Annotated in this window: 175 protein-coding genes, 2 tRNA genes and 3 pseudogenes (1 of these 180 running past the window's edge); 84 read left to right on the plus strand and 96 right to left on the minus strand. The window is 68.3% G+C overall.

The annotated features are described in order from the left end of the window. The 3 genes in view from IEV99_RS19920 to IEV99_RS19930 are tightly spaced (at most 12 nt apart) and all read left to right on the plus strand, a layout consistent with a single transcriptional unit that may run on beyond the window. Window positions 1-662 carry the 3' portion of a Re/Si-specific NAD(P)(+) transhydrogenase subunit alpha gene (locus IEV99_RS19920; RefSeq protein ID WP_188519451.1) on the plus strand. 517 nt of this gene lie to the left of the window's left edge, so only the last 662 of its 1,179 coding nucleotides appear in the window; its start codon lies beyond the left edge, outside the window; its stop codon occupies window positions 660-662. 12 nt (window positions 663-674) lie between these two features. Next, window positions 675-1,124, plus strand: coding sequence for a proton-translocating transhydrogenase family protein (locus tag IEV99_RS19925; RefSeq protein WP_188519452.1), 450 nt, complete (start codon window positions 675-677; stop codon window positions 1,122-1,124). 4 nt (window positions 1,125-1,128) lie between these two features. Then, on the plus strand, window positions 1,129-2,535 hold the full coding sequence (locus tag IEV99_RS19930) for an NAD(P)(+) transhydrogenase (Re/Si-specific) subunit beta (protein WP_188519453.1): 1,407 nt from the start codon (window positions 1,129-1,131) through the stop codon (window positions 2,533-2,535). 126 nt (window positions 2,536-2,661) lie between these two features. Here the strand turns inward: IEV99_RS19930 and IEV99_RS19935 are convergent, their stop codons facing one another. From IEV99_RS19935 to purE, 4 genes are all read right to left on the minus strand, one after another. After that, a complete protein-coding gene (locus IEV99_RS19935) occupies window positions 2,662-3,543 on the minus strand; it encodes a tetratricopeptide repeat protein (protein ID WP_188519454.1) in 882 nt (293 codons plus the stop codon). Between the two features lie 246 nt (window positions 3,544-3,789). Then, window positions 3,790-4,035 carry a 30S ribosomal protein S21 gene (gene rpsU, locus IEV99_RS19940; protein WP_188519455.1) on the minus strand — a complete coding sequence of 82 codons (246 nt, stop codon included), beginning with the start codon at window positions 4,033-4,035 and terminating at the stop codon, window positions 3,790-3,792. A 159-nt stretch (window positions 4,036-4,194) separates the two neighbouring features. Then, window positions 4,195-5,277, minus strand: a complete 1,083-nt coding sequence (locus IEV99_RS19945) for a 5-(carboxyamino)imidazole ribonucleotide synthase (protein WP_371875805.1) — start codon at window positions 5,275-5,277, stop codon at window positions 4,195-4,197. A gap of 2 nt (window positions 5,278-5,279) precedes the next feature. Then, window positions 5,280-5,774, minus strand: coding sequence for a 5-(carboxyamino)imidazole ribonucleotide mutase (gene purE / locus IEV99_RS19950; RefSeq protein ID WP_188519457.1), 495 nt, complete (start codon window positions 5,772-5,774; stop codon window positions 5,280-5,282). A 150-nt stretch (window positions 5,775-5,924) separates the two neighbouring features. Here purE and IEV99_RS19955 point away from each other — a divergent pair, with 150 nt between their 5' ends. After that, entirely contained in the window at window positions 5,925-6,467 is a 543-nt protein-coding gene (locus IEV99_RS19955) for a GGDEF domain-containing protein (protein WP_188519458.1), read from the plus strand. Here IEV99_RS19955 and IEV99_RS19960 read toward each other — a convergent pair. Then, a complete protein-coding gene (locus tag IEV99_RS19960; protein WP_188519459.1) occupies window positions 6,457-6,675 on the minus strand; it encodes a YdcH family protein in 219 nt (72 codons plus the stop codon). The genes IEV99_RS19955 and IEV99_RS19960 overlap by 11 nt on opposite strands. 274 nt (window positions 6,676-6,949) lie before the next feature. Here IEV99_RS19960 and IEV99_RS19965 point away from each other — a divergent pair, with 274 nt between their 5' ends. Beyond that, the gene (locus IEV99_RS19965) at window positions 6,950-7,135 is read left to right on the plus strand and encodes a YdcH family protein (protein WP_188519460.1); all 186 of its coding nucleotides are present in this window, start codon (window positions 6,950-6,952) and stop codon (window positions 7,133-7,135) included. A 93-nt stretch (window positions 7,136-7,228) separates the two neighbouring features. On the opposite strand, the gene IEV99_RS19970 is transcribed toward IEV99_RS19965, so the two are convergent. Continuing rightward, a complete protein-coding gene (locus IEV99_RS19970; RefSeq protein ID WP_188519461.1) occupies window positions 7,229-8,857 on the minus strand; it encodes an acyl-CoA synthetase in 1,629 nt (542 codons plus the stop codon). 87 nt (window positions 8,858-8,944) lie between these two features. Next, window positions 8,945-9,703 (minus strand): sulfite exporter TauE/SafE family protein, encoded by a 759-nt coding sequence (locus IEV99_RS19975; RefSeq protein WP_188519462.1) that lies wholly within the window; start codon window positions 9,701-9,703, stop codon window positions 8,945-8,947. A 183-nt stretch (window positions 9,704-9,886) separates the two neighbouring features. Between IEV99_RS19975 and IEV99_RS19980 the strand changes: the two genes are divergently transcribed. Further along, window positions 9,887-11,782 carry a propionyl-CoA synthetase gene (locus IEV99_RS19980; RefSeq protein ID WP_188519463.1) on the plus strand — a complete coding sequence of 632 codons (1,896 nt, stop codon included), beginning with the start codon at window positions 9,887-9,889 and terminating at the stop codon, window positions 11,780-11,782. A 33-nt stretch (window positions 11,783-11,815) separates the two neighbouring features. Here IEV99_RS19980 and glmU read toward each other — a convergent pair whose 3' ends face one another. After that, entirely contained in the window at window positions 11,816-13,156 is a 1,341-nt protein-coding gene (gene glmU, locus IEV99_RS19985) for a bifunctional UDP-N-acetylglucosamine diphosphorylase/glucosamine-1-phosphate N-acetyltransferase GlmU (protein WP_371875816.1), read from the minus strand. Window positions 13,157-13,372: 216 nt separating this feature from the next. Here glmU and IEV99_RS19990 point away from each other — a divergent pair, with 216 nt between their 5' ends. From IEV99_RS19990 to IEV99_RS20010, 5 genes are all read left to right on the plus strand, one after another. Continuing rightward, window positions 13,373-13,957 (plus strand): hypothetical protein, encoded by a 585-nt coding sequence (locus IEV99_RS19990; RefSeq protein WP_188519465.1) that lies wholly within the window; start codon window positions 13,373-13,375, stop codon window positions 13,955-13,957. A gap of 223 nt (window positions 13,958-14,180) precedes the next feature. Then, window positions 14,181-15,722 carry an OpgD/OpgG family glucan biosynthesis protein gene (locus IEV99_RS19995; RefSeq protein ID WP_188519466.1) on the plus strand — a complete coding sequence of 514 codons (1,542 nt, stop codon included), beginning with the start codon at window positions 14,181-14,183 and terminating at the stop codon, window positions 15,720-15,722. Then, window positions 15,698-17,884 carry a glucans biosynthesis glucosyltransferase MdoH gene (gene mdoH / locus IEV99_RS20000; protein ID WP_188519467.1) on the plus strand — a complete coding sequence of 729 codons (2,187 nt, stop codon included), beginning with the start codon at window positions 15,698-15,700 and terminating at the stop codon, window positions 17,882-17,884. The genes IEV99_RS19995 and mdoH overlap by 25 nt, the downstream gene beginning before the upstream one ends. Window positions 17,885-17,979: 95 nt before the next feature. Then, entirely contained in the window at window positions 17,980-18,426 is a 447-nt protein-coding gene (locus IEV99_RS20005) for a cupin domain-containing protein (RefSeq protein WP_188519468.1), read from the plus strand. 69 nt (window positions 18,427-18,495) lie between these two features. After that, complete coding sequence (locus IEV99_RS20010) at window positions 18,496-19,200, plus strand: LysE family translocator (protein ID WP_308469386.1); 705 nt, start codon at window positions 18,496-18,498, stop codon at window positions 19,198-19,200. On the opposite strand, the gene IEV99_RS20015 is transcribed toward IEV99_RS20010, so the two are convergent. From IEV99_RS20015 to IEV99_RS20025, 3 genes are all read right to left on the minus strand, one after another. After that, a complete protein-coding gene (locus IEV99_RS20015) occupies window positions 19,172-19,657 on the minus strand; it encodes a hypothetical protein (RefSeq protein WP_188519469.1) in 486 nt (161 codons plus the stop codon). The genes IEV99_RS20010 and IEV99_RS20015 overlap by 29 nt on opposite strands. A 3-nt stretch (window positions 19,658-19,660) precedes the next feature. Continuing rightward, window positions 19,661-20,908: a dual-specificity RNA methyltransferase RlmN gene (gene rlmN, locus IEV99_RS20020; RefSeq protein WP_188519470.1), complete on the minus strand. Its 1,248-nt coding sequence runs from the start codon at window positions 20,906-20,908 to the stop codon at window positions 19,661-19,663. Between the two features lie 170 nt (window positions 20,909-21,078). Further along, window positions 21,079-21,780 carry an invasion associated locus B family protein gene (locus IEV99_RS20025; protein WP_244643942.1) on the minus strand — a complete coding sequence of 234 codons (702 nt, stop codon included), beginning with the start codon at window positions 21,778-21,780 and terminating at the stop codon, window positions 21,079-21,081. Between the two features lie 208 nt (window positions 21,781-21,988). On the opposite strand from IEV99_RS20025, the gene IEV99_RS20030 reads away from it, so the two are divergent. Together IEV99_RS20030 and IEV99_RS20035 are read left to right on the plus strand one after the other, a co-directional pair. Further along, window positions 21,989-22,555 carry a sigma-70 family RNA polymerase sigma factor gene (locus IEV99_RS20030; protein ID WP_244643943.1) on the plus strand — a complete coding sequence of 189 codons (567 nt, stop codon included), beginning with the start codon at window positions 21,989-21,991 and terminating at the stop codon, window positions 22,553-22,555. A gap of 39 nt (window positions 22,556-22,594) precedes the next feature. Next, window positions 22,595-23,578 carry an NADPH:quinone oxidoreductase family protein gene (locus IEV99_RS20035; protein ID WP_188519471.1) on the plus strand — a complete coding sequence of 328 codons (984 nt, stop codon included), beginning with the start codon at window positions 22,595-22,597 and terminating at the stop codon, window positions 23,576-23,578. Here IEV99_RS20035 and IEV99_RS20040 read toward each other — a convergent pair. Continuing rightward, the gene (locus IEV99_RS20040; protein WP_244643944.1) at window positions 23,575-23,970 is read right to left on the minus strand and encodes a YkvA family protein; all 396 of its coding nucleotides are present in this window, start codon (window positions 23,968-23,970) and stop codon (window positions 23,575-23,577) included. The two genes, IEV99_RS20035 and IEV99_RS20040, sit on opposite strands and share 4 nt — an antisense overlap. Window positions 23,971-24,145: 175 nt before the next feature. Between IEV99_RS20040 and IEV99_RS20045 the strand changes: the two genes are divergently transcribed. Beyond that, window positions 24,146-24,931: an SDR family NAD(P)-dependent oxidoreductase gene (locus tag IEV99_RS20045; RefSeq protein ID WP_188519472.1), complete on the plus strand. Its 786-nt coding sequence runs from the start codon at window positions 24,146-24,148 to the stop codon at window positions 24,929-24,931. Window positions 24,932-24,941: 10 nt separating this feature from the next. On the opposite strand, the pseudogene IEV99_RS20050 reads toward IEV99_RS20045, so the two are convergent. The 4 genes and pseudogenes from IEV99_RS20050 to IEV99_RS20065 all read right to left on the minus strand — a co-directional run. After that, a pseudogene (locus IEV99_RS20050) lies at window positions 24,942-25,238 on the minus strand (4a-hydroxytetrahydrobiopterin dehydratase); the annotation flags it as partial. A gap of 74 nt (window positions 25,239-25,312) precedes the next feature. Further along, window positions 25,313-25,846, minus strand: coding sequence for an RNA 2',3'-cyclic phosphodiesterase (gene thpR / locus IEV99_RS20055; RefSeq protein WP_188519474.1), 534 nt, complete (start codon window positions 25,844-25,846; stop codon window positions 25,313-25,315). 199 nt (window positions 25,847-26,045) lie between these two features. Next, entirely contained in the window at window positions 26,046-27,095 is a 1,050-nt protein-coding gene (locus IEV99_RS20060; protein ID WP_188519475.1) for an aldo/keto reductase, read from the minus strand. A 95-nt stretch (window positions 27,096-27,190) separates the two neighbouring features. Beyond that, window positions 27,191-27,802: a peroxidase-related enzyme gene (locus IEV99_RS20065; RefSeq protein ID WP_188519476.1), complete on the minus strand. Its 612-nt coding sequence runs from the start codon at window positions 27,800-27,802 to the stop codon at window positions 27,191-27,193. Between the two features lie 119 nt (window positions 27,803-27,921). On the opposite strand from IEV99_RS20065, the gene IEV99_RS20070 reads away from it, so the two are divergent. Next, the gene (locus IEV99_RS20070) at window positions 27,922-32,760 is read left to right on the plus strand and encodes an NAD-glutamate dehydrogenase (protein ID WP_188519477.1); all 4,839 of its coding nucleotides are present in this window, start codon (window positions 27,922-27,924) and stop codon (window positions 32,758-32,760) included. Between the two features lie 3 nt (window positions 32,761-32,763). On the opposite strand, the gene IEV99_RS20075 is transcribed toward IEV99_RS20070, so the two are convergent. Beyond that, window positions 32,764-34,128: an ABC1 kinase family protein gene (locus IEV99_RS20075; protein WP_188519478.1), complete on the minus strand. Its 1,365-nt coding sequence runs from the start codon at window positions 34,126-34,128 to the stop codon at window positions 32,764-32,766. A gap of 205 nt (window positions 34,129-34,333) precedes the next feature. After that, the gene (locus IEV99_RS20080; protein WP_188519479.1) at window positions 34,334-36,169 is read right to left on the minus strand and encodes a M3 family oligoendopeptidase; all 1,836 of its coding nucleotides are present in this window, start codon (window positions 36,167-36,169) and stop codon (window positions 34,334-34,336) included. A 166-nt stretch (window positions 36,170-36,335) separates the two neighbouring features. Here IEV99_RS20080 and IEV99_RS20085 point away from each other — a divergent pair, with 166 nt between their 5' ends. The 3 genes from IEV99_RS20085 to IEV99_RS23680 all read left to right on the plus strand — a co-directional run bounded on the left by IEV99_RS20085 (window position 36,336) and on the right by IEV99_RS23680 (window position 42,034). Further along, window positions 36,336-37,895: a sigma-54-dependent transcriptional regulator gene (locus IEV99_RS20085; protein ID WP_188519480.1), complete on the plus strand. Its 1,560-nt coding sequence runs from the start codon at window positions 36,336-36,338 to the stop codon at window positions 37,893-37,895. 203 nt (window positions 37,896-38,098) lie between these two features. Further along, entirely contained in the window at window positions 38,099-39,943 is a 1,845-nt protein-coding gene (locus IEV99_RS20090) for a L,D-transpeptidase family protein (RefSeq protein WP_244643945.1), read from the plus strand. A 366-nt stretch (window positions 39,944-40,309) separates the two neighbouring features. Then, window positions 40,310-42,034, plus strand: a complete 1,725-nt coding sequence (locus tag IEV99_RS23680) for a peptidoglycan L,D-endopeptidase MepK (RefSeq protein WP_210318680.1) — start codon at window positions 40,310-40,312, stop codon at window positions 42,032-42,034. A gap of 70 nt (window positions 42,035-42,104) precedes the next feature. On the opposite strand, the gene IEV99_RS20100 is transcribed toward IEV99_RS23680, so the two are convergent. After that, window positions 42,105-42,344 carry a DUF2312 domain-containing protein gene (locus IEV99_RS20100; protein ID WP_188519482.1) on the minus strand — a complete coding sequence of 80 codons (240 nt, stop codon included), beginning with the start codon at window positions 42,342-42,344 and terminating at the stop codon, window positions 42,105-42,107. Between the two features lie 121 nt (window positions 42,345-42,465). Next, window positions 42,466-43,308 carry an N-formylglutamate amidohydrolase gene (locus IEV99_RS20105; protein WP_188519483.1) on the minus strand — a complete coding sequence of 281 codons (843 nt, stop codon included), beginning with the start codon at window positions 43,306-43,308 and terminating at the stop codon, window positions 42,466-42,468. 88 nt (window positions 43,309-43,396) lie between these two features. On the opposite strand from IEV99_RS20105, the gene IEV99_RS20110 reads away from it, so the two are divergent. From IEV99_RS20110 to IEV99_RS20120, 3 genes are all read left to right on the plus strand, one after another. After that, window positions 43,397-44,368 carry a DMT family transporter gene (locus tag IEV99_RS20110; protein ID WP_188519484.1) on the plus strand — a complete coding sequence of 324 codons (972 nt, stop codon included), beginning with the start codon at window positions 43,397-43,399 and terminating at the stop codon, window positions 44,366-44,368. A gap of 40 nt (window positions 44,369-44,408) precedes the next feature. Next, window positions 44,409-45,701, plus strand: coding sequence for a glycerate kinase type-2 family protein (locus IEV99_RS20115; protein WP_188519485.1), 1,293 nt, complete (start codon window positions 44,409-44,411; stop codon window positions 45,699-45,701). A 74-nt stretch (window positions 45,702-45,775) separates the two neighbouring features. Next, complete coding sequence (locus IEV99_RS20120) at window positions 45,776-46,225, plus strand: DUF1036 domain-containing protein (RefSeq protein WP_188519486.1); 450 nt, start codon at window positions 45,776-45,778, stop codon at window positions 46,223-46,225. Window positions 46,226-46,230: 5 nt separating this feature from the next. On the opposite strand, the gene IEV99_RS20125 is transcribed toward IEV99_RS20120, so the two are convergent. From IEV99_RS20125 to ykgO, 3 genes are all read right to left on the minus strand, one after another. Continuing rightward, on the minus strand, window positions 46,231-47,205 hold the full coding sequence (locus IEV99_RS20125) for an alpha/beta fold hydrolase (RefSeq protein ID WP_188519487.1): 975 nt from the start codon (window positions 47,203-47,205) through the stop codon (window positions 46,231-46,233). 95 nt (window positions 47,206-47,300) lie between these two features. Beyond that, window positions 47,301-47,897: a hypothetical protein gene (locus tag IEV99_RS20130; protein ID WP_188519488.1), complete on the minus strand. Its 597-nt coding sequence runs from the start codon at window positions 47,895-47,897 to the stop codon at window positions 47,301-47,303. 142 nt (window positions 47,898-48,039) lie between these two features. Beyond that, window positions 48,040-48,165 (minus strand): type B 50S ribosomal protein L36, encoded by a 126-nt coding sequence (ykgO, locus tag IEV99_RS20135; RefSeq protein WP_106334813.1) that lies wholly within the window; start codon window positions 48,163-48,165, stop codon window positions 48,040-48,042. 275 nt (window positions 48,166-48,440) lie between these two features. Between ykgO and IEV99_RS20140 the strand changes: the two genes are divergently transcribed. Continuing rightward, entirely contained in the window at window positions 48,441-50,540 is a 2,100-nt protein-coding gene (locus IEV99_RS20140; RefSeq protein WP_188519489.1) for a 3-hydroxyacyl-CoA dehydrogenase NAD-binding domain-containing protein, read from the plus strand. A 10-nt stretch (window positions 50,541-50,550) separates the two neighbouring features. Here the strand turns inward: IEV99_RS20140 and IEV99_RS20145 are convergent, their stop codons facing one another. The 4 genes from IEV99_RS20145 to IEV99_RS20160 form a co-directional block, all read right to left on the minus strand. Continuing rightward, window positions 50,551-51,096, minus strand: coding sequence for a GNAT family N-acetyltransferase (locus IEV99_RS20145; protein WP_188519490.1), 546 nt, complete (start codon window positions 51,094-51,096; stop codon window positions 50,551-50,553). Window positions 51,097-51,231: 135 nt separating this feature from the next. Further along, entirely contained in the window at window positions 51,232-52,017 is a 786-nt protein-coding gene (locus tag IEV99_RS20150; RefSeq protein WP_188519491.1) for a Bax inhibitor-1/YccA family protein, read from the minus strand. Between the two features lie 206 nt (window positions 52,018-52,223). Further along, window positions 52,224-54,815: an ABC transporter permease gene (locus IEV99_RS20155; protein WP_188519492.1), complete on the minus strand. Its 2,592-nt coding sequence runs from the start codon at window positions 54,813-54,815 to the stop codon at window positions 52,224-52,226. Next, window positions 54,815-55,516 carry an ABC transporter ATP-binding protein gene (locus IEV99_RS20160; RefSeq protein WP_188519493.1) on the minus strand — a complete coding sequence of 234 codons (702 nt, stop codon included), beginning with the start codon at window positions 55,514-55,516 and terminating at the stop codon, window positions 54,815-54,817. Before IEV99_RS20160 ends, IEV99_RS20155 begins: the two co-directional genes overlap by 1 nt. A 27-nt stretch (window positions 55,517-55,543) precedes the next feature. On the opposite strand from IEV99_RS20160, the gene IEV99_RS20165 reads away from it, so the two are divergent. After that, window positions 55,544-56,281: an arylesterase gene (locus IEV99_RS20165; protein WP_188519494.1), complete on the plus strand. Its 738-nt coding sequence runs from the start codon at window positions 55,544-55,546 to the stop codon at window positions 56,279-56,281. A gap of 56 nt (window positions 56,282-56,337) precedes the next feature. Here the strand turns inward: IEV99_RS20165 and htpG are convergent, their stop codons facing one another. Continuing rightward, window positions 56,338-58,245, minus strand: coding sequence for a molecular chaperone HtpG (htpG, locus tag IEV99_RS20170; protein ID WP_244643946.1), 1,908 nt, complete (start codon window positions 58,243-58,245; stop codon window positions 56,338-56,340). A gap of 463 nt (window positions 58,246-58,708) precedes the next feature. Between htpG and IEV99_RS20175 the strand changes: the two genes are divergently transcribed. Beyond that, window positions 58,709-59,095, plus strand: coding sequence for a DUF2794 domain-containing protein (locus IEV99_RS20175; protein WP_188519495.1), 387 nt, complete (start codon window positions 58,709-58,711; stop codon window positions 59,093-59,095). 17 nt (window positions 59,096-59,112) lie between these two features. Here the strand turns inward: IEV99_RS20175 and IEV99_RS20180 are convergent, their stop codons facing one another. From IEV99_RS20180 to IEV99_RS20210, 7 genes are read right to left on the minus strand one after another with little or no spacing between them, the layout of a single operon-like run. Then, window positions 59,113-59,880, minus strand: a complete 768-nt coding sequence (locus IEV99_RS20180; protein ID WP_188519496.1) for an SDR family NAD(P)-dependent oxidoreductase — start codon at window positions 59,878-59,880, stop codon at window positions 59,113-59,115. Further along, window positions 59,880-60,929 (minus strand): phosphotransferase, encoded by a 1,050-nt coding sequence (locus tag IEV99_RS20185; RefSeq protein WP_188519497.1) that lies wholly within the window; start codon window positions 60,927-60,929, stop codon window positions 59,880-59,882. The genes IEV99_RS20180 and IEV99_RS20185 overlap by 1 nt, the downstream gene beginning before the upstream one ends. A gap of 1 nt (window position 60,930) precedes the next feature. Further along, window positions 60,931-62,160, minus strand: coding sequence for an acyl-CoA dehydrogenase family protein (locus IEV99_RS20190; RefSeq protein WP_188519762.1), 1,230 nt, complete (start codon window positions 62,158-62,160; stop codon window positions 60,931-60,933). 57 nt (window positions 62,161-62,217) lie between these two features. Continuing rightward, window positions 62,218-63,420 (minus strand): acetyl-CoA C-acyltransferase, encoded by a 1,203-nt coding sequence (locus IEV99_RS20195; protein ID WP_188519498.1) that lies wholly within the window; start codon window positions 63,418-63,420, stop codon window positions 62,218-62,220. An 11-nt stretch (window positions 63,421-63,431) separates the two neighbouring features. Beyond that, the gene (locus IEV99_RS20200; RefSeq protein WP_188519499.1) at window positions 63,432-64,361 is read right to left on the minus strand and encodes an SDR family NAD(P)-dependent oxidoreductase; all 930 of its coding nucleotides are present in this window, start codon (window positions 64,359-64,361) and stop codon (window positions 63,432-63,434) included. Between the two features lie 11 nt (window positions 64,362-64,372). After that, window positions 64,373-64,864, minus strand: a complete 492-nt coding sequence (locus IEV99_RS20205; RefSeq protein ID WP_188519500.1) for a MaoC family dehydratase — start codon at window positions 64,862-64,864, stop codon at window positions 64,373-64,375. Next, window positions 64,864-65,685: an SDR family oxidoreductase gene (locus tag IEV99_RS20210; protein WP_188519501.1), complete on the minus strand. Its 822-nt coding sequence runs from the start codon at window positions 65,683-65,685 to the stop codon at window positions 64,864-64,866. The genes IEV99_RS20205 and IEV99_RS20210 overlap by 1 nt, the downstream gene beginning before the upstream one ends. Window positions 65,686-65,818: 133 nt before the next feature. On the opposite strand from IEV99_RS20210, the gene IEV99_RS20215 reads away from it, so the two are divergent. Then, window positions 65,819-66,475, plus strand: coding sequence for a TetR/AcrR family transcriptional regulator (locus IEV99_RS20215; protein WP_188519502.1), 657 nt, complete (start codon window positions 65,819-65,821; stop codon window positions 66,473-66,475). Window positions 66,476-66,499: 24 nt separating this feature from the next. Here IEV99_RS20215 and IEV99_RS20220 read toward each other — a convergent pair whose 3' ends face one another. From IEV99_RS20220 to cpdR, 7 genes are all read right to left on the minus strand, one after another. Then, window positions 66,500-67,039 carry a hypothetical protein gene (locus tag IEV99_RS20220; RefSeq protein WP_188519503.1) on the minus strand — a complete coding sequence of 180 codons (540 nt, stop codon included), beginning with the start codon at window positions 67,037-67,039 and terminating at the stop codon, window positions 66,500-66,502. Window positions 67,040-67,055: 16 nt separating this feature from the next. After that, a complete protein-coding gene (locus IEV99_RS20225; protein ID WP_188519504.1) occupies window positions 67,056-68,231 on the minus strand; it encodes a zinc-dependent alcohol dehydrogenase in 1,176 nt (391 codons plus the stop codon). A 203-nt stretch (window positions 68,232-68,434) separates the two neighbouring features. After that, complete coding sequence (locus IEV99_RS20230) at window positions 68,435-69,454, minus strand: Gfo/Idh/MocA family protein (protein ID WP_188519505.1); 1,020 nt, start codon at window positions 69,452-69,454, stop codon at window positions 68,435-68,437. After that, a complete protein-coding gene (locus tag IEV99_RS20235) occupies window positions 69,451-70,500 on the minus strand; it encodes a Gfo/Idh/MocA family protein (protein ID WP_188519763.1) in 1,050 nt (349 codons plus the stop codon). Before IEV99_RS20235 ends, IEV99_RS20230 begins: the two co-directional genes overlap by 4 nt. Continuing rightward, complete coding sequence (locus IEV99_RS20240; RefSeq protein ID WP_188519506.1) at window positions 70,497-71,678, minus strand: extracellular solute-binding protein; 1,182 nt, start codon at window positions 71,676-71,678, stop codon at window positions 70,497-70,499. Before IEV99_RS20240 ends, IEV99_RS20235 begins: the two co-directional genes overlap by 4 nt. 255 nt (window positions 71,679-71,933) lie before the next feature. Then, window positions 71,934-72,008: transfer RNA gene (locus IEV99_RS20245), tRNA-Val, on the minus strand. A gap of 69 nt (window positions 72,009-72,077) precedes the next feature. After that, on the minus strand, window positions 72,078-72,443 hold the full coding sequence (gene cpdR, locus IEV99_RS20250) for a cell cycle two-component system response regulator CpdR (RefSeq protein ID WP_244643996.1): 366 nt from the start codon (window positions 72,441-72,443) through the stop codon (window positions 72,078-72,080). Window positions 72,444-72,597: 154 nt separating this feature from the next. Here cpdR and IEV99_RS20255 point away from each other — a divergent pair, with 154 nt between their 5' ends. Continuing rightward, on the plus strand, window positions 72,598-73,488 hold the full coding sequence (locus IEV99_RS20255; RefSeq protein ID WP_188519508.1) for an N-formylglutamate amidohydrolase: 891 nt from the start codon (window positions 72,598-72,600) through the stop codon (window positions 73,486-73,488). Window positions 73,489-73,981: 493 nt separating this feature from the next. Next, the gene (gene hisN / locus IEV99_RS20260; RefSeq protein WP_188519509.1) at window positions 73,982-74,764 is read left to right on the plus strand and encodes a histidinol-phosphatase; all 783 of its coding nucleotides are present in this window, start codon (window positions 73,982-73,984) and stop codon (window positions 74,762-74,764) included. Here hisN and IEV99_RS20265 read toward each other — a convergent pair whose 3' ends face one another. Next, window positions 74,765-75,757, minus strand: a complete 993-nt coding sequence (locus IEV99_RS20265) for an alpha/beta fold hydrolase (protein ID WP_188519510.1) — start codon at window positions 75,755-75,757, stop codon at window positions 74,765-74,767. A 64-nt stretch (window positions 75,758-75,821) separates the two neighbouring features. Further along, window positions 75,822-76,151 carry a hypothetical protein gene (locus IEV99_RS20270; RefSeq protein WP_188519511.1) on the minus strand — a complete coding sequence of 110 codons (330 nt, stop codon included), beginning with the start codon at window positions 76,149-76,151 and terminating at the stop codon, window positions 75,822-75,824. A gap of 248 nt (window positions 76,152-76,399) precedes the next feature. Here IEV99_RS20270 and IEV99_RS20275 point away from each other — a divergent pair, with 248 nt between their 5' ends. Further along, complete coding sequence (locus IEV99_RS20275; RefSeq protein WP_188519512.1) at window positions 76,400-76,885, plus strand: Hsp20 family protein; 486 nt, start codon at window positions 76,400-76,402, stop codon at window positions 76,883-76,885. A gap of 100 nt (window positions 76,886-76,985) precedes the next feature. On the opposite strand, the gene IEV99_RS20280 is transcribed toward IEV99_RS20275, so the two are convergent. Both IEV99_RS20280 and IEV99_RS20285 read right to left on the minus strand, forming a co-directional pair. Beyond that, complete coding sequence (locus IEV99_RS20280) at window positions 76,986-77,969, minus strand: hypothetical protein (RefSeq protein ID WP_188519513.1); 984 nt, start codon at window positions 77,967-77,969, stop codon at window positions 76,986-76,988. 96 nt (window positions 77,970-78,065) lie between these two features. After that, window positions 78,066-79,121 (minus strand): threonine aldolase family protein, encoded by a 1,056-nt coding sequence (locus tag IEV99_RS20285; protein ID WP_188519514.1) that lies wholly within the window; start codon window positions 79,119-79,121, stop codon window positions 78,066-78,068. Window positions 79,122-79,279: 158 nt separating this feature from the next. On the opposite strand from IEV99_RS20285, the gene IEV99_RS20290 reads away from it, so the two are divergent. From IEV99_RS20290 to IEV99_RS20310, 5 genes are all read left to right on the plus strand, one after another. Beyond that, complete coding sequence (locus IEV99_RS20290; protein WP_188519515.1) at window positions 79,280-79,528, plus strand: hypothetical protein; 249 nt, start codon at window positions 79,280-79,282, stop codon at window positions 79,526-79,528. A gap of 206 nt (window positions 79,529-79,734) precedes the next feature. Next, a complete protein-coding gene (gene gltB / locus IEV99_RS20295; RefSeq protein ID WP_188519516.1) occupies window positions 79,735-84,453 on the plus strand; it encodes a glutamate synthase large subunit in 4,719 nt (1,572 codons plus the stop codon). A 126-nt stretch (window positions 84,454-84,579) separates the two neighbouring features. After that, on the plus strand, window positions 84,580-86,001 hold the full coding sequence (locus IEV99_RS20300; protein WP_188519517.1) for a glutamate synthase subunit beta: 1,422 nt from the start codon (window positions 84,580-84,582) through the stop codon (window positions 85,999-86,001). A gap of 138 nt (window positions 86,002-86,139) precedes the next feature. Beyond that, the gene (locus IEV99_RS20305) at window positions 86,140-87,120 is read left to right on the plus strand and encodes an SPFH domain-containing protein (RefSeq protein WP_188519764.1); all 981 of its coding nucleotides are present in this window, start codon (window positions 86,140-86,142) and stop codon (window positions 87,118-87,120) included. 8 nt (window positions 87,121-87,128) lie between these two features. Beyond that, window positions 87,129-87,569 (plus strand): NfeD family protein, encoded by a 441-nt coding sequence (locus IEV99_RS20310; RefSeq protein ID WP_188519518.1) that lies wholly within the window; start codon window positions 87,129-87,131, stop codon window positions 87,567-87,569. Window positions 87,570-87,573: 4 nt separating this feature from the next. Here the strand turns inward: IEV99_RS20310 and IEV99_RS20315 are convergent, their stop codons facing one another. Next, window positions 87,574-88,575 (minus strand): KpsF/GutQ family sugar-phosphate isomerase, encoded by a 1,002-nt coding sequence (locus IEV99_RS20315; RefSeq protein WP_188519519.1) that lies wholly within the window; start codon window positions 88,573-88,575, stop codon window positions 87,574-87,576. Between the two features lie 147 nt (window positions 88,576-88,722). Here IEV99_RS20315 and IEV99_RS20320 point away from each other — a divergent pair, with 147 nt between their 5' ends. Next, window positions 88,723-90,213 carry an outer membrane beta-barrel protein gene (locus IEV99_RS20320; protein WP_188519520.1) on the plus strand — a complete coding sequence of 497 codons (1,491 nt, stop codon included), beginning with the start codon at window positions 88,723-88,725 and terminating at the stop codon, window positions 90,211-90,213. A 19-nt stretch (window positions 90,214-90,232) separates the two neighbouring features. Here IEV99_RS20320 and IEV99_RS20325 read toward each other — a convergent pair whose 3' ends face one another. After that, on the minus strand, window positions 90,233-91,105 hold the full coding sequence (locus tag IEV99_RS20325) for a UTP--glucose-1-phosphate uridylyltransferase (protein WP_188519521.1): 873 nt from the start codon (window positions 91,103-91,105) through the stop codon (window positions 90,233-90,235). A gap of 166 nt (window positions 91,106-91,271) precedes the next feature. On the opposite strand from IEV99_RS20325, the gene galE reads away from it, so the two are divergent. From galE to IEV99_RS20340, 3 genes are all read left to right on the plus strand, one after another. Further along, on the plus strand, window positions 91,272-92,261 hold the full coding sequence (gene galE / locus IEV99_RS20330) for a UDP-glucose 4-epimerase GalE (RefSeq protein WP_188519522.1): 990 nt from the start codon (window positions 91,272-91,274) through the stop codon (window positions 92,259-92,261). 96 nt (window positions 92,262-92,357) lie between these two features. Then, window positions 92,358-93,620 (plus strand): lytic murein transglycosylase, encoded by a 1,263-nt coding sequence (locus tag IEV99_RS20335; protein WP_188519523.1) that lies wholly within the window; start codon window positions 92,358-92,360, stop codon window positions 93,618-93,620. Window positions 93,621-93,710: 90 nt separating this feature from the next. Beyond that, window positions 93,711-94,916 (plus strand): SGNH/GDSL hydrolase family protein, encoded by a 1,206-nt coding sequence (locus tag IEV99_RS20340; protein WP_188519524.1) that lies wholly within the window; start codon window positions 93,711-93,713, stop codon window positions 94,914-94,916. A gap of 66 nt (window positions 94,917-94,982) precedes the next feature. Here IEV99_RS20340 and hemH read toward each other — a convergent pair whose 3' ends face one another. Further along, the gene (hemH, locus tag IEV99_RS20345; RefSeq protein ID WP_188519525.1) at window positions 94,983-96,047 is read right to left on the minus strand and encodes a ferrochelatase; all 1,065 of its coding nucleotides are present in this window, start codon (window positions 96,045-96,047) and stop codon (window positions 94,983-94,985) included. Between the two features lie 131 nt (window positions 96,048-96,178). On the opposite strand from hemH, the gene IEV99_RS20350 reads away from it, so the two are divergent. From IEV99_RS20350 to IEV99_RS20360, 3 genes are all read left to right on the plus strand, one after another. Beyond that, entirely contained in the window at window positions 96,179-97,702 is a 1,524-nt protein-coding gene (locus tag IEV99_RS20350; RefSeq protein WP_188519526.1) for a bifunctional metallophosphatase/5'-nucleotidase, read from the plus strand. Between the two features lie 73 nt (window positions 97,703-97,775). Next, window positions 97,776-98,411, plus strand: coding sequence for a DUF1007 family protein (locus IEV99_RS20355; protein WP_188519527.1), 636 nt, complete (start codon window positions 97,776-97,778; stop codon window positions 98,409-98,411). 13 nt (window positions 98,412-98,424) lie between these two features. Continuing rightward, window positions 98,425-99,459 (plus strand): nickel/cobalt transporter, encoded by a 1,035-nt coding sequence (locus tag IEV99_RS20360; RefSeq protein ID WP_371875817.1) that lies wholly within the window; start codon window positions 98,425-98,427, stop codon window positions 99,457-99,459. Between the two features lie 25 nt (window positions 99,460-99,484). On the opposite strand, the gene IEV99_RS23890 is transcribed toward IEV99_RS20360, so the two are convergent. The 3 genes from IEV99_RS23890 to IEV99_RS20370 form a co-directional block, all read right to left on the minus strand. Then, a complete protein-coding gene (locus IEV99_RS23890) occupies window positions 99,485-99,613 on the minus strand; it encodes a hypothetical protein (protein ID WP_280514680.1) in 129 nt (42 codons plus the stop codon). A gap of 101 nt (window positions 99,614-99,714) precedes the next feature. After that, the gene (locus tag IEV99_RS20365) at window positions 99,715-100,917 is read right to left on the minus strand and encodes an amidase (protein WP_188519529.1); all 1,203 of its coding nucleotides are present in this window, start codon (window positions 100,915-100,917) and stop codon (window positions 99,715-99,717) included. A 26-nt stretch (window positions 100,918-100,943) separates the two neighbouring features. Then, window positions 100,944-102,542, minus strand: coding sequence for a gamma-glutamyltransferase family protein (locus IEV99_RS20370; RefSeq protein WP_188519530.1), 1,599 nt, complete (start codon window positions 102,540-102,542; stop codon window positions 100,944-100,946). A gap of 129 nt (window positions 102,543-102,671) precedes the next feature. On the opposite strand from IEV99_RS20370, the gene IEV99_RS20375 reads away from it, so the two are divergent. Continuing rightward, window positions 102,672-102,908, plus strand: a complete 237-nt coding sequence (locus IEV99_RS20375; RefSeq protein ID WP_188519531.1) for a hypothetical protein — start codon at window positions 102,672-102,674, stop codon at window positions 102,906-102,908. A gap of 7 nt (window positions 102,909-102,915) precedes the next feature. Here the strand turns inward: IEV99_RS20375 and IEV99_RS20380 are convergent, their stop codons facing one another. The 3 genes and pseudogenes from IEV99_RS20380 to puuE form a co-directional block, all read right to left on the minus strand. Then, on the minus strand, window positions 102,916-103,296 hold the full coding sequence (locus IEV99_RS20380) for a DUF1850 domain-containing protein (RefSeq protein WP_188519532.1): 381 nt from the start codon (window positions 103,294-103,296) through the stop codon (window positions 102,916-102,918). A gap of 2 nt (window positions 103,297-103,298) precedes the next feature. Next, window positions 103,299-104,249: a TAXI family TRAP transporter solute-binding subunit gene (locus IEV99_RS20385; protein ID WP_188519533.1), complete on the minus strand. Its 951-nt coding sequence runs from the start codon at window positions 104,247-104,249 to the stop codon at window positions 103,299-103,301. Between the two features lie 151 nt (window positions 104,250-104,400). Further along, a pseudogene (puuE, locus tag IEV99_RS20390) lies at window positions 104,401-105,300 on the minus strand (allantoinase PuuE); the annotation flags it as partial. A gap of 131 nt (window positions 105,301-105,431) precedes the next feature. On the opposite strand from puuE, the gene IEV99_RS20395 reads away from it, so the two are divergent. Continuing rightward, on the plus strand, window positions 105,432-106,535 hold the full coding sequence (locus tag IEV99_RS20395; RefSeq protein ID WP_188519535.1) for a GNAT family N-acetyltransferase/peptidase C39 family protein: 1,104 nt from the start codon (window positions 105,432-105,434) through the stop codon (window positions 106,533-106,535). Between the two features lie 21 nt (window positions 106,536-106,556). Here IEV99_RS20395 and IEV99_RS20400 read toward each other — a convergent pair whose 3' ends face one another. The 4 genes from IEV99_RS20400 to IEV99_RS20415 all read right to left on the minus strand — a co-directional run bounded on the left by IEV99_RS20400 (window position 106,557) and on the right by IEV99_RS20415 (window position 110,804). Continuing rightward, complete coding sequence (locus IEV99_RS20400; protein ID WP_188519536.1) at window positions 106,557-107,081, minus strand: DUF934 domain-containing protein; 525 nt, start codon at window positions 107,079-107,081, stop codon at window positions 106,557-106,559. Further along, window positions 107,081-108,751 (minus strand): nitrite/sulfite reductase, encoded by a 1,671-nt coding sequence (locus tag IEV99_RS20405; protein ID WP_188519537.1) that lies wholly within the window; start codon window positions 108,749-108,751, stop codon window positions 107,081-107,083. Before IEV99_RS20405 ends, IEV99_RS20400 begins: the two co-directional genes overlap by 1 nt. 18 nt (window positions 108,752-108,769) lie before the next feature. Next, window positions 108,770-109,099, minus strand: a complete 330-nt coding sequence (locus IEV99_RS20410) for a DUF2849 domain-containing protein (RefSeq protein WP_188519538.1) — start codon at window positions 109,097-109,099, stop codon at window positions 108,770-108,772. A 112-nt stretch (window positions 109,100-109,211) separates the two neighbouring features. Beyond that, on the minus strand, window positions 109,212-110,804 hold the full coding sequence (locus IEV99_RS20415) for a gamma-glutamyltransferase family protein (protein ID WP_188519539.1): 1,593 nt from the start codon (window positions 110,802-110,804) through the stop codon (window positions 109,212-109,214). A gap of 1,001 nt (window positions 110,805-111,805) precedes the next feature. Here IEV99_RS20415 and IEV99_RS20420 point away from each other — a divergent pair. The 10 genes from IEV99_RS20420 to IEV99_RS20465 all read left to right on the plus strand — a co-directional run bounded on the left by IEV99_RS20420 (window position 111,806) and on the right by IEV99_RS20465 (window position 126,365). After that, a complete protein-coding gene (locus tag IEV99_RS20420) occupies window positions 111,806-112,036 on the plus strand; it encodes a hypothetical protein (protein WP_188519540.1) in 231 nt (76 codons plus the stop codon). Between the two features lie 168 nt (window positions 112,037-112,204). Continuing rightward, entirely contained in the window at window positions 112,205-115,693 is a 3,489-nt protein-coding gene (locus tag IEV99_RS20425; protein ID WP_188519541.1) for an indolepyruvate ferredoxin oxidoreductase family protein, read from the plus strand. A gap of 256 nt (window positions 115,694-115,949) precedes the next feature. Continuing rightward, window positions 115,950-117,923: an AMP-dependent synthetase/ligase gene (locus tag IEV99_RS20430; RefSeq protein WP_188519542.1), complete on the plus strand. Its 1,974-nt coding sequence runs from the start codon at window positions 115,950-115,952 to the stop codon at window positions 117,921-117,923. After that, window positions 117,920-118,723, plus strand: coding sequence for an ABC transporter ATP-binding protein (locus IEV99_RS20435; RefSeq protein WP_188519543.1), 804 nt, complete (start codon window positions 117,920-117,922; stop codon window positions 118,721-118,723). The genes IEV99_RS20430 and IEV99_RS20435 overlap by 4 nt, the downstream gene beginning before the upstream one ends. 286 nt (window positions 118,724-119,009) lie before the next feature. Beyond that, window positions 119,010-119,966 (plus strand): branched-chain amino acid ABC transporter permease, encoded by a 957-nt coding sequence (locus IEV99_RS20440; RefSeq protein ID WP_188519544.1) that lies wholly within the window; start codon window positions 119,010-119,012, stop codon window positions 119,964-119,966. A 9-nt stretch (window positions 119,967-119,975) separates the two neighbouring features. Further along, complete coding sequence (locus IEV99_RS20445; RefSeq protein WP_188519545.1) at window positions 119,976-121,052, plus strand: branched-chain amino acid ABC transporter permease; 1,077 nt, start codon at window positions 119,976-119,978, stop codon at window positions 121,050-121,052. An 83-nt stretch (window positions 121,053-121,135) separates the two neighbouring features. Further along, window positions 121,136-122,485: an ABC transporter substrate-binding protein gene (locus tag IEV99_RS20450; protein ID WP_188519546.1), complete on the plus strand. Its 1,350-nt coding sequence runs from the start codon at window positions 121,136-121,138 to the stop codon at window positions 122,483-122,485. A 160-nt stretch (window positions 122,486-122,645) separates the two neighbouring features. Continuing rightward, on the plus strand, window positions 122,646-123,497 hold the full coding sequence (locus IEV99_RS20455; protein ID WP_188519547.1) for an ABC transporter ATP-binding protein: 852 nt from the start codon (window positions 122,646-122,648) through the stop codon (window positions 123,495-123,497). A 16-nt stretch (window positions 123,498-123,513) separates the two neighbouring features. Next, complete coding sequence (locus IEV99_RS20460) at window positions 123,514-124,746, plus strand: phenylacetate--CoA ligase family protein (RefSeq protein ID WP_188519548.1); 1,233 nt, start codon at window positions 123,514-123,516, stop codon at window positions 124,744-124,746. Window positions 124,747-124,976: 230 nt separating this feature from the next. After that, complete coding sequence (locus IEV99_RS20465) at window positions 124,977-126,365, plus strand: homospermidine synthase (protein WP_188519765.1); 1,389 nt, start codon at window positions 124,977-124,979, stop codon at window positions 126,363-126,365. Window positions 126,366-126,374: 9 nt separating this feature from the next. Here IEV99_RS20465 and IEV99_RS20470 read toward each other — a convergent pair whose 3' ends face one another. The 11 genes from IEV99_RS20470 to IEV99_RS20520 form a co-directional block, all read right to left on the minus strand. After that, on the minus strand, window positions 126,375-126,884 hold the full coding sequence (locus IEV99_RS20470) for a DUF2937 family protein (protein WP_188519549.1): 510 nt from the start codon (window positions 126,882-126,884) through the stop codon (window positions 126,375-126,377). 33 nt (window positions 126,885-126,917) lie between these two features. Further along, on the minus strand, window positions 126,918-127,277 hold the full coding sequence (locus IEV99_RS20475) for a hypothetical protein (RefSeq protein WP_188519550.1): 360 nt from the start codon (window positions 127,275-127,277) through the stop codon (window positions 126,918-126,920). A gap of 72 nt (window positions 127,278-127,349) precedes the next feature. Continuing rightward, a complete protein-coding gene (locus tag IEV99_RS20480) occupies window positions 127,350-127,619 on the minus strand; it encodes a hypothetical protein (protein WP_188519551.1) in 270 nt (89 codons plus the stop codon). Between the two features lie 3 nt (window positions 127,620-127,622). After that, window positions 127,623-128,639, minus strand: coding sequence for a WD40 repeat domain-containing protein (locus IEV99_RS20485; protein ID WP_188519552.1), 1,017 nt, complete (start codon window positions 128,637-128,639; stop codon window positions 127,623-127,625). Between the two features lie 158 nt (window positions 128,640-128,797). After that, the gene (locus IEV99_RS20490; protein ID WP_188519553.1) at window positions 128,798-129,841 is read right to left on the minus strand and encodes a CobW family GTP-binding protein; all 1,044 of its coding nucleotides are present in this window, start codon (window positions 129,839-129,841) and stop codon (window positions 128,798-128,800) included. Window positions 129,842-129,899: 58 nt separating this feature from the next. After that, a complete protein-coding gene (locus IEV99_RS20495; RefSeq protein ID WP_188519554.1) occupies window positions 129,900-130,817 on the minus strand; it encodes a metal ABC transporter solute-binding protein, Zn/Mn family in 918 nt (305 codons plus the stop codon). Between the two features lie 9 nt (window positions 130,818-130,826). Then, window positions 130,827-131,696 carry a metal ABC transporter permease gene (locus tag IEV99_RS20500; RefSeq protein WP_244643947.1) on the minus strand — a complete coding sequence of 290 codons (870 nt, stop codon included), beginning with the start codon at window positions 131,694-131,696 and terminating at the stop codon, window positions 130,827-130,829. Between the two features lie 56 nt (window positions 131,697-131,752). Then, a complete protein-coding gene (gene aztA / locus IEV99_RS20505; protein ID WP_188519555.1) occupies window positions 131,753-132,487 on the minus strand; it encodes a zinc ABC transporter ATP-binding protein AztA in 735 nt (244 codons plus the stop codon). After that, complete coding sequence (locus tag IEV99_RS20510) at window positions 132,487-132,624, minus strand: hypothetical protein (RefSeq protein WP_188519556.1); 138 nt, start codon at window positions 132,622-132,624, stop codon at window positions 132,487-132,489. The genes aztA and IEV99_RS20510 overlap by 1 nt, the downstream gene beginning before the upstream one ends. Before the next feature lie 279 nt (window positions 132,625-132,903). Then, window positions 132,904-134,484, minus strand: coding sequence for an OpgD/OpgG family glucan biosynthesis protein (locus tag IEV99_RS20515; protein WP_188519557.1), 1,581 nt, complete (start codon window positions 134,482-134,484; stop codon window positions 132,904-132,906). 149 nt (window positions 134,485-134,633) lie between these two features. After that, on the minus strand, window positions 134,634-136,211 hold the full coding sequence (locus IEV99_RS20520) for an OpgD/OpgG family glucan biosynthesis protein (RefSeq protein WP_188519558.1): 1,578 nt from the start codon (window positions 136,209-136,211) through the stop codon (window positions 134,634-134,636). Between the two features lie 698 nt (window positions 136,212-136,909). Here IEV99_RS20520 and IEV99_RS20525 point away from each other — a divergent pair. From IEV99_RS20525 to IEV99_RS20550, 6 genes are all read left to right on the plus strand, one after another. Continuing rightward, on the plus strand, window positions 136,910-138,043 hold the full coding sequence (locus tag IEV99_RS20525; protein ID WP_188519559.1) for a type III PLP-dependent enzyme: 1,134 nt from the start codon (window positions 136,910-136,912) through the stop codon (window positions 138,041-138,043). 187 nt (window positions 138,044-138,230) lie between these two features. Then, window positions 138,231-138,824 carry a GNAT family N-acetyltransferase gene (locus tag IEV99_RS20530; RefSeq protein ID WP_188519560.1) on the plus strand — a complete coding sequence of 198 codons (594 nt, stop codon included), beginning with the start codon at window positions 138,231-138,233 and terminating at the stop codon, window positions 138,822-138,824. Between the two features lie 155 nt (window positions 138,825-138,979). Further along, window positions 138,980-140,005: an ABC transporter substrate-binding protein gene (locus IEV99_RS20535; protein WP_188519561.1), complete on the plus strand. Its 1,026-nt coding sequence runs from the start codon at window positions 138,980-138,982 to the stop codon at window positions 140,003-140,005. A 2-nt stretch (window positions 140,006-140,007) separates the two neighbouring features. Next, entirely contained in the window at window positions 140,008-140,769 is a 762-nt protein-coding gene (locus IEV99_RS20540) for an ABC transporter ATP-binding protein (protein WP_188519562.1), read from the plus strand. Next, on the plus strand, window positions 140,769-141,551 hold the full coding sequence (locus IEV99_RS20545; RefSeq protein ID WP_188519563.1) for an ABC transporter permease: 783 nt from the start codon (window positions 140,769-140,771) through the stop codon (window positions 141,549-141,551). The genes IEV99_RS20540 and IEV99_RS20545 overlap by 1 nt, the downstream gene beginning before the upstream one ends. Window positions 141,552-141,611: 60 nt before the next feature. Beyond that, a complete protein-coding gene (locus IEV99_RS20550) occupies window positions 141,612-142,535 on the plus strand; it encodes a DMT family transporter (protein WP_244643948.1) in 924 nt (307 codons plus the stop codon). On the opposite strand, the gene hemN is transcribed toward IEV99_RS20550, so the two are convergent. Both hemN and IEV99_RS20560 read right to left on the minus strand, forming a co-directional pair. Further along, window positions 142,532-143,881, minus strand: coding sequence for an oxygen-independent coproporphyrinogen III oxidase (gene hemN, locus IEV99_RS20555; RefSeq protein WP_188519564.1), 1,350 nt, complete (start codon window positions 143,879-143,881; stop codon window positions 142,532-142,534). The two genes, IEV99_RS20550 and hemN, sit on opposite strands and share 4 nt — an antisense overlap. 174 nt (window positions 143,882-144,055) lie before the next feature. After that, window positions 144,056-144,994: pseudogene (locus IEV99_RS20560) on the minus strand (NAD(P)-dependent oxidoreductase); the annotation flags it as partial. A gap of 104 nt (window positions 144,995-145,098) precedes the next feature. On the opposite strand from IEV99_RS20560, the gene IEV99_RS20565 reads away from it, so the two are divergent. Further along, the gene (locus IEV99_RS20565) at window positions 145,099-146,139 is read left to right on the plus strand and encodes a LacI family DNA-binding transcriptional regulator (RefSeq protein ID WP_188519565.1); all 1,041 of its coding nucleotides are present in this window, start codon (window positions 145,099-145,101) and stop codon (window positions 146,137-146,139) included. A 28-nt stretch (window positions 146,140-146,167) separates the two neighbouring features. Here IEV99_RS20565 and IEV99_RS20570 read toward each other — a convergent pair whose 3' ends face one another. Beyond that, window positions 146,168-146,701 (minus strand): hypothetical protein, encoded by a 534-nt coding sequence (locus tag IEV99_RS20570; protein ID WP_188519566.1) that lies wholly within the window; start codon window positions 146,699-146,701, stop codon window positions 146,168-146,170. A gap of 139 nt (window positions 146,702-146,840) precedes the next feature. Here IEV99_RS20570 and IEV99_RS20575 point away from each other — a divergent pair, with 139 nt between their 5' ends. Both IEV99_RS20575 and IEV99_RS20580 read left to right on the plus strand, forming a co-directional pair. Next, a complete protein-coding gene (locus tag IEV99_RS20575; protein ID WP_188519567.1) occupies window positions 146,841-148,061 on the plus strand; it encodes a putative DNA modification/repair radical SAM protein in 1,221 nt (406 codons plus the stop codon). 174 nt (window positions 148,062-148,235) lie between these two features. Continuing rightward, entirely contained in the window at window positions 148,236-149,711 is a 1,476-nt protein-coding gene (locus IEV99_RS20580; protein WP_188519568.1) for a UdgX family uracil-DNA binding protein, read from the plus strand. Here the strand turns inward: IEV99_RS20580 and IEV99_RS20585 are convergent. After that, the gene (locus tag IEV99_RS20585) at window positions 149,708-150,448 is read right to left on the minus strand and encodes a fumarylacetoacetate hydrolase family protein (RefSeq protein WP_188519569.1); all 741 of its coding nucleotides are present in this window, start codon (window positions 150,446-150,448) and stop codon (window positions 149,708-149,710) included. The two genes, IEV99_RS20580 and IEV99_RS20585, sit on opposite strands and share 4 nt — an antisense overlap. A 162-nt stretch (window positions 150,449-150,610) precedes the next feature. On the opposite strand from IEV99_RS20585, the gene IEV99_RS20590 reads away from it, so the two are divergent. The 5 genes from IEV99_RS20590 (at window position 150,611) to IEV99_RS20610 (ending at window position 154,952) form a co-directional block, all read left to right on the plus strand. Continuing rightward, entirely contained in the window at window positions 150,611-151,252 is a 642-nt protein-coding gene (locus IEV99_RS20590; RefSeq protein WP_188519570.1) for a bifunctional 4-hydroxy-2-oxoglutarate aldolase/2-dehydro-3-deoxy-phosphogluconate aldolase, read from the plus strand. A 24-nt stretch (window positions 151,253-151,276) separates the two neighbouring features. Then, a complete protein-coding gene (locus tag IEV99_RS20595) occupies window positions 151,277-151,930 on the plus strand; it encodes a trimeric intracellular cation channel family protein (protein WP_210318681.1) in 654 nt (217 codons plus the stop codon). Between the two features lie 103 nt (window positions 151,931-152,033). Next, complete coding sequence (locus IEV99_RS20600) at window positions 152,034-153,290, plus strand: YeeE/YedE family protein (RefSeq protein WP_188519571.1); 1,257 nt, start codon at window positions 152,034-152,036, stop codon at window positions 153,288-153,290. A 115-nt stretch (window positions 153,291-153,405) separates the two neighbouring features. Then, window positions 153,406-154,383, plus strand: a complete 978-nt coding sequence (locus tag IEV99_RS20605; RefSeq protein WP_244643949.1) for a tellurite resistance TerB family protein — start codon at window positions 153,406-153,408, stop codon at window positions 154,381-154,383. Window positions 154,384-154,388: 5 nt separating this feature from the next. After that, window positions 154,389-154,952, plus strand: a complete 564-nt coding sequence (locus tag IEV99_RS20610) for a cysteine hydrolase family protein (protein ID WP_188519572.1) — start codon at window positions 154,389-154,391, stop codon at window positions 154,950-154,952. Between the two features lie 103 nt (window positions 154,953-155,055). On the opposite strand, the gene IEV99_RS20615 is transcribed toward IEV99_RS20610, so the two are convergent. From IEV99_RS20615 to IEV99_RS20625, 3 genes are all read right to left on the minus strand, one after another. Beyond that, complete coding sequence (locus IEV99_RS20615) at window positions 155,056-155,286, minus strand: alkylphosphonate utilization protein (RefSeq protein ID WP_371875806.1); 231 nt, start codon at window positions 155,284-155,286, stop codon at window positions 155,056-155,058. A gap of 29 nt (window positions 155,287-155,315) precedes the next feature. Beyond that, window positions 155,316-156,257 carry a hypothetical protein gene (locus IEV99_RS20620; RefSeq protein WP_188519573.1) on the minus strand — a complete coding sequence of 314 codons (942 nt, stop codon included), beginning with the start codon at window positions 156,255-156,257 and terminating at the stop codon, window positions 155,316-155,318. 165 nt (window positions 156,258-156,422) lie between these two features. Next, a complete protein-coding gene (locus IEV99_RS20625; RefSeq protein WP_188519574.1) occupies window positions 156,423-157,607 on the minus strand; it encodes a pyridoxal phosphate-dependent aminotransferase in 1,185 nt (394 codons plus the stop codon). Between the two features lie 354 nt (window positions 157,608-157,961). On the opposite strand from IEV99_RS20625, the gene IEV99_RS20630 reads away from it, so the two are divergent. From IEV99_RS20630 to denD, 5 genes are all read left to right on the plus strand, one after another. Beyond that, window positions 157,962-159,755 (plus strand): IlvD/Edd family dehydratase, encoded by a 1,794-nt coding sequence (locus IEV99_RS20630; protein ID WP_188519772.1) that lies wholly within the window; start codon window positions 157,962-157,964, stop codon window positions 159,753-159,755. Window positions 159,756-159,927: 172 nt separating this feature from the next. Further along, entirely contained in the window at window positions 159,928-160,653 is a 726-nt protein-coding gene (locus tag IEV99_RS20635) for a GNAT family N-acetyltransferase (RefSeq protein WP_188519575.1), read from the plus strand. After that, a complete protein-coding gene (locus IEV99_RS20640; RefSeq protein ID WP_188519576.1) occupies window positions 160,650-161,108 on the plus strand; it encodes a GNAT family N-acetyltransferase in 459 nt (152 codons plus the stop codon). The genes IEV99_RS20635 and IEV99_RS20640 overlap by 4 nt, the downstream gene beginning before the upstream one ends. Window positions 161,109-161,127: 19 nt before the next feature. Then, window positions 161,128-161,874: an SDR family oxidoreductase gene (locus IEV99_RS20645; RefSeq protein WP_188519577.1), complete on the plus strand. Its 747-nt coding sequence runs from the start codon at window positions 161,128-161,130 to the stop codon at window positions 161,872-161,874. 132 nt (window positions 161,875-162,006) lie between these two features. Next, entirely contained in the window at window positions 162,007-162,999 is a 993-nt protein-coding gene (denD, locus tag IEV99_RS20650; RefSeq protein WP_188519578.1) for a D-erythronate dehydrogenase, read from the plus strand. Between the two features lie 151 nt (window positions 163,000-163,150). On the opposite strand, the gene IEV99_RS20655 is transcribed toward denD, so the two are convergent. Together IEV99_RS20655 and IEV99_RS20660 are read right to left on the minus strand one after the other, a co-directional pair. Continuing rightward, the gene (locus IEV99_RS20655) at window positions 163,151-163,984 is read right to left on the minus strand and encodes an AprI/Inh family metalloprotease inhibitor (protein WP_188519579.1); all 834 of its coding nucleotides are present in this window, start codon (window positions 163,982-163,984) and stop codon (window positions 163,151-163,153) included. A 121-nt stretch (window positions 163,985-164,105) separates the two neighbouring features. Continuing rightward, window positions 164,106-165,077 (minus strand): 2-hydroxyacid dehydrogenase, encoded by a 972-nt coding sequence (locus IEV99_RS20660; RefSeq protein WP_188519580.1) that lies wholly within the window; start codon window positions 165,075-165,077, stop codon window positions 164,106-164,108. A gap of 262 nt (window positions 165,078-165,339) precedes the next feature. On the opposite strand from IEV99_RS20660, the gene IEV99_RS20665 reads away from it, so the two are divergent. The 5 genes from IEV99_RS20665 to IEV99_RS20685 all read left to right on the plus strand — a co-directional run bounded on the left by IEV99_RS20665 (window position 165,340) and on the right by IEV99_RS20685 (window position 170,842). Then, window positions 165,340-166,404: an ABC transporter ATP-binding protein gene (locus IEV99_RS20665; protein ID WP_188519581.1), complete on the plus strand. Its 1,065-nt coding sequence runs from the start codon at window positions 165,340-165,342 to the stop codon at window positions 166,402-166,404. A 151-nt stretch (window positions 166,405-166,555) separates the two neighbouring features. Beyond that, window positions 166,556-167,863 (plus strand): ABC transporter substrate-binding protein, encoded by a 1,308-nt coding sequence (locus tag IEV99_RS20670; protein ID WP_188519582.1) that lies wholly within the window; start codon window positions 166,556-166,558, stop codon window positions 167,861-167,863. Window positions 167,864-168,033: 170 nt separating this feature from the next. Beyond that, window positions 168,034-169,008 carry a carbohydrate ABC transporter permease gene (locus IEV99_RS20675; protein ID WP_188519583.1) on the plus strand — a complete coding sequence of 325 codons (975 nt, stop codon included), beginning with the start codon at window positions 168,034-168,036 and terminating at the stop codon, window positions 169,006-169,008. Between the two features lie 48 nt (window positions 169,009-169,056). Then, window positions 169,057-169,962, plus strand: coding sequence for a carbohydrate ABC transporter permease (locus tag IEV99_RS20680; protein WP_188519584.1), 906 nt, complete (start codon window positions 169,057-169,059; stop codon window positions 169,960-169,962). Window positions 169,963-169,966: 4 nt separating this feature from the next. Continuing rightward, window positions 169,967-170,842 (plus strand): NAD(P)-dependent oxidoreductase, encoded by an 876-nt coding sequence (locus tag IEV99_RS20685; RefSeq protein ID WP_188519585.1) that lies wholly within the window; start codon window positions 169,967-169,969, stop codon window positions 170,840-170,842. 104 nt (window positions 170,843-170,946) lie between these two features. Here IEV99_RS20685 and IEV99_RS20690 read toward each other — a convergent pair whose 3' ends face one another. From IEV99_RS20690 to IEV99_RS20745, 12 genes are all read right to left on the minus strand, one after another. After that, on the minus strand, window positions 170,947-171,789 hold the full coding sequence (locus tag IEV99_RS20690; RefSeq protein WP_210318682.1) for a GNAT family N-acetyltransferase: 843 nt from the start codon (window positions 171,787-171,789) through the stop codon (window positions 170,947-170,949). Window positions 171,790-171,950: 161 nt separating this feature from the next. Continuing rightward, window positions 171,951-172,688, minus strand: coding sequence for an aspartate/glutamate racemase family protein (locus tag IEV99_RS20695; protein WP_188519586.1), 738 nt, complete (start codon window positions 172,686-172,688; stop codon window positions 171,951-171,953). A 7-nt stretch (window positions 172,689-172,695) separates the two neighbouring features. Continuing rightward, entirely contained in the window at window positions 172,696-173,586 is an 891-nt protein-coding gene (locus IEV99_RS20700) for an ABC transporter permease (protein WP_188519587.1), read from the minus strand. Continuing rightward, window positions 173,586-174,473 carry an ABC transporter permease gene (locus IEV99_RS20705; protein ID WP_188519588.1) on the minus strand — a complete coding sequence of 296 codons (888 nt, stop codon included), beginning with the start codon at window positions 174,471-174,473 and terminating at the stop codon, window positions 173,586-173,588. Before IEV99_RS20705 ends, IEV99_RS20700 begins: the two co-directional genes overlap by 1 nt. Window positions 174,474-174,631: 158 nt before the next feature. Continuing rightward, entirely contained in the window at window positions 174,632-175,927 is a 1,296-nt protein-coding gene (locus IEV99_RS20710; RefSeq protein WP_188519589.1) for an ABC transporter substrate-binding protein, read from the minus strand. A gap of 30 nt (window positions 175,928-175,957) precedes the next feature. Next, window positions 175,958-176,962 carry an ABC transporter ATP-binding protein gene (locus IEV99_RS20715; RefSeq protein WP_188519590.1) on the minus strand — a complete coding sequence of 335 codons (1,005 nt, stop codon included), beginning with the start codon at window positions 176,960-176,962 and terminating at the stop codon, window positions 175,958-175,960. 320 nt (window positions 176,963-177,282) lie between these two features. Further along, window positions 177,283-178,512, minus strand: coding sequence for an ABC transporter substrate-binding protein (locus IEV99_RS20720; RefSeq protein WP_188519591.1), 1,230 nt, complete (start codon window positions 178,510-178,512; stop codon window positions 177,283-177,285). Window positions 178,513-178,541: 29 nt separating this feature from the next. Continuing rightward, window positions 178,542-179,579, minus strand: coding sequence for a branched-chain amino acid ABC transporter permease (locus IEV99_RS20725; RefSeq protein WP_188519592.1), 1,038 nt, complete (start codon window positions 179,577-179,579; stop codon window positions 178,542-178,544). A gap of 1 nt (window position 179,580) precedes the next feature. Further along, window positions 179,581-180,459, minus strand: a complete 879-nt coding sequence (locus IEV99_RS20730) for a branched-chain amino acid ABC transporter permease (RefSeq protein ID WP_188519593.1) — start codon at window positions 180,457-180,459, stop codon at window positions 179,581-179,583. 3 nt (window positions 180,460-180,462) lie between these two features. Next, window positions 180,463-181,176 carry an ABC transporter ATP-binding protein gene (locus tag IEV99_RS20735; protein WP_188519594.1) on the minus strand — a complete coding sequence of 238 codons (714 nt, stop codon included), beginning with the start codon at window positions 181,174-181,176 and terminating at the stop codon, window positions 180,463-180,465. Next, complete coding sequence (locus tag IEV99_RS20740; RefSeq protein WP_188519595.1) at window positions 181,173-181,952, minus strand: ABC transporter ATP-binding protein; 780 nt, start codon at window positions 181,950-181,952, stop codon at window positions 181,173-181,175. Before IEV99_RS20740 ends, IEV99_RS20735 begins: the two co-directional genes overlap by 4 nt. Before the next feature lie 42 nt (window positions 181,953-181,994). Then, window positions 181,995-182,885, minus strand: a complete 891-nt coding sequence (locus tag IEV99_RS20745) for an IclR family transcriptional regulator (protein ID WP_188519596.1) — start codon at window positions 182,883-182,885, stop codon at window positions 181,995-181,997. A gap of 141 nt (window positions 182,886-183,026) precedes the next feature. Between IEV99_RS20745 and pimA the strand changes: the two genes are divergently transcribed. From pimA to IEV99_RS20770, 5 genes are all read left to right on the plus strand, one after another. Then, window positions 183,027-184,673, plus strand: a complete 1,647-nt coding sequence (gene pimA, locus IEV99_RS20750; RefSeq protein ID WP_188519597.1) for a dicarboxylate--CoA ligase PimA — start codon at window positions 183,027-183,029, stop codon at window positions 184,671-184,673. 74 nt (window positions 184,674-184,747) lie between these two features. After that, complete coding sequence (gene pimC, locus IEV99_RS20755) at window positions 184,748-185,947, plus strand: pimeloyl-CoA dehydrogenase large subunit (RefSeq protein ID WP_188519598.1); 1,200 nt, start codon at window positions 184,748-184,750, stop codon at window positions 185,945-185,947. 1 nt (window position 185,948) lies between these two features. Continuing rightward, complete coding sequence (locus IEV99_RS20760) at window positions 185,949-187,097, plus strand: acyl-CoA dehydrogenase family protein (protein WP_188519599.1); 1,149 nt, start codon at window positions 185,949-185,951, stop codon at window positions 187,095-187,097. Between the two features lie 36 nt (window positions 187,098-187,133). After that, window positions 187,134-188,096, plus strand: coding sequence for an NAD(P)H-dependent flavin oxidoreductase (locus tag IEV99_RS20765; protein WP_188519600.1), 963 nt, complete (start codon window positions 187,134-187,136; stop codon window positions 188,094-188,096). A 14-nt stretch (window positions 188,097-188,110) separates the two neighbouring features. Continuing rightward, a complete protein-coding gene (locus IEV99_RS20770) occupies window positions 188,111-188,860 on the plus strand; it encodes an enoyl-CoA hydratase-related protein (RefSeq protein WP_188519601.1) in 750 nt (249 codons plus the stop codon). 6 nt (window positions 188,861-188,866) lie between these two features. On the opposite strand, the gene IEV99_RS20775 is transcribed toward IEV99_RS20770, so the two are convergent. Further along, complete coding sequence (locus IEV99_RS20775; RefSeq protein WP_188519602.1) at window positions 188,867-190,576, minus strand: IlvD/Edd family dehydratase; 1,710 nt, start codon at window positions 190,574-190,576, stop codon at window positions 188,867-188,869. Between the two features lie 326 nt (window positions 190,577-190,902). Between IEV99_RS20775 and chvE the strand changes: the two genes are divergently transcribed. The 3 genes from chvE to mmsB all read left to right on the plus strand — a co-directional run bounded on the left by chvE (window position 190,903) and on the right by mmsB (window position 194,833). Then, window positions 190,903-191,967 carry a multiple monosaccharide ABC transporter substrate-binding protein gene (chvE, locus tag IEV99_RS20780; RefSeq protein WP_188519603.1) on the plus strand — a complete coding sequence of 355 codons (1,065 nt, stop codon included), beginning with the start codon at window positions 190,903-190,905 and terminating at the stop codon, window positions 191,965-191,967. Window positions 191,968-192,068: 101 nt separating this feature from the next. Then, window positions 192,069-193,607: a multiple monosaccharide ABC transporter ATP-binding protein gene (gene mmsA / locus IEV99_RS20785; RefSeq protein WP_188519604.1), complete on the plus strand. Its 1,539-nt coding sequence runs from the start codon at window positions 192,069-192,071 to the stop codon at window positions 193,605-193,607. Further along, entirely contained in the window at window positions 193,604-194,833 is a 1,230-nt protein-coding gene (mmsB, locus tag IEV99_RS20790) for a multiple monosaccharide ABC transporter permease (protein WP_188519605.1), read from the plus strand. The genes mmsA and mmsB overlap by 4 nt, the downstream gene beginning before the upstream one ends. A gap of 36 nt (window positions 194,834-194,869) precedes the next feature. On the opposite strand, the gene IEV99_RS20795 is transcribed toward mmsB, so the two are convergent. The 4 genes from IEV99_RS20795 to IEV99_RS20810 all read right to left on the minus strand — a co-directional run bounded on the left by IEV99_RS20795 (window position 194,870) and on the right by IEV99_RS20810 (window position 199,560). Continuing rightward, a complete protein-coding gene (locus IEV99_RS20795; RefSeq protein WP_188519606.1) occupies window positions 194,870-195,976 on the minus strand; it encodes a cache domain-containing protein in 1,107 nt (368 codons plus the stop codon). A gap of 10 nt (window positions 195,977-195,986) precedes the next feature. Then, complete coding sequence (locus IEV99_RS20800) at window positions 195,987-197,972, minus strand: glycosyltransferase (RefSeq protein WP_188519607.1); 1,986 nt, start codon at window positions 197,970-197,972, stop codon at window positions 195,987-195,989. Next, on the minus strand, window positions 197,972-199,177 hold the full coding sequence (locus IEV99_RS20805; RefSeq protein ID WP_188519608.1) for an efflux RND transporter periplasmic adaptor subunit: 1,206 nt from the start codon (window positions 199,175-199,177) through the stop codon (window positions 197,972-197,974). Before IEV99_RS20805 ends, IEV99_RS20800 begins: the two co-directional genes overlap by 1 nt. A 306-nt stretch (window positions 199,178-199,483) precedes the next feature. After that, window positions 199,484-199,560, minus strand: a tRNA-Met gene (locus tag IEV99_RS20810). Between the last annotated feature and the right edge of the window lie 143 nt (window positions 199,561-199,703).

Here is a 199,703-nt window from a genome sequence, read left to right on the forward strand (position 1 = left end):
TGGGCGTCGGCGTCGCCGGCCTGCAGGCCATCGCGACCGCGCGGCGCCTCGGCGCCGTCGTGACCGCGACGGACGTGCGCCCGGCCACCAAGGAGCAGGTCGAGTCGCTCGGCGCCAAGTTCCTGGCCGTGGAGGACGAGGAGTTCCTGCAGGCCCAGACCGCCGGCGGCTACGCCAAGGAGATGTCGAAGGACTACCAGGCCAAGCAGGCCGCGCTTGTGGCCTCGCACATCGCCAAGCAGGACATCGTCATCACGACGGCCCTGATCCCCGGCCGCCCCGCGCCCAGGCTCGTGACGGAGGACATGATCGCCTCCATGCGGCCCGGCTCCGTGCTGATCGACCTCGCGGTGGAGCGCGGCGGCAACGTGGCCTTGGCCAAGCCCGGCGAGATCGTGACGACGCCCAATGGCGTGAAGATCGTCGGTCACCTCAATGTGCCCGGACGTCTCGCCGCCACGTCGTCGAGCCTCTACAGCAAGAACCTGTTCAATTTCCTCGAGACCATGATCGACAAGGCCTCCAAGGCGCTCGCCGTGAAGTGGGACGACGAACTCGTGAAGGCCACGAACCTGACGCGCGACGGCGCGGTGGTTCACCCCAATTTCATGCCGAAAGCCCCTGACCCCGCGCCGGTCGCGCCCGCGACGCCGTCGGCCTGAGGAGGATGAACCATGGCGACTGAACCAGCTGACATCCTCGTCCTGAGGGCCCAGGAAGCCGCCCGCGTCGCGCGCGCCGCCGCCGACGCCGCCCAGGCCTATGCCGACCAGGTGGCGACCGCCGCCGGCGCGGCCGCGCACGCCGCCACGGGCGGCGCCATCGACCCCTTCGTGTTCCGCCTGGCCGTCTTCGTGCTGGCGGTGTTTGTCGGCTACTACGTCGTCTGGCAGGTGACGCCGGCGCTGCACACGCCGCTGATGTCCGTCACCAACGCCATCTCGTCCGTGATCGTCGTCGGCGCCCTGCTGGCCGTCGGCGTCGGCTCCGCCGGCGCGATGGACAGCGGCCCTGTCTGGGCTCGCATCTTCGGTTTCATCGCCCTGATCCTCGCCAGCGTGAACATTTTCGGCGGGTTCCTGGTCACCCAGCGGATGCTGGGCATGTACAAGAAGAAGGGCTGATCCGATGAGCGCCAATCTCGCGGCTGTCCTTTATCTCGTTTCCGGCATCCTTTTCATTCTGGCGCTGCGGGGCCTGTCGTCCCCGGCGTCGAGCCGGCAGGGCAATCTGTTCGGCATGGTCGGCATGGCGATCGCGATGATCACCAGCCTTGCGCTGGCCCCCCCTGCGGGCGCAATGGGCTGGCTGCTCGTGCTGCTCGGCCTTGCGATCGGCGGAGGCGCGGGCGCGGTTGTGGCGCGGCGCATCCCGATGACCGCGATGCCGCAGCTTGTCGCCTTCTTCCACTCGCTGGTCGGCCTCGCGGCCGTTCTGGTGGCTGCCGGGGCGCTCTATGCGCCCGAGGCTTTCGGAATCGGCCTGCCCGGCCACATCCACGGCGCATCGCTTGTGGAGATGTCGCTGGGCGTCGCGATTGGCGCCATCACGTTCACGGGCTCGGTGATCGCGTTCCTGAAGCTCAACGGCAACATGGGCGGCAGGCCGATCATGCTGCCGCAGCGCCACGTCATCAACGCCGGCCTCGCCGTGCTGCTGGTGGTGCTGATCATCGTCTTCGTCCGCACCGAATCGCTGCTCGTGTTCTGGCTGATCGCGCTGGTCAGCTTTGTGCTGGGCGGGCTCATCATCATCCCGATCGGCGGCGCCGACATGCCGGTGGTCGTCTCGATGCTGAACTCCTACTCGGGTTGGGCCGCGGCCGGCATTGGCTTCACGCTCGGCAACCTGGCGCTGATCATCACCGGCGCGCTGGTGGGCTCCTCGGGCGCGATCCTGTCCTACATCATGTGTAAGGGCATGAACCGGTCCTTCATCTCGGTGATCCTTGGCGGCTTCGGCGGCGATTCCGCCGCGGCGGCCGGCGGCGCCGAGAAGGAGACGCGGCCCGTCAAGCAGGGCTCCGCCGACGACGCGGCCTTCATGATGAAGAACGCCAGCAAGGTCATCATCGTGCCGGGCTACGGCATGGCGGTGGCCCAGGCGCAGCACGCGCTGCGCGAGATGGCCGACAACCTCAAGAAGGAAGGTGTGGAGGTGAAGTACGCCATCCACCCCGTGGCGGGCCGCATGCCGGGCCACATGAACGTGCTACTGGCCGAGGCCAACGTTCCCTACGACGAGGTTTTCGAGCTCGAGGACATCAATTCCGAATTCGCGCAGGCGGACGTCGCCTTCGTGATCGGCGCCAACGACGTCACCAACCCGGCCGCCAAGACGGACCCGGCCTCGCCAATCTTCGGCATGCCAATCCTGGACGTCGAGAAGGCCAAGACGGTGCTGTTCATCAAGCGCGGCATGGGCTCCGGCTATGCGGGCGTCGAGAACGAACTGTTCTTCAAGGACAACACCCTGATGCTCTTCGCCGACGCCAAGAAGATGGTGGAAGAGATCAACAAGGCCATGGCGCACTAAGGCGCCGGCTCCCACGCGTTCGACGGCCGGCCTCAGCGCCGGCCGTTTGCGTTATGGGCGTGCTCACGAAAAAGGCCGCGGTTTGAACCGCGGCCCGCAGAGGCTCGAAGATAGCAGCTCAGACTCTCAGAAGAACCCGCCGGCCCCGCGCCCACCGACCCGCGACAGGCCTTCCTTGGCGGCGGCGTTGTTGGCGTCCACCACCAGCGCGCGCTGGTAGGATTCGGTCGCCTTCGCCTTGTCGCCGAGCTTCTCGTACGCCATGCCGCGGCCGGCCCACGCGTCGGCGCTGCGGTTATCGACGTTCAGCGCTGCGTTGAAGTCTTCCGCGGCCGCATCGTACTTGCCGACCGCGATCAGGCTCGCGCCACGCGCCTGGTAGGGCGCGCCCGCGAAGGGGTCACGGTCAATGGCGGCGTCGAAATCATTGATGGCCTGCTTGTGCTGGCCCTGGCGCTGATAGATCAGCCCGCGCGCATGGTAGCCCTGCGCCGACTCAGGGCTGAGCTTGATGGCCTGCGACAGGTCCGAGAATGCCTCGTTGTAGTTGTTCTGGGCCCGCAACAGGTTGGCGCGCGCCAGATAGGCGGGACCGTAGCTCGGATTCGCCTGGATGGCCGCCGTGAAGTCGCTGAGCGCCGCGTCGTTGCGGTTGGTCTGCCGATAGGCAAGACCACGATTGGTGTAGGCCGGCGCGTAGCCCGGGTTGATCTGCAGCGCCTTGCTGAAATCCGCTATTGCGTCCTGGAAGCGGCCGATCTTCGCGTAGGCGGCTCCGCGCGTGTTGTAGGCGCTGACGTCGTTAGGGTTGCGCTGGATTACCTCGGTGAGCGACGTGATGTTGATCGCCTGCGCGCCCGACTTGTCTTCCTCGATCTCCGCGACCCCGGCGCCGCTGCTCATGCCGCGGCCCACGGTTTCACAGCCCGCGAGCGCCACTGCGAGGCACAACACCGAGAGACGGGCCGCTTGGCGCAGCGGAGCAGGGCGCGGCAGCGAGAGACGCATGACGGGACCTTTCAATGTCCAGCGAAACAACGACGCCGCGACGCATGATCACGACCAGCGGTCACGCATGGGGGCGAATTGGAGCGAGAAGGTGACGAATGGATCTTAAGAATTCGCTCACCACGCGCATGTTGCGGCTCGGCAACACACGTGTTTCCGACCGAAAAAAGAGACGACGCCCGTCGACCTTCCGGTCGGGGCGCCGTTGGATAGTGCCAGACGCGGTCGCGCGGACCGCGCGCAGGATCAGCGAGCAGCGCCGCCGACGACCTTCGGCTTCGGAGCCGGCAGGAGGCCTTCACGCTGGGCGCGCTTGCGGGCCAGCTTGCGGGCGCGGCGAACGGCCTCCGCCTTCTCGCGGGCGCGCTTCTCGGAGGGCTTCTCGTAGTGCCCGCGGAGCTTCATCTCGCGGAAGATGCCCTCGCGCTGCATCTTCTTCTTCAGCGCCTTGAGAGCCTGGTCGACATTGTTGTCACGAACGAGAACCTGCACGCGTCGTTTTCCCGTGTCTCGATTTGAAAGGGTTTCGGCTGGGTGACGCGCAGGCGCCAACGCCGGGATGCGGTGGATTAACAGAATCACCCAGGCTTGTCCACGGCCGAAATGCTCGAATATCGGGCGCGGCCTTTGGGCTGGGCGGCTCAGCCCGCGTTAAGCGCGCCCAGGCGGCGTCACGCGGGTGACGTGACCCATCTTGCGGCCGGGCCGCGCCTCCGCCTTGCCATAGAGATGCAGGTGGGCGCCGGGCTCGGCCAGGATCTGGCGCCACTGGTCCGCTTCGTCGCCGATCAGGTTGTGCATGACGACCTCGCCGCGCCGCGCAGCTGAGCCCAGCGGCCAGCCCGCCACGGCGCGCACATGCTGCTCGAACTGCGACGTCTCGGCCCCATCCGTGGTCCAGTGCCCGGAATTATGGACCCGTGGCGCGATCTCGTTGATGAGCACGCGCTCGCGCCCGCCATCCGCGATCACGAACATCTCCACGCCGAGCACCCCGACATAGTCCAGCGCCGTTGCGATCCGGGCCGCATGCTCCAGCGCCGCGTGGCTGGCTTCGCCGTCCAGCGCAGCCGGCACCCGCGTGACGGCAAGAATATGGTGGCGGTGCTCGTTCTCGCAGACGTCATACGCGACCACGTCGCCATCCCGCCCGCGCGCCGCGATCACCGATACCTCTCGCAGGAAGGGCACGAAGGCCTCCAGGATGGACGGCTGACGTCCCACCGTGTCCCAGGCTTCGGCCAGGTCGCTTTCCAGGCGGATCACGGTCTGGCCTTTGCCGTCATAGCCGAAGCGCCGCGTTTTCAGCACGCTGGGCCGCCCCAGCGCCGCCACGGCGGCTTCGAGCGACGCGAGATCGTCCACCGCACGGAAATCCGGCGTGCCGAGGCCGATGTCGCGCAGGAAGCTCTTCTCTGTGAAGCGGTCCTGCGTCACCGCCAGCGCCCGCGGCCCGGGCAGCACCGGCACGCGCTCCGCCAGAAAAGCCGCGGTGGCGGCCGGCACGTTTTCGAACTCGTAGGTGACAACCGAGACCGCGCTGGCGAAAACCGCGAGGGCTTCCTTGTCCTCATAGGCCGCGATCGTGGCGGCCGCCGACACCTGGAAGGCCGGGTTGTCGCCAGCCGGCGCATAAACGTGGCACTTGAGCCCAAGAGGCGCGGCCGCGAGCGCCATCATGCGGGCGAGCTGGCCGCCGCCCAGGATGCCGATGGTCTGGCCCGGATGCAGCATGCTCATGCCTCGTTGGCCGGACGCTCGGCCACCGCGCCGGTCTGGCGCGCCCGATAGGCGTCCACCCGGTCCGCGAGCGCCGGATCGTTGAGGCCCAGAACTGCGGCCGCCAGCAAGGCGGCGTTCACCGCGCCCGCGCGACCGATCGCCAGCGTCCCGACCGGGATGCCGGCCGGCATCTGGACGATCGAGAGCAGGCTGTCCTGTCCCGACAGCGCCTTGGATTCCACCGGCACGCCGAACACCGGCAAGCTCGTGAGCGCGGCCGTCATGCCCGGCAGATGCGCGGCGCCCCCCGCGCCGGCGATCACCACCTGGTAGCCCGCCACCTTTGCGCCCTTGGCGAACTCGTAGAGCCGGTCCGGCGTGCGGTGGGCCGAGACGATCAGGCACTCATGCCCGATCCCCAGCGCCTCGAGAGTCTCGGCCGCATGACGCATCGTCGCCCAGTCGGACTGGCTGCCCATGATCACGGCGACTGGTTTATGGGCCTTCATTCCAACTCTCCCGCAAAAGTTAAGCGGCTTTCAAGAAAAACAGGGCGGACTATAGAACGCGCTTCCCCTGCGCTAGCATAGCCGGAAACGATCGTGAACCACGTCACCCCTCCTTTCGATACGGTTTGCCCTCATTCGGAGGGCGCCCGCGTGGCCGAGCTCACGCGCGAACTCGCCCAGGCGAAATCCCGCATTTCGGAACTGGAGGAGCTCGCGCATGTCGACGAGCTGACCGGCGTCCTGAACCGGCGGGGCTTCATCCGCGAGTTGCGGCGCGCGCTGTCCTATACGGAGCGCTATAGCGTGCCGGTGTCGCTGCTGCTGCTCGATCTGGATCGCTTCAAGCAGGTGAACGACCAGCTCGGGCACCCGGCGGGCGACGCCGTGCTGGCCAAGACGGCTGCGGTGCTCGCCAGCAATCTGCGTGCGTCCGACACGGTGGCCCGCCTGGGCGGCGACGAGTTCGCGGTCTTGCTGTGGCACGCGAACCAAGACATCGCGGCCGAAAAAGCCGCGGCGCTCAAGCTCATCCTGGCCGACTCCCCCGCGGAGTGGCGCGGCCTCGAGATCCCGATCAGCGCCAGTTTCGGCGCGCATGGGCTCACGGTGGGGCAGACCGTGCAGGACGCCCTTCAGGAGGCCGACCGCGCGCTTTATGCGGCGAAAGCCAACCGGCTCGCGTTCAGGCGATGATATCGGGCGTGATCTGGTCCGAGAGCCGGATGATCCGGTCTTTCAGGGCCAGCTTGCGCTTCTTGAGCCGCTGGATCTGCAACTGGTCGGCGGCGACTATGCCTTCCAGCGCATAGATGGCTGCGTCGAGGTCGCGATGCTCGGTCTGGAGACGGGCCAACTCAGCCGCGAGCTGGACATCGGTGGCCTCGGTGCTGTCGATGTTCATGTTCAATGGATGGACCCATCACGCCGCCGTCGCGAACCGATCCACTATGCCAGACGCGACGCGGCGGGCAAGTCGGCAGAGGACAATTCGGCTAGGGTCAAGCCGGGCGCCGCTCGCGTCGGAGGCGTGGCGCGTCGCTTCCGCTTGCCCCGGAGCAGTAGGGCGCCTACCTCCTCCAAGGGCCGAGCAGGGGTGGCGGAAATTCTTCGGAATGGCTTCCCCCTACGAGCGGTCCTGTGTCAGACTGATGACGTTCCAACGTGGGAGGTATCGCATGGCTTTGCAGTCCCATTTGGCGGAGCTCGAGCGCCGCCATCAGGCCATCGACAAGGAGATCGAGAAGGAATTAGGCGCCCCGAGTGGGGACGATCTCAGACTCGCCGAGTTGAAGCGGAAGAAATTGTTGCTGAAAGATCAGATCGAGCGGCTTCGAGTGGCCGCCAAGCCGACCCTGCATTGAGGGTTTGGCCGACGCCTTGATTGTGGCGTCCCCCGAGTGAGTTCGCCGCCGCATGCGCCGTCGCGCTGCGGCGGTTCGTTTTCAGCCTGCGGTTCAGATGTCCCGGGCCATCTCGCGCAAGCGGAACTTTTGCACCTTGCCGGTCGAGGTCTTCGGCAGCTCGGCGAACACGATGTGCCGGGGGCACTTGTAGCCCGCCAGGTGCTGCTTGCACCACGCCAGCAGGTCGTCGGCCGTCGCCTCGCGGCCCGGCTTCAGCTCCACGAATGCGCAGGGCGTCTCGCCCCATTTATCGTCCTGCTTGGCCACTACCGCCGCAGCCTGCACGGCCGGGTGCTTGAAAAGCGCATCCTCGACCTCAATGGACGAAATGTTCTCGCCGCCCGAGATGATGATGTCCTTGGACCGGTCCTTGAGCTGGATGTAGCCGTCCGGGTGCTTCACCCCGAGATCGCCCGAGTGGAACCAACCGCCCGCGAAGGCCTCCTCGGACGCCTTCCGGTTCTTGAGGTAGCCTTTCATCACCACGTTGCCGCGGAACATGACCTCGCCGATCACCTCGCCATTGGCCGGCGCGCTCTCCATCGTGACGGGATCCTTCACGTCCAACGCCTCCAGCGCGAGATAGCGCACACCCTGCCGGGCCTTGCGGGCCGCCTGCGCGGCAGGGTCGAGGTCATTCCAGTCGGCGTGCCAATCGTTCACGACGGCAGGGCCGTAGGTTTCGGTCAGGCCATAAAGGTGCGTGACGTTGAACCCCGCCGCCTTCATGGCGGCCAACACCGCTTCCGGGGGAGGCGCAGCGGCCGTAAAGAACTCGACCACATGCGGAAGCGGCCGCTTTTCGGCGTCGGGCGCATTCAGGAGCGTCGACATTACGATGGGCGCGCCGCACAGATGCGTGACCTTGTGCTCCGCGATCGCCTCGTACATGGCGGCCGCCCGCACATAGCGCAGGCACACATGCGTGCCGACCGCGGCCGAGATCGACCACGGGAAGCACCAGCCGTTGCAGTGGAACATCGGCAACGTCCAGAGATAGACTGGGTGCCTGCCCATGTTGCAGGTGAGCACGTTGCCCTGCGCCAGCAGCGCCGCGCCGCGGTGGTGGTACACGACGCCCTTGGGATTGCCGGTGGTGCCGGAGGTGTAGTTCAGCGAAATGGCGTCCCACTCGTCGCCCGGGCTCGCGCGCTCGTAGCTGGAGTCGCCTTCGGCCAGAAACGCCTCGTAGTCGAGCGAGCCAAGTCGCTCGCCCGGGCCGGTGAACTCCGGATCGTCGTAGTCGATGATCAGCGGCTTCACGGTCGCCGTCGCGAGCGCCGGGCCGACGATCTTCGCGTATTCGCGGTCCACGATCAGCACCTTGGCCTCGCCGTGGTCCAGCGAGAACGCGATGATGGGCGGGTCGAGCCGGGTGTTCAGCGTGTTCAGCACCGCTCCGGTCATCGGCACGCCGTAGTGGCACTCCAGCATGGCGGGCGTGTTGGCGAGCATCACCGCGACGGTGTCGCCGCGGCCGATCCCCCGCTTGGCGAGCGCAGAGGCGAGGCGCTGGGAGCGCTCATTGAATTCGCGGTAGGTCCGGCGCAGCGCGCCGTGGATGATCGCCGTGTGGTCCGGGAACACCAGCGCGGCGCGCTCAAGAAACGACAGCGGGGTCAACGGCTGGAAATTGGCTGGGTTCTTGTCGAGGTCGATGTCGTAGATGTCGGACGCCATGGCCACGTCTCCCGCCGGCTTCGTGTTGCGGCGGAACCGTAGCGGCGCGGCCGGAGCCGGGCAATCGATCGATCGTCGGACGAGGCCTCAGAGCAGGTCGCGAAAGCCGTCCCAGATCAGCTTTACCCCAACCACGAAGCTGAGCACGTAGATCAGCGTAAAGAACCGCTTGGCGTCGATCCGTTTCACCATCCAGACGCCCAGGAAAGTGGACGCGATGGCAAGCGGAAAAAGCAGCGCGGAGGCGCGCAGGTTCTCGGTCGAGAACTGCCCCAGCGCCACGTAGGGAACCACCTTCACCAGATTGGTGATGGCGAAGAACATCGTGCTCGTGCCGGCGTAAAGCAGCGGCGAGAGCCGCTGGGGCAGCACATAAACCTGGAAGGGTGGCCCGCCCGCGTGGGCGACGAAGCTCGTGTAGCCCGCCACCACGCCCCAGAATCCGCCAGCCAGAACCGATCGCCGCTCCCGCTCGGCCTCCTCCATGACGCTGCGCCGTCGCCAGTAGAGCGCCACGAACCCAACCGAGATCAGCCCCACCCCGACCCGCACCGCCGCTTCCGGCACCTGCGCGGCGAAGATCCAGCCGATCGCGATGCCGGCGATTGACCCCGGGACCATGATGTAGAGGAGCCTCGGATCGAAATCCCGGCGGTAGGCCCAGACGCTCACGGCGTCCTGCACGATCAGGATCGGCAGCATGATGGCAGCCGCCGTGACGGGCGACACCACCAAAGCCAGCATCGGCATCGAGATCAGGCCGAGACCCGAGAAGCCGCCCTTCGACATGCCCATGAGCACGACGGCAGGAATCGCGATCGCGAAAAAGAGAGGTGTTTCGATCATCGGCGGGGGATCGGCTCGGCGGGAGCAAAGTGGTCGCAGGTTTGCGCCCCACCGACAAGCCGCGGCCGCGCAGACCCGACCGGCGCGCTGCGGCCGTCTCCATCTTTGGGCTAAACTCGACTTCCGTCGTCTTGTTCGCCGGCCGCGCCTGCGTATCAGTGGGAAAAATCCTGGGAGGGACGAATGCAGAGCCGCTATCCCGAGACCTACGCGCAGTGGAAAGCCAACCCGCAGGCGTTCTGGGCCAAGGCCGCCAAGGCGGTCGACTGGATCAAGCCGGCCGACGCGATTTTCGATCCCGACCAGGGGGCCTATGGGCGATGGTTCGTGGGCGCGGAGTGCAACACCTGCTGGAACGCGGTGGACCGACACGCCGCTATGCGCCCCAACCAGGCCGCGCTGATCTACGACAGCCCGGTCACAGGGACAAAGCGCACGCTCAGCTATGCGGAGCTGAAGACCGAGGTCGCCGCCCTGGCGGCCGTGATCCAGGATCTCGGCGTCCGCAAGGGCGACCGGGTCATCGTCTACATGCCGATGATTCCCGAGGCCGTGATCGCCATGCTGGCCTGCGCGCGCATCGGCGCGATCCACTCCGTGGTGTTCGGCGGGTTTGCCGCCAAGGAGCTCGCCACCCGCCTCGACGACGCGACGCCCAAGCTCGTGCTCGCGGCTTCCTGCGGCATCGAGCCGAACCGCGTGGTGACCTACAAGCCGCTGCTGGACGAGGCCATCGCGCTGGCGTCCAACAAGCCCGAATCGGTCTTGCTGCTCCAGCGCCCGCAATGCGAAGCCGCCATGCAGCCCGGCCGCGACCACGACTGGACCGCCGCCGTGTCGGCCGCCAAGGCGGCGGGCCGGCTGGCCGACTGTGTCCCCGTGCTGGCGACCGATCCGCTCTACGTGCTCTACACGTCCGGCACCACTGGCAAGCCCAAGGGCGTGGTGCGCGACAACGGCGGCCACATGGTCGCGCTCGCGTGGTCGATGAACAACCTCTACGGCATGCAGCCGGGCGAGGTGTTCTGGGCCGCCTCCGACGTCGGCTGGGTGGTGGGCCATTCCTACATCGTCTACGCGCCGCTGCTGATCGGCTGCACCACCGTGATCTACGAGGGCAAGCCCGTTGGCACCCCGGACCCGGGCGCGTTCTGGCGCATGATCGCCGAGCACGACATCAAGGTGCTGTTCACGGCGCCGACGGCGTTCCGGGCGATCCGCAAGGAGGACCCCAAGGCCGAGCATCTCGCCCGCTACGATCTCGGCGGCTTCCGGGCCCTGTTCCTGGCCGGCGAGCGCGCGGATCCTGACACGGTGCAATGGGCCGAGGAGATTCTGAAGGTCCCGGTGATTGACCATTGGTGGCAGACGGAGACGGGCTGGGCCATCGTCGGGAACCCGCTCGGCCTCGGCGCGCTGCCGGTGAAGCATGGCTCGCCCACGGTCCCGATGCCCGGCTACGATGTCCAGATCCTGGACGAGGGCGGCCGCCAGGTCGGGCCGAACACGATGGGCTCGATCGTCGTGAAGCTGCCGCTGCCGCCCGGCTGCCTGCCGACGCTCTGGCACGCGGACGACCGCTTCAAGGAGGGTTATCTCTCGGCCTATCCGGGCTACTACAACACCTCGGACGCCGGCTTCGTCGACCAGGACGGTTACCTGTTCATCATGGGCCGCACGGACGACATCATCAACGTGGCGGGCCATCGCCTGTCCACAGGCGGCATGGAGGAGGTCCTGGCCTCGCATCCCGACGTCGCCGAGTGCGCGGTGATTGGCGTCAAGGACGCCCTCAAAGGCGAGCAGCCCTGCGGCTTCGTGGTGCTGAAGGCGGGCGCGAACCGCTCGCCGCTTGATGTCGAGAAGGAGATCGTCAAGCTGGTGCGCGACAAGATCGGCCCCGTGGCGGCGTTCAAGATCGCCATCACGGTGAACCGGCTGCCCAAGACCCGCTCGGGCAAGATCCTGCGCGGCACCATGAAAAAGATCGCCGACGGCGACAGCTGGTCGATGCCGGCCACCATCGACGATCCCGCCGTGCTGGACGAGATCGCGGCCGCCCTGCAAGGCAAGGTGTGACGGAACCGGGGCCGCGGCTTGCGCTGCCGCGGCTCAGCCCTTCTTGTTGGCGTCCCTGAACGCCTTGCCCCACCCGGCCTTCACCACCTGCCGGCCGCGCCCTAGCGCGAGCGCGTCAGCAGGCACGTCGTCGGTGATTACCGAGCCAGAGCCCACGAAAGCGCCGTCCCCGATCGACACGGGGGCGACCAGCGCCGAATTCGAGCCGATGAATGCGCCCGCCCCGATCACCGTCCGGGCCTTGTTGAAGCCGTCGTAGTTGCACGTGATCGTACCGGCCCCGATATTGGCCTTCGCCCCCACGGTGGCGTCGCCCACGTAGCTGAGGTGGTTGATCTTGGCCCCGGCCGCAACCTGCGCGTTTTTCACCTCGCAGAAATTCCCGACCTTGCTGTTTTCCCCGAGATCCGCGCCCGGCCGCAATCGCGCGAATGGCCCCACCTCGGCGCGATCGCCGATCACGGCCTTCTCGAAATGGCAGTTGGCGTGGATGGCGACGCCGGTCCCGACCGTAACGCCCAGGCCGAAATACACGTTCGGCTCGATCAGGGTGTCCTGGCCAATCACGGTGTCATGGCTGAGAAACACGGTCTCGGGCGCGATCATGGTGACGCCCGACCGCATGGCGGCGTCGCGGAGACGACCCTGCATGATCGCCTCGGCGGCCGCGAGTTGCACCCGATCGTTGACGCCGCGCACCTCGTCCTCCGGCGCGACGAGCGCCTGCGTGGCGTAGCTCCGCGCACGCGCCTGCTCAACAGCGTCCGGCAGGTAGAACTCGCCTTGGGCGTTGTCGGAGCCGATGCCTTCAAGCAGTTCCAGCGCGTGGCGCCCGTCCAGCGCCATGAGGCCAGCGTTGCACAAAGTCACGCGCCGCTCGTCCTCGCTCGCGTCCTTGTGCTCGCGAATGGCGACGAGCGATCCCTCTTCGATGATCATACGCCCGTAGCCCGTCGGGTCCTTGGCCTCGAACGCGAGCGCCGCCACGGAAGCGCCCTCGCCCACTGCGTTGCGCAGCCGGCGCACCGTCGCGGGCGTCACCAGCGGCGTGTCGGCGAACAGCACCACCACGTCGTCGAAGCCTTCCGCCAGTGCGTCTTGCGCCGCCAGCACCGCATGCGCGGTGCCGCGCCTCTCTTTTTGCTCGAACACGCGAGCGCCTGGCGCCAACTTCAGCGCCTCCGCGGCCACGTCCTCGCGGCCTGGCCCGACCACCACCGCGATCGCGTCGATGTCGGCCGCCTGGACGGCCTTCAACACATGGCCAAGCAGGCTGAGCCCCGCGATCCGGTGCAGCACCTTCGGCAGGGCGGAGCGCATGCGCGTTCCCTCGCCGGCCGCCAGAATGATGGCCAACCCACGCCGCGCGACGATCGGAGCGAGCAACTCTTCGCGCAGGTCGCCTCCGGTTTCGAGATCGACGCCCTTTGGTGAAGCCACGGCGGCGGGCGGTGCGGGGGGGGCGACAATGTCGGTCATGGGCGCTCGACTCGGCTGACAGGGTTTCGTTTACGATACCGACTTATGGTTTCCATGGATTAACCACGGCGCCGGCGCCTCACAAGCCCGCCGCCGCCGCCAGGCTGCCTGATGACGTATTCTCGAATCGAGCCCAGCTTCGCGACCGCAACCGGCGACGTCTTCGCGGCTGCCCCGGCGCAAGCGCCCGCGACGACGGCCGGAGCCACGACGCTCGGAGCCGCCTGGGCTGGCGCATCGGTCGCGGCGCTCCTGCTGATGGCCCCCAGCCTCGTCACGCGCCTTTTTGATCGCGCGCCCACTCCGCAGCCGATGAGCAGCCTTGCCCCGACGGCTCCGCTCGCCCGCCATGTCGCGCCTGCTCTGCCGGACGTCGCCGCAACCGGCGCTTTGCCGGCCACGAGCGCAAGCACGGCGGAAGGCGTGGTCACCAAGCCGCTGGGCTTCACGCTCCTGCTCGGCGAAGCCTCCAGCGCCGAAACGCTCTGGGGTTGGTGGCGCATCTTGCAGCAGCGCCACAAGAGCAGCGTTGGCGGCCTGGTCGCCAGCGTGATCCAGGCGGAAGGGACGCCGGTTCGCCACCGCCTCACCGCCGGGCCGTTCGAGAACGCCGCCGCGGCGGCCGAACTCTGCGGAAAGTGGCGGGCCGACGGCACCAGTTGCCAGGTCGCCCGCCCGGACGGCTCCAAGTTGTGAAAGCTGTAGGTCGGGGGCGTACACACCGCCCGAACCCGGTCGATCGGCCATTTTGCGGCCTCGGAAACGTCTCGCGATGCCCTTATAATGTGCTAGAAGCCCGCCCGGTTGGGTAGCGCCACGAGCTTCGCGCGTGGTTTCATGCGCCGCGGGTCCGAAACAGGTCTCCCACTGAATGTCGAGAGTACCCCCACACAACGGTAGTGATGCGGCTTTGTCGCGGATGAACCGTCGCTCGCTGCTGGCTTTCGGGCTCGGCGCGGGCGCGCTGGCGGCCGCGTCGCCGGCGCTGGGGCAGAATTTCGTCGCGCAGGCGCTGCAGAGCGCGCTTGGCGAGGGACAACGCTTCACAGCCACGACGCTCGCCGATCTCGCGCGGCTGTTGTCGAAGCGAGCCTATCAGGCGCCCTCGAGCGAACTGCCAGAACCGTTCAATGCGCTGAACTACGAGCAATATATCGGCATCCGCGCCCAGCCCGGCGCCGTGTTGTGGAACAACGAGGGACGCGGCTTCACGGTCGAGCCGCTCCACCGCGGCTTTGCGTTCGGAAGCGCAGTTTCGCTCTACGTCGTCGAAGACGGCATCGTCCGGCGCGTGATCTATGATCGCAGCCGCTTCGACTACGGATCGCTGAAGGTCCCGGCGACGCTGCCCGACCTCGGCTTCTCCGGCTTCAAGGTATTCGGCGATCCGCAGAACGGGCGCCAGCGCGAAGTCGCGATCTTCCAGGGCGCGACCTTCTTCCGCTCGTCCGCACGCGGCCAGAACCTCGGCGTCATGGCGCGCGGCCTGACCCTGAAAGCCGGCGATCCCAAGGGCGAGGAATTCCCCCTCTTCCGCGCCTACTGGATCGAGCAACCAGCGGCGCGGACCGACAATCTCGTGATCCACGCCTTGCTGGATTCCGAAAGCGTCACGGGAGCCTACCGCTTTACGCTGCGCACCGGCGACGTTTCGATCATCGACACGGAGATCACGCTGTTTCCGCGTGCGCCAGTGGAGAACTGGGGCGTGGCCGGCATGACGTCGACCTTCCTGTTCGGCCCGAACGACCGTCGCAACGTCGATGACCTGCGCCCCGCCGTGTACGAGAGCGGCGGCTTGCAGATCCACAACGGCAACGACGAATGGATCTGGCGACCTCTGTCCAATCCCGAAACCCTGCAGATCTCGGCCTTCGTGGACCCCGCGCCAAAAGGGTTCGGGCTGATCCAGCGCGATCGCGACAGCGCCGCCTTCCAGGATGACGACCAGAATTTCGAGCGCCGTCCCAGCCTCTGGATCGAGCCGATTGGCGACTGGTCGCCCGGCCTCGTGCAACTCGTCGAAATCCCGACCGAGTCCGAGATCAACGACAACGTCCTGACCTATTGGAGGCCCAAGCAGCCTCTGCAACCGGGCGCCGATGTGTCGGTCGCCTACCGGCAGTTCTGGTGCTGGCAGCCGCCGGAGCGCGCACCGCTCGCGCAGGTCACGTCGACGCGCGTCGGGCGCGGGCGCACGGCCACGGCCCGGCGTTTTGCAGTCGACTTCACCGGCGACATGCTGCGGCCTGCCCAGACGGCGGCGGAGCTCAAGGCGATGCTGTCGTCGGCGACCGGCGTGGTGTCCAATCTGAGGTTGTGGCCCTATCCGGAACGCAAGCTTTACCGAGTGGGTTTCGAACTCGAACCCGGCAACGAGACGGCGTGTGAATTGCGGCTCGTGCTGGAAGCGGGCGGGAAGCCCTTGAGCGAGACATGGCTGTATCGTTGGACACCGTAGACGCCCCCTCGCCGCACGCGCCTCTGGGCGTGATCGCGCCGGCGGACCATCCGCCGTTGCCGCCGGAATCGCCTTTGGCGATGCCCGTGCAGGCGCTCGGGACGTGGTCGCGCAAGCTGACGCGCAAGCCGCTAGTTCGCCGTCCCAAGCCCTGGCTGGCCCGCCTCTTCGTGTTCGTGGGGGCGATCGCCCTCACCGTGTGGGGCGCGTCGGAGATGTACCGGGTCGTGTCCGTCTCTGGCGTGACGGCTCTGCAGTGGGCCCTCGTGGCGCTGTTCACGGTCAATTTCTCGTGGATCGCCTTGGCCTTCACGAGCGCGATCCTGGGCTTCGTGGCGCTTCTGCTGCGCCGGCGGACGCCACCGGTTCCCAAGAGCCTGCGCGCCCGCACGGTCGTCGTCATGCCGGTTTACAACGAGGCGACGTCCCGGGTTTTCGCCTCGCTGCAGGCCATGTACGAGGAAATCGAGGCCACCGGCCTCATTGACCATTTCGACTTTTTCATCCTGTCGGACAGCACTCAGCCGAATGCCTGGGTGGCCGAGGAACGCGCCTTCTGGGCGCTGCGCGAGCGGTTGGGTCCTAAGGCCCGCTTCTACTATCGGCACCGGCAGAAGAATACGAACCGGAAGGCCGGCAATATCGAGGATTTCGTCACCCGCTGGGGCGGCGCGTACGAGCACATGCTGGTGCTGGACGCCGACAGCCTGATGACAGGCGCCTGCGTGACGCGCCTTGCCGCCGCCATGGAGGCTGACCCGGACGCCGGCATCATCCAGTCGCTGCCGTTGATCATCAACCGCAACACGCTGTTCGCGCGCTTGCAGCAGTTCGCCGCGAAAATGTACGGCCCCGTGATCGCCACCGGCCTGGCGGTCTGGTCCGGCCGTGAAGGCAACTACTGGGGCCACAACGCCATCATCCGCACCAAGGCCTTCGCGGACCACTGCGGCCTGCCCCACCTCTCCGGCAAGCCGCCCTTCGGCGGTCACATCCTGAGCCACGATTTCGTCGAGGCGGCATTGGTCCGCCGCGCCGGCTGGACCGTCTACATGCTGCCCGACCTGGAGGGCAGCTATGAGGAAAGCCCGCCGTCGCTGATCGACCTTGCGACGCGCGACAGACGCTGGTGCCAGGGCAACCTGCAGCATTCCCGCGTGATCGGCGCGGCCGGCCTCACATGGCCGACGCGCCAGCATTTCGCGACCGGCATCTTCTCGTACCTGGCCTCGCCGCTCTGGCTGTCGCAGCTCGTGGTCGGCATCGTGCTGGTGTTGCAGACGCGCTATGTGCGCCCGGAATATTTCACGCGCGAGTTCTCGCTGTTCCCGGCCTGGCCGCGCTTCGACGCCGAACGCGCCTTGCAGTTGTTCGGCATCACAATGGCGATCCTGCTCGCCCCCAAGCTCTTCGGCCTGATCCTGGCGCTGATCCGCGGCTCGCTGCGGCGCGCCAGCGGCGGCGGCTTCCGGCTCGTGGTCTCGGCGATCATCGAGGTCATCATGTCGGCCCTGCTGGCGCCGATCCTGATGGTGATCCAGTCCGGCGCGGTGTTCCAGATCATCGCCGGGCGTGACACCGGCTGGAATCCGCAGCGGCGTGACGACGGGTCCATTCCGTTCCGCGACATCGTCCGGCGCCATCGCCTCCAGATGCTGCTGGGCATTTTCACCGGCATCTCGGCCTTCATGATCGCGCCTTCGCTGTTTGGCTGGATGTCGCCCACCATTCTGGGCCTCGTGCTCGCGATCCCGATCTCGGCGGCCTCCGGCATGCTGTCGATGGGTCTCGCCCTGAAGCGCGCCGGGCTTCTGCTGACGCCGGAGGAGACCTCTCCCCCGCCGATCGCGACGCGCGCTAACGCGCTCATGCGGGAGCTCGACAAGGCCGGCTACGACGATGACATCGCGGTGCGCGCGCTCCATGCCGACCCGCTGTTCCGGTCTCGGCACGAAGCCATGCTGCCGGCCGCCCCTCGCCGCAAGCGCGGTGAGATCGACCGGGAGCGCGCAGTTGCGGAAGCCAAGCTGATGGACGCCGAATCGGTCGACGACGTGATCGAGTGGCTGCACCCCAAGGAGGCCATGGTGGTGTTGCATGACAGGGCGCTCATTGGCCTGCTGGCCGGGCTGCCCGCGAGGCAGGAAGCCGCGGCGGCCTGACGCCGCCCAGCGTCGCCCAGCTTCGGGTTGCGAGGCGAAGGTGGGCGGGTCTCAATAGGGGCAATCAGAAACCGCAACCATCAGGAGTTCCTTCCATGGCTGCCATTGCCCAGACACCCTCGCCGGCGCGTCCGGCCGGGGCCGCTCCTACCTGCCGCAAGGTCCAGCCCGGCGTCGAGTTCACCGGCAAGCAAGACCTCCCCTACAAGCCCGGCGTTTCGGCCGAAACCGTCGGATCGCAGCACCTGCACATGCAGATGGTCACGATCCCGCCGGGCGGCCGGGCCAAGGCTCATAAGCATGAATCGCACGAGACCGCGATCTACGTGCTGAGTGGACAGTCGGCCATGTGGTACGGCCCCAATCTTGAACACCACATGGACGTCGGCGCCGGCGAGTACTGCTACATTCCGGCGGACGTCCCCCACTTGCCCTACAACACCAGCGACACCGAGCCCTGCGTGGCCATCATCGCCCGCACGGATCCGAACGAGCAGGAAAGTGTCGTGCTGATGCCGGAGCTCGACGACAAGCTGCGCTGACAAACCAAGGCTCTCTCGCCGCCGTGGCGGGAGAGCCTGCCGGCATCTGGTCGGCGCAGCGAAAAACGGGTGGCGCGCCGGACCGTGGGCTTCTACGGTCCGCGCAGGTTGAACCTGGGCTCGCGCATGCCGATCGATTTCGTTCCGTCCGCCGCCACCCTGCTGGCCTTCACGGGAGCGAGCTTTCTGCTCGCCATCACGCCGGGGCCCGACATGGGGCTCATGCTGGCGCGCACCTTGGCGGGCGGCCGCCGGGCGGGCTTCGCGACGGTGGCCGGGTGTTCCGTGGGCGTGGTCATCCACGCCCTGCTGGCCGGATTGGGCCTGTCCGCCCTGCTGGCGGCCTCCACGACGGCGTTTACGGCGGCCAAGATCGTCGGCGCCATCTACCTGCTCTGGCTCGCCTGGCAGTCGCTGCGCCACGGCTCCTCATTCCATGTCACGCCGGACGACGGCAAGTCCAAGAACGCCTTTGCGGTGTTCCTGACCGGTCTCGGCATCAACCTCACCAACCCCAAGGTGGTGCTGTTCTTCGTGACATTCCTGCCTCAGTTCGTCGAACCCACGGACCCGCACGCCGCCGGCAAGATGGTGTTTCTGGGCGTCTGGTTCCTGCTGGTGGGCGTTCCAGTCGCCTCCGTGATCGTGCTCACGGCCGAGCGCTTCACGGCCTCGATGCGCCGCTCGAAGCGCATGATGCGGGCCTTCGATCTCGGTTTTGCGGGCGTGATGGGCGGCTTTGCGCTCAGGCTCTTGCTGACCCAGGGTCGCTGACCGGGCCCATTTCGCGCCCGGCGACCGCCCAGTAGACGAAGCCCGCCGCGGCGCCCGTGAGAAACAGCAGCGACAGGAGCTTGACGTCGGCGCTGTCCAGCGTCGCCCCGCTTGCCCGGCCGAACCACGCGATCGCGATGGTGAGCAAGCCTGCCCCGCCGGCGTACCAGACATAGGAGCTGAGCCCGGCGGCGGCGCCGATCAGAGCCGTGAGCACAGGCGGCAGCACCAGCAGCGCCGTCGTGAGCGCCCAGAAGGCGCCGGCCGCGACCGCCCAGACGGTGTCGGGCCCCTCGGCGTTCAGGAGCGCGGCGAACAGCGCGAACACGCTCGTGAGCGTCAGGTCCGCCGCCAGCTCCCGCGTCTCCGGTACGGCGAGGCCGCCGATCACCAGGAACAGCGCTCCGGCCGGGATGGCCAGCACGAGGCCAAAAAGACCCAGAACGAGGCGGCGCATGGCTCAGCTCTCCTGCGAGACGAACATCCCCTCGGCCCCGATCCCGCTGTCCAGCATCAGCCGAGCGCGCGCGCGCAGCTTCTCGGTCTCGCTCTTCAGCTGGCCGCAGGCCGCCAGGATGTCGCGCCCGCGCGGGGTGCGCACCGGCGACGCATAGCCGGCCCGGAACACCACCTCTGAGAACGCCTCGATCTGCTCCCAGTCGGAGCACTCGTATCTCGTGCCCGGCCAGGGGTTGAACGGGATCAGGTTGATTTTGGCCGGAATGCCCTTCAGCAGCCGCACCAGCTCGCGCGCATCCGAAAGGCTGTCGTTGACGCCCTTCAGCATCACGTACTCGAACGTGATGCGGCGCGCATTGCTGAGCCCCGGATAGGTGCGGCACGCCTCCAGCAAATCGCGGATGGGATATTTCTTGTTGAGCGGCACGAGCTCGTTGCGCAGTTCGTCGCGCACGGCGTGCAGCGAGATCGCCAGCATCGAGCCGATTTCCGAGCCGGCGCGCTCGATCATCGGGACGACGCCGGAGGTCGACAGCGTAATGCGGCGCTTGGAGAGCGACAGCCCCTCGCCGTCCGACACCACGTCCATGGCGTCGCGGACGTTCTCGAAATTGTAGAGCGGCTCGCCCATGCCCATCAGCACCACGTTGCTGATCGCGCGCTCGACGTCCGGCACCAGCCCGTCCGTCGGGCGAACGCCGCCCGGCCACTCGCCCAGCGCATCGCGGGCGACGATCAGCTGCGCGACGATTTCGGCCGTGGTGAGATTGCGAACCAGCTTCTGCGTGCCCGTATGGCAGAACGTGCAGGTCAGCGTGCAGCCGACCTGGGACGACACGCAGAGCGTCCCGCGATCGGATTCTGGAATGTAAACCGCCTCGATCTCGGCGCCGCGATCATGTGGCCCCGTGGACGGCATGCGCAGCAGCCACTTGCGGGTGCCGTCGACCGACACCTGCTCGGACACGATCTCGGGCCGCTCAAGCGTGAAGCGCTCGGCGAGCGCCTGCCGCAGCCCCTTGCCCACATTGGTCATGGCCTCGAAGTCGCGCGCGCCGCGAAAATAGATCCAGTGCCAGAGCTGGCCGGCGCGCATGCGCACCTCGCGCTCGGGCACGCCCGCGCCCGCGAGGGCCTCGGCGAGCCCCGCGCGGGTCACGCCCACGAGCGACCGCTTGGTCGCCTCGGGCGCCGGCGCAGGCATGTCGACGGGCTTGGCCCGGGAAAGATCGAGCGTAATGGCGGTCATGGTCCGGATCCGGCGCTAAGGCGCCCCAACGGCGAAACAGCGGCTGGCGCATGCGCCAGCCGGCCGATCCTCTATCATAGGTGCATGCGAAATCCTATGCGGGGCCAAGATGGCCCCAATGCGGCGGAGCCCGCCCGGACCCCCGCGGCGAGCTTGGAATGCGCGTCAGCTCAGGGGCATTCCTTTTTCACGCGGTCCAGCGCCTGCGTGAGGCCGGCCAGCACGTAGCGGTCGGTGGAGCTGTTTCCGCGCTTGGATTTCGCCTCGATGGTGAGGCTCTGGCCGCGCCGCATCGCATCCACGAAGGCGGCGTCCTCGGCGGCGTTCTTCACCCAGGCCGCGTTGCCCTTGGTGACGAGCGCAAAGCTCGCATTGCCGATCGCCGCCTTGCCGTCGCCGCCGTCCTGCGTGACGAAGCCCAGCACCATGCTGACCTCGTTGCGCACGCCCTCGGAGGGACGCGTTGCGATAAAGAGATAGCCCGGGTCCCGCTGCAGCGACTTTGGCTGACGATCCTTGGGCTGTGCCAGCGCATAGCAGACCTTGCCCTTCGCCGTCGTGGACGCGTAAGCGCCCCAATCCCCGTAAACCTCGAGCTGCACGGGTTGCCCGCCACCCGGCCCAACCGCCGGCTTGATCCCTGGCTTGGCAGCTCCGGGCTTAGCGGCGCTCGCAGGGCCTGTGGGCTTGGCGGGGGATCCCGGCTTGGCCGCCGCCGGCTTGGAGCCGAGCGCGCCGGCTGGCAGCTTCTGTGCGGGCTTGGACGCGGGCTTGGCATCCTGGGCCAGGGCGGAGCCCGGCCAGAGCGCGGCGGCGAGCAGGGCGATTGCGAGTGGCGAACGCAGGGAGACGGATCGAATCATGGGCGTCATGTTACCTCGCCTGCAGCGCGGCGCTAGAATGATCAATCGCCACGAATGTCGGCGTGAACACGGCATGATGCGGACTTTCGCGCATTTTGCTGACGAGGTCTGTTTCGCGAGGCCGCCGGACATGCGAACATGCATCCGCGATCCGCGGCCCGCGCCAAGCCAGGCCTGCCGCTGCATCTGAGATCGCGGAAGAGACAGAGCCACCGCGTTGACGTCCCACGAAGAATTGGCGGCCCTCGTCGCCGCCGTCGCCGAGCGGCGCGATCGTGAGGCGTTTGCGAAGCTTTTCGACTATTTCGCGCCGCGCTTGAACGCCTATCTGACGCGCCTCGGCGCCGACGCGGGCGCGGCCGAAGAATTGACCCAGGAGGTCCTCGTCACCTTGTGGCGGAAGGCCGAGCAGTTCGACGCCGCCAAGTCGTCGGTGCCCACATGGCTCTACCGCATTGCCCGCAACCGGCGCATCGACGGCCTGCGGCGCGACCGCGTCGAGTTCATGGACCCGCTCGACGCCGAACTCGATGTCGCCGAGGATCCGCAGACTGACCGTATGCTCGATCTGCAGCAGCGCGAGGAAAGGCTCCGCGTGGCCATGCGCAGCCTGCCGGCCGAGCAGTTGGACCTCGTTCGGCTCGCCTTCCACGAAGGCCTGTCGCATAGCGAGATCGCCGAGCGGGCCAACCTGCCGCTCGGAACGGTGAAATCCCGCATACGGCTGGCTTTTGGCCGACTGCGAAAGACCCTCGAGGCTGACGGCGTCCTGGAAGCCGGATAGCGCCCCCGCGCAAGCAGCCTCAATCATCAGGAGACGTTCATGCGCGCCGTTCTGTGCCGCGCTTTCGGGCCGCCCGAAAGCCTCGTCGTCGAGGAACTCCCGGATCCGAAGCCCGGCCCGGGGCAGGTCGTCGTCGATGTCGCCTGCGCGGCGCTGAACTTCTTCGACACGCTGATCATCCAGAACCGTTACCAGGTGAAGCCCGAGCTGCCCTTTTCACCGGGCGCGGAATTCGCCGGCCGCATCAGCGCGCTGGGCGAGGGCGTCACCGGGCTGACGGTCGGCCATCGCGTCGCCGGCTATGTCGGCTATGGCGCTTGCCGCACCAAAGTCGTCGCGCCGGCCGGGCGGCTCATTCCGGTGCCGGACGGCCTGTCCGACGAGGCGGCGGCGGGATTGCTGGTCACCTACGGCACATCGCTTCACGCTTTGCAGGATCGCGCCAAGCTCCAACCCGGCGAAACGCTGGCGGTGCTCGGTGCATCGGGCGGCGTCGGCCTCGCGGCGGTTGAGCTCGGCGCCATCATGGGCGCGCGCGTGATCGCCTGCGCGTCGTCGCCCGAGAAACTCGCCTTGGCGCGCCAGCACGGCGCGACCGAGACGCTCGACTATTCCAGGGAAGACCTGAAGGAAGGTCTGAAGCGCCTCACGGGCGGCAAAGGCGTGGACGTCGTGTACGACCCGGTCGGCGGCGACCTGTCGGAGGCCGCACTGCGGGCCATCGCGTGGCGCGGCCGTTTCCTGGTGGTCGGCTTTGCGGCCGGCGACATTCCCCGCATCCCGCTCAACCTGATGCTGCTGAAGGGCTGCGACGTCCAGGGCGTGTTCTGGGGCTCCTTTGCGGACAAGGAGCCGGTGCAGAACGCGGTCAACATTCGCTCCATCTTCGCCTGGGCGGTCGAGGGGCGCGTCAAGGCGCTGGTCTCGAACGTGCTGCCGCTGGCCGAAACCGGCCAGGGCATCCGGTTGCTGGCGGACCGCAAGGCGACCGGCAAGGTCGTGGTGCGAATGAACGGAGCCTAGGCCCCGAGTTCCTTGCCGAGCGCCTCCTTGGCGCGGTCGCGGTGCTCGGGCTTGATCGCCCGCGACACGCTCGCGATCGCGGTCGCGATCACGGCCGCGTCGTCCGTGAAGCCGATCAGCGGCATGATGTCGGGCAGCACGTCGAACGGCATCACGAAATAGGCCAGCGCGCCGGCCAGGATCAGCTTCACGCGCCGCTCGGTGCTGGGGTCGAGGGCGCAGTAATAGGCCGCCAGGACGTCCTCCGCGAAGGGGATGTTCTTGCCCACGCGCTTCAGCAACCGCAGCGTATCCGCGAACACGCCCTTCTCGTCGCGGGCGGCGCGGCGCATGGCCTCCATCTCGGCCTTGTTCAGCGGCCGGCCCAGCCACTCGTCGGACGTCTGCGTCATGGTCGCCTCCAGGGCGCGGGCGGTTGGGGGGAGTGCCGCGCGCACGCCCCCGTAGATGGCCCCGATGATCCGGCGCACAAGGAGGTGGGAGCGCTCGCACGACCGCGACCCTTTCGGGCGGGCCGGGATGCGGCTAGAAATCGCATCATCAAGAAACGCCCCGGGAGACGCCGCCATGAAGATCGACGCCGCCACAGCCGCCATCGTCACCGGCGCCGCCTCCGGTCTGGGCGAGGCTACGGCCCGCATGCTCGCCGCCGAAGGCGCGCGGGTCGCGGTGTTCGACATGAACGAGGCGCGCGGCGAGGCCGTCGCCCGCGAACTCGGCGGCGTGTTTTGCATGGCCGACGTATCGGACGAAGCGTCCGTGGACGCCGCCATCGCCAAGGCGCGCGCCGCCCACGGGGTCGAGCGCATCCTGGTGAACTGCGCCGGCATCGCGCCCGGCAAGCGCACGGTGTCGAAGAAGCGCAACACCGGCGAATTCGTCGCCCACGACATGGCGACCTTCGCCAAGGCGCTGGCCGTGAACCTGGCCGGCACTTTCGGGATGATCGCCAAGAGCTCGGCCGCGATGGCGGGGCTGGAGCCCGTCACCCCGGACGGCGGCCGCGGCGTCATCGTCTGCACGGCCTCGGTCGCGGCCGAGGACGGACAGATCGGCCAGGCCGCCTATTCGGCATCCAAGGGCGGCGTGGTCGGCATGACGCTGCCGATCGCGCGCGATCTCGCCGGCTACGGCATCCGGGTGATGACCATCATGCCGGGCCTGTTCCACACGCCCATGTTCGAGAGCGTGCCGGACGACATCCGCAAGTCGCTGGAAGCCGGCATCCCCTTTCCGTCCCGGCTCGGTCGGCCGGAGGAATACGCCGCGATGGTGCGCACCATCATCGACAACGACATGCTCAACGGCACGGCGATCCGCCTCGACGGCGCCCTGCGCATGCAGCCGAAATAGCACTCTCAGGCTACTTGCCGGCGAGCCGGTCCATGGTCTGCGCCAGCTTCACGTCGAGTTCTGTGAGGCCGCCGGCTTCATGCGTCGTGAGCGTCACGTCGACGGTTTTGTAGACGTTGGACCACTCGGGATGGTGGTCCATCCGCTCGGCCGCCAGCGCCACGCGGGTCATGAAGCCGAACGCCTCGCTGAAGTCCCGGAACACGTAGCGTCGCTGGATCGCCTCTCGGCCCTCCACCATGGCCCAGCCGGTGAGATGCTCCAACGCTTGCCTGCGTTCGTCGTCGCCCAATCGCGTCGCCATGCCGTTCTCCCGTTTCTCACCCGAGAGGTGGCGCGCCCGGCCCGAAGGTCCAGCCCTCGCGCATCAACGATGAACGCTTAACCGAGCGGATAGGCGGCTTCCACCACGTAGGGGCCGCCGCCCGTGGACGCGCGCGACGAGAACAGTACGAAGCGGTTCGCCGTGAAGCTGCGCGACGGCACGTGGCCCTGCCCGGCCAGGAAGTCGGCCACGTGCCAGGGCGTCGTGTCGCGCAGCCGCGCCAGCGTCACATGCGGGGTGAACTTGCGCTTCTCGGGCGGAAGGCCGGCCCGCCGGACGATGCGCTCCTGCTCGGCCTGGAACTCGATCAGCGCTTGCTCGGGCTTGATGCGCGCCACCAGCGCCCGGGGCTTGTCGCCCCCGAAGGTGGTCAGGCCGTCGATCGTCAGCGTGATCGGCCGCCGCCGGACGTCGGCGAGCATGTGGTAGACGTCGCGGGCGTAGTGGTCGTCGATGTCGCCCATGAAGCGCAGGGTGACGTGGTAGTTCTCCACGTCGATCCAGCGGGCTCCCACGAGGCCTCCCCGCAGGCTGGCCAGCGCGCTGGCGACTTCGGGCGGCACCTCGAGGCCGGTGAAGAGACGCGGCATCCTGCCCTCCCAAGGAGAAGCGCGGCGCAAGGCGCCGGGCGGGACGGTCGATACGGGCGCGAAGAACGCCCGAGTTCTCCACGCCGACCCAGAATGAGCAAGGCCGGCGTGATTCTCAATCGCTGTCGGCGTGACTTGTTTAGCCTCCGCCTCCGCAAGCGGAATGCCAAACAGGGGGCCGTGGTTGCGTCCCCGTATGCTACGGGCAGGGGTTCATGTGGACCTGGTGGATCGCGTCGATCTGCTCCAGCAGCTCCGGCGCCAGCTTGACGTTCACGGAGGCGATGTCGGTCTTCAATTGCTCCATGCGCGTGGCCCCGATGATGTTGGAAGCCAGGAACGGACGCGAGTTCACGAAGGCCAGCGCCATCTGCGCCGGATCGAGGCTCCAGTCCTTCGCGAGCGCGACGTATTTGGCCAACGCAATCTCGGCGCCGGGCTTCTCGTAGCGCTGGCCGCGGTTGAACAGCGTCGTGCGCGAGCCTTCCGGCCGCGCGCCGTTGAGGTACTTGCCGGTGAGATAGCCCTGCGCGAGCGGCGAATAGGCGAGCAGGCCGACCTGCTCGCGCATCGAGATTTCGGCCAGGGCGGTCTCGTAGGTGCGGTTCACGAGGTTGTAGGCGTTCTGCACCGAAGCGACGCGCGGCAGGCCGCGCGCGTCCGACACCTGCACGAACTTCATCGTCCCCCACGCGCTCTCGTTGGAGAGCCCGATATGGCGGATCTTGCCGGCCTTCACGAAGTCGCCCAGCACCTCGAGGATCTGCTCGATGGGGTTCTCGGGGCCAACATAGTCCTGGTGGCGATAAACGGTCGGGTTACCGCCCCAAGGCAACGGGCGGTCCGGCCAGTGCAGTTGGTAGAGGTCGATATAGTCGGTCTTGAGACGCTTGAGGCTCTTCTCCAGCGCTTCCGTCATCTGCGCCCGGTTGAGTTCGCCCGGAATGCGGCCGTCGCGAAACCAGTCCATGACGCTGCGGCCGATGACCTTGGAGGCGAGGATCACCTTGTCGCGCGAGCCACGGGACTGGAACCACGTGCCGATGATGCGCTCGGTCGAGCCCTGCGTGTCGGCGCTCGGCGGGATCGAGTAGAGTTCGGCGGTGTCAAAGAAGTTCACGCCCTGGGCGAGCGCATAGTCCATCTGCTCGTGGCCCTCGGCCTCGGTGTTCTGCTGCCCCCACGTCATGGTGCCGAGACACAGGAGGCTGACCTGCAGGCCGGTGCGGCCGAGAGGGCGGGTTTCCATGGCGAACTCCGAAGATGCATCGAAAGGAGCCGGCTTGAAGCACGGAAAAGCCCGGGGCGCCAGACCCCGGCCCGTGTCACCGCCGCGCTTCGCGTCTAGCGCGCCTGCCCGTGGTATTCGGCGTTCGGACGCATGTCGACCGCCGACGCCATTCTGTTGGACATGTTGAAGAACGACGCTACCGCGGCGATGTCCCAGATGTCGCGCTCGCCAAAGCCCGCGTCCCGCAGCGCCTGCCGGTCATCCTCGACGATCTCGTGCGAAGCGCGCGTCATCTTGGATGCGAAGCCCAGCATGGCGCGGTGCCGCGCCGAAAGGTCCGCGGCCCGCCAGTTCATCACCATCAATTCGCCGAGCGCGGGATCGCCCGAGAGCTGCCGCACGGCGGCTCCATGCGCAGTGAGACAATAGAAGCAGCGATTTTCGGCCGAGACCGCCACTGCGATCATCTCGCGCTCCAGTTTCGACAAGCCAGACGGTGCGAGCATCAGGTCGTTGTAGAACGTCGCGAAGGCCTCCAGCTTGGCGTTGTCATGCGCATAGGCGGCCAGCACGTTCGGGACAAAGCCGATCTTCTCCTGGCACTTGTCGAAATAGGCCTGCATCGGTTCGCTGAGCTCGGCGCGGGGAAGGTCCAGCGCCATCACACGCGGCTTACCGTCCTGCCGACGCGGGGTTTCCCCGGCCTGAGGCTTGTTTTTCGACATATTCTCCTCCTCGACGGCCAAAATCCGTCATGGCTTCGCAACCAGACCGTGCCTAGCATGGCCGAAGCAGCGGGGCCGACGCAAACGGCTCCGGAACAATGCCGCGAGGGGAGATCGACATGCTGAAGCGCGACCGGGATGGGCGCCAGGGGCTCGTGTCCGCTGTGGTCGAGGCCCTCCCCGCAGCAGGAGCGTCCGTTCCGGATGGCTTCGTCGAGGCCCTGTTCGCGCGCGTGTCGCCCGAAGACCTGTCGCTGTATTCACCCGCCGATCTGGCAAGCTTCGCCGCTAGCGCCTTCGAGCACCTCTCCGCCCCACGCCGGCAGGGCCGGGAGGACATTCGATTCACCGACCGCCGCGTCCAGATCGGCGGCCACGAGCGGGACATCACCGTTCTGGAAGCGCTCAACGACAACATGCCGTTTCTGCTCGACTCCACACTGGCGGAGTTGACCGAGCGCGGCATCACGATCCGCTTCGTCACGCATCCGATCGTGGCCGTCGAGCGCGACGCCGAAGGCCGGCTGGTGCGCTTCGCCGGCGAGGCGATGGCGGGTGGCCAGCCCGGCGCACGGCGCGAGAGCCTGATCCAGGTGCATGTCGACCGCCTCGACGGCGAGGAGGCGCGCCAGCGCCTGGCTGAGGCCTTGGGGCTGGTCTACGGCGACGTTCGCGTCGCCGTGCAGGATTGGGCCGCCATGCGCGGGCGCGTAGCGGAGGCGATCCACTCCTATCGCAGCAATCCCCCGCCGTTGCCCGGCGACGAGATCGCGGAGGCGATCGCGTTTCTGGACTGGCTCGCGGCCGACAACTTCACGCTGCTGGGCGTGCGCGAGTACCGCATGCCGGAGGGCGATTCCGCCGCCGATCCGGTGGAAGGCAGCGGCCTCGGCATTCTGGCCGACCCGAACGTGAAGGTGCTGCGTCGCGGCCGCGAGCTCGTCACCATGACGCCCGAGATCCGGGCCTTTCTGAAGGAGCCCGCGCCGCTCATCGTCACCAAGGCGAGCGTGAAGTCGCGCGTCCACCGCCGCGTCCATCTCGACTATGTGGGCGTCAAGCTGTTCACCCCGGACGGGCTGCTGTCGGGCGAACTGCGCGTCGTGGGGCTGTTCACGTCGTCGGCCTACACGGAAACCACCGGGGCGATCCCGTACGTCCGCCACAAGGTCGCGCAGGTGATCCGCCGCGCCGGCTTTGATCCAGCCAGCTATTCCGGCCGCGCGCTCCTGAACGTGCTGGAAAGCTACCCGCGCGACGAGCTGTTCCAGGTCGGCGTCGACCAGCTCCTGCGCTTCGCCACCGACATCCTGACCCTCTATGAGCGCCCGCGCGTCCGTGTGCTGGCCCGGCCGGACCGCTTCGACCGCTTCGTTTCGGTGCTCGTCTACATCCCCAAGGACCGCTACGACACGCAGGTGCGCAACCGGGTCGGCCAGCTGCTCGCGCAGATGTTCAAGGGCCGGCTCTCGGCCGCCTATCCGGCCTATCCGGAAGGGCCGCTGGCGCGCACGCACTACATCATCGGGCGCGACGAGGGTAAGACGCCGGCCATCGAACGCGGCGCGCTCGAGGACGCCGTGAACGCGGTGGTGCGCACCTGGAGCGACCAGCTCGCGGACGCTCTCGGGGACGCCATGGAAGGCTCGCGCGCCCGCGGCGTCGCCTCCCGCTTCGCCGGCGCGTTCTCGGCCGCCTATCGCGAGGCGTTCGGGCCCGCGCAAGCCATTGCGGACATCCAGGTTCTGGAGCGCCTCGACGACGCCAATCCGCGCGCCGTTCGAGTGGAGCGCCGCGACAACGACGACGAGACCCGCGTCAACCTGAAGGTCTTCGCCTTCGGCAAGCCGCTGCCCCTCTCCGAGCGGGTGCCGCTGCTGGAGAACCTGGGCTTCCGGGTGCTGAACGAGCGCACCTACCGGGTCGAGCCCGAAGGCGCGTCCGAGGCCGGGCGGGTCTGGATGCACGACATGGCGCTGGAGCGCTTCCAGGGAGGCGCTATCGACGTCGCTTCCCTGAAGCCGAAGCTCGAAGCCGCCCTGATGGCGCTGTTCCGCGGCTTGGCGGAGTCGGACGGCTACAACGCGCTGGTTCTCGAAGCGGGCCTCGGCTGGCGCGACGTGGCGGCGCTGCGAACCCTGTCGCGCTTCCTGCAGCAGGCCCGTGCGCCGTTCAGCCAGGACTACATGTGGACGACGCTGGCCAAGCACGCGGGCCTCGCGGCGCTGCTGGTCGAGCTCATCTATGCGCGTTTTGACCCGCGGCCCGAGGCGGCGACGGGGCGCGACGACCGGCAGACAGAGATCCGCGGCCGGATCGAGGCGGGTCTGGAGGCTATCGACAGTCTCGACGAGGACCGGATCCTGCGCAGCTTCGTGAACCTGATCGAGGCGTCGCTGCGCACCTCTTTTTTCCAGCTCGGGCCCGATGGCAAAGCTCGCATCCCGATCGCGTTCAAGTTCGACAGCCACCGGATCGACGGCCTGCCGCTGCCCCGGCCTCTTTATGAGATTTGCGTGCACTCGCCCCGCGTCGAGGGCGTCCACCTGCGCTTCGGCAAGGTAGCGCGTGGCGGTCTGCGCTGGTCCGACCGCCGGCAGGATTTCCGCACCGAGGTGCTGGGCCTCGTCAAGGCGCAGCAGGTCAAGAACGCGGTGATCGTCCCGGTCGGCGCCAAGGGCGGCTTCGTGCCCAAGCACCTGCCGCCGGCTTCCGACCGGCAAGCCTGGATGGCCGAGGGCGTCGCCGCCTACAAGGAATTCGTCGGCACGCTGCTTGATCTCACCGATAACATCGACGGCGACCATATCGTCCCGCCCGCCGACACGGTGCGGCACGATGGCGACGATCCCTATCTGGTGGTGGCGGCCGACAAGGGCACCGCGACGTTCTCGGACATTGCCAACGGCCTCTCGATCGAACACCACCACTGGTTGGGCGACGCTTTCGCGTCTGGCGGTTCGGTCGGCTACGACCACAAGGGCATGGGCATTACGGCGCGCGGCGCCTGGGAAGCGGTGAAACGCCATTTCCGCGAGATCGACGTCGACATCCAGACGACGCCCTTCACGGTGGCGGGCGTGGGCGACATGTCGGGCGACGTCTTCGGCAACGGCATGTTGCTGTCGGAGCAGATCCGACTGGTCGCGGCTTTCGACCACCGGGACATCTTCCTCGACCCCGCCCCCGACCTGACGCGCGCCTTCGCGGAGCGCCAGCGGCTCTTCGCGCTGCCGCGGTCGTCCTGGCAGGACTACGACAAGGCGCTGATCTCAAAGGGCGGCGGCGTGTTCCCGCGTTCTTTGAAGTCCATCCCGCTCTCGGCCGAGATCCGGGCCGTGCTGGGCTTCGACAAGGCCGAGGCGACCCCCGCCGAGGTCATGCGCGCCATCCTGAAGGCGCCCGTCGACTTGCTGTGGTTCGGGGGCATCGGCACCTACATCCGCGCCTCCAGCGAAACCGACGACCAGGCCGGCGACCGCGCCAACGACGCCGTGCGCATCACCGGCGCGCAGGTCGCCGCCAAGGTGATCGGCGAAGGCGCCAATCTGGGCGCGACGCAGCTTGGCCGGATTGAGGCCGCCCAGAAGGGCGTTCGCCTGAACACGGACGCGATCGACAACTCAGCCGGCGTGAACACCTCCGACGTGGAGGTGAACATCAAGATCGCGCTTGCGCCGCCGGTCCGGGACGGACGCCTCGACGACGCTGCCCGAAAGACCCTGCTTGCCGAAATGACCGACGAGGTCGGCCTGCTGGTTTTGCGCAACAACTACCTTCAGACCCTGGCGCTCTCCCTGTCCCAGGCGCGGGGCCACGAGGATTTCGGCTTTGCTCGCCGGTTGATGCAGACGCTGGAGGCGGCCGGGCGGCTCGACCGCACGGTCGAGTACCTTCCCGACGAGGCCACCCTCCTCGATCGGGACCGCAAGGGCGAAACGTTGACCAGGCCGGAGCTGGCCGTGCTGCTGGCTTACTCCAAGCTCGCTTTACATGACGCGCTCTTGGACAGCCGCGTGCCGGACGATCCGTACCTGTCTCGCGAACTGGTGCGCTACTTCCCAAAGATCCTGGTTGAACGCTTCCCCGATGCGGTGGAGACGCACCGACTGCGGCGCGAGATCATCGCAACGCAACTCGCCAACGCGATCATCAACCGCGGCGGCTCGACCGTGGTGACGCGTCTTGTCGACCAGACCGGCGCGGACGCGCCCACCATTGCGGCCGCTTATGCGGCGACGCGCGACAGCTTCGACCTCCTCGCGCTGAACACCGCGATCGACGGGCTCGACGCCCGCATTTCAGGCGACCTTCAGTTGCGCTTGTATCGCGGCGTGCAGGACCTGCTGCTGTCGCGCATGGTGTGGTTCATTCGCCACGTGGACTGGTCGCAGCATTCGCTGGACGATGTCGTGGGCCGCTTCCGCTCCGGCGTCGCCGCCGTGGAGAGCGCCCGCGATGCGGCGCTCAGCCCGGACGCGCGCGAGGCGGTCGCCCGGCGGGCCGGGGCGCTCGTGCGGGACGGCGTGCCCGAGGAACTGGCCCAGCGTCTCGCCACGCTGCCGGCGATCGGCGCCGCTCCCGACATCGTGCTAGTCGCCGAGAAGGTGGGACGGCCAGTGGCCGAGATCGCCGCCATCCACTTCGCCGTAGCCAATCGCTTCCGGCTCGGCGCGCTGTTCAACGCCGCCCAGGAGGTGCCGGCGACCGAGTACTACGACCGGCTCGCGCTCGACCGCGCCCTGGCGGGCATCGAAAGCGCCCACCGGGCGCTCACCAGCGAGGTCGCGCTGCTCGGCCTCCCGAACGGCGAAACCGCCATCGACGCCTGGGCGCAAAAGCGCGGCCCGTCAGTGGAGCGGATCGCCAGCGCGGTGGAGAGCATGACCGGCTCGGGCCTGACCCTCTCCAAGCTCACCGTGGCGGCGAGCCTGCTCGCCGATCTGGTGAGAGCCTGAGCGTCAGGCCGGCCGCTTGAGGCCGACCGCGGCGAGCGCCTGCGCCTGCCGCGCCTCGACGGCCGGCAGGGCGAAGTCTTCCATGGCGTCCTCGAAGAGACGGTGGAAGTTCAGCTCGGCCGACAGGTGCAGGAACACGCCGCCCAGACCGATGGCGGCGCGGTCCATGAACACGAATTCCTGCGGCACGCGCACGGGGCCCTTCTCCTTGAGCGCCTTGTGCACCGTGAAGGCCTCGCGCCGGCCGTATTCGGCCGGGCTGACCTTGTCCGCGATGGTGCGCACCCGGTCGTCCAGCAACGGCCCGTAGATGAACCGCGCCCAAATGTTCAGGATCTCGATCAGCTCCTTGGTGAGCCCTTTAAAGCCCCAAACCTCATAGGCGTGCACCACCCGGTCCGGGTCGTTCTCCAGGAGCCCGCGATACAGGTCTACGACGCCGCCCACGAAGCTCGGCGGGAAGATGCGGATGCAGCCATAATCGAGCAGGTTGATGCCCTGCGGCTCGCCGCCTTCCGAGAACACCGTGTAGTTGCCGAGATGCGGGTCGCCGTGGATCACGCCGAACCGGCTGAACGGCGTCCACCACGCCTTGAACATCGCAGTGGCGATGCGGTTGCGCTCCGCCAGCGAGTGCTTCTTGAAGCTCAGCATCTTCTCTCCCTCGAGCCAGTCGAGGGTCAGGAGGCGTCCTGTCGACAGCTCCGGCCAAACGCCCGGAACGCGCACCTGCGGCTCGTCCTCCAGCATGGCGGCATAGAGCGCGGCGTGTTTCGCCTCGCGGCGATAGTCGAGCTCCTCGCGCACCCGCGCGCCGATCTCCTTGGAGATCTCGCGCGTGTCGATGGCGGGGTCCATGCGCCGGTGCAGCGAAAACAACAGCTCGAGCTGCTGCAGGTCCGCTTCCACGGCCGACTGCATGTCGGGATATTGCAGCTTGCACGCCAGCAGCGAACCGTCCTTGGCGGTCGCCTTGTGGACCTGCCCGAGCGATGCGGCCGCGGAAGACCGCAGCTCGAACGAGCCGAACCTCGACTGCCAGTCCGCGCCGAGCTCCGCCATCATGCGCCGCTTCACGAAAGCAGGCCCCATCGGCGGCGCGTCGCTCTGCAACTTGGAGAGTTCCTCGGCGTATTCGGGCGGCAGGACGTCCGGTATCGTCGCCATGAGCTGGGCGACTTTCATGAGTGGGCCCTTGAGCCCCCCAAGCGCTTGCGTCAGCGCCTGAGCGCCCGAGCGCTCGCCATCACGCCCGAAGAGTCGCGCTCCCGCGATGCGCGCCGCCGCGCCGCCCACATTCGCCCCAACTCGCGCATAGCGCGCCGCTCGGGCGGAGAAGCGGTTCCGTTCGTCGTCTTGATCAGCCATGGGGAGGATATGGGGCTCAGCCAAGGGCCTGTCGATGGGCGCGAATGCACAGATCAGGCTCAGCTGACAGGCAGTTTGTCGCGGAACGCGGGACGGAGGCGGCCGGCGATGGAGGCGGCCTCCTCGCTAGGGTCGTTGTTGCGGCAAGCGAACCGAGCGAGGAGACGTTTGCGAGTTGGATCCGCCATCCAATCGAGGATGGCGCCTACTCCATCCCTTCCAGCTCGATGATCATGCCCTCGATCAGGTTGAGCCCGATGCTCCAGAAGGCCGGATCACGGGCGTCCAGCCCGAACGGCGCCAGCAGCTCGGTGTGGTGCTTGGTGCCGCCGGCCGCCAGCATGGCGAGATAGCGGTCAGCGAAGCCGTCCTGGGCCTTCTCGTAGACGCCGTAGAGGGAGTTCACCAGACAGTCTCCGAACGCGTAGGCGTACACGTAGAACGGCGAGTGAATGAAGTGCGGAATGTAGGTCCAGAACGTCTCATAGCCGGGACCGAGGCGGATCGACGGCCCGAGGCTCTCGGCCTGGACCTTCATCCACATCTCGCCCAGTTGCTCTGAGGTCAGTTCGCCGGCCGCCCTGGTGGTGTGGACCTCGCGTTCAAAGCTGTAGAACGCAATCTGCCGCACCACCGTGTTGATCATGTCCTCCACCTTCGCGGCCAGCATCGCCTTGCGGGCGGCCCGATCGGTAGTCTTGGCCAGCAGCGCCCGGAAGGTCAGCATCTCGCCGAAGACCGATGCGGTTTCGGCCAGCGTCAGCGGCGTCGGCGCCATCAGGGCGCCGTTCGGCGCGGCCAGCACCTGGTGCACGCCGTGGCCCAGCTCATGCGCCAATGTCATCACGTCGCGCGGCCGGCCCTGGTAGTTCAGCAGCACATAGGGGTGCGCGGATGGCACGGTCGGGTGGGCGAAAGCGCCCGGAGCCTTGCCAGGCCGCACCGGAGCGTCGATCCAGCGACCGTCGAAGAAGCGGCGCGCGATTTCGGACATCTGCGGCGAGAAGCCCTTGTAGGCGTCCAGCACGGTGTCGCGCGCCTCCGGCCAACCGATGGTGCGCTGCTCCACCTTGGGGAGCGGCGCGTTGCGGTCCCAGAAGTTCAGGGCGTCAACCCCGAACCATTTCGACTTGAGCGCGTAATAGCGGTGCGACAGGCGCGGATAGGCGGCGCGCACGGCCGACACCAGCGCGTCCACCACCTCGCGCTCGACGCGGTTCGACAGATGGCGGCTGTCCGCCACGTCCTCGAAGCCACGCCAGCGATCCGCGATCTCGCGGTCTTTCGCCAGCGTATTGGTGATCAGCGTGAACGTGCGAAGATTGGCGCCCAGCGTCTTGGCGATCGCCTCCGCGGCGGTGCGCCGAACTTCGCCGTCCGCGTCCTGCAGCTTGTTCAGCGTGGGTTCGAGCGTCAGCTCCTCGCCACCGATCTGGAACTTGAGGGACGAGATCGTCTCGTCGAACAGCCTGTTCCAGGCGGCCCGGCCCGTGACGGATTTTTCGTGGAAGAGCTGCTCCAGCTTGTCGTCCAGCTGGTAGGGCTTCTCCTTGCGGATGTCCTCCAGCCAGGGCCGGTAATGGCTCAAAGGCGCATGGGCCGCGAGGGCGTCGAGCTTGGAATCATCGACGCGATTCAGTTCGAGTTGAAAAAACAGCAGGTCCGAGGACGCCGCCGTCAGCCGCTCCTGGGCGTCGCCATAGAATTTGGCTCGCTTGGGGTCGGTCGTATCGCCCGCATAGACCAGGCCCGCGTAGGAAATCACGCGGCCGAGCCGATCCTCCAACTCCTCGTAGCGACGCACGGCCGTGAAGAGCGTCTCGGCGCCGTCAGCCGCCGAGACCAGACTCTCCAGCTTGCCCCGATAGGCGTCCGCAAACGCTTTGCACTCGGCCTCGGCGTGGACGAGTTCCTTCGCGAACTCAGGCGAATCCATCGCCGGATAGAGGTCGGTCAGATCCCATTCCGGCAGATCGCCGAGCGTCGCGCCGGCGACGGAGGCGGTTGCGGAGGCGTGAAGAACGGACCTGAGCAGCGGCATGTCTCACCATTTCAAAAAAGAACAGGAATCTGGATAGCACATATGGCCTCGATGGCGGCGCCAACAACCGGCCATGCAGGGCTGCCATTCCGTCGCCCGTTAAAGAGGCGTTTACCCGGCGCAGTCACGATCGCGCCGAAACGGGACACACAACTCAAGGCGGCAGATGAGCAGCACGATCCTGATCGTCGACGACGATCCCATTCAGCGCCGCCTTCTCGACAGCATGATGTCGCGCCTCGGCTATGGAACGCGCGTGTGCGAGGGCGGCGAACAGGCGCTCGCGCTTCTGACCGGGCCCGAAGCCGACACCATCGACCTCGTGATCCTCGACCTCGTGATGCCGAATCTCGACGGCATGGGCGTGCTCAGCCGCCTGCGTCAGGCAGGCAAGGCCGTTCCGGTGATCGTCCAGACCGCCCACGGCTCCATCGAAACCGTCATCAACGCCATGCGGGCCGGCGCGGCGGACTTCGTCGTGAAGCCGGTCGGCGCCGAGCGGCTCGCGGTCTCGATCAAGAACGCGTTGCGGACCGAGGCGCTGGAAGACGAAATTCGGCGCATCAACCGCCACGTCCAGGGCACACTCACCTTCAAGGACCTGGTCACCCGCAGCCCCGAGATGGCGCGTGTGATCCGGCTCGGCGAGCGCGCCGCCAAGTCCAACATTCCGGTGCTGCTGGAAGGCGAATCAGGCGTCGGCAAGGAGTTGCTGGCCCGCGCCATCCAGGGCTCGTCGGAGCGTCGTGGGCGACCCTTCGTCACCGTCAACTGCGGCGCAATCCCGGACAATCTGGTGGAATCCATCCTGTTCGGGCACGAGAAAGGCGCCTTCACGGGCGCTACCGAGCGGCACGTCGGCAAGTTCGTGGAGGCGAATGGCGGCACGCTGTTCCTGGACGAGGTCGGCGACCTGCCCCTCGACGCGCAGGTGAAGCTGCTGCGCGCCATTCAGGAAGGCGAAGTTGATCCTGTAGGCGGTCGCAAGACCGTGAAGGTCGACGTGCGGCTGATCTCGGCCACCAACGCCAACCTGATCGAGGCCGTGAAGCAGGGCCGTTTCCGCGAGGATCTGTTCTATCGCCTCAACGTTTTCCCGATCACGATCCCGCCGCTGCGCGCGCGCCGCGAGGATGTCGTCGATCTCGCCCGCCGGTTCATGGCGCGTTTCGCCGCCGAAGAGGGCAAGCGCCTGCGCGGCCTTTCGGCCGAGGCCGCCGCGCTTCTGGCCAGCTATCCCTGGCCCGGCAACGTCCGCCAGCTCGAGAACACGGTATTCCGGGCCGTCGTGCTGTGCGACGGCGACGAGTTGACGCTGGACGAGTTCCCGCAGATCGCCGCCCAGGTCGACGGGTTCGAAGTCCGGATGCCGCCCGCGCCGCCGCCTATCGTGCCGGCGTCCGTCTACAGCATGCCGCCGACCCAGCCGCAGCCGCCCCGTCTCGTCGACGACTATGCGGCTCATGGGGCGGCCTTTGCGGCTGCGCCGCAGCCTCCGATCGAGTTGCGGGACCCGAGCCGAATCGCCCTGCTGGACGAGAACGGCGACGTCCGCACCCTGGCGGCGCTCGAAGAGGAAGCGATCCGGTTTGCTCTGGGCCACTACCGGTCGCACATGACTGAAATGGCCCGGAAGCTCGGGATCGGCCGCTCGACCCTTTACCGGAAGTTGAAGGAACTCGGGCTCGACGATTCCGACGAGCAAGCCGAGAACGCAGCAGCCTGAGAAGCGATGTTCGCCGGCCACACAGCATCGCCAAAGCGGGCGCGTGTGGCGGCGCACAGGCCTTTTCGCAAGCGTTTGCATTGTGCCGTTCGTAGGTTTGGGCGCTAAAACCCGAGGCTAGGTCGCCGATGGCGAATCGACTGGAGTTTGGGATGCGCGCGCGCAGCCGAGGTGCGTCTTGGGTAGGTGTTTCAGCGCTCGCGATGGGGCTTGCGCTGGCATGGCCGGCTTCGGCGCAGAACGACGCCGCAACCCCGGCGGTCGCCGATCACGGCGTGTCGGTCCCGCTGCCGGATGAGCCGTCCGTTCTCGCCGTCGACGCCGACGCGGCGGCCGAGAAGCGCGCCGCCATCGTCGAAGTGCCTCTGCCGGAGGAGCCGACGCAGCTCATCGTCGAGCACGCGGCCCCGCACGCGCCCGCAGCCGTTGCGGCTGCGCCAAGCAGCCCCTCCATCGACATCCCGCCTCCCGATCTTCCGGCCGTCACGGTCGTGATCGACCCGCCAAGCGCCACCGTGGCTGCGCTCGAGCCAGCCATCCTGCGGGACGCGCTGAAAGCCTATGTGGACGGAGGCGGCAAGCCGTCCACCCCGGTCGCCAGGCTCGGCAAGAAAGAGCGCGAGCAGATCGCGGCGTTCTACGCTGCGCGAAACGACGAACCCCTCTGGATCCTTGCCGGCCCCCCCGGGCCCGCCGCAAAGCGGCTTCAGGCCCAGATCGCCACGGCCGAGGACGATGGACTCGACCTCGCCGCCTACCCGACGCCGCGCCTCGACGCCGTCGCGGGAGAGGACGCCGCCAGCGCCGAGATCGCCCTCTCGGTCGCGGCGGTCGCGTATGCGCGCGACGCCCGCGGCGCGCGGATCGAGCCGAGCCGGCTGTCCAACCTGATAACCCCCGATATCGACCTTCCGGCTCCGGCCGAAATCCTGGCCTCCGTCGCAGGCGCCGAAGACGCCGGGCAGGCGCTCGCCGCATTCCAGCCGCCGCACCCCGGCTATCTCGCCCTCAAGGCGAAGTTGCACGAGTTGCGGGAATCCACCGGCGCGGTGCGGCAGGAGCGCGACGAATTCGAGGGCCCGCCGCTCCGGTTCGGCTCATTCGACGAGCGCGTGCCCCTGATCCGCGCGCGCCTCTCGCTCGCGTCGAAATCAGACACCGCCTATGACGACGACCTCATCGCGGCCGTGAAAAGCTTCCAGCGCGAGCGGCGGGTGCGGGCCACCGGCATCTTCGACCAGCGCACCGCCGACTTGCTCAGCGGCCGCATTCGCTCCAACCCCGGCGCTATCGGGCTCGGCGACATCATCGCCAACATGGAGCGCTGGCGTTGGCTGCCGCAGGATCTCGGCGCGCGCCACATCGAGGTGAACCTGCCCGAATACACGCTGCGCCTCTACGAGGACGGCAAGGTCGTCCACCGCACACGCGTCGTGGTCGGCAAGACGACCTCGCCGACGCCGATCTTCTCGCACATGATGGACCACGTAATCGTGAACCCGTCATGGTACCTGCCGCCGTCCATCCTGAAGAACGAGTTCCTGCCCAAGATGGCGGCCGACCCGCTCTATGCGCAGCGGCTGGGCTACGAGGTCATCCGGCGCGGGGACCGCATTTCGGTGCGCCAGCCGCCGGGTGAACGCAATGCGCTCGGCTTCATCAAGTTCATGTTCCCCAACCAGCATGCCGTCTACCTGCATGACACGCCGTCGCGCGCGCTGTTCGGCAATGAAAAGCGCGCCTTCAGCCATGGCTGCGTCCGTGTCGAGAACCCGTTCCGGTTGGCCGACTTCGTGCTCGGCGACCAGGGCTTCGACGAGAAGCGTCTGAGGGCCATGATCGGCAAGGGCGAGCGCACCATCCGCTTCAAGCAGGCGCTGCCGATCCACCTCACCTATTTCACCGTCGGGGTGGACGATGCGGGCCGCCTTGTGCGCCGTGAGGATCTTTACGGCTATGACGGCCGGGTAAAAACGGCGCTCGGGGTCGGGCCGGACGGCCGGCGCTTCGCGCACGCGACATCCCTGCCCCAAGCCCGGCAGCCCTGAGCCGCGTTTAGATGGAAAAGCGCCATCAACAGGCGAGCCTCGCCGGGGCTTTGACCTGACCCTTGAGCCGTGGTCATATTCGCCCCGATCGGACCCAGGCTGACGCTGGCTCTCACGAGTTGGCGGTGGAACGACGCAAATGGACCGCCGGACCCTCTGGGCCGAGGCGGCCCGCAGGGGGGCGCTAACGTGCCATTAATCCTTTTGGGCAAGGTTCAATTCATCATTCCAACGGTTTTGGGCGTGTTTGCGTCCTTTTCCGACCAACCGATGAGTTGAATCTTGCGTTCAAGGCGTGCGTCTCGACCCGCGGCTCTGGCGTCGCGTTGCCTTCGTTCGGCGACGCCCGCGCTTGCGGCGATCACGATGATCCTGGGCGCGACCGGCGACGTCGGGAACGCGGTCGCGGATGGCGGCACCCGCTCGCTGAGCATCTACCACACGCATTCCAAGGAAAGCGCGACCATTACGTTCAAGCGGAACGGGGTGTTCGACCGCGACGGGCTCGAAAAGCTGAACTGGATGCTCCGCGACTGGCGTCGCGACGAGCCCACCAGCATGGACCCGCGCCTGTTCGACATCGTGTGGGAAGTTTACCGCGAGGTCGGCTCCGAGGAGCCCATCAACGTCGTGTCGGCCTATCGCGCGCCAGAAACCAACGCGATGTTGCGCCGCCGCTCGCGCGCGGTCGCCAAGCACTCGCAGCACATGCTCGGCAAGGCGATGGACTTCTACCTGCCGGACGCCTCCATGGCGAAGGTGCGCGAAATCGGCCTGCGCCTGCAGCGCGGCGGCGTCGGCTACTATCCGACAGCCTACAACCCCTTCGTACATCTCGACGCCGGCAGCGTGCGGCATTGGCCGCGCCTCAGCCGCGACCAGCTCACGCGGCTGTTCCCGGACGGCAAGACCGTCCATCTCCCGCTCGATAACAAGCCGATGGCCCGTTACGAGGAGGCGGCCGCCGAAGTCATCGCCAATGGCGGCACCGTGTTCGGCGGCGGCGGCGAGGGTGAGGAAGGCGGCACCCGCGTGGTCGCGAGCCGCAAGGGCAAGAGCTTCTTCGCAGCGCTGTTCGGCCTTGGCGGCGAGGACGAGGACGAGGAATTCGCGCAGCCGGCGCGCGGTCGCGGACGCGGCCAGGCGCGGCCGCCCGCTCAGGTCGCCGCCTATGCGCCCACGCCGGGCGAGGACGACCGCTACGTCGCCGTGAACGCGTCGCGTTCTCTGTTCGGGTCGTCAGACCCTGCTCCGGTCCGCAGCCAGCCCTTCGCGCGCCGTCAGCCCGCCCCTGAGCCCGCGCCCGCCCCGGTCCAGGCGCCCGTTCAGGTCGCCTCGCTCGGGCCTGCCGGCATGGCCGTCATGGAGCCGTCTCCGCCGCCTGAGCCCGCTCCCGCGCCTGTGCTGCCGAGGCGCGTCGACGTCCCGCTGCCGACCGCGCGGCCGGCCAGCATCGTTCCGCCGGCAGCTGCGCCGCAAGCCGCCGAGCCCCAGTCGACCCAGCCTCAGCTCGTATGGCAGGCCGGCCCCGCAGGCGCGCCGAGCGCCGTCGAGGCGCGCGTCGTCAACGTTCCGCTGCCGATGGCGCGCCCGGCCGACCTGGGCGCCGGCGCGCCGGCCGCTCCCGTCTACGCGAACGTGCCGCTGCCGCCCTCGCGACCCGTCACCGTGGCCTCGCTGTTCCCGATGGTCCCGGCCTCGATGCCGATCGCGCCCGTGTCCGGCGCGCTGCCGGCCGGCATGCCGAGCCTGCGCCCCACCGAGGCGCCGCATGCGGCCGCGACCACCACGGTTGCGAGCAGGCAGCCTGAACCGGCTCATGATCCCGACGCCACCGCGTCGCTGGACCGGGATGGGCTTCAAAGCCTCTTTGCGGGCGCCAGCCTGGCCGGCCAGGTGCAACTGCGCACCGCCGTGGTGAACACCGCCAAGGCCAAGCCCTCCGCCAGGGACGTTCCGGGCGGCGGCTCAAAGCCGGCGTCGACGGTCGCGATGCGGTTCGAGCAGGCTCCGGCCGAATTGAGGACGGATCGTTTCAGCGGCCCGGCCGTGAAGGCGCTGCCCACCGCGTCCTTCAGCCCCGCGCGCTGATCGACGCCCAACAGAAAAGCGCGCCGCCAAAGGCGACGCGCTTGCTGCCGACAGAACTGTCGCGAGCCGGTCAGCCCATCCCGAGCGCTTCGAGATAGAGCTCCATGATGGCCTCCTGCTCCTTGCGCTCGGCGTGATCCTGCTTCCTGATCGCCACGATCTTACGGATGATCTTGGTGTCGAAGCCGTTGCCCTTGGCCTCGCCATACACATCCTTGATGTCTTCGCTGAGTGCCTTCTTCTCTTCCTCGAGGCGCTCGATGCGCTCGATGATGGCCTTCAGCTGGTCGGCCGCGATCGAAGTGTCCATGGAGTCTGCCCCGCGAGAATCGTCGTCGTTTGGAGGCTGGGGGTTTCGGCCATGGGGCGGCTGCGGTCAAGGCCTGCTTCGCGGCCCTGTGGAACGCGGGGACAGGCGCGCTGGCTAGCAGTCAGATGCTCGGGCCCGGATCGGGGCTAAACGCCGCCCTGTGGCGGCTCGCCGTGCGTGTTGGATGCCGTTCCACCCGGTGCTGCGCCGGATCGGCGAGGATCGATTTCAGCGCGGCGGCCATGCGGTCGCCCCACTCCGCCTGTTCGGTCGCCGTCGCGATGAGATCCTGCCGAATTTCCACCAGGACGTTCGAGAGGCCGCGAACTGTGGCGTGGCGATTTATGGTGTCGCCCGCCAGCGCGCCGTCATAGGGCTCGTTGTCGCCGACCACCAGCGCCCGGTCTGCCGCGAGCGCGGCGATCAGCGGCAACGGCAGGCGGGGATCCGCGTCCCACAGGACGGTGACGTGCCAAGGCCGCGGAACGCCTTTCCAGGCGGGCGTGAACGAGTGCATCGACACGATGGCGGGCGGGACGCCCGACGCCAGGGCCTCATCGACCGCTGCTCCCACCGCCCGATCGTAGGGCCGGTAGAACCGCGCCAGGCGCCTCTCAACCTCAGCTCTGTCGGCCCGGGCGTTGCCCGGCACCACGGCCCCGTCGGATAGGCGCATCACCAGCGTGGGATCGTCCTCGCCACGGTTGGGGTCGATCAACAGCCGCGAAAACGTGCTGAGCACGGCCGGGCAACCCAGCCGCTCCGCCATCCGCAGCGTGACGCCCGCGATGCCGATGTCATACGCGATGTGACGCTCCAGCTCGGAGGCCGGCATGCCGAGGCTGGCGTAATCCGCCGGAATGCTGTTCGACGCATGGTCGCAAAGCAGCACCACGCCGCTGGCGGGGTCGCCCGGGATGATGACGGGATGTTCAATCGGGGCGGCGTCGCGCGGGGCAGGCATGCAAGGATCCCAGTGACCCGCAACCATAGTGACGGGCCCGGCGAACTGCCATAGGACAGTGGGCTTTCCCACCGTGAAGCGATTTCCCATGAGCGCCCCTGAAGCCGCCCGGTCCGGGCCCTCCCCGTCGGCGCGCAGCTTGGCGAGCGGCCGCGCCGGCGCTCTCGCGGCGCTGATCGGCGGCGCGCTCGCGATGGGCGTTTCCCCCCTGTTCGTCAGGCTGGCGAGCGACGCGGGCGTCGGCCCCTTCGCGTCCGCGTTCTGGCGCGTCGCGCTCGCGCTTCCAGTGCTCTACGGCTGGGCCCTGCTGGAAGAACGCTCCGCCGGCCTGGGCGCGCGGCCGACCTTCACCAAGGCCGCCGTCGTCTCGGGGCTGCTGTTCGCCGGCGACCTCCTGTTCTGGCACCTCGCCATCCTGAAGACCACCATCGCGAACGCGACGTTCTTCGCCACCACGGCGCCGATCTGGGTGGTGCTGTTCTCGTGGTTGGCGCTGAAGCAGAAGATCCGGCGCGAGATCGTGGTCGGCATCGCGATCTGCACGCTGGGCGGCGTCGCGCTGATCGGCAACTCGCTGCAGGTCGATCCCGCCAAGCTGCGCGGCGACCTCATGGGCCTCGCGACCGCGGTGTTCTTCGGGCTGTATTTCATCGCCGTCCAGGCGGCGCGCAAACATGCGGGCGCGGCGCGGGTCACCTTCGCGCTGTCCTGCGTCACCAGCGTCATCCTGCTCGCCGCCGCGCTGCTGGCCGGCGATGCGCTCTGGCCCGCCACCATGGGCGGCCTCGCGGCGTTGTTCGCGATGTCGTGGCTGAGCCACGCGGGCGGCCAGGGGCTGCTGTCCGTGGCGCTCGGCCGTCTGCCGGCGGTGTTCTCCTCTCTGGTGATCTTCCTGGAGGCGATCGCTGCCGCCATCGTGGCGTGGATCGCGCTGGGCGAAGCGCTCACGCTGGTGCAGTCTCTGGGCGGCGCCCTGATCCTGATCGGCATCTGGGTGGCCCGGCCAAGAGCCGAAAAAGCCCGGACCCAAGAAGCCCGAACGCAAGAAGCCCGAACGTAAGAAGCCCGAACGCAAGAGGGCGAATAACAGGGAGATCCCGATGCGTGACGCCGCCGAAACCAGAGCGACCCTGCGAGCCATCTTCGACGCGGCGGTCCGTGCGGCTCACCCCAGCGATTGCCTTCCGGCGTTTCTCCCAGAGCCTCCCGCCAAGGGGCAGATCATCGTGCTCGCGGCCGGCAAGGCCGCGGCCAGCATGACGGTGGCGGCCGAACGGTTCTATCTCGACGAGCGCGGCGTCGCGCCGGCCAGGCTGGCCGGCCTCGCGGTGACGCGCATCGGCTACGGCGAGCCCACCCGGGTCGTCGGCGTGGTGGAGGCCGGCCATCCGGTTCCGGACGAAGCCGGGCTGGCTGCGGCGCGCAGCACGCTGGCGCTGGCCCAGGCTGCCGGCGAGGACGATCTCGTGCTGGCGCTGATCTCGGGCGGCGGCTCCGCCAACTGGATCGCCCCGGCGGGCGGGCTCACGCTGGCCGAAAAGCAGGGCCTCACCCGCGCGTTGCTGCGCTCGGGCGCTTCCATCGGCGAGATCAACACGTTGCGCAAGCGCCTGTCGCTGATCAAGGGCGGCCGCCTAGCCCGCATCGCGGCTCCGGCCCGCATCGTCACGCTGGCGATCTCGGACGTGCCGGGCGACGACCCCTCCACCATCGCGTCCGGCCCCACCGTCCCAGACCACACCACCATGGCGGACGCGCGCGCCGTGGCGGCGAAATACAGGCTCGACCTGCCCCCAGCCGCAAAAGCGCTGCTGGCGGACGACGCCAACGAGACGCCGAAGCCCGGCGATCCCGCCTTCGCGCGCGCCGAATTCGCCATCGTGGCGACGCCCGCGCAGTCGCTCGCGGCGGCCGCCGAAGCCGCCAAGGCGGCCGGCTACGAGCCGCTGCTGCTGGGCGCGGACCTGGAGGGCGAGGCGCGCGACGTCGCCCGCGCGCACGCCAAGGAGGCGCTGCGCCTCAAAGCCGCCGGCCAGAAAGCGGCTCTCATCTCGGGGGGCGAGCTCACCGTCACCATCAAGGGCGAAGGCCGCGGCGGCCCCAACCAGGAATACGCGCTGGCGCTCGCCCTCGCGCTGGACGGGGAGAGCGGGATCGCCGCGCTGGCGGGCGACACGGACGGCACCGACGGCGGCGCCGGCAAGGCGGATGACCCTGCGGGCGCGGTCGTGGACGCCACAACGCTGCGGCGCGCGCGGGACGCCGGCCTGGACGCTCAGGCCTGCCTGGCCAACAACGATTCCACCGGCTTCTTCGAGACGATTGGCGACCTGCTGCAGCCCGGGCCGACCCGCACCAACGTCAATGACCTGCGCGTCGTGCTGATCGGTTGACAGCGCCCGGCCAGCCTCGCCAAATCGCAGCCGAATCGCGCCCTTCCGGGTTCACTACGGATACGCTCTCGCCCATGTCGATACGACTTTCCGCGCTGCTCGCCGCCGCGCTCGTCTCAACCGTGGCGTTCGCCGCGCCGGCGCGTGCGGACCTGCGACTGTGCAACCTCACCCAGAGCCGCATCGGCGTCGCGCTCGGCTATCGGGACGGCCAGGGCTGGCTCTCGGAAGGCTGGTGGAACCTGAAGCCGAACGAGTGCGAGACCATGCTGAAGGGCGGGCTGGCGGCGCGCTTCTACTACATTTACGCCCAGGATTATGACCGCGGCGGCGAGTGGGGCGGCAAGACGTTCATGTGCACGCGCGACAAGGAATTCACGGTCCGCGGCATCGAGGATTGCCTGGCGCGCGGCTTCGATCGGGTGGGCTTCTTCGAGATCGACACGGGCGAGCAGAAGAGCTGGACCGTGCAGCTCACCGACCCCAGTCGAGCCGCGCCCGCGACCCCGCCGAAGGGCCCCTGACGCCGCTACTCGGCGGCCTGGAGCGCCCGGCGCGCCTCATCTGCCACCCGGTCGATCTCGCCCAGCACCCGCTCGGTCTCGACGTGGTGCGGCATGTGGCCGACGCCCGGCAGCAGGAACAGCTTCGAGCCGGCGATCTGGCGGCTGATCGCCACCGCATGGATCACGGGCGACACGATCTTGTCGGCCTCGCCATGCAGGACGCTGGTCGGAACCGTGATCTCGCCATAGCGCGGAGCTTGCGCCTCCACATGCGCATGGAGATCCAGGAGATCCTCTGCGTTGGCCTGGAACTCAGCCGGCCGCAGCAACAGCCGCACCGCGGTGCGCTCCGCGTATTCGGGCGGCGGCGTGTTGGGCGAGAACACGCCCTTGATCCCGGCGTCCAGCGCCAGCGCGGTTACCGGGGTCGCGATGGAGTAGTTGAAGGCCGGCGCGAACCGCCCGCCCGCCGCGGCCGAATTGTACCATGCCACGCCTCCCATCCAGGGATGGGTGACGCCCGCCACGAGCACGAGGCCGCTCACCAGGTCCTTGTGGTCCAGCGCGAAGGCGGTCGCGAGCGCTCCCGACCAGGAATGGCCGACCACCACGGCCCGGTCCACCCCGATATTGCGCAACGCCGCGCGGATCACGTCAGCCTGCCGGGCCGGAGAGGCCTCGGCGCGCCCTCCCGGGCGGGTCGTCCAGCCATGCCCCGGCCGATCCACCGCGATGACCCGATAGCGTTCGGATAACCGGTCGCCCAGCGCCATCATCATGTCGCCCGAGTTGGCCGAGGCGCCATGCAACAGCAGCACCGTGCCGGCTCCGTCGTGAGGGCCACGGTCGACGAGATGGACGGTCGCGCCGGGGACGCGTACGAGCTTGCCGCGCGGCGGGTATCGGCGATCGATATAGCCGGCCAGCACCGCCGAGGCGGCGGCTGAGGTCAAGGCTACGCCGGCCGTGAGGGCAAGCGTCTTGGCGAAAAAGTTCATGAGGCGAAGAACTCCCGGTTCCGACGCTTACGCGCGAGACCCCGGAAAAGGTTCAGGCCGCAGACGCGCCAAATGCCGCACCGCCGTCCCGAATGTCAGAGGCTGGTTTCGCCCACGTCCGGCTCAAGGCTCTGAACAGCTTTCTTCACGTCGGCCAGAAACGGGTTCACGGCCAGCGCCTTGCGGAACACCTCATAGGCCTGCTTCCTGTCGCCGTTGGATTGCAGGATGATCCCCAAGCCCGAAAGCGCGCCGAAGTGGCGGGGCTCGCGTGACAGCGTCTCGCGCAGGTCCGCCATGGAACGCGTCATGTCGCCCATCATGAAGAACACCGTCGCGCGCTTGTTCCAGGCCTCCGCCCAATTGGGCTGCAGCGCGATCGCTCGGTCGAGGAGCTCGATCGCGAGCGGCTGGTCGTCCTGCGCGGCCTCCATGGCCCGGCTGAGCAGGAGGTCGGCCGTGTCGCTGCCGGAGCGCATCCAGCGCCGCTGGATGCTGGCCACGATGCCTTTGGCCTCGCTCTCGTCCGTCGTGCGGGCGAGCCGCTCATAAAGATCGCCAAGGCTGGCGGCCCGGGGAGGCGGCGGCGCCTCGGCCTTTTTGGGCGCCGGCTGCGGCGGGGCCGCAAGGGCGGCGTCGCCCAGGATGGCGAGGCTCAGGCCGGAGAGCAGGAAGATCCGGATCGCGCGCATCCGGTCAACATAAGGCTCGGACCCGGCCTGTCAAAGGCCCCGCTGTCGCAGCCGGCCGCAAACGAACGAAAACAGGGCGCAGAGGCTGCGCCCTGTTCGACGGATCACAATGAAAGCCGGCCCGGAGGCCAGCCGCCAGGGCTCAGCCCTGGCGCGCCTTGTAGCGCTTCTGGGTCTTGTTGATGATGTAGACGCGGCCCTTGCGGCGCACGATTTGGTTGTCGCGGTGACGCTCGCGCAGCGACTTGAGAGAGTTGCGGATCTTCATCGGTCCAGTCTCGCTTCAAACGGTCGCGCGGAACGACCTGAATGGGTCTAGGATTTGCGCGGGCACGAAGTAAACCACGTGGTTCTGCGGCCCACGCGCCCTTCGGTGTTGGTGAATAGTCCATCCTTGGGCGGGTTTCAAGTCAGGCAGGGTGGAAACCTGCGTCTGGGATCGTATTTCCACACCGGCTCCAAACCGCCTGCGGGCTCACGAGGGCTTCCAGCCCCGCGTCCCCACCTCTAGGATCGCGCAAAACCGATCAGCGAGGACGCCCCATGAGCAGCGCCGCCCCCCACGGCCCCGTCACGACCCGCCGCGAGGGCGACGTCACGCTGATCCTGGTGGACAGCCCGCCCGTGAACGCCCTGTCGCAGGCTGTGCGCGCCGGACTGCTGGAGGCCGTGAAGGCCGCGGCCGCCGACGCTGGTGTCAAAGCCATCGTGCTTGCGTGCGAGGGCCGCACGTTTATCGCCGGCGCCGACATTCGCGAATTCGGCAAGCCGCCGCTCGCGCCCGGCCTGTCGGAAGTTCTGTCCGCGATCGAAAGCTGCGCGAAGCCCGTCGTCGCCGCGATCCACGGCACGGCGCTGGGCGGCGGCTTCGAGGTCGCGCTCAGTTGCCATGGCCGCATCGCCGACAAGGGCGCGGCGGTCGGCCTGCCGGAAGTGAAGCTCGGCATCATCCCCGGCGCGGGTGGAACGCAGCGCACGCCGCGCCTCGCCGGGCCGGTCGCCGCGCTGGAAATGATCTCGTCCGGCAAGCCCGTGAAAGCCGCCCAGGCCAAGGCGATGGGCCTGCTGGACTCCGTCGCGTCGGGCGACCTGCGCGCCGAAGCGATCACGCTCGCCCGCGCGCTGTCGGGCAAGCCGCTGCGTCGGACGGGCGAACTTGCCGTGCCGGCGTTCGACCATGCGGCGTTCAACAAGGTCGCGGCCACCGTCATCGGCAAGGCGCGCGGCCAACTCTCGCCCGTGCGCGCCGTGGAGGCCGTTCGGCTCGCCACGACGACGGCAATCGGCGAAGGCCTGGCGGCCGAGCGCGCGATCTTCACCGAACTGGTCGGCTCCGACCAGGCCAAGGCGCTTCGCTACGCGTTCTTCTCCGAGCGCGAGGTGCAGCGCGTCCCGCACCTGGAGGGCGTCTCTCCCCGCAAGGTCGAAACCGTCGGGGTGATCGGAGCCGGCACCATGGGGGCCGGCATCGCGGTGTCGCTGCTCGACGCCGGGCTGCGCGTCACCGTGGTGGAAACCAGCACGGCCGCCGTCGGGGCGGGTTGGGACCGCATTGCCGGCCTCTATGCGAGGGCGCTCAAATCCGGCCGCATCGATGAGGCCGGCAAGGACGAGCGGCTCTCGCGACTGACCGTCTCGGAGGATTTCGGCGACCTCGCCGGGTGCGACCTCGTGATCGAGGCTGCCTTCGAGGAGATGGGCGTAAAGAAGGAGATCTTCGGCCGGCTTGGAGCCGTCGCTCAGGCCGTCGCCGTGCTCGCCACCAACACGTCCTACCTGGACGTGAACGAGATCGCGCAGGCCTCGGGGCGCCCCGCCGACGTGATCGGGCTGCACTTCTTCTCGCCCGCCAACATCATGCGGCTCGTCGAGGTGGTCGAGGGCGCGGCGAGCGCCCCCGATGCGGTCGCGACCGGCGTCGCGCTCGCCCGTCGGCTCGGCAAGCTGCCGGTCACCTGCGGGGTGTGCGACGGCTTCGTCGGCAACCGCATCCTGGCGACGTGGCGGCAGATCACCGACTTCGCGCTGGAGGACGGCGCGCTCCCCGCAGAGGTCGACGCCGCCCTGGAAGGCTACGGCATGGCGATGGGTCCGTTCGCGGTGGCTGATCTCGCCGGCCTCGACATCGGCGCCGCGCGCCGCAAGCGCCTCGCGCCGACGCGCGACCCGAAAGCCCGCTACGGAGGAACCGTAGCCGATCGCCTGTGTGCGCTGGGCCGCTTCGGCCAGAAGACCGGGGCCGGCTACTATCGCTACGTGGACGGCAAGCGGCAGGTCGACCCCGAGGTGACCGCGATCGTCCAGTCCGTCTCGGCGGAGCTCGGCCGCCCTCGCGAGCCGTTCGACCCGGATCGGCTCGTTCGGCAGGTGCGCGCCGCCATGGCGAACGAGGGAGCCAAGATCCTGGCCGAAAAGATCGTCCCGCGCGCGCTCGACATCGACATGGTGCTGCTGCACGGCTACGGCTTCCCGGCCTGGCGTGGCGGCCCGATGTTCGAGGCCGACCTTGTCGGCCTTCCGACCATCCTGGCCGACATGCGCGAGATCCATGCCGCCTTCGGGCATGGGTGGGAGCCGGCCGAACTGCTGGTTGAACTGGCCGGGAGCGGCGGCTCCTTCGGTTCTCACCAACGCTCGGGGTAAGGCGCTGGCGCTAGGTCTTGGCGTCGCCTTCCATGGCGGGAACGCCCTCGGCGGCAGATCCGAGCCGGCGCTGCATGATCACCTGGTCCAGCCAGCGCCCGTGCTTGTAGCCGACGTCGCGCACAACGCCGGCGTTCAGGAAGCCGAGCGCCCGGTGCAGCGCGATCGAGCCTGTCGACGAACTGTCGCCGATCACCCCGACCATTTGCCGAAACCCCTGCCGCTCGCAATGCGCGATCAGCGACGAAAGCAGCGCCCGGCCCACGCCCCGCCCCTGAACCTCGGGGGCGACATAGATCGAATCTTCCACCGTGAACCGGTAGGCGGGCCGCGGCCGATACGCCGAAGCATAGGCGTAGCCTACGATCCGGTCGTCTGCCTCGGCCACCAGATAGGGGTAGCCGGCCGCGAGCAACTCGCGGCGACGCCGCGCCATCTCGGCCTCGTCCGGCGGATCGATCTCAAACGACGCCGTGCCGTTCAGGACGGCATGCGAGTAGATCGCGGTGATGTCGGGCAGGTCGCGATCTTCGGACGGGCGGACGATGGAGGTCATTCGGGGGCTCGGCTTCTGCCTGTCCTTTGTGGCGCCATCCGGCTGCGGGCGAAAGCCGCTCCAGTTGCGCCGCAACGAAAAAGGCCCCGGGGGTTGCCCCGGGGCCTCACTTCAAGGCCGTTGCAGCCCGTCCGTTTAGTTGTTCCGCTGACCCATCAGGGAGAGCAGGAACTGGAACATGTTGATGAAGTTCAGGTACAGCGACAGGGCGCCCATGATGGAGGCCTTGCCGGCCATGGTCTGGTCGTGGCCGACCACGTCGTACTCTTCCTTCAGGCGCTGCGTGTCCCAGGCGGTCAAGCCGGCGAAGATGCCGACGCCCACGAGGTTGATCACGAACTGCAGCGCGCCGCTCTGGAAGAAGATGTTGGCCAGGCTCGCGATGATCAGGCCGAAGAGGCCCATCACCAGGAACGAACCCATCGCCGAGAGGCTACGCTTGGTGGTGTAGCCATACAGCGAGAGCGCGCCGAACGAGGCCGCCGTGATGAACAGCGTCTGCACGATGCTGCCCATCTTGAACACGAGGAAGATCGTGCTCAGCGACAGACCCATCACGGTCGCGAAAGCCCAGAAGGTGCCCATCAGGGCGCCCATGCTCATCCGTTCGAAGCGGAACGAGAGAAAGAACACGAAGCCGAGCGGCGCCAGCATCACCAGCCACTTCAGCGGGCTGAGATAGAGCGCGGCGCCAAAGCCGGTCAGGTAGATGGAACGGCCGATCGGATAGGCGGTCGGCACGGACGATACGGCGGCCATGTAGGTCCCGAGCGCCACGAGCGCCGAGATCGCAAGCGCGATCGTCATGTGGTTGTAGATGCCGAGCATATAGGCGCGCAGGCCCTGGTCGTACTCGGCGACGCCAGCCCGGCCGGCGACGGGCCCGAACTGGGAATAGGCGTTGCGGTCATAGTTCGACATGTGCGTCCTCGCAGAGCGAATTGCTTTTCCCCTCCTACCGGTGTGGTCCCGGCAGTTGCATCAAATATGAGGGGCCCCCATCGGTAAAACAAGAGCCGCCCTCGGCGGCGCAATCGGAAAAAGCAGAGCTGGATTATGTCAATTGTAACAGCACGGTAAATTTCGCGCAGTTGAAGCAGCCGTCCCGCCGTTCCGCTGTTTTCTACTTACAGGTCGCGGAGATAAGCAGCCGGCTTCTGGCCGAGGATTCGCCACGTCCCGGCGAGGCCGAGAACGATCGTTAAGGCGACGGAGCCGATCGCGACCGATCCGGCCCCTGCCAGCGACCATTCCAGGCTAAGCTTCATCAGCTTCTCAACGATCCACCAGGCGGCCGCCGTCCCGGCGAGCGTGCCGAAGATCGCGGTCGCCACGCCCAGGATGCCGTACTCCAGCAGAAACGCAGCGAGCAGCCGTCCGCGCGTGGCGCCGAGAGTCTTCAGCACCACGGCGTCATACACGCGCGAGCGCCGCCCGGCCGCAAGCGCGCCGGCGAGCACCAGGATGCTGGCCGCGACAGCCACCGTGCTCGCGCCCCGGATCGCGAGCGCGAGTTGCCCAACGAGGTCGTTGATGGCGTCCAGCGCGTCCTTCACCCGCACGGTGGTGACGTTGGGGAAGTCTTTCGCCATGGCGGCCACGACGGCCTGCTCGCGCTCCTGCGGCGCGCCGCCCGGGAACGTCACGGTCGACAGGTCAGAATGCGGCGCGCCCGCAAAGGCGGACGGCGAGAACACCATCACGAAATTGATGCCGAGCGACTGCCACTCCACCCGGCGCAGATTCGCCACCTTGGCGGTGATGTTGCGCCCCAGCACGTTGACGGTGATCGGGTCGCCCACCGCGAGGTTGAGCCCCTTGGCGAGCTCGTCGTCGAACGACACCAGCGGCGGGCCCTTGTAGTCCGGAGCCCACCATTCGCCCGCGACGAGGCGAGAACCTTCCGGCAGGGTCGTCGCATACGTGATGCCGCGGTCGCCCTCCAGCACCCAGGCGGCGTTCTCGGCGGCTTTCACCTCGGCGGCCGGCACGCCCTTGATCGACACCACCCGGCCCCGCATCATCGGGACGCGCTCGATCTTGGCGCCCTGCGCCACCTGCCCGAGCAGGGCATCGAACCGGTCGGCGTCCGACGACGGGATGTCGAGAAAGAAGAAGCTCGGAGCCCGCTCGGGCAACGAGCGCGTCAGCTGGCTGCGAATGGAGGAATCCACCAGCGCGAGCGTCACCAGCAGCGTCACGCCGAGGCCGAGCGAAAGCGCCAGCGAAGGCGTTAGTGCGCCCGGCCTATGAATGTTCGCGATCGCGAGCCGCAGTTCCGCGCCTCTGGGACGCGGCAGCCTGGCCGCCACCGTCATGATCAGCCAGGCGACGCCGCGCAGCAGCACGAAGGCGGCCGAGGTGCCGACCACGGCGGCGAGCGCGACACGTCGGTCGAAACTGAGCAGGATCGCAAAACCGGCTAACGTCAGCACCGCCACCGCGAGCGCCACGACATAGCGCCTGCGCGGCCAGCGGCGATCCGGCGCGACCTGGTCGCGAAACAGCCCGGACACCGAGATGTCGTGCACCCGGCTTAGCGGCCACAGCGAAAACGCAATCGCGGTGAGCAGGCCATAAAGCGCCCCGCCGGCCAGTTCGGACGGGTAGAGATGTGGATCGAGCGGGATCGGCAGCAGGCTCCGCAGGCTGGACGCCAGCACATAGGGCAAGGCCGCGCCGATCGCGAGGCCGATCAGCACGCCGGCGAGCGCCAGCGCAAGAATCTCGATCAGCGCGATCAGGAACACGCGGCCACCCGTGGCGCCGACGCTTTTCAGCGTCGCGAGGGACGCTCGCCGGCGGTCCACATAGGCCGCCACCGCGTTGGCGACGCCGACGCCGCCCACCACCAGCGCGGCAAGGCCGACCAACGTCAGAAACTGGCTGAACCGCTCGATGTTGCGCGCGAACTGCGGTGCGGCGTTGGCCCGCGAGCGCACGTCGAAGCCGGATTCCGGCAACGCCTTGTTGATGCCGTCCGTCACCCGCGTCAGCGAGGCTTCGTCCGCTTGCGGCAGGATGAGCCTGTAGGACCAGCGCACGAGGCTGCCAGGCTGCAGCAGGCCCGTGGCGCGCAGGGCGTCTTGCGACAGCAACAGGCGCGGGCCGAACGAGATCCCTGCAGCCAGCTTGTCGGGCTCCGACTGCACGGCCGCGCGCAGGATCAGCCGGGCGTCGCCGAGCCGCACTTCCGCGCCGGGTTTCAGGTTCAACCGCGTGAACAGGGCCGGGTCGGCCGCGGCCCCGAAGGCGTCACCCTCGCGCCGGAACAGCGCCTCCGGCGTCATCGGCGGATCAAGCGCGAGTTCACCCACGGACGGATAGCCGCTGTCCGCGGCCTTCAACTCCACCAACGCCGTGTTGGCGTCGCCCACCCGCACCATGGCCCGCATGGTGGCGACGCTGCTCATCCGGCCAAGCGAGGCCAGATAGGTTTTCTCGGCGTCGGTCGCCTCGCGTTGCAGCACGCTCGCCGCGAGGTCGCCGCCCAGGATGGTGCGTCCCTGCCCGGCCAAGCCGTCGCCGAGCGACCGCGCCACCGAACCCACGCCCGTGATGGCGGCGACGCCAAGCGCGATGCAGGCCAGGAAGATGCCGAAGCCTCGCAGTCCGCTGCGCAGATTGCGGAACGCCAGCCGAAAGGACACGAGAAGCTCCGCCCCAAAGGACTGTTGCGGCGGGTCGCGGCGGGCCGGGGAAGGAAGCGTGCCGTGCATCAGGCGCGGCCGCTGCTGAGCGCTTCGCTACGCTCGACGTCGATTACGCCGGAGCGCAACGCAATCGTGCGATCGCAGCGGCGCGCCAGCCCGGGGTCATGCGTCACCAGGATCAGCGTGGCGCCGCGTTCGGTCTTCATGCGGAACAGGAGATCAACGATCTGCTGACCGGTCGCCTCGTCGAGATTGCCGGTCGGCTCATCGGCGACCAGGATGGCCGGATCGGGCGCGAGCGCCCGCGCCAGCGCGACGCGCTGCTGCTCGCCGCCGGACATCTCGGCCGGGTAATGCGTCAGGCGATGCCCGAGCCCCACCTGCTCCAATTCGGCCTTGGCGCGCGCAAACGCGTCGGAGTGGCCGGCGAGTTCGAGCGGCACCGCCACGTTTTCGAGCGCCGTCATGGTGGGGAGCAGGTGGAAGGATTGAAATACGATGCCGACACGCCGGCCGCGAAACCGCGCCAGCGCGTCTTCGTCCAGCGGTCCGAGGTCCTGCCCGTCGATGCGCACGACGCCGGCGTCCTGGCGCTCGAGCCCGGCCATCACCATCAGAAGCGTCGACTTGCCGGAGCCGGATGGGCCGACCAGCCCGAGCGCCTCGCCCTTGCCGACCGACAGGGAAACGCCTTTCAGGATGTGCACCCTCGCGGCGCCTCGTCCCAGGCTGAGGTCCACATTTTCGAGTTCGATCGCCTTGACCATGCCTGCGTCCATGCCGATGTCACGCCCATGACCGCCAGCACGCCCGTCCCCACGTTCGCCGCGACCGCTTCCCAATATGGGGGCTCGCTTCCCGCAGTCCAGCAGGCCCGGGCGTTTCGCCCCACCCGTCTGCCCGGCTTTCTCGCATTCCTCGGCGCTTTTCTCATGCTTTTCAGCTTCGCCGCCCCGGCCTCGGCCCGGACGCTCCGCGTCGTCGCCCTGGGCGACAGCCTCACGGCCGGCTACATGCTGCCCGGCGACGCGGCTTTTCCGGCGCAGCTCGAAAGGGCCCTGAAGGCCAAGGGTCTCGACGTCGAGATCGCCAATGCGGGCGTGTCGGGCGACACCGCCTCGCAGGGCCTCGCCCGTCTCGACTGGTCCGTGCCGGACGGAACCGACGCCGTCATCGTGGAGCTGGGCGCCAACGACGCCCTGCGCGGCGTCGACCCTGCAATCACCCGCAAGGCCCTGGACGAAATCCTCACCCGCCTCAAGGCGCGCGGCATACCGGTCATGATCGCCGGTATGTACGCGCCCCGCAACATGGGGGCGGACTACATCCAGGCATTTGACGACCTCTTTCCGGCGCTGGCCGCCAAGCACGGCGCGCCGCTCTATCCGTTCTTTCTCGACGGCATCGCGGGCGACCGCCGCCTGAACTTGAACGATGGTCTCCATCCCAACCCGGATGGCGTGAAGACCATCGTCCAGCGCATCGCCCCGAGCGTCGCGGCGTTTCTGGCCGGCGTGAAGCCGGGCGCCTGACGCCGCCATGCGCGCCAGGGGACGCCGGGCGAAACGCCCGGCGCCGAGGCTTCCATTCAGGCCAGCGCGCTCTGCATCAGCCGCGTCAACCGCTGCGCGAAGGCGGCGGCATCCACCGGAGGCTGGCCTTCGGCGGCGCGCGCCTGGTCCAGCAACAAAAACGAGGCGTCCTCGATCACGGTCTTGTCGCCGCCGCCCTGCAGCCGCGCCGCGAGACTGGCCACGATGCCATGGCGCGGGTTCACCTCCAGCACCGGCTTGGTGGCTTCCGAAAGCTTGCCATGCGCGGCCAGCAACCGCTCCAGGCCACGGTCGGGGCCATGCTCGCCCGCAACCAGACACGCGGCGCTCTCGGCGAGGCGCGTTGAGGGCCGCACGTCCGACACCGCATCCCCAAGCGTCTGCTTCACAAAGGCCAGCAGACTGGCGACGTCCGCGCCCATGTCCTTGTCGTCCGGCGCGCTCTCGCCCTCGGCCAGCGGCACGTTGGCGATGTCGGCGGAGCCCTGCGTGACCGACTTGAACGGCTTGCCCTCATAACCGAGCGCATTCTGCACCCAAAAAGCATCGACCGGGTCCGACAGCAGCAACACCTCGATGCCGCGCGCCCGGAAGCCTTCCAGGTGGGGGCTTGCGGCCAGCCGCTTGGCGTCGTCGCCGACGAGGTACCAGATGTCCGTCTGGTTCTCGCGAAGCTCCGCCACGTAGCTCTTCAACGAACGCCCGCCCTCTGGTTGCTTGGACGTCGCGAAACGCGCGATCGAGAACAGTGCGTCGCGGCGCTCATAGTCCTCGTAGAGGCCTTCTTTCAGCACCGGGCCGAACGCCGTCCACACCTTGCCAAACAGCTCGGCGTCTTTGTCGGCCAGCTTGTCCAGTTCGGAGAGCACGCGGTTGGTCACGCCCTTGCGGATCGCCGCCAGGATGGGGCTGTCCTGGATGGTCTCGCGCGACAGGTTGAGCGGCAGGTCGGCGCTGTCCACCACGCCGGACACGAAGCGCAGGTACCCGGGCAGGATCTCGAGCTCGTCCGAAATGAACATGCGCCGCACGTAGAGCTTCATCCGGCCCTTGCGGAGCGGATCGAACAGCGCCAGCGGCGGCGTCGAGGGCACGAAGGCGAGCACGTTGTACTCGTGCCGGCCCTCCGCGCGGTAATGGATGGTCAGCGCCGGCTCATCGAACTGCGTCGCCACCGACTGGTAGAATGACGTGTAGTCTTCCGCCGAGATGTCGCTCTTGGACTTTGTCCAGATCGCCGTGCCGTCCGCGATGCGACGCTTCTCGGCGCCGGGCTTCTCGATCAGGTCCACCGGCACCGGCACCGCGCTGCCATGCTGGCGCACGATGCGCTCGGCCGTGTGCGGCTCGGCGTAGTCCTCGCTCCCTTCGGAGAGGTGCAGCACCACGCGCGTGCCGCGCGCAGGCGCGTCCGCCTCGGCGGCGGGCTCGATCGTGTAGGCGCCCTGCCCGTCCGACGACCACTTCCAGGCTTCGGCGGCCCCCGCCTTGCGGGTCAGCACGTCGACGCTGCGCGCAACCATGAAAGCCGAGTAGAAGCCGACGCCGAACTGGCCGATGAGGTTGGAGCCCTCGGCCTTCTCGCCAAGCTGCTCCAGGAACGCCCGCGTGCCGGACCGCGCAATGGTGCCGAGCGCTTCCACGAGGTCGGAATGGCTCATGCCGACGCCGTTGTCCGACACCGTAAGCGTTTTGCCCTCCGGATCGCACGCGATGGTGACGCCGAGCTCGGTGTCGCCGCCCAGCAGCGCATCGTTCTGCAACGCCATCGTGCGCAGCTTCTCGCAGGCGTCGGCGCCGTTTGCGACCAATTCACGCAGGAAGATGTCCCGGTCCGAATAGACCGAATGCACCATGAGATGCAGCAGGCGGGAAACGTCGGCCTCGAAGGCGCGGCTTTCGCCCTTGGGAGCGGAAGTCTCGGGAGTAGCGGCGTCGACCACGGGTCGCCTCTTGGTTTTTGGCGGGCGCGCGCCCGCTCGGGATTGCCGGGGAGCGGCCAAGGCTCGGCCGCCGCGTGCCGATATCGCGAGCCTGGCGGGGGATTTCAAGCGCTTCGCGCGACGCACGCCCAAAAAGAGAAGGGCCGCCTTGCGGCGGCCCTAGGACAGGGAACTGAAATGGTGGGCCCGAGCCCCGAACGCCGGGGGGCTGGGGGGCTGATCGATCCGGACGAACCAGGCTCGGGCCCGAGGCAACGCATAAGGTTATCTACGCAGTTCGGGGCCGGCGAATGTTCGCATCAAGGAAATATCATGGCGAACATCACGGGCCCGAGATGTGGAATTGATCGGCGCCGGGTCGGCGTTGCACCGCGGCGAAACCGAGCGTTTCACCCCGCGAGGAACCGTGCCAGACTGCCCATGACAGTTCGGCGAAGCCCCGCCGGACAGCACAGGAGGCATGATGAGCGAGGCAGACCTGTCGGACCCGCAAAGCGCATCGAGGACGCGGGAGGCCCCGGGGGCCGGCGTCCTTGGCTTCCCGGGAACGATGCAGGTCGTGTTCGACAGGCACGAGCTGCGCGCGCTTTTCGACGCGTATGGCCGCAAGGTGGCCGAAGGCGAGTGGCGCGACTACTCGATCGATTTTCTCAAGGAAAAGGCGGTGTTCTGCGTATATCGCCGCTCGGGCGAATACCCGCTCTACCGCATCGAGAAAACCCCCAAGCTGGCCCGCAAGCAGGGCGCCTACGCGGTGATCGCCGCCGGCGGGCTGATCATGAAGCGCGGCCACGATCTCCCGCGCGTGCTCGCGGTGCTCGAAAAGCCGGTTCGCCTAGTGGTCGGGTAAGGATTCGAAGTCGGCGCTTACGCGGCCGTGAGCCCGCCGTCCACCGGCAGCGCCGCTCCGGTCACGAAGGCGCTTTCGGGGCCGCAAAGCATCATCATCGCGCTCACGATTTCGTCCACGCTGGCAAGGCGCCGCATCGGGATCGCCCCGACGACCCGCTCCAGCGCGGCGTCGGCTCCGCCGCGCATCTGCGCGAGCTCGTCCTTCACCATGGCGGTATCCGCGAAGGATGGGCAGATCGCGTTCACGCGGATGTTCTTGCGGGCGTATTCGAGGGCGGCCGTCTTGGTCAGCCCGATCACGCCGTGCTTCGCGGCCGCATAGACCGAGAGCAGCGGCGCCCCGACGAGCCCGGCGACGGACGCCACGTTCAGGATCACGCCCCCGCCCTGCCGTTCCATGGCGGGCAGCTGGTGCTTCAAGGCAAGGAAGACGCCCATCAGGTCTACGGCGATGACGGTCTCGGCCTGACGCGCCTCGATGTCGGGGAGCTTGAGATAAGGATGAGCCACCCCGGCGTTGTTCACCGCCACGTCCAGCCGCCCATAGGCGTCGACCGCCGCTCCGACGAGCCGCTGCGCTGTGGCTTCCTCCGCGACGTTTCCAGCCTCCGCGACCACAGCGGCTCCGCTCCCGCGCAAATCAACCGCCAAGGCGTCCAGCCGCGCCGCGTCGATGTCCGAGATCACCAGCCGGGCGCCTTCCGCGGCGAAGCGCTCCGCCGCGCGGCGACCGAAGCCGCCCGCCGCTCCGGTGATCAGCACGGTCTGCCCGGCGAACCGCATCAGCCCTTCGCCTCCACGAGGTCGCACGCCATTTGCGCCAGCAGCGGCACGGCCTTGCCCATCTTCAGCCCCCGCTCCGGGTTGGAGCCGTTGCCGTCCAGCGCCCGCTTCAAAACGCCCTGCAGAATGGCGGCGAGGCGGAAGAAGCTGAAGGCGAGGCAGAACGTCCATGTCGGGATGGCGTCGATCCCCATGCGGGCGCAATAGGCCGCCACGTAAGCCTCTTCGGTCGGCAACCCCAGCGCGATGCGATCCACGCCCGCCAGACCCCGGAAATCTCCCTCATGTGGCAGGCGCCACTGCATGCACTGGTAGGCGAGGTCCGAGAACGGATGGCCCAGCGTCGACAGCTCCCAGTCGATGATGGCCAGGAGCTTCGGCGCGTCCGCCGAGAAGATCATGTTGTCGATCCGGTAGTCGCCATGAACCAGCGACACGCGCCCGTCATCGGGCGGCCGGTTGGAGCCGAGCCACGCGATGAGCTGGTCCATGGCCGGGACCCGCTGCGTCTCGGAGGCGCGGTACTGATCGGACCAGCGCGAGACCTGCCGGGCGAAGTAGTCGCCGGGCCGGCCGAAATCCTGCAGGCCGACGGCCTCGACATTCACCGAATGCAGCGCCGCCAGCGCGGCGTTCATGGCGTCATACACCGCGGCGCGCTCGGCCGGGTTTGAGTCCGGCATGGCCGGATCCCAGAACACGCGCCCGCGAACCTCCTGCATGACGTAGAACATCGTGCCCAGAACCGTGTCGTCGGCGCACAACGCCAGGGCGCGCGGCACGGGCACGTCGGTCTGCGCCAGCGCGCTGATGACCCGGAACTCCCTGTCCACAGCGTGGGCCGACTTCAGCAACTGCCCGGGCGGCTTGCGCCGCAGCACGTAGCCGCCGGAGGGCGACGTGATCCGGAACGTCGGGTTGGACTGCCCGCCCGGAAACTTCTCGGCTCTCAGCGGCCCGCGAAAGCCTGGGACATGCGCGTCCATCCAGCCCAGCAGCGCCGCCTCGTCCAGCGCCGAGACGGCCGTCGCCGGCCCCGCGCCGGACATGTCAGGCGCCCTCGTTGGTGTAGCGCTTCAGCTCGGCCTTGGCGACGACGCGCCGGTGCACGGCGTCCGGCCCGTCCGCGAGCCGCAGCGTGCGCAGATGCGTCCACATGCGGGCAAGCGGGAAGTCCTGGCTGATGCCGGCCGCGCCGTGCATCTGCACGGCCTCGTCCGTGATCTTCAGCGCGATGCGCGGCGCCACCACCTTGATCTGGGAGATCCAGGGCGCGGCCGCACGGGTGCCGACCGTGTCCATCATGTAGGCCGCCTTGAGGCACAGGAGACGCGCCATCTCGATCTCCATGCGGCTTTCCGCGATGATGTCGTAGTTGGCCCCGAGATCGACCAGCTTCTTGCCGAAGGCCGTGCGGGCGTTGGCCCTGCGGCAGAGCGCCTCTAGGGCGCGCTCGGCCTGCCCGATCGCCCGCATGCAGTGGTGGATGCGCCCCGGCCCGAGCCGGCCCTGCGCCACCTCGAAGCCTCGGCCGCGGCCATGCACGAGATTTTCGGCCGGCACGCGCACGTTCTCGAAGCGGATGTGCATGTGGCCGTGCGGGGCGTCGTCCTCGCCATAGACCTGCATGGGCCGAAGCACGGTGACGCCCGGCGTGCCGGCCGGGACCAGGATCATGGAATGGCGCTTGTGCTTGTCGGCCCCGGCGTCCGTCAGGCACATCACGATGTAGATCTTGCAGCGCGGATCGCCCGCGCCCGAGGCCCACCACTTCTCGCCGTTCAGCACCCACTCGTCGCCCTCGAGCCGGGCTTCCAGCGCGATGTTGGTGGCGTCCGACGAGGCCACGCCGGGCTCAGTCATCAGGTAGGCGGAGCGGATCTCGCCCTTCAGCAGCGGCGCGAGCCAGCGGTCCTTTTGCGCCTGCGTGCCGTAGCGCTCGAACACCTCCATGTTGCCCGTGTCCGGAGCCGAGCAGTTGAAGGTCTCGGCGCCGAGCGGCGACTTGCCCATCTCCTCGGCCAGATAGGCGTATTCCACCGTCGTTAGCCCGTAGCCGCGCTCCGAATCCGTGAGCCAGAAATTCCAGAGCCCGCGCTCACGCGCCTTGGCCTTGAGCCCGTTCAGAATCTCGAGCTGCCGGGGCGTGTGCTTGAAGCGGTCGCCGGCCTTGCCGACCTCCTCCTCGAACTCACGCTCCAGCGGAATGCATTCGTCCTGCACCATGGCGCGGACCTGCTCCAGCAAGGGCCGGAGCTTTTCGGTGACGCCGAGATTCATGGCGCCGACAACAGGCTGACCGAGCGACATGGCGTGTTCCCCTACGAAACGAATTGCTTAAGCGATCTCGAACAGGCCGGCGGCTCCCATGCCGCCGCCCACGCACATCGTCACCACCGCATAGCGGGCGCCGCGGCGCTTGCCCTCGATCAGGGCATGGCCCGTCATGCGGGCGCCCGACATGCCATACGGATGGCCGATCGAGATCGCGCCGCCGTTGACGTTGAGCTTCTCGTCCGGGATGCCGAGCCGGTCGCGGCAATACAGAACCTGCACGGCGAAGGCCTCGTTGAGCTCCCAGAGCCCGATGTCGTCCACCGTCAGCCCGTGCTGCTTCAGGAGCTTCGGCACCGCGAATACGGGCCCGATGCCCATCTCGTCCGGGTCGCATCCCGCCACCGCCATGCCGCGATAAATCCCGAGCGGCTGCAGGCCGCGGCGTTCCGCCTCGCGCGCTTCCATCAACACGCTGGCCGAGGCGCCGTCCGACAGCTGCGAGGCGTTGCCGGCCGTGATGAAGCGGCCTTCGCGAATGCGTTGGCCGTCCTTGAACACCGGCTTCAGCGCACCGAGCTGCTCGGCCGTGGTGCCGGGGCGATTGCCCTCGTCCTTGCTGAGCCGCGTTTCCACCGACGACACGGCCCCGGTGGCCTTGTCCTGCACCAGCATGCTGCTCGGCATCGAGACGATCTCGGCGTCGAAGCGCCCCGCCGCCTGCGCGTCGGCCGTGCGGGCCTGCGACTGCGCCGCATAGGCGTCCTGCGCATCGCGGCTCACGCCGTAGCGCTCGGCCACCACCTCGGCGGTCTCCAGCATGCTCATGTAGAGCGCAGGCATGCGCTCCACGAGCCAGGGGTCCTGCGCGCGGTAGCGGTTCGCGTGCTCGTTCTGGCAGAGCGAAATCGACTCCAGCCCGCCGCCCACCGTCACCGTCATGCCGTCCGCGACGATCTGCTTGGCCGCGATCGCGATCGCCATGAGGCCGGAGGCGCATTGCCGGTCCACGCTCATGCCGGCGACAGAGGTCGGCAACCCGGCCCGCATGGCGGCCTGCCGGGCAACGTTCATGGTGGTGGAGCCCTGCTGCAGGGCCGCCCCCATGATGACGTCGTCCACCTCGGCCGGGTCGATCCCGGCTCGGCTCACCGCCGACGCGATGGCGTGGCCGCCCAGCGCCTGCGCCTGCGTGTCGTTGAACGCGCCCCGATAGGCCTTGCCGATCGGTGTGCGCGCCGTCGAGACGATCACGGCTTCCCGCATGGTGTTTCTCCCTATCGGCTCGCCTGAAGGTCGACGCCCTTGTGCTTGGCCGCCATCCTGACGAACTTGTCCGTCTGGTGAAAGGCTTCGGTGAGCACGCTCTCGTTGGCCGGATCCGAGATCGCGGCGAAATGCGCCGCGACGCCCTCCGGCGTCCGCTGCGCCTCGTCGAGATAGACGCCCTCGGTCTCGGTGATCACCGTCTGGGCGAACACCCCCGCGCCCGCGCCCAGGATGGTGCGCGACGGCGCGACGTCCGACACGAGGTAGAGCACGCCCGGCGTGATGAACTCCGGCCGCAGCAGCTCCAGCGCCTCGGGCGACATCAGCTGCTCGGTCATGCGCGTCGCCGCCGTGGGAGCGAGCGTGTTGACCCGGATGTCGTGCTTGCGCCCTTCCAGGTGCAAAACGTTCATGAGGCCCACCATCGCGGCCTTGGCGGCCCCGTAGTTCGACTGCCCGAAATTGCCGTAGAGCCCGGACGACGACGACGTGAAGACGATGCGGCCGTAGTTCTGCTGGCGCATCGTGTCCCAGACGGCCTTGGTGCAGTGCACCGACCCCATGAGGTGCACCTCCACGACCTTGCGGAAGTCGTCCATCTCCATCTTGGCGAAGGTCCGGTCGCGCAGGATGCCGGCGTTGTTGACCAGGATGTCGACCCGTCCCCAGCGGGCCAGCACCTCGCCGACCGCGGCCGTCACGGCCGCGAAGTCGGTGACGTCCACCGCGCACGCCATGGCCTCGCCGCCGGCCGCCTCGATCTCGGCGACGACCTGCTCGGCCGCCGTCGCGGACCCGCCCGAGCCGTCCAGCGCGCCGCCCATGTCGAGCACCGCCACCTTGGCGCCGCGCTCCGCCAGCCCCAGCGCGTGGCTGCGGCCCAGGCCTGCCCCGGCGCCGGTCACGATCGCGACCCGTCCGTCGAACCTGATCGTCATCGATGTTCTCCTCAGCCCAGCACGCGCAGGGTCAGCCAATCGGCCACGATGGCGGGCTTTGCCTGCCCGTCGATCTCCACCGTCACGCTTACCCGCAGCATCAGCTCCGTCGGCGAGCGCTCGGTGATCTCGGTCAGCGCGAAGCGGCCGCGCACGCGCGATCCCGGCCGCACCGGGCTCACGAAGCGCAAGCGCTCAAACCCATAATTCACGCCCATCGCCGAGCCTTCCAGCGACGGCACTGCGTCATACGCCATGACGCTCAGCAGCGAGAGCGTCAGGAAGCCATGCGCGACCGTGCCGCCGAACGGCGTTTCGGCCGCACGGGCCGGATCGATGTGGATGAACTGCCGGTCATGCGTGAGATCGGCGAAGCCGTTCACCATCTCCTGCGTGACGTCGATCCAGGCCGATACGCCGAGCTCGCGCCCGACGCTGGCCTTGTAGTCGGCGAGCGAAATTGCGCGGCGTGGCCCGGCCGCGGGCAGCTCCGCCTCCAACATCACTCGACCTCGAACAGTTTGTGGCCGCCTTCAACCGCGACGCCGCCGTCCAGCGGCAGGATCGCGCCGGTCGTGTAGGCGCCGCCGCGCCCGCACAGGAACAGGAGCGCGCCCGCGATGTCGCTCGGGCGGCCGATGCGCCCCATGGGCACCGTGGCGGCCGTTTTGGCCCGCATCTCCTCCTCGGCGGTGGCGAAGGCCATCATGCGGCTCGGGAAAGGCCCGGGCGCAAAGGCGTTCACGGTGATCTGCCGCCCCGCGAATTCCCGCGCCAGGATCTTGGTGAGGTGGTGCACGGCCGCCTTGGAGGCCGAGTAGGAGTAGGGCCCCTCGCCCATCGGGGCGGAGCCCATCACGGAGCCGAGATTCACCACCCGCGCGGGTTCGTCCGGCGTCGCGGCGGCGGTGAGCTCCGGCAGGAGCTCGCGCGTCAGCGTGAACAGGCCGGCCACGTTCACCGAGAACACGCCCTCCCACGCCTTCCACGGGAACGTGCCCATAGGCTCGCCCCAGGTCTTGCCGGCGTTGTTGACCAGGATGTCGAGGCGCCCTCCCACCCGGTTCTTGACCTCGGCCGCCAGCGCCATCACGCCGGCTTCCGTGCCGACGTCGCCCGCAAAGCCCTCGCAGCGGCCCGGGGCGCCCAGCGCGTTAAGCTCCGCGGCCGTGGCCTCGCAGGCCTCGCCCTTGCGCGACGCGATCAGCACCCGCGCGCCCGCCCGAACCAGCGCCTCGGCGCACATCCGGCCGATGCCGGTCGCGCCGCCGGTCACTAGGGCGGTTTTGCCCGCCGCCGAGAAAAGAGACTCCAGATAGTCCATAGGGCGTCCTCCCGGGTGCAACACGACGGACTGGCGCGACCGCCAACATACCGAGTAGTATGCAGCCTGACGCGGCGCTGTCCAGTGCTTAGGATGATGCGGCCGCAGCCACGCCGATGGAAGCCGAACGCCCATGAAGCCGCGAGACGCGCAGCATTCCGAACGCCCGGCGCGGGTGAACGATACCGCGCAGCGCCGCGACGAGATCCTCGTCGCGGCGGCGGAGTGCTTCATGATCAACGGCTTCGAGGCGACCTCGATCGACATGATCGCGCGCCGGATGGGAGCCACCAAGGGGCTCGTCTACCACCACTTTCCCGCCAAGGCGGACCTGTTCTTCGCCGTGATCGAGCACGGCATGGACCTGTGCTTCCAGGCGGCCCGCCCCGCCGCGGAGGGTCCGGGCGACGGCGCCGCGCGCCTTAGGGCCGTGCTGGAAGCGCACGCCCTCACGATGATGGAGAGCGTGGCGTTCCAGAAGGTGAACACGCAGGGCGTCGAGATGCACATGCACGGCGCCAGCACGCCAGATCAGCGCGCCATGCTGGCGCACCTCACCGGGCGCCGCGACGCCTTCGAGGCGCTGATCGGCGACGTGCTGGAGGCGGGAGCGTGCGACGGCAGCATCGCGCCCGGCGATGTGCGGCTCACCGTCAAGGCGCTCCTTGGCGCGCTGAACTGGATGACGATCTGGTATCGCCCCAGGCCGGGCGACGAGCGTGCCGGTCGCCAGGCTATCGCCCGGACGCTGGCTGATACGCTACTGAACGGCGTCGTGCGAAGAGCGTAGCGGGCAGGCGCCACCCGCCGAAGCTCAGGCTGAGCCGGCCGTTCGGGCCGTTGTGCCGATCCGCCGGGCGGCTTCTACGCCCTGGGGGAAGCCCGTCCGGTCGGCGAACTTCCGCCGGTCGCCCGCGCCATTGCGGCCATGCGCCACCTTCGTGGCCCTGGCGGCCGCGATGTCGAGCACCGTCACGCCGACCACCATCGCGATGGCGAGCGCGACGTTATCCCGCCGCCGGTTGCCTGGCCGCACCAGCCCCACCGCGAGGGTCGCGATGTCGAGCCCGTCGCCCGCCACGCGGCTCGCCAGGCCGAGGTGCTTTTCGGTCGAGAGCGTCATGACGCCGGCCGCGATCTCGCGCGCCCCATAGGCGCGCACGAGCGGCTCCATGCCGCGCATTCCGAGCGCGCGGGTGATCTTGCGCGGCGCCAGGAGCTCGGTGAGGCCCAGGCCGATGCTGAACCAGCCCAGGCCGCGCGTGAGCTTGTCGGCCATCGTCAACGAGCTTGGCCCGCTGCGCAGGATCTTGGGATCGCCCTTGGCGCGGACGAGGTTGCTGAGAGGGAACATGGGGCAGCCTCCGGTTTCAGGGCTTCAGCACGACTTTGATGCAGTCGTCCTGCTTGTCGCGGAACAGCTTGTACATGTCGGGCCCGTCCTCGAGCCGCACCGTGTGGGTGATCACGAAGGAGGGGTCGATCTGGCCCTCCTCGATCCGCCGCAGTAGGTCGTCGGTCCACCGTTTCACGTGCGTCTGGCCGGTCCGGAACGTGATGCCCTTGTTCATCGCCATGCCGAACGGGATCTTGTCCACCAGGCCGCTATACACGCCCGGGATCGAGATCACGCCGGCGCCGCGGCACACGTAGATCATCTCGCGCAGCACGTGCGGCCGGTCGTTCTCCATCATGAGCATCTGCTTGCCGCGATCGTAGATCGTATCCGGCAGCGACATGGTCACGTGGCTCTCCATGCCGACGCAGTCGATGCACTTGTCCGGGCCCTTGCCGCCCGTGAGCTCGTTCAGGCGCTCGATCACGCTCTCATCCATGAAGTTGATCGTGATGGCGCCGCCGGCCTCCGCCATGCCAAGACGCTCCGGCACGCAGTCGATCGCCACCACCTGCTTGGCGCCGAGCAGGATGGCGCTGCGGATGGCCATCTGACCCACCGGCCCGCAGCCCCAGATCGCCACCGTGTCGGTGGGCTCGATGTCACATTGCGCGGCGGCCTGCCAGCCGGTCGGGAAAATGTCGCTGAGGAACAGCAGCTTCTCGTCGGGTATGCCGTCCGGCACCTTGATGTGCGTGGCGTCCGCGAAGGGCACGCGCAGGTACTCGGCCTGCCCGCCCGGATAGCCGCCCGTAAGGTGCGTGTAGCCGAACAACCCCGCCGTGGCGTGGCCGAAGGCCTTGTCGGCCAGATCCTTGTTACGGTTGCTGCGTTCGCACACCGAGTAGTTGCCGCGTCGGCACTGGTCGCACTCGCCGCAAAAGATCGTGAACGGCACGACGACGCGGTCGCCCTTCTTGAGCTTGCCTTTCGCCGCCGACCCGACCTCCACCACCTCGCCCATGGCCTCGTGGCCCATGATGTCGCCGGGCATCATCGCCGGAATGAAGTTATGGAAGAGATGCAGGTCCGAGCCGCAGATCGCACAACTCGTCACCTTGATGATAGCGTCGCGGGAATCCTGGATTTCCGGGTCAGACACGCGGTCGCAGCGGATGTCTTCCTTCCCGTGCCAGACAAGGGCTTTCATGGGCGGCTCCTTTTGAGGCGCCCGACGAACAAGGCCGCGAAGGATGCTCGCGGGAGGCGCTGGAACGAGCGCGCAAGATCCTGAACGAAGGGCAAGGCATGCATGGGGCGGCAATGGCCCATGCCGCCCAACGTTCCGGCCGCGCAGCAAGCGCACGGTATGGAACAGCCCCAGCCGTCGACCCCGCTCAGGACCTTGCGGGCCTACGCCTTCGAGGTCGGTGCGAACTGCGCGACCTGGAGTATCTCGTCCACGAGCCGCTGCGACGCCAGGGCCTCCGCCCCCGTGACCACGGGTGGGCGGCCGGTCGCGATCGCGTCGAGGAAGTCCGCGATCACGGCGCGATGGGCGTCGTGCGGGAAATCCATGATGTTCGCGCCGCTGCCCGTGCTGCCTTCGGCTTCCACGGTCTCGGTCCGGCCATCCACGAAAGCAAGTTGCAGGCGCCCGCCCACCAGCGACGCGAAGCCGCTTTGCCCGATGATCTCGATCCGCTCCGGGTAACCGGGCGGGGCCGCCGTGGTGGTCATCAGCGTGGCGGGCGAGCCGTTCGCGGTTTCGAGCAGGGCCGAGACGTAGTCCTCGGTCTCCATGCGATGCAGCGCCGTGGTGCGCGCCTGCGCGGCGACGACCCGCGACACGCCGACCAGCGACCTGAAGAGGTCGAGAGAATGGATGGCCTGGGTCAGCAGCACGCCGCCGCCGTCGCGTGCGAACGTGCCGCGGCCGGGCTCATCGTAGTAGCTCTGCGGCCGCCACCAGGGCACCGACAACGAGGCGGCCTGGACCGGTCCCAGCTCGCCGCCGTCCAGCGCAGCCCGAAGACGCAGGCTGGCGGGCCGAAAGCGGTGCTGCAACACAACGCCGAGCGTCCGTCCGGTGCGCTCGGCCGCCGCCACCAGCTCCGCCCCGCGCGCGCTCGTGAGCTCGATCGGCTTCTCCACCAGCACGTGCTTGCCGGCCTCGAGGCAGCGCACCGACACGTCCCGGTGGCTGCTCGGCGGCGTCAGCACGATCACGGCGTCCACCTGCGGATCGACCAGCACGGCCTCGAGATCGGTTGTCACCCGAAACGGGAACTGCCGCGCGAAAGCGTCCGCCCGCTCCTGCGAGCGGCTCACCGCCCAGCAAACCTCAGCCCTGTCCTGCAGATCGAGGAGGCTCTTGGAATGCGGCAGCGACGCCGGCCCCAGCCCCACGATCGCGACGCCGGTCCTGCTCATGCGAGAACTCCAGAATGGGAATGCGCCGGCCGCCCTTTTCCTGGCTCCAGCCGCACGGCCTGCGCCTGCGCCCGCAGGGCGAGCCGGCAAACCGTGAAGACGTGCCGCTGCGGCGCGGCGGTTTCGGTGCGGTCCGCCACGTCGCGGACGAGGTTGCGAAAGTAGAGCAGCGGCTCGCCCGAGGCGTCGATGTGGCGCATACCGGCCTTGTCGACCACGAACACGTGGTCGGTCCCGGGCCGCCCGGCGATGTCGACATATTTGCGCAGCTCGATCGTGCCCTCTGTGCCCAGGATCGTGAGACGCCCGTCGCCCCAGGTCGGCAGCCCATCGGCCGTGAACCAGTCCACCCGCACATAGCCGCCGGCCCGGTCGCTGCGCAGCAGCACCTCGCCGAAATCCTCGAAGTCCGGCAGGTCCGGCCCGCCGAAGTGCCCTGTCGCAGACGCCACGATGGCGGCGTCCGTCGATCCGGTGAAATGCAGGAACTGGTCGATCTGGTGCGACGCGATGTCGGTCAGGATCCCGCCGAACCGCGCCTTGTCGAAGAACCAGTCCGGCCGGATCGCTCGGTTCAGCCGGTGCGGGCCGAGCCCGATGGTCTGCACCACCCGGCCGATCGCCCCGTCGGCGATCAGCTTGCCGGCCACGATCGTGGCCGGAACGATGAAGCGCTCCGAAAAGCACACCGAGAAGATCCGGCCCGTCTCGGCCACCGCCGCCTCCACGTCGGCGAGCTGCGCCGCCGTGGTGACGCCGGGCTTGTCGACCATCACGTCCTTGCCGGCCCGCATGGCCCACACCGCCAGCGCGGCGCGATCCGCCGGAACGGCCGCGCACACGATCATGTCCACGGAGGCGTCGTCCAGCAGCGCGTCGCGGCTCGCCTCTCGAAGATCGGGGAAGCGTTCGCGAAAGCCCGCCAGAACGCGTGGATCGGTCGTGTGCGGGTCGAAGCCGGCGCATGTCGCGCCGGCCTCCAGAAGGCCTCCCACCATGTGGAAGATGTGCCGGTGGTCCAGCCCGATGGCGGCGAACCGCATCAGTTCGGCGCTCCGTGGCCGACGCCGATCTCCTGGTCCCAGCGCCGGAACGCCGCCACAAGGCGCTCGGGCGTCAGCGGCGGCCGCGTCGGCGTCTTGGCGATCAGGTCGTCATACATCGGCCGGCCGTACTCCTTCAGCACGTCGCGGCTTTCCTGCGGGGCCATCGCGAGCGTCACGCCCTTGATGGCGGGGCCCGGGTAGAAATAGCCCTTGTCGTAGGTGGCCGACTGCGCCTCCGGCTTCAGCATGTAGGCCATCAGCGCCAGCAGCGCCGGCAGCTTGGCTTCCGCAGTGCCTTTCGGAATGCACATGAACTGCGTGTCCGGAATCCAGTGCGTGTTGGCGAGCACGAACACCTCCGCCTCCTTCGGCACGATGCCGAGCGCACGCGGGTTGATGTCCCACCCGAAGGTCGAGACGATCACGTCGCGGGTGCCCTCGCCGAGCTCCTTCATGGTGGGCGTGGTGCCGCCCGGATAATAGTCGATGCCGGTCCCGAGCTCCTTCAGGTAAGCCCAGGTTTTGTCCCAGCCCTTCATGGGGTCGGACGGATCGGCGTCGTTCAGGATGTAGGGAAGGCCTTGCAGAAAGGTCCAGCCCGGCCCGGAATTCACCGGCCGCGCATAGGTGAAGCGCTTCGGGTTCTGCTTCACATAGGCCAGGAACTCCTCGGCCGTCTTCGGCACGGTCTTGAGCCGGTCCGGCGCATATTCGAACAGCGGCCCGGAGGGCGAATACACCACCGCGACGCCTTCGTTCTGGCCGAAGTTACGCTGCATCATCAGCGCCTGCTCGTGATAAACCTCCTCGGCCTTGGGCAGCTCGGACGCGCGCGACTTCCACACATCGATCCAAAGCCCCTGCTGGATGCCGTCCGACATGGCGCCCGGCCCGGTCAGCACGAGATCGATGTCGACGCGATTCGCCTGCTGCTGCGCCTTGATCTTGGCCGGCAGCTCGGGCGACGGCGCCCGCGTGAAGGTGGCGCGCGACACCAGCTTGGGGTTTTCGCGCACGAACCGCTCGATCGCGGCCTGCGTCAGCTGCAGATTGCCGGCGACGTCGACGATACTGAGTTGCACCGGCGCGGCGGCTGTCTGTCCGAAGGCGCCTGTCGCCTGCAGGGCCGCAAGCCCGGCCGCTCCGCCGAGCACGCGACGGCGTGTGAGATTGGTCATGGTTCCTCCCCGAAGTCCGGGCCGTCTGTTGCGGCCGTTACTCCCCGTCGGACCGTTCAACACGGTCGGGCGGGCGCGCCTCGGCGAAAACCGAAACGCCTGCCATCCTGACCGAACGCAGGGTTGATGCAACCGCCGTTTGCGGAGCCTCTCGCAACGGAGCAGTGCAGCGGACGCGCGGAACGAGCCAGCCGCGCACGCAACAAAAAACCCCAGGCTTTCGCACTGGGGCTTTCCGCGGCTATGAGGCCGAAATGGTGGGCGCGACAGGGATCGAACCTGTGACCCCTACGATGTCAACGTAGTGCTCTCCCGCTGAGCTACGCGCCCGGCGTCGACGCGAGGTCGACCGCGAGTGGCGCGGGTATAGCCACTCGGTTCGGAGATGGCAAGCCTCGATCAGGCCGCCTGGAGCAGCTTCTGGACCTCGTTCACCAGATCGCGCAGGTGGAACGGCTTGGACAGCACCTTGGCGTCCTTGGGGGCCTGTGAGTCGGGGTTCAGCGCCACGGCCGCGAAGCCGGTGATGAACATGACCTTGATGTCGGGGTCGAGCTCCGTGGCGCGGCGCGCCAGCTCGATGCCGTCCATCTCGGGCATCACAATGTCGGTGAGCAGCAGCTCGAACGGTTCTTCGCGCAAACGATTATAGGCCGACAGCCCGTTGTCGAACGAAGCGACGTTGTACCCGGCGTTCTCCAGCGCCTTGACCAGAAACCGACGCATGTCGTTGTCGTCTTCGGCCAGGAGGATGCGGGTCGTGATGGTGGTTTCAGAAGACATGGAGAACTCCGGACGACATCCTCATGAAGCGCGATGAGGGTAAATTTCCCGTGAAAGACGATACCCGTCCCGATCGTGGACAGCTCGGACGGTTGCAGGCAGACTTCATACCAGCCTTTGCGCTCGCGGACACCCGATGACACACAGCCCCGCCGACCTGTTCGCTCCCGCTTTCCAGATCCACGAACCGGCCGCGCTGGCGACCCCGCTGGTGTTCAACTCCCCGCACTCCGGCCGCATCTACCCGGACAGCTTCGTGGCGGCCTCGCGGCTCGACGCGCTGACGCTGCGCCGTTCGGAGGACACCTTCGTGGACGAGCTCTTCGCCGAAGTGGTCGGCCGGGGCGCGCCCTTGATGACGGCTCACTTTCCGCGCGCCTATCTGGACGTGAACCGCGAGCCCTATGAGCTTGACCCGCGCATGTTCGACGGCCGCCTCCCGGCCTACGCGAACACGCGTTCGATGCGGGTCGCGGGCGGGCTCGGCACCATCGCGCGCATCGTCGGCGACGCGCAGGAGATCTACGCCAGGCGCCTGCCCGTCGACGAGGCGCTGCAGCGCATCGACCAGATCTACAAGCCTTACCACCGCGCCCTCGACAAGTTGCTGCAAAGGAGCCTGCGCCGTTTCGGCACGGTCTTGCTGGTGGATTGCCATTCCATGCCGACCGGCGTGGCGAACAGGGATGACCATTCGCGCGCCGACGTGGTGATCGGCGATCGCTACGGGTCCAGCGCGGCGGGGCTGTTCGCAGACGTGATCGAGCACGAACTTTATACCCGCGGCTATGTGGTGGCCCGCAACAAGCCCTATGCGGGCGGTTTCATCACGGAGCACTACGGCGATCCGGCCGGCGGCTGCCACGCAATCCAGATCGAAATCTGCCGCGGCCTCTACATGGATGAGCGCAAGTTCACGCGCACGGCCAATTTCGCCCGGGTGTCGCAGGACCTGATGGCGGTCGCGGACGCGCTGATAAGAGAAATCGACCTGTATCGGAGCGCAGGCCGGCTGGCGGCCGAGTAGCCTCGCAAGCCCCCCTGAAAAGAAAGAGGCCGCCAGCGATGCCGGCGGCCCAAGTCTAGGGAGGAAACGCCCAAGGAGGGCTACGTCGAACGCGCGAGGCGCGTCCCAACGCCCGATGAATATCGCATTGCACTGCACAATTTACAAGAGCCTTTTCGCCCAGATCCGCAAGCTGCCTCACATCAAAAATTGATGTTGCGCCCCAATTAGCCACTGTTTTCCGGCATGCGTGCACTGCAGCACAGCCCCCACACGAACCTGATAGTTCGCGTATGAACCCTCCAGAGCTTCGACCCCGGGCGACCTCCGTTTGCCAACGCGTCGGCGTTTCACTATCACGGCCGGGCTTCGTGCCTCGGCCTCGCACGCGTGAGCCTCGGGCGCGACGGCGGACCTCCGAACGCAGCTTGCGCGGCTTTGGCGGAACGCTGCATTCTGCGCCGGGCGGGCGGCCAGTCCGTTCCGGCGCCCTTGCGTCAAACGGGATGGATCGATGACGGCCGTCGACTTCGCTGCATTCGTGGACGACCTCGCCACCCTGTCCGGCAAGGCGATCCTGCCGTTCTTCCGCACCACCATGGCGGCGGCGGACAAGTCGCGCGGCGGCGTGTTCGATCCCGTGACCGAGGCCGACCGCGCCGGCGAGGCCGCCATGCGGCAGATGATCAAGCGCACCTTCCCGTCGCACGGCATCGTCGGCGAGGAATATGGAGACGAGCGCACCGACGCCGAGTTCGTCTGGGTTCTGGACCCGATCGACGGCACCAAGGCGTTCATCTCCGGCCTGCCGACCTGGGGCACGCTGATCGGGCTCACGCGCAACGGCGAGCCCTGCTACGGCATGATGCACCAGCCATTCACACGCGAGCGTTTCGCAGGCGACGGCGGCGAGGCGAAATGGCGCGGCCCTACCGGCGAGCGCGTGCTGCGCAGCCGCACGGGCGTGAGTCTGGCCGACGCGACCATCTCCTGCACCACGCCTCGCATGTTCGAGGGCGCGGAGCTCGAATCCTTCGAGCGGGTCGAGAAGGAGGCCCGGCTCGCCCGCTTCGGCTGCGATTGCTACGCCTACTGCATGCTGGCCGCCGGCCTCATCGACGTCGTGATCGAAACGAGCTTGAAGCCCTACGACATCGTCGCGCTTGCGCCGATCATCCAGGGCGCAGGCGGCGTCGTGACAACCTGGTCGGGCGAGTCCCCGGCCAAGGGCGGCGCCGTCGTGGCGGCCGGCGACCCACGGCTGCACGAACAGGTGCTGCGGCTGCTGAACGCGTGATCACGCCAGGGCGGGTTCGGTCCCGGCTCTTGCGGCATCAGCCTTCGCCGGAGGGGCGGCGCCCGGAATAAACGCGTCGAACGCGGCCCAGAACAGGCTCCGATAAGCATCGCGCTCCACCAGCAACTCGTGCATCGCGCCCGGCAGGATCACGGCCCGTCCGGCCTTGAGGCGCGCCGCGAACCGCTCGGCCGCCGCCGTCACGGTGACGACGTCGGCCGTTCCGGCCACGATCAGCATCGGCGTCGCGATCTGCAGCGGCACGTTGGGATCGCGAAACGGCTCCATGGCGCGAAAGGCCGCATGCACCCAGCCGATGGTGGGGTCGCCCAGCGCCAGCTCCGGCGCCGCCGCGATGATGTCGGCCGTCCGCGCATACCTGGCCGGATCGGAGGTCAGCGGATTGTCGGCGAACGGCTTCGTGTTCACGGCCGTCTGACCGCCGCCCGGGATGTAGGCTCCGCCAAGCCCGAGCACGTCGAGCGCCGCAGCGAGCAGGCGAACGCGCCGGGGGCGGCGCAGGCCCGAGATCTCGATCATTGGCGCGGATAAGACGACCCGGTCGAACAGGTCCGGCGTTTGCATCAGCGCGCGCAGCAGCACGCAACCGCCCATGGAATGCGCCAGGGCGAAATAAGGCGCCGGGCACGAGCGGCGCACCACGTCCCCCATCACGGCATGGAGATCGGCGTCGAAGTCCGCGAAGTCGTCGACATGGCCCTTGCGGGGATCGACCAGCAGCCGCTCGGAGCCGCCCTGCCCGCGCCAGTCGAACGCCACCACGGCGAAACCGCGCCGTCGTAGTTCGGCGATGACCTCGAAATATTTCTCGATGAACTCGGACCGGCCCTGCAGGATGCAGACCGTCCCGCGGGTCCGCCGGGACGTCGGCCGCCAGCGCGCGACGCGCAGGCGCACGCCGCCCGCGCTGGTCACCGTCCCGGTGACGGGGTTGGACGGGATCGGATTACCAGGGGTCGCAACGAGGTCCACGATCGCTCCTGCAGGTGCTGCGAAGCGTTATACGCCATCGACGGCCATCTGACAGGGTCCGGCGTCAGAGCCGTGCGTCGGCAGACTTGCGCGCGCCCGGGTCGGCGCCGCCTTGGACGGGCGCGAGCCCGGTGATTTCACCCGTGAAGGCGTCCACCACCGTGCGCACGCGCTGGCCGCGGGGGCTGGACGCCTCGGCCAGCCAAAGCGCGCCTTTCCGGCGGACGTTCCTGATGTCCGAGTACCCCTGCCGCCCGAGAACGGTCTCGACCGCGCCCGGCTCCAGGCCGCCTCGCGAGACGTCGTCGCCGGCGCGCGCGGTCGGAGGGCCGAACGCAAGCGCGCCCGCAAGCAGGGAGGAGCAGACAAGGGCTGATCGAACGAAAGCGCGCATGGGGTCAAACTTTCGGGAGCCGCCGCTGGTCCCGCCTTGGCGTCTCCTATGTCGCCTTCACCCTGAACGGCGTTGGAAAACTTCGTTCACGCGCCGTTCATGCGCGTCGGCGGGATCGCGCGAAGGGGGTCTTGAAGGTCGGAAAACCGATGCCCACCTGAGGGATGCGCAGGCCACAATGGCTGCGCTGAACGGCCGGTCCGGCCATCCGGCGGACCGCCCGCATGTCGCTTCTAGGAGGATATGCTATGCGTAACTACGATCTTTCCCCCCTTTACCGCTCCACCGTGGGCTTCGACCGCCTGTTCTCCATGCTCGACCAGATGGGCAACGGAGACCCGGCCGCGAGCTACCCGCCCTACAACATCGAGCGCACCGGCGAGAACGCCTACCGCATCTCGATTGCGGTCGCGGGCTTCACCGACCAGGACATCGCCATCGAGGCGAAGGAAAACGGCCTGACGGTGCGCGGCGAGAAGCAGGTCGCCGGCGGCGACCGCGCCAGCGAGGTGCTCTACCAGGGCATCGCGGCCCGCAGCTTCGAACGTCGTTTCCAGCTCGCCGACTACGTCCAGGTGACGGGCGCGAGCCTCGAGAACGGCCTGCTGCACATTGACCTCGTGCGCGAGATCCCGGAGGCCAAGAAGCCCCGCCTGATCCCGATCAGCGCCGGCCAGAAGACCGTGATCGACACGACCGCGAAGGTGGACTCCACCGCCCGCGTCGCGGCCTGATCGCCAACCCGCACCGCAACGTGAAGGGCGGCCGCTTGGCCGCCCTTTCTGTTTGGGGCCTTTGCGTCGGCGATGCGCGATCGCCGACGCGGGGCCGATCTCAATCCAGCGTCGCCGGCGGTACGCTGGGCGTGGGCGTGGACGGGCCCTTGTTGCTGGAGTCGTCCAGCGGCGCGACCGGCACGGACGCGTTTGGCTGCCCCGTCTTGGGATCCACCAGGGGCTCGGGGATCCGCTGCGGCGCCGGAGCGGCCTGGCGAACGGCCGGAGCGGCAGGCTCCTCGGCGGCCGGCTTCGGGGGCGCGACAACGGGCGGCGTCGTGGTGGGAGGCACAACCGTCGGGGCGGGCGCGGGAACGGCCTGTGGGGCGGCGGGCTTGATCGCGTCCTGCTCCGGCGCGGCCGGGCGGGCCGCCGTGCTGGCGGGTTTGTCGGGAACCGGCGCGGGCTGGGGAACAGCCTGTTCGGTCGGCTTTGGCGGGGTCGGAACCGCCTTCGGCTTGCGTGGCGCCGCCGGCGCCGTCGCGGCGTCGGGCGTGCGGGCCTCTCGGTTGCGCGGCGGTCGTGCGGGCGTGCGCTCGGCGCCGAACGGATCCGGCGTGGATCGGAGGTTGCGCCGCTCCAGCTGGTCGTCGCCCGGGAAGGACGGCAGGTCGCGATAAGGATCACGATAAGCCCCGCCGGGCACGCCGCGGGGCGGGGTTGGAACCGGCGCATCATAGGCGCGGGCGCCGACGACAAAACTCTCCAGCATGCGGCCGCTCTGGGCGTCCAGCGTCACGTGGACCCGAAATCCGCGCCGATCAACCGCGTCGGCCTCATACACATCACCCACGGAGCGGATGCGCATCACACGCTGCATGCCGTACCGGGCGTAGAGGATGTCGGCGATTTCTTCCGGCGCTACGCGGAAACCGAACCATTGGGCGCGCTCGACCAGAGCGCCAACCGGCGCGTCGATGGAACCGAGCGGCGCCGCCAAGACGGGCGTGGCGGCCGTGAGCGCCGCGAGCGCAAGAGCGCCGCGGCGGGCAAAGCGACGGACGGCCCCGGCGTGAACGCCGGCGGCGATGAACGCGAACATACGGGCTTGCTCCCTCGAATGGCAGGCGATCGAGGGTTAAAGAGCGATTAAGGCGGCGCTGCGACGGACAGACGTCGTGATTCGTCGCAGGCGGAGCTAGCCCCGCGCGATCGCGACAAGCTTGGCGATATCATCCTCGCGGGTCGCGAAGGAGGTCACGAACCGGGCGAAAACGTCGTCAGCCGCGATCGCGAACCCCTCCGGCATGCTGCCGCTCGACCACGGTGCGAAACGAACGCCGGCATCTTTCAGCCGGGCCGCCACGGCGGCCGGCAACGACACGAACACTTCGTTGGCCTGCGTGGGCCAGACGCGCCGCACGCCCGCGACGGCGGCCAGCCCCTCGGACAACGTGCTCGCAACCGCGTTTGCGTGCCGCGCGTTATGCATCCAGTGGTCGTCCTGCAGATAGCCGACCATCTGGGCCCCGAGGAGGCGCCCCTTGGACACGGTGTGGCCGCCCCGCTTGCGGCGGAAGGTGAAATTCTCGGCCGTAGCCTTGTCGAAGAACACCACGGCCTCGCAGGCGAGGCCGCCATTCTTGGTGGCTCCGAACGACACCACGTCCACGCCCGCCTTCCAGGTCATCTCGGCCGCCGTGCAGCCAAGGCCGGCCAGCGCGTTGGCGAAGCGCGCCCCATCGAGGTGGACCTTCAGGCCGTGCCGCTTCGCCGTGTCGGCGATCAACCCGATCTCCTCCAGCGTGTAGAGCGTGCCCGCCTCGGTCACCTGCGAGATGGACACGCAGGCCGGCTGCACCGCCTTGGCGACGCCCTTCGGGAAGCGCTCCAGCGCGGCTTCCAGCCCGGCGGGCGTGAACTTGCCGGCGGCGCCCGGAATGCCGACGATCTTGGCCCCGGCCGTGAACATTTCGGGCGCGCCGCACTCGTCGTCGAGCACATGCGCCTCGGCGTGGCAGAACACCGCCCCCCAGGGCGGCGTCAGGGCCGCGAGCGCCAGCGCGTTCGCGCCGGTGCCGGTCGCGACCAGCGACGAGACGCACTCCCGCTCGAACACGTCGCTCAGCATGGCTTCAGCCTTGGCCGTGTGGGCGTCCGCCCCATAGGCGCCTTCGGCGCCCTGATTGGCGGCCAGAAGAGCTTCGAGCACCGGCCGGCTGGCGCCGACCACGTTGTCGCTGGCGAGGTTCATGTGTGGGTACCCGTCGATCGGAAGCGTCGCGGCGCACGATGCATTTCTGCGCCGGGCGGGCAAGCCCCCGCACCGCACGGCGGCGGTGCGTCGGGCGAGGGCCGCGGGGCCTCGGAGGGTCAGACACTTGCGCGCCGGCAGCCGCGACGTTCACTTCCTTGCGCGACGGAAACCGGCACCGCAACATTCTTGCGAAAGCGACGAAAAATGGCCCTTGTGCGGCGTATGGTTATCTGGCATTGTCCGGCCCCAATAGGACAGCGATGCTGTCCCAATTTGCAGGGCTCAGGCCCTCTATTTATGGCGGACGCCACGTGCGGATGATGGGTGCGGATACGACGATGACGGTGCGCGGCAAGGCCGCCACGCGCGATCGTAAACGCGCCACCCGCAAACACGCGGGCTGAGCGGGCGCACGCTGGTTCTTCGGAACCGGACGCCCGCGGGGAGCGGGCGCAAACGGGGCGCGACCGGACCTCCCAACCACAAGACCGACCCCGACCCGGATGGGCCGAGCCTGCAGGATCGAGCAGGATTGCGCCGACCGGTCGAAGCAGGATGGGCCGCGTCAGAGGCGGCTCGAGGGACGACACCGGACCACACGAGGGCGACCATGAGCGAGCGGACAGAGCAGGCCCCCATCGGCGCGAGCTTCGAGGCTTCGAAGCGCATGTCGGCCGATCGCACGCCCCTCGTCGTGCGCGACCCCGGCCTGCCGGAAGCCCAGGGCCTTTATGATCCGGCGCGCGAGAGCGACGCCTGCGGGGTCGGCATGGTCGCCGACATGAAGAACCGCAAGTCGCACGCCATCGTCGAGATGGGCCTGCAGATCCTGCTTAACCTCGACCATCGCGGCGCGGTGGGCGCGGACCCCAAGGCCGGCGACGGCTGCGGCATGCTGGTGCAGATCCCGCACGCGTTCTTTTCCGAGGAGGCGACCCGCCTCGGCTTCGCGCTGCCGCAGGCCGGCGACTACGCCGCCGGCATGCTGTTTTTGCCGCGTGACGCCGAGGGGCGGAAGCTCTGCGAGAGCATCGTCGAAAAGGTCATCGCCGATGAAGGCCAGCAGTTCCTCGGCTGGCGCGACGTGCCGGTGGACAGCTCCGGCCTGGGCGAGAGCGTCAGGCCGACCGAGCCCTGCATCCGGCAGGTCTTCATCGGCCGCGCCGCCTCCACGGAGGCTGGCGACGCCTTCGAGCGCCGGCTCTTTATCCTCCGCAAGGTGATCTCCAACACCATCTACGACATGCGCGACGCGCGCACGAAGGGGTTCTACCCCGTGTCGTTGTCGTCCCGCACGATCACCTACAAGGGCATGCTGCTGGCCGGCCAGCTCGGCGAGTACTTCAAGGACCTCACCGACCCGCGCTTCGCCTCCGCGCTCGCGCTGGTTCACCAGCGGTTCTCCACCAACACGTTCCCGACCTGGTCGCTCGCCCACCCCTATCGGATGGTCGCCCACAACGGCGAGATCAACACGCTGCGCGGCAACGTGAACTGGATGGCGGCCCGCCAGGCCTCCGTCGACAGCGAGCTGTTCGACACCGAGATCTCCAAGCTCTGGCCCATTTCGTATGAGGGGCAGTCCGACACAGCCTGCTTCGACAACGCGCTCGAGTTCCTGGTGCAGGGCGGCTACTCGCTGGCCCACGCCGTGATGATGCTGATTCCCGAGGCCTGGGCCGGCAACCCGCTCATGGACGAGGACCGGCGCGCCTTCTACGAGTATCACGCCGCCCTGATGGAGCCGTGGGACGGCCCCGCCGCCGTGTGCTTCACGGACGGCCGCCAGATCGGCGCGACGCTGGACCGCAACGGCCTGCGCCCGGCCCGCTACCTGGTCACCGACGACGGCCTCGTCGTGCTGGCGTCCGAGTTCGGCGTCTTGCCGATTCCAGAGGACAAGATCGTCACCAAGTGGCGCCTCCAGCCCGGCAAGATGCTGCTGATCGACCTCGATCAGGGTCGCATCGTGTCCGACGACGAGATCAAGACCTCGCTCTCCAACGCCAACCCCTATCGCGAGTGGCTGAAGCGCGGCCAGATCATCCTGGAGGACCTGAAGCCCGTCGAGCCGCGTCAGTCGCGCACCGACGTGAGCCTGCTCGATCGCCAGCAGGCCTTCGGCTACACGCAGGAAGACCTCAAGCTGCTGATGTCGCCGATGGCGGTCACCGGCCAGGAAGCCGTCGGCTCCATGGGCACCGACACGCCGATCTCGGCGCTGTCGTCGCGCTCCAAGCCGCTGTTCACCTATTTCAAGCAGAACTTCGCCCAGGTCACGAACCCGCCGATCGACCCGATCCGCGAGGAGCTCGTGATGAGCCTCGTGTCGTTTATCGGTCCGCGCCCGAACATCTTCGACCTGGAGGGCTCTTCGCGCCGCAAGCGGCTCGAGGTGCGACAGCCGATCCTCACCAACGGTGATCTGGAGAAGATCCGCTGCATCGGCCACTTCGAGGACCGCTTCGACACCAAGACGATCGACTTCACCTACCCGACAGAGCAGGGCGCGGCCGGCATGGCGGGCGCTCTCGAGCGCCTGTGCGAGCGCGCCGAGGCGGCCGTGCATGGCGGCTACAACATCATCATCCTGTCGGACCGGCAGGTAGGGCCGGACCGCATCGCGATCCCGTCGCTGCTCGCCACCGCGGCCGTGCACCACCACCTCATCCGCAAGGGGCTGCGCACCTCGGCGGGCCTCGTGGTGGAGACTGGCGAACCGCGTGAGGTCCACCACTTCTGCTGCCTCGCCGGCTACGGCGCGGAGGCCATCAACCCTTATCTGGCGTTCGACACGCTGGCCGCCATGCGGGGGGAGATCCCCGAGGAGGTCGACGAGGACGAGATCGTCAAGCGCTACATCAAGTCGGTCGACAAGGGCATCCTGAAGGTCATGTCCAAGATGGGCATCTCGACCTACCAGTCCTATTGCGGCGCGCAAATCTTCGACGCCGTCGGCCTGCAGAGCGCCTTCGTGCAGAAGTTCTTCTTCGGCACCGCCACCACCATCGAGGGCGTCGGCCTGGAGGAGATCGCCGAGGAGACCGTGCGGCGTCATCGCGACGCCTTCGGGGACGCACCGGTGTACCGCAACGCCCTCGACCTCGGCGGCGAGTACGCCTACCGCATCCGCGGCGAGGATCACGTCTGGACGCCCGACACCGTCGCGACGCTGCAGCACGCCGTGCGCCACAACGCGCAGGACCGCTACCGCGAGTTCGCCCGGCAGGTGAACGAGCAGGAGAGCCGGCTCACCACCATCCGCGGCCTGTTCAGGATCCGGACCGCGGCCGACCGCGGCGTCAGCCCGGTTCCGCTGGACGAGGTGGAGCCCGCGGCCGACATCGTGAAGCGCTTCGCCACCGGCGCCATGTCGTTCGGCTCCATCTCCAAGGAGGCGCACGAGACGCTCGCGATTGCGCTGAACCGCATCGGCGGCAAGTCCAACACCGGCGAAGGCGGCGAGGAGCCGGAGCGCTTCGTTCCGCTCGCGGACGGCCGCTCCAAGCGCTCGGCCATCAAGCAGGTGGCGTCGGGCCGCTTCGGCGTCACGGCCGAGTACCTGGTCAACGCCGACGTCATGCAGATCAAGATCGCGCAGGGCGCCAAGCCCGGCGAGGGCGGCCAGCTGCCCGGCCACAAGGTCGACGCCGTGATCGCCAAGGTCCGCCACTCGACCCCGGGCGTGGGCCTGATCTCGCCGCCGCCGCACCACGACATCTACTCCATCGAGGATCTCGCGCAGCTGATCTTCGACCTGAAGAACGTGAACCCGGCCGCCGACGTGTCGGTGAAGCTGGTGTCCGAGGTGGGCGTCGGCACCGTCGCGGCGGGCGTCGCCAAGGCGCGCGCCGACCACATCACGATCTCGGGCTTCGAGGGCGGCACGGGCGCGAGCCCCCTCACGTCCCTGAAGCACGCCGGCTCGCCCTGGGAGATGGGCCTCGCCGAGACCCAGCAGACGCTGGTGCTGAACCGCCTGCGCGGCCGCATCGCCCTGCAGGTCGACGGCGGCCTGCGCACCGGGCGCGACGTCATCATCGGCGCGCTGCTGGGGGCCGACGAGTTCGGCTTCTCCACCGCGCCGCTGATCGCGGCCGGCTGCATCATGATGCGCAAGTGCCATCTCAACACCTGCCCGGTTGGCGTCGCCACCCAGGACCCGGTGCTGCGCAAGCGCTTCAAGGGCACGCCCGAGCACGTCATCAACTACTTCTTCTTCGTCGCCGAGGAAGTGCGCGAGATGATGGCCGAGATGGGCTTCCGCCGCTTCGAGGACCTGGTCGGCTGCTCCGAGCTGCTCGACAAGCGCGAGGCCGTGAGCCACTGGAAGGCGCGCGGGCTCGACTTCTCGCGCATCTTCCACAAGCCCGACGTCGGCCCGGACGTGCCGGTCCGCCACGTCGAGCGCCAGAAGCACCCGATCGACGCGGTGCTCGACCGCAAGCTCATCGCCGAGGCCATGCCGGCCATCGAGGGCGGCGCTCCGGTGCAGCTCCGCTCCACGATCCGCAACGTCGACCGCACCACCGGCGCGATGCTGTCGGGCGAGGTCGCCAAGCGCTACGGCTACGCCGGGCTGCCGGACGACACGATCCGCATCCGCCTCGACGGCACCGCCGGCCAGAGCTTCGGCTCGTTCCTGGCCGCCGGCGTCACGCTGGAGCTGGTCGGGCAGGCCAACGACTATGTCGGCAAGGGCCTGTCGGGCGGCAAGCTGATCATCCGCCCGGCGGATGACGCCCGCGCGCCGGCCGAGCACTCCATCATCGTCGGCAACACCGTGCTGTATGGCGCGATCTCAGGCGAGTGCTACTTCCGCGGCGTGGCCGGCGAGCGCTTCGGCGTCCGCAACTCGGGCGCGGTGGCGGTGGTGGAAGGCACGGGCGACCACGGCTGCGAGTACATGACGGGCGGCGTCGTTGTGGTGATCGGCCCCACGGGCCGCAACTTCGCGGCCGGCATGTCAGGCGGCATCGCGTACGTGCTGGACGAGGACAAGACCTTCCGCAAGCGCTGCAACCTCAGCATGGTCGACCTGGAGCCCGTCGAGGAGGAGGAGGAGCTGCTGGAGCGCCTCCACCACCATGGCGGCGACCTGGAGACCAAGGGACGTATCGACATCATGGCCGACATGTCGGGCCACGACGAGGAGCGCCTGCACCAGCTCATCAGCGATCACCTGCGCCACACGGGCTCGACCCGCGCCAAGGAGATCCTGGAGAACTGGACCGACTACCGCACCCGCTTCGTGAAGGTGATGCCGGTTGAGTACCGGCGCGCCCTGCAGGAAATGGACAAGCTCCGCACGCTGCAGGCGGCGGAGTAAGGCTCACCCGGACCGCGGGCTCCCGGGCCCGCATCTTTGACTGCGACCGAGCGGCGATGCGGGCCACAAGCGCCCGCGTCTCCCGCAGCCGGGTGCAAAACGTGAGGCGAGGCCTCGGAGACGACGATGGGCAAGGTCACAGGCTTTCTGGAGTTCGACCGGCAGGAGCAGAAGTATCAGCTCGCCGGCGACCGCATCCGCCATTTCCGCGAGTTCACGCTGCCGCTGGACGAGAAAGACGTTGGCCGCCAGGCCGCGCGCTGCATGGATTGCGGCGTGCCCTTCTGCCATTCCGGCCCGGGCTGCCCGGTCAACAACCAGATCCCGGACTGGAACGACCTGATCTACGCCAACAACTGGCGCGAGGCGGCCCGCAACCTCCACTCCACCAACAATTTCCCCGAGTTCACCGGCCGCATCTGCCCCGCGCCCTGCGAGGAAGCCTGCACGCTGAACCTCGAGGACATGCCGGTCACCATCAAGACCATCGAGCAGGCCATCGCGGACAAGGCCTGGGCCGAGGGCTGGGTCGTGCCCGAGCCGGCGGAGCAGAAGACCGGCAAGCGCGTCGCCGTGGTGGGCTCCGGCCCGGCCGGCCTCGCGGCCGCCCAGCAGCTCGCCCGCGTCGGCCATGACGTCCACGTCTTCGAGCGCGAGAACCGCGCCGGCGGCCTGCTGCGCTACGGCATTCCGGACTTCAAGATGGAAAAGCGCCACATCGACCGGCGCGTCGCCCAGATGGAGCAGGAGGGCGTGACCTTCCACTACGGCGTCAACATCGGCGTCACCAAGCCGTTCGCCGAGCTTACGGCCGAGTTCGACGCCGTGCTGATGGCCGGCGGCGCCGAGGACCCGCGCGACCCGCGCCTGCCCGGCCAGGAGCTGGCCGGCGTCCACTACGCCATGCCGTATCTCACCCAGCAGAACCGCCGCGTCGGCCAGGAGCCGGTCGAGGAGGTTCCGATTACGGCCGGCGGCAAGCACGTGGTGGTGATCGGCGGCGGCGACACGGCCTCCGACTGCGTCGGCACCTCCTTCCGCCAGGGCGCGCTGTCGGTGACGCAGCTCGACATCCGCCCCAAGCCCCCGGTGCGCGAGGACAAGCTCGCGGTGTGGCCGTACTGGCCGACCAAGATGCGCACCTCGTCGTCGCAGGCCGAAGGCGCGGAGCGCGAGTTCCAGGCCGCCACGCTGGGCATCGAGGGCAAGAACGGCAAGGTCGCGGGCGTGAAGTGCGCCCGCGTGGACGAGAAGCGCGTGCCGATCCCCGGCAGCGAGTTCATCCTGCGCGCCGACCTCGTGTTCCTGGCCATCGGCTTTGCGGGTTCGCAGGTTCCCGGCATGGTCGAGACCTCCGGCGTCGCGCTCGATCGCCGCAACAACGTGGTGGCCGACGAGCGCGCCTACCGCACCTCGCAGGACAAGGTCTGGGCGGCGGGCGACATGCGCCGCGGCCAGTCGCTGGTGGTCTGGGCCATTCGCGAAGGCCGCCAGGCGGCCCACGCCATCGATCTGCACCTCATGGGCGAGACGATCCTGCCCCGGTAGAACCTCCTCGCGAGTCGAGCGAAGCGAGCACCCTCCCCTTGAGGGGGAGGGTGTAAGACCGGCCGTCATTTCCTTGCAGCGCTCAAGCCCCCATATGATGCTGGCGGCCTCGGGCCGAATCAGGGGGCGGGCATGGTCATTTCGGGATTCACGATCTTCGCGATCGTGCTGGTCATCTTCGTGATCGTCACCCTGATGGCGGGCGTGAAAACCGTTCCGCAGGGCTACCAGTACACGGTGGAGCGCTTCGGACGCTATTCGCGGACGCTCAGCCCGGGGCTCGGGCTCATCGTCCCCTATGTGGAGACGATCGGCCACAAGCTGAACATCATGGAGCAGGTGCTCGACGTCCCTAGCCAGGAGGTCATCACCCGCGACAACGCCATCGTGACGGTGGACGGCGTCGCCTTCTACACGGTGCTGGACGCCGCGCTCGCCTCCTACGAGGTGTCGAACCTCCAGCAGGCCATCCTGACGCTGACGATGACCAACATCCGCACCGTCATGGGTTCGATGGATCTCGACCAGCTCCTCTCGCACCGCGACGAGATCAACGAGCGCCTGCTGCGCGTAGTGGACGCCGCCACCTCGCCCTGGGGCATCAAGATCAACCGTGTCGAGATCAAGGACATCGTGCCGCCGCGCGATCTCGTGGACGCCATGGGCCGCCAGATGAAGGCCGAGCGCGAGAAGCGCGCCGTGGTGCTGGAGGCCGAGGGCCAGCGCCAGGCGGAGGTGCTGCGCGCCGAGGGCCACAAGACCGCGCAGATCCTCGAGGCCGAGGGCCGCAAGGAAGCCGCCTTCCGGGATGCCGAGGCGCGCGAGCGCTCCGCCGAGGCCGAGGCCAAGGCCACCCAGATGGTCAGCGAGGCGATCGCCAAGGGCGACGTCAACGCCATCAACTACTTCGTCGCCCAGCAATACGTGAAGGCCCTGCAGGCGGTGGCGTCGGCCCCGAACCAGAAGGTCATCATGATGCCGCTGGAGGCCTCCTCGGTGATCGGCTCCATCGCGGGCATCGCCGAACTGTCCAAGGGCGCTTTCGGGCCCGAAAGCGCCCAGTCGGCCGGCCGCCGCGGTTCGGTTCCGCCGACCGGCGCCGGCGCGCCCAAGAGCTGAGCGGCGCGATGATCAATCTCTCGCTCGGCCCCTGGGGCTGGATCATCGCCGGACTGGTGCTGGTGGGCGTCGAGGTGCTGGCGCCCGGCGCCTTCATGCTTTGGCTCGGCGTCGCCGCCATCGCGACGGGCGTGATCACCTTCGTGGTGACGCTGTCGGGCGAAGCCACCGCATTGTTGTTCGCCGCGCTCGCGATCGGAGCCGTGGCGGTCGGCCGCCATTTCATGCGCGACCTGAAGCCCAAGGCGCAGGACCGCATCATCAACGACCGCGGCGGCGCCATGGTGGGCCGGCTCGTGATGCTCACGGAGCCGATCGCGGAAGGCCGCGGCCGCGTGCGGATCGACGACACGGTCTGGCGCGTTGAAGGCCCGGACCTGCCGAGCGGAACCGAGGTGAAGGTGGTCGGCGTCGACGGCACGCTGCTGCGGGTCGCGCCGGCGCGCTAGAAATCTAGACGGCCCCGATGCGCAGCAGGTCGAGCACGTGAACGAGGCCCACCGGCCTGCCATTCTCGGCCACAATCAGCGCGCCGATCTTGCGCGTCTCGACGATCTCCAGCGCCTCGGCGACTAGGAGGCTCGGCTCGACCGTCGTCGGGTGCGGCGTCATCACCACATCCACGGTCAGCGCCATGAGGTCCGGCTGCATGTGGCGGCGCAGGTCGCCATCCGTGACGATGCCCGCGATGGCGCCGTCGTCCTCGACCACGACGACGCAGCCGAAGCCCTTCTCGCTCATGCGCACCAGCGCGTCCGACATCCGCATGCCGCGCGACACAAGCGGCAGCCGCTCGCCGGTATGCATCACGGAGCGCACCTGCTTCAGCTGCGCGCCGAGCTTGCCGCCCGGGTGGAACACACGGAAATCATGCGAGCTGAAGGCCCGGCCTTCCAGCAGCGCCACCGCGAGCGCGTCGCCCAGCGCCAGCTGCATGGTGGTGGAGGTGGTGGGGGCGAGCCCGTTCGGGCAGGCCTCGCGCGCCTTCGGCAGCGTCAGGCAGACGTCCGCCTCCCGGCCGAGCGCGCTGTCCCGATTGGCCGTGATCGCGATCAGCCCCACCCGGAAGCGCCGCGCATAGGCGACGAGATCCGACAACTCCGACGTCTCGCCCGACCATGACAGAGCCAGGATGACGTCGTCGGCCTGAATGGCGCCGAGATCGCCGTGGCTGGCTTCGGCCGGATGCACGAAATAGGCGGGCGTTCCCGTGGACGAGAACGTCGCCGCGATCTTGCGGCCGACATGCCCCGACTTGCCCATGCCGGACACGATCACGCGCCCGGCCGCCGCCGCGATCAGCGACACGGCTTGCTGGAAAGGAACGCCGAGACCGTTCTGCAACGCATCCAGCAATGCGTCGAGACCGGCCCGCTCGGCCTCGATGGCGCGAAGGGCCGACGGCAGCGCCGGAAGCGCAGGCGCGACTCGCGCGCCAGGTGCGGATTTGGACATGGCCCGCCCATAGCACGGAGACGCGGCCGACGGAACGCCGGAGGCGCGCCTGCTTACCGGCTGTTAACCATCGTCCTTATACAGCTGTTAACGCAGCCGGTCCGCATTCGCGCCGGTTTGTTCCGCATTCCCGGGCCGGAGCTTTCCTTGGCCGCTTTTCGCCAAAACGCCTCCGCGACGGCCCTTATCGGGCTGGTCGCCGCCTTGGCGCATGCGAGCGCGGCGTCCGCACAGGATGTCGGCCCGGACCCTTCCGCGCGCGCCGTCTCCGCACCGCCGCCGCCCCAGGCCGCGAAGCCCAGCTATCGCGGCTCCTATCCTGCCGTAGGCGCGCCGGTCCGTCCGGCCAAGCCCACGAAATCGCGCCGTTTGCGCCAGAGCGCCCCGCTCGCGCCCGTGGTCCCGGCCGCCATCGTCGTGGCGCCGCCGGCTCCCATCCTCGCCGCCCCGGGCCTGCCGCCGCTCGAGCCGCCCCGCAAGAACCGCCGCAAGGTCGAGGCCGACCCTTACGAGCCGCTCGGCTTCGACACGGGCGGCCTCGTGTTTCGTCCCTCCATCGAGGCCTCCGGCGGCTACGACACCAATCCCAACCGCATCCCGGGCGCCCGCAAGGGCTCGGCGGCGTTCCGCCAGGAAGGTGGCCTGCGGATCGACAGCGAGTGGGAGCGCCACGCCTTCAGGGCCGACTTGCGCGGCGCCTACATGGAATATCCGGCGGTCCGCTCCGCCAACCGGCCCGAGGGCCAGGGCGAAGCCAATCTGCGCCTCGATGTGCTGCGCGACACGCAGCTCGACCTCGGCGCCGCCTACGCGATCGCGACCGAACGTCCCGGCAGCATCGAGCAGCCTCTCGCGACCAGCAAGCGGTCGACCATCCTCAACACGGGCGTGAACGCCACGTTGACCCAGCGCTTCGGACCGGCCCTCGTCTCGCTGCGCGGCGCCGTCGATCGCACCGCCTATGGGGCGGTCACGCAGCCGGACGGCGTCGAAGTCAGCCAAGACAATCGCGACCTCAACGCCTATTCGCTGCGCCTGCGCGGCGGCTACGAGCTCACGCCGGGCGTGATCCCGTTCGTGGAGGCCTTGGTGGATCGCCGCGTCTACGATGCGACCATCAATGTGGGCGGTTACGAGCGCTCGTCCTCGGGCGTTCAGGGGCGCGTCGGCTCCACCTTCGAGATCACCCGCACGCTCACGGGCGAAGCCTCGGCCGGCTACGGGACCCGCGACTACGAGGATCCGCGCCTGAGCGGACTGCGCGGCCCCGTCGCGGACGCGGCCCTGATCTGGTCGGCGACGCCGCTCACCACCGTGACGCTGCGCGGCGCGTCGTCGCTGGCCGAAACCACAGTGGTGGGCGCCGCCGGCGCGCAGGTGCGGACGGTCGCTGTCGACGTCTCGCATGCGCTGCTGCGAAACCTCATCATCTCGGCCACGGGCGCGTTCTACCAGAACGACTATGTGGGCCAGCCGCTGCGCGAAAGCGGCTACACGGCCGGCTTGAAGCTCGAGTACAAGCTCACACGCTCGGTCGCCATGAAGGCGAGCTTCACGCATGAGCGCCTGAACGCCGCCACGCCCGGCTCGGACTACACCGCCAACGTGTTCCTGGTTGGCCTGCGCCTCCAGCCGTGACCCGGCGCCGCCTCGCGCCTCAGCGCCCCAGCAGCTTGTGCAACTCCACCGAGAAGGCTGCCGACACGTCCTCGCGGCTGAGCGCATAGGCGACGTTCGCCATCAGGAAGCCGATCTTGGAGCCGGTGTCGTAGATCTCGCCCGCGAACGTATGGGCGAAGAACGGCTCGCTCCTGGCCAGCGTGATCATCGCGTCCGTCAGCTGGATCTCGCCGCCAGCGCCGCGCTCCTGGTTTTCCAGGATGTCGAAGATCGCGGGGCTCAGGATGTAGCGGCCCGAGATCGCGAGGTTAGAAGGCGCCGTGCCCTTGGCGGGCTTTTCCACCATCGAGGTGATGCGCTGGTGGCCCCCCTCGTCCTTCACGCCGACGATGCCGTACTGGTGCGTCTCGCTGTCCGGCACCTCATAGGCGGCGATCATGTTGCCGCCATGCACGTCATAGCCCCGGATCATGTCGCCGAGGCAGGACGTCCTGCCGAGATGCAGCATGTCGGGCAGCAGCAGCGCGAAGGGCTCGTCGCCGATGATGTCGCGGGCGCACCACACCGCATGGCCGAGGCCGAGCGGCGCCTGCTGGCGGGTGAAGCTCGTCTGCCCGGCGCCGGGAAGGTCGCGCTTCAGCGCCTCGAGTTCCTTGTTCTTGTTGCGCTCGGCGAGCGTCCGGTCGAGCTCGAAATTGATGTCGAAGTGGTCCTCGATCACCGCCTTGCCGCGCCCGGTGACGAACACGAAATGCTCGATGCCGGCGGCCTTCGCCTCGTCCACCACGTGCTGGATGACAGGGCGGTCGACCACGGTCATCATTTCCTTCGGCACCGCCTTGGTGGCGGGCAGAAAGCGGGTGCCCAGGCCCGCGACAGGAAAGACGGCCTTGCGGATTTTCTTGGTCATGAATCGCAACTGCTTCGACTGGAGGAGATCGGGACGGGTCGCCCCTCGGGGCGCCGGTCGTGGTTCGCGGGCAAACCGTTAGCACGGCCGTCCGTTCCGGACGAGTTCAGGAAAGTTTATGCACTCTGGGGCAGATTGCACCCCTGGAATTTCTGGAGATGACGCAATGGCTGTGATGGTGACGGGCGGGGCGGGCTATATCGGCTCCCATATGGTGCTGGCCCTCTTGGACCGCGGCGAGAAGGTCGTGGTGCTCGACAATCTCAGCACAGGCTTCGCGTCGGCCGTGCCGACCAACGTTCCGCTCGTGGTCGGCGACATGGGCGACCAGGCGCTGGTCGCCTCCGCGATGCGCGAGCACGCCATCGACACGGTGGTGCATTTCGCCGCCAAGATCGTGGTGCCGGAATCCGTTTCCGACCCGCTGGGCTATTACCTCAACAACACCGTGAAGGCGCGCGCGCTGATCGAGACCGCGGTGGAGTGCGGCGTGAAGCACTTCGTGTTCTCGTCCACGGCCGCGGTCTACGGCGACGTCAGCGGAGACCCGGTCGATGAGGACGACCCGACCTCGCCGGTGTCTCCCTATGGCCGTTCCAAGCTGATGACCGAATGGATCCTGCGCGACACGGCCGCCGCGCATCCGCTCAAATTCGTGGTGCTGCGCTACTTCAACGTGGCCGGCGCCGACCCGAAGGGCCGCACCGGCCAGTCCACGCCGGCCGCAACGCACCTGATCAAGGTCGCGTGCCAGACCGCGCTGGGCCAGCGCCCCTTTCTGGAGATCTTCGGGACTGATTTCCCGACCCGCGACGGCTCGTGCCTGCGGGACTATATCCACGTCACCGACCTCGCCAACGCCCACATCGCATCGCTCGACCATCTGCGCGCCGGCGGCGACAATCTGACGCTGAACTGCGGCTACGGGCAGGGCTATTCGGTGCTCGAGGTGGTCGAGACCGTGAAGCGCGTGTCGGGCGTGGATTTCGAAACCCGCAGGTCCGGCCGCCGCGCCGGCGACCCTGCCGCCATCGTGGCCACCGGCGAGCGCGTGCGCGAGGTGCTCGGCTGGACGCCCCAATATGACGACCTCGACACCATCGTGACCCACGCGCTCGAATGGGAAAAACACCTGACCACGCCCAACGCGCGCTGAACCTGCCGTAGCGCTCGAGCTGGCCGGTTAAGCTCCCCTTCACCACGCCCTTCCATGCTGGCTTTGAGCCGCGATGGGCGCGGTGGAGGTGCTGGCATGCGGTGGTGGATTGTTGCGGCGGTCGGAACGGGCGCGCTGTTCGGCGCGGCAAGCGCCGTGGCCCAGCCCATCCGCCCTGCCCTGGCCGATCCGGTCAACACGGGATCGTTGGGCCCGGCCAGCTTGAAGCTGGAAGCGCAGCCGGCGTCGGCGTCGTTCGACGCCTTCGTGGCCGGCCTCTGGCCCGCCGCCAAGGCGCGCGGCGTTTCCCGCAAGACGTTTGATCAGGCCTTCGCGGGCGTGACCCCGGACGGCAAGATCATCGAGCTGACGCGCAAGCAGTCCGAATTCGTGAAGCCGATCTGGTCGTACCTGGACGGCGCGGTGTCGGACGCCCGGCTCGCGCGCGGCCGGGATGTCGCGGCCCAATACGCCTCCACGCTGGCCGCCATCGAACGCCGCTACGGCGTCGAACGCTCGGTGGTGCTGGGCGTCTGGGGAATGGAGACGAATTTCGGGTCGTTTACGGGCGGCAAGGACGTGATTCGCTCGCTCGCCACCCTGGCGCATATCCGCTACCGCGGGACGTTTTTCCGCGACGAGCTCATCACCGCGCTGGTGATCCTGCAGCAGGGCCATGTGGCGCGCGCCGACATGAAGGGCTCATGGGCCGGCGCCATGGGGCAGACGCAGTTCATGCCGTCGAGCTTTACGAAGTGGGCCGTCGACCAGGACGGCGACGGCCACAAGGACATCTGGACCTCGATCCCGGATGCGCTCGCGTCCACGGCGAACTACCTGAAGAAGCACGGCTGGAAGCACGGGCTGCCCTGGGCAATGGAGGTGCGCCTGCCGCGCCGCTTCGATTTCCGCACCCACACGTCGAGCTTCGCCCATTGGGCCTCGCTGGGCGCGCAGAGCGCCGACGGCCGGCGCCTGCCGCAGCATGGCGAAGCGTCCCTGTTCATGCCCGCCGGCGCACGCGGCCCCGTGTTCCTGGTCACGTCCAACTTCAAGGCCATCAAGGCCTACAACAGCTCCGATGCCTATGCGCTCGGCGTCGGTCATCTCGGCGACCGCGTGACGGGCGGGGCGCCCATCGCGGCCGCGTGGCCGACCAATGACCCGCAGCTCGACCACGGCCAACGCCGCGAGCTCCAGAGCCGCCTCGCCGCGCTTGGCTTCTCCATCGGCGAGCCGGACGGGCGAATCGGAACCAAGACCCGCGATGCGCTCCGCAGCTTCCAGCAGCGCCGTGGCCTGACGCCCGACGGCTATCCCACGCTCGCCATGCTGGAGGCGCTGCGCACCTACCGTTGAGAGCGGCCGAGCCCGGGCGGGTTTTGATCTGCGCCGATCCGCACTAGAATGGCTCCGCGCGCCGAACGTCCGGCGACGCGGAGGCGATCCTTGCGGCATCTGTGGAAACTCGCGATCCTTATCCTGCTGGCGGTCAGCGCGATCCCGGTCGCGCAGGCGCAAACCGCTTGGGACGACCGCTACCCGCACCTTTTCGCACCCCAGTTCCAGGCGCGTCCGCGCGCCTATCGGCCGCCGCCGCCCGCCGCGCGTGTTGAGCGGCGCCGGCCCGCCCCGGCCGCAACCGTGGTGGTGGGCGACAGCCCCGAAAAGCCCTCGATCGAGCCGACCGCCTTCGTGCTGGTGCTGGGCGACACGATGGCCGAGCAGGTCGCCACCGGCCTCGGCGAAGCCTTCGAGGACAATCCCGACGTCCGCATCCTGCGCCGCACCGTCACCTCCAGCGGCCTCGTGCGCGAGGACTTTCACGATTGGCGCAAGACCGTCCGCGAGGTGCTGGCCTCGCCGGAGAAGCTCACCCACGCGGTGATGTTGATCGGCTCCAACGACCGGCAGGCGATCAGGGACGGCTCGAGCGGGCCGATCGAGGCGTTCTCCGACCCTTGGAAAGAGGCCTACGCGGCGCGCGTGGACGAGATCGGCAAGGCCTTCGCCGACAAAGGCGTCCCGCTATTCTGGGTCGGCCTGCCGATCATGGAGGGCGCGCGCGTGTCCGCCGACATGCGCAGCCTGAACGAGATCTATCGCGCCTCGGCGCGCAAGACCGGCGCGGTGTTCATCGACCTGTTCGAACCCTTTGGCGACGCCCAAGGCCGCTACTCGCCCTTCGGGCCGGACCTGGCGGGCGACAGCGTCAAGCTGCGGGCCGGGGACGGCGTGCATTTCACCAAGGCGGGAGCCCGCAAGGCGGCGCATTTCGTTGAAGTCGAAATCCGGCGGGTCCTCGACCAGCGCGCCCCGGCGGTGGTCGCGGTGCCGGGCGCGGACCCGGACGACCCCGCGTCGCGCGACCCGGCCTTGCAGCCGGGCGGCGTCGAGCGTGCGATCGACCAGGCCGTGCTGCGCGGCCTCGACGGCCTGCCGCCCGCCCCGCTCGCAATCCCCCAGCGGCCTGTGGCCGGGCCCATTCTGCCACTGACCGGCCCCGAAGCCGCGCCCGGCGGAACCTTGATCGCCGGAGCCAGCCGCCGGGCGGTCACGGACGCCGGCCAGCTCATCGAGCGCGCCCTCGTGCAAGGCCGCGCGCCCGACCCGAAGCCCGGCCGCGCAGACGATTTCAGCTGGCCTGGACGCTAGCGCGTCATTCCACCAACTGGACAAGGGTTGGTGGGCGAAGATGATCCGCGACGAGTGCGTTCAGCTTCAGATCCAGCCCTGCAGCTCCCGCTCCACCACGGCGTGGATGACGTCCATGCCCTCCGGCGAGTCGTTCAGGCACGGCACATAGGCAAACTTCTCGCCGCCGTGGTGCATGAAGTGCTCCATGTTCTCGCCCTCGATCTCCTCGAGCGTCTCAAGGCAATCGGACGAGAAGCCCGGCGCGATCACCAGCACCTTCTTGACGCCGCGGCCCGGCAGCTCGCCCATGGTGTCGATCAGGTAGGGCTTCAGCCACTCGTCCGGCCCGAAGCGCGACTGGAAGCAGACCATGAAGCGGTCCTTGTCCAGCCCCAGCGCTTCCCGCAGCAACCGCCCGGTCTTCATGCACTGGCAATGGTAGGGGTCGCCCTTGAGTAGATACTCCATCGGCACGCCGTGGAACGAGGCGACAATCATGTCGGGCTCGAAGTCGATGCTGGCCAGCTTGGCTTTCACGGTCTTGGCCAGCGCATCGATGTAGACCGGGTCGTCGTGCCAGGGCGGCGTCACCCGCACGGCCGGCTGCCAGCGCATGTCCATCAGCGCCTGGAAGGCCTTGTCGCAGGCCGTCGCCGTTGTGGCCGCGCAGGACTGCGGATAAAGCGGCACGAGCAGGATGCGGTCGCAGCCCTGCTCTTGCAGGGCCTTGATCCGCGAGGGCGTCGACGGGTTGCCGTAGCGCATGCCCCAGTCAACCACGATGCGGGGATCGCGCGTCGACACCATGGCGGCGAGCTTCTCGGCCTGGGAGCGCGTGATGGTCTTCAGCGGGCTCTCGTCCGCGTCCTTGTTCCAGATGATGTCGTAGTCCTTGCCTTTCGGGCCGGGACGGACGCTCAGGATGATGAGGTTGAGGATCGGCCACCACAGCCAGCGCGGCTTCTCGATGACGCGCTGGTCGGACAGGAACTCCTTGAGATAGCGCCGCATCGACCAGTAGTCGGTCGCGTCCGGGGTGCCGAGATTGAGCAGCAAGACGCCGATCTTGCCCATACGGACGGGCGGATGCGCCTCCGGCAGCGGGCCGACGGCTTTGAAGTCCGCATCGGGACGGGGCATCACGGTCATCGCATCCTCATCGCGTCAAAACAGACAGAAAGCTGCGGCTGTGGGTCGCTTGCCAAACCCGGAAGGCTCGGCTCCATTATCATCGCACGCCGCCAAGACACCGCTATCACGAGCCTTCTACGGAGACCGCCATGCGTCCGATCACCCGCCGAGACACGCTGCGCATCGGCCTGGGAGCCGGCGCGGTCGCGATCCTGTCGCGCACCGCCGCCCATGCGCAGGGCGCCGTGAAGGCGTCCTTCGTTCTCACCAACGACATCTACGAGATGAGCGAGAAGAAGGGCCGTGGTGGCATGGCCCGCCTCGCCGCGGTGGTCAAGGCCGAGCGTGAGAAGAACCCCAACACGATCTTCGTCCATGCCGGCGACACGCTGTCGCCGAGCCTGATGTCGGGCTTCGACCAGGGCGCGCACATGATCGAGTTCCTGAACGCCATGAAGCTCGACGCGTTCACGCCCGGCAACCACGAGTTCGATTTCGGCAAGGACGTGTTCCTGAAGCGCGTGGCGGAGGCCAAGTTTCCCGTCCATGCCGCGAATATCCGCATGGCGGACGGTTCAGCGGTTCCGGGCGTGCAGCCCAGCGCCATTCGGGAGGTCGGCGGCGTGCGCATCGGCCTCATCGGTTCGGCGCTGGAAACCACCGCCCAGCTGTCGAGCCCGGGCGACCTGAAGTTCTCGCCCTCGATCGATTCCATCCGGGCCGAAGCCAAGGCCCTGAGGGAAAAGGGAGCGGACTTCATCGTCGCGCTGACCCACACCGACCGGTCCACCGACTTGCGGCTCTTCGACATGCGGGCCGTCGATCTCCTGCTGACCGGCCACGACCACGACCTGCGGGTGAACTACGACGGCAAGACCGCCATGGCTGAGTCCGGCGAGGACGCCGAATATGTCGTGGTGGTCGAGGTCGCGTTCGACCTCAAGGTCGACGCCGCCGGCAAGCGCGCGCTCGCCTGGTCGCCGCAGTTCCGCATCATCGACACCGCCACGGTGACGCCCGATCCGGAGGTGCTCGCGATCGTGAAGCGCTATGAGGCCGAGCTCTCCAAGGAGCTCGACGTCACCGTTGGGTCGCTCGACGTGGAACTGGACAGCCGGAACGCCACGGTGCGCGGCGGCGAGGCCGCCATCGGCAACTTCATCGCGGACGCGATGCGTGACGTCACCGGGGCCGACGTGGCGATCACGAACGGCGGCGGCATCCGGGCCAACAAGCAGTATGCGGCTGGCGCGAAGCTGTCGCGCCGCGACATCCTCAGCGAGCTGCCCTTCGGGAACAAGACGGCTCTCACCGAAATCACCGGCGCGGCCCTGAAGGCTGCGCTGGAGAACGGCTTCAGCCAGATCGAGAATCGCGGCGGGCGTTTCCCGCAGGTGTCTGGCCTCAAGATTGAGGTCGACTCCCGGCAGCCGGTCGGAAAGCGGGTCGTGTCGGTGCTGGTCAACGGCGCGCCGCTGGACGAGGCGAAGCTCTACAAGGTCGCCACCAACGACTTCATGCTGCGCGGTGGCGACGGCTACACGGCCCTCGCCGGCAAGGTCGCGGCCACCATCGACTCCGGTGGCTCGCTCATGGCCAACGACGTCATGGTCTACGCCCGCAAGGTCGGCACGGTGAACGCCCGGGTGGAGGGGAGAACGGTCGTTCGGTGATCGAGACGGCGGCCGACGCCCCGCTTTCGCCCCGGTTTCGCGTCATCGCCACGGGGCCACGAAGGGGATGCGCGTGATTCGTTTGCTGCGGTTCGGCCTCATGGCCCTGCTGGCGTTGTGCGCCGCGACGCTCCCGGCGTCTGCGCACCCGCATGTCTGGGTGAGCGTGAAAGTCGAGGTCGTTTGGACGCCAGACGGCAAGGTCGCGGCCGTAAAGCACCGCTGGCAGTTCGACGACGCCTATTCGAGCTACGCCGTCCAGGGCCTCGACGCCAATCGGGACGGCGTCTACTCGCGCGAGGAGCTGGCCGACCTCGCCAAGGTCAACACCGAGTCGCTCGCCGACACCGAGTTCTTCACCGTCGTCAAGGCGGACGGCAAGCGCCAGGCTTTCGGCGCGCCGACCGACTACTGGCTCGACCATGCCGACGGCAAGCTGACGCTGAACTACACGCTGCCGCTGCGCGAGCCGGTAGCCGCCAAGCGGACCCTGATCCTCGATGTCTACGACCCGACCTTCTTCGTCGATTTCAGCTATGCGGACGGCGACGACGCCGTGAAGCTCGCGGGGGGACCGGCCGGCTGCGCCGTGCAGCTCTCGCGGCCGAAAAAGCCCGACCCCAAGGGCCAGGGGCTGAGCGAGGACTATTTCGCCAACGCCAACATGGGCTTCCAATTCGCCTCCAAGGTCATCATCGCGTGCCCGTAGGATCCAGCCGATGATGCTCGCGGCCGGGGTCGCGGGCCCGACCTCCTTCCGCCGCCGCCGCGTGCTCTTGGCGCTCGCCATCGCGCTCGCCGCGCTCGCGCTCGTCGGCTTAGGCGGCGCGATCCTGTCCTGGGCGCTGGGCGGCCTCGGCGCGGCGCCGCCGCCCAGGAGCCCGTTCGGCATCGGCCTGCGCGAGGGCGGCGGATCCGCCACGGGCCTGACCGGCTGGATCCTGGCGACCCAGAGCCGTTTTTTCCAGAACCTCACGGATGCGGTGCGGACCATGAAGGCCGCCGGCGACGCCGGCTGGGCGCTGATCGGGATCAGCTTCGCGTATGGGGTGTTTCACGCCGCCGGGCCGGGTCACGGCAAGGCCGTGATCGCGGCCTGGATCGTCGCGAACGAGAACGCGCTGAAGCGCGGCCTCGCGATGGCGTTCGCGGCCGCGGCCGTTCAGGCCTTCGTGGCGATCGCGATCGTATCCGTGGCGGCGGGCGTTCTGCGCGCCACAGCGGCCCGCATGACGGGCCTCACCAACGCGGTCGAGCTTGCGAGTTTCGCCGCCGTTGCGCTAGTCGGCGCGGCGCTCACCTGGCGCAAGGCCTGGCGCCTCGCGGGCCGGATCGCGGCGGACGGCGTCGTTCACGCCCATGCGCCGGGCGAGCCTTGCGGACCCGATTGCGGCCACGCGCATTTGCCCGGCCCCGAGCGCGCTGCCGGCTCCTGGCGCGCGGCCGCCGGGGCCGTGCTGGCGGCCGGAATCAGGCCCTGCTCGGGCGCTATCCTGGTGCTGGTCTTTGCGATGGCGCAGGGCCTCTACGGCGCCGGCGTCGCGTCCGTGCTCGCCATGGGGCTCGGGACGGCGCTCACCACGGGAGCCCTGGCGGCCTTGGCGGTGTTCGCCAAGGGGGCGGCCCTCCGGTTCGCATCGGTGCGCGGCCAGGGCGCCGAATGGGCGATGAGCGTGCTGGAGGTTCTGGCCGGCGCCGTCGTGCTGGCGCTCGGCCTTGCGCTCACCTTCGGGGTCGCGTCGGCCGGCGCGGGCTAGCCGGGCCGGCTCGGGTCAAAGCCGCTCAGGCGACGATCTCGACGAAACGCGTGACCTCAATCATCAGCAGCGCCGTGAGGCCGCCCATGATCATCACGTCGATCAGCCGATAGGCTTCGGTGCGGCGAAATCGTGCGAGCGTCATGGCTTTCATGGTCGCCTCCTGGCGGAGGGGGTTCGACGTGAACCCCACTCCGCGACCATGGCGGCCCGCGCTGAATCAACGGTGAATCCTTTGTTTCGGATTCGCCGCGATCAGGCGATTTGCACAGCCATCGCCCGGCTGATTTTGGCCGCCAGCCGAACCAGCGAAAGATCGGACCCCGCCGGGCCGATCACGGACAGGCCGAACGGCCCACCCTCGTGCGTTCCGGCCGGGATCGTCACCTGCGGAAAGCCCGACAGGCCCGACAGGCACAGCAACCGCAGCGACTGCGCCCGCGAGGCCTCCAGCGCCGCGTCGTCCGCCGCCAGCAGAGGCGCGGGCCCGGGCACGGTGGGAAGCAGCAGCACGCCGTCGCGTCCCAGCAGGGTTCCAAGACGCCGTCGGAAATCCTCGCGCACCGCGCGTCCCTTCTCGGCGTCCGCGGCCGGCACGTCCCTCCCGTACGCGAAACGCTCGCCGATGCCTGGCCCCAACGCCGGCTTCCAGGCCTCGATGAAGGCGCCATGCGACTGCCAGGACTCGACGCCCTGCAGCCAGCGGAACGCCCAGTAGAGCGCATCGAAGCCGCCATCCGCCGCCGTCAGGCCGGTCACGGGCTGCAGCATGCGGTCAATCCGGGCCACCAGCGTTTCGAGCTGGCGCGCCGGCTCCGCCTCGGCCAGCGCGAAGCAGTCTTCCGCCTTCAGCAGGCGGACCGGCTCCGGCAGCGGATGCGGATCTTCGCCCAGAATGGCCTGGCCGACGCGCAAGAAGGTCTTGTCGTCCCGGCAGAACCAGCCCGGCGTATCGAAGCTGGCGGCAAGCGGCATCGTCAGGTCGAGCGGCAGGCGACCATGCGTCGGCCGGATGCCGAACAGGCCCTGGTAGCTGGCTGGCCCGCGCACCGAGCCCCCGGTGTCCGAGCCGAGCCCGATGTCGCACAGCCGCGCGGCCGTGGCGGAGGCGGAACCCGACGACGAGCCGCCTGGCACCCGATCGGGCGCCGCGCCGTTGATGGGCGTGCCGAAATGGTTGTTGAGCCCGTTCAGCGAGTAGGCGAGCTCCACCGTGTGGGTCTTGCCGACAAAGCGCGCTCCGGCGTCCAGGAAGCGCTGAACGATGGGCGCGCTCGCGGCCTTCACGTCCGACTGGGCCAGCTTGGTCGGCTGCCCGCAGCCCGTGCGGTAGCCGGCGACATCGAAGATGTCCTTCACGGCCAGCGTCAAACCGGTGAGCGGCCCGGACGGGGCGCTGGCGACCGGAACCTCGGCGTAGGGCATGAAGGCGTGAACGGGATCGTCCTGGACGGGCATGGTTTGTGTCTCGCGATGAATAAAGATCAGACGCCGGCCGAGCCGCCGTCCGAGCGGGGATCGTGGACGGCCGCCACGGAGCCGTTGCGCGGGTCGCGCACCAGCATGCCGGCATGGCCCACCGTGTCGGAATAGCTGTCCGGCAGCACCTCGACCTCGTGCCCGGCCTGCTCCAGCGCGCGCACCAGCGAGGGATCGAAGCGGTTCTCCAGCTTCAGCGACGTCGAGGCCGATCCCCAGGTCTTGCCGAGCAACCAGCGTGGCGCATCGACGGCCGCCGCGGGATCCATGCCGAACTGGGCGTACCGGCTCAGGATCGCGGCCTGGAACTGCGGCTGGCCGTCGCCGCCCATGGAGCCGTACGACACCACGCGGCCGTCATCGAGCACCGCCAGGGCAGGGTTCAGCGTGTGGAACGGCTTGCGGCCGGGCTCCAGCGGGTTCACGGCGTCCTTGTCCAGCGAGAACGAGATGCCGCGGTTCTGCCAGAGCATGCCGGTGCGCGGCAGCACGCAGCCCGAGCCATATTCCCAGTAGGTCGACTGGATATACGAGACCGCCATGCCCTTCGCGTCGATGGCGCCCATCCAGACCGTGTCGCCCTCCCCCCATGAGAGGGGAAAGCGCGCCGCCTTGCTCATGCTGATCTGGGCGGCCTGCTCGTTCAGGAACGCGTCGGACAGGTAGTCCGCCGGCTCGTGGATGAGGCGCGCCGGGTCGGTCACCACCGCGTCACGCACCCGGAAGGCGCGCTTGGTCGCCTCCACGAGCCCATGCAGGTGCTCGAAGCCTTCGCCGCGGGTAACGCCGAGCCGGGCGAAGAGGCCGAGAATGATCAAGGACGCCAGCCCCTGCGTGGGCGGCGGGAAATTGTAGAGCTTGGCGCCCGGCGCCGCGAGGCCGAGCGGCTTCACCAGGCGGGCGTGGAACCGCGCCAGGTCGGCGCGGGTGACGGGCGCCTCGAGCTGCTCGAGGTCAGCCCCGATCTCGCGGCCGATGTCGCCGCGGTAGAAGTCGTCCAGCCCCGCATGGCCAAGCTGCTCCAGCGTATCGGCCAGCCGCGGCATGGTCCGCACCGCGCCGGCCTTTGGCAGCGCGCCGTCCTGCAGAAACTGCGCCGCGAAGCCGGGGGCCTGCTTCAGGTCCTCGAACAGGTTCGGAACGCCGCGCGCCTCCGAGGCGCTCACCGCGCAGCCTTCGCGCGCATGCCGCACGGCGTCTTCGAGCAATGTCGACAAAGGCAGGCGCCCGCCCGTCTGCGCCTTTGAGAATTCGTTGGCGAGCGCCCAGCCCCCTACTGCCCCCGCCACCGTGACGGCGGCGTCCGGCCCGCGCCCGGGGATCACGTCATGACCCTTGTCGCGATAGCGCACGATCGTCGCCAGGCTGCCGGCTGGCCCGCAGGCCTCGATCGCCCGCATCTGGCCGGTCGGCTCGCGGATCAGCCAGAAGGCGTCGCCCCCGATGGCGTTCATGTGCGGGTAGACCACCGCGATGGTGGCCGCCATCGCGATCATGGCCTCCACGGCGTCGCCGCCCTCGGCCAGCACGGCCCGGCCGCTCTCGGCCGCAAGGTGGTGGGGCGCGGCGGCTGCGGCGCGGGAGAACACGGGAGTATCGGCCATGGCGGAGGATCTTCGAGGTTGCGCGGCCGCCTCGAAGCGGCCCAGGTGGGCTGTCATCCTTGCACGCTGGCGCGGCTCGATATAGTGCAGGAGCCGCAGATCGAGCGAGATCGGAACGGGGAGTTGCGCGTGGCTGCGTCCGGACGGCTGAACACCAAGAACCTGACCACCATCGTGAGCGTCGGCATCCTGGTCGGCACCGAGGTGATCGGGCTTGCGCTCGCGGCCGGGTGGGGGCTGGCAGGCATCTTCCAGCTCGGCACGGCTTACGAATATGCCTTCATGGCGATCTTTACCGTCCTGGGCATGTACGCGCTCTACCGCTTCATGCAGCGCGCCGTGAAGGTCGAGCCCATCCGCGGCTGAGCCGCCCTCAGCCGGGATCGCATGGCTTCATCATCACCGGATCGGCGTCTCCCGGCGCCAAGTCTCCCATCGGGCGGCATTGGCCACCCGCGCAGAGGCGCCAGTCGGCCGTCACGCCGGCCCTGCGTAGGATCACGTCCGGCAAAGGCGGAACGCGCGGCGCCCAGCGCCAGAACCCGCCTGCCAGCACGGCCTCGGGCGGCGGCTCCATGCCGGCCCCCATCCCCTTCACCCGCGCTTCCACGAGAACGAGGCCGGCGGGCGTCACCCGCCAGTCCTCCTCCCATGGGATCTTCTCGATGGAATGCGTCCACGCCAGCGTGAAGGCGGCGACGCCCGCGAGCTTCGCCGCCAGCGCGCCGCCGGCGTAAAGGCAGAGACCCGCCACGCCTACTTGATCACGCCCTTTTCCTTGAAGAACTTCTCGGCGCCCGGATGCATCGGCACCGGCATGCCCTCCAGCGCCTTTTCGAGCTTGATCTCCTTGCCGGCGCTGTGGGCGGCGGCGAGCTCGGGCAGCTTGTCGAACATCGACTTCGTCATGCCGTAGACCACGTCGTCCTTCAGGTCCGAGCGGGTGACGAGGTAGTTCACCACCGCGGCGGCCTGCACGTCCTTGTCCTGGCCCGTATAGGTGTTGGCCGGAATGGTCGCCTTGACGTAGGGCGCCCCGATCTTGTCGACGATGCTCGCCGGCACCTCCACGACCACAATGTCCACCGACGTCGCGAGGTCGCGGATGGCCGCCACGCCCAGGCCCGCCGATTGCAGCGTCGCGTCGAGCTGGCGGTTCTTCATCAGCTCCACCGACTCGGCGAAGGGCAGGTACTCGACCTTGCCGAGGTCCTTGTAGGTGATGCCGGCGCCGTTCAGGATCGCGCGGGCGTTCAGCTCCGTGCCGGATTTCGGCGCGCCCACCGAGAGGCGCTTGCCCTTCAGGTCCGCCAGCGTCTTGATGCCGCTCTCCTTGGAGGCGACCACCTGGATGTAGTTCGGGTAGATCGCCGCGACGCCGCGCAGCTTGGTGAGCTTGGACTTGAAGCCCGCCTCCTCGTTGCCCTCCCACGCGAACGCGAGGCTATCGCCGAGCGTGAACGCGATCTCGCCCTTGCCCTGCTGCAGCAGGTTCAGGTTTTCGACCGACGCCTTGGTGGCCTGCACGGAGGGCCGCGCCCCCGGGATGGCCTCGCCATAGATCTTCGAGAGCGCCACGCCCATCGGGTAGTAGACGCCGGATGTGCCTCCCGTGAGCACGTTCAGGAACTCGTCGGCTGACGCCGGCGCGGCGACGGCCAGGGTGGCGGCGGCCGCAAAGGCCATCCGGGCGATGCTTTTTTTCATACTCGTCTCCCTCGGGCCCGAAGGCCTGCGCGGTTCAGGCCCGCGCCGTTGAACGCGGCGCGCATCTGATCCGGCGCGCCTTGGCCGGGAGAGTGCCCGAGAACTGCATGTCAGGACAAGTGCTTACAGCCCGAGGGCCCTAAGCGGCCGGATGCACCTCACGCCAGTGCCGGGCGATGTCGATGCGCCGCGCGATCCAGACCTTGTCGTGCGACTGCACGTAATCGAGGAACCGCGCAAGCGCGGCGACCCGGCCCGGACGGCCCACGAGGCGGCAATGGAGGCCGACATTGAACATCTTGGGCGCGCCGTCCTGGCCCTCGCGGTAGAGCACATCAAACGAGTCCTTCAGGTAGGCGAAGAACTGGTCGCCGCTGTTGAAGCCCTGCGGGGTGGCGAACCGCATGTCGTTGGAGTCCAGCGTGTACGGGATTACGAGATGCGGCCCCTTGCTGGACGAAACCCAGTAGGGAAGATCGTCCGCGTAGCTGTCCGACGAGTAAAGGAACCCGCCCTCCTCGGCCACGAGGCGCTGCGTGTTCATGGAGCATCGGCCCGTGTACCAGCCGAGCGGCCGCTCGCCGGTGACTTCCGTATGGAGCCGGATCGCCTCGGCGATCTGCCGGCGCTCCTCTTCCTCTGGCATATCCTTGTGCTCGACCCATTTCAGGCCGTGGCTGGCGATCTCCCAGCCGGCTTCCTGCATGGCGGCGACCTGCTCGCGGCCGCGGGCCATCGCGGTGGCGACGCCGTACACGGTGACGGGCGCATTGCGGCTGGTGAACAGCCGGTGCAGCCGCCAGAAACCCGCGCGGGCGCCGTATTCGTAGATCGACTCCATGTTCCAGTGCCGCTGGCCGACCCAGGGCGCCGCGCCGACGATCTCGGACAGGAAGGCCTCCGAGGCGGCGTCGCCGTGCAGCACGTTGTTCTCGCCGCCCTCCTCGTAGTTGATCACGAACTGCACGCAGATGTGCGCGCCGCCGGGCCATTGCGGGTCTGGCGCGTGGCGGCCATAGCCGATCATGTCGCGCGGGTAATGGTCACTCATCGGCGGGCTCCGGCTTGGCGATTCGCGATCCAGAGAAGCGCGCCGCGCCCGCGGTTTCAAGCCGCCGCGTTTGAGGCCGGCCCCGTGGTCTGCTACGGCTGCGCGCCCGTTCCCCCTGCCCGGCTTCGCCCTTGCCCCAGCACGCCCAGATCCGCCCCGCCACGCTCGATGACCTCGACGCCCTCGAGTTCATCGAGAACAGCGTGTTCGACACGGACCGGCTTTCGCGCCGGTCGTTGCGCTACTACGTCACCACTGACAAGGACACGCTGCTGGTGGTGGAGCGCCACCGCAAGATCGTGGGCTACGCCCTCGTGGCGTTTCGCCGTGGCGCGGCGCTGGCGCGGCTCTACTCCATCGCGATCCTCCCCGAAGCGGCTGGCGGCGGTCTCGGCCGCAAGCTGCTGGACGCCGTGGAAGCCGAGGCGATCGCACGCGGCTGCATCTTCCTGCGGCTCGAGGTGCGCGCCGACAACGCCGCCGCGATCAAGCTCTACGAGCGGGGCGGCTACCGGCGCTTTGGCGTTTATGACGACTACTATGAGGACCACCAGGATGCCTGGCGCTACGAAAAGCGCCTGACCCCGCACGCCGCCCTGCCCGGCCGGCCGCCGCCCTTCTACGCGCAAACGCTGGATTTCACCTGCGGCCCCTGCTGCCTCATGATGGCGCTGGGTTGGGCCGACCCGGCGTTCAGGCCGAGCCGCGCCACCGAGATCCGGCTGTGGCGAGAATCCACCACCGTCTACATGACGTCGGGGCTGGGCGGCTGCGAGCCCTATGGGCTGGCCGCGACGCTGGCCCGGCACGGGCTCAAGGCCGAGTTGCGGCTCTCGCACGAGGGGCCGTTTTTTCTGGATGGCGTGCGGAGCCCCGACAAGAAGGAGGTCATGCGCATTACCCAGGAGGACTTCCGCCGCGAGGCGCTCGAAGCCGGCGTGCCGATCGGCCCGGCGCTGGACCAGGCCTCGCTGGCCGCCGTGCTGGACGAGGGCGCGATCGTGATCGTGCTGGTGTCGGGCTACCGCATGTTCCGCAAGAAGGTGCCGCACTGGCTGCTCGCGCATGGGCAGGATGGTCGGCACGTCTTCGTGAATGACCCGTGGGTCGAAACGGCCGAGTTGGAGACCAACGTGGCGGCCGCCAACCTGCCGATCCCCGCCGAGGAATTCCAGCGCATGGCGCGCTACGGCAAGGAGGACCTCCGGGCCGCGGTGGTGATCCGCAAGCCCTGAGACACTAGCCCGCCGCGGGCGCTAGCCCGCCGCCACCCGCAGCCACGGCCGCTTCGGGTCCGGCGCCGCCTCATCGGCGACCGCCGCCTGGTAGGCGACCAGCACCCCGTGCACCTTGCCTTCCGCCAGCGCCCGGCGGGTCGGCTCGTGCGTCACCACGAAGCTGTCGACGCCGCAGCGGATCATGAACGGGATCTGGTCGCGCAGCACGTCGCCTACGGCCCGGATCTCGCCCGCATAGGCGTGACGGCTGCGCAGCAGCGAGGCCGTCGAATAAGCCCGGCCATCGGTGTATTTCGGGAAACGCAGCGCCACCAGGGCGAAGCGCCCCAGGTCCTGTTCCACGCCGTCGAGGTCCTCGCCCGCCTCGAGCAGGAGGCCGAGCGGCCCGTTGCGTCCGAGGAGGCTCGTCCGTTCGGCCAGGAAGCGCGCCTTGCCGACCAGGATCGGCGCGTCGCCATCCGGAGCGGGCGCATCGGCCGGCAGGGTCGCCCAGGCGTCGGCCACGAAGGCGCCATCGCGGAACACGGTCTGGAGGTCGGCCATCACGCGGCCTCCGCCGGATACAGCGCCCGGATGAAGGGCGCCTCGCCGACGCGGCGGAACGCTTCGAGGAAAGTTTCGGCCGGGCTGTTGCGGATCGCCAGATAGGTGTCCACCACGGTCTCGACCGCGTCCACGATGCCGTCCGTCGAGAACCCCTTGCCGACGATCTCGCCGATCGAGCAGGTCGCGTCGCCCGAGCCCCCCAGCGTGATCTGGTAGAATTCCTCGCCCTTCCGGTCCACGCCCAGGATGCCGATATGGCCGACATGGTGGTGGCCGCAGGCGTTGATGCAGCCCGAGATCTTGATCTTGAGCTCGCCGATTTCGCGCTGCCGGGCGGCGTCGCCGAAGCGCTCGGACAACCGCTGCGCAATCGGGATCGAGCGCGCATTGGCGAGGGCGCAATAGTCCAGCCCTGGGCACGCGATGATGTCGGTGACCAGGCCGGCGTTAGCTGTGCCCAGTCCAGCCCGCTGCAGTTCGGCGAACAGCGCAGGCAAGTCGTCCTGCCGGACATGCGGCAGGACGAGGTTTTGCTCGTGGCTGACCCGCAACTCGTCAAAGGAGTAGCGCTCGGCCAGGTCGGCGACGAGCTCCATCTGCTCGGACGTGGCGTCGCCCGGAATGCCGCCGATGGGCTTCAGCGAGATGGTGACGACGCCGTAGCCCTGCTGCTTGTGGGCCGTGACGTTGCGGTCCACCCAGGCGGCGAACGCGGCGTCGGCCGCGCGGGACCGCTCGAAGACCTCCGACCGCTCCGGCAGCGCCGCAAAGGCGGGTGGCGCGAAATAGCCCGCGATCCGGGCGATCTCGGCCGCCGGCACCGCCAGCGTCTCGTTCTCGGCCTGCAGCTTGGCGTACTCGTCCTCGACCTGGCGCTTCAGCTCCTCGAGCCCGGTCTCGTGCACCAGGATCTTGATGCGCGCCTTGAACTTGTTGTCGCGCCGGCCATGGAGATTGTAGACGCGCAGAATGGCCGTGCAGTAGGCCAGCAGCTCGGCCTCGGGCAGGAAGTCCCGCACCTTCTTGGCCACGAAGGGCGTCCGCCCCTGGCCGCCGCCGACATAGACCGTGAAGCCCTTTTCGCCGAGCGCGTTGCGGGTCAGCGCCAGTCCGATGTCGTGGACCTGGATGGCGGCGCGGTCCTGGGCGGCGCCCGTCACCGCGAGCTTGAACTTGCGGGGCAGGAACGAGAATTCCGGGTGCAGCGAGGACCACTGCCGCAGGATCTCCGCATAGGGCCGCGGATCGTCGACCTCGTCGGCGGCCGCGCCGGCGAAGTGATCGGCCGTGACGTTGCGGATGCAGTTCCCGGAGGTCTGGATGCAGTGCATCTCCACCTCGGCGAGGTGCTGGAGGATCTCGGGCACCTGCTCCAGCGCGATCCAGTTGAACTGGAGGTTCTGCCGGGTGGTGAAATGCCCGAAGTTGCGGTCATACGTGCGGGCGATGAACGCCAGCTTGCGCAGTTGCCGGGACGACAGCACCCCGTACGGGATCGCGATCCTGAGCATGTAGGCGTGCAGTTGCAGGTAGACGCCGTTCATCAGCCGCAGCGGCTTGAACTGCTCCTCGCTGAGTTCGCCCGACAGGCGCCGCTGCACCTGGTCGCGGAACTGCTCCACCCGGTCGGCGACGAAGCGCCGGTCGAATTCGTCATAACGATACATGCCTGGTTCTCCGCCGCGTCAAGCGGCCACGGGCGTCGAGGCGCCCGGCACATCGATGGTGGGGCCGCCCTGCGCCCGGATGGCCTCGCGGTTGCGGGTCGCGATGAGGCCCGCGTCAGTCCGTGCGACTTCGATCAGGTAGGGATCGACGATGAGCTGGGCCTGATCGGCGTCTTTCTGGGCCTCGGCGAGAAGCGCGGCGGCGGCCTCGGGCGTGTCGGCCACGGCGGCTTCGTCGATCTTGCGCGACCACCAGCCCTCGGCCGTGCGGAACACGACCCGGCCGTCGCCGGTAGAGTTGCCGGTGACGGCCTGAAGGGCGGCCGATCGGGATGGCTTCTTCAGCATCGTGGCGGTCCATACACGAACGCGCTCGCGAATTGAGCGCAATTCACGCTACCAGATGCAGGATAGGCCCGAAATTACATTTTTCGTCGTGTAATGGGCCTTGCGGCCCGGGTCAGAACCCGAGCGCCAGCCCGTCCTTGCGGTGGTCCGAAGCGCCGAAGAGCGCGCCCTTGTCCCGGTCGATCCAGATCGCCTGGCACCCGCCGGTCGGATCGTCCGTGAGCGCAACCGTGTGGCCACGGCCGCGCAGGTCCGCGACGATCGCCGGATCCATGCTCTGCTCCACGGTCAGCACGCCGTCGAACGAGAAGCTGCGCGGCGCGTCCGAGGCTTCCTGCGGGCTCATGCCGCGGTCGAACACGCGCGACACGAAATGCGCGTGGCCGGCCGCCTGGTACTGGCCGCCCATCACGCCGAAGGGCATCACGCACTGCCCGCCCTGCGTCACCATGCCGGGAATGATGGTGTGCAGCGGCCGCTTGCGCGGTCCGATCGTGTTGACATGCCCGGGGGTGAGCCGGAAGCCGAGGCCGCGATTCTGCAGCACGACGCCGGCCTGCGGCGCATAGATGCCGCTGCCGAACGCCGCGAACAGCGAGTTGATGAACGAGATCGAGTTCAGGTCCTTGTCCACCACGGTCAGGTAGATCGTGTCGCGGTGGATCGCCTCGTCCCAGCTTTCGGCCGGGGCCGCGCGGTCCATGCGGATCTGCTCGCGCAGCCGGGCGATGAAGGGCTCCGACAGCACCCGGTCCACGTCCACGGGCGTCACGGACGGGTCGCACACGATCAGGTCGCGCAGGCGATAGGCCGCCTTGGTGGCCTCGGCGTGGATGTGCACGCGGTCGGCCTCGCTCAGCGCCGAGGAGCGCAGGTCGAACCCCGCCATGATTCGCATGATGATCAGCGCCGCGAGGCCCTGCCCGTTGGGCGGGCACTCGTGCACGGACACGCCGGCGTAGTCGGTCGCGATCGGGTCGACATAGTTCGAGGTCTGGGCCGCAAAATCCTCCAGCGTATGGAGGCCGCCGAGGCCGCGCAGGGTCGTGACGATCTCGTCCGCGACCGGGCCCTCGTAGAACGCCTTGCGGCCATGCTGCGCGACCGCCCGCAAGGTCGCGCCAAGGGCCGGCTGGGCCCGGCGGTCGCCCGGCTCCGGCATCCGTCCGCCCGGCATGTATTGCGCGGCCGCGGCGGCGTTGTGCGACAGCTTGTCGAACTGCTTGGCCCAGTCGAAGGCGACGCGCGGCGTCACCCGGAAGCCGTTCTCGGCATGGTCGATCGCGGCGCGGAAGATCCGGTCCAGCGGCAGGCTGCCGTGGTCGTTGTGCAGCGTGCACCAGGCGTCGATGGCGCCCGGCACCGTCACGGCGTGCGGGGTGAGGTCCGGGATCGCCGTGATGCCGCGCTCTGCGTACCACTCCGGCGTCGCGGCGGCCGGCGCACGGCCCGAGCCGTTCAGCGCGATCGGCATGCCGCCCCGGGGCGCGTAGAGCGCGAAGCAGTCGCCGCCGACTCCCGTCATGTGCGGGTCGACCACGCATTGCACGGCAACGCCGGCCAGCGCCGCATCCACGGCGTTGCCGCCGTCCCGCAGCACGTCCAGCGCCGCGATCGTGGCGGCCGGATGCGAGGTCGCCACCATGCCGCGATCACCGATCGCCAAGGAGCGGCCGGGCGTAACGAAGTCGCGGGTGGTGCGCATGGGGTTCCTCCTGAATTTTCGACATGTCAGACCCCGGCAAAGCCGCCGCGTCAAGCGCGGACGGCGCATGGCTGGCGGTTGAGCCCCGCCGACGGGCGACGCCAAGGGGGGCGCTCTCGGGCATGCGTCCGCGTTCTCCGCCGACGCGGAGGTGAGGCAATCTGGTGGAGGGGCGCCGCGAGGCGCCGGCCCATCTAGGGTTTTACGCGTAGGGTTCGGACGGGCCGACGCCTCGCGACCGGCGATTTTGAACCTTTCCGACCCGCGCTCCTTCCTCAAGGCCGCTCCTTGTGGGCAGCGACCAAGCGGGTGTTAAGGTGGCCGCGTCCACGGCCCCACCGTAGTGTGGGGCGGGCGGGCTGACTGCCTAAGGGCGGGCTTGCCGGGCTTTTACCCCCGCACCCATCCTCCGGCCGCTCCGGAAAGGCCTCCCGGGAGGGTGGGTCCGGTATCCCCACCCGCGCAGGCGCCGCGCCCCGACCCCGCAACGGACCGCTCCGGAAGCGCCCCCTCCCTGGGTCGAGAGTGGCGCAATGGTGCGTGAACGCGGGTGGAATGTCAAGGATTATTTTCATAAGAAGATGAGGCTGCCCCAATGCCCCTCATCCTGAGGAGCCTCGCGCAGCGAGGCGTCTCGAAGGACGAGGGGTCCAGCAGGCTGCACGGCGGAGCGCACTGGAGCCCTCGTCCTTCGAGACGCAGGCCCAAGTGGGCCTGCTCCTCAGGATGAGGGGCTGGTGGCGTTGGGGCATCTCCTAAACGCCTCGCCGTCATTGCGAGCGCAGCGAAGCAATCCAGGCGGTTGGGAGCAGCCTCGGCGTCGGGCGTAGCGCCCGGCTTCAGCTGTATTGCTTCGCTCGCGCTCGCAATGACGGCGGGGTGTTCCTAGGTTGCGCATCCTCCCGGTCGGCCAGGCGCCCCCGCGCGGAACCGCCCGGCTCAGGCCCGGGTTGTGCGCCAACGAGGCGGCCCGACCGGGGTGCGCCGCATGGAGACCAATCATGGCCAAACAGGCGATCCCGATGGCGGAGCTGAAGCGTATCGTCACGGCCGAACTCGACCGGGCGCTCGGGGCCAAGGGCACGGTGACAAACGTCCAGATCGAGCACGCCGGCGGCGAGACGTGGCGGGTCGTCGAGGTGGATTCGGACGCCGAGAAGCCCGCTCTCGACGCCATCGCGAGCACGGTTCTGCCGAAGTTGCACGGCGAATGGGGCCTCCAGGCCGATTGACCGGCACGCTGCGGCGCAGCGAAGACGGGCTCTTTCCAACCCATAAAAGTCAGCTATACTGACCTATACGGAAGTCGTACCGGAGACGTCCCTCAGCGGCCCTGAAGGGACCCCCAGCGCCAGCACGGCGTTGACGCGCCCAAGCGTGGACGATCTGGAGGACAATCCATGTCGGTTCTGCCGGTCTCGCTGCGCGACGTTTCCCTCGACGACAAATACGACCTCGGCAAGGAGCGCGTCTTTCTGACGGGCACGCAGGCGATCGTGCGCCTGCTGATGATGCAGCATGAGCGCGACAAGCGGGCCGGGCTCAACACGGCGGGCTTCGTCTCCGGCTATCGCGGCTCGCCGCTCGGCGCGCTCGACCAGAACCTGCTGCGCGCCCGGAAGCAGCTCGAAGCCGCGCAGGTCCGCTTCCAGCCCGGCCTCAACGAGGAACTCGCAGCGACCGCCTGTTGGGGAACCCAGCAGGCCGAGATGCGCGGCGAGGGCAAGTATGACGGCGTGTTCTCGCTCTGGTACGGCAAGGGCCCGGGCGTCGACCGCTCGGGCGACGTGTTCCGCCACGCCAACATGGCCGGCAGTTCGCGCCACGGCGGGGTGCTCGCCCTGATGGGCGACGACCACACGGCCGAATCCTCCACCACCGCGCACCAGTCCGAATTCCACTTCGTCGACGTCATGATCCCGATCCTGAACCCGGCCGGGGTGCAGGAGATCCTCGACTACGGCCTCTATGGCTGGGCGATGAGCCGCTTCTGCGGCACGTGGGTCGCCTTCAAGGGGATGAAGGACACGGTGGAATCGACCGCCGTGATCGACGGCTCGCTCGACCGCGTCCAGATCGTCACGCCCGAGTTCGAGATGCCGCCCGGCGGCCTGAACATCCGCCCCGGCGACGGCATCCTCGACATGGAGGCCCGCCTCCAGGACTACAAGCGCGACGCCATGCTGGCTTTCGTGCGCGCCAACAAGCTCAACCGGATGATCTTCTCGGGCGGCCGCAATCCCAAGATCGGCGTCATCACGGTCGGCAAGAGCTATCTCGACGTCCGCCAGGCGCTCGACGACCTCGGCATCGACGAGGTGCGGGCCAACGACATCGGGCTCCGCCTCTTCAAGATCGCTTGCCCCTGGCCGATCGATGCGCATGAGCTGATGGACTTCGTCCGCGGCCTCGACGTCGTGATGGTCGTGGAGGAGAAGCGCTCCCTGATTGAAGTGCAGGTGCGCGAGGAGCTCTACGGTACCGCCAACCAGCCGATCTGCATCGGCAAGAAGGACGAAACCGGCAGGTGGCTCTTCCCCGTAAAGGGCGCGCTGGACCCCAACGACATTGCCGTCGCGCTAGGCGAGCGGCTGCTGAAGTACCATGCCAGCGAGGAGCTGGCCGGGCGTGTCCGCCGCCTCAAGCAGGCGCAGGAGACCCTGGCCGAGACCAAGGACGTCTCCACCCGCACCCCGTATTTTTGCTCGGGCTGCCCGCACAACACCTCCACCAAGGTGCCGGAGGGCATGCGCGCCTATGCGGGCATCGGCTGCCACTACATGGTGCAGTGGATGGACCGCTCCACGGACGGCTTCACGCAGATGGGCGGCGAAGGCGCCAACTGGGTCGGAGAGGCCGCCTTTTCCAAGCGCGGCCACGTGTTCCAGAACCTGGGCGACGGCACCTACAACCACTCGGGCGTCCTGGCGCTACGCTTCGCGATCGCGTCCAAGACGCACATGACCTACAAGATCCTCTTCAACGACGCGGTCGCGATGACGGGCGGCCAGCGGCACGAGGGCGAGCTCACGGTCGACATGATCGCCCGGCAGGTCGCCGCCGAGGGCGTGGAGCGCATCGCGCTCGTCAGCGACGAGCCGGAGAAATACCCGCGCGACGGCGCGTTCTGGCCCAAGGGCCTCTCCTTCCACCACCGCGACGACCTCGACACGGTGCAGCGCGAGCTGGCCGAGCGGCCGGGCGTATCGGTGATGATCTATGACCAGACCTGCGCGTCCGAGAAGCGCCGCCGCCGCAAGCGCGGCGAGTACCCGGATCCGGACAAGCGCGTTTTCATCAACACCCGCGTATGCGAGGGCTGCGGCGATTGCAGCGTGCAGTCGAACTGCGTCGCCGTGCAGCCGGTCGAGACCGAGTTCGGCCGCAAGCGCCAGATCGACCAGTCCAACTGCAACAAGGACTTCTCCTGCCTGAAGGGCTTCTGCCCGTCCTTCGTCACCGTGGAGGGCGCGACGATCCGCAAGGCGAAGCCCGCCTCGGGCGCGGACGCCGATTGGGGCGCGTTGCCGGAGCCGACCCTGCCCGCGCTCGACAAGCCCTATGCGGTGATCGTCACCGGCGTGGGCGGCACGGGCGTCGTCACGATCGGGGCGATCCTCGGCATGGCCGCCCACCTGGAGGGCAAGGGCTGCGGCATGATCGACATGGCCGGCCTCGCCCAGAAGGGCGGCGCGGTCTACAGCCACGTGAAGCTCGCGCCCCGGCCCGAGGACATCCACTCCATCCGGGTCTCGGCCGGCGACGCCGACCTCGTGCTCGGCTGCGACATCTCGGTCACCGGCACCCGCAAGGTGCTGGCCGCGGTGAAGCAGGGCGAAACCGCCATGGTGGTGAACACCGCCGAGGTGATGCCGGGCGACTTTGCCCGCAACCCGGACTTCTCGCTTCCGGCCGAACGCGTGAAGCGCGCCGTGCTGACGGCCGCGGGGCGCGACAATGTCAGCTTCGTGAACGCCACCCAGATCGCCACCGCGCTGACCGGCAACGCCATCGCGGGCAACATGTTCATGCTGGGCTACGCCTGGCAGCTCGGCAAGGTGCCGCTCTCCGCGCAGGCGCTGGAGCGCGCCATCGAGCTCAACGGCGAAGCCGTGGCGATGAACAAGGCGGCCTTCGAGTGGGGCCGCCGCTACGGCGTCGATCCCGCCCGGGTGACCGCCCTTGTGGCGCCCCGCGAGGCGCCGGCGGCCGACCGGGTGCTGACGACGTCCTTGGATGAGGCCGTGGCGCGCCGCGTGGAGTCGCTCACCGCCTACCAGAGCAGGCGCTACGCCAAGCGCTACGCCGGCTGGGTGGCGCGGGTGCGCGAGGCCGAGGGCAAGGCGGTCCCGGGCTCGACCGCGCTCACCGAGGCGGTCGCGCGCGCCCTCTACAAGCTCATGGCCATCAAGGACGAGTACGAGGTGGCGCGCCTCTATGCGGACGGCGAGTTCCTGAAGAGCCTGCGGGCGCAGTTCGAGGGCGACCTCAAGCTGTCCTTCCATCTCGCGCCGCCCATCCTCGGCCGCAAGGACGCGCAGGGCCGGCCGAAGAAGACCACGTTCGGCCCCTGGATGCTGAAGGCCTTCGGCGTGCTCGCGTCCCTGCGCTGGCTGCGCGGCACGCCGCTCGACGTCTTCGGCCGCACGGACGAGCGTCGCATGGAGCGCCGCCTGCTGGCCGACTACGAGGCGCTGCTGCCGGAACTGCTGGCGAAGCTTGAGCCGGGCAACCTGGCGCTCGCCACCGCCATCGCGTCGCTGCCGCAGAAGATCCGCGGCTACGGCTACGTGAAGGACGGCAATGTCGGGAAGGCGAAGGCCGAAGAGGCCGCCCTGCTGGCGCAGTTCAGGGCCGGAACCCCGCCGCAGGCGATCGCCGCGGAGTAGGACGCGGCAATCCGGACCGCGAGCCTGAAGGCCCGCGGTCCAAGGGCGCACAACGCATCTTCGCATTTCCGCACCGGGGAAGCGCGAGTTTTCGCGTCCCCATCGGCATAACTGCACGAAAGTCGAGCTTGTGTCCGGCTTTGGTCCGGATAACCTCCCCACATAGCTGCTGTGCGAAACGCACATGCCGAAGACGGCCAAAAGGCCGCGCGCCGTGACCGGACGGGGAGCAACGTCCGCCTGGGAGGATTGAAGGATGGCCGCCGCGTCCACGCGCGACGACACGTTTCCGAAATTGCTGATCCGCAACGCGCAGACGCGCGGGGCCCGGCCGGCGGTTCGCCACAAGGACCTCGGCATCTGGCAGACCTGGACCTGGGCGGAGGTGCACGACCTTTGCCGCGCCTATGCGGCGGCGCTGCATGCGCTCGGGCTGCAGAAGGGCGAGACCATCGCGATCGTGGGCTCCAACCGCCCGCGGCTCTACTGGTCGATGATGGCCGCCCAGATGCTGGGCGCGATCCCGGTGCCGGTCTATGCCGACAGCGTCGCGGACGAAATGGCCTACGTGCTGGCCCACGCCGACGTGAAGCTCGCGGCCGTGGAGGACCAGGAGCAGGTCGACAAGCTCCTGTCCATCGCGGATCGCCTGCCCAATCTCCGGCACGTCCTCTACGACGAGGACCGCGGCCTGCGCGACTACGACCACACGCGCCTGCACGGCATCGAGGCCATGCTGCGCAAAGGCGCGGAGCTGCTCCGCACGGACGCCGCCGCCGCGCTGGACGCCGCCATCGCGTTCGGCAAGGGCGAGGACCTGGGCGTCATCCTCTACACGTCCGGCACCACCGGCCGCCCCAAGGGCGTGATGCTGAGCTACGACAACGTGCTGATCTCGGCCCGCAACGGCTGCCTGTTCGACAAGCTGGACGAGACCGAGGAGACCATCGCGTATCTGCCGCTCGCCTGGGTCGGCGACCACATCTTCAGCTACGCGCAGTCTCTGGTGGCGGGCTTTTGCGTCAATTGCCCCGAGAGCCCCGACACCGTCGTGGAGGATCGCCGCGAGATCGGCACCACCTACGCGTTCGCGCCGCCGCGCGTGTACGAGAACCTGCTCACCCTCACGATGGTGCGCATGGAAGACGCCGCGCCCTTCAAGCGCCGGCTGTTCCACTATTTCCTCGACGTCGCCAAGCGGGTCGGCGAGCCCATCCTGAACGGCGAGGCCGTGTCGGCGAAGGATCGGCTGCTTTACGGGCTGGGCGAGATGCTGGTCTACGGCCCGCTGAAGAACCGTTTCGGCTTCTCGCGCATCAAGGTGGCCTACACGGCCGGCGAGGCGATCGGGCCCGAGATCTTCCGCTTCTTCCGCTCGCTCGGCATCAACCTGAAGCAGCTCTACGGCCAGACCGAAGCGGCCGTCTATGTGACCATGCAGCCCGACGCCGAGATCCGCGCCGACACGGTTGGCCGGCCCGCCCCCGACGTGGAAGTCCGCATCGCCGACAACGGCGAGGTCATGTTCCGCTCGCCCGGCGTGTTCCTGGCCTACTACAAGGACCCGGAGGCCACCGCCAAGACCAAGACGCCGGACGGCTGGGTGCATTCGGGCGACGCCGGCTTCTTCGACGCCACCGGGCACCTCAAGATCATCGATCGCGCCAAGGACGTCGGCAAGATGCGCGACGGCTCGCTGTTCCCGCCCAAATACATCGAGAACAAGCTCAAGTTCTATTCCAACATCAAGGAAGTCGTGGCCTTCGGCGACGGCCAGGACTACGTGGCCTGCTTCATCAACATCGACCTCACGGCCGTCGGCAACTGGGCCGAGCGCAACAACATCGTCTACGCGTCCTATCAGGAGCTGGCCGGCCACCCGCAGGTCTACGACATGATCGCCCGCCATGTGGACGAGGTGAACCGTTCGCTCGCGGTGGAGCCCATGATGGGCGGCGCGCAGGTGCGGCGCTTCCTGATCCTCCACAAGGAGCTGGACGCCGACGACGGCGAGCTCACCCGCACCCAAAAGGTGCGGCGCGGCTTCATCGCCGAGCGCTATGCGCCGCTGGTGACAGCGCTTTACGACGGCTCGCCCGAGGCGGACATCCGCACGGAGGTGACCTTCGAGGACGGCCGCAAGGGCGTGATCGCCGCCCGGGTGAAGATCCGCGATTGCGCCGCCCACCCTGTCGCCGCGCCCACCCCTGTGATGGAGCACGCCGCATGAGGGCGCCAGGATCGGACAAGGGCGTCGCGGCCGGCGACGTGCTGCTGGCGGTGGACAATGTCTCGCTGAACTTCGGCGGCGTGAAAGCCATCACGGATGTGAGCTTCGACATCCGTAAGGGCGAGATCCGCGCCATTATCGGCCCCAATGGGGCCGGCAAGACGTCGATGCTCAACGTCATCAACGGTTTTTACCACCCCCAGCAGGGCCGCATCACCTACAGGGGCGAGACGCGCCAGAAGATGCGCCCCTATGTGGCGGCCTCGCAGGGCATCTCGCGCACGTTCCAGAACGTGGCCCTGTTCAAGGGCATGTCGACGCTCGACAACATCATGGCGGGCCGCACGCTCAAGATGAGGGGCAGCTTCTTCTGGCAGCTGTTCCGGCATGGGCCGGCCATGCGCGAGGAGATCGAGCACCGCAAGGTGGTGGAGGAGATCATCGACTTCCTCGAGATCCAGGCCATCCGCAAGACGCCCGTCGGCAAGCTGCCCTATGGCTTGCAGAAGCGCGTGGAGCTCGGCCGGGCGCTCGCGATGGAGCCGGACCTCCTGCTGCTGGACGAGCCGATGGCGGGCATGAACCTCGAGGAAAAAGAGGACATGTCGCGCTTCATCATCGACGTGAACAACCAGTACGGCACCACCATCGCGCTGATCGAGCACGACATCGGCGTCGTGATGGACCTCTCCGACCGCATCGTGGTGCTGGAATACGGCCGCAAGATCGCGGACGGCACGCCCGACCAGGTCAAGAGCGACCAGACCGTGATCGACGCCTATCTGGGCGTGCCGCACTGATGGGGACGGTCGTGCTGCTTTCAACGACAAAACAGCCGTCATCCCGGCCTGCTGCGCGGGCCGCCGGGGATGACGCGCACGAATGCTGCGGGCATCGCAATGCCATGAAGTCCCCTCACCCCAGCCCTCTCCCCGTCTTGGCGCGCGAAGCGCGCCCGGGGAGAGGGGGCGCGGTGCGGCTTGTGGCGGGCGGCGAACCCTTCTCCCCGGAACGGGGAGAAGGTGGCCGAGCGCAGCGAGGTCGGATGAGGGGTTGCGCGGCCATGAAGCGCGAGGCGAGCCACGCATGAACCTCCTCTACGCGCTTTTCGTGGATCCCTGGGTGCAGATGGGGCAGGCGCCGGACCTGCTCGTGCAGACGCTGTGGGAGGGGCTGGTCTCGGGCGTGCTCTACGCCCTGATCGCGCTCGGCTTCGTGCTGATCTTCAAGGCCTCGGGCGTGTTCAACTTCGCCCAGGGCATCATGGTGGTGTTCGCCGCGCTGACGCTCGTGGGCTTCTACGAGATGGGCGTTCCTGCCTTCCTGGCGCTGGCCCTCGCCGTCGGGGTGATGTTTTTGCTGGCCGTGACGGTGGAGCGCGTGGTGCTGCGCCCGCTCGTGAACCAGCCCGACATCATCCTGTTCATGGCGACCTTCGGCATCACCTATGTGCTGATCGGCCTGGGCGAGCTCATCTTCGGCGGCAACCCCAAGCGCATGATCACCGAGCAGCTCTACCTCCCCAAGGGGGCGGTGGAGTTCAAGATCCTGGGCGGTTTCGTCAGCCTGCAGAAAATCGACATCGCGGCCGCGATCATCGCCGCAATCATGATCGCCGTGCTGGCGTTCTTTTTCCAGAAGACCCGCATCGGCCGGGCGCTGCGCGCCGTCGCGGACAGCCACAAGGCGGCGCTCTCGGTCGGCATCTCGCTGAACCAGATCTGGGCCATCGTGTGGTTCACGGCCGGCATCGTCGCGCTGGTCACCGGCATCATGTGGGGCGCGCGATCCGAAGTGTCCTTCGCCCTGCAGGTGATCGCCCTCAAGGCGCTGCCGGTGCTGATCCTCGGCGGCTTCACGTCGGTGCCCGGCGCCATCGTGGGCGGCCTCATCATCGGCATCGGCGAGAAGCTCGGAGAGTTCTACTGGGGTCCGCTGGTGGGCGGCGGCATCGAGAGCTGGCTAGCCTATTTCATCGCCCTCGCCTTCCTGCTGTTCAGGCCTCAAGGCTTGTTCGGCGAGAAGATCATCGAACGCATCTGAGGAGCGGCCGTGTTCTATCGCGAAGCAGGCCAGTACAAGACGAGCTACGCCGCCGACATGGCCGTGTTCCCGATCCGGCAGGACCGGATCGGCCTGGCCGTGATCCTGTTCACCGCCTTCGTGCTCATACCGGCCTTCGGCAACCAGTTCTTCTTGTCGAGCGTGATGATCCCCACGCTGGTGTTCGCGCTGGCGGCGATCGGGCTCAACATCCTCACCGGCTACACGGGCCTGATCTCGCTCGGCACCGCGGCCTTCATGGGGGTGGGCGCCTACGCGTGCTACAAGCTCACGACCTGGTTCCCGGGCGTGAACATCATCGTCTGGATCATCGCGTCCGGCTTCGTCAGCGCCTTCGTGGGGGCGATGTTCGGCCTGCCGAGCCTGCGCATCAAGGGCTTCTACCTCGTGGTCGCCACGCTGGCGGCGCAGTTCTTTCTCCAGTGGTGCTTTGGCCGCATCCCGTGGCTGGTGAACTACAACACCTCTGGGGCGATCGAGGCGCCGGAGCGGTTCCTGTTCGGGATCCCCATCACGGGCGCCAACGCGACGCCGGAGTCGCGCTACCTCGTGGTGCTCGGCGTCGTTGCGCTGATGACGTGGTTCGCCTCCAACCTTGTGCATGGCCGGGTGGGCCGCGCCTGGATGGCGGTGCGCGACATGGACATCGCGGCCGAGCTGATGGGCATCCGCCTGCTCACCACCAAGCTGCTCGCCTTTGCGGTGTCGTCATTCTACTGCGGCGTGTCCGGCGCCTTGATGGTGTTTCTCTGGTACGGCAGCGCCGAGCCCGAGGTTTTCGTAATCAATCAGTCCTTTCTGATCCTGTTCATGGTGATCATCGGCGGCCTGGGCAGCCTCGTCGGCTCCTTCATGGGGGCGGCGCTGATCTACATGTTGCCGATCGTGCTGCGGCTCCTGCCGGCCGCGCTGGGCGTGCCGATCGCGGCCGCCACCGTGGAGCACCTCCAGTTCATCATCGTGGGCGTGCTCATCATCGTGTTCCTGATCGCCGAGCCGCACGGGCTCGCCCGCCTGTGGCAGACCGGCAAGCAGAAGCTGAGGATTTGGCCGTTCCCCTACTAGGGCGCGGCGAAACCGAGACGGGCGCAGAACCCGCTGGACGAAACCAACGCGGCCGCAAGGCCCGAAACAAAGGGAGAGAAATGATGACCAAGAGAAAGACGGGTACGGCCCGCCGGGCGCTCGCCGCCGCGGCGCTGTTCGGCGCCGCCGCGCTGGGCCTCGCCTCCACGGCCCGGGAGGCGGCCGCCCAGGAAGGCGTCTACGTGCCGCTCTTCACCTACCGCACCGGCCCGTTCGCGGGCTCGGGAATCCCGATCGCGGACGGCATGCGCGACTACCTCACCATGCTGAACGAGCGCGACGGCGGCATCGGCGGCGTCAAGATCGTGCTGGACGAGTGCGAAACCGGCTACGACACTAAGAAGGGCCTGGAGTGCTATGACGCCGTGAAGGGCAAGAAGCCCGTCATCGTCAATCCCTGGTCCACCGGCATCACGCTGCCGCTGATCCCCAAGGCCTCGGTCGACAAGATCCCGATTCTCTCCATGGCCTATGGCCTTTCGGCCTCGGCGCGCGGCGACATCTTCCCCTGGGTGTTCAACCCGCCGGACACCTACTGGGACGGGCTCGGCATCATCCTGCGCTATATCGGCCAGCAGGAAGGCGGCATCGAGAAGCTCAAGGGCAAGAAGATCGGCTACATCTACTTCGACGGCGGCTTCGGCAAGGAGCCGATCCCGCTTTTCGAGCAGATGGCCAAGGACTTCGGCTTCGAGCTGAAGCTCTACCCGGTCGCCCCCGGCGACATGCAGAACCAGTCGTCCCAGTGGCTCTCGGTGCGGCGTGACCGGCCCGAATACATGGTGATGTACGGCTGGGGCGCGATGAACCCGACCGCCATCAAGGAAGCCGCCAAGATCAACTACCCGATGGAGAAGTTCGTCTCGATCTGGTGGCCGGGCGAGGACGACATCCGCGGCACGGACGGCGCCAAGGGCTTCAAGATGATCAACTGGCACGGGATCGGAACCGACTTCCCGGCGCTGAAGGACATCCAGAAGCACGTCGTCGACAAAGGCCTCAGCAAGGCCAACAAGGACAAGGTCGGCGAGCTTCTCTACAACCGCGGCGTCTACAACTCGCTGCTGATCGCCGAAGGCATCGCGCAGGCCCAGAAGATCACCGGCAAGAAAATGGTGGACGGCGCCGACGTCCGCCGCGGGCTGGAGAACATCAACCTCGACGAAGCGCGCCTGAAGGAGCTCGGCCTGGCCGGGTTCACGGGCACGCTGAAGCTCACCTGCGACAACCACAACGGCCACCGCTCCGCCTTTATCCAGCAGTGGGACGGAGCCAAGTGGGTGAAGATCTCGGACCCGATCGAGCCCATGGCCGACAAGGTGAAGCCCGCGCTCGACGCCGCCGCGCAGGACTACGCCGAAAAGAACGCCGGCTGGCCCAAGCGCACGGAGCCCTGCGACAAGGCTTCGTGATCATCCAAGGTGGGCGCCTTCACGCGCCCACCTCTCCTCGTCATTGCGAGCGCAGCGAAGCAATCCAGTCGATGGTGGGCTTAGGCCCGGCGCCTGGATTGCTTCGTCGCTCCGCTCCTCGCAATGACGGCTTTTGCGACCGACTGAAGCCGAGGCGACCATGACGACCGCCGCTCCATCCCTGTCCGACGTCGCTCCCGCCGCCGCCGCGGAGACGATCCTGGCCGTCAACAACATCGAGGTCGTGTACGACCACGTGATCCTGGTGCTGAAGGGCGTCTCGCTCACGGTGCCGAAGGGCGGCATCGTCGCCATCCTGGGCGCCAACGGGGCGGGCAAGACCACGACCCTGAAGGCCATCTCCAACCTGCTCCACGCCGAGCGCGGCGAGGTCACCAAGGGGACGGTGGAGTTCGAGGGCCAACGCGTCGACAAGCTGACGCCCAACGACCTCGTGCGCCGCGGCTGCATCCAGGTGATGGAGGGCCGCCACTGCTTTGGCCACCTCACGATCGACGAGAACCTGCTCACGGGCGCGTTCACGCGCCGGGACGGGAACGCCGCCATCAAGCGCGACATGGACATGATCTACGACTACTTCCCGCGCCTGCGGCAGCGGAAAGGCTCCATGGCGGGCTACACCTCGGGCGGCGAGCAGCAGATGTGCGCCATCGGGCGCGCCATGATGTCCCGGCCCAAGATGATCCTGCTCGACGAGCCCTCGATGGGCCTCGCCCCGCAGGTGGTGGAGGAGATCTTCGAGATCGTCCGCACCTTGAACGAGAAGGAGGGCGTTAGCTTCCTCCTCGCCGAGCAGAACACCAACATTGCGCTGCGCTACGCCACCTATGGCTACATCCTGGAAACCGGCCGCGTCGTGATGGACGGCGCCGCGGATGCGCTGCGCGAGAACGAGGATGTGAAGGAGTTCTACCTCGGCGTCGCCGGCGCCGACCGCAAGAGCTTCCGCGACGTCAAGAGCTACAAGCGCCGCAAGCGCTGGCTGGCGTGAGACCCGAGGGGAAACCATGTCCGAGCACTACGACGCCCTCGAGACCCGCTCTCCGGCCGAGCGCGAAGCCGACCAGTTCGGCCGGCTGCCGCAGGTTGTCGCCAAGGCGCTGAGCGCTCCGGGTTGGGCGGCGCATCTGGGCGCGGTTGACCCCGCGACGGTCACTAGCCGCGCCGCGCTCGCAAGGCTGCCGGTGCTGCGGAAGTCCGACCTGCCGGGCCGGCAAAAGGCGGACCCGCCCTTCGCGGGCTTCCTCGCCGAGCCCATCGGGGCCTTCGGCCGCATCTTTGCCTCGCCCGGCCCGATCTTCGAGCCTGAGGGCACCGGGCCGGACCCGTGGCGCGCCGCGCGGGCGCTCCATGCGGCGGGCTTTCGGGCCGGCGACATCGTGCTGAACACCTTCAGCTACCACCTCGTGCCGGGCGGGTTCATCCTGGACAGCGGCGCCCGCGCGCTGGGGTGCCCGGTGATCCCGGCCGGGCCGGGCAACACCGAGCAGCAGCTCGACGTCATCGAGCACCTGCGTCCGGTCGCCTACACGGGCACGCCGGACTTTCTCAAGATCCTGCTCGACAAGGCCGCCGAGGCCGGTCGGGACGCATCATCGATCCGCAAGGCGCTGGTGTCGGGCGCGGCCTTCCCGCCGTCGCTGCGCGACCACCTCCAAAGCCGGGGCGTGGAGGCCTACCAGGCCTACGCGACAGCCGACGTGGGCGTGATCGCGTATGAGACTCCGGCGCGCGAGGGGCTGGTGGCGAGCGAGGAGTTCATTCTGGAGATCGTGCGGCCCGGCACGGGCGATCCCGTGCCGGACGGCGAGGTTGGCGAATTGCTGGTCACGTCGCTCGATCCCCACCATCCGGTGATCCGCCTCGCGCTGGGCGACCTCACGGCCGTGCTGGCCGGCCCCTCGCCCTGCGGCCGCACCGGGCTGCGGATCAAGGGCTGGATGGGCCGCGCCGACCAGACCGCCAAGGTGAAGGGGATGTTCGTGCGTCCCGAGCAGCTCGCCGACGTGGCGAAACGCCACCCGGAGATCGCGCGGCTGCGCGCCGTGGTGACGCGCGAGAACGAGCAGGACGTCTTCACCGTGCGGGCCGAGAGCGCGACGTGCTCGGACGCGTTCGTGGCCGCGCTGGGCGAGAGCGTGCAGGCGTTCACGAAGCTGCGGGCCCGGATCGAGCTCGTCGCCCCGGGCAGCCTTCCCAACGACGGCAAGGTCATCGCGGACGAACGCCCGGTGGGCTGAAGCCCACCCGGCACGGCGCTCCGAGACCCGTTCTTCCCACCCCAGACCAAGGCGTTTGCGCCTCTCCCCATTGACGCGGAGGCGTTCGCTTGATTTGAACTGCCGCTTCCCGGCGGCCGCCGGCGTCACACCCGGGTGACGCGGCCGTGGGAGAACGCCGTCTCAACCCCAGGAGGTTCCCCATCGTGACCACGCACCCCGTGCACGGCCGCATCAATGGCCCCATCGTGATGATCGGCTTCGGTTCGATCGGCCGCGGCACGCTGCCGCTCATCGAGCGCCATTTCGAGTTCGACAAGTCGAAGCTCACGGTGATCGATCCGGTCGATACCGACCGGGCGCTGCTCGACAAGCACGGAGTGACGTTCCTGCACCAGCCGGTCACGCAGGAGAACTACAAGGCGCTGCTCGGGCCGCTGCTGCAGGCCGGTCCCGGCCAGGGTTTCTGCGTCAATCTCTCGGTCGACACGTCCTCGGTGGACATCATGGAGTTCTGCCGGGAGATCGGCGCGCTCTACATCGACACCGTCGTGGAGCCCTGGGCCGGATTCTACTTCGACACCAGCAAGGGCCCGGAGAGCCGCTCCAACTACGCGTTGCGCGAGACGCTGCTGGACGCGCGCCGCCGCAATCCGGGTGGCCCCACGGCCGTGTCCACCTGCGGGGCCAATCCCGGCATGGTGTCGTGGTTCGTGAAGCAGGCGCTCCTGAACCTGAAGGCCGACACCGGCCTCGCGGGCGACGAGCCGACCTCCAAGGACGGCTGGGCGAAGCTCGCCCAGGCGCTGGGCGTCAAGGGCATCCACATCGCCGAGCGCGACACGCAGCGCGCCAAGCAGCCGAAGCCCCGCCAGGTCTTCGTCAACACCTGGTCGGTCGAGGGCTTCGTGTCCGAGGGCCTGCAGCCGGCCGAGCTCGGCTGGGGCACGCATGAGAAGTGGATGCCCGAGAACGGCCGCACCCACCAGACCGGCTGCGGCGCGGCGATCTACCTGCTGCAGCCCGGCGCCAACACGCGCGTCCGCTCCTGGACGCCGACCGCGCAGGCCCAGTACGGCTTCCTGGTGACGCACAACGAGTCGATCTCCATCGCCGACTACCTCACGGTGCGGGACGCCAGCGGCAAGGCCTTGTATCGGCCGACCTGCCACTACGCCTACCATCCGTGCGACGACGCCGTGCTGTCGCTGCACGAGATGTTCGGTCAGGAAGGCGTGCGCCAGCCCGAGTGGAAGATCCTGGACGAAAACGAGATCGTGGACGGCATCGACGAGCTTGGCGTGCTGCTCTACGGCCACGGCAAGAACGCCTACTGGTACGGCTCGCAGCTCTCGGTCGAGGAGACGCGCCGGATCGCGCCCTATCAGAACGCCACCGGCCTGCAGGTGTCCTCGGCCGTGCTGGCCGGCATGGTGTGGGCTCTGGAAAATCCGAACGCCGGCATCGTCGAGGCCGACGACATGGATTTCCGCCGCTGCCTCGAAGTCCAGACGCCGTATCTCGGGCCGGTCGTGGGCGTCTACACGGACTGGACGCCCCTAGAAAACCGCCCGGGCCTGTTCCCGGAAGACATCGACACGGCCGATCCTTGGCAGTTCCGCAACGTGCTGGTGCGCTGAGGCGAACCGCTAAGCCGACAGCATGACCTTTCCGCCCCACCGCCGACGCCTGAACGGCGTCGCGGCGAGGCGGATTACCCCGTAGGCAGCCAGAAAACCGAGTCCGGCCGCAACCGCGCCTTCGAGGGTGACCGGAACGGCCGGCTCGAAGGCCTGGAAGGCGCCGCGCATCACGAGCGTGTCGGAGTCGCGCGCCAGCACGGCGACGCGGCCGAATGGACCGGCGTCGCGCATCCGCTCCCGTTGCCGCTCAAGGGCGGCGAGCCTTTGCTCCGTGAACGCGAGATCCTTGCCGCGCGCTTGCGCCAAGCTGTCCGGATTGCCCTGCAGCCGCGCGATCGCGTCGGGGCGGGCAAGCTGAACCGCGCGCGCGTCTGCGTCGAACCGGCTGAGCGCGCCCTGCAGCTCATCGATCGCGCCGCCGAGACGCTGGCGGTATTGCTGGCCAAATTCGGGAATCTGCGAGCCCGCGACGGCGCCGAGAAGGCCGATCGCGAACGCCAGGGTGCGCGACAGCATCGGGGCCCCGCTTCATTCGCAGCGGGAAACGTCTCAGCCGGCGGCGCGTTCCGGTGCGATCGATTTGACCTCGACCGCCGGCGCGATGCTGCGGACGCGCGCAAGCGTGAGCTGGACGTCCCGCTCGGAGAGGCACGACAGCAGCAGCGTGCGATGGTCGCGCAGACGCACCCGCACGGTCAGCCGGTCTTTCAGGTAGGCATGGCCCTCGACCAGGATCAATGCGAGCACCGAAATCCCGAGCACGATGCGAAACGTGGAGCCGCACAGCGCCATCATCACCAACGTCAGGGCGACCACCAGGTAAGTCTGAAGCTCGATGCGGTAACCACCCTCGAACGCCACGATGGACGCCGGCGAAATCGGCTGGCCGCCAATCTTGAAACCCTGCATGCTTAAATCCCCTGCTCCATAGGGAATTTCAATACTCATCGAATTTGAACAAAGATTTACAAGATACTGGACTCAACCAGTGAAGGACTTTGCAACCATGGGTTGAGTTATTGTAACAAGGCTGCCGGCGATCTTCACCGCCCTTGTCTTCTCCCCGGCGCGCATCACCAGGACGACGGTTTCGAGCCCCGGGCAGGCCGGGTCGGCGCACTCGATTTCGCTGATCGTGACGTGGTCGCCCTCGCCGAGGCCGAGCGCGGCCACGACCCAGCCGCGCACGCGCGCGACGTCCTCGGGATCTGGCTTTGGCCTTCGAAAGCGATCGAGGAGCCCGGCGAGCATGCGTCAGGCCGGCAGCGTCAGGACGCCGGCCGCGCCGCCATCCGTGCCGAACAGCAACCGCGTGCCGCGCCGGTCCCACGCCAGCGCGGTCACCGCGCCGTTGTCCGGGTCGCCCTTGCGCACCAGTAGCTCGGCGGCGTCGTTCAGGCGCACGAGAAGGATGAATCCGTCCTCGTAGCCGATCGCCAGCACCAGCGCGCCCGGGTGGAAGGCCACGCGCGACACCTTGGCGGGGCGCACGCCGCACTCGCGCGGCGGCTTGCCCATCGGGCCTTCCTTGGACGAGAACGGCCACACGATGGCGGCGTCGGCGCCCGAGGTGGCGAGCCAGTTCCCGTCGTGCGACCACGACAGCGAGCGGGTCTTGGACGGGTAGCCCGTCATCCGCATGTCGGCCTTTTCGGGCAGTCGCCAGCCATGCAGGGAGTTCTCCTGCATGGAGGACACCACGAAGCGGCCGTCGGCCGACCAGGTCACGTCCAGGTGCGAGCCCTTCCACTCGAGCCGGTCGGGCGCGGCCTCGGTGTTGGGGAACCACAGGCTCACGCCGTTGTAGTGGCTCACCGCCAGCCGGTAGCCCTTGGGCGCGAAGCACAGGCCCTGCGGCGTGCTGGGCGCGGTCCAGGTCTTGAGCCGCCCCTTGTCGTCGCGGGCCGTCACGGTCTTGTTCGCCGACCACGCCATCGCGCCGCTGGGGCTGAGCGCGAGGGCGTCGATCCAGCGGCCTTTCTCGTCGCCGACCAGCTCGGTCTTGCCGTCCGGCGTTGTGCGGACCACGCGGCCGTCGTCCCCGCCCGTCACGAAGGCAGCGCCGTCGCTCGCGGCGGTCAGGATGCCGGCGTTCGGGTGAGCCTCGACCCGTTGCGCCGCGCCTTCGCCCTGGATCAGGAGAACGCCTCCGTCGGCCAGCGCCAGCGCGGGGGTCTGCTTCAGATAGGCGGCGCCCACCACATGGTCGCCGGCTGCGTGCTCGACAACGAACTGGGTGAGGCTCGTGATGGTGGGCGGTGCTGAGGACATGCGATGTGTTTAGCGCCGGGACCGCCGGAGGAGAAGGGCTGCTGCGGCAGGGAGGTCGCGCGAAACCTCTCCACCGTCATCCCCGGGCTCGTCCCGGGGACCCACGCGCCCCACGAAGGCCTGGATGGCCGGGACAAGCCCGGCCATGACGGCGCGGATTACGCCGCGCAGGCGAGCGCGCCGGCGCGGATCATGTCCCCGTCGAGGTCCCGGCCGATGAAGACGAGGCGCGACTGGCGCTCCTCGTTCGCCTTCCAGTCGCGCTGGAGATCGCCGTCCAGGATCATGTGCACGCCCTGGAAGACGAAGCGCTTGGGCTCGTTTTTGAAGGCCAGGATGCCTTTTGAGCGCAGGATCTTGGGCCCCTCGCGCTGGGTCAGGTCGTTGATCCACGGCATGAACTTCTCGGGATCGACCTCGCCGAGCTTGATCGACACCGATTGCATGTGCTCGTCGTGGTAGTGCTTCAGGCCGCCGCCGTGGTCGTGGTCGCAGCCCGGGCCGCATTCGTGGTCATGCGCGTGGCCATGATCGTGGTCGTGGTGGTGGCCGTCGCCCTCCTCCAGGAAGGCGGGCTCGATCTCGAGGATTCGGTCGAGATCGAAGGCGTTGCGGCCCAGCACGGCGTCCAGCGGCACGGCGGCGCGCTGCGTCTTGTGCAGCACCGCATAGGGGTTGATGGCGCGGATGCGCGCCTCGACCTCGGCGAGCTCCTCGGCCGACACCAGGTCGGTCTTGTTGAGGATGATCACGTCCGCGAAGGCGATCTGGTTCTTAGCCTCGGGCGCGTCCTTGAGGCGCTCGGTCAGCCACTTGGCGTCCGCCACCGTCACGACCGCGTCGAGGCGCGCCTTGTCGGAGACGTCCTGGTCGACAAAGAAGGTCTGCGCCACCGGGGCCGGATCGGCGAGGCCGGTCGTCTCCACGATGATGGCGTCGAACTTGCCGCGCCGCTTCATCAGCCCCTCGATGATGCGGATCAGGTCGCCGCGGACGGTGCAGCAGATGCAGCCGTTGTTCATTTCGAACACTTCCTCGTCGGCCCCGACCACGAGGTCGTTGTCGATGCCGATCTCGCCGAATTCGTTGACGATCACGGCGTATTTCTTGCCGTGCTGCTCGGTGAGGATGCGGTTGAGGAGCGTCGTCTTGCCGGCGCCCAGATAGCCGGTGAGCACCGTGACGGGGATCTTGTCGGACATGGTCGTGAACTCTCGCGAACGGGTGGGCGGATCTCGAACGAGCGGAAGCGGGCGACGGTCAGCTCGAAAGGGCCGCGCTCAGCTCCCTTATATTGTTTCGCATCATGTCGATGTAAGTCCCTGCGGGGCCGCCCTGCTCCGAAAGCGCATCGGAGAACAGCCGCCCGCCCACGCGGGCGCCGCTCTCCTTGGCGATGCGCTGCATCAGGCGCGGGTCGGACACGTTTTCGAGAAATACGGCCGAGGCCTTCTCGGCCCGGATCTGCCGGATGATGCGCGCGACGTCGGCCGCCGAGGCCTCCGACTCGGTGGAGACGCCCTGCGGGGCGATGAATGTTACGCCGTAAGCCCGGCCGAAATACCCGAAGGCGTCATGCGTCGTGATGATGCGGCGGCGATCGGCCGGGATCCTGGCGACCGCGGCCCGGATCTCGGCGTCGAGGGCGTCGAGCTGCCCCAGATAGGCGGTCGCGCGCGCCTCGTAGTCGGCGCGACCGTCCGGGTCGGCGGCCGCGAGGCCGTCGCGGATCGCCGCCACATAGCGCCTGGCGTTGGCGACGTCCTGCCATGCATGCGGGTCGGCCGCGTGCGCGTGGGCCGCCTTGCCGGCAGGCTCCTCGCCGGCGATCGGCGTCACCGCGGCTGCGGCCGTCACCACTGCGCCCTTCGCGCCGGAGGCCTTCACCAGCCGCGCGATCCAGCCTTCCAGGCCGAGGCCGTTGACGACGATCAGCCGGGCGCCCGCCATCGTCTTCGCGTCCGCCGGTGTCGGCTGGTAGACGTGCGCGTCGCCATTGGGGCCGACCAGCGCCGACGCCTGCACGCGATCCCCGCCGACCTGCCGGACGAAATCGGCCAGGATCGAGAAGCTCGCAACCACGGGCAGCTTGGCGGCGGTCTGCGCCCGGGCGCCCGGCGCGAAGCCGGCAAGGCCGGCCGCCAGGGCCAGCGTCAGAACGGAACGACGTGCAAGCATGGGGGCTCCTCAGGCTTCCAGATGGCGCCGGGGCAGGAAGCGCGGCAGCCAGCCCCGCTCCGTCCCGAACAGCAACGAGAACAGGTAGGCGACGCCGGCCGCCAGGATGATGGTCGGCCCGCTCGGCAGGCCCAGATGGTAGGAGGCGAGCAGCCCGGCGAGCCCGGACAGGATCCCGATCCCGGTCGCGACGCCGATCAGGCCGGTGACGTCGCGCGTCCAGAACCGCGCCGCGATGGCGGGCAGCATCATGATGCCCACGGCCAGCAGCGTGCCGAGCGCGTGGAAGCCGGCCACGAGGTTCAGCACCACGAGCCCGAGAAACGCCAGGTGCGTCACCCCGCCCATGCGGCTCACGGACCGCAGGAAGCCTGGGTCCACGCTCTCCATCACGAGCGGCCGGAACAGGGCCGCCAGCGCCAGCACGGTCACGGACGCGATGCCGGCCAGCAGCAGCAGCGTGGCGTCGTCCAGCGCCAGCACGGTGCCGAACAAGACGTGGAGCAGGTCGATGCTGGTGCCGCGCACCGACACGAGCGTCACGCCCAACGCCAGCGACAGGAGGTAGAACGCCGCCAAAGAGGCGTCCTCCTCCAGCGCGGTGGTGCGCGCCACCGCGCCGGCCAGCAGCGCCACCGCGAGACCGGCCGCCAGCCCGCCCACCGTCATCCAGCCCAGCGACAGCCCGGTGAGCAGATAGGCGGTGGCCGCGCCCGGCAGGATCGCGTGCGCCATGGCGTCGCCGACGAGGCTCATCCGGCGCAGCATCAGGAATACGCCAAGCGGCCCCGCCCCGAGCGACAACGCGACCGATCCGGCCAGCGCCCGCCGCATGAACTCGAATTCCACGAAGGGGCCGATCAAGGCGTCATACAACACGAGCGTCTCCCGCCCGCCTGCCGGCGGGTCGTCCTCGAACGGAACTGAACTCGATGCTACGCGGCGCGCGGGCAGCGCTCGGCGGCGCGGTCCGGCGCCTCCAGCATGCGGCGCGCCTTCATGAGGTTGTCGGGCGTCAGCACGTCGGTGGACGCCCCCCAGGCGACGGCCTCGCGGGCGACCAGCAGGGTCTGCGGAAACACGGATTTCACGACCTCGAAGTCGTGCAGCACCGCAACCACGGTGCGCTCCTCGGCGTGCCAGCGGCGCACGAGGTCGAGCAGGTCGGCGGCCGTCTTGGCGTCGATGGCGGTGAGCGGTTCGTCCAGCAGGATCACGCCGGCGTCCTGCAGCAGCAGGCGGGCGAACAAGGCGCGCTGCATCTGGCCGCCCGAAAGCGCCCCGATGGCGCGGTCCTCGAAGCCCGTGAGCCCGACGGCCGCGATGGCGTGCTCGATGGCGGCGCGGTCCTGGCGGCCGACGCCGCCGAGCCAGCCGGTGCGCCGCCACAGGCCCATCGACACCACGTCATAGACGCTGATCGGGAACTTGCGGTCCACGTCGGCGGCCTGCGGCAGGTAGGCGATGCGGGTCGCCTTGCGGTTGACCCCGACCGAGCCCGACAGCGGCGCGAGCGCGCCCGCGATGCCCTTCAGCAGCGTGGATTTGCCGGCGCCGTTCGGCCCCACGATGGCGAGCAACTCGCCCGAGCGCACCTCGCCGTCGAGGTGATGCACCACGGGGTGGCGGTCATAGCCAAGCGTCAGGTCGTTGAAGTGGATGGCGCTCATCAGCCGATCGCCCAAAACACGAGCGCCCAGATCAGCGCCACCACCACGCCGGCGCCCATCAGCCGCTGCCCGACCGACAGCCGGAGCAACGAGAACGGCGCATGAGCAGGCCGCGGATGAGGATGGGCGTGGGCCACGGGGGGAACTCCAGCCGGGCGGAGGGGACCGGCTCAGGGCTCAAGTGTTACAACATAACATTCGGGCCGCGCAAGCGGCATGTTATGTTGTAACATTTCTGACGTGGCGTGGTTCGCGTTGAAGGTCCCGCTACCATTCCACCGTCATCCCCGGCGGCCTGCGCAGCAGGCCGGGAAGGGGATCCAGGGGCAAAAGCGCTCACTCCTGGATCCCCTTCCCGGCGCTACGCGCCGCCGGGGATGACGGCGAGGCGGAATGACCGCCGCGACCCGAAAGCCTCAGAACGGGTGGTACTGGTACAGCCAGGTCTCGCTCAGCACTTCGGCGCCGTGCTTGAGGTAGAGGCGCATCTCCACCGGATCCTTGCCTTCGACCGTGAAGTCGAACTGCGCGCGCCAGTGGCCCGGGATCTCGTTCGGAACCGCCTCGGTGTAGACGTACGAGAACTGCCCGCGCGACGCCGACAGCACCGCCTCGGGCTTGGTGCCGAAGGGCAGCTTCGACAGGACGTCGCCCTTGAACTCCACCATGAACTTGCGCACGCCCTTCGGGCGCGGCTGGCCCGGCTGGCCGCCATTGCCGAGCCGGGTCGCCATGCAGCGCGCCAGCGGCGACGGATAGGGCTCGTCCGCCAGCCAGTGGAGGCGGTAGCGATAGTCGTAGGTCTTGCCGGCCGCGGTCGGGTCCTTGGGCACCCACATGGCCACGATGTTGTCGTGGATCTCGTCGTCGGTCGGGATTTCGGTGAGCTGAATCGCGCCCTCGCCCCAGTCGCCCAGCGGCTCCACCCAGGCCGTCGGCCGAAGCTGGTACTTCACGCCGTCCTGGTAGTTCTCGAAATTGCGGTCGCGCTGGCACAGGCCGAAGCCGCGCGGCGCCTGGTCGACGAAGCTCGACACCATGATGCGGCTCGGATTGTTGAGCGGCCGCCAGAAATGCTCGCCCTTGCCGTTCCACACCGCCAGGCCGTCCGAATCGTGGATCTCGGGCCGCCAGTCGATCGCGGTCGGCTTCACGGTCTCGGAGAACCAGTACATGGAGGTGAGTGGCGCCATGCCCATGCGCTCCACCGGCTTGCGCAGGTTCAGGCTGGCGTCGATGTCCATCACCACGCCCTTGCCGCGCCGCATGGCGAAGCGGTAGGTGCCGGTCAGGCTCGGGCTGTCCATCAGGGCGTTGACGATCACCGGGTCGTTCTCGGTCGGCGCGGGCTCGAACCAGAACGAGATGAAGTCCGGGAATTCCTCCGGGCTCGCGGTGCCGGGTCCGAGCGCCAGGCCGCGCGCCGACAGGCCGACCTGGCCGAGCTCGCCGACAGCCCGGAAATAGGAGGCGCCCAGGAACGTCGCCCACGGCTCGGCCTTTTTCCAGCCGGCGTCGTTGCGGCTCTCGTGCACCCAGAACCCCGCGAACGCGGAGGGCTCGGGCCCGAGCTTGCGGGCGACGTGGTCCGGCCCGCCCATGAACAGGTTGGGGTTGTAGTTGATCTCGCGCGAGGCGCCCTTCTCGATCAGGTGCATGCGCACCGTCTTCTGGAAGTAGAGGCCCACATGCTGGAAGCTCAGCGGGTAGACGCTGCCGCCTTCGCCCCAGAGCGCGTTTTCGAGCTTGAAGCGCAGCTTGCCGTGCGCGTCGTAGTCGATCTGCCGCACGATCTCGGGATCGGGCCGCGGCGGGCTCTCGTAGGGCTTGGCCGCGAGCTCCTTCGCCTGCCGTTTCAGGCCCTCCCAGCTGAAGGGCTCGGCCGGCCCGAACGCAAGGCCATCGGCCTTTTGCGCCTGCGCGGGGCCGACCCCGAGCGCGGCTGCGGTCTGGATGGCGGCGGTGAGTTGAAGAAACGTCCGACGGTCAAGGCTCATGGGGCAGCCATATTGGGCGGAGCCGGCGGTTCCGCAACGGGCCGGCGACGCTCGGTGGGAGGAAAAACGCGGGTGTCATCCCGCAGCATCGTGGCCGAAAGACGCCGGCCAGGCGTGCGGCCGCACACCCGCCATTCTGGCCCCGACGATCATTCGGCCTTCCAGGGAAACGTCCAGGTCTCCGTCAGGGCTCGCCCGCCCGACTTCAGGAAGGCGCGAAGATCGGCAGTCTGCCCCTTCTCGAGCTGCACGTCGATGCCGGCGCGGAAGCCCTCGGTTTTCGGGTTGGGGACCAGGAAGGTGCGCACGATGCGGCCGGCCGACGCCGAGGGCACGATCTGCACCTTCTCGGGATCGTTGAGGTAGTAGCCGAGATCGCCGCCCGCGAAGTCGATGATGAACCGCCGCGAGCCGGGGGCCGGCGGCTCGGGCGCGCCCAGCGCCCGCGCGGAGGTCTGCCAGGTGTTGTAGGCGGCTCCGCCGCTGTGGAGCTTGTAGTCGTCCGTCACGGCCGTGATGCGGTAGCCCCAGGCAAGGCTCTGGCCCGGCTCCGGCACGGCGTTGGGCGTCCAGTAGGCCACGACGTTGTCGTTGGTCTCGTCGCCGGTCGGGATCTCGATCAGCTCAATCCGGCCCTCGCCCCAGTTGCCGCGCGGCTCCACCCAGTAGCTCGGGCGCGCCTCGTAGCCGAGGTCGATGTCCTGGTAGTGCTCGAAGGTGCGGTCGCGCTGCATCAGCCCGAAGCCGCGCGGATTGGCGTCCATGAAGCCCGAGAAGCTGATCTCCTTGGGATTGCGCAGCGGCCGCCACAGCCACTCGCCCGCCCCCGTGTGCATCAGGAGCCCGTCCGAATCATGCAGCTCGGGCCGGAAGTCGTCGTTGAAGCGCCGGTCGTTCTCGCCCACGAAAAACATTGAGGTCAGCGGCGCGATGCCGATCCGCTCGATCCGCTTGCGCGGGAAGAGCTGCATGGAGACGTCCACCACCGTCTCGTTCGACGGGTAGACGAAGAACTGGTACGCGCCGGTCAGCGACGGTCCGTCCAGCAGGGCGTAGATCACGGCGCGGTCCGAATCGGGGCCCGGCTGCTCGATCCAGAACTCCCGGAACACCGGAAACTCCTCGGTCTCCTTCGCCCCCACCCCGATCGCGAGCCCGCGCGCCGACAGGCCATAGCGCTGCTTGCGGCCGAGGAACCGGAAATAGCTCGCGCCCAGAAACGAGATCAGCTCGTCCTGCACGCGCGGATCGTTCAGCGGGTAATGCAGGCGGAAGCCCGCGAAGCCGAGATTGACCGGCAGGTTTCCGAGCTTGTTGCGGCCGTAGTCGAACAGGGACGCCGAATAGGGCGCGGGTGCGCTGACGCCGTCGCGGATCACGTTCACCACCACCGGGCGGTTGAACAGGAACCCCGGGTGGAACATGTGCATGCGGAACTGGCCGCCATTGCCGCCCAGCAGCGACTTGTCCGGCCGGAAGCGGATGTCGCGGTAGCTGTCATAGTCGAGCTTGGCGAGCGCTTCGGGCAGCGGCGGCGGATTGACGTCATAGGGAGCGCCCGAAAGATCTCGCGCCCGGCGGATCACGTCGTCGAAGCCGAACCGCGGCTGGTTCGGCTGGGGCCCGGGCGACGCCGGGGCCGGCTGGGCCTGAGCCGGGCGAGCCGCCAGAAGGGCGGCCCCGAGGCCGCCGAGCCGGGCGATGAAATGACGACGGGAGAGGGGCATCGTGCAAGAACTCTGAGGCAGGAAGACAAGGGAGGACAGCGTCGGAAACAGGGCCGGGACCCTGCATCCGGACCGCGGGACCGGGCTCCTGCGCGGCCCTGGCGGCCGGCTCTCGCCGGCTGCAACTGGGAGCGCGTCCCCACGGTGCTCTTCCTTTCCCAATATCAGAGACTTAGCCCCCCTGTCAGCAATTTGCGGAGAGCTGAAAAAAACTATTGCGGAGGGGGGCGAACGTCCCTATGTATCCCCTCGCCCAATTACGCACGTGCCTGTGGTCGCGTGCTGGTCGGTGGGCATCCGGACAAGAGGCCGGACAGCCGCCCGGGACAGGATCGGGACCAATGAGGTGGGAACCCCATTGGCGATGATCCCGGCAGAAATGCCGCGTTCCGAACCCTGACCAGCAGCCGGAGGGAAAACCGGCGTACCCCGCTCTCCCCGGGGGACGCGACTTAAAGCAACGACGGAACGGGCTTTTTTGGTCTCGTCCGACCCTCCAAAGGTCGGATCACCGAAGAGGCTTGTCCTTCTTTGCCCGACGTGCGGATGGGGTCTCCCCAGTCCAATCCAAGGCAGCATCATCGGGTGTCCTCACCCGGCGTCGGCGTCTCCAAAGCGCCGCGTCGTGGGACCGACACCCGGGGCTTCAACCTTTCGAGCGCCTGACCGGCGTTCGGCAGCCTTGGGAGATTCGTGCCATGACTGCACGCATCCGTGAGTTCCTTCGTACGCGCCGTGAGGATGGACCCTGCATGGTCCTCGACCTCGATGTCGTGCGGGACAACTACAACGCGTTCGCGCGCGCCCTGCCGGACACCCGGGTGTTCTACGCCGTGAAGGCGAACCCGTCGCCGGAAGTGCTGCACCTGCTCGCCACGCTCGGCTCGTGCTTCGACACCGCCTCGGTCGTCGAGATCGAGATGGCGCTGGCGGCCGGCGCGACGTCCGACCGGATCTCGTTCGGCAACACGATCAAAAAGGAGCGGGACATCGCGCGGGCCTTTTCGCTCGGCATCCGGCTCTTTGCGGTCGATTGCGTCGCCGAGGTCGACAAGATCGTGCGCGCTGCGCCCGGCTCCAAGGTGTTCTGCCGCATCCTGTGCGACGGCGCCGGGGCCGAGTGGCCGCTGTCGCGGAAGTTCGGCTGCGTGCCCGAGATGGCCGCGGACGTGCTGGAGCATGCGCATCGCAACGGGCTGGAGGCCTATGGCGTCTCCTTCCACGTCGGTTCGCAGCAGCGCAACACGGAAGCCTGGGACCAGGCCCTCGCCTCGTCCGCGGAAATCTTCCGCGAGTGCGCGGTGCGCGGCATGAACCTGTCGATGGTCAATCTCGGCGGCGGTTTCCCGACCAAGTACCTGAAGGAAGTTCCGGGCGTGAGCCGCTATGGCGACTCCATCTTCCGGGCTCTCTCCAAGCACTTCGGCAACCGCCTGCCCGAGACCATCATCGAGCCCGGTCGCGGCATGGTCGGCAACGCCGGCCTGATCGAGTCCGAGGTCGTGCTGATCTCGAAGAAGTCGGACAACGAGGACGAGGTTCGCTGGGTCTACCTGGACATCGGCAAGTTCGGCGGCCTCGCCGAGACGATGGATGAGTCGATCCGCTACCCCATCCGCACCCGTCACGACGGCGACGAGATGGTCCCCTGCGTGCTCGCCGGCCCGACCTGCGACTCGGCCGACGTGATGTACGAGAAGGAGCCGTACATGCTCCCGGTGAGCCTCTCGATTGGCGACAAGGTGCTGATCGAAGGCGCGGGCGCGTACACGACCACCTACTCGGCCGTCGCGTTCAACGGCTTCCCTCCGCTCCGATCCTACGTGATCTGAGCCCGCCGCCGGCCCCGCGCCGGCGGCTACGGCTGGCCTGCCGTCCGGCAGGCTTCGGCGCGCACTCCCCCGCGCCCGCGTCTCGGGTCCGCGTGTTTCCTCCGGAAACCACGGGCCCAGCTTCCCCACGAACCTTCACTGGATTCGATCCGTTCCGGCGCCAGCCGGGCGGGGAAGGAGCACGGCCATGATTCACGTTTCCGACGCCGCCCTCACGGGCCTGCAGATCCGTCCCGAGACCGCCGCCGATTTCGACGCCCGCGAGGCGCTGCTCGACGCCGCGCTGGGCCCGGCCCGCACGCTCAAGACCTGCGAGCGCCTGCGCGAAGGCCGCCTGCCGGCGCTCGCCCTGGCGGCTGAGCGCGCCGGCCGGCTGGTCGGCACCGTGCGGTTGTGGAACATCAGCGCCGGCCCGGGCCGCGCCGCCCTGATGCTCGGCCCGCTGGCGGTGGACGGCGCCGCGCGCTCCGAGGGCCTCGGCGGCAAGCTGATGCGCGCCGCGCTGACGCTTGCGGCCGCGACCGGCCACGAGGCCGTGCTGCTGGTCGGCGACGCGCCCTATTACCAGCGCTTCGGCTTTTCGGCCGACCTCACCAGCGCGCTCTGGATGCCCGGCCCGGTGGAGCGCGAGCGCTTCCTCGGCCTGGAGCTGAAGCCCGACGCGCTGCGCGGCGCCCACGGCCTCGTCAGCCCCACCGGCGTCCTCGCGCCCAAGCCCGACCTCGACCTCCTGGTCGCCGCGATGGCGGCCGGCGACGAGGGCTTGCGCCGCGCGGCCTGAAGCGGGCGCGGACTGAAACGAGGGCGCTCCGCGGCGCTCTGGCTAGCCTGGGCGAGCCGCAAATGTCCCTCCCAGGCTCGAAACCGTCGCGCTCCGGGTGACGCTTGCTGCGGCGCGGTATAATGCTTCCGGGCCGATGCCCCCGGAGCTCCCCGATGCTGGTCTACCGCGCCCTCAGCCTGTGCCTCGCCGTTCTGGCGTTGCTCGCCGCGCCTGCGCGGGCGGCCGACAAGGTCACCTTCGGCACGAACTGGCTGCCGCAGCCCGAGCATGGCGGCTTCTACCAGGCGCTCGCGGACGGGACCTATGCGCGCTACGGCCTCGACGTCACCATCGTGCCGGGCGGCCCGCAGGTGAACAACCGGCTGCTGCTGCCGGTCGGCAAGCTCGATTTCTACATGGGCGGCAACCTGATCCAGGCCTTCGCGGCCGTGGAGCAGGACATTCCGACGCTCGTCGTGGCCGCCATGTTCCAGAAGGAGCCGCAGGTGCTCATGGCCCATCCGGGCCAGGGCTTCGAGACGCTGGCGGACCTGAAGAACGCGACGCTGTTCCTGTCCAAGCAGACGGTGGCGTCAAGCTTCCAGTGGCTCAAGGCAGAGTACGGGTTCCGCGACGAGCAGGTGAAGCCCTACGCCTTCTCGGCCGCGCCCTTTCTGGCCGACAAGCGCTCCGCCCAGCAGGGCTACGCCACCTCCGAGCCGCTCGCCATTCGGCGCCAGGGCGGCTTCGACCCCAAGGTCTTCCTGCTGGCCGACTACGGCTTCGACAGCTACGCCACCACGATCGAGACGCGCCGCGACCTCGTGGCGGGCAACCCCGACCTCGTGCGCCGCTTCGTCGAGGCCTCCATCCTGGGCTGGGTCAACTACCTCTATGGCGACAACGCCAAGGCGAACGATCTCATCCGCAAGCTCAACCCGGACATCTCCGAGGAGCTCGTCGCGTTCTCGACCGACCGCATGAGGCAGGACGGAATCGTCGATTCAGGCGAGGCGCTCACGCAGGGCGTGGGCGCCATGACGGACGCCCGCATGGCCAGCTTCTACGGCAAGATGGTGAAGGCCGGCGTGCTGAAGCCGGGCCTCGACATCGCCAAGGCCTACAGCCTCGCCTTCGTGAACAAGGGCGTCGGGATGGCCGAGAAAGCCAGGCTGGCGCCCGCCGCTGGCAAGCCCTGAGCATGGCCCCGCTGGTTCGCCTCGCCGGCGTCGGCAAGACCTTCGACACGGGCGTCACGGCCTTGTCGGGGCTCGATCTCACGATCGACGAAGGCGAGTTCCTGTCGCTGCTCGGCCCGTCTGGCTGCGGCAAGACCACGGCGCTGCGGATCATCGCCGGCCTGGACGCTCCCACCGAAGGCGCCATCGAGACCACGGCCCGAACGGCCGGCGAAGGCGGCCTCTCCTTCGTGTTCCAGGATCCCACTTTGATGCCCTGGGCGACGGTGGCGGACAATGTCTGGCTGCCGCTGCGGCTCGCGGGCGTATCGCGGCGCGACGCGGCGGCCCGCATCCAGGCCGAACTCGCCCGCGTCGGCGTGGCGGACTTTGCAAAGGCGCTGCCGCACGAGTTGTCGGGCGGCATGCGCATGCGCGTCGCCATCGCGCGCGCGCTGATCACCCGGCCCCGGCTGCTGCTGATGGACGAGCCCTTCGCGGCGCTGGACGAGATCACCCGCTTCAGGCTGAACGACGACCTGCGCGGGCTGTGGCGCGAGACGGGATGCACGGTCGTGTTCGTGACCCACTCGGTCTACGAGAGCGTCTATCTCTCCACCCGCCTCGCCGTGATGACCCGCCGGCCGGGACGCATCCTGCACGAGTTCTCGGTCGATCTGCCGGCCGAGCGCAACGAGGCGCTGCGCCGCGACCAGTTCTATCTCGATTTGTGCGCCCAGGCCTCCGCCGCGCTCGCGCGCGCGCAGGGCGAGGGCGTGCGCTGATGCGCAGGCCGGCCCATCGGCTCGCCACCGTGCTGCTTCCCGTCGGCGTGCTCGCGCTCACGGGCTTGTTCTGGGAGGCGCTGGTCCGCCACTACGCCATTCCGCCCTACAAGCTCCCGGCCCCCACCCGCATCGCGCAGGCCCTCGCCGAGGATGCGCCCCTGCTGTTCGGCGCACTGGCGGTGACGCTCAGGCTGACGGTGGCGGGCTTCGCCGCCGCGCTGGTCGGCGGGGTCGTCCTTGCGATCCTGCTGACGCGCTCGCGCTGGGCCGCGCTCGCCTTCTCGCCCTATGCGGTGATCCTGCAGGTGACCCCGCTGGTCGCGATCGCCCCCATCCTGGTGATCTATGCGGGCCCGACCGCGACCATCTACCTGTCGGTGTTCATCGTGGCGTTCTTCCCGGTGCTGGCCGGCGCAATGGCGGGGCTGCGCTCCGCAGATCCGCAGCTCGCCGACCTGTTCGCGCTGGGCCGGGCCTCGCCCTGGCGAAGATTGCTCTTGCTGGAACTGCCCAGCGCCGTGCCGTTCATCCTCGCGGGCGTGCGCACCGCCGGGGGTCTTTCCCTCATCGGCGCGATCGTGGCCGAGTTCGTGGCGGGCTCGGGCGGCTCCGACGCCGGCCTCGCCTACCGCATCGTCGAGGCGAGCTATCGCCTCAACGTGCCGCGGCTCTTCGCCGCCGTGGCGCTGATCTGCGCCGCCGGGCTCGTGCTCTACGCCGCTGTGGCGCTCAGCTGCGCGGCCCTTCTGCGCCGCTGGCAGCCCGACCGTCGCGGGTGACCGCCCGCCTCCACGCAGCGCAGGGGTGACCCGCCGAACGGGATCATCAATCGATTAGAAATGCAGGTAGTCTGCCGTGGCGGCCAGATCGGGGACGGCATGAAGGCGGGGGCGACACCACTGGACGAAAAGGCGCGCGAGCGGCTCGTCGGCATCCTGCTGATCTGCTGCGCGTTTCTGTGTTTCTCCTTGCTGGATGCGACCGCCAAGTGGCTGAACCACGCCATCCCGTCCGTGCAGACGACGTGGGCGCGCTACATGTCCAACGTCGTGCTCGTGTTCTTTTTTCTGAACCCGATCACCCGGCCGGGCGTCAGCCGCACCACCAGGCCCGGGCTGCAGGTGGTCCGCTCGCTGCTGCTGTTCACCTCCACGGCCGCGAACTTTTTCGCCCTGCAATATCTCCAGCTCGCCCAGACGATCTCGATCGCCTTCGCGACGCCGTTGCTCGTCGCCCTGCTGGCCGGGCCGATGCTTGGCGAGAAGGTCGGCGCGCACCGCCTCGGCGCGATCGTGGTCGGCTTCATGGGCGTGCTCGTGGTGACGCGGCCGGGCCTCGGCATGCACTGGGCCGTGGCCTTGTGCATGCTCAACGTCGTCACCTACGCGCTCTACAACATCACGACGCGGCGGCTCGCCGCCTATGACCCGCCCCAGACCACGCTGTTCTATTCAGGCCTCGCCGGCGTCGTGATCCTCACCCCGCTCCTGCCCTGGTTCTGGCGCGAGCCGCCGGACGCGTGGGTGTGGGCCGGCATGGCGATGACGGGCGTCTTCGGCGGGTTCGGCCACTACCTTCTGATCCTGGCCTACCAGCGCGCCCCGGCGGCGGTGCTGTCGCCTTTCATCTACACGCAGCTGCTCTGGATGATCGGCCTCGGCTACCTCATCTTCGGCGACGTGCCGGACCGCTACACGGTGATCGGCTCGCTGATCGTGGTCGCCTCCGGCCTCTACCTGCTCTTGCGCGAGCGCCGGCGCTAGACCGCCGCCGAGTGCCGGGCCGAGCCCGCGTGGAGATAGCTGTCGAAGGCCGCCGCCGCCAGGCGCATGAAGGGCTTGCCGGCCTCGGTCAGCGCCACGCGCCGCCCGTCCAGCCGCAACACTCCGTCGCGTTGGAGGTCCTGCAGCGGCGCGATGGCGTCGTCGAGGGCTTCCGCATGGCCGTAGGCCGCCTGTGCGAGAGCGCCGAAATCCACCGCGAAGTCGCACATCAGCCGCTCGATCACACCGGCGCGGACATGGTCCTCCACCGAGAACGGCACGCCTTTCACCACCGGGAGCTCGCCCGCCTCCACGGCGCGGCGCCAGCCCGCCACGTCGGGAGCGTTCTGTATGTAGCCCTTGGGCAGACGGCCGATCGAGGACGCCCCGAGCCCGACGAGCGCATCCGCGACATCCGTGGTGTAGCCCTGGAAATTGCGCCGCAGCGTTCCGTCCCGGGCCGCAATAGCCATGGGGTCGTCCGGCCGGGCGAAATGGTCGAGGCCGATGACGTCGTAGCCGCGCCCCACGAGCGCGTCGCGGGCGGCCGCGGCCTGTTGCAGCCGTTCCGCCGCGCCCGGCAGCGCCGCGGCGTCGATCAGGCGCTGGTGCACCTTGAACCACGGCACATGCGCATAGCCGAAGATCGCCAGACGGGTCGGGTCGAGACCGGCCGAGAGCTCGGCGGTGCGCACGACGTCGTCTACGCTCTGGTGCGGCAGCCCGTACATGAGATCGAGATTGATGGCCTCGACGCCCACCGCGCGCAGCATGGCGACGCAGCGCGCCACGGTTTCGTAGGGCTGCACCCGGCCGATGGCGGTCTGCACATGCAAGTTGAGATCCTGCACGCCCAGGCTGGCGCGGTTGATCCCGATGCGCGCGAGCCCGGCCGCCAGGGCCGGATCCACGGTGCGCGGGTCGAGCTCGATTGCATGCTCGACGATGCCGCCGAGGTTGAACCGGGACGCGAGCTTGTCGGCCAGCCGGGCCAGCCGCTCGGGGCCGAGCAGGCTGGGCGTGCCGCCGCCCCAGTGGATATGCGTGACGCGCCGGGCCGCCGTGGCGTCCGCCAGAACGTCGATCTCGGCCAGCAGGGTCTCGGTGTAGTCGTCCAGCGGCTCTTGCCTGCGCGCCACCTTGGTGTTGCAGCCGCAGTAATTGCACATTGCCCGGCAGTACGGGACGTGCAGGTACACCGACAGGCTTGCGCCGGCGGGCAGCTCGCCCATCCAGTGGCGCGCCACCGCGCCGTCCACCGCGGCCGTGAAATGCGGCGCCGTCGGATAGCTGGTGTAACGCGGGACGGACTTCTCGGCGAGGATCAGCGAAGACGGGATCGGCATGGCGGCGTGTCCAGGGGAATGACGCGCCGTTGTGTCAGTTTGGCGGCCGGGGCTCTTTGATGCGCATCAAAGAGCCCAGCGCCTGCCGGGATGTTCCCGTTCAAACTCGCCGCGGCGCTCAGCGCCGCCACCCTCCCCTTGAGGGGGAGGGTGGGCGCTGCGACGTACCAGTCGTCACCCCTTGCGCTTCAGCTCCGTGCCATTCAGCGCGGCCACGTGGGTGGACAGCATCGGGACGTAGTCGTCTCCCCTGCCGGCCGCGACCGGGATCGCGTAGGCGTTCTTGACGGCGTTGCCCATCGGGTTGGCGAGGCCGGCCGCGTCCGCCATCGATTCCAGGTACCGCATGTCCTTGAACGCGTTGTTGAGCGTGAACTTGTGGGCGTCGCGGTCGCCCTCCAGCGTCCACTTCATGAAGGTCTGGTAGAAGCCGCAATCCATTCGGCCGCCCCGTACCACGCTGTCGAAGCGCTCGGGCGTGATGCCGACCTTCTGGGCCAGCGTGAGGGCTTCCGAAAACAGCGCCGCGTAGCCCATCGCGATGAAGTTGTTGAGCAGCTTCATGCGGTGGCCGTCGGCCGTGCCGCCGATGTGGATCACCCGGCCGGCCCAGGTGTCGAGCACCGGCTTGAGGCGGGCGAAAATTTCCGGCGTGGCGCCCACCATGGTGTCGAGCGTGCCCTCCCAGGCCTCCTTGGGGGTGCGCGACAGCGGCGCGTCCACGAGCGTGATCCCGTTGGCGGCGAGCTCGGCCGCGAGCGCGACCGTGGAGGTCGGGTCAGAGGTCGAGCAGTCCACCACCACCGAGCCGGACTTCAGCCCGGCCGCGAGGCCGTCGGGTCCGCGGATCAGCCCTTCCACTTCGCGGGATCCCGTCACGCACAGGAACACGATGTCAGACGCCAGACCGATCTCGCGCGGGCTCTTCGCCTCCCGGGCGCCGCGCCCGATGAGGTCTTCCACAGGCTTGCGGTTGCGATGGCCCATCACGGTCAGGGGATAGCCCTTCTCGACGATGTTCTTGGCCATGCCGTGGCCCATCAGCCCGACGCCGATGAAGCCGATCCGCTCGCGTTCCGTTGACACTGTGCGCTCTCCCGCGTCTTGTGATGGCCATGCGCCATCCGTTGGTGGCCCGTTCGCCGGGCCGCGATGGACGAGGGCGAACGGGCGGCGGCATCATGCTTGCCCGAGGGGGAAACGGGAAGTCCAAACGCATGAGCATCGACGAGGTCGTCGACCGTGCCGATCGCGGCCGCGTCACCCTCCAGGTGATCGCCGGCAAGCTCGACGTGTCCACCGCGACCGTCTCGCTCGCGCTGCGCGACAGCCCGGTCGTGGCGGAGGCCACCAAGGCGCGCGTGCAGGCGCTCGCGCGCGAGCTCGGCTACATCTACAACCGCAGCGCCGCGAGCCTGCGCACCGCGCGCACAAACATGATCGCGGTCGGCTTCCACGACATCACCAACCCGTATTTCGCCGAGATGCTGGTGGCCGTGGAGGAGACCGCCGCGGAGGCGGGCCGCACCATCCTGCTCGGCACCTATGCGGAGAGCCTGGAGCGGCAGGAACGGGTGCTCGGCACCCTGAAGGAGTACCGGCCCGACGGCATGATCCTGTGCCCGGCCGGCGGCGCCACGGCCGAGAGCCTCAACCACCTCACGGCGGCGCGCATCCCGGTGGTGCAGATCTCGCGCGAGATCGACGGCGTCGGCCTCGACTTCGTCGGCTCGGACGACGAGATGGGCGCGGACCTCGCGATCGGCCACCTGGTGGATCTCGGCCACACCCGCATTGCGATGATCGGCGGCAACGACGCCATTTCGACGGGCCGCGCCCGCCATCGCGGCTACCGGGCCGCGCTGCAACGGCGCGGGCTGCCGTTCGACCCCGCGCTCGTCTACATGGACTACGGCTCGCGCCAGACCGGGCTCGCCGGCATCCAGGCCGTGCTCGACCTCCCCGACCCGCCCACGGCGGCGTTCTGCTTCAACGACCTCACGGCGTTCGGGGCGCTGCTCGGCCTGCGCCACCGCATGCGCGAGGCGGGCGTCGATTTTTCGATCGTGGGATGCGACGACGTGCAGGAGGCGGCCCAGTGGTACCCGGCCCTCACGACGGTGCGCAATCACCACGCCGAGATGGGCCGCCGCGCCGCAGAGCTGCTGATTGAGCGAATCGAAAACCCCGACCTGCCGCCCCGGCGCGTGCTGATCGCGCCGGAGCTCATCGTCCGCGCATCCACGGTGAAGCGCTGACCGGCGCCCCGGCGCGCCGCCAGTCCGGTCAATGCGCGTGCAGCGCCTTGGCGAGTTGGTCCCGGCTCATCTTCGAGCGCCCTGGAATGTCGCGCTTCCTGGCCTGCTCGTAGAGCTGCGCCTTCGTGGGCTCGCCCTTCGGAGCGGCGCGCTTGGCTGGGCCGTCGTGATGGCGATCCTTCGCTGTCTTGCTTGCGATGTCCTTGGGCTGCGCCGAGAACTGTTTGCCCTTGCGGCTGTCCGCCCGCTTCTTCGCCGTCGTGCGCTTGTATTCGGCGTCCGACAGGTGCTCGCGCGCCTTCTCGGGCAGGTAGCGCTCGCCCGTCTCGCCGCTCTTGTGGCCGGACTTGGTGCCCCACTTCTCCTCGGTCCATTCCACGAGGTGGTTGTCGGACGTCTTCTTGCCTTTGTAGCCGCCGCCCTCGTGCTTGTACTCCTGCACGGCCATCTGCGCCTTGCGGGCCGACCACTGGCCGGGCTTGCCGCCCTTGTCGCTTTTCTGGACGTGCGTCTTCACCTTCTGCCACAGCTTGGGATCGCTTTTTTCGGCTGTCTTGCTCATGGCCGGTCTCCGGTTCGGGTTGCGACATCAACGCCGAACCCGGCCTTTGTCGCAGCGCCGTGACGGTGTGCCGCATCCCGGGCGGTTGAGAACGAAAAGCGAACGCATTAGTTTTGAAAGCTGAACGGAAGGACGCCGCATGGACCTGAAGAGCAAGCTCGAGATCCTCGCCGACGCCGCCAAATATGACGCATCCTGCGCTTCCAGCGGCGGCGCGAAGCGCGACTCGCTCGACCGCAAGGGCATCGGCTCCTCGGGCGGCAGCGGCATCTGCCACAGCTACACGCCGGACGGGCGCTGCGTCTCGCTACTCAAGATCCTGCTCACCAACGCGTGCATCTACGACTGCCTCTATTGCATCAACCGGTCGTCCAGCCACGTCCGGCGCGCCCGATTCAGCGTCGAGGAGGTCGTGAAGCTCACGCTCAACTTCTACAAGCGCAACTATATCGAGGGGCTGTTCCTGTCGTCCGGCATTATCAAGTCGCCGGACTACACCATGGAGGAGCTGATCCGCGTCGCCCGCACGCTGCGCGAGGACCACGCTTTCCGGGGCTACATTCACCTGAAGCTGATCCCCAACGCCGACCCGCGGCTGCTGGAGGAAGCCGGCCGCTGGGCCGACCGCGTCAGCGTCAACATCGAGCTGCCCAAGGCCGACAGCCTCGAGAAGCTCGCGCCCCGCAAGGAGATCGGCGACATCCGCCGCTCCATGGGCCATCTCCGCGGCGTGATCGACGAACAGCCGCGCCACAAGGGCCGGAGCTTCGCGCCCGCGGGCCAGTCCACGCAGATGATCGTCGGCGCGGACGACGCCAATGACGGGCACATCCTCACCACCAGCGCGGCGCTGTATGGCGGATACAAACTGAAGCGCGTCTACTACTCGGCCTTCAGCCCGATCCCGGACGCCAGCAAAGCCCTGCCGCTCAAGGCCGCGCCGCTGATCCGCGAAAATCGTCTGTACCAGGCGGATTGGCTGATGCGCTTCTACGGCTTCGACGTGGCCGAGATCGTGAGCGGCGGCGAGGCCGGCATGCTGTCGCTCGACATGGACCCGAAGCTCGCCTGGGCGCTGAAGCACCGCGAGCGCTTTCCGCTGGACGTGAACCTGGCCAGCCGCGAGGAGCTGCTGCGGGTGCCGGGCCTTGGAGTGCGCACGGTGGACCGCATCCTCTCGTCGCGACGCGTGCGCAGCCTGCGCGGGGACGATCTGGCGCGTTTGAAGGTGCCGCTTCGCAAGGTCTCGCCCTTCATCGTCCTGCCGGACCATCGGCCGACGAAGCTGCTCGACCGCGCCGACCTGCAGGCCTGGCTGAAGCCGCCAAGCACGCAGCAACTGGACTTGTTCGCCGCGTAGTTTCTCTCGTTTTCTGGCGTTATGGCCGGGCTCGTCCCGGCCATCCACGCCGGGGCCCAGCGCGTGGATGCCCGGGACGAGCCCGGACATGACGGTGGAGGGGCGGAGACGAACCGTCGGGCGCCGCGGCGCGTGCAGGCCCACTCATACAGAAAGGCCCTGAGCCCCCCCGCCATGCCGCATCCCAATCCCGACATCCACCGCGTCCAGCTTGCCGGCGACACCGACTTCGCGGGCTTCCGCGACGCCGCGCGGCTGCATCTGCGGGCCGGGATCCCGCCCGGACGGGTGGTCTGGGACACGGCCGAGCCCGGCGGCGACCTCTTCGGCGACGCGCCCGCGCCACCGCTGCCGCAGGGTGAGCAGCGCGCGCCGCCCCGCGTCTCCCGGGCGTTTCTCGACACCGCCCAATCGGTCGCGCTTCATCGCGAGCCGGGGCGGTTCAGGCTGATCTACCAGCTGCTCTGGCGGCTTTGCGACGAACCGCGGCTCATGTCGGTGGCGTCCGACCAGGACGTGATGCGGTTCCACGACCTCGCCAAGGCGGTGCGGCGCGACATCCACAAGATGCACGCGTTCCTGCGCTTCCGGGACATCTACAGCCCGGACGGCGAAGCCTTCGTGGCGTGGTACGAGCCCGACAACCACATCGTCGAAGCGGCGTCGCCGTTTTTCGTGAAGCGCTTCGCCAGCCTGCGCTGGACCATCCTGACGCCCGAGCGCTCGGCCCATTGGACCGGCGACGAGCTGTTGTTCGGACCCGGCGCCAACCGGCGGCAGTCGCCGCAGGGCGACCCGCTGGAGGAGCTCTGGCGCTCCTACTACGCCAACATCTTCAACCCGGCCCGGCTCAACACCGACGCCATGCGGGCCGAGATGCCCAAGCGCTTCTGGAAAAACCTGCCCGAGGCGGCGCTGATCCCCGACCTCGTGGCGGGCGCCGCCGCCCGCACGGCCGCGATGATCGAGGCGGCTCCCACTTTCCCGGTTCATCGACGCGGCGCAGAGCTGCCGGAGCCCGCCGATGCGGCGGCCGCGGACGCGCAGGGGCTGCCCGCCATCGCGGCGGCCGCGAAGGCCTGCCGCGCCTGCCCGCTCTGGGAGCAGGCGACCCAGACGGTGCCGGGCGAAGGTCCCGAGACCGCGCGCCTGATGGTGGTGGGCGAGCAGCCGGGCGACCTGGAGGACATTGCCGGCCGGCCTTTCGTGGGTCCGGCGGGGCGCATCTTCGACCAGGCGCTCGCGCAGGCGGGCGTCGGCCGCGAGGGGGCCTATGTCACCAATGCGGTGAAGCATTTCAAATTCGAGCCGCGCGGCAAAAGGCGCATCCACAAGCGCCCGGCCGCGGGCGAGATCCACGCCTGCCTGCCCTGGCTGGAGCGCGAGGTCGCGACTGTCGACCCCGAGGTGATCGTGATGCTGGGCGCCTCGGCCGCCCAGGCGGTGCTCGGCCGCGCCGTCGCGGTGACGCGCGAGCGCGGCCAACCCTTCCGGCTGCCGGACGGGCGCTGGGGCGTCATCGCCACGCACCCGTCCTACATTCTGCGCCTGCAGACCGAGCCCGAAAAGGACGCCGCCTTCGCGGCCCTGGTGAGCGACCTGAAGACGGCCGCCGACCTGATCGGGCCGTCGCCCGGAAGCCCGGCCTAGACGAGCTCCACCACCACGCGCCCGATACGGTCGAGCTCGGCCTCGATCCGCGTCGGCGCGGTGAAGCGCTTGGGCGGCGAGATGCTGCCGGTGGTGACGAGCTGGCCGGCCTTGAGGCCGCCGAGCGTGTCCTCCTGGGCGTTGGCCCAGTTCACCAGCCAGCCGATCGGATCGCCGGCCGGGTGCCCGCCCGTCTTCTCGTGCTGCAACTCGCCATTGGCCCAATAGCGGCACACCAGCGTGGCCGGATCCCCGATGACGGCGAGCGGCTTGGCGTCGCCCGAGATGTAGGCGCCGTTGCCCATGTTGTCGGCCAGCCAGCGGTTGGGCTCCGCCTCCGGCGGCATCTCGAGGTAGCGGCTGGCCACCATCTCGACCCCCACCAGCGCGTCGCCGATCGCCGCGCCGATCTCCTCGCGGGTATAGGGCTGCCCGGGACGCGGCGGCAGGTCCTTGGTGAGGATGACTCCAAGCTCGATCTCCACCACGGCGCCGCCGGGCGGCAGCGCGTAGCGCGCGCCGTTGCCGAGGAGCACGTCCGAGAACATCGGGGCCGCCGTGGACGTGGCGTCCGGCATCGCGACCTTCCAGCCGCCGACCTGGACGCCGAGCCCCTGCGCGACCGCGGCCTGCGTCGCGAAGGCGTCCTGGCGGTTGATCGACGGCAGCGAGCCGCTCGCGATCGGGGCCTTGGTCCGGTACGAATCCAGCAGCGCGTCGGCAATGTCCTTGGTCATCGTCCACCCTCGACTTAATCGTTTGAACCTGCGAGAGATGGCACGAATTGCAGGCAGCGCCAAGCCGCCCGGCAAGCTGCCCCCCTCGCCTTGCGGCCATTGACGCGCGCCCGTGGCGAGCGAAATCTGAGCTCATACCAGCCGCCCGCAGGAGGACCCGTCGTGACCGAAGCCCGCCAATCGGCTCTTCTCGCCATTCTGCGCCGCGCGCCCGTGGTGCCGGTCCTCACCATCGACGACCCGCACACGGCCGTTCCTCTGGCCCATGCGCTGGTGGCCGGCGGCCTGCCCGCGCTGGAGATCACGCTGCGCACCGACGCCGCGCTGGAAGCCATGGAGCTGATCGCCCGCCACGTGCCGGACGCCATCGTGGGCGCAGGCACGGTGCTGACGCCCTCGCAGGTGCGCGAGGCCGATTCGGCCGGCGCCCGGTTCCTGGTCAGCCCTGGCTGTTCGCCGAAGCTGGCCGAAGCCGCGGCGCACGGCACGGCGCCGCTGCTGCCCGGCGCCTCCACGGCGAGCGAGGCCATGACGCTGGCCGAGATGGGCCACACGGTCATGAAGTTCTTTCCCGCCGAGCCGGCCGGGGGCGCGGCCTTCCTGAAGGCGCTCGGTGCGCCGCTGCCGCACATCCTGTTCTGCCCCACCGGCGGCATCGACGCCGAGAAGGCCAGGACCTATCTGGCGCTTGCCAACGTCGTGTGCGTCGGCGGATCCTGGATCGCGCCGGCGGCCGCCGTGAAGGCCGGCGACTGGGCGACGGTGACCCGCCTGTCCCGCGCCGCCGCGGAATTGCGGGGCTGACGCGGAGCCTGCCGGAGGCTTCGCATGCTGTTCAACACCGTTGCGACCGCCCTCGACTGGCTGGGCATCGTCGTGTTCGCGATTTCGGGCGCGCTGGTCGCGTCCCGCAAGCAGATGGACATCGTCGGCTTTGCGCTGCTGGGCGTCGCGACCGGCATCGGCGGCGGCTCCCTGCGCGACGTCCTGCTCGGGCTGACGCCCGTGTTCTGGGTGCGCCAGCCCGAATACCTCCTGACCTGCGCGGCCGTGTCCTCGGTGGTGTTCTTCACCGCCCACCTCGCCCATTCGCGCTACCGCCTGCTGCTCTGGTTCGATGCGCTCGGCCTCGCGCTGTTCGCCGTCACCGGAGCCGAGCGGGCGCTCGGCGCAGGGGCGGCCCCCACGGTCGCGGTCGCGATGGGGGTTGTCACCGCCACGTTCGGCGGCGTGATCCGGGACGTGCTCGGCGGCGAGATGCCGGTTGTGCTCAGCCGCGAGGTCTATGTCACGGCCGCGCTGGTCGGCGCAGGCGCTTTCGTGGCGAGCACGCATCTGGGGGTCAGCCGAGAAGTGGCGGTGGCGGTCGGATTCACGGCCGGGTTCCTGGTGCGCGGCGCGGCGCTTTCGCGGGGTTGGACCCTGCCCCGCTACCGCGGCCGCGCCGGCCGAACGCTCGACGAAATCGAGCGGCTCGACTAATTCACACTCAGAACGTGTTTATTAAGGAGAATTGACGTTCTGTGCTGTGGAACCTAGATAAGGGCTGAGGCCATTGGCCAATCCCCGTTTCAGGACATCACACATGTCGAGCATCAGCTCTTTCGCGCCCGCTACGGCTGGGCCAGCCGCCCAGCGGCCCACATCGGCCGCACCCGCCAATGTCGGCGCCGCCTGGGGGGCGGCCTTCGCGATCGTGGCGGGCGCGGCCGTTATCGGCGCAGTGGTCAATCCCAGGCAGGCCGCGCTGTATGGCCTCGGCGCCCTCATGGGCCTGGTGCTCTACCATGCGGCGTTCGGCTTCACGTCCGCCTGGCGGGTGTTCATCTCCGATCGCCGTGGCGCGGGCTTGCGCGCCCAGATGATCATGCTGGCGGTCGCCACCACGCTGTTCTTTCCCGTGCTGGCGTCCGGCAGCCTGTTCGGCCAGCCCGTGCAGGGGCTCGTGTCGCCCGTGGGCGTGTCGGTGGTGTTCGGCGCGTTTCTGTTCGGCATCGGCATGCAGATGGGCGGCGGCTGCGCGTCGGGCACGCTCTACACGGTCGGCGGGGGATCCACCCGCATGCTGATCACGCTGGCGGCCTTTATCGTCGGCTCCACGGTGGGCGCCGCGCACCTGCATTGGTGGGCCGCGCAGCCGAGCTTTGCGCCGGTTTCGCTCGTGAAGCTCTGGGGCCCGTGGGCGGCCCTGGCCGTGAACCTCGCGGTGTTCGCCGCCATCGCGGCGGCGACGATCTATTTCGAGCGCAAGCGCCATGGCGCGCTGGAGGCCGAGAAGCCCTCGCCCCGCCATGGCCTCGCCCGCCTGCTGCGCGGTCCCTGGCCGCTGATCGCGGGCGGCGTCGCGCTGGCGCTCTTGAACTTCGCCACGCTGGCGCTGGCCGGCAAACCCTGGGGCATCACGTCGGCCTTCGCGTTGTGGGGCTCCAAGATCACGGCCTCGCTCGGCGTCGCGGACGTCGCGAGCTGGCCTTACTGGTCGAACCCGGCCAACAAGGCCGCGCTGCAGAACAGCGTCCTGAACGACGTCACCTCCGTGATGGACATCGGCATCGTGGTCGGCGCGCTGCTCGCCGCCGCGCTGGCCGGCCGCTATGCGCCGACCTGGCGCGTGCCGCTGCGCTCGGCCCTGGCCGCGATCCTGGGCGGCCTGTTGCTCGGCTACGGCGCACGTCTCGCCTACGGGTGCAACATCGGCGCGTATTTCTCAGGCATCGCGTCCGGCAGCCTGCATGGCTGGGTGTGGATGGTCGCGGCCTTCGCGGGCAACGTCATCGGGACCCGGCTTCGGCCGTTGTTCGACCTGGAAGTCGAGCGCACGCCTCGGCTGACGGCCTGCTGAACCGCAAGCGGCGGCGCTGATTTCGGCGCCGCACGCTTTGAACCGCGCTCCCGGTTCTTCACATTCGGCAAGAGCGTCCCCACTTGGATCGCAGATCACGAGAGGGGACGCAGCCATGTTCGACGCCAAGAAACTGCTGGACGCCATGATGTCCGCCAGCCAGTCGCCTGCGCAGGGCGGCTCGGGCCAGGGCGGGCTGGGAGGCCTGCTCGGCAACGTGCTCGGGCAGTTGCAGCAGGGCGGCGGGGCTCAGGCCCAAGGCGGCGGCCAAGGAGCCGGCGGCTCCGCGCAGGGCGGCATCGGCGGCCTCATCGGCTCGGTGCTCGGGCAGGCCACGCAGGGCCTCCAGGGCGCGGGACGGCAGACCGGCGTGTCGCCGGCCATCAACGACATTCTCGGCCGCCTCTCGGGCGGGCAGGCCGGCGGGGGTGGCGGCGACCTGCTTGGACGCGCCAAGGACATGCTGGGCCAGAACCAGCTCGCCGGCGGCGCCGCGCTCGGCAGCCTCGCGGGCTTGTTCCTCGGCAGCAAGGCCGGGCGCGGGCTGGCGGTGGACGCCGCCAAGCTCGGCGGCCTCGCACTGGTGGGCGGGTTGGCCTACCAGGCCTGGCAGAACTACCAGCAGGGCAAGCCGCTGGTGTCGCTGCCGCAGCAGAGCGGACAACCGCAGATCGCCGAGGCGCCGGCCGAAAGCCCCTTCGGAACCACCGGCGACGCCGGGCGGGACAACGCAACAGCGCTGCTGCTGATCCGCGCCATGATCGCGGCCGCGTCGGCCGACGGCGTGGTCGACGACGCCGAGCGCGCGCACATCACCGGCAATCTCCAGCAGCTCGGCGCCGAGCCGGACGCGGCGCGCTTCCTTGACGCCGAGTTCGCCAGCCCGGCCTCGGCCGTGAATCTGGCCGCCCAGGCGGGCAGCCCGGAAGTCGCCGCGCAGGTCTACGCGGCCGCGCGCCTCACGATCGATCCGGACCAGGAGGCCGAAACGGCCTTCCTGCGGGACCTCGCCGGGGCGCTGGGGCTCGATGCACAGCTCGTCGCCAACATCGACGCCGCGGCCGAAAGCGCGAAGGTGCAGCAGACCGCTTGACGGCCATGCTCGCCCTCCCCCGCACCGCCGTGCTGCTGCCGATCGACATGCAGCAGGCGTTCGACGATCCGGCTTTCCCGCCGCGCAGCAACCCGGATTGCGACCGTAACGGGTTGGCGCTTCTTGCCGCCTGGCGTGCGCGCGGCATGCCGATCATCCATGTGCGACACGACTCCGTGGAGCCCGGCTCCAGGCTGCGGCCCGAGGCGCCCGGCAACGCCTTCCGGGCCGGCTTCGGCCCGCAAGGCGACGAGGCGCTGGTGACCAAGAGCGTCAACGCCTGCTTCATCGGCACGGATCTCGACCTACGCCTCCGGCGGCTGGGCGCGACGCATGTGGTCGCCTTTGGCATCACGACGGATCAGTGCGTTTCCACCACGGTGCGCGTCGGCGCGAACATGGGCTGGCGCATGATCGTGGCCGCCGACGCCTGCGCGTGCTTCGACATGCCGGGCCTCGATGGGGCCGTGATCCCGGCCGACACCGTGCAGGCGGTCCACCTCGCCACCCTGGCGGCGGAGTTCGCCGCGGTTCACCGCACAGCCGAGATCGTGGCCGCTCTCCCGTGAGCTGTCATCTCCGGCGACCTGCGCAGCAGGTCGCAAAGGCGCGGCTGCGCTGGATCCCCTTCCCGGCGCTTCGCGCCGCCGGGAATGACCGCGAGAGCCGAGGCTAGTTCACCTTCTTTAGGAAGCTCGTCTTCAGCATCAGGCCCTTGATGTTGTCGACGCGGCACTCGATGTGCTCCGGGTCGTCGGTGAGGCGGATGCCTTTCACCTTGGTGCCCTGCTTGATGGTGGAGGACGTGCCCTTCACCTTCAGGTCCTTGATGACGTGCACGGTGTCGCCGTTCTGAAGCCGGGCGCCGTTGCAGTCCTTCACGATCACGTCGTCGTCGCTCATGGTTGCCCCCGCAAGCCTGAGTTGAGCCGCTATTCCGGCTGGAAATCGAACAGCGCCGTATCCGGCGCGCTGGTGTTGTGCTTGGACGCGACCCCACGGCCAAGCCAGAAGTCATGCGCCCGGCCGGAGCGGAATTCCATCACGGGCTTTTGCCGCCAGCCTTTGTCGGAGGGCGCGCGCCACGCGACCTGCGACGAGTCCGCGTTCACGTCCGTCACATACATCGACCGGACGGCAGCGAAAGGCTTGCGCTTCACCGGATTTTCGAACGTGACCTCGACGGCGGTGGCTTGTTCGGAAAGGCTGGCGACGCGCACGCTCGCCTGCCCGCCGGCCGGGAAAGTGAGATCGAAGGTCTTGGACTTCGGCGTGAAGCGGATCGACTGGATCGCCACATAGGGGCGCTCCTTTTCGTCGATCTGGCCGATCAGCACGGAGGTTCCGTACGCCACCTCGTCCAGCCGCGCCGGCGGCAGCGGCCGCAGGCGCCAGTAGCCGTCCAGCGGATAGAGCACGAGATGCTCGTAAGGGCCGCGCGGCGTCTTGCTGAAGAGCTGCAGGAGGTAGATCGCCTTCTCCTCGCGATCGCCCACCCGCACCGGCACGTCGCCCTTGCGCCAGAACTCCGAGTGCCGGTAGCCGACGAGCTGCATCGCGTCATCCTCGAAGAGGACGATGCGCTCCACCTTGTCTTCCGGCCCGGGCGGCTGGTCCTTGATGGTGCAGTTCGTGAAGTCCGGGGCCCGGCTGTCCTGCACGATGGAGCCGATCACGGCCGGCGCACGGGCCTCCACGCGGAAGTGGCGCACCTTGGGGTTCTGGAAGGTGAGGTAGACGTTGTCGTCCTCGGCGCAGAGCGTCGGAACGGTTTTGTTGCGCACGTCCACGCTCAGCGGCTGCTGGGCTTGCGCCGGGACTGTGACCACCAGCGCGAGGGTGGCGAGAACGAAGGATGAGGCTGTCAGGCGCATGGCGGTCCGATGATGGTAGGTGACGTGAGCTTGCCGTCTGGCATTTCGCTGCCCCTCTCCACCGTCATCCCCGGGCTTGACCCGGGGACCCACGCATTGGAGTCCGGCGTGGATGGCCGGGACAGGCCCGGCCAGGACGGTTGATAGGGCGGCGCTCAGACCAGATCAGGCCGGCTTGTTCTGCTCCAGGAACTCGCCCATCCGCGCCAGCGCCTTGCGGATGTTCTCCGTCGAGTTGGCGTAGCTGAGCCGGATATAGCCTTCGCCATGAACGCCGAAGTCCGGGCCGCCGATGGTCGCGACCCCGGCCTTCTCGAGCAACGCGGAAGCGAGCGGCTTGGCCTTCCAGCCCGTCTGGGCGATGTTCGGGAAGGCGTAGAACGCGCCTTTCGGCGTCACGGCCGAGACGCCCGGCAGAGCGTTGAGCCCTTCCACCACCACGCGCCGGCGGCGGTCGAACTCGGCCACCATGTCGCGCACCGCGTCCTGCGGCCCGGTGAGCGCCGCCAGCCCGGCATACTGCGCCGAGGCGTTCACGCAGGAATAGGAGTTCACCGCGAGCTTGCGGGCCGCCTCGTAGAGCGGCTTCGGCCACACCGAGTAGCCCATGCGCCAGCCGGTCATCGCGTAGGTCTTGGACCAGCCGTCGAGCAGGATCAGGCGGTCGCGGATCTCCGGATAGGCCAGCAACGTCTGGTGCTCCAGCCCGTCATAGGTCATCTGGGCGTAGATCTCGTCCGACATGATCGCGACGTCCGGGAACCGGGCCAGGCCGGCCACGAGCTTGTCGATCTCGGCCTTGGGGGTGACGCCGCCGGTCGGATTGGCGGGCGAGTTGAGGATCAGCAGACGCGTCCTGGGCGTGATCAGCCCCAGCGTCTCCTCGGCCGAGAAGGCGAAGCCGTTGCTCTCGCGCATCGGCACCGGCACCGGCTTGGCGCCCGTGAACTCGATCATCGAGCGGTAGATCGGGAAGCCGGGGTCCGGATACAGGATCTCGGCGCCGGGCTCGCCGAACATCAGGATGGCCATGAACATCGTGACCTTGCCGCCCGGCACGATCAGCACCGAGTCCGGCGAGACGTCGACGCCAAAGCGCTTGTGCAGGTCGGCCGACACGGCCTCGCGCAGCGGCTTGATCCCGGTCGCGGGCGTGTAGCCGTGGTGCCCGTCGCGCAGCGCCTTGATGGCGGCCTCGACGATGTGCTCCGGCGTGCGGAAATCCGGCTGGCCGATGCCCAGGTTGATGATGTCGCGCCCCTGCGCGGCGAGGTCGGTGGCCCGCGCCAGCACCGCGAAGGCGTTCTCCTCGCCGATGCGGCCAAAAGCGTCCGTGATGTGCAGGGTCATCGGCGTTGTCTCCCCCGTTGCGCGTCTTGTCACAAGCCTGCGCGTGCATGCATCACCACGACGCCAAGCGCAACAGTGCGCACACAGCCCCTGCGCGTCAGCCGCATGCATCCGTCGTTGATTTCCGTGCGCATTTGGGGCGATGCTGCCGCCGAAATCAAATCGGTTCGATCGGCGTCTGCAGCCGGTTGAACACGCAAAGTCATGGGAGTAGACGCGATGGCGGGCGACAATGGCCACAAGGGCAACGGCACGGGCGGCGCGCCGCTCTCCGAGGAGCCGCGCAACGGCGCGCATGCGCCCGTCAGGCACGACCAGTCCGTCACCACCGACGACGTGCCGGCCGAATCCGTGATGGAAGGCGCCAAGCGCCGCCTCCGGTCGCAGCTCTGGTTCGACAATCCCGAGAACCCCGGCATGACGGCGCTCTATCTCGAGCGCTACCTGAATTTCGGCCTGACCCGCGAGGAGCTGATGTCGGGCAAGCCGATCATCGGCATCGCGCAGACGGGCTCAGACCTGTCGCCCTGCAACCGCCACCACCTGGACCTCGCCAAGCGCGTCCGCGAGGGCATCACGGCGGCGGGCGGCGTCGCCTTCGAGTTCCCGGTGCATCCCATCCAGGAAACCGGCAAGCGCCCCACCGCGTCGCTGGACCGCAACCTCGCTTATCTCGGCCTCGTCGAGATCCTCTACGGCTACCCGCTCGACGGCGTCGTGCTGACCACCGGCTGCGACAAGACCACGCCGGCCTGCATCATGGCGGCCGCCACGGTGAACATCCCGTCGATCGTGCTCTCGGGCGGCCCGATGCTGAACGGCTGGTGGAAGGGCGAGCGCTCGGGCTCCGGCACCATCGTGTGGCAGTCGCGGGAGCGCCTCGCCACGGGCGAGATCGGCTATGAGGAGTTCATGGACATCGTGGCCTCGTCCGCCCCGTCGGTCGGCCACTGCAACACCATGGGCACCGCCTCGACGATGAACTCGCTGGCCGAGTCGCTCGGCATGAGCCTGCCGGGCTGCGCCGCCATCCCGGCGCCTTATCGCGAGCGCGGGCAGATCTCCTATGAGACCGGCAAGCGCATCGTCGACATGGTGTGGGAGGACCTGAAGCCCTCCGACATCCTCACCCGCGAGGCGTTCGAGAACACCATCGTGGTGAACTCGGCCATCGGCGGCTCCACCAACGCGCCCATCCACATCAACGCCATCGCGCGCCACATCGGCGTCGAGCTCGACGTGTTCGACTGGCAGAAATACGGCCTCGAAGTGCCGCTGCTCGTGAACCTGCAGCCGGCCGGCTACTATCTCGGCGAGGAATACCACCGCGCCGGCGGCGTCCCGGCGGTCGTGAACGAGCTCATGAAGAAGGGCCTCATCCACGAAGGCGCCCTGACGGTGAACGGCAAGAGCATCGGCGACAACTGCCGCAACACCACCGTGCAGGACACGGACGTGATCTACCCGATCGAGAAGCCCATGCGGGTCAACGCCGGCTTCGTGGTGCTGAAGGGCAACCTCTTCGACAACGCCGTGATGAAGACCAGCGTGATCTCGGAGGAGTTCCGCAACCGCTACCTGTCGAACCCGAACGATCCCGAGGCCTTCGAGGGGCGCGCCATCGTGTTCGATGGGCCGGAGGACTACCACCACCGCATCGAGGACCCGGCGCTCGAGATCGACGAGAACTGCATGCTATTCATGCGCGGCGCCGGGGCCATCGGCTATCCGGGCGCGGCCGAGGTCGTGAACATGCAGCCACCGGCGGCGCTGATCAAGAAGGGCGTTCATGCCCTGCCCTGCATCGGCGACGGCCGCCAGTCCGGCACCTCGGGCTCGCCCTCGATCCTGAACGCCTCGCCCGAGGCGGCGGCCGGCGGCGGGCTCGCGATCCTGAAGACCGGCGACCGGGTCCGCATCGACCTGCGCAAGGGCACGGCCGACATCCTGATCTCGGCCGAGGAGCTGAACCAGCGCCGCGCCGACCTGCAGGCCCATGGCGGCTACAAGTCGCCGGCCAGCCAGACCCCCTGGCAGGAGATCCAGCGCGGCATGGTCGACCAGCTCGGCTCCGGCATGGTGCTGAAGCCGGCCGTGAAGTACCAAAAGGTCGCCCAGTCGATGGGCGTGCCGCGCGACAACCACTGAGGCGGCCGGTCGCCGCCCTCTCCCGCATGGCGGGAGAGGGGCAGGGGTGAGGATTGTCGTACCGCAGCATGTTGTTGCGCCTGCGCTCTCCTATCACCGCTGCAAATGCAGCCTCCCCCGCCACCCTCACCCCTGCCCTCTCCCCTCGCCGGAAGAGGGAGAGACCGGGCCCATGCACCAGCCAGCCTCAGTCACCGCGCCCGCCTCGGGCCTGCCGATCGGCCCCGAGGTGGACACGCATGCCGCGCCCCGCCCCGAGCGTCGCACGCTCGCCGGGCGTTTCGTCGATCTGGTCCCGCTCGATCCCGCGGCGCACGCGCCGTCGCTTTGGGCCGAGTCCCACGGGCAGACCAGGGACGCGATCTGGCAATATCTGTTCGAGCCGCCGTTCCCGGATTTCAACAGCTTCAAGGCTCATCTGGAGCGCAAGGCCGCGTCCGAGGACCCGCTGTTTTTCGCCATCGTCGACAAGGCGACCGGCAAGGCGGTCGGCTACGAGACGCTGATGCGGATCGATGCGGCGCACCGCGTCATCGAGGTCGGCAACATCATGTACGGCGCGAGCCTGCAGCGCACGCCCGGCGCCACCGAGGCGCAGTACCTGCTGGCCCGCTACGTCTTCGATGACCTCGGCTACCGCCGCTTCGAGTGGAAGTGCAACGCCCTGAACGCCCCGTCCCGCCGCGCCGCAGAGCGCTTCGGCTTCACGTTCGAGGGTGTGTTCCGGCAGCACATGATCGTGCAGGGGCGCAACCGCGACACGGCCTGGTTCTCGATGCTCGACAGCGAGTGGCCCTCCCGCAAGGCCGCGTTCGAGCGCTGGCTGGCGCCGGAGAACTTCGATGCGGAGGGTCGGCAGCGCCATAGCCTCGCTGCGCTGCGAGGACCCGGCGCATGAACGATCTCGCCGGCATGCGGCGCGGGACGTCGGACGATCTGAAAGCGCTCGTCGCGCTGCAGCACGCCGCCTATGCGCCGAACCGGGCCTTGCTCGGCGTCGAGCCGATCCCGCTTCAGGCTGACTACGCGGCGGTGCTGCGCGACTGGGAGGTCTGGCTGCTCGACGGTACCGACAGCCTCGCCGGCGCGCTCATCGTCGAGCCTCGCGCGGACGACCTGCTGATCTGGAGCGTCGCCGCCAATCCGGCCGCACAGCGCGGCGGAACCGGCAATCGGATGCTCGCGGCCGCCGAGGAGCGCGCCCAGCAGCTCGGCCGCAAGGCCATCCGCCTCTACACCGGCCAGGCGCTGACCCACAACGTGGCCTGGTACAGCCGCAAGGGCTACCGGGTCGAAAGTGTCGAGCAGATGCCCGACCGCGCCATCGTCCACATGGTCAAGACCCACTTCTAGAACTGAGGGAGAGAACGCAATGGCCAAGAGGCTGCAGGGCAAGGTCGCGGTCGTCACCGCCGCCGGACAGGGCATCGGGCGCGCGATCGCGGAGGCCTATGTGGCCGAAGGCGCCACCGTGTGGGCGACCGACCTCGACGTCGCCAAGCTGGACGGGCTCGCCCGCGCCAAGCGCCGCAAGCTGGACGTGCTCTCCAACAAGCAGGTCGCGAACTTCGCCGAGAAGGTCGGCCCCATCGACATCCTGTGCAACGCCGCCGGCTACGTGCACCACGGCACCATCCTCGAATGCGACGACAAGGCCTGGGATTTCTCGTTCGACCTCAACGTCCGGTCCATGCACCGGCTGATCAAGGCCTTCCTGCCCGGCATGCTCGAGAAGGGCGCCGGCTCCATCGTCAACATCGCGTCGGGCGCGGGCTCGGTGCGCGGCATCCCGAACCGCTATGTCTATGGAACCACCAAGGCGGCCGTGATCGGCCTCACCAAGGCGGTGGCGGCCGACTTCATCCGCAAGGGCGTCCGCGCCAACGCGATCTGCCCGGGCACCATCGAGAGCCCCTCGCTGGACCAGCGCATCGAGACGCTCGCGAAGGAAACCAAGCAGCCGGTCGAGAAGGTCCGGCAGGCCTTCGTCGACCGCCAGCCGATCGGCCGCCTCGGCAAGCCCGAGGAGATCGCCGCCATGGCGGTGTACCTCGCCGGCGACGAGAGCGCCTACACGACGGGGCAGATCTTCCTGGTGGATGGCGGTTTCGCGCTTTGACCAGCTCGGTCGTCATTGCGAGCGATGCGAAGCAATCCAGTCTAGCGTCCGGCCTTCAGGCTGGATTGCTTCGCCTCCGGCTCGCAATCACGGCGTAGATCACCGCGACAAGAAAACACGGGAGGAACCCCCATGCACATCCTCATCATCGGCGCCGCCGGCATGGTCGGCCGCAAGCTCACCGAGCGGCTGGTGCGCGACGGCAAGCTGGCCGGCAAGGCCATCACCAAGGCGACCCTGCACGACGTGATCGAGCCCACGGCTCCGGCGAACGCGCCCTTTGCGGTGACCACGCTGGCGTCGGACTTCTCCCTCCCGGGCGAGGCCGAGAAGCTCGTGGCGGACAAGCCCGACATCGTCTTCCACCTGGCCGCCATCGTGTCCGGCGAAGCCGAGCAGGAATTCGACAAGGGCTACCGCATCAATCTCACCGGCAGCTGGAACCTGTTCGAGGCCATCCGCCAGCTCAACATGGGAAGCGCCGGCGCCTACAAGCCGCGCGTGGTGTTCACCTCGTCCATCGCGGTGTTCGGCGCGCCGTTCCCGGACAAGATCACGGACGAGTTCTTCACCACGCCGCTCACCTCCTACGGGACGCAGAAGGCCGTCGGCGAGTTGCTGTTGGCCGACTACACCCGCAAGGGCTTCCTGGACGGCGTCGGCATCCGCCTGCCCACCATCTGCGTGCGGCCGGGCAAGCCCAACAAGGCCGCGTCGGGCTTCTTCTCCAACATCATCCGCGAGCCGCTGGCCGGCCAAGAGGCGGTGCTGCCGGTGTCGGAGGACGTGCGCCACTGGCACGCCTCGCCGCGCTCGGCCGTGGGCTTCCTGGTGCACGCCGCCGAGATCGACGGCGCGAAGATCGGTCCTCGCCGCAACCTGAGCATGCCGGGCTTGTCCTGCACGGTCGGCGAGCAGATCGAGGCGTTGCGGCGGGTCGCGGGCGACAAGGTCGTGGCCAGGATCAAGCGCGAGCCGGACGAGGCGATCAACAAGATCGTGTCCGGCTGGGCGCGGGAGCTGGACCCCAGCCGCGCGGTGGCGCTGGGCTTCAAGGCCGAAAGCAGCTTCGACGAGATCATCCGCGTGCATATCGAGGATGAGCTCGGCGGCAAGATCGCCTGAGCGGCAGCGCGGCCTCCCTCTCCCTGGAACAGGGAGAGGGCTGGGGTAAGGGCGGAGCCGCAAGGCTCCAGAGTTGACGGAGTGAGCTCCAGGCCGAAGGCCCTCACCCTGTCCCTGTCCCCCTGCCGGGGAGAGGGGACGCTCACGGCCTTTACTGCTTCTTCAAGAACAGCTGCGCGCCGCTGGGCGGGTCTTTCTGCCAGCCGCCGTCCGGCATCACCGAGAAGCCCTGCTCGTGGCCCTTTTTGGCGACGAGGTAGAGACGGCCGTTGCCGGTGTGCCAGGCGATGGGCTCGAAGATCTTCAGGCCCGAGTCGATGCAGCCGCCCGAGAGCTGCGCGCCGTAGAGGCCGGCCTTGCGGGCCGGCTTCATCGTGAGATCGATCGAGCAAAGCGGCTTGTTCTTTTCGCGCGCCACCCCGTAGAGGCCCGCGAGGCTCTGGGGCGTCACGTTGGCGGACACGGAGGCGGGCGGCGGAGGCGGCGGCGGCACGCCGGCGCCTGCCTTGAAAGCGGGCGTGGCGGCCGGGCCCGTGGCGGCCCGCGCCGGCTCGGCCGCAGGCGCACGCGCGGCGCCGACCGGCTTCAGCGTCAGGCCGTCCGCGGACGCCACGTAGCCGGGGCCGGACGCATCGCGCTCAAACGTCACCAGCACCTTCCCGGCCGAATCCACGATGGTGACGACCGATCCGCTCAGGTTCCAGCCGGCCGCCTGCGCGAGCAGCGGCAGCGCCACCCGGCACGCCGGCGGCGAGCCGAGCTGGTAGCCATGGAGGCCGCTCTCCGACCCCAGATGCACCCGGCAATTGCGTGCGGTCTTTGGATTCGACAATTCCCAGGTGCCGGACATCACGGCGACGCCGTTCGCCTGTGCGCTGGCCCGCGCCGGCAGCAGGAGCGATCCACACGCCGCCAGCAAGGCAAGCGTCGACGCCAGCAGCGCCCGACGCCTTGCCGTCCCGTTCACAACCGCCGTCATCCGCATCCGCATCACTCCCAGCCGCGCCTCAGCCTCTTCTTGCCATGTACCCGTTAAACAGGTCGCGCTCAATCCGACAAGGATCGAGCGCAACAGGGATCAGGCGGGAAATGCGGACCGCGAGGCCTCAGCCCTTGGGAGGCCAGGGCGTCTCGGCCACAGGCGTGAGCGGCCCCTTGCCGGACAGGAACGACGTGATGTTGTCGACCACGAGCTGCCCCATGAGGCCCCGGGTGTGGTGCGAGGCGGAGCCGACATGCGGCAGCAGCACCACGTGGTCCAGGGCGATGAGCTCGGCCGGGACGTGCGGCTCCTTCTCGAACACGTCAAGCCCGGCGCTGGCGATCACCTTGTTCTGCAGGGCGCTGATCAGGGCGCCTTCGTCCACCACCGAGCCGCGGCCGATATTGATCAACACGCCCTTCGGGCCCAGCGCCCGCAGCACCTCGGCGTCGATGATGTGGAACGTGCTGTCGCCGCCCGGGGCCACGCTGATCAGGATGTCGCAGGCCTCCGCCATGCCGACGAGGGTCGGATAATAGGGGTAGGCCACGTCCTTCTGCTGCGAGCGGCCGTGATAGACGATCTTGAGCCCGAACGCCTGGCACCGCTTGGCGATGGCCTTGCCGATGCGCCCGAGCGCCAGGATGCCGACCGTCTTGCCAGCGAGCGTGTTGTGGGTGAGCGGGTAAGCGCCCTGCTTCTCCCAGAGACCGGCGCGCAGGTAGCGCTCGGAGGCCGAGAGCTCGCGGACCGTCATCAGCAGCAGGCCGAGGCACGTGTCGGCCACTTCCTCGGTCAGCACGTCCGGCGTGTTGGTGACCACGACGCCATGCTGGCCCGCCCAGGCGGCGTCCACCGAATCGTAGCCGACGCCGAAATTCGCCACGAGCTCGAGCTTGGGCAGCTTCGCCATGAGGGCTGCGTCCGTCTTGACGTGACCGCCCGTCGCCACGGCCCGGATGCGGGGCCCAACCTCAGCCAGCAAGGCGTCCCGGTCAGCCGCCTCATGCAGCTTATGGAGCGTGAAGCGGCTTTCCAGCTGCTCCATCACGAGCGGCATCATGCGGCCGGTGACCAGTACCTCGTTGCTCTTCACGCTATCCTCCCGCGCTCCTGGCGGAGCGTTCTTCCCGGCCTGTCCGCCGGGCTTGACCAAAGAAACGGCAGTTCACACCGGGCGTGAGATAAATTCAATCGATTGATGTGCAGGAAACAGCCCGTCCTTGATTTCCGTGCACCGCATGCAATGATGCCGCCGCGCGCGTTGCGGGGCAAGCCTCAACGGCTGCCTGCGGCGCAAACGAAGAAACGCTCGCCGACACGTTGGCTCAGTCCCGTGGCGAGACAGGGAGGACTTTATGGCGTCCGTGGAAATCCGCGACGTGCGGAAGGCGTTCGGCTCGACCCAGGTCATTCATGGGGTGAACATCGAGATCGAGGACGGCGAGTTCGTGATTCTCGTGGGGCCGTCCGGCTGCGGCAAGTCGACCTTGCTGCGCATGATCGCCGGCCTCGAGAACATCAGCGGCGGCGAAGTTCGCATCGGCGACCGCGTCGTCAACGACGTCCCGCCGAAAGAGCGCGACATCGCGATGGTGTTCCAGAACTACGCGCTCTACCCGCACATGACGGTGGCCGACAACATGGCCTTCTCGATGAAGCTGCGGAATGCGCCCAAGCCCGAGATCGAGCAGCGCGTCAGCAAGGCGGCCGGCATTCTCGGCCTCGAGAAGCTGCTGGACCGCTATCCCCGCCAGCTCTCGGGCGGTCAGCGCCAGCGCGTCGCCATGGGCCGCGCCATCGTGCGCGACCCGCAGGTCTTCCTCTTCGACGAGCCGCTCTCCAACCTCGACGCCAAGCTGCGCGTGCAGATGCGCACCGAGATCAAGGAGCTGCACCAGCGGCTGAAGACCACCACCGTCTACGTGACGCACGACCAGATCGAGGCCATGACGATGGCCGACAAGATCGTCGTGATGCATGACGGCATCGTCGAGCAGATGGGCGCTCCGCTGGAGCTCTATGACCGCCCGGCCAACCTGTTCGTCGCCGGCTTCATCGGGTCGCCCTCCATGAACTTCGTGAAGGGCAAGATCCGAGCCGGCGCCCAGCCGAGCTTCGAGGCCGACACCGGCGGCGTCTACCCGCTGAACACCGCGCCGGCCGGCTCGGACGGCATGCCGGTCGTCTACGGCATCCGCCCCGAGCATTTCCAGCTCGCCGACAACGGCCTTTCGGCCGAGGTCGTCGTGGTGGAGCCGACGGGGTCCGAGACCCAGGTCGTGGCCAAGATCGGCACGCAGGAGCTGGTCTGCATCTTCCGCGAGCGCATCACCGCCAAGCCGGGCGAGACCATCCGGATCGCGCCGGACCCGAACCTCGTCCACGTGTTCGACGCCCAATCGGGCGCCAGGATCAGCTGATTGTTCGCCGCGCGCGCCGAGAGGTTCGCGCGGCGTTTTGCTTGAGGGCGACGGCGAAATTTCGCACCGAGCCCATAGACGCCGGGTCGCCGGCCAAACGGAAGACCGCAAGAAGCGGCTCAAAAAAAATCGCCAAAGGGAAGGAAAACCAATGTCCGCATTCAATCGCCGTTCGCTGATCAAGGGGGGCGCCGCGCTCGGCGCCATGGGGGCCGCCGGTCTCCTGGATTTCGCCAAGGCCTGGGCCCAGACCAACCAGTGGAAGCCGGAAGCCGGCGCTTCGCTGAACATGTTGCGCTGGAAGCGCTTCGTGGAGGCTGAGGACAAGCAGTTCATGGCCATGATCGACGCCTTCACCAAGGCGACGGGCGTCAAGGTCAACATCTCCAACGAGAGCTTCGACGACATCCAGCCGAAGGCCTCCGTGGCGGCCAACACCGGCCAGGGCCCGGATCTCGTCTGGGGCCTGTTCTCGCTGCCGCAGCTCTTCCCGGCCAAGTGCCTGCCCGTCGAGGACGTCGCCGATTATCTCGGCAAGAAATACGGCGGCTGGGTGCCGGCCGCGCAGGCCTATGGCCAGTTCCAGGGCAAGTGGGTCGCCATCCCGGTGGCGTTCAACGGCGGCTACATCAACTACCGCATCTCGTCGATGAACAAGTCCGGCTTCAAGGAATTCCCCAAGGACACGGGCGGCTTCCTCGAGCTCTGCAAGGCCATGAAGGCCAACAACTTCCCGATCGGCTTCGCGCTTGGCCACGCCACCGGCGACGGCAACTCCTGGTGCCATTGGGCGCTCTGGTCGCACGGCGGCTACCTGGTCGACAAGGACGACAAGGTCATTCTGAACTCGCCCGAGACCGCCAAGGCGCTTGAATACGTAAAGGCGCTCTACGACACCTTCACGCCGGGCACGGCCTCCTGGAACGACTCGTCCAACAACAAGGCGTTCCTGTCGGGCGACGTGCACCTCACCGGCAACGGCATCTCGATCTACGCAGCCGCCAATGCGCAGGGCATGAAGGCCATCGCGGACGACATGAATCACGCGCAGTGGCCGATCGGCCCGGTCGGCAAGCCGACGGAGTTCCAGCTCGCCTTCCCGCTGCTGGCCTTCAACTTCACCAAGTACCCGCAGGCCTGCAAGGCCCTGATGGCCTACATGCTGGAGGCCGAGAACTACAATCCGTGGCTTGAGGCGGCGGCCGGCTACCTCACCCACCCGCTCAACGCCTATGACAACAACCCGGTCTGGACCAAGGACCCGAAGAACACCGTGTTCCGTGACGCCGCCAAGCGCACGCTCACGGCCGGCGGCGTCGGCTCCATCGGCGAGAAGGCCGCCGCGGCGCTGGCCGACTTCATCGTGGTGGACATGTTCGCCAACTACTGCACGGGCCGCGAAGACCTGAAAGGGTCGATCCGCGTGGCCGAGCGGCAGGCGCAGCGGCTGTTCCGCTGAGACGTTCGCGCGCCGGCCTCAGGCCGTGCGCGGCATGATTCCGGCGGCGGGCGGGATGCGGCGGGTCGAAAGATCCGGCGCCTTTCGGCCCGCCGTTCGGGACGAATGAGCGTCCATACCCGAGGCGACCAGCCCAGAAGCGGCTTGCCGACCCCACGGAGAACACACGTATGAGCGACAGCGTGGCTGGCCGCGTTCCGGCCCCAGCCGTCCGTCACCCGACATGGTGGGACAGGCTTCGCATCAACCGCAACTGGCTGGGTTTCTGGTTCATGGCGCCCGCCGCCGCGATCCTGATCCTGTTTCTGGCCTTCCCGCTCGGCAAGGGCGTGTGGCTGTCCTTCACGGACGCCAAGATCGGCCGCGCCGGCTCGTTCATCGGCCTGGAGAACTACGAATGGCTGGGCCTGCCCTGGTGGCGGGACTCGGACGGCGTGTTCTGGCTCTCGGTGTTCAACACGCTCGTCTATACGATCGTGGCCTCGATCGTGAAGTTCGCGGTCGGCCTCTACCTGGCGATCCTGCTGAACCAGAACCTGCCCTTCAAGGCCGCGATCCGGTCCATCGTGCTGATCCCCTTCGTGGTGCCGACGGTGCTCTCCGCCATCGCGTTCTGGTGGATCTTCGACTCGCAGTTCTCGATCATCTCCTGGTCGCTGCGCCATCTCGGGATCATCGACTACAACATCAACTTCCTCGGCGACCCCAACAACGCCCGCGCGTCGCTGATCTTCGCCAATATCTGGCGCGGCGTGCCCTTCATCGCCATCACGCTGCTGGCCGGCCTGCAGACCGTGTCGCCCTCGCTCTACGAGGCCGCGACGCTGGACGGCGCCAGCAAGTGGCAGAACTTCCGCTTCGTCACCTTCCCGCTGCTGACGCCCATCATCGCCGTGGTGATGACCTTCTCGGTGCTGTTCACCTTCACGGATTTCCAGCTCATCTGGGCGATGACGCGCGGCGGCCCGGTGAACTCCACCCATCTGATGGCGACGCTGTCCTACCAGCGCGCGATCCTGGCCGGAAACCTCGGCGAAGGCGCCGCCATCGCGACCGCCATGGTGCCGTTCCTGCTCTTCGCCATCATGGTGTCATGGTTCGGCCTGCAGAGCCGCAAGTGGCAGCAGGGGGGCGAGGACTCATGAGCGCCGCCTCGATGTCGACGTCCTTTTCCCCCGACCGCTGGTGCCGCCATGACTGAAACAGCCGTGAACGTCGCCACCCGCGCCGCACTGACGGACGACCGGGAGGGCATGACCTACCTGGACTCGACCAAGCGCAAGCTGGTGACCGTCTATCTGCCGCTCGCGCTCATCATGATTGTGCTGATCTTCCCGTTCTACTGGATGGTGATCACCGCCATCAAACCGGACGAGCAGCTGATCGACATGGAGAAGTACAACCCCTTCTTCGTGGTCAAGCCGACGCTGAAGCACATCAACAAGCTCCTCTTCGAGAGCAACTACCCGACCTGGCTCTGGAACACGATGTACGTGTCCGTGCTGGCGACCTTCCTGTCGCTGATCGCCAGCGTGATGGCCGCCTACGCGATTGTGCGCATTCGCTACCGCTACGCCCAGTGGGTCGGCGCGGCGATCTTCCTCGCCTATCTGGTGCCGCCCTCGATCCTGTTCATTCCGCTGGCGACCATCATCCAGGCCTATGGCCTGTTCGACAGCCCCATGGCGCTGGTGCTCTGCTACCCCACCATCCTGATCCCGTTCAGCACCTGGCTGCTGATGGGCTACTTCAAGACGATCCCGTACGAGCTGGAGGAATGCGCCCTGATCGACGGCGCGACGCGCATGCAGATCCTCACCAAGATCATCCTGCCGCTGGCCGTGCCGGGGCTGATCTCGGCCGGCATCTTCTCGCTGACGCTGTGCTGGAACGAGTTCATCTACGCGCTCACCTTCCTGTCCTCGACCTCCAACAAGACCGTGCCGGTCGCGATCGTGAGCGAGTTCGTGGATGGCGACATCTATCGCTGGGGTTCGCTGATGGCGGGCGCCCTCGTCGGCTCGCTGCCGCTGGTGATCCTGTACTCGTTCTTTGTCGAGCACTACGTCTCGGCGATGACGGGCGCGGTGAAGGAGTAAACGGATGATCGTCGGTTTTGTCGGCCTCGGCGCCATGGGGCTTCCCATGGCGCAGAACCTCGTGAAGCGGCAGTTCCGCGTGCGCGGCTTCGACATGCGGCGCGAGGCCGTGCAGGCGCTGGAAGGCGCCGGCGGCATGCCGGCGGGCTCCGCCCGCGAGGCGGCCGAAGGCGCGGACGCGCTCGTCCTCATGGTGGTGAACGCCGCCCAGGCCGAGAGCGTGCTGTTCGACGCCGGCGCGCTGGACGCGCTCGCCCCGGGCGCGACCGTGATCCTGATGGCGACCTGCCCGCCGGCCGCCGCCAAGGCCGTCGCCGATCGGGTTGTCGCCACGGGCCGATCCTTCGTGGACGCGCCGGTCTCCGGGGGCGTGGTCGGCGCCACCGCCGGCACGCTCACCATCATGGCGGCAGCCCCGCAGGCGATCTTCGACGCCGCCAAGCCGCTGCTCTCGGCCCTCGGCGACAAGCTGTTTCATGTCGGCCAGGAACCCGGGCAGGGCTCCGCCGTGAAAACCGTGAACCAGCTCATGTGCGGCGTCCACATCGCGGCCGCCGCTGAGGCGCTGGCTTTGGCCGAAAAGGCCGGCATCGACGGCAAGATCTTCCTGGAGATCCTGGGCGGCTCCGCCGCCTCGAGCTGGATGCTGAAGGACCGCGGCCCGCGCATGCTGGAAGACGAGCCGCGCGTCACCAGCGCGGTCGACATCTTCGTGAAAGACCTCGGCATCGTGCTGGACGCCGGCCGCGCCTCCAAGGCCGCGACCCCGCTCGCCGCGCTGGCGCACCAGCTGTTCCTCTCCGCCTCCGCGCAGGGGTTGGGCGGGCAGGACGACAGCCAGGTGGTGGAAGTGTACCGCGCGCTGGCCGGGCTGAAGTAGTCTCACGTTGTCTGGCCGTCATTGCGAGCGACAGCGAAGCAATCCAGTCTAAAGCTCGGCCATTAGGCTGGATTGCTGCGCCTCCGGCTCGCAGTGACGGGCAATTACCCCAACTCAAACGTCGTCACGCCGAAGATGCGCCCCACGGGCAGGTCCGGCGCCGGGCCGCGATACATGCGGGCCGTCTCGAAAGATGGCGACAGGTCGAAGCGCTCGGCCAGTTCCAGCGCGGCGTCGTTCGGCTCTGGCGGGTCCAGCGCGATCGCCTCGCCCTTCACCTCCGACGCCAGCGCCCGGAAGATGAGCTCGGCCGTCTCGGCGTCGTCCGCGAACAGCGGACCGATCTTGTGCCCGTCCCGGCCCGGCCGGATCACCCCGTAGCCGCGCAACTCGCCCTCGTCGATCAACGCATAGCCGGTGCGGCCCTCGCCTCGCACCCAGCGCGATGTGAAATCCGGCCGCGGCGCGCCAAAACAGGGTTCGTCATAGGCGAGGACCGACGGCAGGATGCCCTGCCCGATCCGCTGCAGCCGCGGGTCCATGGGCATGTCGCACCGCGACAGCCCCTCATAGCGCACGTTGCGCCACGCCAGTTCGAACCCGCTCTTGCGATAGTTGCCCTGCTGCGCCACGACGCCGTCGAGCCCGACCGTGCGGCCCGCCAGATGCGACATGCCGGCCTGCCACAACCGCCAGCCAATGCCCTGCCCGCGAAACCGCGGCGCGGCGATGTAAAGGCCCAGAAACCCGAACCCCTCGCCATAGCGCACCACCGAGACGCAGGCCGCCGGCTCCTCACCGACGAACCCCATCAGGAAGCCATCGGGATCGGCCGCCCGAAACACGCCGGCGTCCGCCAGCCCGGGATTCCAGCCCTCGGCGGCGGCCCAATCGAGCGCCAGCGCGAGGTCGTCATGCGTCATGGCGCGGATGGTGAGGTCGGGCATGTACGGTCGCCTGTTGGGCTGTTGACGCGACATCTTCCGCCGTCATCCCCGGCCGGAGCCGCGAAACGGCGGACGAGAGGGGAATTCAGCGGAACGCTGGACAATCTGCTGAATTCCCTTCCGGTTTGCTGCGCAGACAGCCAGGGATAGCGGCGGAAACATTACCGCCCCGGAGCGCCCTCGGGGGCGCCGCCCGCGAAAGCCTTGGGGAGCGGCGGAGCGTAGCCGCCGATCTTGGAGGTGCGCAAGCCGAGCGCCGCGAGCGCCTCGGCGAGCTTCACGGCCGCCGCGACGCCGTCCACGACCGGCAGGCCGTGCTTGGCCGAAAGCCGCGCCGCGAGGTCCGCCATGCCGGCGCAGCCGAGCACGATGGCCTCGGCGTGGTCCTCCAGCTTCGCACGCTCGATCTCGGCCGAGATCTTGGCCGCCGCATCCGACGCCGGATTTTCGAGCTCCAGCACCGGTACCTCGGAGGCGCGCACGCGCGCGCAACGCCGATCGAGGCCATACTTCAGCAGGTTGGTCTCGATCGCCGGGATTGAGCGCGACAACGTGGTGACCACCGAAAACCGATGCCCGAGCAGGCTGCCCAAGTGGAAGGCCGCCTCGCCGATGCCGATCACCGGCGCGGCGGCGGCGCAGCGCGCGGCCTCCAGCCCGGTGTCGTCGAAGCACGCGATGATGTGGGCGTCCACGCCCGCCCGCTCGGCGCGCGCGATCTCGACGAGGAGGCCGGGCACCGAATAGGCCTCGTCCCAATAGCCCTCGATGGAGGCCGGTCCGCTTTGCGGGTTCACGGCCAGGATTTCGGTGCCGGGCGACGCCGCCGCGCGGGCGGCGGCCCCGATGCTGGCCGTCATGCTGGCCGTGGTGTTGGGATTGATGACAGCGATGCGCATGGCCTGCTTAAAGCATGCCCTTGCCGGCGTCGGAACCCTGTTTCGCCTGCCGGGCGCGCAGCAGCAGAATGGACGCGAGCGCGATCCCGATCACCAGGAAGGACACGCCCGTCGTCACCGTGCCGAGCGCGTAGATCTCGGGCGTCGTCACCGTGGTGGTGAGCGCCTGCAGCTCCAGCGGCAGCGTGTTCTTCTCGCCGATGGTCTGCGACGAGCGGGCGATCTCGTCCCACGACAGCGTGAAGCCGAACAGCCCGACGCCCACGAGCGAGGGCAGGATGATGGGCAGCACCACATGCCGGAACGTCTGCCACGGCGTCGCGCCGAGGTCGCGCGCGGCCTCCTCGAAGCGCCCGTCGAACCGGTTGAAGATCGCGAACATGATCAGCAAGCCGAAGGGCAGCGTCCACGTCAGATGCGCGCCGAGCGCCGACGAGAACAGCCCCATGCCGGTGGTCCACTCGTCCGAGATGAAGGCCGGCGCATAGGCCTTGATGGCGTCGTCAAAGATGCGGAACTGCAGCGCGATGCCAAGCGAGGTGACGATCGACGGCACGATCAGGCTCGCGACCGTGACATAGAACAGCAAGTTTTGGCCAAAGAACTTCTTGCGGAAGGCGAGCCCGGCCAGCGTCGAGAGCACCACCGTGAGCGCCATCACGACGAGCCCGAGCTGCAACGAGCGCGAGAACGCCGACTTGATGTCCACGATGCCGCCGCCGCTCCACAGCTTGCCGAACCAGTGCAGCGACACGCCGTTCATCGGGAACGTCATGCCGCCGGTCGGGCCCTGGAAGCTCAGCAGCACGATCGCGATCATCGGGCCATAGAGAAACAGCACGAAGGCGACAAAGAACGCCGCGAGCCAGTAGAACGACGCGGACCGGCCCTCGCGCATCACAGTTCCTTCCGGATGTCGACGAAGCGGTTCAGCGCCGTGATGATCAGCAGCGTGATCGCCAGCAGGATCACGGCGTTCGCGGCCGCCGGCGGGAATTGCAGGGCGTTGAGGCGGGTCTCGATGATCTTGCCCGCCGACGCGATCTGCTGGCCGCCCATCACGCCCACGGTCACGAAGTCGCCCATCACGATGGTGATCACGAAGATGGAGCCGATCACGATGCCGGGCTTGGCCAGCGGGATCACGACGTTCCACAGCGTCTGCCAGCCGGTCGCGCCGGCGTCATAGGCGGCTTCCAGCAGGCGCTTGTCGATGCGCGCCATGCTGTTGAAAATCGGGATCACCATGAAGAACGTGAACAGGTGCACGAAGGCCAGCACCACGGCGAAATCCGAGTAGAGCAGCCATTCCAGCGGCTCCTTGATGATCCCGAGCTTGATCAGGCCCTGGTTCACCAGCCCGTTGCGGCCGAGCAGCGGGATCCACGAGATCATCCGGATCACGTTGGAGGTCCAGAACGGGATCGTGCAGATGATCGCGAGCGTCATCTGCGTGGTGACGCTCTGGACGTGGAAGGCCAGGAAGTACGCGATCGTGAACCCGATCACGAGCGTGAACAGCCAGACGAGGAAGCAGAACTTCACGGTGGAGACGTAGGTCTTCAGGATCGTGCAGAGGTCTGGCAGCTGGTCGTAGCAGCCCTCGAAGGTCTCCACGTAGCTGCGCACCGTGAAGCCCGGCAGGATCGCGTAGTCGTTGTAGTCCCAGAAGCTCACCATCACCACGAAGGCGAGCGGGATGATGAAGAACAGCGCGAACACGACGCCGAACGGCGCCGCCTGCGCCCAGGCCGGGAGAGAAAAGGGTTGGTCCTTCTTCGCCATACTGCCGGCAGGCTCCGGGTGTTTCCCTTCGCCCCGGAACGGGGAGAAGGTGGCGCGCAGCGCCGGATGAGGGGCGATTGCAGGGCTGAAACACCCTCACCCCAACCCTCTCCCCGTGACCGGGGAGAGGGGGCGCATTCTTCAGCCTGTAACGGCCATCAAGCGGCGATGAACTCGTTCCACTTGCGGACCATGTAGTCGTTCTCGTCCATCACGGCGTTCCAGCACGCGACATTGCCCATGCGGTCGTCATAGGAGCCGCCATCACGCTTGGAGCCGGCCTTCTCGAGCAGGGAGCCGTCGGGCGCCTTGATGTCGGCCTTGGCGGCCTTGCCTTCCATCCAGTAGCCCCACTCGTCCTCTGACATGAACTTCTTGGCGGTGGGAAGCACGGCCGAGTAGTAGCCCTGGCGGTTGAGGTAGGCGCCGGCCCAGCCCGACAGGAACCAGTTCACGAACTCGTAGGCCCATTCCTGCTTCTTGCCGGTGACGCCCTTCGACACGCAGAAGCCCGACGCCCAGGAGCGGTAGCCTTCCTTGAGCGGCTGGAACACGCACGGGATGCCCTTGGAGCGCACGGCCGTGACGGCCGGCGACCACATGGACTGGATCACGGTCTCGCCCGACGCCATGAGGTTCACGGACTCGTTGAAGTCCTTCCAGAACGCGCGGAACTGACCGGCCTTCTTGGCCTCCGTCAGCACCTTCATGGTCAGGTCGATCTCCTGCTTCGTCATGTTCCCCTTGTCGGGGTACTTGTAGAGGCCGGAGGCTTCCACCACCATCGCGGCGTCCATGATGCCGATCGACGGGATGTTGAGGATCGAGGCCTTGCCCTTGAACTCGGGGTTCAGCAGCTCCTTCCAGCTCTCGATCGGACGCTTGATCAGGTCGGGGCGGATGCCGAGCGTGTCCGCGTTGTAGACGGTCGGGATCAGCGTCACCCACTCGGTGACGCCCTTGGCGAAGGCGGTCGAGTCCTTGCCTTCCAGGAACATCACCTTCTTGGGCGCGGTGCCCTGGTCGCCGATCTTCTTGCCGTTGGGCAGCTCGCCCTTGGTGAAGATCGGGGTAATGTTGTTGAATTCCTTGATCTTCTTGGCGTCGAGCGCCAGGATGTTCTTGGACGGGATCAGCTTTTTCAGGCTGAAATACTCGGTGTCCAGGATGTCGTAGGAGTTCGGCTGCGTGATCACGCGCTTGGTCACGTCGTCCGTCGTGGCCGAGATGTATTCCAGCGTGATGCCGGTGTCCTTGAACAGCTGCTTGTTGATGTCGTCGGACTGGTTCACGGCGGTGCCGAGATAGCGCAGCACCTTCTTTTCCTGAGACCAGACGGCCGGGAAGCCCGTGATCGCACCCGATCCTGCGGCCGCGCCCGCTGCCGCGCCAGCGCCCTTCAGCACCGACCGGCGGGAGAGGCCCTGGGCCCCGTCCTTCGTTTCTTGCGTCATATGCCCCTCTCCTGCGTGATCCCTGGCCATTCAGGCCACGGTTGAAAGCCTGTGTGCGTCGGCCTCGACCCAGCTCACCGCCACCCGGTCGCCGGGCTGGAGAGGCATGGCGTCGAACGCCGCTTCACTGATTTGGGCCGCGAGTTCGTTCGCCTGGCCGGCCTCGAGGCCGACCTGCACGAAGCTGCCCTGATACTCGACGTCGCGCACCACGGCCGGCATGGCCGAGCCCACAAGGGCGGTCGCGCCCTCCAGCGGGGTCAGCGACAGCCGGTCGGCCCGCACCGCGATCTGGCCCTGCGGGACGTCGATCACGTTGTGGCCGCCCATGAAGCGGGCCACGAAGGCGGTGCGCGGCGCGTTGAAGACCTCGCGCGGCGTACCCGCCTGCTCGATGATCCCCTGGTTCATCACCACCACGAGGTCGGCGAGCGCCATGGCCTCGTCCTGCCCGTGCGTGACGTGCACGAAGGTGATGCCGAGCTCCTTCTGGAGGCGCTTCAATTCGGCCCGCATCTTGATGCGCAGGAACGGATCCAGCGCCGAGAGCGGCTCGTCGAGCAAAAGGATCTGCGGTTCGGTGATCAGCGCCCGCGCGAGCGCCACGCGCTGCTGTTGCCCGCCCGAGAGCTGCGCCGGGAGCCGCTCCGCATAGGGCGTCATCGCGACGAGATCGAGCAGCTCCATCGCCTTGGCGCGGCGCGTTTCCTTGTCGATCCCGCGCATCTTCAGCGAGAACGCGACGTTGTCCACGCAGGTGAGATGCGGAAACAGCGCGTAGCTCTGGAACATCATTGCGGTGCCGCGCTGGGCCGGCGGCAGGTCGGTGACGTTGTGCGGGCCGAGCAGCACGTCGCCGTCCGTCACGGCCTCGTGGCCGGCGATCATGCGCAGCGTCGTGGACTTGCCGCAGCCGGATGGTCCGAGCAGGCAGCAATAGGCGCCGCCCTCGACCTTGAGGTCGATTGCGTCCACGGCCGTGGTCTGGCCGTAGCGCTTGGTCACCTTCACGAGTTCGAGCGTCGAGCCCTTCACGCACTTCTCCCTGCTGCCGGCTCACTTACAAGCCGCGTGCCAAGCCGGGGCGGCCGGACCGGCTGGGCCGGATCTGGCCCGGGAGCGCCGTGTGCGGGAGGGCTCCAGCCGGATAAGCTGAAGCTTGACATTATAGGCGCCTAGAATCCAGGCGAATTGCCTCTTTTCAAAGCGCGACCACGTTGATTGGTGGGAGGCTGCTTGCGCTGGCGATTATGACCAAGTCAGGCTTTGCGGACGCAATGATCCGGCGCGTTGATCCCCGGGCCAGGCCCGGGGATGTCGGGGTAGAGGACGACGGGTAAGACGCTGGACGCCGCTCAGCCGCCGAGTTCGCCGCTGATCACCGGCCCGAACAGCTGCCACTTCTCGCCATCGAACTTCTGCATCTGCATCTGCTCGATGGGGAAGAAGTCGGTCGGGCTCGTATTCATGGTAATGCCCGGGATCAGCACGTTCAGCGACACGTTCTTCAGGTTCGCGGCCTGTTTCATGACGTTATCGCGCGTGAGGTCGTCGCCGGCCTGCTTCAGCACCTGAACGAGCGTCTGCGCCGACGCGTAGCCGTAGACCGTGAAGCTCGACGTGCGATCGCCATCCGGGAAGTACTTGTCCATGAAGGCCGTCCACTCCTTCATGCCGGCGTCGTCCTTCCAGGTCGGATCGGTGGCGTCCTTCAGGTAGGCGGTGGAAAGCACGCCCTTGGCGTTCTCGAGCCCGGCGGGCTTCATCACCGAACCGGCCGAGTTCGACACGTTGTTGACGATGTGCATCGGCTTCCAGCCGAGATCGCCCGCCTTGCGGATCGCCTGCGCGGCGAATTTCGGCGTGGCGACGTTCACGAACACGTCTGCGCCGGAGGATTGCAGCTTCACCATCTGCGAATCCACGGTGGGTTCGGACACCTCATAGCCCGCCTCGGCGACGATCATGGACGCCTTGGCCCCAAGCCCGTCCTTGAGGCCCTTCAGCAGGTCCTTGCCGTAGTCGTCGTTCTGGAACAGCACCGCGATCTTGCTGTCGGGCTTGTTGTCCAGGATGTACTTGGCGTAGATCCGGCCCTCCGACTGGTAGTTCGGCTGCCAGCCCATCGTATAGGGCGAGGTCTTCGGGTTGTCGCCGAAGCGCGTCGCCCCGGTGGCGACAAAGAGCTGCGGCACCTTCTTGGCGTTCATGTATTTCTGGATCGCCGCGTTCGACGCGGTGCCGAGCGGCTGGAAGATGAAGAGCACCTCGTCGCTCTCCACAAGCTTGCGCGCCTGCTCGACGGTCTTGGGCGGCGAGTAGCCGTCGTCATACGAGATGAAGTTGACCTTGCGGCCGTTGATGCCGCCCTCGGCGTTGACCTTGTCGAAATAGGCCTTCTGGGTCTTGGCGATTAGCGCATAGGCGGAAGCCGGCCCGCTATACGGCATGATGTTGCCGATCTTGATCTCCGTGTCAGTCACGCCCGGGTCGTATTTCTTTTGCGCCCACGCGGGCGCGGCGGCGAGCGCCGCGATCCCGAGCGTCGCCGCAAGGGCGCCAAGTCGTTGAGCTGTTCTGGCCATGGTCGAAATCCTCCCGGTGGGTTTGCGGATCAGGGTCTGCGCCCTGGTTGCGAGAAACGGGCGCCGAGCGAGCGGGCGAGCCCGCCCACCCCTCCCGGCGCCGCATAGATGATGAGGATCAGCAGCACGCCGTACACCGCGCCCGACAGGCCCTTGGAGACGTGCTCGGCCAGGTTCGGGATGAACATCACGAAGGCGCCGCCCGCGAGCGCGCCCGGCAGCCAGCCGACGCCCCCGACCACGAGCCCGACGAACAGCGAGACCGACAGCGCGAACGTGAAGCTGTCCGGGGCCACGAACTGCACCACAATCGCGCCCAGCGCCCCGGCGACGCCCGTGTAGGCGGCGCTCACCCCGAAGGCGAGCGACTTGTAGAGCGCCGTGTTCACCCCCATCGAACGCGCCGCGATGGGGTTGTCGCGGATGGCGAGCAGCGCCCGCCCGCTGCGGCTATGGACGAGGTTGCGGGCCGCCCAATAGAGCAGAAGCCCGACCGCCAGCGTGAAGTAGAACAGCCACTGGTCCTGGCTCATCGGCAGCCCGAAAGGCGGGTCCGGCTTGGTGACGATCACGCCCTGCACGCCGCCGGTCCAGTGCTCCAGCGGCCCGAGCTTCAGGAATTGCGGCGTCGCCACCGCGAGCGCGAAGGTCGCGAGCGCGAGATAGACCCCTTCCAGCCGCAAGGCCGGCAGGCCGAACAGAAATCCGGCCACGAAACAGACCACGCCCGCGACCGGCAGCGTCCACGCATAACCCAGCCCCGCGCTTTCCATCAGGATCGCAGCCGAATAGGCCCCCACCGCGTAGAACGCGCCATGGCCGAGCGAGAACTGGCCGCTGATCCCGGTCAGCAGGTTCAGCCCCAGGATCGCGATGGCGTAGACGAGCGCCATGGTGAGCTGGAAGGTGACGAAGTTCTTCAGAAACAACGGCGCGACCGCCAGCGCGACCACCACCGCGATCCCGAACCAGGCTGAGCCTGCGGCCCCGCGAACCCGGGGCTGCGCCTCGCGTGCGGGAGCCGCCTCGCGGCTCGGCAGGATCTCGGCGCTGTGCTCGATCGTCATCCTAGACCCTCTGCACGCTGACGCGGCCGAACAGGCCGTTGGGCTTCACGACCAGCACGCCAACGATCAAGAACAGCGCAATGGGCAGCTTCAGCTCGCCGCCGATCACCGGGATGTAGGTCCCGGCCAGATTCTCGACGACGCCCACCGCGAAGCCGCCCAGCACCGCCCCGGCAGGACTGTTGAGGCCGCCCAGCACCGCCCCGGCGAAGCCGTAGAGCAAGATGGAGAGCATCATGTTCGGCTCCAGGAACACCACCGGGGCGATCAGCATCCCGGCGATGGCCCCGATGGCGGACGCCATCCCCCAGCCGAGCGCGATCATCCAGCCGACCCGCACGCCGACGAGCCGCGCCGACTCGGGGTTGGCGGCCGCCGCCCGCATCGCGAGCCCGATGCGGGTGAAGCGAAAGAAGACGTACAGGAAGGCGAGGATCACCAGCGTCGCCCCGATCATGCCGGCCTGATGCGCGCCGATCAGGCGCGAGCCGAGAAACGGCCCGGACCCGAACGGGCTCGGGAACGGCTTCACGCTGAAGTCCCACAGAAAGCCCGCGACGCTGTTCAGGATGGCGAAGAGCGCGATGAACACCACCACGTGGCTCAGCACCGGCGCGTCCTTGAGCGGCTTGAACACGACGCGCTCAATCGCGACGCCGCCCACGAACGAGATCGCGAGCGTGAGCCCGAACGCCACCCAGTAGGGCGCGCCCCATTGCATGAGCTGCCAGGCGATAAAGGTCGAGAACATCGCCATTTCGCCTTGGGCGAAGTTCAGGTGGTCGATGGCCTGGTAGATCATCACCACGGCCAGCGCCATGCAGGCGTAGATCGCGCCGCTCGCCAACCCGGCCAGGATCTGCTGCAGGAGAAGATCCATCCGTCAGTACCCCAGATAGGCTTTGCGGACGCCCTCGTCCTGCCGCAGCGCCGCCGAGGGGCCGGACAACACGATGCGGCCGGTTTCGATCAAATAGGCCTGGTCTGCGAGGTCGAGCGCGAGATCCGCGTTCTGCTCCACGATCAGCATGCTGACCTTCTGTTCGCGGTTCACACGCGCCAGCGTCTCGAAGAGTTCGCGCACCACCAGCGGCGCCAGCCCGAAGGAGGGCTCGTCGAGCAGCATCAGGCGCGGCCGCAGCATCAGGGCGCGCGCCACGGCGAGCATCTGCTGCTCGCCGCCCGAGAGGGTGCCGGCCTGCTGCGTGCGGCGCTTCTCCAGAATGGGGAAGGTTGCAAACATCCGGTCCATGTCGTCCCGGATCCCGTTTTTGTCGCGCCGCGTCGTGGCGCCGAGTTCGAGATTTTCCTCCACGCTGAACCGCGCGAAGGTGCCGCGTCCTTGCGGCACATGCGCGATGCCGAGCCGGACGACGTCCTCGGTGGAGCGCCCCGCGATGGGTCGCCCCTCGAACAGGATGTCGCCGCTCGTGCGGATCATCGCGCAAAGGGCCCGCAACGTCGTTGTCTTGCCCGCCCCGTTGGCGCCGAGCAACGTGGTGACGCCGCCTTCGTCGAGGCTGAAATCGAGCCCGTGCAGCGCCTGCACGGCGCCGTAGGACGCTCTCAAGCCCCGGACCTCCAGCAGGGACGTCATGCCGCCTTGTCCCCCAGATAGGCGCGGATCACGTCCGGGTCGCGCTGCACCTCGGCGGGCGTGCCTTCGGCCAGCTTGCGGCCGAAGTTGAGCGCCACGACCCGATCGGCGATCGACATCACGAGGCCCATGTGGTGCTCCACCAGCAGCACCGAGACGCCGCGCTCGTCGCGGATGCGGCGGATCAGCCGGCCGAGTTCGTGAACCTCGTCGTGATTGAGGCCGCCGGCCGGCTCGTCCAGCAGCAGCAGCTTGGGCCGCGTCGCAAGGGCGCGCGCCAATTCCACGCGCTTTTGCGTGCCGAACGGCAAGCCGCCCACCGGCGCGTCGGCGACGGACTCCAGCCCAAGCCAGCTGAGGATTTCGTGCACCCGCTCCAGTGAATCTCGCTCGGTGCGCTTGGCGGCCGGCAGCCGCAGGGCGTCGCCGATCATGCTCGACCGGGTGCGCGCATGGCCGCCCACCAGCGCGTTGTCGCGCACCGAAAGGCGCTGAAACAGCGCCACGTTCTGGAACGTGCGGCCAATGCCGATCTCGGCGATCCGGTGCGCCGCGCGCCCGAGAATGCTGGCGCCTTCCAGCCGGATGTCGCCGGAGGTGGGGTGGTAGAGCCGGCTCAGGCAGTTGAACAGCGTGGTCTTGCCTGCGCCGTTGGGCCCGATCAGCCCAAGGATATGTCCGGCGCGCTGATCGAAGCTGACGCCGTCCAGCGCCGTGATGCCGCCAAACGTGACGCGAATGTCGGCCACCCGCAGAAGCGGCTCGGCGCCGCTCATGCGCGCCCCGTCAGCAGGGTCGTGTCGCCGGCCAAAGCTGCGTCAGCCGGCCTCCTCGGGGACGATCGCATGAGGGTTCCCTCCCGTGTGGGCGCGGGCCGCTTGGCGGCCTCGTTGTTCTGGTTGTGATGGGCGGGGCGAGGCCCCGTTGAGCGTCGCCTCCACGGACCGCACCAAGGCGACCAGGCGCGGCCCGATGTCGTTTTCGAGCCGGTCGCGCGTGAAGCGGAACGCGGGCGCGCCGCAGTTGAACGCCATCGGCCGGCTGCCGTCGTGCGGGATGAAGGGCGCGCCGACCGAATGGACGTCGTCCTGCCACTCGCCGACCGAGATCGTGAAGCCCCGCCGGGCATGAAACTCCAGCGCCCGCTCGACGCCGTCGCGCACCTGCGGCCAGCGCGCGCCATAGCGCGGCGCCATCTGCAGCAATTGCTGCTCGCGCTCATGCGCCGGCAGCACGGCCAGATAGGCGCGCCCCATCGCGGTGGTCGCCATGGGAATGCGCGAGCCGATGTCGAGCCGCACCGTGAACGCGGATTCGCCGCGCGCCTGGCTCACATAGATCATGCTGTTGCGGTCCGGCCCGCCCAGCGCCACCGCGCCGCCCGCAAGGTCGGCCAGTTCCTGCATGGGGATCTGCGCCACATGCCGGACGCCCAGATTGGCGAGCGCCGCATAGCCTAGCGCCAGCGCGGCCGGCGCCAGCTCGTACTTGCCGAAGCGCGGCACGGCCGTGAGATAGCCAAGGCGCGTGAGCGTGTAAGTGAGGCGCGTGACGGTGGGCTTCGGCAGGCCCGTCCGGACCGCGATCTCGTGATTGCCCAGGAGGCCGTCGCCCGGCTTGAAGGCCCGCAGCACGTCGAGGCCGCGCGCCAGCGCAACCACGAACTTGCGGTCGCTCTCCCCGTCGGCGCTGGCGTCCCTCTCCGGCATTCATGCTCCTTCTGGCCGAGGCCGTGAGCCGTTGACAGGGAGTGCGCCACACTTCTAGCCTGTCCGTCAAGATGCGAAACTTGATTTCGCAGTGCGGAACATCGACCTGGGAGGGCGCATGAGGACGGGAGAGCGCGCGTAATGGCCAGCCGTCCTTTCGCTTGGGAAAAGTCCTACGCGCCCGGCGCGCGCTGGGATGCGCCCATTGCGCGCACCACCATACCGGCCTTGCTCGAGCGCGCAGTCGCAGCCTATGGCGACCGCCCCACCATTTCGTTTCGCGGGCGCGACATCAGCTTCAACGATCTCGGCCGCTACGCACATGAAGCCGCAGCCGGCTTCCACAGATCCGGGCTCGGCCCCGGCTCCACGGTCGCGCTCTACCTGCCGAACACGCCCTGGCACCCGGTCGCCTTCTTCGGGGCCGCGCGGGCCGGAGCGCGCATCGCGCATCTCAGCCCGCTCGACGCCGAGCGCACCCTCGCGCACAAGCTCGGTGACAGCCGGGCGCGCACGCTGGTGACCACCAATCTCGGCCCGCTCCTGCCCATGGCCCTGAAGCTGCTCGACGCCGGCGCGGTGGACCGCGTGGTGGTGGGCGAGGACGCCCGATGGGGCGAAAACGCCGCAACCGAGATCCCGGACCGCCCGGGCGTCATCCGCTTCGCCGACTTTGCCGCAAACGCCGTCGCGCCTGTGTCCTGGCCGGAGCCGGACATCGAGGACGTCGCGCTGCTGCAATACACGGGCGGCACCACGGGCGTGCCCAAGGGCGCGATGCTCACGCACGGCAATCTCACCGCGGCGGTGTCGATGTACAACGCCTGGCTGGAGGGCCAGGGGCTGTCCCGTCCCGGGCAGGACCGCGTCATCGGCGTGCTGCCGCTGTTCCACATCTACGCGCTCACGACGATCCTCCTGCGCCAGATCGACCGAGGCAACACCATCCTGCTGCGCAGCCGCTTCGACGTGGAGCAGACCATCCGCGACATAGAGCAGGAGCGCGCCACGTCCTTTCCGGGCGTGCCCACCATGTGGATCGCACTCGCCAACCACCCCGGCATCGACAAGGTCGACTTCTCGGGCATGACCCACTGCGCTTCCGGCGGCGCGCCCCTGCCGGTGGAAGTCGCGCGGCGCTTCGAGCGCCTCACCGGCCACAAGCTCGTCGGCGGCTGGGGCATGACCGAGACCTCCCCGGCCGGCACCAACCTGCCCGAAAACGGCCCCGTGAAGCCCGGCACGATCGGCATCCCGCTGCCCGGCGTGGAGCTCGACATCGTCGCGCTGGACGACCCCGCGCGAGCGCTGCCGCCCGGCGAGGTCGGCGAGTTGCGGGTGCGCGGCCTCAACGTCACCAAGGGATATTGGAACTACCCGGACGAAACCGCGGCCGCCTTCGTGGGCGATCGCTTCCTCACCGGCGACGTCGGCTACATGGACGAGGACGGCTTCTTCTTTATCGTGGATCGCAAGAAGGACATGATCATCTCGGGCGGCTTCAATGTCTATCCGCAGATGATCGAGCAGGCCATCTACGAGCACCCGGGCGTGGCCGAATGCCTGGTGGTCGGCGTGCCCGACGAATACCGTGGCGAGGCCGCGAAGGCCTATGTGACGCTGCGCGACAACGCCGAACCGTTCTCGCTGGATGACCTGCGATTGTTTCTCGCCGACAAGCTCGGCAAGCACGAGATGCCGGCCGCGCTGGAGTTCCGCGCCACCCTGCCGCGAACGCCGGTCGGCAAGCTCTCGCGCGCCGAACTCCGCCGCGAAGCCACGCCCTGAACGGGGCTTTCGCCAAAATAGTTTATGTGTAAACTAAATCCAACGCGGCCGAACGGCCTTACAGGGGAACCGCCATGGACCTGCGCTTCACCGACAAGGAACTCGCCTTCCGGGACGAGGTGCGCGCTTTTTTTAAGCAGGCGCTGCCGCCGCAGATCCGCAATCGCATCACGTCCGGCCATCATCCCACCAAGGACGACCTCGTCACCTGGCAGCGCATCCTGAACGCCAAAGGTTGGGCCGTGCCGCACTGGCCGGCAGAATGGGGCGGCACGGACTGGACTCCGGTGGAGCAATACATCTTCCAGGAGGAGATGCAGCTCGCGCCCGCGCCGCAGCCGCTGCCGTTCGGCGTCAACATGGTCGCGCCTGTGATCTACACGTTCGGAAGCGAGGCCCAAAAGCGACGCTTCCTGCCCCGCATCGCCAACATCGACGACTGGTGGTGCCAGGGCTTCTCGGAGCCCGGCGCCGGCTCCGACCTCGCTTCGCTCAAGACCAGGGCCGAGCGGCAGGGCGACTGCTTTGTGGTCAACGGCCAGAAGACCTGGACCACGCTGGCCCAGCACGCCGACTGGATCTTCTGCCTCGTGCGCACCGACCCGGCCGCCAAGAAGCAGATGGGTATCTCGTTCCTCCTTATCGACATGAAGACGCCCGGCGTCACCGTTTGTCCGATCCAGACCATCGACGGCGGCCATGAGGTCAACGAGGTCTTTTTCGACGACGTGCGCGTACCCGTCGAGAACCTCGTTGGCGAGGAGAACCGGGGCTGGGACTACGCCAAGTTCCTGCTTGGCAACGAACGCGTCGGCATCGCGCGCGTCGGCGTCTCCAAGGAACGCATCCGCCGCATCAAGCAGCTCGCCGCCGTGGAGATGTCGGGCGGGCGCCCGCTGATCGAGGACCGACGCTTCCGCGAAAAGCTCGCGGCCGTGGAGATTGAGCTGAAGGCGCTCGAAATCACGCAGATGCGCGTGGTCGCGGCCGAAGGACGGCGCGAGCGCGGCAAGCCGGACCCGGCCTCCTCGGTGCTGAAGATCAAGGGCTCCGAGTTGCAGCAGGCCACCACCGAGCTGCTGATGGACGTGATCGGCCCCTACGCGATGCCGTACGATCCCCACTCCGAGGAAGGCTCCAACGAGCCGCCGGTCGGGCCCGACTGGGCCGCGATGATCGCCCCGAACTACTTCAACACCCGCAAGGTCTCGATCTACGGCGGCTCGAACGAGATCCAGAAGAACATCATCGCCAAGGCCGTGCTGGGGCTCTGACATGGATTTCGATCTCACCGAAGAGCAGCGCCTCCTGAAGGACAGCGTCGATCGCCTTCTGGCGGACGCCTACGGCTTCGACGCCCGCAAGCGCATCGTCGCCTCCGAGGGGGGCGTCAGCCCGGCCGTCTGGGCGCAATTCGCCGAGCTGGGCCTGCTGGGGCTACCTTTTTCCGAGGAGCAGGGCGGCTTTGGCGGCGGCCCGGTCGAGACCATGCTGGTCATGGAGGCGTTCGGCCGCGCGCTCGTGGTGGAGCCCTACCTCGCCACCGTGATCCTGGGCGGCGGCCTCATCCGCCACGCCGGCTCGGCCGCGCAGCAGGCCGCCATTTTGCCCGCCGTGGCGGCCGGCGAGCGCCGCCTCGCCTTTGCGCATGCGGAGCGGCAGGCGCGCTACGACCTCTTCGACGTCGCCACGACCGCGAGGCCGGACGGCGAGGGCTGGGTGCTGGACGGCCAGAAAGGCCTCGTGCTGCACGGCGACGGCGCCGACACGCTGATCGTGTCCGCACGCACGGCCGGCGCGACGCGCGACCTGACGGGCCTCGGGCTTTTCCTGGTGGACGCCTCCGCACCCGGCGTGAGCCGACGCGGTTACCCCACGCAGGACGGCCAGCGCGCCGCCGAGGTGACGTTGACGGGTGTGCGCGTCGGGCCAGACGCCGTGCTGGGCGACCCCAAGGGCGCGCTGCCCGCGATCGAGCGCGTCGTGGACGAAGCCATCGCGGCGCTCTGCGCCGAGGCGGTCGGGGCCATGGAGGCCTCGCTGCAGTCCACCGTCGAGTACCTGAAGACGCGCCAGCAATTCGGGACGCCCATCGGCGCCTTCCAGGTCCTGCAGCATCGCTCCGCCGAGATGGTGGTTGCGCTGGAGCAAGCCCGCAGCATGGCGATGCTGGCCGCCATGATGGCGACCGCGCCGGACGCCCGGGAGCGCCGCGCCGCCGTCTCGGGCGCCAAGGCGCAGATCGGCCGCTCGGCCCGTTTCATCGGGCAGCAATCCGTGCAGCTGCACGGCGGCGTCGGCGTCACGATGGAGTACCAGATCGGCCACTACTTCAAGCGGCTGACCATGATCGACACGCTGTTTGGCGACGCCGACCACCATCTCGGGCTGACGGCGGACGCCGGCGGCCTGATCAACAGCTGACCTTTCGGCCCCGTCCGCCCCGGAGCACCCTTACTCATGCCGATCCCGTCGCTCCTGCAGGGCCGCCTGACGCTGCCCGTCATCGCGTCGCCGATGTTCATCGTCTCCAACCCGAACCTTGTAATCGCCCAGTGCCTCGCCGGCGTGGTGGGGTCCTTCCCGGCCCTGAACGCCCGGCCCAAGGAGGAGCTGGAAACCTGGATCCTGCGCATCAAGGCCGCGCTCGCGGAGGCGCAGGCCGCCGATCCGGCCCGTCGGATCGCGCCCTTCGCGGTGAACCAGATCGTCCATGCCTCCAACGACCGGCTCGACCACGACGTCGACCTCTGCGTGAAGCACGAGGTGCCGATCATCATCACGAGCCTGCGCGCGCCCGGCCCGGTGGTGGAGCGGGTCCACTCCTATGGCGGGCTCGTGTTCCACGACGTGATCTCGATCCGCCACGCCGAGAAGGCGCTGGCCGAGGGCGTCGACGGCCTGATCCTGGTGTGCGCCGGCGCGGGCGGCCATGCGGGGCCGCTCAGCCCCTTCGCGCTCGTGGGCGAGATCCGCAAGTTCTATGACGGCCCCATCATCCTCTCGGGCTCCATCGCCAACGGCCGCTCGATCCTGGCCGCGCAGGCGATGGGAGCCGACCTCGCCTATATGGGCACCCGGTTCATCGCCACCCGCGAGGCCAACGCGGACGAGCGCTACAAGACCATGATCGTCGACTCGTCGGCCGCAGACATCGTCTATACGCCGCTCTTCACGGGTGTGCACGGCAACTACCTCAAGCCCAGCGTCGCCGCGCAGGGCCTCGACCCCGACAATTTGCCCACCGCCGGCAAGGACGCGATGAACTTCGCGTCGGGGACCGGAAAGGCGTGGCGCGACATCTGGGGCGCGGGCCAGGGCGTCGGCCTCATCGACGACGTGCCGTCCACCGCCGAACTCGTCGCCCGCCTGGGTGAGGAATATGCTGAGGCCCAGCAGCGTCTCGCCGCCGCCGCGTTCTGATCAAGGGGCCCATCATGACCGACACGATCCGCCATTCCACCCCCGCGCCCGGCCTCCTGCAACTGGAGATCAACCGCCCCGAGCGCCGAAACGCGCTCAACGACGAAGCCTATCGGGGCCTGATCGACGGCCTAGCGGCCGCGGCGGACGACGACGCGGCCCGGGTCGTGGTGATCACCGGGGCGCAGATGTGCTTCACGTCCGGCAACGACATCGCGGATTTCATGACCCGCCAGGAAGGCTCGGCCGACCACGCCGCCATCCGCTTCCTGCGCGCCATCGCGAGCTTCGAGAAGCCCGTGGTGGCCGCCGTGGAGGGCTTCGCGATCGGCATCGGCACCACCATGCTGCTGCATTGCGACCTCGCCTATGCGGGCCGCTCGGCGCGCTTCAAGCTGCCCTTCGTGCCGCTCGGCATCTGCGCCGAGGGCGCGTCGACGCTGCTGCTGCCCCAGGTCGCGGGCGCCAAGCGCGCCTCCGAGCTCTTGCTGTTCGGCGAGGAATTCTCGGGCGCGGACGCCTCCCGCGACGGCCTCGTCAACGAGGCGGTGGAAGACGGCCAGGCCCTGTCCCGGGCGCTGGAGCGCGCCGCCGCGCTCGCCGCCCTGCCGGTCGCGTCCGTGCTGGCCACCAAGGCGTTGCTGCAGAAGGCGCGCGGACCGCTGGTGATCGAAACCATCGCGGCCGAGGCGGCCGAGTTCGACCGCCTGCGCCGCCTGCCCGAGACGCAGGCCCGCTTCATGGCCTTCATGCAGAAGCGCTGAGCGCCCTCACCGCTCCAGCGGCTCCGCCCGCAGGAAGTTGAAGTCGCAGCCGTGCTCGGCCTGGAGCACCTCGTCGAAATAGAGCTTCGCGTAGCCACGCTTCGGGGTCGCGGCCGGCGCTGTCCACCGCGCCCGCCGGCGGCCGAGCTCCACCTCGTCGACGAGCAGGTCGATGCGCCCGCCGGCCACGTCGAGCCTGATCCGGTCGCCATCCTGCACCAGCGCGAGCGGCCCGCCCTCGGCGGCTTCCGGGCTGATGTGGAGCACGATCGTCCCGAAGGCCGTGCCGCTCATGCGCGCATCGGAGATCCGCACCATGTCCTTCACGCCCGCCGCCGCCAGCTTGCGCGGGATCGGGATGTAGCCCGCCTCCGGCATGCCGGGGGCGCCCTTGGGACCGGCGTTCTGCAGCACCAGCACGTCATCGGCGGCGACGTCGAGATCGTCTGAATCCAGCCGCTCAGCCATGTCCTCCAGCGACCCGAACACCACAGCCCGCCCCTCGTGCTGCATCAATGCGGGCGTGGCGGCCGCCTGCTTGATCAAGGCCCCGTTCGGCGCGAGGCTTCCGGCCAGCACGCGCAGGCCGCCGCCCGCATGGATGGGATCGGAGGCCGGCCGCACCACGGCCTGGTCCCAGGCCGCCGGCGCGCGCTCCAGCTCAGCGCCGAGTGTGCGGCCCGACACCGTTACGCAATCGAGATCCACCTGGTCGCGGATCTCGCGCAGCACCGTCGCGAGCCCGCCGGCGCGGTGCAGGTCCTCCATGTAGTGCTGGCCCGAAGGCTTCAGGTCGACGAGCACGGGCGTTTCCTGCCCCATGCGGTCGAACCCCGCCATGTCGAGCTCGATGCCGAGCCGCCCGGCCATCGCGACGAGGTGAATCACCGCGTTGGTGGACCCGCCGATGGCCTGCAGCACCCTTAAGGCGTTGCCGAACGCCCCCGGCGTCATGATGTCCGCCGGCCGCAGCTTCTCGGCCGCAAGCGCAACCGCCCGCGCGCCCGTCGCCTCGGCGTGCCGCAGCCGGTCCGCGTCCACGGCCGGGATCGCGGCGCCGCCCGGCAGCATCATGCCGAGCGCCTCGGCGCAGAGCGCCATGGTGCTGGCGGTGCCCATCACCATGCAGGTGCCCGGCCCCGGCGCGAGCTTGCCGCTGATCACCTCGATCTCGTCGCCGTCGATCGCGCCCGCCCGGTGCTGGCCCCAGAGCCGCCGGCAATCCGTGCAGGCGCCTAGCCGCTCGCCCTTGTGCGAGCCCGTGATCATGGGCCCCGTCACGGTGAGGATGGCCGGCACGTCCGCGCTCGCCGCCCCCATCAGCAACGCCGGCACGGTCTTGTCGCAGCCGCCGATCAGCACCACCGCGTCCATCGGCTGCGCGCGGATCATCTCCTCGGCGTCAATCGACATGAGGTTGCGCAGGAACATGCTGGTGGGATGCGAGAAGCTCTCGTGCATCGAGATGATCGGAAACTCGAGCGGCATGCCGCCCGCCAGCATCACGCCGCGCTTGATGGCGTCGATCAGGTCCGGGACGTTGCGGTGGCAGGCGTTGAAGGCCGAGTAGGTGTTGGTGATGCCGATGATCGGCCGCGACAGCGCATCGTCCGAGTAGCCCATCGCCTTGATGAAGGCCTTGCGGAGAAACAGCGAGAACGCCGCGTCGCCATACTGCGCAAGCCCTTTGCGCATGCCGGTTTTCTGGTCGGACATCGTCGCCTCTCCGGTTCGGCGTCTTCACGCGCCCATCCCGAGGAATAGCGCGGGTTTGGCGAGGCCGACAGTAAAAACACCCTCGAATGACCTGCTTTTGGGCGGAGCGCAGGCGCGCCCCATGTCGGGAATGGCATCTTCGGGAGTTTCGGACGAAGTAAGTTGCAGCGCTCGTTCACGTCGGTACTATCGCGGCTGCCAGGCAGCGGAACCGCCCGAAACCGGCGGTCAATCCGGTTCTTGATTTCCGTTGCATGAATTTGGGACGTGCTCCAAAAGAGGAGCGATGGCCGAAAAGGCCATGACAAGAACGTTGGGAGAAATGCATGAAGGGCGTTCAGTCGATTTTCGGCGTCGTTGCGCTTGGCGCGGCGCTGTTCGCGTCCGGCGCGATGGCGCAGGACAAGGGCACCGTTGGGGTGTCCATGCCGACCAAGTCCTCCGCGCGCTGGATTGCGGACGGCGACAACATGGCCAAGGTGCTGACCGCCAAGGGCTACAAGGTCGATCTGCAATACGCGGACAACGACATTCCGAACCAGCTCGCCCAGATCGAGAACATGATCACCAAGAAGGAGAAAGTCCTGGTGATCGCCGCGATCGACGGCACCACGCTGTCGGGCGCCCTGCAGAAGGCCGCCGACGCCGGCATCAAGGTTATCTCGTATGACCGCCTGATCCGCGGCTCGGCCAACGTCGACTACTACGCGACCTTCGACAACTTTCAGGTCGGCGTGCTGCAGGCTCAGAGCATCGAAAAGGCGCTCGGCCTCAAGGACGGCAAGGGCCCGTTCAACATCGAGCTCTTCGGCGGCTCGGCGGACGACAACAACGCCTTCTTCTTCTACGACGGCGCCATGTCGGTGCTGAAGCCCTACATCGACAGCGGCAAGCTGGTCGTCCAGTCCAAGCAGATGGGCATGGACAAGGTGTCCACGCTGCGCTGGGAGGCCTCCGTGGCCCAGTCGCGCATGGATAACCTGCTGAGCGCCTTCTACACGCAGAAAAAGGTCGACGCGGTCCTGTCGCCTTACGACGGCCTCTCCATCGGCATCATCGCGTCGCTGAAGGGCGTCGGCTATGGCTCCAAGGACATGCCGATGCCGGTGATCTCCGGCCAGGACGCCGAGGTGCCTTCCGTGAAGTCCATCATTGCGGGCGAGCAGACCTCGACGATCTTCAAGGACACCCGCGAACTCGCCAAGGTCGCGGCCGGCATGGTTGACGCGGTGCTGTCGGGCTCCAAGCCCGAGATCAACGACACCAAGACCTACAACAACGGCGTCAAGGTGATCCCGTCCTACCTGCTGAAGCCCGTGGCTGTCGACAAGTCGAACTGGAAAGAAACCCTGATCGACAGCGGCTACTACAAGGCCGAGCAGTTCAAGTAAGCCCTGATCCCAGGCCGCTCGCGAGAGCGGCCTGACATCCTTGCCGGCCCGGGGGCCTCCCCCGGGCCGGACGCCACATCCCCACCGGTCGGGCGCGAGACATGGAAGACCCAATCCTCGAGATGCGGGGCATCTCCAAGAGCTTCCCCGGCGTGAAGGCGCTCAAGAACGTCAACCTTGTGGTAAGGGCCGGCGAGATCCACGCGATATGCGGCGAGAACGGCGCCGGCAAGTCGACGCTCATGAAGGTCCTGAGCGGCGTCTACCCGTACGGCTCCTACGAGGGCGACATCGTCTACCAGGGCGAGGAACGCCGCTTCTCGTCCATCTCGGACAGTGAGCACCTCGGCGTCATCATCATCCACCAGGAACTCGCCCTCGTTCCCCTGCTCTCCATCGCCGAGAACATCTTCCTCGGCAACGAGCCGTCCCGCATGGGCGTGATTGATTGGTCGGAGGCCTTCAGCCGCACTCGCGATCTCCTGAAGAAGGTCGGCCTCAACGAATCCCCGAATGCGCTGATCACCAATATCGGCGTGGGCAAGCAGCAGCTGGTCGAGATCGCCAAGGCCCTGGCCAAGCGCGTCAAGCTGCTGATCCTGGACGAGCCTACCGCCAGCCTCAACGAAACCGACAGCGCCGCGCTGCTCGACCTGCTGCTCGAGTTCAAGCGGCAGGGCCTCACCTGCATCATCATCTCGCACAAGCTCAACGAGATCGCCCGCGTCGCCGACAGCATCACGATCCTGCGCGACGGCAGCACGGTGGAGACAATCGACTGCCGGACCGAGGAGATCAGCGAGGGTCGCATCATCAAGAGCATGGTCGGGCGCGAGATGTCCGACCGCTATCCGCCGCGCGAGCCGAAGATCGGCGAGACCCTGTTCGAGGTCCGCGACTGGCAGGTCGAGCATCCCCAGCACCCCGGCCGCAAGGTCATCAAGGGCGTCGACCTGAAGGTGCGGGCCGGCGAGGTCGTCGGCATCGCGGGCTTGATGGGCTCCGGCCGCACCGAACTCGCGATGAGCATCTTTGGCGGGGCTTATGGCCGCAACATCACCGGCCAGGCCTCCATGCGCGGCCAGCCGGTCGACGTCAGCTCCATCCAGAAAGCCGTCGGGGCCGGCCTCGCCTATGTCACCGAGGATCGCAAGGCGCTCGGCCTCATCCTCAACGATGATATCAAGCACAACATTTCGCTCGTGAACCTGCCCGGCGTCGCCAAGGCCGGCGTGATCGACGATGCGACCGAGACGCACGTCGCCAACCGCTACCGCAAGCAGCTCAACATCCGCTCCTCGTCCATCCTGCAGAAGACGCTGAACCTCTCCGGCGGCAACCAGCAGAAGGTCGTGCTGAGCAAATGGCTCTTCGCCGACCCGCAGGTTCTGATGCTCGACGAGCCCACCCGTGGCATCGACGTCGGCGCGAAATACGAGATCTACACCATCATCAATGAGCTCGCGGCGAGCGGCCGCGGCGTCATCGTGATCTCGTCCGAGATGCCCGAGCTGCTCGGCATCTGCGACCGGATCTACGTCATGAACGAAGGCCGCTTCGTTGACGAAATGCCGGCCAGCGAGGCCAGCCAGGAAAAGATCATGGCCGCCATCATGCGCCAATACAGGGTGACAGCATGACCGAAGCGACGAGCGCACCGACCGCGACTCCCGTCGGAGCCGGGACGGGGACCTCCTGGAAGAGCCACATCCGCGAATACGGCCTGCTCGGCTCCCTGTTGGTGATCATGGTCTTCTTCCAGATCATGACGGACGGCGTGCTCCTGCAGCCCGTCAACATCACCAACCTGATCCAGCAGAACAGCTACATCGTCATCATGGCGCTCGGCATGCTGTTCGTGATCGTGGGCGGCAACATCGACCTGTCGGTCGGCTCCATCGTGGGCTTCGTCGGCGCCATCGCGGCCTTGCTGATGGTCGGCTTCACGCTGCCGGGCACCGAGATCTTCATCAAGGTGCACTGGTTCCCGGTGATCCTGCTGTCGCTCGCGCTCGGCGGCCTCATCGGGGCCGCGCAAGGTTGGTTCGTCGCCTACGCGGCGATCCCGGCCTTCATCGTCACGCTCGGCGGCATGCTGATCTTTCGCGGCCTCACCGGCAACATGCTGGCCGGCCAGTTTGTCGGCCCCTTCGCCAACGACTTCCAGAACATCAGCAAGGGCTTCATACCGGAGTTCATCACCGCCACGGCCCAGGGGTTCAAGTGGACGTCGATGCTGCTCGGCGCCGCCATCGCGGCCGCGCTGTTCGCGTTCGACTTCCGCAAATGGAGCCGCGCCGGCGCGCAGGAGATCGACCGCGAGCCTGCGCCTCTTTTCATCGGCAAGAACCTCGTCTTCGCGGCGCTGATCCTCGGCGTCACCTACCTGCTCGCCTCCTACCGGGGCCTGCCGGTGGTGCTCGTCATCATGGGCGCGCTGATCCTGTTCTATAACTTCGTCACCACCCGCACCGTGATCGGCCGGCGCATCTACGCGCTCGGTGGCAACGCCCAGGCGGCCCGCCTGTCCGGCATCAAGACCCAGCGCCTCGCCTTCCTGACCTTCGTCAACATGGGCGTGCTCGCCGGCCTCGCGGGCCTCATCGTGGCGGCGCGGCTCAATTCGGCGACGCCCAGCGCCGGCAACTCCTTCGAGCTTGACGTGATCGCGGCCTGCTTCATCGGCGGAGTCTCGGCCTCGGGCGGCGCAGGCCGCGTCATGGGCGTCGTGATCGGCGCGTTCTTCATGGGCATCATGAACAACGGGATGTCGATCCTGGGCATCGGCATCTTCTGGCAGCAGGTCGTGAAGGGCTTCGTGTTGCTCGCGGCCGTCTACCTGGACGTCTACAACAAGAGCAAGTGAGCGTCCTCGCGGAAGCCCTGCCGGTCGGGGACGCCTTTACGCTGCGTCCTTGAACCGGTCGTCGGGCCCGCGCGGCAGCGCCTGCAATCGCGTCAGCGCCGCGGAAAGACGGGCCGCCTCGTCATAGCGCGTTTCCGCGTGCGGGAAGCCGGCGTCGCCGCCCGCCGCCAACGCCTCCGCAAAGCCCGAGAGCCGCCGCATCGGCGTGGCGAGCCATCCGGCGAACAGGCACAGCAACAGAAACGAGATCACGAAGCCGGTTCCGAGGATTTTCCAGAATCCGGCCGTGAGGTCGCCGATCACCTGCGTGGCGGACGCCAGGTCCTGCCGGGCCACGAGGCTCCACCCAAAGCTCGGCAGGTCCGCGTAGCCAACTGTCGGCGCCACGGTGGTGATGTAGTCGCGCCCATCGGGCCAGCGCTCGATGCGGGTCAGGGCGCCGCCACGCTGCGCGCTCGCGAGCGCGGTGGTCTCGAGCTGCTTGTCCTGCAGATCGGCCGGCCCGTACAGGACGCGGTTGTCCCGCGACACGAGCAGCAGCTCGATGCCCGGCGACTGCAGCCGCGCGAGCGTGTCCTTCACCCAGTTCCAGTCCACATGCGCGCCGATGACCCCCACGGTCTGCCCGGCCGGGCCGCGCAGCGGCGCGGTGAGATCCACGAAGCGGAAGGGTTTGCCGGTGGGATTGGGCAGGAGCTTCGCCAGCAGCTGCGCCTCGTGCACGTCCACGGCGGACGGCCCCTCGAGACCCTGCCGGAACCACGGCCTCTGAGCCACGCTCTGCCCTTCAAGCATGCCCTGAGAGGCTGCGAAGACCTTGCCTTCCACGTCCGCCACGCCGATCCAGCTGAACCGGTTGCCGAGCCTGCCCACCAGGGTGAGGTCAGCGCGGAGCCGGTCCTGCTCGTCCAGCCGCACGCCGCTGAGGCCGCTCACGTCCAGCCAGAGCTCGTGCAAGCGTTCGCCGAGCTGGCTCGCCGCCGCGTTCGCGCGGTTGCCAAGGCGGTTGGCGATCTGCTGCTGTCCCTGCTGCGAGAGCTCCCGCGAGTAGAGCCCCGCCGACACCAGAAACGGCACGAAGATCAGGATCGCGCCCGCATAAACGATGTAGGTTCGAAGGCTTGCACGCCCGGTGCTGGACATCGCTGTCTCCTTATCCCTGCCGCACGTGGCGGACATAAAGCTGGCGCGCGAACTGGCGCAGCATGATGGGGAGGCTTCCTCGCGTCGTGCTCGGCGTGTTCTTGGCCGCATGCAGCCGCACGAGCAGCGGCCCGATCTGCTCGGGGCTCGCCTCCAGCGCGAGGCTGGTCCGATCCGCCGTCGCGCCCTGGCCGGCGACCGTGGCGTCCACCACGCCCACGTCGGCGATGTCGATCGCGAGGCGCGTTCCGACCGGGGCGGGCGGCAGCCCGCGCAACTCGGCCGTGCCCAGCCCGAGGCTGACCAGCCAGGGCCGGTAGTCCCGGCCGTCGAGGCGCACGCGGGCGGGCTCGGCCTTGAACGCATCCGGGGCGTCGCCGCGCGGCGCCTCGATGCAGGCGCAACTCGCCACGATGAGAACGAGCAGATTGTAGAAGGTCCAGAACAGCACGACATACATGCCGTCGCCTGCCATCTGGTCGTAGTTAATCTCGCGCCAGGACGACGACACCAGGCCGACCAGCGTCAGCCCCATCAGGATCAGGAACGGCTGCATGATCGGCCATTGCACGATCGTGCGCGACCGGTCTCCGCCCTTGGCCGTGACCTTGAACTTGTGCGGCCCAGGCTGGGTGAGTCCCATCCAGATCGCCTTGGTGATCGGCCACGCGGCGAGGAGCTGGCTGACATCGTTCAGGATCGGCACCACGAGGCCGCGCGAGATCCAGTTCAGCGCCACGAGGGTGACGACATTGAACGGGACGTAATAGGCGATCACGTCCTCCACGGTGGCGTTCACCACGGTCACGCCGAAATACCAGTAGAGCAGCGGGCACAGCATGCTCGCCAGCCGGAACGGGAAGGTGCTGATCCAGAACAGCGCGCTGTCGCCGACGCTCCAGCGCTGCCGCCAGCTTATGTTTCGGCGGGTCCACGGCGTGTAGCCGCCGCGCACGATTTCCATCATTCCCAGGCACCAGCGGCCGCGCTGGACGATGTATTCCTGGAGCCCCTCGGGGGCGAGGCCCTCCGTGAGAGCCTCGTTCAGATACACGGTGTCCCAGCCCGCTTCCGCCAGCTTGATGGTCAGGAGGAAATCCTCCGTGACGCTCTCGGTCGGGAAGCCGCCGATGGCCGCAAGCGCATCCGCGCGCACCATTGAGGACGTGCCGCAGCACACCGCGATCCCCCAGGCGTCGCGCGAGGCCTCCAGATGGTCAAAGAAGAACCGCTGTTCGTCCGGGTAGCCCCGACCGATATGGAGGTTGTGCTGCAGCGGATCCTCGTTGAAAAAATGCTGCGGCGTCTGCACGAGACCCGTCCGGGCCTGCCCGAACAACGCCACGCAGCAACTGACGAAGTCGCGATGGGGCACGAAGTCGGCGTCGAGCACGGCGACCAGGTCCGGGGCGTCCGGGTCCGTGCGCCGCCGCCAGAACGCGTGGTTCAAATTGCCGGCCTTGGCGTGGGCGTTGTCCGGGCGGGTGACGTAGTCCACGCCGTAATGCGCGCACAAGGCGGCGAGCCAGGGTCGCCGTGCATCATCGAGGACGAAGATGCGCGCGGCCGGATAGGCGCTCGCGACCGCGCCCGCGATCGTGCGCTCCAGCACGGAGGCCTCCTCGTTGTAGGTCGCGATGTAGATATCGGCGCGCGGCGGCCGGCTACCCCACCATCCGAGGTTCTGGTCGACCTCCGCGCTGCGCCGTCGCGTGCGCGACAGGATCAAAAAGGCGCTCGTCGAGGACGCGATCGTGAGCCCTTCAAGCAGCGCGAAAGCCCAGGCCAGCACGATGGTGGGTTCGAAGGCGAAAGCAGGAATCGTCGCCGTGAACCGCCAGGCCATGTAGCGCCAGGCCAGCAGAACCGAGAGGCCCAGCAGCACGCTGCGGGCTCGCCAGTCCTCGCGATCGAGCATTGGCAGAAAGACCAGCGCCAGCCCGAGCAGCGTAAGCGTGAGGCCGAGGCTCGAGACGAGGGACGGTGCCGAGAGCATCAGATGCCGAGCCCGGCCAGGAACGACCGCACCTCCTCGATGGGCCCGTCCGAGAAGATCACGTGTCCAGTTCGGCCGACCGCGCAGCCAAGCTCGGGGTCGCGCGCCAGCGTCGGCGCCAGCAATGTGACGTCATAGTGCCTCAGGTGCTCGGCGCTGGGCGCGACCGCCATGTTGCCGTAGAGCCCCGCCGCCCCGGCGCCCGCGAGGCGCACCACGCTGGCGTTGAACACTCGCCCGTCATTAAAGAGCCGGAAGCGCGCGGGCGCGCCGATCTGCAGGGTGTTGTAGAGCGACTCGGTGACGCTGGCCGTCACCACGATGGTGGAGCAGTCCACGAGGCGCACGAGATCCTGCCCGCGCCGGACATGCTCGCCGTCAGCCACCAGGTAGTCCCAGGTCACGCCCGCCCCAGAGGCGTTCATTCGCGCCTGCGAAAGGCGGTTGACGCGCACGCGCTCGGCGGCCACGGCCTCGTCCGCTTGGCGTAGGCGCGTGTCGAGCCGGAGGCGTTCGGCGGCGAGTTCGGCCGTCTTGAAGTCCAGTTCGCGCAACCGCTGCACCGAGAAGGGCTCGTCGTTGTAGCTGTCGCCGATGAAGACGCCGTTCCGCGCCGAGGCGAGTTCGGCTTCCAGGTAGGTACGGCGCTGGCGCGCGCTCTCGATCTCCTGCAAGGCCACGTCGGACGCCGCCCGCGCCCTGTCGAGCGCCGACGCGGTCTGGACGCCCCGATCGTTCAAATCGTTGCCGCGTTTCAGCGTCGCATCGGCCTCACGTTGGCGCGCCGCCGCCGCGTCGCCGATTGCGCGCGCTTCCGCCACCTTGGCTTCGAGCTGGCGGATGCGGCCTTCACGGTAGAGCCGGGCCTGCTCGAGCAGGCCCGCTTTGGCGTTGTCGGTGGTCTGGCGCTGGCTGGCGTTACGGTCGATCTCAGCCGCGGTGGCAAGCCGATCGCGTTCAAGATCGGCCAAGCGGGTCGCGTCGAATCTCCCATCCTGAATCTCGATCAGCGTCTCGCCTTCAGCCACCCGGGATCCGACGGCCCTGACCTTGAGTTGCAGCATGCCGTCCAGCGGCGCGCGGATGGTGGTCAACCGGGCGTTCAGCGCCGCATCGGCGCTTTTTCCGGCAAGATGTTCGCCGACAGTGAGGTACCCGCCTGCCGCCGCCAGAACGAGCCCCAGGCTAAAGCTGAACACACGCATGATGCTTCTTCGGGTTGTTGCGTGTTCAACGTGCCCGCAGCTCGTTAAGGCGATGTAATGTTCGAACACTAATATTTGACAGAATGAATGGATAGTTTGTCTGTTTACTGCTGAACGCGAAGTTCAACAAACGTCGTCCGGAAACAACGATCCAGCAATACGAAATTGATCAATCGGGGGATACTAGAACTTGGCCTTTTTTGGCGTAAGGCCAAGCAGATTCGCGCCGTCCATGAACGAACTGACGTCCCCCCGACGCAGAACGCCGCCCTTTGGGGGCGGCGTTTTCGTCGGATTTGCGGATTTTGGTTGCGGGGACAGGATTTGAACCTGTGACCTTCAGGTTATGAGCCTGACGAGCTACCGGGCTGCTCCACCCCGCGCCAACCGTGTCCGGGCTGCGGCGCAGCCCGGAGTTCTTGAGTTGCGAACGGCGCTTGCGCTTGTTCGCTCGGCTGCTCCACCCCGCGCCAGGGTGTTGTGTCGCGTGGTGCGACCGAACCGGAGGGTGCTGACGTTGCGCGCT

Origin of the sequence: Alsobacter metallidurans (assembly GCF_014636935.1) — a bacterium.
Taxonomy (GTDB): domain Bacteria; phylum Pseudomonadota; class Alphaproteobacteria; order Rhizobiales; family Beijerinckiaceae; genus Alsobacter; species Alsobacter metallidurans.

What these genes read in the sequence shown, in the direction of transcription:
- IEV99_RS19925 (WP_188519452.1), top strand. Translation starts at nt 675, where the DNA reads ATGGCGACTGAACCAGCTGACATCCTCGTCCTGAGGGCCCAGGAAGCC.
- IEV99_RS19930 (WP_188519453.1), top strand. Translation starts at nt 1,129, where the DNA reads ATGAGCGCCAATCTCGCGGCTGTCCTTTATCTCGTTTCCGGCATCCTT.
- IEV99_RS19935 (WP_188519454.1), bottom strand. Translation starts at nt 3,543, where the DNA reads ATGCGTCTCTCGCTGCCGCGCCCTGCTCCGCTGCGCCAAGCGGCCCGT.
- IEV99_RS19945 (WP_371875805.1), bottom strand. Translation starts at nt 5,277, where the DNA reads ATGCTGCATCCGGGCCAGACCATCGGCATCCTGGGCGGCGGCCAGCTC.
- purE (WP_188519457.1), bottom strand. Translation starts at nt 5,774, where the DNA reads ATGAAGGCCCATAAACCAGTCGCCGTGATCATGGGCAGCCAGTCCGAC.
- IEV99_RS19960 (WP_188519459.1), bottom strand. Translation starts at nt 6,675, where the DNA reads ATGAACATCGACAGCACCGAGGCCACCGATGTCCAGCTCGCGGCTGAG.
- IEV99_RS19965 (WP_188519460.1), top strand. Translation starts at nt 6,950, where the DNA reads ATGGCTTTGCAGTCCCATTTGGCGGAGCTCGAGCGCCGCCATCAGGCC.
- IEV99_RS19970 (WP_188519461.1), bottom strand. Translation starts at nt 8,857, where the DNA reads ATGGCGTCCGACATCTACGACATCGACCTCGACAAGAACCCAGCCAAT.
- IEV99_RS19975 (WP_188519462.1), bottom strand. Translation starts at nt 9,703, where the DNA reads ATGATCGAAACACCTCTCTTTTTCGCGATCGCGATTCCTGCCGTCGTG.
- IEV99_RS19980 (WP_188519463.1), top strand. Translation starts at nt 9,887, where the DNA reads ATGCAGAGCCGCTATCCCGAGACCTACGCGCAGTGGAAAGCCAACCCG.
- IEV99_RS19990 (WP_188519465.1), top strand. Translation starts at nt 13,373, where the DNA reads ATGACGTATTCTCGAATCGAGCCCAGCTTCGCGACCGCAACCGGCGAC.
- IEV99_RS19995 (WP_188519466.1), top strand. Translation starts at nt 14,181, where the DNA reads ATGAACCGTCGCTCGCTGCTGGCTTTCGGGCTCGGCGCGGGCGCGCTG.
- mdoH (WP_188519467.1), top strand. Translation starts at nt 15,698, where the DNA reads ATGGCTGTATCGTTGGACACCGTAGACGCCCCCTCGCCGCACGCGCCT.
- IEV99_RS20005 (WP_188519468.1), top strand. Translation starts at nt 17,980, where the DNA reads ATGGCTGCCATTGCCCAGACACCCTCGCCGGCGCGTCCGGCCGGGGCC.
- IEV99_RS20015 (WP_188519469.1), bottom strand. Translation starts at nt 19,657, where the DNA reads ATGCGCCGCCTCGTTCTGGGTCTTTTTGGCCTCGTGCTGGCCATCCCG.
- rlmN (WP_188519470.1), bottom strand. Translation starts at nt 20,908, where the DNA reads ATGACCGCCATTACGCTCGATCTTTCCCGGGCCAAGCCCGTCGACATG.
- IEV99_RS20025 (WP_244643942.1), bottom strand. Translation starts at nt 21,780, where the DNA reads ATGACGCCCATGATTCGATCCGTCTCCCTGCGTTCGCCACTCGCAATC.
- IEV99_RS20035 (WP_188519471.1), top strand. Translation starts at nt 22,595, where the DNA reads ATGCGCGCCGTTCTGTGCCGCGCTTTCGGGCCGCCCGAAAGCCTCGTC.
- IEV99_RS20040 (WP_244643944.1), bottom strand. Translation starts at nt 23,970, where the DNA reads ATGACGCAGACGTCCGACGAGTGGCTGGGCCGGCCGCTGAACAAGGCC.
- IEV99_RS20045 (WP_188519472.1), top strand. Translation starts at nt 24,146, where the DNA reads ATGAAGATCGACGCCGCCACAGCCGCCATCGTCACCGGCGCCGCCTCC.
- thpR (WP_188519474.1), bottom strand. Translation starts at nt 25,846, where the DNA reads ATGCCGCGTCTCTTCACCGGCCTCGAGGTGCCGCCCGAAGTCGCCAGC.
- IEV99_RS20060 (WP_188519475.1), bottom strand. Translation starts at nt 27,095, where the DNA reads ATGGAAACCCGCCCTCTCGGCCGCACCGGCCTGCAGGTCAGCCTCCTG.
- IEV99_RS20065 (WP_188519476.1), bottom strand. Translation starts at nt 27,802, where the DNA reads ATGTCGAAAAACAAGCCTCAGGCCGGGGAAACCCCGCGTCGGCAGGAC.
- IEV99_RS20070 (WP_188519477.1), top strand. Translation starts at nt 27,922, where the DNA reads ATGCTGAAGCGCGACCGGGATGGGCGCCAGGGGCTCGTGTCCGCTGTG.
- IEV99_RS20075 (WP_188519478.1), bottom strand. Translation starts at nt 34,128, where the DNA reads ATGGCTGATCAAGACGACGAACGGAACCGCTTCTCCGCCCGAGCGGCG.
- IEV99_RS20080 (WP_188519479.1), bottom strand. Translation starts at nt 36,169, where the DNA reads ATGCCGCTGCTCAGGTCCGTTCTTCACGCCTCCGCAACCGCCTCCGTC.
- IEV99_RS20085 (WP_188519480.1), top strand. Translation starts at nt 36,336, where the DNA reads ATGAGCAGCACGATCCTGATCGTCGACGACGATCCCATTCAGCGCCGC.
- IEV99_RS20090 (WP_244643945.1), top strand. Translation starts at nt 38,099, where the DNA reads ATGGGGCTTGCGCTGGCATGGCCGGCTTCGGCGCAGAACGACGCCGCA.
- IEV99_RS23680 (WP_210318680.1), top strand. Translation starts at nt 40,310, where the DNA reads ATGATCCTGGGCGCGACCGGCGACGTCGGGAACGCGGTCGCGGATGGC.
- IEV99_RS20100 (WP_188519482.1), bottom strand. Translation starts at nt 42,344, where the DNA reads ATGGACACTTCGATCGCGGCCGACCAGCTGAAGGCCATCATCGAGCGC.
- IEV99_RS20105 (WP_188519483.1), bottom strand. Translation starts at nt 43,308, where the DNA reads ATGCCTGCCCCGCGCGACGCCGCCCCGATTGAACATCCCGTCATCATC.
- IEV99_RS20110 (WP_188519484.1), top strand. Translation starts at nt 43,397, where the DNA reads ATGAGCGCCCCTGAAGCCGCCCGGTCCGGGCCCTCCCCGTCGGCGCGC.
- IEV99_RS20115 (WP_188519485.1), top strand. Translation starts at nt 44,409, where the DNA reads ATGCGTGACGCCGCCGAAACCAGAGCGACCCTGCGAGCCATCTTCGAC.
- IEV99_RS20120 (WP_188519486.1), top strand. Translation starts at nt 45,776, where the DNA reads ATGTCGATACGACTTTCCGCGCTGCTCGCCGCCGCGCTCGTCTCAACC.
- IEV99_RS20125 (WP_188519487.1), bottom strand. Translation starts at nt 47,205, where the DNA reads ATGAACTTTTTCGCCAAGACGCTTGCCCTCACGGCCGGCGTAGCCTTG.
- IEV99_RS20130 (WP_188519488.1), bottom strand. Translation starts at nt 47,897, where the DNA reads ATGCGCGCGATCCGGATCTTCCTGCTCTCCGGCCTGAGCCTCGCCATC.
- ykgO (WP_106334813.1), bottom strand. Translation starts at nt 48,165, where the DNA reads ATGAAGATCCGCAACTCTCTCAAGTCGCTGCGCGAGCGTCACCGCGAC.
- IEV99_RS20140 (WP_188519489.1), top strand. Translation starts at nt 48,441, where the DNA reads ATGAGCAGCGCCGCCCCCCACGGCCCCGTCACGACCCGCCGCGAGGGC.
- IEV99_RS20145 (WP_188519490.1), bottom strand. Translation starts at nt 51,096, where the DNA reads ATGACCTCCATCGTCCGCCCGTCCGAAGATCGCGACCTGCCCGACATC.
- IEV99_RS20150 (WP_188519491.1), bottom strand. Translation starts at nt 52,017, where the DNA reads ATGTCGAACTATGACCGCAACGCCTATTCCCAGTTCGGGCCCGTCGCC.
- IEV99_RS20155 (WP_188519492.1), bottom strand. Translation starts at nt 54,815, where the DNA reads ATGCACGGCACGCTTCCTTCCCCGGCCCGCCGCGACCCGCCGCAACAG.
- IEV99_RS20160 (WP_188519493.1), bottom strand. Translation starts at nt 55,516, where the DNA reads ATGGTCAAGGCGATCGAACTCGAAAATGTGGACCTCAGCCTGGGACGA.
- IEV99_RS20165 (WP_188519494.1), top strand. Translation starts at nt 55,544, where the DNA reads ATGACCGCCAGCACGCCCGTCCCCACGTTCGCCGCGACCGCTTCCCAA.
- IEV99_RS20175 (WP_188519495.1), top strand. Translation starts at nt 58,709, where the DNA reads ATGAGCGAGGCAGACCTGTCGGACCCGCAAAGCGCATCGAGGACGCGG.
- IEV99_RS20180 (WP_188519496.1), bottom strand. Translation starts at nt 59,880, where the DNA reads ATGCGGTTCGCCGGGCAGACCGTGCTGATCACCGGAGCGGCGGGCGGC.
- IEV99_RS20185 (WP_188519497.1), bottom strand. Translation starts at nt 60,929, where the DNA reads ATGTCCGGCGCGGGGCCGGCGACGGCCGTCTCGGCGCTGGACGAGGCG.
- IEV99_RS20190 (WP_188519762.1), bottom strand. Translation starts at nt 62,160, where the DNA reads ATGAATCTCGGCGTCACCGAAAAGCTCCGGCCCTTGCTGGAGCAGGTC.
- IEV99_RS20195 (WP_188519498.1), bottom strand. Translation starts at nt 63,420, where the DNA reads ATGCGGGAAGCCGTGATCGTCTCGACGGCGCGCACACCGATCGGCAAG.
- IEV99_RS20200 (WP_188519499.1), bottom strand. Translation starts at nt 64,361, where the DNA reads ATGACGATCAGGTTCGACGGACGGGTCGCGATCGTGACCGGCGCCGGG.
- IEV99_RS20205 (WP_188519500.1), bottom strand. Translation starts at nt 64,864, where the DNA reads ATGTTGGAGGCGGAGCTGCCCGCGGCCGGGCCACGCCGCGCAATTTCG.
- IEV99_RS20210 (WP_188519501.1), bottom strand. Translation starts at nt 65,685, where the DNA reads ATGGACTATCTGGAGTCTCTTTTCTCGGCGGCGGGCAAAACCGCCCTA.
- IEV99_RS20215 (WP_188519502.1), top strand. Translation starts at nt 65,819, where the DNA reads ATGAAGCCGCGAGACGCGCAGCATTCCGAACGCCCGGCGCGGGTGAAC.
- IEV99_RS20220 (WP_188519503.1), bottom strand. Translation starts at nt 67,039, where the DNA reads ATGTTCCCTCTCAGCAACCTCGTCCGCGCCAAGGGCGATCCCAAGATC.
- IEV99_RS20225 (WP_188519504.1), bottom strand. Translation starts at nt 68,231, where the DNA reads ATGAAAGCCCTTGTCTGGCACGGGAAGGAAGACATCCGCTGCGACCGC.
- IEV99_RS20230 (WP_188519505.1), bottom strand. Translation starts at nt 69,454, where the DNA reads ATGAGCAGGACCGGCGTCGCGATCGTGGGGCTGGGGCCGGCGTCGCTG.
- IEV99_RS20240 (WP_188519506.1), bottom strand. Translation starts at nt 71,678, where the DNA reads ATGACCAATCTCACACGCCGTCGCGTGCTCGGCGGAGCGGCCGGGCTT.
- IEV99_RS20255 (WP_188519508.1), top strand. Translation starts at nt 72,598, where the DNA reads ATGACACACAGCCCCGCCGACCTGTTCGCTCCCGCTTTCCAGATCCAC.
- hisN (WP_188519509.1), top strand. Translation starts at nt 73,982, where the DNA reads ATGACGGCCGTCGACTTCGCTGCATTCGTGGACGACCTCGCCACCCTG.
- IEV99_RS20270 (WP_188519511.1), bottom strand. Translation starts at nt 76,151, where the DNA reads ATGCGCGCTTTCGTTCGATCAGCCCTTGTCTGCTCCTCCCTGCTTGCG.
- IEV99_RS20275 (WP_188519512.1), top strand. Translation starts at nt 76,400, where the DNA reads ATGCGTAACTACGATCTTTCCCCCCTTTACCGCTCCACCGTGGGCTTC.
- IEV99_RS20280 (WP_188519513.1), bottom strand. Translation starts at nt 77,969, where the DNA reads ATGTTCGCGTTCATCGCCGCCGGCGTTCACGCCGGGGCCGTCCGTCGC.
- IEV99_RS20285 (WP_188519514.1), bottom strand. Translation starts at nt 79,121, where the DNA reads ATGAACCTCGCCAGCGACAACGTGGTCGGCGCCAGCCGGCCGGTGCTC.
- gltB (WP_188519516.1), top strand. Translation starts at nt 79,735, where the DNA reads ATGAGCGAGCGGACAGAGCAGGCCCCCATCGGCGCGAGCTTCGAGGCT.
- IEV99_RS20300 (WP_188519517.1), top strand. Translation starts at nt 84,580, where the DNA reads ATGGGCAAGGTCACAGGCTTTCTGGAGTTCGACCGGCAGGAGCAGAAG.
- IEV99_RS20310 (WP_188519518.1), top strand. Translation starts at nt 87,129, where the DNA reads ATGATCAATCTCTCGCTCGGCCCCTGGGGCTGGATCATCGCCGGACTG.
- IEV99_RS20315 (WP_188519519.1), bottom strand. Translation starts at nt 88,575, where the DNA reads ATGTCCAAATCCGCACCTGGCGCGCGAGTCGCGCCTGCGCTTCCGGCG.
- IEV99_RS20325 (WP_188519521.1), bottom strand. Translation starts at nt 91,105, where the DNA reads ATGACCAAGAAAATCCGCAAGGCCGTCTTTCCTGTCGCGGGCCTGGGC.
- galE (WP_188519522.1), top strand. Translation starts at nt 91,272, where the DNA reads ATGGCTGTGATGGTGACGGGCGGGGCGGGCTATATCGGCTCCCATATG.
- IEV99_RS20335 (WP_188519523.1), top strand. Translation starts at nt 92,358, where the DNA reads ATGCGGTGGTGGATTGTTGCGGCGGTCGGAACGGGCGCGCTGTTCGGC.
- hemH (WP_188519525.1), bottom strand. Translation starts at nt 96,047, where the DNA reads ATGACCGTGATGCCCCGTCCCGATGCGGACTTCAAAGCCGTCGGCCCG.
- IEV99_RS20350 (WP_188519526.1), top strand. Translation starts at nt 96,179, where the DNA reads ATGCGTCCGATCACCCGCCGAGACACGCTGCGCATCGGCCTGGGAGCC.
- IEV99_RS20360 (WP_371875817.1), top strand. Translation starts at nt 98,425, where the DNA reads ATGCTCGCGGCCGGGGTCGCGGGCCCGACCTCCTTCCGCCGCCGCCGC.
- IEV99_RS23890 (WP_280514680.1), bottom strand. Translation starts at nt 99,613, where the DNA reads ATGAAAGCCATGACGCTCGCACGATTTCGCCGCACCGAAGCCTATCGG.
- IEV99_RS20365 (WP_188519529.1), bottom strand. Translation starts at nt 100,917, where the DNA reads ATGCCCGTCCAGGACGATCCCGTTCACGCCTTCATGCCCTACGCCGAG.
- IEV99_RS20370 (WP_188519530.1), bottom strand. Translation starts at nt 102,542, where the DNA reads ATGGCCGATACTCCCGTGTTCTCCCGCGCCGCAGCCGCCGCGCCCCAC.
- IEV99_RS20385 (WP_188519533.1), bottom strand. Translation starts at nt 104,249, where the DNA reads ATGAAAAAAAGCATCGCCCGGATGGCCTTTGCGGCCGCCGCCACCCTG.
- IEV99_RS20400 (WP_188519536.1), bottom strand. Translation starts at nt 107,081, where the DNA reads ATGGCCGACCTCCAGACCGTGTTCCGCGATGGCGCCTTCGTGGCCGAC.
- IEV99_RS20405 (WP_188519537.1), bottom strand. Translation starts at nt 108,751, where the DNA reads ATGTATCGTTATGACGAATTCGACCGGCGCTTCGTCGCCGACCGGGTG.
- IEV99_RS20410 (WP_188519538.1), bottom strand. Translation starts at nt 109,099, where the DNA reads ATGCTGAAGAAGCCATCCCGATCGGCCGCCCTTCAGGCCGTCACCGGC.
- IEV99_RS20415 (WP_188519539.1), bottom strand. Translation starts at nt 110,804, where the DNA reads ATGCGCACCACCCGCGACTTCGTTACGCCCGGCCGCTCCTTGGCGATC.
- IEV99_RS20420 (WP_188519540.1), top strand. Translation starts at nt 111,806, where the DNA reads ATGGCCAAACAGGCGATCCCGATGGCGGAGCTGAAGCGTATCGTCACG.
- IEV99_RS20425 (WP_188519541.1), top strand. Translation starts at nt 112,205, where the DNA reads ATGTCGGTTCTGCCGGTCTCGCTGCGCGACGTTTCCCTCGACGACAAA.
- IEV99_RS20430 (WP_188519542.1), top strand. Translation starts at nt 115,950, where the DNA reads ATGGCCGCCGCGTCCACGCGCGACGACACGTTTCCGAAATTGCTGATC.
- IEV99_RS20435 (WP_188519543.1), top strand. Translation starts at nt 117,920, where the DNA reads ATGAGGGCGCCAGGATCGGACAAGGGCGTCGCGGCCGGCGACGTGCTG.
- IEV99_RS20440 (WP_188519544.1), top strand. Translation starts at nt 119,010, where the DNA reads ATGAACCTCCTCTACGCGCTTTTCGTGGATCCCTGGGTGCAGATGGGG.
- IEV99_RS20450 (WP_188519546.1), top strand. Translation starts at nt 121,136, where the DNA reads ATGACCAAGAGAAAGACGGGTACGGCCCGCCGGGCGCTCGCCGCCGCG.
- IEV99_RS20455 (WP_188519547.1), top strand. Translation starts at nt 122,646, where the DNA reads ATGACGACCGCCGCTCCATCCCTGTCCGACGTCGCTCCCGCCGCCGCC.
- IEV99_RS20460 (WP_188519548.1), top strand. Translation starts at nt 123,514, where the DNA reads ATGTCCGAGCACTACGACGCCCTCGAGACCCGCTCTCCGGCCGAGCGC.
- IEV99_RS20465 (WP_188519765.1), top strand. Translation starts at nt 124,977, where the DNA reads ATGATCGGCTTCGGTTCGATCGGCCGCGGCACGCTGCCGCTCATCGAG.
- IEV99_RS20470 (WP_188519549.1), bottom strand. Translation starts at nt 126,884, where the DNA reads ATGCTGTCGCGCACCCTGGCGTTCGCGATCGGCCTTCTCGGCGCCGTC.
- IEV99_RS20475 (WP_188519550.1), bottom strand. Translation starts at nt 127,277, where the DNA reads ATGCAGGGTTTCAAGATTGGCGGCCAGCCGATTTCGCCGGCGTCCATC.
- IEV99_RS20480 (WP_188519551.1), bottom strand. Translation starts at nt 127,619, where the DNA reads ATGCTCGCCGGGCTCCTCGATCGCTTTCGAAGGCCAAAGCCAGATCCC.
- IEV99_RS20485 (WP_188519552.1), bottom strand. Translation starts at nt 128,639, where the DNA reads ATGTCCTCAGCACCGCCCACCATCACGAGCCTCACCCAGTTCGTTGTC.
- IEV99_RS20490 (WP_188519553.1), bottom strand. Translation starts at nt 129,841, where the DNA reads ATGTCCGACAAGATCCCCGTCACGGTGCTCACCGGCTATCTGGGCGCC.
- IEV99_RS20495 (WP_188519554.1), bottom strand. Translation starts at nt 130,817, where the DNA reads ATGCTTGCACGTCGTTCCGTTCTGACGCTGGCCCTGGCGGCCGGCCTT.
- aztA (WP_188519555.1), bottom strand. Translation starts at nt 132,487, where the DNA reads ATGAGCGCCATCCACTTCAACGACCTGACGCTTGGCTATGACCGCCAC.
- IEV99_RS20515 (WP_188519557.1), bottom strand. Translation starts at nt 134,484, where the DNA reads ATGAGCCTTGACCGTCGGACGTTTCTTCAACTCACCGCCGCCATCCAG.
- IEV99_RS20520 (WP_188519558.1), bottom strand. Translation starts at nt 136,211, where the DNA reads ATGCCCCTCTCCCGTCGTCATTTCATCGCCCGGCTCGGCGGCCTCGGG.
- IEV99_RS20525 (WP_188519559.1), top strand. Translation starts at nt 136,910, where the DNA reads ATGACTGCACGCATCCGTGAGTTCCTTCGTACGCGCCGTGAGGATGGA.
- IEV99_RS20530 (WP_188519560.1), top strand. Translation starts at nt 138,231, where the DNA reads ATGATTCACGTTTCCGACGCCGCCCTCACGGGCCTGCAGATCCGTCCC.
- IEV99_RS20535 (WP_188519561.1), top strand. Translation starts at nt 138,980, where the DNA reads ATGCTGGTCTACCGCGCCCTCAGCCTGTGCCTCGCCGTTCTGGCGTTG.
- IEV99_RS20540 (WP_188519562.1), top strand. Translation starts at nt 140,008, where the DNA reads ATGGCCCCGCTGGTTCGCCTCGCCGGCGTCGGCAAGACCTTCGACACG.
- IEV99_RS20545 (WP_188519563.1), top strand. Translation starts at nt 140,769, where the DNA reads ATGCGCAGGCCGGCCCATCGGCTCGCCACCGTGCTGCTTCCCGTCGGC.
- IEV99_RS20550 (WP_244643948.1), top strand. Translation starts at nt 141,612, where the DNA reads ATGCAGGTAGTCTGCCGTGGCGGCCAGATCGGGGACGGCATGAAGGCG.
- hemN (WP_188519564.1), bottom strand. Translation starts at nt 143,881, where the DNA reads ATGCCGATCCCGTCTTCGCTGATCCTCGCCGAGAAGTCCGTCCCGCGT.
- IEV99_RS20565 (WP_188519565.1), top strand. Translation starts at nt 145,099, where the DNA reads ATGAGCATCGACGAGGTCGTCGACCGTGCCGATCGCGGCCGCGTCACC.
- IEV99_RS20570 (WP_188519566.1), bottom strand. Translation starts at nt 146,701, where the DNA reads ATGAGCAAGACAGCCGAAAAAAGCGATCCCAAGCTGTGGCAGAAGGTG.
- IEV99_RS20575 (WP_188519567.1), top strand. Translation starts at nt 146,841, where the DNA reads ATGGACCTGAAGAGCAAGCTCGAGATCCTCGCCGACGCCGCCAAATAT.
- IEV99_RS20580 (WP_188519568.1), top strand. Translation starts at nt 148,236, where the DNA reads ATGCCGCATCCCAATCCCGACATCCACCGCGTCCAGCTTGCCGGCGAC.
- IEV99_RS20585 (WP_188519569.1), bottom strand. Translation starts at nt 150,448, where the DNA reads ATGACCAAGGACATTGCCGACGCGCTGCTGGATTCGTACCGGACCAAG.
- IEV99_RS20595 (WP_210318681.1), top strand. Translation starts at nt 151,277, where the DNA reads ATGCTGTTCAACACCGTTGCGACCGCCCTCGACTGGCTGGGCATCGTC.
- IEV99_RS20600 (WP_188519571.1), top strand. Translation starts at nt 152,034, where the DNA reads ATGTCGAGCATCAGCTCTTTCGCGCCCGCTACGGCTGGGCCAGCCGCC.
- IEV99_RS20605 (WP_244643949.1), top strand. Translation starts at nt 153,406, where the DNA reads ATGTTCGACGCCAAGAAACTGCTGGACGCCATGATGTCCGCCAGCCAG.
- IEV99_RS20610 (WP_188519572.1), top strand. Translation starts at nt 154,389, where the DNA reads ATGCTCGCCCTCCCCCGCACCGCCGTGCTGCTGCCGATCGACATGCAG.
- IEV99_RS20615 (WP_371875806.1), bottom strand. Translation starts at nt 155,286, where the DNA reads ATGAGCGACGACGACGTGATCGTGAAGGACTGCAACGGCGCCCGGCTT.
- IEV99_RS20620 (WP_188519573.1), bottom strand. Translation starts at nt 156,257, where the DNA reads ATGCGCCTGACAGCCTCATCCTTCGTTCTCGCCACCCTCGCGCTGGTG.
- IEV99_RS20625 (WP_188519574.1), bottom strand. Translation starts at nt 157,607, where the DNA reads ATGACCCTGCACATCACGGACGCTTTTGGCCGCATCGGCGAGGAGAAC.
- IEV99_RS20630 (WP_188519772.1), top strand. Translation starts at nt 157,962, where the DNA reads ATGGAAGGCGCCAAGCGCCGCCTCCGGTCGCAGCTCTGGTTCGACAAT.
- IEV99_RS20635 (WP_188519575.1), top strand. Translation starts at nt 159,928, where the DNA reads ATGCACCAGCCAGCCTCAGTCACCGCGCCCGCCTCGGGCCTGCCGATC.
- IEV99_RS20640 (WP_188519576.1), top strand. Translation starts at nt 160,650, where the DNA reads ATGAACGATCTCGCCGGCATGCGGCGCGGGACGTCGGACGATCTGAAA.
- IEV99_RS20645 (WP_188519577.1), top strand. Translation starts at nt 161,128, where the DNA reads ATGGCCAAGAGGCTGCAGGGCAAGGTCGCGGTCGTCACCGCCGCCGGA.
- denD (WP_188519578.1), top strand. Translation starts at nt 162,007, where the DNA reads ATGCACATCCTCATCATCGGCGCCGCCGGCATGGTCGGCCGCAAGCTC.
- IEV99_RS20655 (WP_188519579.1), bottom strand. Translation starts at nt 163,984, where the DNA reads ATGCGGATGACGGCGGTTGTGAACGGGACGGCAAGGCGTCGGGCGCTG.
- IEV99_RS20665 (WP_188519581.1), top strand. Translation starts at nt 165,340, where the DNA reads ATGGCGTCCGTGGAAATCCGCGACGTGCGGAAGGCGTTCGGCTCGACC.
- IEV99_RS20670 (WP_188519582.1), top strand. Translation starts at nt 166,556, where the DNA reads ATGTCCGCATTCAATCGCCGTTCGCTGATCAAGGGGGGCGCCGCGCTC.
- IEV99_RS20675 (WP_188519583.1), top strand. Translation starts at nt 168,034, where the DNA reads ATGAGCGACAGCGTGGCTGGCCGCGTTCCGGCCCCAGCCGTCCGTCAC.
- IEV99_RS20680 (WP_188519584.1), top strand. Translation starts at nt 169,057, where the DNA reads ATGACTGAAACAGCCGTGAACGTCGCCACCCGCGCCGCACTGACGGAC.
- IEV99_RS20685 (WP_188519585.1), top strand. Translation starts at nt 169,967, where the DNA reads ATGATCGTCGGTTTTGTCGGCCTCGGCGCCATGGGGCTTCCCATGGCG.
- IEV99_RS20690 (WP_210318682.1), bottom strand. Translation starts at nt 171,789, where the DNA reads ATGCCCGACCTCACCATCCGCGCCATGACGCATGACGACCTCGCGCTG.
- IEV99_RS20695 (WP_188519586.1), bottom strand. Translation starts at nt 172,688, where the DNA reads ATGCGCATCGCTGTCATCAATCCCAACACCACGGCCAGCATGACGGCC.
- IEV99_RS20700 (WP_188519587.1), bottom strand. Translation starts at nt 173,586, where the DNA reads ATGCGCGAGGGCCGGTCCGCGTCGTTCTACTGGCTCGCGGCGTTCTTT.
- IEV99_RS20705 (WP_188519588.1), bottom strand. Translation starts at nt 174,473, where the DNA reads ATGGCGAAGAAGGACCAACCCTTTTCTCTCCCGGCCTGGGCGCAGGCG.
- IEV99_RS20710 (WP_188519589.1), bottom strand. Translation starts at nt 175,927, where the DNA reads ATGACGCAAGAAACGAAGGACGGGGCCCAGGGCCTCTCCCGCCGGTCG.
- IEV99_RS20720 (WP_188519591.1), bottom strand. Translation starts at nt 178,512, where the DNA reads ATGGCCAGAACAGCTCAACGACTTGGCGCCCTTGCGGCGACGCTCGGG.
- IEV99_RS20725 (WP_188519592.1), bottom strand. Translation starts at nt 179,579, where the DNA reads ATGACGATCGAGCACAGCGCCGAGATCCTGCCGAGCCGCGAGGCGGCT.
- IEV99_RS20730 (WP_188519593.1), bottom strand. Translation starts at nt 180,459, where the DNA reads ATGGATCTTCTCCTGCAGCAGATCCTGGCCGGGTTGGCGAGCGGCGCG.
- IEV99_RS20735 (WP_188519594.1), bottom strand. Translation starts at nt 181,176, where the DNA reads ATGACGTCCCTGCTGGAGGTCCGGGGCTTGAGAGCGTCCTACGGCGCC.
- IEV99_RS20740 (WP_188519595.1), bottom strand. Translation starts at nt 181,952, where the DNA reads ATGAGCGGCGCCGAGCCGCTTCTGCGGGTGGCCGACATTCGCGTCACG.
- IEV99_RS20745 (WP_188519596.1), bottom strand. Translation starts at nt 182,885, where the DNA reads ATGCCGGAGAGGGACGCCAGCGCCGACGGGGAGAGCGACCGCAAGTTC.
- pimA (WP_188519597.1), top strand. Translation starts at nt 183,027, where the DNA reads ATGGCCAGCCGTCCTTTCGCTTGGGAAAAGTCCTACGCGCCCGGCGCG.
- pimC (WP_188519598.1), top strand. Translation starts at nt 184,748, where the DNA reads ATGGACCTGCGCTTCACCGACAAGGAACTCGCCTTCCGGGACGAGGTG.
- IEV99_RS20760 (WP_188519599.1), top strand. Translation starts at nt 185,949, where the DNA reads ATGGATTTCGATCTCACCGAAGAGCAGCGCCTCCTGAAGGACAGCGTC.
- IEV99_RS20765 (WP_188519600.1), top strand. Translation starts at nt 187,134, where the DNA reads ATGCCGATCCCGTCGCTCCTGCAGGGCCGCCTGACGCTGCCCGTCATC.
- IEV99_RS20770 (WP_188519601.1), top strand. Translation starts at nt 188,111, where the DNA reads ATGACCGACACGATCCGCCATTCCACCCCCGCGCCCGGCCTCCTGCAA.
- IEV99_RS20775 (WP_188519602.1), bottom strand. Translation starts at nt 190,576, where the DNA reads ATGTCCGACCAGAAAACCGGCATGCGCAAAGGGCTTGCGCAGTATGGC.
- chvE (WP_188519603.1), top strand. Translation starts at nt 190,903, where the DNA reads ATGAAGGGCGTTCAGTCGATTTTCGGCGTCGTTGCGCTTGGCGCGGCG.
- mmsA (WP_188519604.1), top strand. Translation starts at nt 192,069, where the DNA reads ATGGAAGACCCAATCCTCGAGATGCGGGGCATCTCCAAGAGCTTCCCC.
- mmsB (WP_188519605.1), top strand. Translation starts at nt 193,604, where the DNA reads ATGACCGAAGCGACGAGCGCACCGACCGCGACTCCCGTCGGAGCCGGG.
- IEV99_RS20795 (WP_188519606.1), bottom strand. Translation starts at nt 195,976, where the DNA reads ATGTCCAGCACCGGGCGTGCAAGCCTTCGAACCTACATCGTTTATGCG.
- IEV99_RS20800 (WP_188519607.1), bottom strand. Translation starts at nt 197,972, where the DNA reads ATGCTCTCGGCACCGTCCCTCGTCTCGAGCCTCGGCCTCACGCTTACG.
- IEV99_RS20805 (WP_188519608.1), bottom strand. Translation starts at nt 199,177, where the DNA reads ATGCGTGTGTTCAGCTTTAGCCTGGGGCTCGTTCTGGCGGCGGCAGGC.